The 230,686-nt window shown below is 38.6% G+C and carries 191 protein-coding genes and 11 pseudogenes (2 of these 202 cut by a window edge); 29 read left to right on the top strand and 173 right to left on the bottom strand.

Going from position 1 to position 230,686, the window contains the following annotated elements; genetic code table 11:
• Positions 1-430, bottom strand: the beginning of a protein-coding gene (locus CEF18_RS21215; protein ID WP_110938481.1) for a lamin tail domain-containing protein. 5,225 nt of this gene lie to the left of the window's left edge; the window shows 430 of its 5,655 coding nt (coding positions 1-430); it begins with the start codon at positions 428-430; its stop codon lies off the left edge, out of view.
• Between the two features lie 328 nt (positions 431-758).
• On the opposite strand from CEF18_RS21215, the gene CEF18_RS21210 reads away from it, so the two are divergent.
• A complete protein-coding gene (locus tag CEF18_RS21210; protein WP_183040978.1) occupies positions 759-1,850 on the top strand; it encodes a HupE/UreJ family protein in 1,092 nt (363 codons plus the stop codon).
• A 512-nt stretch (positions 1,851-2,362) separates the two neighbouring features.
• Here the strand turns inward: CEF18_RS21210 and CEF18_RS21205 are convergent.
• The 3 genes and pseudogenes from CEF18_RS21205 to CEF18_RS27055 form a co-directional block, all read right to left on the bottom strand.
• A complete protein-coding gene (locus CEF18_RS21205) occupies positions 2,363-3,409 on the bottom strand; it encodes a hypothetical protein (RefSeq protein WP_110938479.1) in 1,047 nt (348 codons plus the stop codon).
• Positions 3,410-3,427: 18 nt separating this feature from the next.
• Complete coding sequence (locus tag CEF18_RS21200; RefSeq protein ID WP_110938478.1) at positions 3,428-4,879, bottom strand: MBOAT family O-acyltransferase; 1,452 nt, start codon at positions 4,877-4,879, stop codon at positions 3,428-3,430.
• A gap of 406 nt (positions 4,880-5,285) precedes the next feature.
• Positions 5,286-5,540: pseudogene (locus CEF18_RS27055) on the bottom strand (PrsW family intramembrane metalloprotease); the annotation flags it as partial.
• A gap of 568 nt (positions 5,541-6,108) precedes the next feature.
• Here CEF18_RS27055 and CEF18_RS21190 point away from each other — a divergent pair.
• A complete protein-coding gene (locus CEF18_RS21190) occupies positions 6,109-6,507 on the top strand; it encodes a globin domain-containing protein (protein ID WP_110938843.1) in 399 nt (132 codons plus the stop codon).
• A 641-nt stretch (positions 6,508-7,148) separates the two neighbouring features.
• Here CEF18_RS21190 and CEF18_RS21185 read toward each other — a convergent pair.
• The 13 genes and pseudogenes from CEF18_RS21185 to CEF18_RS21125 all read right to left on the bottom strand — a co-directional run bounded on the left by CEF18_RS21185 (position 7,149) and on the right by CEF18_RS21125 (position 21,500).
• Positions 7,149-7,433: a hypothetical protein gene (locus tag CEF18_RS21185; protein WP_110938476.1), complete on the bottom strand. Its 285-nt coding sequence runs from the start codon at positions 7,431-7,433 to the stop codon at positions 7,149-7,151.
• Positions 7,434-7,620: 187 nt separating this feature from the next.
• Entirely contained in the window at positions 7,621-8,313 is a 693-nt protein-coding gene (locus tag CEF18_RS21180; RefSeq protein WP_110938475.1) for a response regulator transcription factor, read from the bottom strand.
• Positions 8,314-8,554: 241 nt separating this feature from the next.
• Positions 8,555-10,216, bottom strand: coding sequence for a hypothetical protein (locus CEF18_RS26155; RefSeq protein ID WP_190238712.1), 1,662 nt, complete (start codon positions 10,214-10,216; stop codon positions 8,555-8,557).
• Between the two features lie 519 nt (positions 10,217-10,735).
• The gene (locus CEF18_RS21170; protein ID WP_110938474.1) at positions 10,736-11,449 is read right to left on the bottom strand and encodes a MerR family transcriptional regulator; all 714 of its coding nucleotides are present in this window, start codon (positions 11,447-11,449) and stop codon (positions 10,736-10,738) included.
• Between the two features lie 1,623 nt (positions 11,450-13,072).
• Positions 13,073-13,921: an SDR family oxidoreductase gene (locus tag CEF18_RS21165; protein ID WP_110938473.1), complete on the bottom strand. Its 849-nt coding sequence runs from the start codon at positions 13,919-13,921 to the stop codon at positions 13,073-13,075.
• A 51-nt stretch (positions 13,922-13,972) separates the two neighbouring features.
• Positions 13,973-15,034 (bottom strand): mannonate dehydratase, encoded by a 1,062-nt coding sequence (gene uxuA, locus CEF18_RS21160; protein ID WP_110938472.1) that lies wholly within the window; start codon positions 15,032-15,034, stop codon positions 13,973-13,975.
• Positions 15,035-15,070: 36 nt separating this feature from the next.
• Positions 15,071-15,721, bottom strand: coding sequence for a bifunctional 2-keto-4-hydroxyglutarate aldolase/2-keto-3-deoxy-6-phosphogluconate aldolase (locus tag CEF18_RS21155; protein ID WP_110938471.1), 651 nt, complete (start codon positions 15,719-15,721; stop codon positions 15,071-15,073).
• Between the two features lie 34 nt (positions 15,722-15,755).
• Positions 15,756-16,772 (bottom strand): zinc-binding alcohol dehydrogenase family protein, encoded by a 1,017-nt coding sequence (locus tag CEF18_RS21150; protein ID WP_110938470.1) that lies wholly within the window; start codon positions 16,770-16,772, stop codon positions 15,756-15,758.
• Positions 16,773-16,794: 22 nt separating this feature from the next.
• Positions 16,795-18,069, bottom strand: a complete 1,275-nt coding sequence (locus tag CEF18_RS21145; protein WP_110938469.1) for a TRAP transporter large permease — start codon at positions 18,067-18,069, stop codon at positions 16,795-16,797.
• Positions 18,069-18,545, bottom strand: coding sequence for a TRAP transporter small permease (locus CEF18_RS21140; protein WP_110938468.1), 477 nt, complete (start codon positions 18,543-18,545; stop codon positions 18,069-18,071). Before CEF18_RS21140 ends, CEF18_RS21145 begins: the two co-directional genes overlap by 1 nt.
• Before the next feature lie 100 nt (positions 18,546-18,645).
• Positions 18,646-19,698 carry a TRAP transporter substrate-binding protein gene (locus tag CEF18_RS21135; RefSeq protein ID WP_110938467.1) on the bottom strand — a complete coding sequence of 351 codons (1,053 nt, stop codon included), beginning with the start codon at positions 19,696-19,698 and terminating at the stop codon, positions 18,646-18,648.
• Between the two features lie 111 nt (positions 19,699-19,809).
• Positions 19,810-20,741 (bottom strand): annotated as a pseudogene (locus tag CEF18_RS21130) (sugar kinase).
• A gap of 57 nt (positions 20,742-20,798) precedes the next feature.
• Positions 20,799-21,500 carry a GntR family transcriptional regulator gene (locus tag CEF18_RS21125; protein WP_110938466.1) on the bottom strand — a complete coding sequence of 234 codons (702 nt, stop codon included), beginning with the start codon at positions 21,498-21,500 and terminating at the stop codon, positions 20,799-20,801.
• Between the two features lie 254 nt (positions 21,501-21,754).
• On the opposite strand from CEF18_RS21125, the gene CEF18_RS21120 reads away from it, so the two are divergent.
• Together CEF18_RS21120 and CEF18_RS21115 are read left to right on the top strand one after the other, a co-directional pair.
• Positions 21,755-22,180 carry a DUF2935 domain-containing protein gene (locus tag CEF18_RS21120; RefSeq protein WP_110938842.1) on the top strand — a complete coding sequence of 142 codons (426 nt, stop codon included), beginning with the start codon at positions 21,755-21,757 and terminating at the stop codon, positions 22,178-22,180.
• A gap of 313 nt (positions 22,181-22,493) precedes the next feature.
• On the top strand, positions 22,494-22,955 hold the full coding sequence (locus CEF18_RS21115) for a Panacea domain-containing protein (RefSeq protein ID WP_110938465.1): 462 nt from the start codon (positions 22,494-22,496) through the stop codon (positions 22,953-22,955).
• Positions 22,956-23,533: 578 nt separating this feature from the next.
• Here the strand turns inward: CEF18_RS21115 and CEF18_RS26660 are convergent.
• The 11 genes and pseudogenes from CEF18_RS26660 to CEF18_RS21055 form a co-directional block, all read right to left on the bottom strand.
• A pseudogene (locus CEF18_RS26660) lies at positions 23,534-23,695 on the bottom strand (VCBS repeat-containing protein); the annotation flags it as partial.
• A 103-nt stretch (positions 23,696-23,798) separates the two neighbouring features.
• The gene (locus CEF18_RS26655) at positions 23,799-24,059 is read right to left on the bottom strand and encodes a hypothetical protein (RefSeq protein WP_223292421.1); all 261 of its coding nucleotides are present in this window, start codon (positions 24,057-24,059) and stop codon (positions 23,799-23,801) included.
• Between the two features lie 635 nt (positions 24,060-24,694).
• Positions 24,695-25,306: a YesL family protein gene (locus CEF18_RS21095; protein WP_110938463.1), complete on the bottom strand. Its 612-nt coding sequence runs from the start codon at positions 25,304-25,306 to the stop codon at positions 24,695-24,697.
• Positions 25,307-25,332: 26 nt separating this feature from the next.
• Complete coding sequence (locus tag CEF18_RS21090; protein ID WP_110938462.1) at positions 25,333-26,223, bottom strand: carbohydrate ABC transporter permease; 891 nt, start codon at positions 26,221-26,223, stop codon at positions 25,333-25,335.
• A 17-nt stretch (positions 26,224-26,240) separates the two neighbouring features.
• Complete coding sequence (locus tag CEF18_RS21085) at positions 26,241-27,131, bottom strand: ABC transporter permease (protein WP_110938461.1); 891 nt, start codon at positions 27,129-27,131, stop codon at positions 26,241-26,243.
• A 68-nt stretch (positions 27,132-27,199) separates the two neighbouring features.
• Positions 27,200-28,903, bottom strand: coding sequence for an extracellular solute-binding protein (locus CEF18_RS21080; protein WP_110938460.1), 1,704 nt, complete (start codon positions 28,901-28,903; stop codon positions 27,200-27,202).
• Positions 28,904-29,078: 175 nt separating this feature from the next.
• Entirely contained in the window at positions 29,079-30,461 is a 1,383-nt protein-coding gene (locus CEF18_RS21075; protein WP_110938459.1) for a response regulator transcription factor, read from the bottom strand.
• A 1-nt stretch (position 30,462) separates the two neighbouring features.
• Entirely contained in the window at positions 30,463-32,175 is a 1,713-nt protein-coding gene (locus tag CEF18_RS21070) for a sensor histidine kinase (protein WP_110938458.1), read from the bottom strand.
• A 185-nt stretch (positions 32,176-32,360) separates the two neighbouring features.
• Positions 32,361-33,968, bottom strand: coding sequence for a glycoside hydrolase family 43 protein (locus tag CEF18_RS21065; RefSeq protein ID WP_110938841.1), 1,608 nt, complete (start codon positions 33,966-33,968; stop codon positions 32,361-32,363).
• A gap of 626 nt (positions 33,969-34,594) precedes the next feature.
• Positions 34,595-36,907: an alpha-xylosidase gene (gene yicI, locus CEF18_RS21060; RefSeq protein ID WP_110938457.1), complete on the bottom strand. Its 2,313-nt coding sequence runs from the start codon at positions 36,905-36,907 to the stop codon at positions 34,595-34,597.
• A 337-nt stretch (positions 36,908-37,244) separates the two neighbouring features.
• The gene (locus CEF18_RS21055) at positions 37,245-38,264 is read right to left on the bottom strand and encodes a LacI family DNA-binding transcriptional regulator (protein WP_190238711.1); all 1,020 of its coding nucleotides are present in this window, start codon (positions 38,262-38,264) and stop codon (positions 37,245-37,247) included.
• Between the two features lie 1,056 nt (positions 38,265-39,320).
• Here CEF18_RS21055 and nhaC point away from each other — a divergent pair.
• The gene (gene nhaC, locus CEF18_RS21050; RefSeq protein WP_110938840.1) at positions 39,321-40,742 is read left to right on the top strand and encodes a Na+/H+ antiporter NhaC; all 1,422 of its coding nucleotides are present in this window, start codon (positions 39,321-39,323) and stop codon (positions 40,740-40,742) included.
• A gap of 159 nt (positions 40,743-40,901) precedes the next feature.
• Here nhaC and CEF18_RS21045 read toward each other — a convergent pair whose 3' ends face one another.
• Both CEF18_RS21045 and CEF18_RS21040 read right to left on the bottom strand, forming a co-directional pair.
• Positions 40,902-42,986, bottom strand: coding sequence for a HAMP domain-containing sensor histidine kinase (locus CEF18_RS21045; protein ID WP_110938455.1), 2,085 nt, complete (start codon positions 42,984-42,986; stop codon positions 40,902-40,904).
• Positions 42,961-43,647, bottom strand: a complete 687-nt coding sequence (locus CEF18_RS21040; RefSeq protein ID WP_110938454.1) for a response regulator transcription factor — start codon at positions 43,645-43,647, stop codon at positions 42,961-42,963. Before CEF18_RS21040 ends, CEF18_RS21045 begins: the two co-directional genes overlap by 26 nt.
• A gap of 210 nt (positions 43,648-43,857) precedes the next feature.
• Between CEF18_RS21040 and CEF18_RS21035 the strand changes: the two are divergent.
• Both CEF18_RS21035 and CEF18_RS21030 read left to right on the top strand, forming a co-directional pair.
• Positions 43,858-44,547, top strand: a pseudogene (locus CEF18_RS21035) (aldo/keto reductase); the annotation flags it as partial.
• 193 nt (positions 44,548-44,740) lie between these two features.
• Entirely contained in the window at positions 44,741-45,019 is a 279-nt protein-coding gene (locus CEF18_RS21030; RefSeq protein WP_110938453.1) for an HPr family phosphocarrier protein, read from the top strand.
• Between the two features lie 86 nt (positions 45,020-45,105).
• On the opposite strand, the gene CEF18_RS21025 is transcribed toward CEF18_RS21030, so the two are convergent.
• From CEF18_RS21025 to CEF18_RS20910, 25 genes and pseudogenes are all read right to left on the bottom strand, one after another.
• Positions 45,106-45,624 carry a GNAT family N-acetyltransferase gene (locus CEF18_RS21025; protein ID WP_110938452.1) on the bottom strand — a complete coding sequence of 173 codons (519 nt, stop codon included), beginning with the start codon at positions 45,622-45,624 and terminating at the stop codon, positions 45,106-45,108.
• 23 nt (positions 45,625-45,647) lie between these two features.
• Positions 45,648-45,881: pseudogene (locus tag CEF18_RS21020) on the bottom strand (MarR family transcriptional regulator); the annotation flags it as partial.
• Between the two features lie 195 nt (positions 45,882-46,076).
• Positions 46,077-46,448 carry a DUF4181 domain-containing protein gene (locus tag CEF18_RS21015; protein ID WP_110938451.1) on the bottom strand — a complete coding sequence of 124 codons (372 nt, stop codon included), beginning with the start codon at positions 46,446-46,448 and terminating at the stop codon, positions 46,077-46,079.
• A gap of 243 nt (positions 46,449-46,691) precedes the next feature.
• Positions 46,692-47,162: a GNAT family N-acetyltransferase gene (locus CEF18_RS21010; protein ID WP_407690439.1), complete on the bottom strand. Its 471-nt coding sequence runs from the start codon at positions 47,160-47,162 to the stop codon at positions 46,692-46,694.
• Between the two features lie 432 nt (positions 47,163-47,594).
• On the bottom strand, positions 47,595-47,750 hold the full coding sequence (locus CEF18_RS26150) for a hypothetical protein (RefSeq protein ID WP_183040974.1): 156 nt from the start codon (positions 47,748-47,750) through the stop codon (positions 47,595-47,597).
• Between the two features lie 49 nt (positions 47,751-47,799).
• Positions 47,800-48,585 (bottom strand): SDR family oxidoreductase, encoded by a 786-nt coding sequence (locus CEF18_RS21000; RefSeq protein ID WP_110938449.1) that lies wholly within the window; start codon positions 48,583-48,585, stop codon positions 47,800-47,802.
• Positions 48,586-48,605: 20 nt separating this feature from the next.
• Positions 48,606-49,532 carry a phosphoglycerate dehydrogenase gene (locus CEF18_RS20995; RefSeq protein ID WP_183040973.1) on the bottom strand — a complete coding sequence of 309 codons (927 nt, stop codon included), beginning with the start codon at positions 49,530-49,532 and terminating at the stop codon, positions 48,606-48,608.
• Positions 49,533-49,547: 15 nt separating this feature from the next.
• On the bottom strand, positions 49,548-50,711 hold the full coding sequence (locus CEF18_RS20990; RefSeq protein WP_110938447.1) for an iron-containing alcohol dehydrogenase: 1,164 nt from the start codon (positions 50,709-50,711) through the stop codon (positions 49,548-49,550).
• A gap of 72 nt (positions 50,712-50,783) precedes the next feature.
• On the bottom strand, positions 50,784-52,277 hold the full coding sequence (locus tag CEF18_RS20985) for a tripartite tricarboxylate transporter permease (RefSeq protein ID WP_223292420.1): 1,494 nt from the start codon (positions 52,275-52,277) through the stop codon (positions 50,784-50,786).
• A gap of 18 nt (positions 52,278-52,295) precedes the next feature.
• A complete protein-coding gene (locus CEF18_RS20980) occupies positions 52,296-52,826 on the bottom strand; it encodes a tripartite tricarboxylate transporter TctB family protein (RefSeq protein ID WP_183040972.1) in 531 nt (176 codons plus the stop codon).
• Positions 52,827-52,947: 121 nt separating this feature from the next.
• On the bottom strand, positions 52,948-54,018 hold the full coding sequence (locus CEF18_RS20975) for a tripartite tricarboxylate transporter substrate-binding protein (RefSeq protein ID WP_183040971.1): 1,071 nt from the start codon (positions 54,016-54,018) through the stop codon (positions 52,948-52,950).
• A 64-nt stretch (positions 54,019-54,082) separates the two neighbouring features.
• Complete coding sequence (gene dapA, locus CEF18_RS20970; protein WP_110938444.1) at positions 54,083-54,973, bottom strand: 4-hydroxy-tetrahydrodipicolinate synthase; 891 nt, start codon at positions 54,971-54,973, stop codon at positions 54,083-54,085.
• A 27-nt stretch (positions 54,974-55,000) separates the two neighbouring features.
• Positions 55,001-55,993: a 4-hydroxythreonine-4-phosphate dehydrogenase PdxA gene (gene pdxA, locus CEF18_RS20965; protein ID WP_110938443.1), complete on the bottom strand. Its 993-nt coding sequence runs from the start codon at positions 55,991-55,993 to the stop codon at positions 55,001-55,003.
• Positions 55,972-57,279, bottom strand: a complete 1,308-nt coding sequence (locus tag CEF18_RS20960) for a four-carbon acid sugar kinase family protein (RefSeq protein ID WP_110938442.1) — start codon at positions 57,277-57,279, stop codon at positions 55,972-55,974. Before CEF18_RS20960 ends, pdxA begins: the two co-directional genes overlap by 22 nt.
• A gap of 230 nt (positions 57,280-57,509) precedes the next feature.
• Complete coding sequence (locus tag CEF18_RS20955; protein ID WP_110938441.1) at positions 57,510-59,303, bottom strand: sigma-54-dependent Fis family transcriptional regulator; 1,794 nt, start codon at positions 59,301-59,303, stop codon at positions 57,510-57,512.
• 694 nt (positions 59,304-59,997) lie between these two features.
• Positions 59,998-64,353 (bottom strand): rhamnogalacturonan lyase family protein, encoded by a 4,356-nt coding sequence (locus CEF18_RS27050; protein WP_190238710.1) that lies wholly within the window; start codon positions 64,351-64,353, stop codon positions 59,998-60,000.
• A gap of 828 nt (positions 64,354-65,181) precedes the next feature.
• Positions 65,182-66,144 carry a carbohydrate kinase family protein gene (locus CEF18_RS20945; protein WP_110938439.1) on the bottom strand — a complete coding sequence of 321 codons (963 nt, stop codon included), beginning with the start codon at positions 66,142-66,144 and terminating at the stop codon, positions 65,182-65,184.
• A gap of 2 nt (positions 66,145-66,146) precedes the next feature.
• Positions 66,147-67,628 carry a glycoside hydrolase family 32 protein gene (locus CEF18_RS20940; RefSeq protein WP_110938438.1) on the bottom strand — a complete coding sequence of 494 codons (1,482 nt, stop codon included), beginning with the start codon at positions 67,626-67,628 and terminating at the stop codon, positions 66,147-66,149.
• 25 nt (positions 67,629-67,653) lie between these two features.
• Positions 67,654-68,496, bottom strand: coding sequence for a carbohydrate ABC transporter permease (locus CEF18_RS20935; protein WP_110938437.1), 843 nt, complete (start codon positions 68,494-68,496; stop codon positions 67,654-67,656).
• Positions 68,496-69,371 (bottom strand): carbohydrate ABC transporter permease, encoded by an 876-nt coding sequence (locus tag CEF18_RS20930; protein ID WP_110938436.1) that lies wholly within the window; start codon positions 69,369-69,371, stop codon positions 68,496-68,498. The genes CEF18_RS20935 and CEF18_RS20930 overlap by 1 nt, the downstream gene beginning before the upstream one ends.
• A 59-nt stretch (positions 69,372-69,430) precedes the next feature.
• Positions 69,431-70,714 (bottom strand): ABC transporter substrate-binding protein, encoded by a 1,284-nt coding sequence (locus CEF18_RS20925; RefSeq protein WP_110938435.1) that lies wholly within the window; start codon positions 70,712-70,714, stop codon positions 69,431-69,433.
• Between the two features lie 143 nt (positions 70,715-70,857).
• Complete coding sequence (locus tag CEF18_RS20920; protein ID WP_110938434.1) at positions 70,858-71,823, bottom strand: LacI family DNA-binding transcriptional regulator; 966 nt, start codon at positions 71,821-71,823, stop codon at positions 70,858-70,860.
• 664 nt (positions 71,824-72,487) lie between these two features.
• Positions 72,488-72,646, bottom strand: a complete 159-nt coding sequence (locus tag CEF18_RS27295) for a hypothetical protein (RefSeq protein ID WP_407690438.1) — start codon at positions 72,644-72,646, stop codon at positions 72,488-72,490.
• Positions 72,646-72,804 (bottom strand): recombinase family protein, encoded by a 159-nt coding sequence (locus CEF18_RS27290; protein WP_223292446.1) that lies wholly within the window; start codon positions 72,802-72,804, stop codon positions 72,646-72,648. Before CEF18_RS27290 ends, CEF18_RS27295 begins: the two co-directional genes overlap by 1 nt.
• Before the next feature lie 256 nt (positions 72,805-73,060).
• Complete coding sequence (locus tag CEF18_RS20910; RefSeq protein ID WP_110938432.1) at positions 73,061-73,525, bottom strand: hypothetical protein; 465 nt, start codon at positions 73,523-73,525, stop codon at positions 73,061-73,063.
• 632 nt (positions 73,526-74,157) lie between these two features.
• Between CEF18_RS20910 and CEF18_RS20905 the strand changes: the two genes are divergently transcribed.
• Complete coding sequence (locus tag CEF18_RS20905; RefSeq protein WP_110938431.1) at positions 74,158-74,535, top strand: hypothetical protein; 378 nt, start codon at positions 74,158-74,160, stop codon at positions 74,533-74,535.
• Here CEF18_RS20905 and CEF18_RS26145 read toward each other — a convergent pair.
• From CEF18_RS26145 to CEF18_RS20820, 19 genes are all read right to left on the bottom strand, one after another.
• Positions 74,512-74,679, bottom strand: a complete 168-nt coding sequence (locus CEF18_RS26145; protein ID WP_183040966.1) for a hypothetical protein — start codon at positions 74,677-74,679, stop codon at positions 74,512-74,514. The two genes, CEF18_RS20905 and CEF18_RS26145, sit on opposite strands and share 24 nt — an antisense overlap.
• Before the next feature lie 122 nt (positions 74,680-74,801).
• Positions 74,802-75,368: a DUF4256 domain-containing protein gene (locus tag CEF18_RS20900; RefSeq protein WP_110938430.1), complete on the bottom strand. Its 567-nt coding sequence runs from the start codon at positions 75,366-75,368 to the stop codon at positions 74,802-74,804.
• A gap of 36 nt (positions 75,369-75,404) precedes the next feature.
• Positions 75,405-75,842 (bottom strand): SRPBCC family protein, encoded by a 438-nt coding sequence (locus CEF18_RS20895; RefSeq protein ID WP_110938429.1) that lies wholly within the window; start codon positions 75,840-75,842, stop codon positions 75,405-75,407.
• Positions 75,843-75,979: 137 nt separating this feature from the next.
• Entirely contained in the window at positions 75,980-76,378 is a 399-nt protein-coding gene (locus CEF18_RS20890; RefSeq protein WP_110938428.1) for a VOC family protein, read from the bottom strand.
• Positions 76,379-76,512: 134 nt separating this feature from the next.
• Complete coding sequence (locus CEF18_RS20885) at positions 76,513-77,166, bottom strand: YdeI/OmpD-associated family protein (protein ID WP_110938427.1); 654 nt, start codon at positions 77,164-77,166, stop codon at positions 76,513-76,515.
• Positions 77,167-77,241: 75 nt separating this feature from the next.
• Entirely contained in the window at positions 77,242-77,694 is a 453-nt protein-coding gene (locus CEF18_RS20880; RefSeq protein ID WP_110938426.1) for an SRPBCC family protein, read from the bottom strand.
• 296 nt (positions 77,695-77,990) lie between these two features.
• Positions 77,991-79,718 carry a carboxylesterase/lipase family protein gene (locus CEF18_RS20875; RefSeq protein ID WP_110938425.1) on the bottom strand — a complete coding sequence of 576 codons (1,728 nt, stop codon included), beginning with the start codon at positions 79,716-79,718 and terminating at the stop codon, positions 77,991-77,993.
• Positions 79,719-79,742: 24 nt separating this feature from the next.
• Entirely contained in the window at positions 79,743-81,035 is a 1,293-nt protein-coding gene (locus CEF18_RS20870; RefSeq protein WP_110938837.1) for a prolyl oligopeptidase family serine peptidase, read from the bottom strand.
• Positions 81,036-81,554: 519 nt separating this feature from the next.
• Positions 81,555-83,450, bottom strand: coding sequence for a TRAP transporter permease (locus tag CEF18_RS20865; RefSeq protein ID WP_110938424.1), 1,896 nt, complete (start codon positions 83,448-83,450; stop codon positions 81,555-81,557).
• A gap of 21 nt (positions 83,451-83,471) precedes the next feature.
• Positions 83,472-84,350, bottom strand: coding sequence for an NAD(P)-dependent oxidoreductase (locus CEF18_RS20860; protein ID WP_110938423.1), 879 nt, complete (start codon positions 84,348-84,350; stop codon positions 83,472-83,474).
• 72 nt (positions 84,351-84,422) lie between these two features.
• Positions 84,423-85,400, bottom strand: a complete 978-nt coding sequence (locus tag CEF18_RS20855; protein WP_110938422.1) for a TAXI family TRAP transporter solute-binding subunit — start codon at positions 85,398-85,400, stop codon at positions 84,423-84,425.
• Positions 85,401-85,418: 18 nt separating this feature from the next.
• Complete coding sequence (locus CEF18_RS20850; protein WP_223292418.1) at positions 85,419-86,120, bottom strand: 4-carboxy-4-hydroxy-2-oxoadipate aldolase/oxaloacetate decarboxylase; 702 nt, start codon at positions 86,118-86,120, stop codon at positions 85,419-85,421.
• Positions 86,117-86,845: a PIG-L deacetylase family protein gene (locus tag CEF18_RS20845; RefSeq protein ID WP_183040965.1), complete on the bottom strand. Its 729-nt coding sequence runs from the start codon at positions 86,843-86,845 to the stop codon at positions 86,117-86,119. Before CEF18_RS20845 ends, CEF18_RS20850 begins: the two co-directional genes overlap by 4 nt.
• 32 nt (positions 86,846-86,877) lie before the next feature.
• Positions 86,878-87,771 (bottom strand): DUF6282 family protein, encoded by an 894-nt coding sequence (locus CEF18_RS20840; protein WP_110938421.1) that lies wholly within the window; start codon positions 87,769-87,771, stop codon positions 86,878-86,880.
• A gap of 268 nt (positions 87,772-88,039) precedes the next feature.
• Entirely contained in the window at positions 88,040-88,681 is a 642-nt protein-coding gene (locus CEF18_RS20835; RefSeq protein ID WP_110938420.1) for a GntR family transcriptional regulator, read from the bottom strand.
• 424 nt (positions 88,682-89,105) lie between these two features.
• The gene (locus tag CEF18_RS26900) at positions 89,106-89,234 is read right to left on the bottom strand and encodes a hypothetical protein (protein WP_263053816.1); all 129 of its coding nucleotides are present in this window, start codon (positions 89,232-89,234) and stop codon (positions 89,106-89,108) included.
• A gap of 21 nt (positions 89,235-89,255) precedes the next feature.
• Positions 89,256-89,828: a class I SAM-dependent methyltransferase gene (locus CEF18_RS20830; protein WP_110938419.1), complete on the bottom strand. Its 573-nt coding sequence runs from the start codon at positions 89,826-89,828 to the stop codon at positions 89,256-89,258.
• A gap of 27 nt (positions 89,829-89,855) precedes the next feature.
• The gene (locus CEF18_RS20825; protein ID WP_110938418.1) at positions 89,856-90,776 is read right to left on the bottom strand and encodes an NAD(P)/FAD-dependent oxidoreductase; all 921 of its coding nucleotides are present in this window, start codon (positions 90,774-90,776) and stop codon (positions 89,856-89,858) included.
• A gap of 24 nt (positions 90,777-90,800) precedes the next feature.
• Positions 90,801-91,214: an RrF2 family transcriptional regulator gene (locus tag CEF18_RS20820; protein ID WP_110938417.1), complete on the bottom strand. Its 414-nt coding sequence runs from the start codon at positions 91,212-91,214 to the stop codon at positions 90,801-90,803.
• Between the two features lie 445 nt (positions 91,215-91,659).
• Here CEF18_RS20820 and arr point away from each other — a divergent pair, with 445 nt between their 5' ends.
• From arr to purF, 3 genes are all read left to right on the top strand, one after another.
• Positions 91,660-92,076 (top strand): NAD(+)--rifampin ADP-ribosyltransferase, encoded by a 417-nt coding sequence (gene arr, locus CEF18_RS20815; protein ID WP_110938416.1) that lies wholly within the window; start codon positions 91,660-91,662, stop codon positions 92,074-92,076.
• Positions 92,077-92,409: 333 nt separating this feature from the next.
• Positions 92,410-93,030, top strand: coding sequence for a DUF3298 and DUF4163 domain-containing protein (locus tag CEF18_RS20810; RefSeq protein WP_110938415.1), 621 nt, complete (start codon positions 92,410-92,412; stop codon positions 93,028-93,030).
• A 672-nt stretch (positions 93,031-93,702) separates the two neighbouring features.
• A complete protein-coding gene (gene purF, locus CEF18_RS20805; RefSeq protein WP_110938414.1) occupies positions 93,703-95,157 on the top strand; it encodes an amidophosphoribosyltransferase in 1,455 nt (484 codons plus the stop codon).
• Positions 95,158-95,486: 329 nt separating this feature from the next.
• Here purF and pelA read toward each other — a convergent pair whose 3' ends face one another.
• A complete protein-coding gene (gene pelA / locus CEF18_RS20800) occupies positions 95,487-99,245 on the bottom strand; it encodes a pectate lyase (protein WP_110938413.1) in 3,759 nt (1,252 codons plus the stop codon).
• Between the two features lie 1,098 nt (positions 99,246-100,343).
• Between pelA and CEF18_RS20795 the strand changes: the two genes are divergently transcribed.
• Complete coding sequence (locus tag CEF18_RS20795) at positions 100,344-100,694, top strand: PAS domain S-box protein (protein ID WP_183040964.1); 351 nt, start codon at positions 100,344-100,346, stop codon at positions 100,692-100,694.
• A gap of 544 nt (positions 100,695-101,238) precedes the next feature.
• Here CEF18_RS20795 and CEF18_RS20785 read toward each other — a convergent pair.
• Both CEF18_RS20785 and CEF18_RS20780 read right to left on the bottom strand, forming a co-directional pair.
• Positions 101,239-101,775: a phospholipase D-like domain-containing protein gene (locus CEF18_RS20785; protein ID WP_110938410.1), complete on the bottom strand. Its 537-nt coding sequence runs from the start codon at positions 101,773-101,775 to the stop codon at positions 101,239-101,241.
• 231 nt (positions 101,776-102,006) lie between these two features.
• The gene (locus CEF18_RS20780; RefSeq protein WP_110938409.1) at positions 102,007-102,246 is read right to left on the bottom strand and encodes a hypothetical protein; all 240 of its coding nucleotides are present in this window, start codon (positions 102,244-102,246) and stop codon (positions 102,007-102,009) included.
• Between the two features lie 111 nt (positions 102,247-102,357).
• On the opposite strand from CEF18_RS20780, the pseudogene CEF18_RS27285 reads away from it, so the two are divergent.
• Positions 102,358-102,513: pseudogene (locus tag CEF18_RS27285) on the top strand (competence protein ComK); the annotation flags it as partial.
• 27 nt (positions 102,514-102,540) lie between these two features.
• Here CEF18_RS27285 and CEF18_RS20770 read toward each other — a convergent pair.
• The 3 genes from CEF18_RS20770 to CEF18_RS20760 form a co-directional block, all read right to left on the bottom strand.
• A complete protein-coding gene (locus CEF18_RS20770) occupies positions 102,541-102,840 on the bottom strand; it encodes a hypothetical protein (RefSeq protein ID WP_110938407.1) in 300 nt (99 codons plus the stop codon).
• Between the two features lie 53 nt (positions 102,841-102,893).
• Positions 102,894-103,628 carry a plasmid pRiA4b ORF-3 family protein gene (locus CEF18_RS20765; RefSeq protein ID WP_110938406.1) on the bottom strand — a complete coding sequence of 245 codons (735 nt, stop codon included), beginning with the start codon at positions 103,626-103,628 and terminating at the stop codon, positions 102,894-102,896.
• A 690-nt stretch (positions 103,629-104,318) separates the two neighbouring features.
• Positions 104,319-104,576 (bottom strand): hypothetical protein, encoded by a 258-nt coding sequence (locus tag CEF18_RS20760; protein WP_110938405.1) that lies wholly within the window; start codon positions 104,574-104,576, stop codon positions 104,319-104,321.
• A gap of 502 nt (positions 104,577-105,078) precedes the next feature.
• Here CEF18_RS20760 and CEF18_RS20755 point away from each other — a divergent pair.
• The 5 genes from CEF18_RS20755 to CEF18_RS20735 all read left to right on the top strand — a co-directional run bounded on the left by CEF18_RS20755 (position 105,079) and on the right by CEF18_RS20735 (position 110,632).
• On the top strand, positions 105,079-105,504 hold the full coding sequence (locus CEF18_RS20755) for a winged helix-turn-helix domain-containing protein (RefSeq protein WP_110938404.1): 426 nt from the start codon (positions 105,079-105,081) through the stop codon (positions 105,502-105,504).
• Between the two features lie 825 nt (positions 105,505-106,329).
• A complete protein-coding gene (locus tag CEF18_RS20750) occupies positions 106,330-107,712 on the top strand; it encodes an alkaline phosphatase (protein ID WP_110938403.1) in 1,383 nt (460 codons plus the stop codon).
• Positions 107,713-108,830: 1,118 nt separating this feature from the next.
• Positions 108,831-109,133: a helix-turn-helix domain-containing protein gene (locus tag CEF18_RS20745; protein ID WP_183040961.1), complete on the top strand. Its 303-nt coding sequence runs from the start codon at positions 108,831-108,833 to the stop codon at positions 109,131-109,133.
• A 259-nt stretch (positions 109,134-109,392) separates the two neighbouring features.
• Complete coding sequence (locus CEF18_RS20740; RefSeq protein ID WP_110938401.1) at positions 109,393-109,881, top strand: competence protein ComK; 489 nt, start codon at positions 109,393-109,395, stop codon at positions 109,879-109,881.
• A gap of 181 nt (positions 109,882-110,062) precedes the next feature.
• Positions 110,063-110,632: a competence protein ComK gene (locus tag CEF18_RS20735; protein ID WP_223292417.1), complete on the top strand. Its 570-nt coding sequence runs from the start codon at positions 110,063-110,065 to the stop codon at positions 110,630-110,632.
• A gap of 84 nt (positions 110,633-110,716) precedes the next feature.
• On the opposite strand, the gene galU is transcribed toward CEF18_RS20735, so the two are convergent.
• The 19 genes and pseudogenes from galU to CEF18_RS20645 all read right to left on the bottom strand — a co-directional run bounded on the left by galU (position 110,717) and on the right by CEF18_RS20645 (position 129,981).
• Entirely contained in the window at positions 110,717-111,613 is an 897-nt protein-coding gene (gene galU / locus CEF18_RS20730; protein ID WP_110938400.1) for a UTP--glucose-1-phosphate uridylyltransferase GalU, read from the bottom strand.
• A 402-nt stretch (positions 111,614-112,015) separates the two neighbouring features.
• Positions 112,016-112,459, bottom strand: a complete 444-nt coding sequence (locus tag CEF18_RS20725; RefSeq protein ID WP_223292445.1) for an ATP-binding protein — start codon at positions 112,457-112,459, stop codon at positions 112,016-112,018.
• 1 nt (position 112,460) lies between these two features.
• Positions 112,461-112,683 (bottom strand): annotated as a pseudogene (locus CEF18_RS26640) (UDP-glucose 6-dehydrogenase); the annotation flags it as partial.
• Between the two features lie 309 nt (positions 112,684-112,992).
• Positions 112,993-113,088, bottom strand: a pseudogene (locus tag CEF18_RS27280) (UDP-glucose 4-epimerase GalE); the annotation flags it as partial.
• A 67-nt stretch (positions 113,089-113,155) separates the two neighbouring features.
• Positions 113,156-113,278: pseudogene (locus tag CEF18_RS26635) on the bottom strand (NAD-dependent epimerase/dehydratase family protein); the annotation flags it as partial.
• 31 nt (positions 113,279-113,309) lie between these two features.
• Positions 113,310-114,830 carry a murein biosynthesis integral membrane protein MurJ gene (gene murJ / locus CEF18_RS20710; RefSeq protein WP_110938397.1) on the bottom strand — a complete coding sequence of 507 codons (1,521 nt, stop codon included), beginning with the start codon at positions 114,828-114,830 and terminating at the stop codon, positions 113,310-113,312.
• 92 nt (positions 114,831-114,922) lie between these two features.
• Positions 114,923-116,131, bottom strand: a complete 1,209-nt coding sequence (locus CEF18_RS20705; RefSeq protein WP_110938396.1) for a hypothetical protein — start codon at positions 116,129-116,131, stop codon at positions 114,923-114,925.
• A gap of 123 nt (positions 116,132-116,254) precedes the next feature.
• On the bottom strand, positions 116,255-117,568 hold the full coding sequence (locus tag CEF18_RS20700) for a surface carbohydrate biosynthesis protein (protein WP_110938395.1): 1,314 nt from the start codon (positions 117,566-117,568) through the stop codon (positions 116,255-116,257).
• The gene (locus CEF18_RS20695) at positions 117,558-118,736 is read right to left on the bottom strand and encodes a polysaccharide pyruvyl transferase family protein (RefSeq protein ID WP_110938394.1); all 1,179 of its coding nucleotides are present in this window, start codon (positions 118,734-118,736) and stop codon (positions 117,558-117,560) included. Before CEF18_RS20695 ends, CEF18_RS20700 begins: the two co-directional genes overlap by 11 nt.
• A gap of 18 nt (positions 118,737-118,754) precedes the next feature.
• Positions 118,755-119,453, bottom strand: a complete 699-nt coding sequence (locus CEF18_RS20690) for an acylneuraminate cytidylyltransferase family protein (RefSeq protein WP_110938393.1) — start codon at positions 119,451-119,453, stop codon at positions 118,755-118,757.
• A gap of 18 nt (positions 119,454-119,471) precedes the next feature.
• On the bottom strand, positions 119,472-120,635 hold the full coding sequence (gene neuC, locus CEF18_RS20685) for a UDP-N-acetylglucosamine 2-epimerase (RefSeq protein ID WP_110938392.1): 1,164 nt from the start codon (positions 120,633-120,635) through the stop codon (positions 119,472-119,474).
• A gap of 15 nt (positions 120,636-120,650) precedes the next feature.
• The gene (gene neuB / locus CEF18_RS20680; protein WP_110938391.1) at positions 120,651-121,691 is read right to left on the bottom strand and encodes an N-acetylneuraminate synthase; all 1,041 of its coding nucleotides are present in this window, start codon (positions 121,689-121,691) and stop codon (positions 120,651-120,653) included.
• A 194-nt stretch (positions 121,692-121,885) separates the two neighbouring features.
• On the bottom strand, positions 121,886-122,713 hold the full coding sequence (locus tag CEF18_RS20675; RefSeq protein ID WP_183040960.1) for a glycosyltransferase: 828 nt from the start codon (positions 122,711-122,713) through the stop codon (positions 121,886-121,888).
• On the bottom strand, positions 122,697-123,578 hold the full coding sequence (locus CEF18_RS20670; protein ID WP_110938389.1) for an NAD-dependent epimerase/dehydratase family protein: 882 nt from the start codon (positions 123,576-123,578) through the stop codon (positions 122,697-122,699). The genes CEF18_RS20675 and CEF18_RS20670 overlap by 17 nt, the downstream gene beginning before the upstream one ends.
• Positions 123,553-124,209 (bottom strand): sugar transferase, encoded by a 657-nt coding sequence (locus tag CEF18_RS20665; RefSeq protein WP_110938388.1) that lies wholly within the window; start codon positions 124,207-124,209, stop codon positions 123,553-123,555. The genes CEF18_RS20670 and CEF18_RS20665 overlap by 26 nt, the downstream gene beginning before the upstream one ends.
• Positions 124,210-124,672: 463 nt before the next feature.
• Complete coding sequence (locus CEF18_RS20660; RefSeq protein WP_110938387.1) at positions 124,673-126,490, bottom strand: nucleoside-diphosphate sugar epimerase/dehydratase; 1,818 nt, start codon at positions 126,488-126,490, stop codon at positions 124,673-124,675.
• 845 nt (positions 126,491-127,335) lie between these two features.
• Positions 127,336-128,100, bottom strand: a complete 765-nt coding sequence (locus CEF18_RS20655) for a tyrosine-protein phosphatase (RefSeq protein ID WP_110938386.1) — start codon at positions 128,098-128,100, stop codon at positions 127,336-127,338.
• Positions 128,101-128,537: 437 nt separating this feature from the next.
• Positions 128,538-129,242 (bottom strand): CpsD/CapB family tyrosine-protein kinase, encoded by a 705-nt coding sequence (locus tag CEF18_RS20650; RefSeq protein WP_110938385.1) that lies wholly within the window; start codon positions 129,240-129,242, stop codon positions 128,538-128,540.
• The gene (locus CEF18_RS20645; protein WP_110938384.1) at positions 129,232-129,981 is read right to left on the bottom strand and encodes a YveK family protein; all 750 of its coding nucleotides are present in this window, start codon (positions 129,979-129,981) and stop codon (positions 129,232-129,234) included. Before CEF18_RS20645 ends, CEF18_RS20650 begins: the two co-directional genes overlap by 11 nt.
• A 165-nt stretch (positions 129,982-130,146) precedes the next feature.
• Between CEF18_RS20645 and CEF18_RS20640 the strand changes: the two genes are divergently transcribed.
• Complete coding sequence (locus tag CEF18_RS20640; RefSeq protein WP_310793567.1) at positions 130,147-131,157, top strand: LCP family glycopolymer transferase; 1,011 nt, start codon at positions 130,147-130,149, stop codon at positions 131,155-131,157.
• Positions 131,158-131,462: 305 nt separating this feature from the next.
• On the opposite strand, the gene CEF18_RS20635 is transcribed toward CEF18_RS20640, so the two are convergent.
• The 10 genes from CEF18_RS20635 to CEF18_RS20595 all read right to left on the bottom strand — a co-directional run bounded on the left by CEF18_RS20635 (position 131,463) and on the right by CEF18_RS20595 (position 148,278).
• Positions 131,463-132,497, bottom strand: coding sequence for an LCP family glycopolymer transferase (locus CEF18_RS20635; protein ID WP_223292416.1), 1,035 nt, complete (start codon positions 132,495-132,497; stop codon positions 131,463-131,465).
• Between the two features lie 253 nt (positions 132,498-132,750).
• A complete protein-coding gene (locus tag CEF18_RS26130) occupies positions 132,751-132,897 on the bottom strand; it encodes a hypothetical protein (protein ID WP_183040958.1) in 147 nt (48 codons plus the stop codon).
• 35 nt (positions 132,898-132,932) lie between these two features.
• Entirely contained in the window at positions 132,933-135,053 is a 2,121-nt protein-coding gene (locus tag CEF18_RS20630) for a glycosyltransferase family 2 protein (RefSeq protein WP_110938381.1), read from the bottom strand.
• 45 nt (positions 135,054-135,098) lie between these two features.
• A complete protein-coding gene (locus CEF18_RS20625; RefSeq protein ID WP_110938380.1) occupies positions 135,099-136,097 on the bottom strand; it encodes a class I SAM-dependent methyltransferase in 999 nt (332 codons plus the stop codon).
• A gap of 222 nt (positions 136,098-136,319) precedes the next feature.
• Positions 136,320-137,600, bottom strand: coding sequence for a nucleotide sugar dehydrogenase (locus CEF18_RS20620; protein ID WP_110938379.1), 1,281 nt, complete (start codon positions 137,598-137,600; stop codon positions 136,320-136,322).
• Positions 137,601-137,762: 162 nt separating this feature from the next.
• Positions 137,763-138,704, bottom strand: coding sequence for an SGNH hydrolase domain-containing protein (locus CEF18_RS20615; RefSeq protein ID WP_110938378.1), 942 nt, complete (start codon positions 138,702-138,704; stop codon positions 137,763-137,765).
• A 192-nt stretch (positions 138,705-138,896) separates the two neighbouring features.
• Positions 138,897-143,126, bottom strand: a complete 4,230-nt coding sequence (locus CEF18_RS20610; RefSeq protein ID WP_110938377.1) for an N-acetylglucosaminidase — start codon at positions 143,124-143,126, stop codon at positions 138,897-138,899.
• 268 nt (positions 143,127-143,394) lie between these two features.
• Positions 143,395-145,929, bottom strand: a complete 2,535-nt coding sequence (locus tag CEF18_RS20605) for a glycosyltransferase (RefSeq protein WP_110938376.1) — start codon at positions 145,927-145,929, stop codon at positions 143,395-143,397.
• A gap of 18 nt (positions 145,930-145,947) precedes the next feature.
• A complete protein-coding gene (locus CEF18_RS20600; protein WP_223292415.1) occupies positions 145,948-147,486 on the bottom strand; it encodes an ABC transporter ATP-binding protein in 1,539 nt (512 codons plus the stop codon).
• A 15-nt stretch (positions 147,487-147,501) separates the two neighbouring features.
• A complete protein-coding gene (locus CEF18_RS20595; RefSeq protein WP_110938832.1) occupies positions 147,502-148,278 on the bottom strand; it encodes an ABC transporter permease in 777 nt (258 codons plus the stop codon).
• Between the two features lie 530 nt (positions 148,279-148,808).
• On the opposite strand from CEF18_RS20595, the gene CEF18_RS20590 reads away from it, so the two are divergent.
• The 3 genes from CEF18_RS20590 to CEF18_RS20580 all read left to right on the top strand — a co-directional run bounded on the left by CEF18_RS20590 (position 148,809) and on the right by CEF18_RS20580 (position 155,379).
• The gene (locus CEF18_RS20590; protein WP_110938375.1) at positions 148,809-152,504 is read left to right on the top strand and encodes an N-acetylmuramoyl-L-alanine amidase; all 3,696 of its coding nucleotides are present in this window, start codon (positions 148,809-148,811) and stop codon (positions 152,502-152,504) included.
• Between the two features lie 405 nt (positions 152,505-152,909).
• Positions 152,910-153,902 carry a C40 family peptidase gene (locus tag CEF18_RS20585; RefSeq protein ID WP_110938374.1) on the top strand — a complete coding sequence of 331 codons (993 nt, stop codon included), beginning with the start codon at positions 152,910-152,912 and terminating at the stop codon, positions 153,900-153,902.
• Positions 153,903-154,398: 496 nt separating this feature from the next.
• Positions 154,399-155,379, top strand: a complete 981-nt coding sequence (locus CEF18_RS20580) for a C40 family peptidase (RefSeq protein ID WP_110938831.1) — start codon at positions 154,399-154,401, stop codon at positions 155,377-155,379.
• Positions 155,380-155,727: 348 nt separating this feature from the next.
• On the opposite strand, the gene CEF18_RS20575 is transcribed toward CEF18_RS20580, so the two are convergent.
• Complete coding sequence (locus tag CEF18_RS20575; RefSeq protein WP_110938373.1) at positions 155,728-157,452, bottom strand: SulP family inorganic anion transporter; 1,725 nt, start codon at positions 157,450-157,452, stop codon at positions 155,728-155,730.
• A gap of 356 nt (positions 157,453-157,808) precedes the next feature.
• Positions 157,809-159,407, bottom strand: a complete 1,599-nt coding sequence (locus CEF18_RS20570) for a C40 family peptidase (protein ID WP_110938372.1) — start codon at positions 159,405-159,407, stop codon at positions 157,809-157,811.
• Between the two features lie 460 nt (positions 159,408-159,867).
• On the opposite strand from CEF18_RS20570, the gene CEF18_RS20565 reads away from it, so the two are divergent.
• Positions 159,868-160,104 carry a hypothetical protein gene (locus CEF18_RS20565; protein WP_223292414.1) on the top strand — a complete coding sequence of 79 codons (237 nt, stop codon included), beginning with the start codon at positions 159,868-159,870 and terminating at the stop codon, positions 160,102-160,104.
• Positions 160,105-160,380: 276 nt separating this feature from the next.
• Here the strand turns inward: CEF18_RS20565 and CEF18_RS20560 are convergent, their stop codons facing one another.
• From CEF18_RS20560 to CEF18_RS20550, 5 genes are all read right to left on the bottom strand, one after another.
• The gene (locus CEF18_RS20560) at positions 160,381-160,587 is read right to left on the bottom strand and encodes a DUF108 domain-containing protein (RefSeq protein WP_110938371.1); all 207 of its coding nucleotides are present in this window, start codon (positions 160,585-160,587) and stop codon (positions 160,381-160,383) included.
• Between the two features lie 304 nt (positions 160,588-160,891).
• Positions 160,892-161,035: a hypothetical protein gene (locus CEF18_RS26125; protein ID WP_183040957.1), complete on the bottom strand. Its 144-nt coding sequence runs from the start codon at positions 161,033-161,035 to the stop codon at positions 160,892-160,894.
• A gap of 65 nt (positions 161,036-161,100) precedes the next feature.
• Complete coding sequence (locus tag CEF18_RS26120; protein ID WP_183040956.1) at positions 161,101-161,268, bottom strand: hypothetical protein; 168 nt, start codon at positions 161,266-161,268, stop codon at positions 161,101-161,103.
• A 60-nt stretch (positions 161,269-161,328) separates the two neighbouring features.
• Positions 161,329-161,646 carry a hypothetical protein gene (locus tag CEF18_RS20555; protein ID WP_110938370.1) on the bottom strand — a complete coding sequence of 106 codons (318 nt, stop codon included), beginning with the start codon at positions 161,644-161,646 and terminating at the stop codon, positions 161,329-161,331.
• Positions 161,647-161,726: 80 nt separating this feature from the next.
• Complete coding sequence (locus CEF18_RS20550; RefSeq protein ID WP_110938369.1) at positions 161,727-162,080, bottom strand: hypothetical protein; 354 nt, start codon at positions 162,078-162,080, stop codon at positions 161,727-161,729.
• A gap of 430 nt (positions 162,081-162,510) precedes the next feature.
• On the opposite strand from CEF18_RS20550, the gene uvsE reads away from it, so the two are divergent.
• Both uvsE and CEF18_RS20540 read left to right on the top strand, forming a co-directional pair.
• Positions 162,511-163,476, top strand: coding sequence for a UV DNA damage repair endonuclease UvsE (gene uvsE / locus CEF18_RS20545; RefSeq protein ID WP_110938368.1), 966 nt, complete (start codon positions 162,511-162,513; stop codon positions 163,474-163,476).
• A 160-nt stretch (positions 163,477-163,636) separates the two neighbouring features.
• Positions 163,637-164,668, top strand: coding sequence for an STAS domain-containing protein (locus CEF18_RS20540; RefSeq protein ID WP_110938367.1), 1,032 nt, complete (start codon positions 163,637-163,639; stop codon positions 164,666-164,668).
• Positions 164,669-165,040: 372 nt separating this feature from the next.
• Here CEF18_RS20540 and fabZ read toward each other — a convergent pair whose 3' ends face one another.
• The 21 genes and pseudogenes from fabZ to CEF18_RS20430 form a co-directional block, all read right to left on the bottom strand.
• Entirely contained in the window at positions 165,041-165,472 is a 432-nt protein-coding gene (gene fabZ / locus CEF18_RS20535) for a 3-hydroxyacyl-ACP dehydratase FabZ (RefSeq protein ID WP_110938366.1), read from the bottom strand.
• Positions 165,473-165,727: 255 nt separating this feature from the next.
• Positions 165,728-166,606 carry a DNA-directed RNA polymerase subunit beta gene (locus CEF18_RS20530; protein ID WP_223292413.1) on the bottom strand — a complete coding sequence of 293 codons (879 nt, stop codon included), beginning with the start codon at positions 166,604-166,606 and terminating at the stop codon, positions 165,728-165,730.
• Positions 166,607-166,654: 48 nt separating this feature from the next.
• Positions 166,655-167,485 (bottom strand): flagellar hook-basal body protein, encoded by an 831-nt coding sequence (locus CEF18_RS20525; protein WP_110938365.1) that lies wholly within the window; start codon positions 167,483-167,485, stop codon positions 166,655-166,657.
• Positions 167,486-167,590: 105 nt separating this feature from the next.
• Positions 167,591-168,415, bottom strand: coding sequence for a flagellar hook-basal body protein (locus CEF18_RS20520; protein ID WP_110938364.1), 825 nt, complete (start codon positions 168,413-168,415; stop codon positions 167,591-167,593).
• A 24-nt stretch (positions 168,416-168,439) separates the two neighbouring features.
• Positions 168,440-169,444, bottom strand: a complete 1,005-nt coding sequence (mreB, locus tag CEF18_RS20515; protein ID WP_110938363.1) for a rod shape-determining protein — start codon at positions 169,442-169,444, stop codon at positions 168,440-168,442.
• Positions 169,445-170,120: 676 nt separating this feature from the next.
• Positions 170,121-170,408: a sporulation transcriptional regulator SpoIIID gene (gene spoIIID / locus CEF18_RS20510; RefSeq protein ID WP_110938828.1), complete on the bottom strand. Its 288-nt coding sequence runs from the start codon at positions 170,406-170,408 to the stop codon at positions 170,121-170,123.
• A 622-nt stretch (positions 170,409-171,030) separates the two neighbouring features.
• Complete coding sequence (locus CEF18_RS20505) at positions 171,031-171,960, bottom strand: M23 family metallopeptidase (protein WP_110938362.1); 930 nt, start codon at positions 171,958-171,960, stop codon at positions 171,031-171,033.
• Positions 171,961-172,088: 128 nt separating this feature from the next.
• Positions 172,089-173,165, bottom strand: coding sequence for a stage II sporulation protein D (gene spoIID / locus CEF18_RS20500; protein ID WP_223292412.1), 1,077 nt, complete (start codon positions 173,163-173,165; stop codon positions 172,089-172,091).
• Between the two features lie 533 nt (positions 173,166-173,698).
• Positions 173,699-175,039 carry a UDP-N-acetylglucosamine 1-carboxyvinyltransferase gene (gene murA / locus CEF18_RS20490; protein WP_110938360.1) on the bottom strand — a complete coding sequence of 447 codons (1,341 nt, stop codon included), beginning with the start codon at positions 175,037-175,039 and terminating at the stop codon, positions 173,699-173,701.
• A 498-nt stretch (positions 175,040-175,537) separates the two neighbouring features.
• Positions 175,538-175,771 carry a DUF1146 domain-containing protein gene (locus CEF18_RS20485; RefSeq protein ID WP_110938359.1) on the bottom strand — a complete coding sequence of 78 codons (234 nt, stop codon included), beginning with the start codon at positions 175,769-175,771 and terminating at the stop codon, positions 175,538-175,540.
• A 943-nt stretch (positions 175,772-176,714) separates the two neighbouring features.
• Positions 176,715-178,178, bottom strand: coding sequence for an NADH-quinone oxidoreductase subunit N (locus CEF18_RS20480; protein ID WP_110938358.1), 1,464 nt, complete (start codon positions 178,176-178,178; stop codon positions 176,715-176,717).
• A 4-nt stretch (positions 178,179-178,182) separates the two neighbouring features.
• Positions 178,183-179,715, bottom strand: coding sequence for a complex I subunit 4 family protein (locus CEF18_RS20475; RefSeq protein ID WP_183040954.1), 1,533 nt, complete (start codon positions 179,713-179,715; stop codon positions 178,183-178,185).
• A complete protein-coding gene (gene nuoL / locus CEF18_RS20470) occupies positions 179,712-181,706 on the bottom strand; it encodes an NADH-quinone oxidoreductase subunit L (protein WP_110938357.1) in 1,995 nt (664 codons plus the stop codon). Before nuoL ends, CEF18_RS20475 begins: the two co-directional genes overlap by 4 nt.
• 177 nt (positions 181,707-181,883) lie before the next feature.
• On the bottom strand, positions 181,884-182,192 hold the full coding sequence (gene nuoK / locus CEF18_RS20465) for an NADH-quinone oxidoreductase subunit NuoK (protein WP_110938356.1): 309 nt from the start codon (positions 182,190-182,192) through the stop codon (positions 181,884-181,886).
• Positions 182,193-182,690 carry an NADH-quinone oxidoreductase subunit J family protein gene (locus CEF18_RS20460; protein ID WP_110938355.1) on the bottom strand — a complete coding sequence of 166 codons (498 nt, stop codon included), beginning with the start codon at positions 182,688-182,690 and terminating at the stop codon, positions 182,193-182,195.
• A gap of 440 nt (positions 182,691-183,130) precedes the next feature.
• Positions 183,131-183,517: pseudogene (locus CEF18_RS26630) on the bottom strand (NuoI/complex I 23 kDa subunit family protein); the annotation flags it as partial.
• Position 183,518: 1 nt separating this feature from the next.
• Entirely contained in the window at positions 183,519-184,481 is a 963-nt protein-coding gene (nuoH, locus tag CEF18_RS20450) for an NADH-quinone oxidoreductase subunit NuoH (RefSeq protein WP_259457894.1), read from the bottom strand.
• Positions 184,481-185,593, bottom strand: coding sequence for an NADH-quinone oxidoreductase subunit D (locus CEF18_RS20445; protein ID WP_110938354.1), 1,113 nt, complete (start codon positions 185,591-185,593; stop codon positions 184,481-184,483). The genes nuoH and CEF18_RS20445 overlap by 1 nt, the downstream gene beginning before the upstream one ends.
• Positions 185,594-185,717: 124 nt before the next feature.
• Positions 185,718-186,197, bottom strand: coding sequence for an NADH-quinone oxidoreductase subunit C (locus CEF18_RS20440; protein ID WP_110938353.1), 480 nt, complete (start codon positions 186,195-186,197; stop codon positions 185,718-185,720).
• Positions 186,194-186,730 carry a NuoB/complex I 20 kDa subunit family protein gene (locus CEF18_RS20435; protein WP_110938352.1) on the bottom strand — a complete coding sequence of 179 codons (537 nt, stop codon included), beginning with the start codon at positions 186,728-186,730 and terminating at the stop codon, positions 186,194-186,196. The genes CEF18_RS20440 and CEF18_RS20435 overlap by 4 nt, the downstream gene beginning before the upstream one ends.
• Positions 186,721-187,092: an NADH-quinone oxidoreductase subunit A gene (locus CEF18_RS20430; RefSeq protein WP_110938351.1), complete on the bottom strand. Its 372-nt coding sequence runs from the start codon at positions 187,090-187,092 to the stop codon at positions 186,721-186,723. Before CEF18_RS20430 ends, CEF18_RS20435 begins: the two co-directional genes overlap by 10 nt.
• Before the next feature lie 1,128 nt (positions 187,093-188,220).
• Here CEF18_RS20430 and CEF18_RS20425 point away from each other — a divergent pair.
• Positions 188,221-188,775 carry a transposase gene (locus CEF18_RS20425; protein WP_110938350.1) on the top strand — a complete coding sequence of 185 codons (555 nt, stop codon included), beginning with the start codon at positions 188,221-188,223 and terminating at the stop codon, positions 188,773-188,775.
• 777 nt (positions 188,776-189,552) lie between these two features.
• On the opposite strand, the gene CEF18_RS20420 is transcribed toward CEF18_RS20425, so the two are convergent.
• From CEF18_RS20420 to CEF18_RS20370, 11 genes are all read right to left on the bottom strand, one after another.
• Positions 189,553-189,960: a F0F1 ATP synthase subunit epsilon gene (locus CEF18_RS20420; protein ID WP_110938349.1), complete on the bottom strand. Its 408-nt coding sequence runs from the start codon at positions 189,958-189,960 to the stop codon at positions 189,553-189,555.
• A 134-nt stretch (positions 189,961-190,094) separates the two neighbouring features.
• Positions 190,095-191,501 (bottom strand): F0F1 ATP synthase subunit beta, encoded by a 1,407-nt coding sequence (gene atpD, locus CEF18_RS20415; protein ID WP_110938348.1) that lies wholly within the window; start codon positions 191,499-191,501, stop codon positions 190,095-190,097.
• A gap of 36 nt (positions 191,502-191,537) precedes the next feature.
• Entirely contained in the window at positions 191,538-192,425 is an 888-nt protein-coding gene (gene atpG, locus CEF18_RS20410; protein ID WP_110938347.1) for an ATP synthase F1 subunit gamma, read from the bottom strand.
• 181 nt (positions 192,426-192,606) lie between these two features.
• Positions 192,607-194,112 carry a F0F1 ATP synthase subunit alpha gene (gene atpA / locus CEF18_RS20405; RefSeq protein WP_110938346.1) on the bottom strand — a complete coding sequence of 502 codons (1,506 nt, stop codon included), beginning with the start codon at positions 194,110-194,112 and terminating at the stop codon, positions 192,607-192,609.
• Between the two features lie 11 nt (positions 194,113-194,123).
• On the bottom strand, positions 194,124-194,678 hold the full coding sequence (locus tag CEF18_RS20400) for a F0F1 ATP synthase subunit delta (protein ID WP_110938345.1): 555 nt from the start codon (positions 194,676-194,678) through the stop codon (positions 194,124-194,126).
• Positions 194,675-195,166, bottom strand: a complete 492-nt coding sequence (atpF, locus tag CEF18_RS20395) for a F0F1 ATP synthase subunit B (protein WP_110938344.1) — start codon at positions 195,164-195,166, stop codon at positions 194,675-194,677. The genes CEF18_RS20400 and atpF overlap by 4 nt, the downstream gene beginning before the upstream one ends.
• Positions 195,167-195,344: 178 nt before the next feature.
• A complete protein-coding gene (gene atpE, locus CEF18_RS20390; protein WP_110938343.1) occupies positions 195,345-195,572 on the bottom strand; it encodes a F0F1 ATP synthase subunit C in 228 nt (75 codons plus the stop codon).
• Between the two features lie 114 nt (positions 195,573-195,686).
• The gene (atpB, locus tag CEF18_RS20385; RefSeq protein ID WP_110938342.1) at positions 195,687-196,412 is read right to left on the bottom strand and encodes a F0F1 ATP synthase subunit A; all 726 of its coding nucleotides are present in this window, start codon (positions 196,410-196,412) and stop codon (positions 195,687-195,689) included.
• 161 nt (positions 196,413-196,573) lie between these two features.
• Entirely contained in the window at positions 196,574-196,948 is a 375-nt protein-coding gene (locus CEF18_RS20380; protein WP_183040952.1) for an ATP synthase subunit I, read from the bottom strand.
• Positions 196,941-197,237, bottom strand: a complete 297-nt coding sequence (locus tag CEF18_RS20375; RefSeq protein WP_223292411.1) for an AtpZ/AtpI family protein — start codon at positions 197,235-197,237, stop codon at positions 196,941-196,943. The genes CEF18_RS20380 and CEF18_RS20375 overlap by 8 nt, the downstream gene beginning before the upstream one ends.
• Before the next feature lie 294 nt (positions 197,238-197,531).
• Positions 197,532-199,841, bottom strand: a complete 2,310-nt coding sequence (locus CEF18_RS20370) for a S8 family serine peptidase (protein ID WP_310793566.1) — start codon at positions 199,839-199,841, stop codon at positions 197,532-197,534.
• A gap of 290 nt (positions 199,842-200,131) precedes the next feature.
• Between CEF18_RS20370 and CEF18_RS20360 the strand changes: the two genes are divergently transcribed.
• Entirely contained in the window at positions 200,132-200,749 is a 618-nt protein-coding gene (locus CEF18_RS20360) for a BMQ_0737 family morphogenetic spore coat protein (protein ID WP_110938338.1), read from the top strand.
• Positions 200,750-200,831: 82 nt separating this feature from the next.
• Here CEF18_RS20360 and upp read toward each other — a convergent pair whose 3' ends face one another.
• From upp to CEF18_RS20290, 14 genes and pseudogenes are all read right to left on the bottom strand, one after another.
• Positions 200,832-201,461, bottom strand: a complete 630-nt coding sequence (gene upp, locus CEF18_RS20355) for a uracil phosphoribosyltransferase (RefSeq protein WP_110938337.1) — start codon at positions 201,459-201,461, stop codon at positions 200,832-200,834.
• 415 nt (positions 201,462-201,876) lie between these two features.
• Complete coding sequence (gene glyA / locus CEF18_RS20350) at positions 201,877-203,121, bottom strand: serine hydroxymethyltransferase (protein ID WP_110938823.1); 1,245 nt, start codon at positions 203,119-203,121, stop codon at positions 201,877-201,879.
• A 252-nt stretch (positions 203,122-203,373) separates the two neighbouring features.
• The gene (locus CEF18_RS20345; RefSeq protein ID WP_110938336.1) at positions 203,374-203,916 is read right to left on the bottom strand and encodes a TIGR01440 family protein; all 543 of its coding nucleotides are present in this window, start codon (positions 203,914-203,916) and stop codon (positions 203,374-203,376) included.
• A gap of 77 nt (positions 203,917-203,993) precedes the next feature.
• On the bottom strand, positions 203,994-204,440 hold the full coding sequence (rpiB, locus tag CEF18_RS20340) for a ribose 5-phosphate isomerase B (protein ID WP_110938335.1): 447 nt from the start codon (positions 204,438-204,440) through the stop codon (positions 203,994-203,996).
• Positions 204,441-204,463: 23 nt separating this feature from the next.
• Positions 204,464-205,783: pseudogene (locus CEF18_RS20335) on the bottom strand (methyl-accepting chemotaxis protein).
• Between the two features lie 26 nt (positions 205,784-205,809).
• Entirely contained in the window at positions 205,810-206,472 is a 663-nt protein-coding gene (locus CEF18_RS20330) for a low molecular weight protein arginine phosphatase (protein ID WP_110938334.1), read from the bottom strand.
• Positions 206,473-206,707: 235 nt separating this feature from the next.
• Positions 206,708-207,256, bottom strand: a complete 549-nt coding sequence (locus tag CEF18_RS20325) for a manganese efflux pump MntP (protein WP_110938333.1) — start codon at positions 207,254-207,256, stop codon at positions 206,708-206,710.
• 63 nt (positions 207,257-207,319) lie between these two features.
• Positions 207,320-208,372, bottom strand: coding sequence for an L-threonylcarbamoyladenylate synthase (locus CEF18_RS20320; RefSeq protein ID WP_110938332.1), 1,053 nt, complete (start codon positions 208,370-208,372; stop codon positions 207,320-207,322).
• A 327-nt stretch (positions 208,373-208,699) separates the two neighbouring features.
• The gene (locus CEF18_RS20315) at positions 208,700-209,152 is read right to left on the bottom strand and encodes a GNAT family N-acetyltransferase (RefSeq protein ID WP_110938331.1); all 453 of its coding nucleotides are present in this window, start codon (positions 209,150-209,152) and stop codon (positions 208,700-208,702) included.
• A gap of 192 nt (positions 209,153-209,344) precedes the next feature.
• On the bottom strand, positions 209,345-210,019 hold the full coding sequence (spoIIR, locus tag CEF18_RS20310) for a stage II sporulation protein R (protein WP_110938330.1): 675 nt from the start codon (positions 210,017-210,019) through the stop codon (positions 209,345-209,347).
• A gap of 336 nt (positions 210,020-210,355) precedes the next feature.
• Positions 210,356-211,615, bottom strand: a complete 1,260-nt coding sequence (locus tag CEF18_RS20305) for an FAD-binding protein (RefSeq protein ID WP_110938329.1) — start codon at positions 211,613-211,615, stop codon at positions 210,356-210,358.
• Positions 211,616-212,071: 456 nt separating this feature from the next.
• Positions 212,072-212,941 carry a peptide chain release factor N(5)-glutamine methyltransferase gene (prmC, locus tag CEF18_RS20300; RefSeq protein WP_110938328.1) on the bottom strand — a complete coding sequence of 290 codons (870 nt, stop codon included), beginning with the start codon at positions 212,939-212,941 and terminating at the stop codon, positions 212,072-212,074.
• Positions 212,941-214,014, bottom strand: coding sequence for a peptide chain release factor 1 (prfA, locus tag CEF18_RS20295; RefSeq protein ID WP_110938327.1), 1,074 nt, complete (start codon positions 214,012-214,014; stop codon positions 212,941-212,943). The genes prmC and prfA overlap by 1 nt, the downstream gene beginning before the upstream one ends.
• Positions 214,015-214,151: 137 nt before the next feature.
• Positions 214,152-215,261: a DUF418 domain-containing protein gene (locus tag CEF18_RS20290; RefSeq protein WP_110938326.1), complete on the bottom strand. Its 1,110-nt coding sequence runs from the start codon at positions 215,259-215,261 to the stop codon at positions 214,152-214,154.
• Between the two features lie 454 nt (positions 215,262-215,715).
• Here CEF18_RS20290 and CEF18_RS20285 point away from each other — a divergent pair, with 454 nt between their 5' ends.
• Positions 215,716-217,044, top strand: a complete 1,329-nt coding sequence (locus tag CEF18_RS20285; RefSeq protein WP_110938325.1) for an FAD-dependent oxidoreductase — start codon at positions 215,716-215,718, stop codon at positions 217,042-217,044.
• A 282-nt stretch (positions 217,045-217,326) separates the two neighbouring features.
• Here CEF18_RS20285 and CEF18_RS20280 read toward each other — a convergent pair whose 3' ends face one another.
• The 8 genes from CEF18_RS20280 to CEF18_RS20245 form a co-directional block, all read right to left on the bottom strand.
• Entirely contained in the window at positions 217,327-217,815 is a 489-nt protein-coding gene (locus CEF18_RS20280; protein WP_110938324.1) for a hypothetical protein, read from the bottom strand.
• A gap of 650 nt (positions 217,816-218,465) precedes the next feature.
• Positions 218,466-219,092 carry a thymidine kinase gene (locus tag CEF18_RS20275; RefSeq protein ID WP_110938323.1) on the bottom strand — a complete coding sequence of 209 codons (627 nt, stop codon included), beginning with the start codon at positions 219,090-219,092 and terminating at the stop codon, positions 218,466-218,468.
• Positions 219,093-219,501: 409 nt separating this feature from the next.
• A complete protein-coding gene (locus CEF18_RS20270; RefSeq protein WP_110938322.1) occupies positions 219,502-219,744 on the bottom strand; it encodes a type B 50S ribosomal protein L31 in 243 nt (80 codons plus the stop codon).
• Between the two features lie 264 nt (positions 219,745-220,008).
• Complete coding sequence (gene rho, locus CEF18_RS20265) at positions 220,009-221,286, bottom strand: transcription termination factor Rho (RefSeq protein ID WP_110938321.1); 1,278 nt, start codon at positions 221,284-221,286, stop codon at positions 220,009-220,011.
• Positions 221,287-221,878: 592 nt separating this feature from the next.
• On the bottom strand, positions 221,879-223,168 hold the full coding sequence (locus CEF18_RS20260; RefSeq protein ID WP_110938320.1) for a UDP-N-acetylglucosamine 1-carboxyvinyltransferase: 1,290 nt from the start codon (positions 223,166-223,168) through the stop codon (positions 221,879-221,881).
• A 232-nt stretch (positions 223,169-223,400) separates the two neighbouring features.
• Entirely contained in the window at positions 223,401-224,048 is a 648-nt protein-coding gene (gene fsa / locus CEF18_RS20255; RefSeq protein ID WP_110938319.1) for a fructose-6-phosphate aldolase, read from the bottom strand.
• A gap of 88 nt (positions 224,049-224,136) precedes the next feature.
• On the bottom strand, positions 224,137-225,000 hold the full coding sequence (gene fba / locus CEF18_RS20250) for a class II fructose-1,6-bisphosphate aldolase (protein WP_110938318.1): 864 nt from the start codon (positions 224,998-225,000) through the stop codon (positions 224,137-224,139).
• 258 nt (positions 225,001-225,258) lie between these two features.
• The gene (locus tag CEF18_RS20245) at positions 225,259-225,627 is read right to left on the bottom strand and encodes a response regulator (RefSeq protein WP_110938317.1); all 369 of its coding nucleotides are present in this window, start codon (positions 225,625-225,627) and stop codon (positions 225,259-225,261) included.
• A gap of 521 nt (positions 225,628-226,148) precedes the next feature.
• Here CEF18_RS20245 and CEF18_RS20240 point away from each other — a divergent pair.
• Entirely contained in the window at positions 226,149-226,679 is a 531-nt protein-coding gene (locus CEF18_RS20240; RefSeq protein ID WP_183040951.1) for a DUF2529 family protein, read from the top strand.
• Positions 226,680-227,061: 382 nt separating this feature from the next.
• Here CEF18_RS20240 and CEF18_RS20230 read toward each other — a convergent pair whose 3' ends face one another.
• The 3 genes from CEF18_RS20230 to icmF all read right to left on the bottom strand — a co-directional run.
• Positions 227,062-228,663, bottom strand: coding sequence for a CTP synthase (locus CEF18_RS20230; protein ID WP_110938314.1), 1,602 nt, complete (start codon positions 228,661-228,663; stop codon positions 227,062-227,064).
• An 807-nt stretch (positions 228,664-229,470) separates the two neighbouring features.
• On the bottom strand, positions 229,471-229,977 hold the full coding sequence (gene rpoE / locus CEF18_RS20225; protein ID WP_110938313.1) for a DNA-directed RNA polymerase subunit delta: 507 nt from the start codon (positions 229,975-229,977) through the stop codon (positions 229,471-229,473).
• A 360-nt stretch (positions 229,978-230,337) separates the two neighbouring features.
• On the bottom strand, positions 230,338-230,686 hold the 3' end of the coding sequence (gene icmF, locus CEF18_RS20220; RefSeq protein WP_110938312.1) for a fused isobutyryl-CoA mutase/GTPase IcmF. 2,906 nt of this gene lie beyond the right edge of the window; 349 of the gene's 3,255 nt are visible here — the last part of the coding sequence; its start codon lies off the right edge, out of view; its stop codon occupies positions 230,338-230,340.

Raw genomic sequence — 230,686 nt, 5'->3', positions numbered from 1 at the left:
TAAGCGGAACCATTTGATCCCTGGTCAATTCCGTGTCAAAATTCTGATTGAATTCTTCTAAACTACGATCGTCATGATTGAACCAAAAAACGAGCGTTTCCTTTGCATCAATCGAGGTGTCTGGAATTTGAAAGACTACTTCTTTTTCACTGTCGGTATAATCATAGAAAAGTGAATAGTTATTTAATGAGATAGTTTCTCCTGTTGTGTTGTACAACTCGAAAAATTCATAATTATCGGTTCCACCACCGGATCCGTTTGCTAATAGTTCTGTGATTAGTATTGGTAGTTCTTGATCCGTTGAAGCAGTATTGTTACCTTCTGCGAAAACAGGTTTTGTGTGAAAAGCAAGACTCATATTCGAAAACATTACCAAGAACACACAGAAAACCACAAGCATCTTGTTTATTCTTTTCTTCATCCTGTACATGCTTTTTCCCCTCCCAAATAACTTTTTCTTCTGCAATCTTCTACAATTCTATACAAAGGTTAATAAGAAAGTTTAAAGACAATGTAAATGAATATAAAGTTTATTTGTAATGAGTTGGGAGCGATATTCAAGTTTTTCCTTTAAATAGGTAGTCAGAATAAGGCTTTGAACTATTTTTCGTTTTATTAGCCATTCCGAAAGTTCACAATTCGCAGTATTTCTTAACAATCGACACACAATTCATTAACATTGAATCGTTACAATAGGGCATTAGATGATAAAGTTCCATTCAAATCGACTTTATCGCTATATAAGGAGGGGACAATTTATGCGTATACATACATTAATTATGAAAACTTGTGTCATTTTTTTTGTGATAGTTACATTGGTACAACCTCAAATGACATTGGCGCACACGGGATCAATGGGTTACTCGGATATTACTATTGAAGGAGATACGATTCACTATGAGCTATATTTGCTAGCAGATTTACTAGGCGGGGGTTTGCTGATTGATAGTAACGAAGATGGGCATATGACCCCTGATGAAATCAATGCTTCCAAACCAGAACTCGAAGACTTTATTTTTAGTCAACTGGCACTGGCTAATAACGGTACGATAGGAAATGGGAGTATGCAGGAGATTGAGCTAACCGAGCGTTTTAATACAGATATGTTCCACATCGAACTTAAGTTTCAGTTTGATAGACCTGTTGAAAGCTACGAAATCAATTACAATATTTTTTTGGATGGGCTCGATCCTGGCCATCAAAACTTTTTAACCGTTGAGCATGAGGATCAAGTAGTTGAGCAGGTCTTTACAGAGGATTCACGATATTTTGAGGGCAGTGTAAGTGAAGCAGGTACCAGTGCCCTTGGCTCAAGTCTCACATTTTGGGATTATACACTTTTAGGAATGAAACATATATGGGGTGGGATCGACCATCTACTTTTTATTCTTGCACTTATTCTGGTAAGAGGAAGTTTTAAGCATTACGCAACAATAATTACAGCCTTTACCGTCGGACATAGTATTACGTTAGCTCTCGCTGCCCTAGAAATCATTATGATTTCAAGTAGCATTATTGAACCGTTGATCGCCTTGAGTATCGTATATATCGCTGTCGAGAATACTCGCGCCAAGTCGGTTAAATGGCGTTGGGTTGTCGCGTTACTTTTCGGACTCGTACATGGGTTTGGATTTGCAGAAGTGTTAAGTGGTACATTAGGAGATAATTTTATCGTTCCACTTCTCTCGTTTAATCTTGGCGTTGAAATTGGACAAATTGCAGTATTACTAGTCTTGTTACCCGCCGTTACTTACTTGAAAAAAATCAAGTGGCAACCTCAAATTGTTAACGGCACCTCGATCATCATTTGTCTCTTCGGCATCTATTGGTTCATGGAAAGAATTTTTTAAACGGAAGCGTGGGGACGGTTCTCTGCTTCCTAAGAATAGATAAAAATGAGCCACTCTGAAGTGCTTTCCTTCATGGTGGCTCATTTTTATTTAATTAGGCTGTGGGGTTACTAATCGTTTGTTCTTCATATTTTTTCATGAACAACACGCCATTCCTGTTAAACCTATGCAATACCCTACTTGGCAAAAGGATGCAGAGAACCGTCCCTTTGCCTCTTCTCCACGTTTCGATAAATTAGATCATCACGTTGAAATTTTCCACACTTTATGATAATAATTAACTAAATAACCATATAAAGGATTTGATGTAATTGAATAACTTTATCCCGGATTCAACTTATTTTAACTTCCCTTATATGACATCATTTTTCATCATAGGTGTCATTTTTCTAGCATTTAGTGTTATTAATAGATTAGTTACTAATGAAAAGAGTTCCTAATTTCTTCAACTGCTTAAATTCCTCTATCGTCCTGAGGTCAAAAATGATCTCAATTCGAAAAAGTCCCTTGCATCAAGGCTCAGTCAAAGTGCGTTCCACAAAATTAAGATGTTCACTTAGATTATCATCAGTTACCAAAACCCCAAAGTCCTCAGGTATATCTTTGTTCTCATGATTGATTATCTTGTGTGCGATTAACGTCCCGACATCAGGATAAAAATGATGTCCATCATAATAATTTGAGGAATCCGAAGTGATGGAGTTAGTATACATAAAGTTATATACACTGCCAAAGACCTCTACTGTATCGCTTATCCACTGATTATAATCTTGTAATCTGTTCTCTTCGTACAACAAATTAAATAATTGGCTCGTTACTGGTGTCGTGTAAACGATAAAAGTTGTATTAGGATTGTTTTCTTTTAGCTCTGTGAAGATTTTTTTTATGTCGTCATTGTATTCATATCCAGGTCCGTACACACTTTCTCTATAACTTTCAACAGTTTTCTCAATTTCTTTTTTTACTTCTTCCCCTTCTGCAACTTTTGCAGTAGCGACATTTTCCCTATTGTAACTTCGAGTAAAATATTGGTCTTCAGCGGAGGAAGATTTAGCATTCTCTATTGACTGTTTAAGTAAATCTACTGATATTAAATTTTTGAACCTATACATAAATTCATTCGCTTTATTAATATATATTTGCGGATCTTCAATCATCTCTCTGTTCTTATTCGTCGCGTAGAAGTCCAATCCTATAAAAATATATTCGAATTCTTTTTTATTTTCCTTTTTTGCATATTCTATATAGTCGTTATATTCCTGTATCGACATACTACTAAGCGCATAATTGAAAGTATCTAAACCCATAAAATCATGTTGATTTATATAAGTAGTTCTACTACTTCCTAATAAAAGAGTGTCATAATCAAATTCTCTATAGGTGACTATATTCGTTTTTTGCTGCCGTTCATTAAAACTATCTTGTGAGGTATTTAATTTATTGACATGTGAAAAGGTCCACAGAGGATCAATATAATAATTAAATCCTCCGACACATGTAATGATGACTAAAGGAATCAGAAGTGTAACAATAACCCACCTTTTATAATTAGTTCTCATGATAAAACCACCTTGACATTAGAAGTTGAAATATAAAAATTCACTTAGTTTTGAAAGATTTAAAATGGCATACGTCAAGATAAGAGCTGTAAAGGATACATACTTCCAATTAAGTATGTTGGTATTGCTGAACTCCATTGAGTTTTTCACCAAAACACTTACTAATCCAAAAATGAAAATATACACTACGGCTATATTATTTGTAAAGAGTAAATCATATTGAAGGAGGTAATCAACGACAAAATTTAGGTTTCCATCAACCACACCAATAATAGGGAGGTTAAATCCATTTAGGCCAAACATACCACTCCAAACCTTGACAGCATCTCCCCACGTCTCGGCTCTAAAAGGCACCCATGCTAAATTCACAAAATTAAACGTAATAAACCAAGCAAGAACAACGTTCATTTTTATATTAAGGGTTTGCCAGTAACGGTTAACAACCATAGCTATTCCGTGTAAAGATCCCCAAAAAACAAATGTCCATCCTGCCCCATGCCAAAAACCGCTTATTAGAAATATCAAAAAAATATTTATATAAGTTCTACGTTTTCCTTTTCGACTTCCACCTAGGGGAATGTAAATATAATGTGTTAAAAATCTACTCAAAGTGATATGCCATCGTTTCCAGAAATCTTGAATACTTAATGCTTTATATGGAGAATTAAAGTTAATTGGTAGTAAAATATTAAACAACAATGCAATACCTATGGCCATATCTGTATATCCACTAAAATCAAAATAAATTTGAAAAGTATAAGACAGCGAAACGATCCATCCTTCAAAGAAAGTTAATACTTCCGTATTATCAAAGCCCTCTGTTGCCCAAAGTGCAAAAGTATCCGCGATTGCAACCTTTTTAAATAAACCTATCGAAAAGATTAGTATTCCTAGTGCAATATTTCTATAATTAATAAATTTATTTCGTTTACTTTCAAACTGGGGCATCATTTCTTTATGGTGAACAATAGGACCAGCGATCAATTGTGGGAAAAAACTCACAAATAACGCGTAATTTAGAAAATCGTATTCTTTTGTTTCGTTTCTATATGCATCTACTAAATAAGAGATTTGTTGAAAAGTAAAGAAACTAATCGCTAAAGGCAACACCAAATTCAGTAAAGGTATATTCGTTGAAAAGAAGTAATTTACATTTTCTATAAAAAAGTCTGAATACTTGTAGTATCCTAATAACCCAACATTTAACACAATACCGATAATTAATATTGGCTTACGACTTGAATTTAGACTGTCGGTCTTGCCCAGCTTCTTTCCTATTAAATAGTTTATTATCATGGACGATAGTATCAAAGGTAAATATAATACATTCCACCAGCTGTAAAAAAAGAGGGAACTTAACACCAGCCATACCTTAGCTAGAATCGTAAGTTTTCTTTTATTCAGGAACATGTAGACGAAGAAAACAAATGGTAAGAAGATAAATATGAATTCAAATGAGTTAAATAACACTTCCCGGGTCCTCCTCTCAAATCTACAATTTCCTTCAAAGACTTTATTATTCTAACAAATAGTTACTTCATATACTATCATTTTTGAATACTTCCAATATATACTCAGGAATATTACTTTAAAAGGATTATGTATTAATTAATTAGTCCCTTATGAAAATATAGCTAGATCAAAATAATATCATTAATTAGGTTTATTACCAGTGCCATTTGTATATAAATAATAATACTATTTATAGGAGGAGTTGTTACTCTATGCTAATTGGTAAGCCTTCGGTAATGACAAATTTTATTCCAGAAATGGCTCAGTTGAGTAATTATCACCTCCACACCTTTCTACCTCTATTTTTTGTTGGCACACTTTTTGTCGTAATTGGACTAATATACCGTAACACTCTGTTGAGTTGTCCAATCATCATTAAACCTGGAACGGCATTATCATTTTGGAAAGTAAACGTGCATATGTACAATAAAAGATATGTAGAAGCTAATATTAAAAATACTCTTGAGAACAACCACGGTTTCGGCCATGATGCAGATATTTCACTCTCATCCGGAGTGGTTAAAGAAGTTCCTGTTATGAAGAGCACCTCTCCTTCTTCCTTTGAATGCTTTTTTAACACAGCAGAAAAAACATCCCTGAGTTTTAAATCTATGTTTCCTTTTTCACCTACCATGCTGTTCACTTTCTCTGTTGCTTGTAAGAAGACCCCTTTTACTTGATCAGAAAAATGATTCACAGGTACTTCCTTGGTAGCAGAAGTTTCTCCACCTACCGTCGTCTCCTCCTCAAATCTATCACCACAGTACCAACAAAAAGTACCATCATCGACTCTTTCTTTTCCACATACAGAACAAAACCGAGCTTTCATAGCTATACCTCCGACTATTTTGGGTTATTTTTTATTCAAAGAAATCTATTGAATTTTATAAAAATTTGTTGGTGACATAGGCACTTTGCCCTTATTTGTTTGATAGTTCATCATTCACGACATACATAATGTGTCTATTATACTAATTTTTACTTTTTCTTCAAAATAAGAGCGGGACTAAAAATTTCTTGACGTTTTTTTAGAACGTAGAAGCAAGGGGACGGTTCCCTGCTTCTATACACACGCAGTAAAAATGAAGCAGAGAACCGTCCCTATGTTTCCAATGGGTGTGACATGTGTCACAGCATACCTTTTGTTTTGCTATTATAATGAAAGAAAAATGAAGGCGGGTGGGAAAATGAGGTCAAACTTAAATACTCTTTATGTTGAAATTGGTGGACAAGAAACGATCGATAAGCTTGTGGATGCTTTCTATCCTCGCGTATATGAAGATGAGGAGCTAAGACCCTTGTTTGAGGGAGACATCGAAGAGATTAAAAATAAGCAGCGCATGTTTTTGCCTCAATTTTTAGGTGGCCCAGCTCTATACAGTCAGGAGTTTGGCCCCCCTGCCATGAAAAGCCGACATCTTCCCTTTGAAATAACACCAAAAAGAGCGGAATGCTGGCTCAATTGTATGAAAGGTGCTTTTGTGGAAATAGGTCTCTATGATACGCCAGCAGGAATGGCTTTCTACAATCGGTTAATACAGGTAGCCAGTATCATGGTTAATAGTTCGGATACAACAGAAGAATAATTGGCAGGATCATTGGCACTCGTTGTATTTGTTCAATGGTAAAATCTATTTGTTTTAGTATCAGAAGAATGCGCGAGGCGTGAAGGATAATCCTCCACGCCTCGCCACTTGTTATTTTGTTGTTTTTTCAATAAACCAAGCGGAATGAATATTATTACTCAAGCAGTGAAACTGAAGCAGAGAACCGTCCCTGCGTCTCTCATAATGCCATATACTAAAACGACCAAATTAGTTTAGAAAAATGAGAAATTCTATTCCACAAACGTATATCCGTATGGTAAATCGCGTTGTATCGGGTGACGATACACGATACAGTCGCGTTTGATTGGAGCCTTCTTGCCTTCCTTATTTGCTCTATAAGACCTTCACTGTATCGCCTAATCAAATCTGTCCATATCGCTTAACGCTATAAGTATTTCAATGTCTGATTGAACAAAGATACACTGAGCTGTCTCTAATACGCTCGTTGCGTATCGCTCCTTCTATGTCGGTTTTGCCTTTCATATCGCCTGCCGATACGAAAGGCAAAACTTCAGGTATGAGAGTTCGCACTAAGTAAAACTAATTCAGCTATATAAGCCAACCTATTCCTTTAGAGTGTGAGTGCTTCATCTATGTGTATTGGTTTAGTTAATTCCGGATTAGCAAGGTGAAAAAGAGAACGTATTTTTACGGCATCGATTCACAGTAAATTTGTAGTTGTTTAATTTATTAAGATATATGGCTGAAGCCTCTTGAGGTTCCTCGCCTACAATGAATGAATCATCCACTCTAGTCATGTTTGAGAACGTTTCCAATAGTTCGAAGACATTTTCCCCTTTTTTAAGGGCTTGTGCAATTATCTTTGCGGAAATGACATCTATCCCTTTTCCTGCTTCGTTTCTGACGACCATGGCACTTTTTGGGGCAACATTTTTTTTACTCATGTTATATCCTCACCCTTTCTGCTTTGACCAGTAATCTGTACGATATAAGCGGAATAAAGATTTTTCACGTAGTATTTTCCTTTTCCCTAATTATAGAGAGGTAAAACGTTGTATATGACTTATTCTAAAAAAATATTTATTATACTTATTAGTAAGAAGAAGCAGGGGAACAGTGCCTCCTCTCGTCTTACAACTTAGGTTCAAATTTGTATCCCACTCCCCATACTGTTTGCAACACATCAGATTTCTTCTCTTTAAGTTTTTCACGAATTTTTTTTACATGCACATCGACCGTACGGATGTCCCCAATAAAGTCATACCCCCACACATGATGCAACAGGGCTTCTCTTGTGAAGACTTGTCCAGGTGATTTGGCTAGATAGGCCAGTAAATCAAATTCCCTTGGCTTAAAAATAATAACTTCTTTTTTTACAGTGACTTTACGGTGTTTAATGTGTATTTTTAAATCCCCATTAGTGTAAGCTTCTTGCTCATTTTCAACTTTGATAGGGTGTCCAGAATCTATTCTTCTGTAGATTGCTTTCATACGTGCAATTAATTCTCTCGGACTGAATGGTTTGATCATATAATCATCTGCACCTAATTCTAAACCGAGAACACGATCGTACTCTTCTCCTTTAGCCGTTACCATAAGGATTGGGACTTCGGACGTTTTTCTTAACTCTCTGCACACTTCATAGCCATCCATTTCAGGCATCATAATGTCAAGAATGATAAAATCAGCCGAAAAGGATCGAAGGCTTTCTAACACTTCTTTACCTGTACGCGCTTCACATACTTCCATACCATTCTTATTAAGAGAGTACTTTAAAATTTCACGAATTGAATCTTCATCATCTGCGACTAAAACTTTAAACATATTACGCACTCCTCTAGTAAATTAACAAAATTGTTTAAAAAGTTTTGGAACCAGTTTTTACTAAGTCCTCTATTCAAAGTAGCATTGTCCTGATTCACTTATCAAGAGACGATAGATTCATTAAGAAAACACGTAGCAATCAATTTTTTAGGTCTTTTATGCTCAAGTCAAAGTATAAAGTTTGTCTTATTACAGATAAGAACTCTGGTGAATGTTCACCAGAGTTCTTATACAATATCAGTTATTTCAATGAAGAGATGAAATTAGTATAAGAGTTCTTAACTTTCTCATAAGCATTAGTCAGCTGTAGAAAAGGTCCGAACGTAGAACCTTCCTGCTGAACCTGCTGATCATTTTCACCTTCCACTAGCTGGTCTGATTCAGCTTCTTCATCAGCTTGAATTTCTGTATTGGCTTCTGCGTCTGCGTTAGCGTCTGCGTCAATTACAGCAACAGTAGCATTCTCATCTGTTGTTTCGTCAGATTCTACTGCACCATTTTCATTTGTTACGACTTCAGCTTCTGCACCAGCCTGAACCTCTGCATTGCCTTCTGCTTGGATATCTTGACTATTTCCATCTGCACCTTCATCAAGATTCTCTTCTACATCTTCAGTGATTAGAGCAATTTCTTCTTCAAGAGCCTCTGCATCTTCCGTTTCATCTATCACACCGATCGATACCAATTGATCCTCTATATAGAGATCTTGATAATCTAATAGTGCTTCATTTCTATCAAAGATTGATTGATAACGGTCTGTTATTTCCTCAACAATTTCATCGTGTTGGGCATCTAATTGCTGCTCTGTTTCTGCTAGCGCTTCTTCTTCTGGTGCTTCTTCTTCTGCTACTTCATCCTCTGTTGCGTCTTCTTCTGCTGCCTCTTCTTCTGCTACTTCTTCTTCTGTCGCTTCTTCTTCTGCTGCTTCTTCTTCTACTGCTCCATCTTCTGTTGCTTCTTCTTCTGCTGCTTCATCTTCTGTTCCTTCTTCTTCTGGTGCTTCTTCTTCTACTGCTCCATCTTCTGTTGCTTCTTCTTCTGCTGCTTCATCTTCTGTTCCTTCTTCTTCTGCTGCTTCATCTTCTGTTGCTTCATCCTCTGTTGCTTCTTCTTCTGTTCCTTCATCCTCTGTTGCTTCTTCTTCTGTTCCTTCTTCTTCTACTGCTTCATCTTCTGTTCCTTCTTCTTCTACTGCTTCATCTTCTGTTCCTTCTTCTTCTACTGCTTCATCTTCTGTTCCTTCTTCTTCTACTGCTTCATCTTCTGTTCCTTCTTCTTCTTCTGCTTCATCTTCTGTTGCTTCTTCTTCTGCTGCTCCATCTTCTGTTCCGTCTTCTTCTGCTGCTCCATCTTCTGTTCCGTCTTCTTCTGCTGCTCCATCTTCTGTTCCGTCTTCTTCTGCTGCTTCATCTTCTGTTGCGTCTTCTTCTGCTGCTTCATCTTCTGTTGCGTCTTCTTCTGCTGCTTCATCTTCTGTTGCGTCTTCTTCTGCTGCTTCATCTTCTGTTGCGTCTTCTTCTGCTGCTTCATCTTCTGTTGCGTCTTGTTCTGCTGCTCCATCTTCTGTTCCGTCTTCTGGAATTAAGTCTTCAAAATCTTCTTCATCTAAATTTTCACTTTCATCAATTAAGTCACTTAAAATTTCATTCGCTAGCTCATAATCGCCTTGAGCAATTGAACTCATGATCTGCCCTTTTTCAGGTGAGCCTGGAAGAGCTTGGGCCACTTCAGATACAATTTCACCGTGTTTTACATCTTCTCCATTATGTTCATCTGCGGATACCGTTGTTCCCGCAACCAAAAATGTTGCAGCTAACATAGACGTTGATAACACAAACGGTACTTTTCGACTCTGTCGTTTTGATACTTTCTTTTCAGTATTAAGATTACGTTTTACTACCATTTTGTAGTCCTCCTTGAAAATAAGTAATTTTTTTTACACCCAAACCTTATAAGTAATGATTATTTAGTTCTTTGGGGGAACTTCAAAACGACCTCCTTTGAACATTTTGCATTGCCCTCTTTGTGAGGTACAAATTTAGTGTAAATGAAAAATATGATCAAACTATTATCAGAATAAGAAAAATTATGACTAAATTACGATAAACGTTGAAAAGGAAAGATATTACTCCCGTCCATTTACAGCAAAGTTATATTTTCTTGGATTCCACTCTATTCTTTTGGTTTAATAAGTATCATTCCTCACACTCTATCATTATCGATCTGTGTAACGATATTTTTTTACTAATGAGAGCGAGGAAGATTTCTATACTATACACAGCCATAAACAAACAGCCGCCATGCGCGAAGTGACCTTCTTCACGCATGGCGGCTTTCTATTAATTACTATGTTTATAACAAACGATTCTTCCACCCATTCAGGATGAGTTAATTTAAAACAGAAAACTTCCATGATTCCAGCCTATTTGCGCAGTTTGGAAAATAGCCCCTCCAAAACTCCTTTAGGTTTTTGTACCGCACCCTCTAAACGTTTATTAAACTCGTTTTGTGAACGCCATTCTCTTTGCTGTTCGTCCCGCATCATTTGTAATTCTTTTTGTAAGAATTCACTTTTTTGTTTTTCTTGTTCAAGCAATGTATCGAACTCGGTTCTTTGTTGTTCCGTTAACTTTTCTATTTTAGCATTCGTTTTTTGTGCAGAATTCCCTATAACAGAACTGATCACATGGTGGTCCTGTTGAAGCCGGGAAACCGTTGTTTTTAATTCAGACATACTGTTTGTCAGTTGGTTATTCATATCACGAGTCGCCGCCAGTTCATTTGCTAGATACTGTAAGAACTCTTTTAATTGGTTGGGATCATTCGGTAGATTAGCATATGTATCGGGTGCCGATACAGCTGGGGATGTTTGATTGGAGTCTTCTAATCTTTCTTTTTGTTGCTCCATAAGATCTTTTGCTGTATCGTCCAAAGGCCTGTCCGTATCGCGTAACGCTATAAGTGCTTCGATGTCTGATTGAACAAAGATACGCCGATCTGCATCTTTAAAAAATTCATAGCCGTTTCGCTCTAGGATTTGGCCATACTTTCGAACCGTGGGAGTTGCAATCCCCACTTTCTCTGCCACTTCCTTTGTAGAAAAAGACCGTTCATTTGGTTGTATATCATGTCGCATATCGTCTCTCCTTTACTAATCTAATAAATATCTAGGTTTTTTATGGTGAAAATTGCTAGTGTATCGCCCCGCGATATGATAAACATGACCATCCATTTCTAGAGTCGATCTATTGAAATGGCTTTGTTTTATTACACTTTCCCATGCTTTCTTCACCATGCATGCCGCCTGCTGCGACTTCAAATTGTAATCTCTTTTAGATGTATATCGCTTATGTATATCGCCCATTAATTTCTATGTGTGGGATTCTATGTATCGCAATTACTCTTTCAATAGATTCTTCCACTCCCTCTATTTACAGAAGGTCCTACGCTAAATTGTATCGTCCAAAAACTTGTACATATTGCGTAACGCTACGATCACGGTTAGAACGAAGGTATGCCAATTGCCACCCTCTCAGATAAACCTATGCCCATTCACATATCGCTCACTTTGCGCTAGTTTTCCTGTATTGTATCGCCTACCGATACAATACAGGAAAACCTCGAACAGCTGAGGCCATGATTTGTGGGATACACATAGAAGAAGACCCTATGGGTACGAGAGTTACTTCATAAAAAGAAAAGCGCACTACACCCAATTCCACCTAATTAGAGCCCTTCTAAAACGACATTTCCCGGGAAATCATGAGGTAATTCCTCACTAATTGTCTATTAAGTATACCATTATTGTCTAGGTATACGATAGCTATCTCGATAATTTTGTTGCACTTGATATATCGCATGGCGATTTCACATTCTTATGTGATATGAAGCCTTTCGGACCAATCTATAAAGCTATATCGCCTACCGATATGATGGAATCTCAAGTGAAGAGAATGATCCCTTTCCATAGTTATCAAGATTAGAAAAATAGTCATGCAGTTTTTAACAAGCTTTTCATCTGTTATCTCTAATTCAGTGTTTTTATTTGTTATCATCGAAGGTTGTTTGGGGAAAATACCGCTCTCTTTCCATGGACGATTCGCAAGACTCCTCTAGCGAACTAACGCTCTGTGGAGTCTGCATCTTCCAAACAATAGTTTTGTATAAAGGCATTTGGACGGTTTGTTCTTGCAACTGCAGCGATTTGATCGAATGTGGGTACAATTTTGGCGTGGATTAATGAAATAGTTAGAAATACGAATCCATTCAAGGAAAAAAGGTGAAACGGTTGAACAGCGTGAGAATACGGAGTTAGTCATCTAGGGAGTTATCTCAACCTTTTACAGTCAAAATGTATTTATAAATGGACAAGATTAATGAGGGATATACCCATAATGAGACAGACAAATGACTCAATAGAAGAATTGGATGAGGAAGCTTCGGGACGGTTCTCTGCTTCACTTTTAACGTCGACGACAAAATCTACTAAACTTCGGGAAAGAGACAGGGACTAGCAATCAATGTCTAGTCCCTTCCTTTCACCCCACACTTCATAAAAACCATACTGCGATAAATGCATATGCACGCTATCACAATCTTTTCTTTAACTAACCAAACCTCGCTATGTGTAAGGGCTATTCTTCACGCATGGCGAGGTTTACTATTTAAAATTTTCCGATAACCATCTGGTAACACCATTACTCAAACTTTTAAAATGAGGCACAGAACCGTCCCTATGCTTCTTCACACCTATGCTTCCTTATACACCTGAATATGCCATAAATCCGCCGTCAACAGGGATGGTTACGCCTGTTACAAAGCCAGACATGTTGTTGTCGACTAACCATAATAATGTTCCAAGTAAATCTTCGGGATCACCAAATCTTCTCATCGGTGTATGTGTAATAATCTTATTTGCTCTTTCGGTGTGTGAACCGTCTTCATTTGTTAATAGATTTCGGTTTTGATCTGTGAGGAAGAAGCCTGGAGCGATGGCATTTACGCGTACCCCGGTTTGAGCCATATGAACGGCTAACCACTTTGTAAAATTATCAATAGCAGCTTTTGCCGCACTGTAGGCAGGGACCTTTGTCATTGGGGACGGGGCACTCATTGATGACATATTGATGACAACCACATTTTCTTTTTGAATCATTTTCTTTAAAAAGATTTGTGTTGGGTTTACCGTTCCTAAAATGTTCAAGTTAAAAACATGCCCAAATCCTTCACTCTTTAAATCAAAGAAAGTAGAGACGTCCTCTTTTTCCACATCTTCTTGTTGGAAGATTTCATTTGTCGTAATTCCATCTGGGTGGTTTCCGCCGGCTCCATTGATTAAAATGTCACAAACACCAAATGTATCTGTGACGATTTGTTCGGCTTTTTTGATACTTGCAATATCCAGAACATCACAAGAAATCGCTAAAGCTTCTCCTCCAGCTTCTCTAATGCTTTGTTCCACTTCTTTCCCTTTTTCTTCCGTTCGATTAAGAATGGCAACCTTCACTCCCTGTCTGGCCAGTTCCTTTGCCATCGCACTGCAGAGGACACCACTTCCTCCAGTAATTACGGCTACTTTTCCTTTAAGATTTTCATTTAGTGTTAACATAACCCAACACTCCCTTCATAAATTCCCTATTTTTGAAATAAGTCTTCACACTCACTTCTGTCTTTCAAGAGAATCCCAAATTCCCCACATATACATGATTCCTAGCGCACGGTCATTTAACCCATATCCAGGTCGGCATTTTTCGTCCCAAATATGTCTTCCATGATCCGGTCTCACATATCCTTTAAAGTCATTCTCATGATACGCTTTGACGATGTCATAAATATCGACTGTGCCATCCTGAGTTCTGTGGGATGTCTCGATAAAGTCACCATTTTCATATACTCGAACATTGCGGATATGAGCAAAAGCAATGCGATCTGCAAATTCACGAACCATTGCTCCGATGTCATTATTCGGATTGGCTCCTAAAGAACCGCTGCATAGTGTTAAACCGTTGTATGGGTTATCAACAAGACTTAAAAATCGTTGAATGTTTTCTCGGTTAATAATGATACGTGGCAAACCGAAAACCGGATATGGCGGATCATCTGGGTGAATCCCCATTTTAATATCATGTTTTTCTGCAACTGGAATAATTTCATCTAAGAAGTATTTTAAGTTATCCCATAAATCTTCTGTTGTCACATCTTTGTAAGCGTCAAATAACTTAGCCAAATGGGAAAGTCTTTCAGGCTCCCAGCCAGGCATCGTTAATTCAGAGTCTTCACCTATTTTTTTGACTAACTCCATTGGATCAATATCTTTGATTTTCGATCCTTCATAAAAAAGTGCCGTAGAACCATCTTCAAGCTCTTTAAACAGATCCGTTCGCAACCAGTCAAAAACAGGCATAAAATTATAACAGATGACCTTAACGCCCACCTTCGCTAATTTCTCGATCGTTTTTTTATAGTTTTCAATGTATAAGTCCCTTGTAGGCAAACCAAGCTTAATATCTTCATGAACATTTACACTTTCCACAACATCAATATGAAGATCATGCTTATTAGCTTGCTTTTTCACTTCTGAAATTTTATCCATTGGCCATTCTTCTCCAACAGGGACATCATGAAGCGCCCATACTACACCTTCTACGCCCGGAATCTGCCCTATGTGTTTTAAAGAAACACTATCGTTCCCTTCCCCGAACCATCTAAAAACCATTTTCATAAACATCCACTCCATACCATTATTTATCTAGTAGTATTACATTTCTGCTCTTGCTTCTTTAACGAGATCACAATATTGTTTAGCTAAAGATGTGACTTCTTCATAGTTTCCTTTTTTAGCAGGTGCGGCTAAATCACTGCCAATTCCGACAGCAACTGCTCCACTTTTGATCCACTCTTTTGCATTTTCAAGATTAACCCCGCCTGTTGGCATAATCGACACTTGCGGAAGAGGTCCTTTAATGGACTTCACGATGGATGGTGAGAAATGATTTCCAGGGAACATTTTTACGATTTCTGCCCCGTACTCCATCGCCGTTTTCATTTCAGTTACCGTCATACAACCCGGCATGTAAGGAATTTGGTATCGATTACAAAGGATGGCTGTCCCTTGATCAAAACAAGGACTTACAATATATTTAGCACCGGCAAGTATCGCAATCCGTGCTGTCTCACTATCTAAAACGCTGCCGGCACCAACTAGTAAGTTTTTAAACTCAGGCTTTTTCGTCAACATCGAAATAACATCTGCGGCTCCCGGCACGGTTAATGTTACTTCAATCGATCTAATTCCACCTTTCATACTAGCACTAGAAATTTGGATCGCTTTCTCTTCACTTTCTGTGCGGATAACTGCCACGACGCCTGACTCTACTATTTCCATTATAATCTTTGATTTTTGAATCATAGTATTGATAACACCTCAATCTCAGTATTCATCTTTAAAATGTGATCACAACTTTGCGGATGTCATTAGGAGAATTTTCAATTAATGAGATCGCTTCTTTAATCTTTTCTACCGGGAATTGATGTGTCACCATATCTTCTATTCCAAACGTCTTTTCATTGAATAGTTGAATCACTTCCGGAAACTTGTTTGTTTGTAATCGCGAGCCAACGATCGTAATTTCCTTCTTTGTTATCGGCAATTGTGGAATGCTTGAAGGCTTTTCATCAAACCCAAGGACAACAACATATCCAGCAGGAGAAACAATTTCAATAGCATCTTCAAGAGTTTTCGGGATACAAACAGCGTCGATGACGATATTCGCCCCTTCACCGTTTGTGAGATCGAAAACTTGTTCTTTTACATCTTCCTTTATGGCATTTATCGTGACATCTCCCCCCCAAGATTTCGCAAACTCGAGACGATCGTCACTTAAATCTGTAATGATACAAGTGGCTCCTTTTGCCTTCGCCATTTTTAAACAACAAAGACCTATTGGACCAGCCCCCGTAATTAATACAGTGTCTCCCTTTTTCACATTTCCACGCCAAGTCGCCTGTGCCCCAATCGTAAATGGCTCAACTAATACAGACTCTTTCCAATCTAAATCCTGACTCACTTTATGAACTAAGTAATCTGGCATCGCTACGTATTCTTGCATTCCGCCTTCTAGATGAACGCCATATACTTCTAACTTGCTGCAGACATTGGTTCTTCCCGTACGACATGCATAGCATTTCCCGCATGATTCGATGGGTTCAATGACTACTTTATCTCCAACAGCAAGGCCCGTCACATCAGCGCCAATTTCTTCTACTTGACCAGTGACCTCATGCCCAATAATTCTTGGCAGCGTTGCTAATGGGTTAGTACCATGGTAAATATGCATATCCGAGCCGCAAATACCGACCATTTTTACTTTTACTAATACTTGGTTTGCTTCTGATATGACTGGTTTCTCTTTTTCAATAATGGCAAGCTCATGTGCTCCTGTAACTTGAACAGCTTTCATGAAACACTCAGTCCTTTCGTATTTAGTCTAATAAACTCGGTAAATAAAGCGTTAATTGTGGTATAAAAGCAACTAACAATAACACAATAATACTAACTGATAAGAATGGTATAAGAGCAATAGACGTCTTTCCTACCGATACCTTCCCGATACTGGATGCAACAAACAGGCAAACTCCGACTGGAGGCGTTGAAAGTCCAATAATGAGACCAAGAACCATCACTACCCCAAAATGGACAGGATCCATTCCTACTGTTTGTGCTACAGGTAAAAGTACTGGGAACAAGATGACAAGTGCTGCGATCGTTTCCATGAAGGTACCGACAAACAGCAACAGTAAAATAATAAGTAAGATGACAACGACCTTGTTATCCGAAATACTTAAGATCCCTTCTGCCACTAGTTGAGGAATTTTTTCACTCACTAAAATCCATCCGAATAAATTTGCCAAACCAACTAAAATCATAATCGAAGCTGTGCTCTTCATGGAACTCAATAAAATAGATGGAATTGCACTTACTTTAAGACCCCTATACACAAATAAACCGACTATTAACGCATAAACAACCGCAACAATAGAAGCTTCTGTTGGTGTAAAATAACCGCCCAAGATTCCGTACAAAATGACTACAGTCATCATTAACGCCCAAAAAGCATCAATAAATGATTTTCCAATGACGGATAACTTTTGTTTTTCTCCTTTTGGATAATTTCGCTTAACCGAAATAATGTAGACGGCGATCATCAAACCAATACCTAAAATCAATCCAGGAATGGCCCCGGCTAAAAAGAGATCTCCAATGGAGACACTTGCTAACGTACCAACAATAATTAATGGCAATGAAGGTGGAATAATGGGACCAATGGTTGATGATGATGATGTAACAGCTGCAGAGAAGTCAGCGTCATAGCCTTGTTTTTTCATGGCTGGAATTAAAACCGATCCAATACTCGCTGTATCCGCTAGAGCTGTACCGGATATACCCGCAAACCCCATGGAAGATCCCACATTTGCAAGTCCTAACCCGCCACGGATATGCCCTACAACATTATTGGTAAACTCAATAATCTTCTCCGTAATTCCCCCTGCATTCATTAAATTCCCTGCCAAAATAAAGCCCGGAATACACAGAAGAACAAAAGAGTTTAATCCACCAAACATTCTTTGTGGAATAATTGATAAAGAAATATCCGCCATGAACAAGTAGAAGAGCGAAGAGATGCCTAAACTAAAAGCAATTGGAATTCCTAAAAAGATTAATATGATAAACGAAACAAACAGTAAAAGTGCTAGCATTAGGATTCACTCCCTTTTTCGTGCCCCTTAAAATAGTTGATCGTATGGAGTAATGCATAAATTCCAATGAAGAACATCGTAATAAAAATACACGCATGAATGATGGACATGTCAAATGCCATTGTCGCTGATGATTGGCCACGCCCAATTCCGATAAACTTATATCCCCAAAACGCAACGACGGCACTAAATAAAACAATGGTCAAATAGATGAATCCCTCATAAATTTCTCTTGCTCTTTTAGGAAGATAATTAAGTAATAGATCTACATTAATAAATTCTTTGTCTTTTAATGCCAACGGAGCACCAAAGGAAACCGAATATAAAAATAGGAAACGCGATAACTCTTCCGTCCAAACAAAAGTCTGTGGTAAATAGCGGGAAGCAATTTGGATAATAACCACAATGATTAATCCTGTAAAACATAGTATTGTAGCTATTTCCAAGGTGCGGTCTAATAGTTTTGTACTCCTCACTTTACTTCAATCCTTTACCAGTAAATTAGGTACACCACTCACTTCATGATTGTTCGTTTTTTTGATAGTAAGCGGTGTACCTTCTAGATTTTAAGTATGACTATTCTACTTCCAAGATTTGTTCGTAAAGAGAATACTGTTCTTCAGATAAGTTCTCTTTAATAGCAGGTAGCATGGCTTCACGGAATGCATCTTGATCAACATCACTATTGAAGTTCATTCCTTGTTCCGTTAACTCTGCACGATAGTTCTCAAATTCTGCATCAAATAGTTCTTTACCGTAAACTTGAGCCTCTTCAGAAGCCTCTAAAACGCCTTCTTTTAACTCATCAGATAAACCATCGAACTGTTCATTTCCTACCAAAATATAAATCCAAGAGTAAACGTGTTCTGTTTCATTCACATAATCTTGTACTTCGGCAAAACCAGCACTATGAATTAAATCCAGCGGGTTTTCTTGACCATCGATAACACCTTGTTGTAATCCAGTAAACACCTCGGTAAAGTCCATAACTTGCGGTCTTGCACCCGCTGCTTCCCAAACACTTAAGAACAATGGAACGTTTGGTACACGCATACTAAAATCTTCTAAATCTTCAGGTGTCGAGATTGGTTCGTTTGACGTTAAGTTACGTGGTGCACGTGTATGGTAGTAAAGTGGTGTTAAACCAACTTCTTCAACGATCTCATCTTCAATTTGCTGACCGATGTCACCTTCAATCACTTCTACTAAGTGATCTTCCCCTCTAAAAGCGTAAGGTACTGCCATTAGTGCTGCTTTAGGAGACCAGTTTGCCATGGTTTCTCCGGAAATAACTAAGTCCGCCGAACCTGCTTTAATACTGTTGATTGTATCTGTTTCTCCACCTAATTGGTTGTTAGGATAGAGTTCAATTTCAATTTGACCATCTGTATTTTCACTTACCAACTCACTGAATTTCTCAGCTGTTTTATGCCATATGTGATCTTCAGCAGCCACATGTCCGAATTTCCAAGTAATCGTCTCACCTGCTGCTTCCTGACCTGAATCGTTAGTTTCATTAGCTGAATCGTTATTTCCATTTTCCGTATCTGATGAAGATTCATCAGATCCACACGCTGACATAACAAACATTGCTGAAAAAATGACTGGTAAAATTTTAAATTTTCTCATTCTAAATCCCCCTTATATAGTAGATCCTTAGTTGACTAGCTTTTTGGAAACCGACTAACTTTCAGTACGTTCAATCACCTCCCTTGAATAATTCTGCTTTGATAATCATGTTTATCTATCAATAAATTCTTTTTCGCCTAATTTGATAAGAACATCCTCCAAATACGGCAGCCCTTCATTATCACCCTTAATACTTACAACCATGGAGCCAATCGTATTAGCAAACTTTAATGTTCTCTCTAACGGCCAATTATTTAAGACACCGTAGATAAAACCTGCATCAAAGCCATCTCCCGCTCCGACAGTATCAACAACCTTTTTTGGCACAATTGGAGCAGCCTCTATGTACTCCCCGTCATGATAGCCAATGGCTCCTTTATCACCAAGTTTAATGGCGGTATAAGCAATTCCTAACTTCTTACATTCACTAATGATTTCTTTTGGTTCATTCGTTCCAAGTAAGAGCTCTGCTTCTTCTAACCCTGTTAACAAAATATCCACGTGAGGCAAAAACTGAAGTAATACTTAATACTTCTTTCGCTCTTTCTTTCGTCCACATTTTTAAACGAATGTTTGGATCAAACGAAATGAGCACCCCCTGTTTTTTAGCTTCTGAAATAGCCGCATGAATAATCTCAATGCTTTTTTCATCAATATCTGGAAAAACACCTGTAATATGAAGTAATTTAGCGCTTTCAAAATAGATACTTTTAATGCTATCGGGCGATAATGTTAACCGTTGGTGACTGAGAACGATAGTAAAATATGCTTCCTTCTCCACCGTCCATAATTTCTTTAAAATTTAAAGAGGTCGGAAAACCATCGACTAACTTCACTTCTGAAACATCAATTCCCTCTCCACGGACAAAGTTGAAAATATGTTTACCGAACTCATCATTTCCAAGCCTGCTAATCCAACCAGTCTGTAAACCGAGTATCGCGCAGCCAATCGCAAAATTTAACTCTGCTCCGCCAACAACTTTTCGTTCAAACGATTAAACAAACCTCATGGGTCCCGTTGAACCAGGATTAAACGTAATCATTGCATCGCCTATTGTAATGACATCTTTCACATTGCTTCACTCCTATCATAAAAACGATTAAATCGGATGAACCACTTTAAAAAAATCCGGGTACTTTTTATTTAACTCTTGTCTATCAATGACAACTAAATTTAAATGTTCACGGACAACTTTCTCGACACGCACCTTGTCTTCTGCACGAATAGCATTTGCAATCTCATGGTGTTGAGCGATAACTAAATCCGTATTTAATTCTTCCGATACACTTAAAAATCTTATTCGATTGAAATTAATACTCATCATATTTTGCAGCACATTCCAAATTCGTGTTTTGTTACACCCTGTAAAAATTATGGAATGAAAATCATCATCCAAATCAAAGAACTCTTTATACTTTTTTTCACTAATACACTTTTCTTGTTTTTCTAGGTTAGCTGTAATGCGCTGAAAACTTTCTTCATTAAATAGCTCACATGCTAGCAGTGACGTAGCTACTTCTAAATGCTCCCTCATAAATCTAGTTTCCTCTAAATGATCCAAATCAATTAATGAAACGATCGACCCTTTCTGAGGATACACCGTTATTAAATCTTCTTGAGAAAGTTTTAAGAAGGCTTCTCTCACAGGCGTTCGACTTACTTGTAAACTTTCAGCTATTTCATTTTCACTAATTGATTTACCTGGTAGCATATTTAAACTGACAATTTCTTTTTTCAGAAATTCATATACTTTTGTTCCCATCGAGGTGCTTTTTTTATTTGAAAAATCAATAACCGTCATTTTTTACCTCCAGATTATGAAACGAAGTAAAATTCGTTCGCTTCCATACTTGTATACTAGTATATATTGAAAGCGTTGTCAATTATTTTTTTAGACTTTTCTGGTAAGTTTATATAAAGGAACATTAATAGAATACAAGAGTCCAAGTGGAAACATAGGGACGGTTCTATGCTTCCAAAAAAAAGGTTCTAATGAATCTTCTTGGAAATATGTATGAATGGAGTGTGAGAGTTAAAGAGGATGGAGGATTGATTATGCAGTTTTATTATGGGAATCAGATGCCCCTGCGTGTTCTTGATGAGGCTGAGTTTTGGAAACATCAAGAAGAGGAACATACGGTAGTTATTAGAGAACTTGTCGTTAATCTGGAACAGGAATATGTAGAGGCATTAAAGGAATGGGAAAAAGAATTCGCAAAGGCTCACCACCAAGTAATAAGATATATTGAAACGCTCAACCGTTCGGGGGGACAAGTTTCTCAGCAACTCTATCAGGATATTTTACAGCTTACCTCCTTTTGCTTACAGCAGAGTGAACAATTTATTCAGTTTTGCCGGACTATTATGGAAGAAAGTGAACCTATCCGTACCAATCCAACAGCCAAAGTGGTTTTGAACCATATTATTGTGGAATCAGAATATTTTATTGGAGTTGGACAGACGATTTTGTATCAGCAGTGAAGGTTGTTTGGAAGAATTACCGATCGGTCTCTGTGGGAGGCTAACCTAAATCGTTTTCTACAGAAGACTATTATCGGTCTCAAGCAACAATAATAAAGTTCTACAACCTCGTTACAATTACCGAACATTTGTTCTTGTATTACTCTTTGAAATATTATAAGATTACATAAGAAGAGAGTCGATGTATCCATTATTAACTTACTAAAGACGTGATTGTATTAAACTATAGTCTGAATTTCTAGCCAGTGCTATACAATACCCAAAACAGGGTATAGTATTAGTATCAAATACTAAGAAGGAAGGTGAGCGAAGCATGACCAAAAATATAATTGATATTGCCGCTGCCATCCACCATCTTTATCAGAAAGTTTTCCAAGAAGATGATTTAACTGAAATGAAAATGCACAAATTACTTTATTTCGCCCAAAAAGAGCATTATAGAAATTTCGGTCAATGGTTATTCGATGATGACTTTGAGGGATGGATTCACGGTCCAGTTAATAAGAAAGTAAGAAATGCTTTTAAATCACTTCATGAGTTCGATATTGATTCTTTAGATCTTAACGAAGAATATACCATCAGGGAAGTAGTACACGAATATGGAAAACACTCTGCAGGTGTATTAAGAAATAAGAGCCATGATGATTTTGCTTATAAACGTTCAAGGACAAACTTGTCTGAAGATGACCCAGGTCAAAATATTATGAATAAGGAAGATATTCTATTTGATATTCAAGAAGAAGAAATTGAAAATGATTCAGAGTCTCTTTGTTGATTTGAGGTGTGTTAGGTTATGGACCCTAGGAAGAACGTAGGTAATATAGTTAAGGCTTTAGAAAAATTCTATAACACTAGGACAGGTTCAATGGACGTTAAGGCCAGACCTGTACTTATAATTGGTTGTGAGGATACATTTCATAATCCATTAAACATTGATTACGAGATTTTACCTTTTAGCGAGATTTGCAGTTTTAAACCTGACATAAACTACGATATACATATAGATTCTAATACTATTAAATTGTACAATTTAACTAAACAATGCTATCTTCGCAGTCACAAGACTAGCTGGATTCATTCTAAGAATATCAGACTAGAATCTCCTATATGTAATCTATATGAAATAGATTATGAATTGTTTCAAAAAATTCTCGAGTTAAATAATCAATGGAATTACACTAGAACTTGTACCTACATAGAAGGGTTTGGTAATTAATTTTTAAAGTGGAAGATAAGATTCCCTGCTTACCTCTAGATAGTGAATAACAAATGATCGCTGGTTTTTTTTACCTTCTCATTCAATCATCCTTCCTTATTCGACATTTATTATTTCACACACCAGGCACGAGTACATCAAATTTCCCCACCAAAGATAGCCATATTCTGCCGGTCAGGACCAAATACTTGCCCGTTCCATTTCAGTATGGTCTCTACAAATCCGAGAGGCAACGTGTATCTTCCAGCTATACTCTGATACGCTTCGAGCTCATATGTGCCGTCCCTGTTAAAATCAACTTTTGATCGTAATAAGTTCAGATTACTCTCATCTGTAATCCTAAACCAGTAATCACTTCTCTAAATAGCTTTTAACGCATCCAAATCTTTTGCACAAGCTTTTTTAAAAGTCCCTGCCACCAGTTTTCCTAAATAATTTCGATAAGCCAGTGAGTCCTCTGATCTCACCATCTAAAGTAACTTCCGACTGACCACCTGACGATGCGATTATGTATATTAACAAAAATTCACCTTTGCCTGTTGTTCCTTTTGTTCCATCGCAGCGAAATACAATTTTATCTGATTCATGTAGTTCCACAACTTCAAAATGTTCAGAAGCCTCTTTTCCAAACATCTTTTTAGTTTCCATCCACTGACTTTCCACCTGCAACGCCCCCTCATCCAATCGCTCGATTCTTACCAAGCCTTGCATCCAGTTCTTCGCGGAGTCAAGACCAAGCAAACCCGTGTAAGCCTTTTCTTTTGAAACCCCATAAACGAACCTTGCTAGTATGCTATACTCTTAGAAAAAAGGTTTATAAGGGGAAAGTTCGCTTGAGTATTCGTTTTGAAGTGTAAAGAACTACCCCCGCCATGCGTAAAGCGTTCTTCTTCACGCATGGCGAGGTTGCTACGTATTCCTTTACTGTTGTACCGATAACCTTATAAAAACCAGCGACTATCACCATTACTTAAGCCGTGAAAATGAAGCAGAGAACCGTCCCCTGCCTCGTTAAAAAGCTGTTTTTAGAGACGATAAGAAGCACCAATGAACACAATTCAATTGATAGATAGATGACTCACCTTAATTGCCAGCTGAGCACACAAAACGGGATATTGTGATTTTACATATAGGCTTACAAAATGGTTAATTTCATCTGAATTCGAGAATGCTACCTAAACACAGCTTTACAAACAAACAGCCATGCGTGAAAAGTTCTTCACGCATGGCTGTTTTCTAATTATTGCTATATCTATACCATAGTTTTATTCGACAAAATTCGGGTATTGACACACGCGTCAGGATACAACAACTCTATCAAATACAATTAATGATCCTTTCATCATCACCAATAAAAATAAACTAAATCCAAAAAACGGAATCAAGCCAGGTATTATAGTAAATAGTAAATAGATAAGGGTAACGAGTGCAAGTAAGATAATGGTGACAAATGGATTCACAAACAAACACAAAAATGCATTTTTAAAGAGCGAACCAATTTTCATTTTAAATTGTACATACATTGGTAATAAATAGATGAGCGTTGCCACAAATAAGATAGATATGAGTAAAAGCGGATAATAAGTGAGACGAATCCATTCGTTCTGAATTACCTCTGCAATAGATAGATTAATAAACAATATGCTCCCGATAAAAAGGATGATAAGTCCCAATAAATTGCTTTTAAAAAATTCTTGCTTGTATACTTTCCAAAAATTCTTCGTGATCGCTATATCACTATATCCGTTAAACCATTTTCTGAAGATCCAGAAACCAGCAATAATGGCGGGAAAAAAGCCAAACACAACGAACCCTATTAAGGTGAAAACAATCATTAATAGATTAATATATGCTATCCGGGTAATCATATCTGCAACTCGATAAATTCTTTCTATAGCAAATGATTCCATCCCTTATTACACCTCTCTTAGCTTTTCTATTCTTTAACTGAACCAAGCGTAATACCATGAATAAAGTAACGCTGTAAAAATGGATATACTACTAACACAGGAATCATCGCAATAAATATTTTGGCAGCATCCAGCGTTTTATTGGACATCTCACTCAACCTTTTATATTGATCCTCTGTCATCACAGATGGGTCTACAGAAACTACTAATTGTTGAATATACGTTTGAAGAGGATAAAACTCTTCTCTTGTCATAAAAATAAGCCCATATAAAAATTCATTCCAGTGATAAACGATACTGAATAATGAAACTGTTGCCAACACAGGAATAGATAGGGGTATATATAACTTAAATAAGATATACCATGGTCCTGCACCATCAACCAATGCCGCTTCCTCTAATGATTTAGGTAGATTACGGAAAAAGTTGATTGTTAAGATAATATTGAAAACAATTGTTTGCGCACCACCAACTAGAACAAGAGCCCAAACACTATTCATTAGATTAAGTTGTTGTACAGTGAGATAAAGAGGAATTAGACCACCATTAAATAACATTGTAAATATAACCGTCCACATTATTACATTACGTCCCCTGAAATCTTTTACAGATTTTGAAAGAGGATATGCCATTAAAGGTACCACAATAAAGTTCAATCCTGCGCCCAAAACTACCCGCTGAATAGAAATCCAGAATGATTTAAAAAATTGCGTATCTGAAAGTAATTGTTGATAGGACGTCAGGTTAAAATCAACTGGCCATAAAGAAATAATTCCCGCCGCCGCCGCTGATTTTGAGCTAAAAGATACAGCCAATGTATACCATAATGGTAAGATACATGTAAATGCAACGGCACATAGAACAACGATGATTATGATATCGAAAATTCTTGAAGATAAAGATTTACTTTTAATCATTGCAAAATCCCCCTTCCTTAAAAGATCCTATAGTCCGTTAACTTATATGCTAAATAATAAGACAAGCTAATTAACATAAAACCTGCTACTGATTTCAATAATCCAACTGCGGTTGCTAATTCATATTGAAGATTAAGGAGACCTGTACGATATACCCACGTATCAATAATATCTCCCGTTGAGTAAACGAGAGGGTTATATAGGTTAAAAATCTGGTCAAAGCCTGCATTAAGAACATTTCCCAAACCTAATACAGCTAATAAGACAGCTGTTGTTCGAATACCAGGAAGTGTCACGTGCCAAAGCATCCGCATTCTGGATGCACCATCTATTCCTGAAGCTTCATATAACGCTGGGTTAACCCCAGTTAAAGCAGCTAAATAAATGATCGTATTAAAACCAAACTCTTTCCAAATATCACTTCCCACTACTAAATAAGGAAATAATTCTGCTTTACCAAAAAATAGAATTGGTTCAATACCAAATATTCCTAATAATCCATTAATCGGACCTTGATAAGCAAAAATATCTAATAAAACACCACCAAGGATTACCCAAGATAAAAAGTGAGGCAAATAAACGATAGTTTGAATCGAACGTTTGAATCTCACATATCTTATTTCATTTAACATTAACGCAAATACTAACGGAACAATTAAATTACCTACTATTTTCATAACCGCAATGAAAATAGTATTAAAGAAGATGATCGGTGTATCATTTAATTGGAACATATACCTAAATGTATCTAATCCAATAAATTCAGATCCAAATACGCCTCTACCAGGATTAAAATCTTGAAAAGCTATAATGATCCCAAACATAGGGATAATGCTAAATATAAATAACCAAACAAGACCAGGAGCCATCATCAAATAGTAGTGTTTGGCAAAGCCTTTAAATTTCATAATAAACTCTCCCTTTTGCTCAGTCGTTTATTACTAGAAAGGCGCCGAAGAGCTTCGACGCCTTTTTATTAATTTACTGATTCTGCTACTTCTTCTGTAATTTGATCTCCTCCCTGTTGCTTCCAATCTTCTACGAATTGATCAAATGTATCTAATGGTGCAGCTCCTGTTATAATTTTAAGGAATGTTTCATCTTCTAATTTTTTCAAGTTGACCCAGCGACTTTCCATTGTATCTGTTTGATAATAGATTAGACTTTTTACTCCTTTGATTTCAGAGTCTACTAACGGCGCTGTACCAACTAGAGCTGAATACGCACGTGTGAAGTGATTAGAATCGATATTCCAATATTCGATATTCATGTTATCGTACGGTTCTAGCTTCGCATCAAAGATCGTGTCCACGTCTGTATGAATTAATTTATACGATGGCATATCATAAAAATCTTCAGGTTGTTTCGTACCATCTAATACTTCTCGTAAAGCGACTGTAGTTACTTCCATCTCATCAGCTGGTGCATACACAAGTCTTATTGGATAGTAACCAGGACCGCCTCCACCTTCCATAGCATCATGTTCAGATTCATGGGCAACTAAATTATTCAATATTTTCATAGCTGCTTCTGGGTGCTCATATCCTTTTCTTACTACTACATAAGAATTTGTTGGAGTCATTAAATGCGGTGTATAATCGCCATTTGCATCTAAAGGCGCGGCATAGGACTGCCAGTTCGCATCTGGATTTTGCCTAATAGCATCTGTTATTGGACCATAAGGCATCCAGAAAGGACCAGAAAAGATACCGGTCTTACCACTAATAACAGATTCTGCAGAATCCTCACGTACACCCATCTCTCTATCGATTAGTCCCTCCGCATACATATCTCTTAGTGTCCCTAACGCTTCTTTTGTTTCCGGCAAAATAGATCCATACACAGGTTCACCATCATCTTCTAACCAGTAACCTGGGTAAGAATGTAACGCAGAGAAAATTCCATCAAAACCATACAAATTATTGGAAGACTCTAAGAAGTTGGCATATAATTTATTGCTAGCATCTGGTCCTGCTATGCCAATCGTATCATCCTCACCATTTCCGTCAGGATCTTCTTCTACAAACGCTCTTGCTACCTCTTGTAATTCTTCCACCGTTTTAGGCGGTTCAAGACCTAGCTTATCTAACCAATCTTTTCTTATCCACAGATTATGGACACCGTCTGCACTAGCTTGTGCATTTGGAATCGCCATTATCTTTCCATCAAATGTGACACTATCAAGTGCTACGCCACCTGTGCTTTCTATTATTTCTTTTATTGCTGGAGATGCATAGTTTTCAAAGACTCCTGTTAAGTCTGCTAATTGATCGGCCTCAACCATTTGACGCAGTTCTATAGGTCCTACTACCATTGCATCTGGTATATCATTACTTGCAATTGCTAAACTTACCTTTTGATCGTAGTTTGAAGGTGAAGCTGTAAATGCATGTTCTACATCAATATTCAACATCTCTTTCACGTGACGCGTATACTTATTATCTAGCGGTGTATCTCCATCCGTTAACGATGTATCTGTTGGATCAACCTCTTGACCAATCGAGATAGTTATTGCTTCTTCATACGCACCAAACGGATCTGCATCTTTCCCATCATTGCTCGGTTCTTCTGTTCCGTTTTCCTCTGAATCATCATTACTAGCAGTCTCACTCGAGCAAGCTGCTAGTAGTAAGAGCAATAATAATACGACGAATGCAACAAATTTCCCTTTTAATTTCATGTTAAACCCTCTCTTCTTTTAGAAGTATTAGTACTATATCAATAATAGCACCAATGAAAGCGCATACAATGGGGTGGGTGTCCTCAATTTCACGGAGTTAAATGTTTCATTTTTCTGATAATTATTGTTAACGATTACACATAAAGAACATATATCTTACTTTCACAGAACATTTTCATACCCTTACTTTATTTCTCCTGAATTGGCTGGGTAGAGAACCTGTTGATTTCTTAAATACTTTACTAAAGTACTTAACATCTACATAGCCAACCTTTTCAGCAATGATAGACACCTTTTCATTTGTATATAATAAATAGTTTTTCGCCTTTCTAATGCGAGCAATTCTCACATATTCATTAAATGTATTTCCTATAACGTGCTTAAAACAAGTAGAAAAATAACTTCTACTCATATTCACATCCTTAGAAATTTCATTTGCAGTAATCGACGTATTTAGTTTTTTTTCAATAATTTGAATTGCCATTAACACACTAGCCGTGGTGTCATCTGATAATGATGTATGAAAAAGCTTCTTATTAATTTCTTCTTTCGTTTCTTTAAACCAATTTTCTAATACCACCCACGTATCAAGGTTTATAGGTGAAAAAATGTCAATTTCCAGAATGTCTGCATAAATACGTCTGCATTCATGCATGGTTAAAAGGATTAATTCATACAGTTTGTTTTTTGTTAGTTTTAATGCTTTCAGATCCTCTAAGGTTTGAGTTAATAGTTCATTACTATGGCACCATCTTAAAGAGATTAGCTCTTCCTTTTGTTTTTTTATTGCCTCTTCGGAAGATTTCTGTATAAGAAAGTCGTTATAATTTAAAACAAAGGTGTTCAACTCACCTCTTTTCTCTACTTCATAGAACAAAATAGAGTCTTTATATCTTCTGAAGAAATTATCCAGTTCTTCCCATTTAATTAGGTGATCACTTACAATTTCTACTAACAATACTTGTTCATTAGGACTGATTAATGCAGATAGCTGCTCTTCAATTGGCAAATTCCCCTCAAAATACATACTGTTTAATCCAAAAATATTCAAGTTTTCGATGCTTTCCAGCTGATACAACGCTCTTTGATATTTATCGATATCTTGATCCGTTATTAATATATTTCCTTTGCGAATACCAGTTTGATCATTTATACCAATTGATGATATAGTATTTGAATCATTCTTAATTCTGTCTTGAATTCTCTGTAAAGTTTTATCCATATTATCACTATCAAGTTCTACTTTTGCAATATAATCAATCGCCCCTAGGCGCATTGCTTCCTGGATATAGTCAAATTCACGATGTAACGATAGGACAACAATATACACCTTCGAATATAGTTCCTTAACCTTACGAATCAATTCAGTTCCTGACATTATCGGCATCGCTAAGTCCGTTATAATTAAATCTACTTCTTGCTTTTCTAAAAAATCTAAAGCCTGTTCCCCGTGTTTAGCATCGCCGATAACTTCCATATCAAAAGCTTCCCAATTAAAAGATGCAATCAAGTTCTTTCGTACCAATTTGTCATCTTCTACTAATAAAACTCGGATCATCTTATTCCCCCCAATATGGTATAAATATAAGCACACGAGTTCCTTTATTTGTTTCACTTTTTATTTTAATCCTATCAGCATTACCGTATGTCCGTTCCAAAATCCTTTTTACATAATTTAAACCTATACCCATCCCTTGCTTCTTTTCTTCGATTAAATCTGTATGCAATATCTGTTGAATTTTTTCTTCCGTCATACCTCGCCCATCATCTTTAACTTCTATTATAAAATCATTCTTCCCTAGACGGATACTTACTTCAATCTCTCCTTCATCCACTAATCCGTGATAAATAGAATTTTCTACTACTGGTTGAAGAATAAATCTAGGGACAGGTGTATGGATCTGTTGTTCACTTATAAAAGTCTCGATTTTATAAGTGAAATCGTATCTGATTTGTTGCATTCTCAAATACTGTTCTACACTTTCCAATTCTTCTTTCAACGTAGAAAGGTGCCCAAGTTTCCCCATATTATAGTACAAAATTTTATTTAGTGAAGACAGTAAGTGAATTACTTCCTCTTTCTCTCCAGAAACGGCTAGCCATCTGGCAGTATCTAACGTATTCATTAAAAAATGAGGATTAATTTGATGCATTAATTTTTCAATTTCTAAGTCAGCTCGTTTTATTTCTTTTTGTTCAATTTCTATGATCAACGTTGCAATTTGTGTTCGCATACTTCTAAATTGATTGGTTAACTGCACAAACTCCGGAATCGAAGTTTGAACAATTTCCGAGTGGAAGTTGTTATCTCCCATTAGTTTAATTTCACTTTTAAATTGATTTAACGGTTTATATAATGTTTTCCATAATAACAGACCAACTACTATACTTATAAAAATAAATAAGAACACAAAGTAAATCATCGTCATAATCCATTGATTCATTTCCAGATTGTACTGTGAAATGGATATTAGTGATACGATACTCCATCCACGTTCGGTAGATTCTTTAAACCAATAATACCCATCTTTCGTTCCATAATTATGCTCTGAATCGTCCGGAAATCTCTGATTAACGGAAAAAGTATCTTGTTTCTCTGAATAAATTATCCTATTATTTTGATCCAAAATAATATAGCTCGTATCATTGATAACATTATCTGATTCTAATATATTCTTTGTAAGGTCTAAGTTTGATTCTATATATAAATAGACATCTTTAGAGTAATTAATAGATAGCTCCCTAACTGTTGAAAGCACAAACTTACTATTAAATCTTTCCAAACTTAGATGTGGCCCAAAATTGTCAATTTTATATCCTTTTATTAAGAGCGGATCGTTTCTCAATTGAAACTCATCTTTTGTCCAGTGACTATTAAACAGATACTCTTCGTCATCTTCAATATAAATTAACGATAATCCAATATTTGGATTACTAAATGTAATCGTATTTAGTTCATTTTTAATCTCATCATACACACTTGCTTTTTCAAAAGAATCCTCTAATTCTAAATAGGTTAGAAGCGAGTAATTAATATTATCCGAAAAATCCACTTGTTGTGACACATAATTCATATCATCAATTGTATTTTCAAGGGTTAATCTTATTTGATTTAAATTGCTACTAAAACTAGAATGTAATTTATTAGTCAAAATAGAAGACATAGTAAAGTATGAGAAAATAACTGTAAATAAAAGAGGGATAATAGTACTTACTCCAAATACTATGGCTATCCTGCGTTTCAAGCTAATTTCATTAAATTTATATATCATTCTTTTTATTTTGATCACCTCAGACTATAAAAACGTTTTTATATAACAAAACAGGAATCAATTCCATATAGCGTCGAGACAATATGTTTTGCTTCTAGGTTAGGAAGAACTGTGCCATCTTTTGGAGATGGCATGACTTTATTGGGTGAAGTAAATCGAAGAATTGACTAGATCTTTAAAAATTTTTACTTGTGAAATGGTACCTGATATTTAAACCAGTCAAAGTCGGCTTCGATCGCACTCCCCGCCATATCCTGACAGCATATTCCTACCATTGCACCCTTAAACCAGCCCTGGTCACATGCCTCGTCCGATAAGATGCTAGCATCCATTTCTGGTCCTACCTTTTTATATCTTTGTCTATCAATGGAGTATAAGAATTGTAGTTTATGATGGTCAACGATTACTTTTAAATATATTTCATTTCCTCTGACCGGTATGAATTTTATTGGATATTCAATTTTTCGGTTCTCACTCTTAATTATACTTATACATCGACCAAGATCTTCATCAAATGTGACATGTAAGTAATAAAAATTTTCAACATCATAAAGGCAAACTAAACCTGCCATCTGTTTAAAATTCTTAGGTATAAACTCAATCTTCGTTTCTGCTTCAAATTCAAATTCTGTCCATCTTCTTGCAATTAAGCTTTGGTTAAATCTCGAGGATAAACCATCTCTTCCATATAGACGAAGGTATCCTGGTCTTTCAGTTAGCGAATAATTCTCTTCCGTTAATGGATTGCGTAAGCTCTGAAATTCTAAATCTAATTCCGTTTTGTCAAAATCATCAATTGTAGATTTTCTTTCGATTGGCTGTTCCTTATTGTCCAGCTCAACAACTACCTCAGGAAGACTTGTACCATTTGATAAACGAAGCCATCCATCTTCAGTCCAATATACTTTCTGTAAGGCTGTTTCTCTGCCAAGAGTATATCTTCTTTTTGCAGGAAGTTTCTTATGGTTATCTGGATTCTTTACGTTTAAAGGTCTTCCACATAAATGAACCATATACCAATCGCCATCAGCTGCTTGTACCAGATCAGCATGACCTGCTTTTTGTATGTTATGTTCAGGATTGTTCCTTGAAGTTAATATCGAATTATTATTCTCATAAGATTCATAAGGTCCCCAGATGCTTTGAGAACGCAATATTACTTGTCCATGCTCCTCGCCTGTTCCTCTTTCCGCAGCAAACAAATAATAAAATTCTCCACGCCTATAAATATGAGGTCCTTCCAAATAACCATGTTCACCTTGATAGATATCTTTTAGTTCACCAACCATTTTTTGTTGTTTAGGATCATATTCCTGTAACAACAGCCTCCCGCCGTATTTTTGCGGAACTCGATGATCTGTAACCATACTGATGATATATTTCCTTCCATCAGTATCATGAAACAAAGACGGATCAAATCCAAAGTTATTCAAAGCAATCGGCTCCGACCACGTTCCTTCAACACTTTCTGCCATAACAAGAAAATTCTTTGTATCTTGCATATTACAATAAAAAGACGTTACAACCGTGTACACTAAATAAAAAATTCCATTATCATATGTCAAACATGGAGCCCAAATTCCTTGAGAATCTCCTACCCCTGTCAAGTCCAATTGAGACTTTCTATTTAATGGATAAGGTAGAATCTCCCAATTTTTCAGATCTTTTGAACGATGTAACCTAACTCCAGGCCACCATTCGAAGGTAGAAGTTACTATAAAGTAATCTTCTCCCACCCTAACAATCGATGGGTCTGGGTGAAATCCTTTTAGTATCGGATTTTCTATTTTCATTTTTTTGCTCCCTTCCTTCATATGTTTTTTAATTTTTCAAATAATTTACCTCCTTCTATTACTTACATAGATTTACATTATAGTTGGAAACCCTTACTTTTAATAGTGTTTCTTCACTTTTGTTTCTACTGGGACAGAGGTGGTGGGACATAGGGACAGGTACACTGTCCCATTTTCATTTCCAAATGTGGCTAGGACGAGGTGCCTGTCCGGGGGGATTACTAAAAAAAGGAGGAGTATGGATGATCCGGGTTAAATGTCCCGTCCACATAACCATTAACATAAGATTCTTGTTACAAATCTGTTGCTAGATCTGAAATTTTGTAAAGTGATCTGTTTCCCTTGAGTTTACTAACTCACCACAACCTAAGCAAATCCAACAGACAGGGGTACGCAGAGGGTGACAAATGGCAATCTGTCCCACTCGCTTGATTTCAACCTGAAAATGGGACGCAGAAACCACTGACCCCTTGTCCCTTGTCCCTTGTCCCTCAAACAAACTATCATACGTGAAGAACTCTCACGTATGACAATATTCTAGTTATATCTATAAATATATAACCCCACTATCTTCTGTTTTTATCCATAAACACAACCTCACTTTCCAAACCTTTGTCTTTGTTCTTTTACAAGTAGACAATAAATGAAGACGACATCTGAGGGATTATTTTAACTCCATTCGGCTCAATATTCCACACCCCATCGGAAACGCTTTCAATTTTAGAGTGTCCTTTTAAAAATAAAGTGATTTTCCTCTGATGAAGACCATGATCAATATTCAGTTGCTCTCCTCGTCTTTTCACGGTAATACTGCCAAGTAATTCCCCGTTTTTATCAGAAATTGATTTAGATATTTCTGCCCCATCAGCTATCTCATATAAATGAAAGGTTACATTCTCGGCGTAATCATAATCTGCATAGTCTTCATTGGCACCAATAGGTAAAATACTATTTTCTCTGACAAAAAGCGGCATATGAAAGTAATTATTATACTCTTTGAACCACGCCCCTCCTTTCTTCACTTCTCCAGTTAAAAGATGGGTCCACTTTCCATTGGGTAAATAATAATGACTCATCCCTTTCTCATTAAATATAGGAGCAACCATGATAGTGTCACCAAGCATATATTGCCGATCAAGAGTTTCACAAGCTGCATCGTCTGGGAACTCTAATATCATTGCCCTCATTACAGGGACACCCGTATGGTGATTTTCTGTAGCCGCTTGATATAAATAAGGCATTAACTTATTTTTTAATCTCGCAAAATATTTTGTCACTTCTACTGCCTCTTCATCAAACATCCAAGGTACGCGATAAGAGGAACTACCATGTAACCTACTATGACTAGACATTAATCCGAATGCTGTCCATCTTTTAAAGACATCCGGACTCGCTTTATTTTCAAAACCTCCAATATCGTGACTCCAATAACCGAATCCAGACATCGTTAAGGACAATCCCCCTCTTAAACTTTCAGCCATCGATTCATATGTTGAGTCACAATCTCCCCCCCAATGAACTGGATATTTTTGTCCTCCCGTTGTAGCAGACCGTGCAAAAACGATCGCTTCTTTCTCTCCTAGTTTTTCCTTTAAGACGTTAAAAACCACTTCGTTATACAAATATGAATAATAATTGTGCATTCTTTCTGGATCAGATCCATCTGAATAAATAACATTAGTAGGGATTCTCTCTCCAAAATCCGTTTTAAAACTATCCACTCCCATATCAATTAATTCTCTTAATTTGTCTCCAAACCACTCGCAAGCTTGGGGATTCGTAAAATCGACAATTCCCATCCCTGGCTGCCACAAATCCCATTGCCACACTTCTCCGTTAATTTTTTTAAGTAGATACCCATTTTTTTTAGCTTCGTCAAATAACTTTGATTTTTGTGCAATGTATGGGTTTATCCAGACACAAATCTTTAATCCTTTTTCTTTTAACCTCTTTAACATTCCTACTGGATCCGGAAAATTTTCTGAATCCCATTCAAAATTGCACCATTCCATCTCTTTCATCCAAAAACAATCGAAATGAAATACACTAAGAGGAATCTCTCTCTCTAACATTCCATCTACAAAATGATTAACCGTTTGTTCATCGTATTTTGTCGTAAAAGATGTTGACAACCACAAACCGAATGACCACGCAGGAGGCAATGCAGGCTTACCGGTCAAAGCAGTATAGCGACCCAGAACATCTTTAGGTGTAGGTCCATTAATAAAGTAGTAGTCTAAATACTCACCCTCTACACTGAAATTCACTTTCGAAACCACTTCTGAACCAACTTCAAAACTAACGTTTTCCGGATGGTTAACAAAAACACCGTATCCTTTATTACTTAAGTAAAATGGCACATTCTTATAAGCCTGTTCAGAACTTGTTCCTCCATCTTTATTCCAAATATCAATACTTTGACCATTCTTCACAAAAGGAGTAAAACGCTCACCTAGACCATAGAACTGTTCTCCAACACCAATATTAAGTTGTCCTTGCATATACGATTTTTCGTCTTTATCTTGAATCCAAGCCAACCCTCTCGACCCTTCGAAAGTTAATTCTCTATCTTCATCCAAAAACATCATTCCAAAGTTATCGATATTTATTTTTAAATTTAAACTACCACTACTAAACTTCACGTTATTATCGCTTTTTTCTATAATACTATTTACATGATCGTCTGCAATCTTAAAGTTCGGTTGCTTCTCACCATCATTCGAGAAATGCCAAGCTTGAACTCGTATAACATTTTCTGCTGGTGAAGTAACATTTATACTTATCAAAGGACCTGATAAAGTATCTCCCCTTGTATTTTGATGATTGCAATGGGCGTATAATAATAGGGAATTTTCATTTATTTTGATATCTTGAACTGCTTTAGGATTATTTATTTTAACACCATTTTTTGTCATCCAGTTTCCGTCATTAAATTTCATACTTCCACTTCCTTTTTAAATTTGATAACTAAATTGTAAGGGTAAATTTTTTTCTAATAAATCCGCTTATACCAGTTATTTCGACACTCATAATATAATCATAGCTTCATTAACAAGACTCTCTCACAAAATGACTATCGTACATCATTTTTGTTAAAAAATAATAAGGATGATGAAATACTCCTCCCCTCTTGTTGGTAACGCTTATATTTTTCGACAAATACTTACGTCCATTTATTAAAAATCAATTCTTGGTTATCTTCACGTCTAATAAATAACCAAGAAATATCAACTTTTTTAATTTGCGTTTCACATTTGACTCAAATAAAATAATCCACTATACATAAAAATCAACATTTTCTTTCATCACAATCTCCAGCTTACTTTTTATATCACTCGGAAAAGGTCTTCCATCACTAAACGCAAGGTAATTAAACAATTGAATTAATGTGTAATAACCTTGACCGATAGGATCTTGATTAATAGTTGCACTAATAACCCCACTTTTCAAATGCTTAACCATCTGAAAGTTAAGGTCGTGACCAACAACGATCAAATGTTTAGTAGAGGAACTAGATAAATAGTCGGCGAATTCAAATATTTCAGCGGTGGAAACATAGACCGCATCCACTTCTTTGAGGATGTCATTCGGTAGTTTCAGAGAATTATTTGGGCCCAATATCGAATATGGACCAAACACTTCAATCTTAGAAAAGCCTGAAGCGACGTCAAGAAAACCTTCATTTTTTTCTCTTGTTTGAAAATCATTCGCCTTTCCTAAAATAGCAACTTTACCTTCTTTTTTTGTGAATTTACATATTAATTCACCGGCGAGTCTCCCTGCTTCACGATAGTTTGCACCAACATGGAATAGCCTGTGGCTTTCTTTTACATCCATATTAAACGTACAAATCTTAATTCCAAGGTCGATGCCATAGTTAATCATTTCTGTCACATCTTCTTCCCCTGCAGAAATAGCAATACCATGATAATTCCCTGAATCAATGATCTGTTTTAAAAATTCTTTAGCCGATACATTTGGAGGAGAAGACCGGTAAGTATCGACTCTTAACCCATAATCCTCGATTTCGTCAATCGCTTTATTAAAACCAGTCGTTACTTGTTCCCAAAAAAATTTAATATATCTCGGATAAATTAAAGCTACACGATAACTATTTTTTTTGGATAAAGAACTTGCAAATTTATTAGGTTTATAGTTCAGTTCTTCAGCTTTCTTCACGACCTTGTCATATGTTTCTTGTTTCACGTTACCTCGATTGTTTAATACTCGATCTACAGTAGAAATGGATAAACCTAACTCTTGCGCAATTGTTTTTCCTGTTACTATCAGACTCATTTTTAATGTTCTCTCTTTCATTTAACAATTTTTTAATTATTATGACCATCGTACATCATTTTATTTTTATAATCAATTCCTTATTTTTCAATTATTCAGAATTATTTATTCAGTTACTTACTTTCCGTGTATATATCCAATAACTCTCTTGAAAGTATTTAATCATTCATTCAAAAATAACCTTTACTAGAAATATCTCAAGTAATAGTTAACCATACAATTCTGTTATTGAATTGTATGGTTATTTAGATTAAGCTATCTAGTATTAATTAAATTATTGAAGCGCTCCCTTTTTATTTGCAGTTAATTATAAAAATATCCAGAATGTCTTCCCCCTCCCTTGAATAGTTCAACTGAAGTTACAACATTTTATGATTCAAAACGGAGGTATGATTTTATGTTTGAAAGCGGTTTAATTAGTTATATTATTATGTGGTGCGCCAATACAACATTCGAAAAAGTCCATTTTAAAATCTAAAGACTATATTTGGGGTGAATCCTCGTGCGTAAAGTTTCTAACTTACTTTGCTTATAGTTACTCAAAAAAAAGCCGCGATGGTTGGCTTTTTTTTCATTAGACTACGCCATATGAAAAATCACCTAAACCCTAAGCAATCTTCACGTTTAGGTCGCTTAGTTGCCTAAAATACTAATTTAAAATCAAGATAGAATCATATTCAAAATACTTCGATGAATCAAAAGAAATGGTGAAACTTTTTGTCTCTGTGGTTAATTATCTTCTTAATGAAAAAGAAGTAAATAATGAAGCTAATGAATACTGACTAATTTAGACTTTTTCACTGGTATCGAACCGTCCCTTTGCTTCCAAAAGATTAATAGACAAATGGATACCCTATAACGTATTCTAAGGGTAGAAGACATGCATATGCTTTGGTATATGATCTTTTTGTACTGATATTTTTTTTACCTCCCTATCTCTTCACTTAACACCCTTGATCACCCCATTACCCCATCACCCAAGCAGTTAAAATGATGCAGAGAACCGTCCCTTTGCTTCATAATCAAATAAGAGGAGGAAAAGATTTGGAACAAAACATGGAAAAGGATAAGAGAGAAATGCCTTTTTTACTCGCCATTCTTCCAGTGATCATTATGATTACGGCGATGCTTATTACGATTGTGGTTTTAGAGGGTGCCCCTCATATGCCATTAATTCTCGGTACGGTTGTTGCTGCTTTTATTGCATGGAGAACGGGCTATACCTGGGATGAAATCCAGTCCAGCCTTTACAAAGGAATTAATTTAGCTCTGCCGGCAGTAGTTATTATTTTGATGGTTGGGATCATTATTGGTGCTTGGATAGGTGGCGGGGTTGTCGCGACAATGGTTTACTATGGCTTGCAATTAATTACCCCATCTCTATTTTTAGTGACGATTACCCTTCTTTGTATCATTGTATCGCTTTCGATAGGAAGCTCTTGGTCAACGATGGGCACCATTGGGGTTGCTGGCATGGGGATTGCTTTAAGCATGGGGATACCCGCTCCAATGGCTGCCGGGGCAATCATCTCTGGCTCCTACTTTGGTGATAAAATGTCTCCACTGTCTGATACAACGAATCTCGCGTCAGGACTGACGGGAACAGATTTATTTGCACATATTCGAAATATGCTTTATACGACCATTCCAGGGATTGTGATTGCACTTCTTGTTTATTGGATGTTAGGAAGGAGATTCGGGGAAGGATCGATAGACTTACAGAGTATTGAGGAAACGATGAGCGCCATGCAAGCGAATTTCATTATTTCTCCTTGGCTGCTCTTAGTTCCCGCCATTGTTATCCTCCTTATCGCACTAAAGGTCCAGGCAATACCTGCACTCACTGTAGGAATTATCGCCGGATTTTTAAGTCATATTTTCATCCAGTCAGGTTCTGTCGCTGATGCGGTTAGCACATTGCAAGCAGGGTATGTACTTGAAAGTGGGAACGAAACCGTAGACTCGCTTTTTAATCGTGGTGGGCTTGAATCGATGATGTATACGGTCTCCCTTACAATTGTGGCGATGACTTTTGCGGGAGTAATGGAAAACACTGGTATGTTACGGGCTATTGTCAGTCGAATCTTAGCATTTGCCAGGACGAGTAGGAAGCTAGTCGCAGCCACGGTCCTATCTTCCTTTTTCACGAATGTTACAGCTTCAGAGCAATATATCTCTGTTATCGTCCCTGCAAGAATGTATGCCAAGGCATTTCAGGATATGAAACTTCACCCGAAAAATTTATCACGAGCCATTGAAGATGGAGGCACACTAACCTCTGTTTTTGTCCCATGGAATACATGTGGTGTATTTATCTTTGGAACGTTAGGTGTCCATGCGTTTGATTACGGTCCATATGCGATTTTAAACTTTGCCGTTCCTATTATTGCGATTATTTATGCCACGATCGGTTTTAATATTATCAAATTAACGGATACTCCCGCCAGTGAAAAAGGGGACGTGACAAGAACGATATAGATGGATGGATGCTAAAAATAAAGTCTAAATACTAATTATAAATGAACGTTAAATACCTGCGCCCTGTTTCTGGCGCAGGTGTTTTATTTATTTTGAGGAATGTTTTATCCATGTACGTTTAGAAATCCTCTTAATGCGTTTACCTACTCTAATTATCAATCAATCATTGGACATATGTTTAGGTAGATGGATGATTGCCTTAAATAAGTCTCCGTCAATTTGTATATTAAATTTCCCTTTCTGTATTTCAACCAGGTTTTTCGCAATCGATAATCCTAACCCACTGCCTTGGCTCGTTCTGGATTCATCGCCTCTTTTAAAACGCTCCATTAATTCATCTACAGAGATATTCAACTCGGTAGCCGACATATTTTTGAAGGTAAGAAGTATTTCATTGCCTAAATCCTCAATATCTATATATACTCTAGACCCTTCGAGGGCGTAATTAAATATATTAGATAATAAGTTTTCTATAGACCTCCACAATAATTTACCATCGGCTGTAACATAGATCTTACCCTTAGGATAATTCATTTTAAAATCCAAAGCCCTTGCTTCAATTTTGTCGTTGACTTCCCCTAGTCCCTGAGTAATTAAGGAAACAACATCAATTTTCTCTAAATCAACTGGCATATTTCCGCTAGAAGCTTTGGCCGCTTCAAACAAATCATCTGTTAATATTTTTAGCCTTTTGGATTTTTGATCTAATACCTCAACATAGCCTTCTGTCTTTGAAGGGTCCTTTTCACGTTTCAATAAATCCACATAGGTAATAATGGAAGTTAAAGGGGTTCTTATATCATGTGATACATTGGTGATGAGCTCCGTTTTTAACCTCTCAGTTTTAAGTTCATTATCAACTGCTTTTTTCAATCCATCAGTGATGCTGTTGATATTGGAAGCTAGTCTTCCAAACTCTCCTTTGCCACTCACTTCGATCCGATGATGAAGATTTCCATCCTTTATTGTCTCTACGCCTTCTTGTATCGCTTTAAAGGATTTGACCTTTTTATAGGCAAACCAGGCTGCTATACCAATAGTTACCGGGAACATGAAAAACGTTAAAGCAATCAATATTGGATAGCCGATTACAATTAGAACCGTCTTTACACCGGTACTTCCGCTTCTATATACATCCCCTACAAATGTAACTAACTTATAGATGATACTGAAGATTAGCGTATGCTTGATTAGCGTTTTATTTTTAAAATGCTTTACAAGTGACAGTACCAGTAGCAACCCTATGACGACAATAGGAATCGTAATTGGCAAGAATAAAGTAGTAATATCTTCAGACAGCTCATCGACCGGTATAATCCAAATTGGTATAAGGGAAATAATTATCACTATTTTTATATCATTATATAAGTTATCACCTGAGTGAAAGTGTAACTCGCGATCCTTAAATGACTTTCTTCCAGTCACGAGTACAAGATAGATAAATGAAAGAATAAAACCTATCAAAAATCCTATTATTTTATATAAGTTTTCTGTAGCTGTGGCTTTGCTTTCTTGCCATTCGATTGTTTGAGATTCGATGAATTCTTCTGTAAAAGCAACATAAATAACCGCATTTTCTGGATCCAGCACATCTAGGTGTTCTATTATCCGATGATATAAGTGTTCATTTTCTTTCGCTTCATTTGGAAAAACTTCGCGTTTGTAATCTTCAAATACCATATAAGCAGGATATCTTTCAAACTGATTTTTATCTGTCATCATTGTATTTGTAAACACATTTGTACCATCACTGGCATAAAACAACGGTTCTTCATACTCGTCAAGACTTTGCTTAAGTAAATGATATTCTTTTAAATCCTCCTTAATCATACTATCCTTTGCCTGAGAGATTTCATCCGCATATTCTTTTTTAAACACTTCATAATTTTCTTCATCACTTAACTTAAAGCTATAACTTGCAGATTGGAGTTGATAATTTGAAAATAAGTTTTCTTCTTCCATTCTCCATTCATCCACACCAATAGTTCCACCACTTAAAATATATTCCTCATTCTTATATTCCTTTATTAAGGTTGCGAGGTTACCAATGATATTTTCGCTTTCCTGTACAAATGACCTACTTTCAAAATAATTGTCTTCAGCTACGCTAGCAAATTCCCCATCATTTATAACCTCTACCTCTACAGCTGCTTGCATGACACCAGTAACACATAAAACTGCAATTATAAAAACAACTATTTTTGTTATGATTGAATGGCTATATTTTTTCAACTTTATATCCAACTCCCCACACCACCTTCAAATACTTTGGTTCTTTCGGATTTATTTCTATTTTTTCTCTAATTTTTCTTATATGAACGGATACAGTATTTTCCGGACTATGGGCCGTTTCATTCCATACCTTTTCATAAATCTCCTCGATGGAGAATACTTTTCCGACGTTTGCAATCAGAAACTTTAACATTTTATATTGTACAGGTGTAAGGTGGACCTCTTCCCCATCGACGGTGATCGTTTTACTTTCATCATCGATCGTGAGCCCCCCAGTTTGATAGACATTGCTCCTCGTTTCAAGACCTCCAAAGGTTGTATATCTTCTCAGTTGAGATTTAATCCTTGCAATGAGTTCCAAAGGATTAAAAGGCTTGGTAATATAGTCATCCGCCCCTAAATTTAATCCGATTATTTTATCCGAATCCTCAGATTTGGCAGAAAGCATAATCAATGGAATATTATTTTCTTCTCTAATCTTCATGGTAGCTCTAATCCCATCCATCTTAGGCATCATAATATCCATAATAATAAGATGGATCTCATGATCTCTGATTACTTCTATGGCTTCTATTCCATTAAAAGCTTTAAATATTAGATAACCTTCATTTTCTAAATAGATTTCTATCGCATCGACAATTGCTATATCATCATCACAAACTAATATGTTCATGGACGTTCACTCCTAAATGTGATTTTCAACATTTATCACCTCTCTATTATTCGTTCTAAGAGAATGATATCAATAAAATCTTAATAAACACTGTATACAATTCTTAAGACTTTCTTAGTGTTTCGAAACAATAGCCATCAGCTAGCTGAATATGACAAACGCCAAACTAAAATCTTAGTTTGGCGTTTCAATCAATTTATAATGTAAACAAATGGCTTAGGTCTTTCTCGAAAGGCAATTATGAGTGAAATTAATAATAGCCTTAAACGATTGGAAACTGATTATGTAGACCTTTATATCATCCATCGGTGGGATTACAATACCCCTATTGAAGAGACAATGGAAGCATTACATGACATAGTGAAGTCAGGAAAAGCAAGATACATTGGTGCTTCTGCGATGTTCGGATGGCAATTCCAAAAAGCTTTACACGTGGCTGAAAAAAATGGTTGGACGAAATTTGTTTCTATGCAGAATCATCTCAACATCATATACCGTGAGGAGGAAAGAGAAATGCTACCTCTTTGTAAGGAAGAGAAAATTGGTGTCACACCATATAGCCCTCTTGCATCAGGTAGATTAACACGTGATTGGTCCGTAACAACGCATCGATCAGAGACCGATCACATTCAAAAATCAAAATATGATGCAACTGCGGATGCCGACCGATTAGTGGTTGAACGAGTAGCATCTATTGCAGAAAAGCACGGTGTTCCTCTTACACACATTGCACTTGCATGGTTATTACAAAAAGAGACAGTATCAGCTCCAATTATCGGGGCAACGAAGATATCACAACTTAAGGATGCTGTAGGTGCTTTGCAAGTAAAGATTTCACCTGAAGAGATTGCATCCCTTGAAGAACCATATGTACCGCATCGTATAGTGGGTCATAATTAATTTTTGAAGACTTACAAAGAGAAACCCAATTTCATAGCAAGAAGAATGGGTTTCTATCTGTAAAAGTTAGTGAAATCAAGAAACAGGAAAAACAGCCCGACTACTTAAAAATGGTGATGTGGTGAATATTCCGCAGAATCTATACATTGGTATGGTTCGGCAAATGACAGCATTTTTAGAAATGAGGTGAAGAATGATTAAACAGCAGTTAACTATTAATAAGGAAGCTGGATTTGCAAGACCAGCAACCCTCTTAGTAAGTATAGCTCATAAATTTAAATCTGATATTTTTCTAACGTATCAAGGAGAAACTATTAACCTAAAATACTCAGCCAAGTCTATTATGGATATTTTGTCATTGGGGATTAAACCGGGAAGCAAAATATATATAAAGGCTATTGGAATTGACGAGGTACAGGCAATACAATCCATTAAAAATTATTTATTCGAAAAGGATATAATCAATAGTTAAAGGGGACTTTTCTACCGAAGATTGGTCCCCACACTGAAGTTATTTTCAGTTAAGAATGTCTGCTTTTTTAATGTCCTCTCAAAATATTATCTGAGTGTTTTAGTCATGATAGAGTCGGTTTGTTCTTCGTCCCCCATATAAAATGAGTGAGTTCCAGTTTGGACAAATCCCATTTTCTTATAAAATGCAATTGCATTTTCGTTTTTTTCCCATACACCTAGCCAGATTTTCTTTTTATGACGTTCCATTGCAATTTCCATTGCTTTATTTAGCAGATATTTACCAAGCCCGTGTTTTTGGAAGTTGTTCTTTATATAAATTCTCTCGATTTCAAGTGTCTCCTCCCCCATTTCTTCAGACTGAGCATCATTGGTATTGACCTTTAAATATCCAACGACTTCATTATTAACATAAACAAAAAAGAATTCCGATGAGACTTTAGATAATTCCTTTTCCAACTGTTTTAAGTTAAATGCTTTTTCTATATAGGCTTTCATGTTTTCAGGCGAATTCTGATCTTTAAATGTATCGTTGAATGTTTCGATACCTATTTCTTGGAGTACTTGTAAATATTCAATATTCCCCTTTTTTATTTCTACCGTCATGTTATCTCGCTCCTTTATTATCATCAATAATTTCTCTTCTTCCCTTTTTTTACAAACTCCCAGTCTTTTTCTATATTTTTTCTTACTCTTTGAAGATGGTTGAATAGGCTTTCTGTTTCTCTTTCGGAAAAACCTGCTAATGCGACACTATTCGAATGCTCATTTTCTCTTTTGATAAAAGGATAAACAGTTTTCCCTTTCTCGGTTGGAAAGAGTTTTTTAATTTTTTTGTTATGTTTATCTTCTTGTTTTTCAATCTACCTCTTCCTCGCCTTTACTTACCAGTACCCCTACAACCATCTTCCGTAGCGTAAAGATAGCTGTCAACTTATACATTCTTATCTATATAAAAAAGATCAACCAGTAATATCTGATTAACCCTACAATACATTTGCATTCGTTAACATAATAACTTGTCTAGAAAATTGGGCTGAGTAAATTAAATTGAATAACTATGACATAGCAGTTACTAATAAAAGCATTTCACTTATAGTTATAATAGATTGTTTTGGATGTTGTGTATATTTCCACTCAAAAAATGCTCTAACAACATATTCTAATACTGTAAAAGTGATTAACAGAACAATAAACAAGTAAATAGAAGATTCCTGATAAATCATCATATATAGGAGAAAACAGTACGTAATCATAGTGATAATTCTCAAAATCCAGTGTATTATTCGGTGCAGTTTGTTTATATGATTATATGAAAAGAATTCCCTTTTTACTTTTTCTATTTTTAGTACTTTCCTCAGTAAAACCTTAACAACTGAGATAAGAATGAACACAATTATTGAAATCAATCCAAATTTTATCCAAAACATATAATAGCTCCTTATTCTACTTCTCTGTCACTTTACTTTAAGTCTATTATATATAAGTTGTAAAATACCACTATTTATTTCATTACTATAATCTTTTTCAAGATAATTTATCACAACTTTTATTTGTTCAATTAACTGCTTGTTCTTATCCATTATATCTCCTATCTACTCGGATTCTGTATGTCTTCTTTAATTAAACATACGTTTGTTTAATAAGGGATTTATTTTTAATTATTGTTTAATTTAAACGGATTTATAATAAAAAACGGTAGAATGCAGTTCTCCATTTGCTGATTTAGCATAATATGGGATTTTACCACCCTGACTATAACCATTTGAAGAATAGAGAAGATTTGAAGGGTCTCCTTCTCTTGTATCGAGAACTATTAATGACTTCCCTTCCTGCTTGGCTCGTTCTTCAGCTTTATTCATCAGATAGCGACCAATACCGTTACGTCGATAGTTAGGGTGTGTCAATAGTTTTGCAATTTCTGCTCTATGACTGCCATTTTGCTTAGTACATAGATGTAATTGCACGCTACCAACTATCTGATTGTTTATTTTTGCGACGAATAGAAGAATCTCTGAACTTAATAAATTCCCCCAATAATTATTAGCATCCGTGAGTTGTAGTGGTGGTAAAAAACCAATTGATGCCCCCTCCTCTACTACTTGTATCAAAAGATCCGACAACTCATCCATGTAGTTTTCCATTGATTCTATTTTTTCAATTTTCACATGACTAATCAATAAAATCACCTCAAGAATATAATTAGCTTCCTCAATTAAAAGAGACGCTATGAAAGTAATTAATTCGACAATAATAACTAGAAATACCTTTATTATTTAAAAATCCGATCCGTTAGCACTAGAAAAGGAGCTGTCTCAAAGACAATAAGCACTTCTATTGTGTTGAAGATTTATTTCATTTTCTTGGTCATTGAAACTACAGCTACAATTCAAATTCTATCTTAACTATTTCTGGTTGTCTTCCCCTAGTATGGATCACATTAGCTTCATAATCATTTTTCCATTTTATAGATATATCATAAGGGTAATTTAGTTTTGTAATGTGCTTTAGTAATGTCTTTAATTTGGGATTATAATCAAAAATTTCAGGGCTTATATACACATTTGAAAAACGACCTAAACATGAGCCATCATCACGTTTAGGTCGCTTTTATTTGGCAGAACTTCCGAGTGTTCCCACGCTTCCAATGAAGCACAGAACCGTCCCCATGTTTCCACCATGATAACTGACCACACTGTCACAATCTCATCAGACCAATACAAAACTGCCATGCGTGAAGCGCTCTTCTTCACGCATGGCAGTTTTGCAATAGGCTTTGAACTATACTGATTTTAACTTACCTCCATCAACGAAATAAGCCCCACCAGTCATATAAGTATTTGCATCTGATGCTAAAAAAACTGCAAATTTTGCTAATTCATCTGGGGTTCCATAACGTCTTAAAGGTATTGATAATTTAGAGTCTTCCTTGATTCTTTCAATTGATACACCACTAACCGATGCTTTTTTTTGTTCCATTTCTTCAACTCTTTGAGTTAGTATTTTACCTGGTGCGACGGTATTAACTAGAATATTATATTGGGCAAGTTCATTTGCTAATGACTTTGTCAAACCCAATACTCCCATTCTAAATACATTTGAAAGTATTAATCCGTCAATGGGTTCTTTAATTGATAGTGAAGAAATATTCACAATATTTCCCCCACTCTTTTTTAAATAAGGAAGAGCCTCTCTCGTTAACCTTATGTAGCTTAATAAAGTTAACTCAAAGGCATGTTGCCAATCTTCATCAGAAAAATCCTGAAAACCTCCTGATAATGGACCTCCAGTATTATTAATCAGTATATTTATTTCACCAAATGTATTTATTGTATGTTGTACTATATTCTTTATTGCTTGTTTATCTGTAAGATCTCCTTCAAAATAAGAAACATTTTCATTTCCATAAATCAACAGTTCAGTTTGAGTAGTTTTTAACTTTTGAGAATCCCTGCCTACCAACATCACTTTTGAACCTTCTCTGACCAATTCTTTAGCAATAGCCTTACCAATTCCTTGACTTGATGCAGCAACAATAGATACCTTATCGGTTAAGTTTAGTTCCATAATTACCTCACATTTATTAGTTAGTTGACTTGGTTAAGAATTTTATCATGTAACAAGTAGCTAGATATGTTTTGAGCGGCTTTTTGACTCATTAATTCACCAGATTCAACTGTGTATGCACCCATATGCGGGGTAACAATAAGATTATCCAATGTCAATAGTTTATTATTTTCTGGTGGTTCAACCTCAAATACATCCAATGCACAAGCCAGAATTTTTTTGTTATATAAAGCTTCATAAAGCGCTTTTTCATTAATTAATCCTCCTCTAGCAGAATTAATTAATACTGCATTTTCCCTCATTAAATCGAACTCTCTTGTACTTATCATGTGTTCTGTATATTTATTTAAAGGAACATGTAATGATATATAATCGGAAGATGTAATAAGTTCTTCTAAACTAACTCTATCAATCCCAATATCTCGTTCTTCGCTTGTCTTTTCGGTAATGTCATAACCAAGAACGTTCATTGAAAATCCTTTTCCTCTTTTGGCCACTCCTTTACCTATCGAGCCTAATCCAATAACTCCTAAGGTTTTCTTCCAGACTGACCTACCATCGTATCTAGGCCATGTATTTCTTTTGATATCATTGTTTGCTTGCGGAATTGACCTAGCAGCACTAATCATAAGTCCAAAAGCAAGATCTGCAACTGCATCATTATTGGTCTCTGGAGTATTTGAAACAATAATCCCCTTACTTCTAGCATATTCAAGATCGATATTATCTACGCCTACACCGTGCTTGGAAATGATTTTCAGTTTTTTGGCTTCGTCAATAACGGTCGCATCAATTTTTTCCAATCCCACAATTAAACCCTCTGCATTAGTAATATCTTTAACATCAAAAGGGATTGAAAATTCAATTTTACAACCTTTCTTTTCTAATTCATCTATAATGTTCTTATTAAACTTAGCGAAACTTGCTGACGTAACTAAGATTTTCACTATGACATACCTCCCCTAAAGCATTTTTTTATAGATAGATTCGATTACATCAATGGATAGTACCTTTGGATTGTTATCCATTAACCTTTTAACTTTAGAAGCAGCAGTAGCCAAAGTGTGGACATCGTCATCAGTCACTCCAAATTTCCTTAGGTCTTGTGGGATGTTCAATTCTTTTGTCCAATTTACCATCTCATCAATTAAAAGTTGTGCGGCTTCTGCCTGCTCTATATTACGGTCATTAGTTAATCCAATTTCTCTTGCTATAACCGACATTCTTTCTTCAATAGTATCTAAGTTTTCTCGTGTAACGTGGGGAAGTAACATTGAATTTGCTTCACCATGAGAGATATTAAATTTCCCACCTAAAGGGTAAGCGAGTGCATGGACGGCAGCGGTACCAGCCGAAGTTAAAGCCATACCTCCATAAGTTGAGGCCAATAGCATATCTTTTCTCGCTTCAATATCCCCACCATTATGATAAGCTTTTAAGATAGACTTAGAGATTAAGCGCATCGATTCCATGGCAAACATATCACTTAATGGATTCGCTTTATTTGAAATATACGATTCAAAAGAATGAGTAAAAGCATCCATTCCTGTTGCAGCAGTAATATGGGGAGGTAATGATATCGTTAAGTTTGGATCCAATAGTACTAAGTCAGGCAGCAAGTAACTACTTACAACGCCTACTTTTAATTCTTCCTTCGGTAAAGTCACAATCGCGTTTGGGGTCACTTCTGAACCTGTACCAGCTGTAGTTGGAATTAACACCATTGGAATTCCTTTACTCTTTATTTTTTCTCCCTCAACAAGGTTTTTCAATTCGACATTACCTTTCATTAAAACGGATAGTAATTTTGTTACATCGAGGACACTTCCCCCTCCGATGCCAATAATTAAATCATAGTTAACATTATCCAATTCTTTTGTAACACTCGTAATATGATCAATCGTTGGTTCCGCTTCAACCTTGTCAAAAATGTTGTAAGTAATGTCTTTTTTAGTTAATTGATTTTCAAGAGATTTCATAAAATCTAAATCCTTCATGAAATCAGCTGTAACGATCAGGACTTGTTTTACATCATCAAACATATCTAAATGTTCACCTAAATCATTTAATATACCTTCTCTTAAAAGAATTCGATTTGCAGTTTGAAATGAAGCCGTTATATTCATTTTATTCCTCCTAATTTTTTCATAAACTTCTTAATATTCACGCTTTTTTTTATAGTTTTGTAGAATTTTTTATCATTTAGCTTTGCTCAATAAACCTTTTTTCTTCGAACGATTAACAAAGTAGATGGTCAACACTGATAACAAAAAGAATGATCCTGCAATTGGTCTAGTAAAGAAAGGAGTAATATCCCCACTACTTTGAATCAATCCCGTTCTGATGTACTGCTCAAAACCAAATCCTAATAATAACGTGATTACAAGTGGTAATGTTGAAAAGTTCCACTTGTTCATGAAGTATCCTATAACTCCGAATATAGCCATTATCCACACATCTGATATTCTATAACCAATGTTGTAACTACCTGCTATACTCATGACCATAACAATCGGTAACAGATATACTTTTTTAACGGATAATAAAACAGGAAATATTCGAGCACCAATCGTTACCATGAACACAAACATGACAATGACAGAGATAAAAAACGATACAAATAAACCTACAACAAAGTCCGGTTGGTTTACAAATAGTAAAGGTCCTGGTTGCAAACCGTGCATTTGTAACCCGCCTAATAGAAGCGCAGTAACTCCATCCCCAGGTATACCCAGAACTAGTAATGGAACAAGCGCTCCTCCTATAACAGCGTTATTAGCTGTTTCAGAACTTACTACCCCTTGCATATTACCCTTTCCAAATGTTTCAGGCTCCTTGCTTGCTTTTTTAGCTTGGTCATAAGCCACAAAGGTTGCTAAAGATGAACCAATACCTGGAAGTATTCCAATCAATGTGCCAATAACTCCCGAACGTAAAAAATTAGTAAATGAATCCTTTAACTCTTTCAGTTTAGGAAATACATTTGTCGATTTTGATTTTGGGATAATCGGCTTACTTTGATCTGATTCTAATTCTACAAACACCCGAGATACTACAAATAGTCCAATCATTGCTGGTATTGCTGGTATCCCGTTTCTTAAAAATTCAATTCCTGTTGGATTACGATCCATTGCATTTATCGGGTCAAAACCCCATGTTGCAATTAACAACCCGACAATTGTCATTAAAATACTTTTAAAAAAGTTTCCAGTTAAACTTGCAACAGTTACAAATGCAAAGATCATAACCATTGTATACTCGTATGCAGTAAATGATAGAGCAACTTTTGCAAGCTGTGGCGCAATTAATATTAAGAAAAAAAGTGAGATTAGAGAACCTATTAAATTTGCTGTAGCACCCATCCCTAATGCTTTCGAACCAAGTCCTTTTTTAGCCAGCGGGTACCCATCAAATACTGTTGTAACAGATGAAGGTGTCCCCGGCATCCCAATAAGTATAGCAGCAACTACACCCCCAGATATCCCTCCGATATATGCAGATAAAAGAGTTGAAAGTCCCGCCACCGGATCCATTCCATATGTTATTGGCAAGAGAATAACAACTGCTAGAGTAGCTGTCAAACCAGGAATCGCTCCAAAAACAACCCCCAAAACGGTACCAATAATAATATAAAAGACAGTGGGACTAGTGAGAATTTCTACAAATGCTTGAATGTAACTTTGTATATCCAATTTGTTATCCTCCCACGATCAAAATAACCAGGCATCTGGTAAATAAACACTTATTAAATCAAATAAGAAAAATAGAATGATATTTAGAGTAGCACTAAAAATTAGTGATACTAGCCATTTCTTTTTACTCAAATCGTAGATTAACCACGTAATTAAAAAGACATAAACAAATGATGTTACAAAAAAACCTATATATGCAAAACCGTATGCAAATAAAAATACAAGTACCATTGAAAAATAAATTTTATACTTTTTTATCTTACCAACTAGCCCAGTTTCTTCCGTATCTTCCGTATCTGTTTTATGAGTTTGTTGTACGTCTAAAGTATCCTCTTGTTGATCACTAGTTTTTATGGATTTTCTATTAAGATAAACCTTTATCATTGATCCTACTGATAGTAAAATTAATAAAAGTGATAGAATTATAACATAGTCTCTTTGATTAATAACGTCACCTTTAAAACCTCTAGTATCTATTTGAAAAGATGTTATTAAAAAATACAATCCCAATATAAACATTACTGCTTGTATGACCACTTTACCTCTCATAAACATCCATCCTATCAAAAAGTTAGAAGAAGCTCAGAATACTTTATAAGTTACATATTCTGAGCTCCCTTTTTTCTAGCCTAATATAGTAAGTTAAAGCGGTGATATAAAAATTTACTTACTATTCAATGTCTATATTTTCAGCCAAAGTATTAAATATATTCTGTACACTTTCATTTTCAGCAATAAATTCTTCACTATTTAAATACTCAGGTTCTGCACCGTTATCATCTGCAAATTGTTGAAATTCCTCATTTTCAACAACTTTCGCTAATACCTCATCAAGATAATTAATGACTTCTTCCGGTGTTCCAGGTGGAGCATAGAAACCAAATCTTACTGAGACCCCTGTATCAACACCTAACTCAGAGAAGGAAACTGCATCCTGAAGAGATGGATGGAAATGTTTTTCATAACTTGATGATACTAGAGCAACTGCATCTCCTGATTCAACATATTGAATAGAATCCGGTGTTGAAGCCATTCGCAAATCAACTTGACCACCCAAATGAGCGGTTACTAGATCCGCTCCACTTTGAAAAGGTACTACTTTAAATGCATCTGGATTCCCAGCAGCGTCCATCATTGCTTCATATGCTAAATGAGTTGTGGAACCAATATTTGTTATTCCCACTGATATTGAACCTGGATTACTTTCAGCTTCTTCCAAGTATTCATCAAACGTTTGGAATTCCGAATCAGCATTTCCAACTAATACAGATGGAGTATGTGATACTTGTGAAATTAATTCGTAATCTTCATATGAAATATCAATTTGTCCCACAGCATTCATTGCATTTAACGTAGAATGGTGTAAAAGCAAAGTATGTCCATCAGGATCAGCATTTAAAACTTCTTCTAAACCATTTCTAGTATTCGCTCCTGGTAAATTAACGACATTTACATTTTCAGGAAGCAATTCTTCTTTTCTAATAATATCGCTTACAACTCTTGCTGTAGAGTCACTAGTGCCGCCTGGGTCATAAGGTACAATAACACGAATCTCCTGAGTAGGAAATTCCAACTCTGCACCGGCGTTGCTATCACTGTTATTCGCCTCATTACTTTGTTCGTTATTAGTTTCCTGTCCCTCGTTATTTTGACTAGTTTCGGTGTCTCCATTTGAGTTACAGGCTGCGACGACTACCATCATTAGAATTGCCAACACCATAATCATTAATTTCTTTTTCATTATCATTCACTCCTTTAATTTTTTTATAAGGGTACTTCAGCATTCTTTTATATTCTTATCGGAATTAAATCAAGCCGGCTTTCCTATATTGGTCAATTACTTTATGCAATTCCTTTGAAGCTTCATTAGAGAGCGGTTGTACTGGTTTACGAGGTAGCCCTACCTCAATTCCTGATGCAGTTACTGCTTCCTTTAAAACAGATGGCATTGTCCCTAATTTGAACGCACCTCTAACCTTTTTTAACCAATTTTGATTTTTTTGTGCCGACTCATAGTCGCCTTTTTGCCAATCATTATAAATTGATGACACTGTTTTAGGAACAAAATTTGCCGTTGCTGCGATGGCTCCATCTGCTCCTGCCATTAAACTTGGTAGGATAAGAGAGTCTGTCCCAATTAAAACAGAATAATCCGAATCTTTCCCTTCGATCAGCTGTAATGTGTAGTCAAAATTTCCACTACTATCTTTTATTGCTACTACATTTTTATGTTGACTTATCTTTTTCACAGATGCCGGATCTAACGAATTTCCTGTGATTTTAGGAATATTATAAAGAATGATCGGCAATTCCGTTGCATTTGCGATCTCATCATAGTAACTGATTAATTCTTGTTGACTTAAACCAACATAATACGGTGTAATAACTGAAACCGCAGTTATACCAATTTCACTCATTCTCTTATTTAACTCAATTGTTCTTTTAGTTGAATTTGTACCTGTTCCTGCATAAACAGGGACTTCACCAGCTGATTCATCTATTGCTATTTGTGCTAGTTTCACCTTTTCATTATCATCTAGAGAGACGAATTCCCCGTTACTCCCTAAACAAAATACTCCATGACAACCTTGATCTATCGTCCGTCTTATCAGTTTTCTAAACGCATTTTCATTAATATCTCCGTATTCGTCAAATGGGGTCACTAATGCAGGAATAATCCCTTCAGGTTTAAACAATAGATATTCACCTTCTTTTCTTTAACATTATTTTGGTGCTAAATCGACTGCCATTTTAATCGCCTCTAATAGCGATCTTTCATCTGCAATATTTTTGCCTGCAATGTCAAATGCAGTACCATGGTCAACTGACGTTCTAATTATACCTTCTTTTAAACCTACTGTAATATTAACACCTGACTCTAAGCCTAGTACTTTCACTGGACCGTGCCCTTGATCATGATAACAAGCAACGACAACGTCAAAATCACCTCTCATAGCTCGATAGAATAACGTGTCTGCTGGAAAAGGACCACTAACATCTAATCCTTCTTCCTGTGCTTTTTTTATTCCAGGAATTAATTTTTCCTCTTCTTCTCCATAACCAAAAAGTCCATTCTCACCAGCATGTGGATTAATTCCGCAAACAGCAATTTTTATTCTTTCGTATCCGGCTTTCTTCAGTGTATCGTGTGATAGTTTTATAACTTTATATGTTCTCTCACTATCTATTTTTTTAATTGCGTCGATGATTCCAAGATGAGTAGTTAAATGTATAACCTTCATATCTGGAGTTGATAGCATCATTGAAAAATCTTTTGTTCCAGTTAGATCGGCTAAAATCTCTGTATGGCCTGGATATAAATGCCCGCCTTTCTGCATGGCTTCTTTATTTAAAGGTGCGGTGCATATCGCATCAATCTTTTTATCTAATGCCAATTCAACTGATTTTTTGACATAACAGAAAGCCGCATGACCTGCTTCAGCTGAAACAACTCCATAGGGTAGATCCACCGAAAGTAAATCTAAATCAATGCAATCAATCGTACCTAGTTCATATATACCTTCTTGCGGATCTTCAATAGAATGAATGGCTAAATTAATGTCAAACTTATCAATTTCTCTTTTTAAAATTTTAGCATCTCCAATTACTAATGGCCGAGACATTTGATAAACTGCCTGGGATTGCAATGCCTTTAATGTGATTTCCGGTCCTACTCCAGACGCATCACCAATTGTTATTCCAATAATTGGGCGCATTTTTTCCCACCTCCAAATAGTTTATATGAATTATGAAGCGCTTCCAGTGAACCGAATCCTCCAGCTTTTGTAATTGTAAGGATTGGACCTTCTCCCCGAAGAACCCCTATAGGAACTCCCGTCTCTACTTCATTTAATAAAATAAATTCTGTAATGTCTAGACACGTGCAAACTTTCTTTGCTGTATCCCCTCCAGTTAGAAATAATTTGTTAATTTCAGTTTCTTTGAACACTTTATTTGTTATTTCTCCTAAAACTTTTGAAATGCGATCACTAACTTGAACTGCATCCATTTTATATTTCTTCCCATTTGTAATAGATTGTTCAATTTCCGCTTTACTTCCTGAAGAAAAAAGAGCTACGTTTTTCTTATTTTCAAATGCTGTTGTAATCTCACTAATGACTCTTTGAGTTTCTGAGTTCAGTTCTTCTTCGCTTCCAACTACTAGATGGGAATTTAATTTAATTCCCGTTATTGTTGAATCATTCAATAAGTAGTTTAATTGTTCTCTCGTTATATCGTGCAAACTACCTATAACCATTAAGATAGGATCTAAATATTCATTAATAGATATTTCCTCGTTATTTAACGTTTCTTTATTCTCACTTAAATAATTTGCTAATCCGGCTGATCCGCACCAAACTACGTTATATTCCGTTTCCCCTATAAAATCAACCAATTTCTCTAAGTGATATTCCTCCATTGAATCACATACTAGATACGGTATATTTTTATCGTGATAGTTTGATAATTTACTAAATATATCGCTTTCATTATTTACTAAATCTGATTCTGAAATGATTCCTACATCTTTTACTGAACTTTTTTTTATAATATCTGGTATATAGGAAAGTCCAATTGGCGTCTTGAGATCATTAGAAAATTCTGATTCGTGCAAAGGAACATCGCCGATAATAAGCGTTCCTTCTTTAACAAACCTATTATTCTTGGGATATCCGGGTGCTATCAAAATAAAGTCAGCTGGATAATGGTCATAAATGGCATCTAATTCTACACCAATATTTCCTCTCATTGTTGAATCGATTTTTTTATAAAGAATATCTACTGAATTTTTCTCAACTACATTTATTGCATTCCTCACGTTTTTATAAGCTTCGTTTGGTGAAGATGCTCGACTATCTGTATCTATAACAAATACTTCTATATCTTCCTCAATTTTTTGATTTTCTTGCATAAGTACTGAGGTTTTCCAGCCTTTTTTAGCAAATTGAACTCCCGTATCATTTGCTCCAGTTAAATCGTCAGCTATAATTGCTATTTTCAATTCATCACCTCCTTCTGTTTAAAAGCGCTTTCAACGTTATATACAATATAAATAATTAAGAGTAAAAATACAACACTTTATCTTATTTTTTTAAATTTATTTAATATTTTAATATTATTGATTAAAAATGCAACAATTTCATTATTTTCACCATAAAATAGCCTGTTCTTAATAAAATCCATTTTTATTAAGAACAGGCTATTAAAGTGTACTTTGTTCAAAAGTGTTGATCAGGATCTTTTAATTTTCCGCCACAATGTTGATCTATTTATTTCTAATCTTTTTGCAGCTTTAGACTGATTCATCTTCTCTTCTTCTAAAACTTGTTGAATAACATCTTTTTCTATGTCCACTAATGATTGCCGAAGATTTAAGTATGATCCTAAAAAGACACCATTATAATCCTGCTTGTTTCTCTGAGTTAGAATTTCAGAAACATTATTAATATATTCACTCTCTGAATTTTCCACTAATTTTCTAACTACTGTCCTTAATTCAATCAAGTTGCCATACCATGGGTGGGAGAGCAAAATTTCCATAGAATCAGAACCAACTCCTACAACTTGTTTACCAAACTCTTCATTGAAGTGGAGAATAAATGTATTAATTAAATCTTCTAGAATACTCCCTCTGTCCCTAATTGCCTCTAAAAAAATTGGTTCATCTTTTATATATGATAAAAACTCTTGATCAATATTCCACTTATTTTCTTTTATGTCAACGATTTCGCCAATGAATGAAAAAATTAATGCAGATTTTATATTTGGTATACTAGAAAATACCTTTTTTTGTTGGGATTTAGTCGTGTTTTCCATTCCTCTGATATGAATAATTGAGTTTTCATTTTCTTTCTGTATGACATTTATTAACTTGTTAAATGAAACGGTACTTGGATTATTAATTTCAATTTCAATAATATGATTTTCATGTAATCGAATTTCTTGTCCTATCATATTGACAAACATTCGCTTTCCAGTGCCCTTTTCACCTAATAATAAAATTGGATGGTTATGGTCCATTTTTCTTTTTGCAATTGCTTTTGCCTTCTTATAAATCTCTCCAGACATTATGTATTCCGGTGTTCTTTCAATAAAAGGGTGAGAGTAAATAAACTTTAACTGGCTCTCCTCATTATCTATTTCTTTTTTTAGCTCAATATAATTTATCACTTTCGATTCAATATTATTTAAACGTCCTGTATAAATATCGAAAACTTCCCCAAATTGATTAGTTGCTAATTGAAATCTAATATAATTATTTTCCAATTGTTCAAGGATGATTGTCTTAAAGTAACTATGATAATTGTAAAGACTAGCACCTTTTCCATCTATGTTTAAATAATTATTAAAAGATGAATTAGAAAATAAAACATCCCCATTTTCCGACAACAATCCAATGTTTGTTTCAAGTCGGTTTAATAAATTTTCATAGACTGAAGACTTTGATCTTAAACGCTGAATTTCATCATTCATTCTTCTAACATTATTAAACGCTTCCATAATAGACTCTTTACCTGAAGTTATAAGCACTCCCTGCATTCCTTTTTCTGAAGCCAGTCTTACTGTTATGGCATCACCTACAATTATACTAATTCCTTCTTCTTTAAGTTTGTCTAATGTATTCTGTACTTCACTCTCGTGTTTAATTATTTTATAATCTATATCTATGTTAATGACATTAGATACAGCCTCGAAACTATGGATGACATTCTTAAAACCGACCATTCCAATTTTTGTTTTGTAATTTTTTAAAAATGTTAAAATACGAAGAATATCGTACCCTGAAACTCCTACGTCTATAACGGGTAACGAATTATTTTCTCTCAGCATTTTAGCGGTTCCGCCTCTACTTATAATAAAGTCAAAGTTTTTTTGCTCATCTTTATACATTTGTACTAACTCTAAACTCTGATTTAAATCAGCTTCATGTAGAGTAATTTCAAAATCGTGAAATTGACTATCCATGTTTTTAATTAATTCGACCATTCCTTTATATGGAGCAATTACCAATACTTTAATTTTCATAAGCCACCTCTTCTGTTGCAATTTTAATCATTATTAGTGAAATTTTAAAAACATAAAAATATATCACTATTTTATTTAAATTTACACAATTATTTTCCATCATTCAAGAATTATCATCTATTTTCATAAATTCAACACTAAATAGTATTTTTCCATACGGCTGTCATGTCTAGTGAACAGTTGTTAAGATAACTAAAAATAAGCCCTCAGAAGTTGCTCTCCAAGGACTTATGCATATTTTTACATCTCTTAATTTGAAATGAGTATAACTTAATATTAGAAAAAATCATACTATGTTTTTTATTGTACCTTCTACATATAATCTTTTTAATGAGGATGCCTATTGAATCAGCAAAGCAACATGCAAAGGATTAAGCTGCTTAGAGATAGATTCATCATATATTGGATGCATATTAGCGGGTATTTCATCTCCATTTACTTCAATACTAAAAAGAGGTGAGTATAAACTCTCATCAGATCGGAGAGTCATTCCACTTAAACTTCCATCCATGAACACACTGTCACAATTTCTTCAGACCAGCACAATCCTCGCCGCCATGTGTGAAGTAACCTTCTTCACGCATGGCGAGGTTGCTTTTTGCTCCTTTACTGTATCGAGATCCTCTTAAAAACCAGCAAGTACAAGTCATTAACCATGCCGTTTAAATGAAGCACAGAACCGTCCCCATGTTTCCTACTTGTCTTTTTTGTCTTTTTTTGATTTTTCTGTTGTGTCACCGATGACCGTGATGTTCGGTGTTGCTGGTGTTTCCATACCGTTGCCTAGGAAAAAGCTTGGGTGCGGCGGTTGATTGTAAGCTACATTTTGCCATGCTATAGCCACACGGTATTGAGCGTCATGCATGAGCGTGTGAATTTTATGCTCTGTCTTTTCTGGTGTTAAAAAGACACGTAATGCTTGATTATCGTCTGTTCTCCAAATGGCTTCCTCACGCCAATCACCAAGGAGGTCTGCCTGTAAATTTGGTGTTCCTTTTGTTGAATTATTTGAAAGTGTTCCTTCTGCTGTTAGAAGATTTACTAATTGCCCGTTTTCATAATCCCACTTATCGATGGTACCAACACCTTGATTTGTATCGGCATTCCAAGTGTGATCAAGAAGTTCACGGCTCAAATCTCCATCCCACCAGATCGCAAAGTTTGCGCTCGGGATCGAAGCAGAAATCCTTTCACCATTTGCAGCATGTAAATTGCCTGTTCGACTATTCCATGCACCTGAAATGGCCCAAGACTCTGAACCTTCATAACGAGGGTCAATATCTGCTGTTAGTCCGCGTCCGGTATCTTCACCAGTTTTTTCACCCCAAATAATTTCTCCGGTTTTTGCATCGCGCATATCATACCCATATTCGGCGCCCTTGTTCTCTTGAACAGCAAAGATCTCTAGACCATCACGGCTCGGAATCAAGTCACCTACATGTAAGGCATCACCATGCCCAAGTCCTGTACTGTACAAACCAGAACCATCATCATCCACGACCATTTGACCGTAAACGACTTCATCTTTTTGATCGCCATCCACGTCAGCGATGCTTAAGGAATGATAGCCTTGGCCAGCATATTCATTGTTTCCTTCATCATTTGTATCGAATCTCCATTGCTTATCAAGCTTCCCACCTGTAAAGTCATAGGCCGCTACGACAATACGCGTATACGCGCCACGGGCCATGATGATACTTGGTGTTTCACCATCCAAATAGGCTACTCCCGCCATAAAACGATCGACACGGTTACCGTAGTTGTCTCCCCAAGCAGATACATCACCTCTTGGTGGGTCATACTCTACTGTGTCCACAGCTGCACCTGTTTCACCGTTAAATACGGTTAGAAATTCATCACCCTGCAAAATGTAACCACTCGTATAACGGTGATCCGCTTCTGCACGGCCAATCACATTTCCTTGACCATCAATGGTACCGTCAGCTGTTTTAGTAACAAGCTCAGATTTACCATCACCATCAAAGTCATACACTAAAAACTGTGTATAGTGTGCACCAGCCCGGATGTTTTTACCTAGGTCAATTCTCCAAAGTTGCGTTCCATCTAATTTATACGCATCAAGATAGACATTTCCCGTATATCCTGATTGGGAGCTATCCTTAGAATTAGAAGGGTCCCATTTAACAATAACCTCGTACTCACCATCTCCATCCAAATCACCAACACTCATATCATTTGCATTGTATGAATAAGGGTCGCCAAGTGGTGTTTCACCGGGCTCCGGCTGATTTAATGGAATATCAAAGTGATTATTTTCCAAAACCTTTGTCTCAATTGCTTCTCCTTTTTTACCACCAACTACGCGAATCTCATACACAGAATCTTCCGTTCCTTCTGTATCCAGATAGTTCGTACTTTCTGTAATTGGTTTTTTTGAAAGACGTTTGCCATCACGGTACACAGCAAATTTGATATCAGCTGGATCTGTACCAAGCATTCTCCAACTAACAAGCACACCTTCATCCGTTTTAACCGCAACCGGTGCACGAGTTAATAATTCCATTTGTTTTTCCAAAATAGTATCTCCAGGAGTTTCGAGGATCTCTGATTTCTCAGATATTCCCCCAACGTTCACTGTCGCTACTTGATAGAAGTATGGAATCGTTGTTAGAACTGTTTCATCTGTAAACGTTGGCTCCTTTGCCTGTCCAACGAGTGTATATGTTCCATCTGCTTCTTCTGCACGATAGATATTATATAATCCCGCACCCTCTACAGCATCCCACTTAAAGGTAAGGTCGTTCTTATTTACCTCACCGATCTCAAGATTCACAGGGGCTTCAGGTTTAGGTTGTGAAGCATCGACCATTTCAACCGTTAGTGGTAACGACGGCACGGTTTCTACACCAAGTTTATCAACAGCTGTAATCGTATATTCATAGGATAAACCTACGTCAACACTTGAATCGGTATAGCCAGCTTCTACCGAACTATCAATCAGTTCCACTTCCGTAGACTCTGAGGTTTTACGATAGATATTATACGATGCAGCAGCATCCGTTCCTTTCCAAGCAAGAGTTACCGACGGATTATCAGTATCTAATGATTGGTTTGTGACTTCTACTTCTGATGGAGCCAATAGAATCGGCGTTAGCTCAAGACCATTGACAATCCCTGTTGAGCCAGTGAAATGAAAATTCATTTGTCCATCGGTAATCGCCACCTCTGGAATCACTCGCTCGACCGAACTTTTACTCGGAGCATTGACAGCACCATAGTTTTGTTCCTCAATAGCCAAGTCTGTACGGGCACTTCCAAGAAAATCACCCACATGCATTTTCACTGCATACAGACCGTTCGGAACATCCACGTTAAAGCGCCAGCCAACACTGAAATACCCAAGCCAGTCGCGGAGAAGATCGCCGCCTTCGCCTCGGTCACGACCAATCATACCAGCACTATCAACAATTCCGTACCCTGTTTCTTCCGTATAAATCGTTGATAAATTAACATCGGTATAACCTTCAGCGACAGGGGTTCCCGCTAAACCAAAATCATACTTAAGCGTGGCTTCCCGAGTTGTTATTTGTGCGATCTCGGATTGTTCGGATTCCCCTTTCACATTAACTGCTGTGACAACAACATCATACGCCATTCCTTCTTCCATCCCAGTTAAACTGAGACGTGGAATCGTTGAAGTCCCAACCATTTGAAATTCACTATCTGTCGAGAGCTTACGATAGATACGATAAATCGACGCACTTTCGACGTCATCCCATGTCAGCAAAGCGCCCGCATTACTAACGCTCGAAACAACGAGATTCACTGGTACGGATGGAACATTGTCAGGAATATCGATTTCCGCTACGTAATTGGCGAGCGGCGTATTCAGTTCTGAAATTCCTCCAGAGAGAAGTCTTGCAATTTGAATTGCACCATATTCTTGAAAATGGGTATCATCCGCTTTCCCTTGTGGATAGGCTGGATAAACACCGGCATCTACGTGTAAAAAGACAGAACGCGTGCCCTCAAGACCAATTTCATCGTAATATTCGCGGCTCAATGTGTTTAAGTCCACGAGTAATACGTCTAAATCTGCTGCTACTTCTTCCATTCCTTGTTTATATTCAGGAAAACTGACATTAAACTTTCCTGTTTCTGCATTAAAGCTTCGACGTCCAACCGGTGTCACTAAAATAGGAATACCACCACGTTGGCGAATGCCTGTGACGTAAGTTTCTAAATAAACTTTATAGTCCTCGACGCTTGTATAACGTTCCGGGACACTAGCTGTTGCATCATTATGACCGAATTGAATAAGTAAATAATCATTTGGTTTGATCTCACGTAATATCTCATCCAAACGCCCTTCCGTATAGAACGTTTTTGAACTACGACCACCAATCGCATGGTTATCAACGGTGACATCTGTAGTGAAATAACGTGATAACATCTGCCCCCAACCTGCTTGAGGCTTCCAATACGGGTCGAATGTTTGCGCCGTAGAATCACTCGCTACATACACCGTCGGATGCTCAGCTGATGTACGCGCCGGCAACGCTGTAATCTGTAATCCATTTATCTTTGGATTCGCTCCTGTTAACTCAATCGTCAATTGCCCGTCAATCACTGCAATTTCAAAATCCCTTTCGGCAAATTCCCCCGCGCTTACTGAGGTATTTTGTACTTTTTGAATCGATTCTGCCTTCAAGCCAAACTCAGTCGCCTCTTCATCCCCTGAAACAACGGAAACGGCATAATCACCATTTGGAAGGTCGACTTGAAAAGATGTCTCGGAAAAGGAAACAAAATCACTTTTCAAAGCGTCCGTCCCTTCACGGCTTGTTGCACTAACATTTGCTGTCTCACTAAATCCAAAACCCGCTTCCGCATTATACAAACTTGTTTCTGTAACTTGGATAGATCCATCCGCTACGGCACTGTCAGACGTTCCAAAATCAAAACTCTTTTGCAAAAGCGCATCTTCCGCTCCGACATCTACTGCAGTGAATGGAAAACTGGATATGGTTATTATCGTTGCTAAAAATAGTGCAATACTTTTCTTGACACGCTTCTTTTCCTTTGCCAATTTTTTCACCTTCACTTCTATTAGACTAGTTGTACACTCTGTCTACTCATGGTGAGGGCTTTCTTAAAACCTATTTCGCTAATGGCAAAACGTTTGAGATACCTCGTTATGATTCTCTATTAACCTCCTTTTTTGATAATTCTAATTAATGAAAGCCCTTACATAAAGACTAGCATACGGTTCTGGATGTTTTAATATAAAAAATGTTAAAAATGTATTAGAAAACAACGATTGGTAAATGTTGAATCTATTGTACTATTAATGGGATTAATGAATGATTGACTACATGACACTGGGTAATATACATGCATTTTTTAATGATAGCGGAAGTAGGGTTTTACTGCATTTTTAAGATGGAAGTGGTTTTAGAACGTGTACTTTTTCTTAAAGCCTTTTTTGGGAGGAGGCAGAGCTATTACAGGTTTGATAGGTTTAATAGTTATAAAGTCAGGTCTATTAACTGAGTCTATGGACCTTGTTTTATCTCAGAGGTGTTATGCCTCGTACTTGGTAAATCCGAAGCACAAGTTGCCTTATCGTTAGCATCCGATGAGTCAAGCTTTGTAAATGGTACAGTACTAAACAGCAGATGCCGATTGGACTGCAACCATTTTAATAATTATTACTAACTTTACGTCTCGAAAATAAACATAATAAATCAGCCCAGTATAAATCAACAAGGGCTAGGTACCACAATATCCAAATATGTTTACTCGTATAGATGTACCCTGTTTCCTAATAACTACAGTAGAGTGAATTAGGGCCAGGAACTACAATTAGTCAATGTAGTTCCTGGCCCTTTGATAACAAGATCCGAACCAATATCTCTCACTTTCCTGAAAAAAAGGTTACTACTTCCTCCGCCGTTGGTAAAGCACTAATCGCACCATTTTTCGTTGTGACCATTGCTGCTACGGAGTTTGCAAAGGTCCCCATAGTAACTAATTCTTCTGCTGTTAAGTCTGAAAGTTCTTTATCCATTAATGAAAATTGATATAAGAATGCGCCAATAAAAGAATCTCCTGCTCCCGTCGTATCAATCGACTGAACATCAAATCCTGGCACACTTATTTCCTTTTCATCTATAAAAAACGTCACACCTTCTTTACCTTTTGTTAGAATTAATAACTTGATAGGTTTAGACAGTAGACGGTTAATTCCTTCTTCTTCTGTATCTTTTCCTGTAATGAAGCTTAGTTCGTCATCGCTGACTTTCAAAACATCCGCATCAGGAATAAATTCTTGAATCGTTTGAGCATATAATGCTTGATCATCCCAAAGGTTTTTTCTTACATTGGGATCAAAAACTACTAATCCGCCTTTTTCCTTTACCTTTTTGATTGCTTCGATATGCGCATATTTTACTTCACTTTCAATCAAACTAACAGAGCAAAAGTGTAAGATATCATTGTCTGTAAAGGTAATCTTTTTTATATAGTCACTTTCTAAAAGCATATCAGCACTAGGTTTCCGGTAAAAAGCAAATTCCCGTTCGCCACCCTGTTTTAACGCAACAAAAGCTAATGCCGTGTTGGCTTTATTCGTGTGCAACATGTGGGTAACATCTACTTTATTTTCAGCTAACACTTTTTTTAAGTAGTAGCCAAACATATCTTCTCCAACTTGACCAATAAAAGCACTCTTTCCTCCCAGTTTTGCAATAGTAGCTGCAACATTAGCAGGTGCGCCTCCAGGTGCTTTTTTAAAACTGTCGACCTCACTCATAGAAACGCCTACTTCGTGAGGAATAAAATCGATTAGAGCCTCTCCAATTGTATATACTTTTTTCATCATTAAACCTCTATATCCCATTTATCTAGACGAACAATCTCTACTTCGCCTTCAGCGGTAATTTTTATATTATCCGCCTTTTTTGTTGGATATATCGTAGAAGTTAACGTGTATTTTCCATGATTTGCAAACACTTCTATCGATGCCCAATCTAGGAAAATTTCTAAATCGATTTTATTATTTTCTGGCTTACAATAAACGGAGCGTTTATACACATGTTCCTCTTCATTACCCACAAGGTCGATACCACTGTTTATCCGATTTAGTTCTAGAATACTTGTTTCACAATCGTAGCTTAACAGTGTTCTCTCATCCTGATTGGAACGAACTTCTAGCTCGAATCTTTTCCCAGCTTTTACATCTAATACTAATTCGATAGCACTAACTTCAGCTGATAACTCCTGAAACTCTTTTGTTTCATCTGATAGTTTAATAGTGTCGTAACTTTGTTTATTGGTATAGTGATTTTTGATTTCTGAAACTGGTCTTTGATAGACATGATTGTTTTTTATAAAAAGTTCCCTTGGTAACGTCATCGAACCAGCCCAGCCATGTTGCTTAGTCTCCGTTGGAATGTTTCTTCCCCACATTTGCATCCAGGAAATCATGATTCTTCTATTTTTGTCATCTTTAATCGTTTGTGGAGCATAGAAATCTAGACCATAATCCAATTCTTCAACTGTTTCTTTATAAAAAACACCTTTTCCCCAATCCATTTCTCCAATAATAGCGAGAACGGAGTGTGTATTTAGGAATTTGTTTTCTTTTTTCGGTAATCCGTCGACTGAGAACAGTAGAACATCCTTGCCATCTAATTCGAATATATCGGGGCACTCCCACATCGGACCTTCATCTATTTCTCCTTTAAACATGACAGAAACAAACTCCCAATCTAGTAAATCATTCGATTTATATAGAAGAATTTGTCCTCCACCATCTTCTTTTTTAGAAGCTATTAAAGAATAATAGAAATCACCCTTCTTAACTACTTTCGGGTCCCTGAAGTCCTGTGGTTTTGCATTTTCCGGCAAATCAGCTTCAGTTATAACCGGGTTTTGTTCCACTTTCTCAAAATTAATGCCATCTGAGGAAACAGCTATACATTGTACTTGTCTAATACCTTCTTCTGTCTCCCCCTCAATATGCCCAGTGTACATTAAATAGAGTTTTCCATCTTTTTCGATAGCGGTTCCAGAAAAACAACCATCTTTGTCATAAGATTGATCTGGAGCAAGTGCAACTGGGACATTTTCCCATTTAACTAAATCTTTACTTTTTGAATGCCCCCAATGCATGGGTCCCCATACCGCTTTATACGGATAGTATTGATAAAACAAATGATATTCACCTTTATAATAAATAAAACCATTTGGATCATTAATCCACCCAATCGGTGCCATGACATGATAATCATTTCTATAGTCAGCTATTATACGCTCTTTATTTTCTTCAATATAAGTATTCGCTTGTTTTAGTGTGAACATTGTTATCCCCCTGTAATAATTCTCTCTACTTAATACCCGTTCCAGATCCACCGAGTCCCTGGAGTATATACTTCTGAGCAAGTATATATACGATAATCAGTGGTATCGTTGAAATCGTAAGGATTGCCATTACCTGATTGGTATAAACAGGCTGGGTTGTATTTATATTTGTAATAGCCACTTGGAGTGGAAACTTGTCTGTATCTGTTAATACCATTAATGGCCATAAATAATCATTCCAACTTGCGATAAAGGATAGTATTCCAACAGTAGCAACTGCAGGTTTGGACATCGGTAATACAATTTTCCAAAAGACAATCCAATTATTTGCCCCATCTAATTTGACGGATTCTATAATTTCATCTGGCACCGCCTTAAAAAAGTTACTAAACAGGTAGATGAAAAACATGTTCCCAATCATCGGCAAAACAACCGCTAATCGTGTATTAAGAATTCCTAACGTGTGTGCCACAGTAAACTGAGTAATAATAATTGTTTCCACTGGTACAATTAACAACACTAGTAATACACCGAATAACAACTTCTTCCCTCTAAATTCAAATTTAGCAAAAGCAAACCCTGCCATCGCATTTACCACAATAGAACCGACAGTGATTGTTACCGCATAGATAATACTGTTGATTACATATTGGGGAATATCAAATCTCGAAAATAATTCTTTATATGTTAGAAACCATTGAGAAACATCAAGTGAAGGAAGCAAAGATTGCACGCTGCCCATATCAAGATAAATCTCAGCTTCCGGCTTCATGGAAGAAACGATCATCCATAACAAAGGAAAGATAAATATACATGCTAACAAAATCAGAAAAAAGTATTCGATTGATTTCTTAAGTTTCTTGTTCATTAGATGTCATCCTCCTTCGTTAACCTACTTTGTAGCAGTGTTACAATACCAATTATTATTCCAAAAATAACGGTCATCGCACTCGAGTATCCAATCATTCGATCCGAGAATCCCGATTGATAAATATAATAGACCGGTGTCATTGTAGAATTCATTGGTCCACCCTGTGTCATAACCATTGGTTGAATGATTAATTTAAATGCAGAGATCAATGTCGTAATCATAATTAGAACAGAAGTGGGCTTTAACAAAGGCAATGTAATATAAAAAAAGTTCTGCCATTTGTTAACACCATCAATTTTCCCTGCTTCATAAACTGTAGATGGAATATTTTGAAGACCCGCTAGAAAAATTAACATTTGATAGCCTGCACCCTGCCAAGCGGAAACAAACACAATTGTCAACATTGCTTGCTTTGGACTGCTTAAAAATGGCTGAGCTTCAATTCCGATATTTGCTAGTAAACTATTAATCAAACCTTCTGATGGGTTTAATAGATATAACCACAGTACGGATATAACAACTAATGACAAAACTACTGGAGAAAAATAGGCTACCTTGAAAAAAATATTTCCTTTTCTTGGTTTATTAATTAATAACGCTAGTCCTAAAGCTGCTCCTACTTGAATTGGTATGACGAAAGCAACAAATAGGACAATGTTTTTTAAACTTTGAATAAAAATTGGGTCTTTAAAGATTTCAATGAAATTTTGCAATCCAACAAATTGACGCTGATCTGGTGTTAATAAATAATAATCCGTAAAAGCATAATAAATGGCCATTAAAGCAGGTATAACTAGGAAGGTTCCTAATAATATTAGTGCAGGTGCTAAAAACGAATATGCTGCCAAAGTCTCCCTTTTATTAGTATTCATCAGTCAAAACTCCTTTTAAAGATTCCGACTTGGATACATCCAAGTCGGAATAACCTATCTTATTTCAACGCTTTTTCCATTTGACCGGTCTTATCATCTAACAATTCCTGTACATCACTATTTTCTTCATAGTAAGCGGCATCGCTAACTGCCTGTTGGAAAACTCTACTTACTTGCGGATAGTTAGGTAAAACTGGTCTAGCATGTGCCGATTTTTGGTTCTGTTGAATTAAGACATTCATTTGAGGCGAAACTTTATCTTGCACTTCTTCAACAACTGAATGAGCTGCCGGAAGAACACTATTCGCTAAAGTAACTTCCGTTAAAGACTCTGTAGAAGTCATGAAATCAATCAGTGCACCAGCAGCTTCTTGTTTTTCCGATGAAGAAGCCATCGCATATTGCCAGCTGCCTGATGGAGAAACTAATTCGTTTGTATCCGGAGATGTCGGGTATGGCATAACACCATATTCCACATCGGGATAGTCTTCCATTTCAGCAATTGTCCATGAACCACCGAACTTCATTGGGTACTCACCAGTATGGAACCCTTTTTCAACTGGAGTAATTGTCGTGTATCCCTCTTTAACCATCTCCTGTATAAAACTAAAAGCTTTTACTGAATTTTCATCATTAAAATGACCTTCCGCTGTCGATCCATCTTCAGACACTAAGTTTCCACCTTGTGACCATAAGAATGGTGAGAATGCATACATTAACCATTCACTTTTATCATCAAAAGCCATATCAATTGCAGCAGTATCGTAAGTATTAACTAACGTTTCACTTAGCTCCATAAATTGATTCCAATCCCATGGTTGATCCACTGTTGGTAACGTAGATAAATCAATACCTGCATCTTCTAGCATTTGTTTATTATAGAAAATTCCAACACCAGATTCTGAATACCCAACTGCATATAATTGATCATCATAGGTTCCTTGTTGAATAATACTTGGTAATAAGTCATCTTTATTTGTTATATAATCACCAATTGGTGCAATCATTCCGGCCTCTGCATATGCCGCAGTATTAGGTCCATCCAAAGTTATAACATCTGGTAATGTATCTGTTGTTAAAGCGGCATTAATTTTATCTTCGTATCCGCCTCCAGCTCCACTCCTCGGAATAAACTCAATCTTAGCGGAGTATGTTCCTTCATTCTCTTCATTAAATCGATCAATAGTACTTTGCATTGCTTCCCCTTCTGGCGTTTCATCTGAAGTGTGGACCCAAATTGATACTTCATTTTCACTAGCACTTGATGATTCATTTTCACCACCACAAGCTGTAAAGACAATTGCCATCATAATTAAAATGATTAATAACATAACTTTTTTCATTTCTAATTACCTCCCCTTATAATGAATGTAAACGCCTACAACGAAATTATATGTCATTCGGTTTCACATGTCAACCGGATGACATATAATTTCAAAAAAATTTAAATCTTTTTGAAATTATCAAATATTGGACCACCCTACTGTTAGGTTGTCTCGCCTTCTATCAATCTAACAGGTAGGATCGTTTCCATTTGACTGTCTCCTTCTTCATTTATTTCTTTAATTAAGATTTCAATAGTTTTTTCAGCAATCTCTCTTATTGGTTGTTGGATAGTACTTAATTCAGGTAGTAGTAATCTAGTTGTCTCTGTCCCGTCATATCCAATAACTTTAAAATCAGAAGGTATGTTTCTTTTCCTAATTTTTGCTTCTCTCATGACTGCTGAGGCAATCAGATCATCACTGGCAAAAATACTATCTACTTGTGGATTTTCATCGAATAATTGCTTAATAACTGCTTGATTATTTCCTTCTGTTTCATAGGTAATAGGAGTCAATTGATTGTCCCTCATAACATCCTCATATGCCTTTCTTCTTAAATTAGCAGGAGTCTCTAATAAAATCGGACCATTAATATGAATGATATTTTCACAACCCTTATTAATTAATAACTGTGTGGCTTGTCTTCCACCATCATAATTGTCACTTGAAACAACAGGAATATTCCCCGATAAATAACGATCAACCCCAACAACTGGGAGAGTAGGTATATCGTATTCCTTTACTCCTCGATTATGAGCACCAGCTATGATTCCGTCCACTTGATTTCTCTGAAGCATCCTCAAATAACTTCTCTCTTTATCTTCTTGCCCTTGACTATTACACAACAAAATCTTATATCCTAAAGATGCTGCGATATTCTCTATATGAAAAATAAGCTGTCCATAAAAAGGATTCGTTGTAGTAGGAAAAATAACACCAATTAAGAATGTTTTCTTTATAAACAACGACCTTGCAACATCATTAGGAAAATAATTAAGTTGTTTCATCGCTTCTTCAACTTTTTTTCGAGTCTTTTCTCCTATATAACCTCGATTATTCAAAACTCTAGAAACAGTTGTTGGTGAAACACCAGCAACTTTTGCAACATCTGAAATTTTCGGCTTCACATTAAACTTCTCCTATCTGCTGTTTTTCAAAATATGTAACGGTTACATTTTACTAAGTCGATGCTAATCTTACCATATTTTCAATTAAAAGTGGTAACCATAACAAAAGACACCTATAGTAAAGGTGCCTGAGTTCGTATTCTTAAAAAGGCCCGGTACCGCAAATGGACATTTTCCACGAACGAACGGTACCTCATCTGTTCTTGGACTTAAATTAGCCTGTTCAATGTTTAACGATTATCAGGTACAACGTGTGCTAAAGATTCCTAAACAATCGCACCTCGATTTTGTTTTTCTATTGCATAGTATTGTTGAACTGTGCAGTAAAAGATCTTGTTAAAAATGACAACTCTTATTTCACTAAAGAATGAGCAAGTTGAATAATCCTTCAAAAAGTCACTTAACCTTTTGCTTCAGTTCTTTCATTTGTTTTTGTTCCCTTCACTTAACCCTACCTATTGAAATGCCTGTTTGTTTTATAGATGAGCTGTGGATGCTCTCTCATTTCATGCAACATATTATAAACGTCATTTCGATCATTTCCTCGCGATACCCTGGAGCATCAAACTTCGTTATAAATTTATGACCTAAAGCGACTGTGCATCTCCAATAATGGCGGATTACCCTTGTCCCATCTACTTTATTTTTACTATAGCTACATGATTCATTGAGTTTCCACATTCCCCACAATAAAACAGTTTAAAAAAGCGGCTAGATGCAGGTATTTCTTTTTACTACTTCTCCCATTTTCTCGATGTTTCATCTCCTGTTGCACCTTCTCTAACACTTCCGGTTTAATAATAGGTGGATGATGATCCTCAATTATATATTGGGGTAGTTCCCCTTGTTTCTAACCTGCTTTTTAGAAAGATAATCTTTCGAATAAGTCTTTTGATACTTTATTCTTCCGCTTACAGTTTCACTACGTAAAAGGGAATCCACCGTATTCGCGCTCCACTCTTCAAGGCCTCGAGGACTTATCCGGAGTGACAGGCACCATAACCAACTCTATCCTTCACTAAAAACACAATACTTTTTATCGGTCTTTAACCTTGAAAAATCACCACACTGTCACAATCTCTTCAGACCAATAAAACTCCATGCGTGAAGCGCTCTTCTTCACGCATGGCAGTTTTGCACTTTTCATTTACCGCTCCGATAACCTCATAATAACCGGCGATTACAACCATCACCCTAGCCATATAAATGAAGCAGAGAACCGTCCCCATGCTTCCTCTCAGTAATGGTAATCCCACATTATATGCCATTCTCCTTCTTCTTTTACTGCATATACATTTTGTAGGATTGAAAATTTCCCAAATTGACTTTGATAGGTTTTAGTAACGGGAATCTGGTAAACATTTGATAAAGGTTGATGATCATCTGACATTTGCCACTCTTTGATCTTCTTTGAGCTTCCGATAGTAAGATCATACGTATCAACGTCAAAGTGGTCCACAAAGATGTGCGCACGTTGGTCGATGTATTTACTTCTAGAAAAACGTTTTTTCATGTGAGGATGAAATAATTCATAAGAGTTCCAAAATTCCTGTTTTTGTTCATATTCATAAAACTCTTTAACGACTTTTTCTTCTGGACTGGACGAAATAAACGTGATGAGCAAAAGGATAATTAGAAGAACTGCACTGCCTGCAATCAGTATTGGTGTCGTTTGCTGACGTTGTCGTCCACGGGATTTCAAAAAAGACCCTCCTCAAAACAAAAAAGTAAAATAAACATTTATTATTCTTCTCAAAGGCGTCACTCTCAGCTAGTCTGTTAGGCGAAAATTTTCCTAACAGGTTATTAAACTTCGGAGGCTTCTTTCAGCCACTCACTCATCCTCATTTGTGAGTGGTTGTGCTTTGTACTAATTTATGTGAAAGGTGGTTGTTCTACTACTCAGAAGTTATCTCGGAAATGAGCTAAGGGAAATTCACCTGGTACCTAATTCACTTGTTGGAATTAAACCAACCTTTGGCTTAGTTAACAGTCAATGGGAAGGAGGGAACCATTCTCACACTTCACTAGATGAGATTACAGCCACCCTGTATCAAAACTATTCGAAAGCTAATAACCCAAATAAGGTAACTACCTATTCCCCTTGAACATGACCCATGCGTGAAGTGCTCTTCTTCACGCATGGCGCGCTAATATTTGTTACTTTATCGGTAAAGTTTTCAAAACCTGCTGGTATCACACTAATACTAAAGCCCTGAAAATGAAGCAGAGAACCGTCCCCTATGTATCCCCCATGTATCCTCCCCCTTTTTTCTTATCCATCTGTACTTGTTATGTGAAAGAGAAAATAACAGAAATGGTGGGATGATCAGAATGAAAGAATTGAATCGTTTAGTATTAAGAGAAGATGGATTGACGGATGAAGAGCTTGATCTTGCAAGAAAGCACATTAGGGAATTGTATACGTTTATTGAGGAAGAAAATAAGCGGCGCGAGGAACCAAATTCTGATCCAGATGGATGGTTTACCGTAAGGGTAAATGATGAGACTCAAGAAGAGGAACTGAAAAATAGGCTACCTTCCATGTTTCGAAATGATATCACCTTGCTCTTGAAAGCTGGGTGGTTAGAAGAGAGTTACAATCCACTAGTGAATTGGGAGAGCCTGAAGCAATACAGAGTCGATCTCGCTAAAATCGATAAAGACGCGGAGGAGTTTTGTCGATACTTATTTATAGTGGCGATTATTTGAAGAAGCATTTATAAAATCAGCATCATTCACAATAAAATAATACTTTAATCTTGCCCTCCTGGACTGATTACCATCGAATGGACCATCATGTTCAAATTCCTTTTGAGCGGGGGTCAAGCACCATGTTTTATACAAAACTGCCATGCGTGAAGCGCTCCTCTTCATGCACGACAGTTTTGTTATTTTTTCTTCAACTGTAAAATCCAGCGATTACCACTACTATCCAAGCCGCGCAAATGAAGCAGAGAACCGTCCCCTGCTTCACTTTAGACCTTTAGCGAGCCACGGAAACCTCTTGCACCATAGTAGGATTCTGCTCCATTGTGGTACATAAAGACAGTGTCATAGCGACGATCACAAAAGATGGCCCCGCCAAGTTTTCTAATTTTAGCAGGTGTTAGCACCCAGCTCGAAGTTTTCATATCAAAATTTCCAAGTTTCTGCAGCTCCCGGTAGTCTTCTTCCGTTAATAGTTCAATGCCCATGGCAGTTGCCATATCCATAGCGTTATTTTCCGGTTTAAATTTTTTCCTAGACTCCAGCGCTTCACGGTCGTAACAAACACTTCTGCGACCTTTAGGACTTTCCGCGGAACAATCATAAAATATGTATTCACCCGTCTTTTGATCATGGCCAACAACATCTGGTTCCCCGTCAGTAGCTTCCATTTCATGAAGCGACCACAGTTTTTCCGTATTAGCTTCGAGCTTAGCTTGTACGTTAGCCCATTCAAGACCATTATGTCGGTTCATGTTTTTCGCAAAACGGGCTTCCAAAGTTCTAAGTAGTTCTTCACGTTGTTCCTGTGACAACTCCTTATTGCTCTTTGTCATAATATTTCCCCCTTGGTTTTATCACAATGTAACTAACTATTGATTTTCTGCTAGTTGCTTAATTACCTTTTTTGATTCAGATGCAAATTCTACCGAGGCATCATAATATTTTTGACCATCTTTTAGAAGTGAAAAATCACCAATTTCAATTTTTAATAATGTACTGCCATTTTGGTCTTCTAGCTGATATAAATATGCCACATCACCTTCATTCGGTTTTACTTCCCAATTCGACAAGTATAAGGCAATCTTTAATTCCTTCATTTCTTCTGCTTTTATGACTGTTGTAACAGTCTGTCCACCGTTAGGATTTTCCCAAACCACTTTACTTCCCTTAGTCATATTTTCACTAGGATAGTTTTCTGGAAGTTCGTCCCACTGTGCAACATACTTTGGATTAATAAGAACCTCCCATACTTTTGAAGCCGTTGCCTCTATGAGAACTTCTTCTTTTACAATCAATTTCTTGGTCATTATATCTACCTCCTAGTAAATATTCTTGTTTAGCTGAATGCCCCTAGGACACTATGTCAATGGAGCTACCGCTTCAGCAACTCTAGATCTTTTGTAAGCACCCGATAAGGAACAAGTAAAAAAGTTAGTTTTCCATGTTATTTTAGAAGATTTAGTTGCCAAGAAACTCCGAAACGATCATTTAGCCAACCGAACTTTTTGCTGAAACCATAGTCATCTAATGGCATAAGTGCCTGTCCACCTTCATTTAGCTTCTGATAAAGTTGTTCAATTTCCTCTTCCGTATCACAAGTAATATAAATGGAGAACGAAGGTGTAAAGGAGAACTCATGTGTCACATTACTGTCTATGCACATAAATTCTTGCCCTTTTATCGTAAAAGTAGCTTGCATTACAGTACCTTCGTCTCCTGATTCATTAGCTCCATATCTAACTATGTTTGTAATTTCTGAATCCTCCATTAGTGATGTATAAAACTCCATTGCTTCTTCTGCTTTACCTTCTTGAAACATTAAGAATGGCATTACCTTTCCCATTAAAAATCCACTCCTTTCTTTATCTATTCTCTTAAGTATATTTTCTTTAAACACTTGCATTAACTCAATAGTCCCGTTCAAAACAGCGGCTATCACCATTACTCAAGCTGTGTAAATGAAGCACAGAACCGTCCCTATGTTTCCTTTTTTTGACGATACAGATCTATTGATTTATATCCTTGTGATAGGATATCTACCATTTGTGCTTGGCGTTTATCTCGGGTTTTTTGTTGCTTAGCAGAAAATATATAACGAGCCCAATCCCTTTGGTAACCTGGTGTTAGTTCCTGATAAAACTTTTGTTCATTTGGATAATCGGTTAATAGTTTTTCTATATCTTTTACATGATCCTCATAATCGGCTACACACTGACTTGCAGCGGAAGTCTTTTTCACTTTCTTCTTTTCACGCTTCAATCCAACGACAGTAAAGACATCATCCATACTCACCATCCGCGAGAACTTCACATCGCTATTTTCCACATATCCGCCTTCGCCTACGTTCATTGCCCGAAAAATATCATCTCTGTGAATGAACGTATCATACCGTTTGTTTCCTTTTTTCGGATAGGCAAAAAATACGTATCCTTTTTCAAGTAATTGTTCCTCATCGATAACCTTATGAGTATAATTCACCATCTCATCCATCGTTTCGACAAAAATGAAAATAGCATCATGGTCTCCAGATAGTGTTGTCTTATATCCGTTAAACAAATCATAATCGCTTGGTTGATGAAGCACGGTCAGATCTTTATATTTACTCAGGTTTAATTTATCAATAATTGTCATTTGGTCAAATCTCCTTCAACCGCATTGTTTCTAATAGGTTCAGTTTAACCCTTATCTGTAATCCCAAACTAGTAATCACTTCTCTAAATAGCTTTTTAACGCATCCAAGTCTTTTGCACAAGCTTTTTTAAAAGTCCCCACCATCATTTTTCCAAATAATTTCTTTAAGCCCGTGAGTCCCCTAATCTCACCATCTAAAGTAACTTCCGAATGATCACCTGTCGATGCGATGATGTATGTAAACACAAATTCACCTTTGCCCGTTGTTCCTTTTGTTCCATCGCAGCGTAGGACAATTTTATCTGGTTCATGAAGTTCCACAACTTCAAAATGTTCAGAAGCCTCTTTTCCAAACATTTTTCTTGTTTCCATCCACTGACTTCCCACCTGCAACGACCCCTCACCCAACCGCTCGATTCTTACTAAGCCATGCATCCAGTACTTAGCGGAATCAAGATCAAGCAACCCTGTGTAAGCCTTTTCTTTTGATACCTTGAAGGTTCTCTTCACTTCAAAACGAATACTCAAGCGAACTCCCCCCTTATAAACCTTTTTCTAAAAGTATAGCATACTCAAGGTTCGTTATTTTTGGATTTACAATGGTTAAATATTCGAGATATCAAATTAAGGATGTGGTTACCTGGCTAAATGCTAACAAATACAAACCTGGCCATGCGTGAAGTGTTCTTCTTCACGCATGGCCAGGTTGCTACGTATTCCATTACTCCACCGATAACCGCTTAAAAAAACAGCGGCTATCGGCCATTACTTAAGCTGTGTAAATGATGCACAGAACCGTCCCTATGCTTCCATGCTTCTATCGTTTATTTTTGAAATCTAGCTGGTGAAAATGATCCGGAACTATTATTTTGATTGTTTTTTAAATCTGCTGGACTGATTCCTTCATCATCCAGGATCAGCTTTCGATTAAGATTATCTCTTAATGGATAAGGTGTCTCCGTAACAGATTCTGCTTTTCCATCAAAGAATCTAATAAATGAACCTTTTGGTGACGAATCTACTTCGTCCCACTTAGGAAGACTTTCTCCGTTTGGATTACCATTTTTCACAAAATTTGCATAGTAAGAAGACATAATGTCTCCCATAGTGTAATCGGCAGGTGTCCATTCTCTCTGCCCTTCTACATCTCTCATTGAATTAAAGAAATACCATAAATCAGAAGAATGGTAGGAACCATAGAATTCTGAATTTCTTCCTGGTGGTGCGTGGTTAAAGTAATAATTATATATGTTGGTGTCTTCATTATGAACTTTAGCATATAACGTCGAAACCATGTATCTTTGGAAGCGCATATCGCTTTGTGAGCGTAAAAATAAGTCATAAGCTTCTACAGGATCTGATGGTTTATATGACTTCACATAACTTTTCCCGTAGGTTTCCCCCATTGTTTGGTCAAAATCTTCCAGTGACATAGTAGATGGACCACTCACCAGTGATGTTCTCTCATCGGAAGTACCTCCGATCATGATATCCACGCCATCTAAAGCCCCATCTTTCATAAGGTCAATGGATTCTTCTGTAAATACATAACCATCCAGCACAGTTCCACGTGTATTTAATGCATTAAATAACGTTTCGCTGCCATCCGCGGTTTTAGTGTTCATAAAATATTCAGCTGGTAAAGCTCTTAATTCTTCCAATGTCATTTCTTTACCGAAAGCTTCTGTAATCATCTCTTTATCGGCAGCCTCTTTCTCTGCCAAAGATGGAAAACCAATAGGCATGAATCCTTGAGTACCGCTTTGTATAATCGCCTTATTGAACAATCCTTCAGCTAAAGGTGTTCTTAGAAGTTGAGTAACGTTTCTAGCGCCTGCAGATTGACCCGCAATAGTAACTTCTTCAGGATTTCCTCCAAAGCCATCGATATGTTGATTTACCCATTTCAAAGACTTTACTAAGTCTAGGATTGCATAGTTACCAGATACGCCATGTTCACTTTCCTCTGACAATTCTGATAGTGCCAAGAAGCCGAACATACTCAATCGATATTGTACCTCAACAACGATAACTTCTTTTTCAGCTAGTTTTGAGGCATAAAACTCCATTTCAGAAGCATGTCCATGATCATTTCCCCCACCGTGTATCCATACAAGTACTGGAAGGTTGTCGTTAACGGTGTTTGCAGGAGTGTACACGTTTAAATTCAACCCATTTTCACTCGCATCGGGTGAAAAGGAATCATCAAAATAAAACTCATCGCCCCAGAAGGTTCCGACAGGGTTGATAGTCACATCTTGCATAGATTGGTCACCCCAAGTATCAGCCAACTTTACACCCTCCCAAGGTTCAACTGGTTGGGGCTCTTTCCAACGATTCTCACCTGCTGTGGAACCAGCAAAAGGGATTCCCTTAAACAACTGCACACCATCCACATCAGTGCCTACCCCTTTTACCAATCCACCTTCCACAGAGACGATATCAACAGGTTCTCCACTTTCAGCTTTTACTGCTCCTTCAAAAGGTGACAGCATAACCGAAAAGGTTAGGATACAGGTTACGCATATGCCTACTACTCTATTAAGCCTCATTTTTTTCCTCCTTCATCTTAATAGTTATTTTGATTTTGAAGCCATCCATTCCATGATAGTTGCTTCAACACCGTCAACTGTTGCAGTAGCTTCATTATTATATAAATAGATCCAAGACCAGTGACCATTATACTGATATGGTGTTCCATCATCATTTGTATATAAACCTGATGTATCACGTACATCATCAAATAATGAGAAATGAACGTTGTCTGCACCAGCTTCAATCATACGATCATAGGTTAATAGAGAGTAATCTTGTGGTGGTAAAGTAGGATCATTTTTAGCGTGAACAAACCAAGTTGGAGTTTGAATCATATGTTGAATATCTTGGTCTGTAATAAGATAATCGAATAAACCTTCACAAACCGGGAATGCAGCAGCAAAGTATTCAGGATAATCACGGATCATCAACATAGTAAGATATCCACCGTTTGAAGCTCCACCAATATAGATCCTATTTGGATCAATATCCGGATTGTTCGCTACATGGTCTTGAATTAAAGAGAACACTGCTTCCTCATAGATAGAAGTTCCATCTTTATAGTAAGTTTCACCATCCATCCATCTAGTATTAGATTGAGGTGCTAATACATAAGCTCCTCCATAAATATCTTGAACGGAATCTGATGCAAAAGCGGCTGCTTTATTTGCGGAAAGTGGAATTGTTGGATCTGTACCACCTTCACCACCTCCATGCAACCAAATAATTAACGGATTTTTCTTCTTATCTTTTGCTGGAGTAAAGTCTGCATATGGTAACGTTATATCACCGTAAGTTGCCTCGCCCGTTGAGAAATCATCAACAAGCTCTCTTGTCTCTCCTGTGAACTTGTCAATAACTAGTTTTTGGAGAGTCCCCTTTTTTCCGGGATTTACAACGATGTCTTCCTTTTGTGTAATCGTATATTCATAATCCACCCAATCGTTGAATCGGTTATAATAATTCAGTGCTGATCCTAATGAATCGGTAGGGGCAATCTCTAATTCTAGTACCGCATATTTGTTCCTTCCTTTATCAATAGGGTTTCCATCTTTGTCAGCAACATATGCTTCTGTAACGTTACGATAACCTTCTTCTATCAAAGGATTATCCATTCGCTCATCACTTCTTGATACATGTACTTTAAAAGTATCTTCAGTCACAGAACCTGCAGGAATAGGTTTACCTAAATCTACGATTACTTTTGTAACCACTGCACCCCAGTCTTCAATTTCTATCACTGTACGATAAGTTGGAGTTTTTTCTGAGACTCCACTTGCAGTTACACTCAAACTAAAAGAAAACATGAAAGCAACAACTAAAAGAAATGGCATAAAAAATGTAACATTTTTTTGCACGATACATACCTCCTCAGTATTTTAATCAACTAAATACCTTTTCGAGTTCTGGAAACACAGCGGCATAAGTTTTTCTAATAGATCATCCCCTCTCACATTAAAAAGGAAACGCTTTCAAAGATTAGTGTAGCACGTTAGTTAGTAGAAAAAGAGTGGTATTAATAGCACTTTTTTAACTATTATCTGTATTTTTATAATATTCAGAATAATATAAAGTAACCTCTGAAACAAAGGGACTAGGAGCAAATTCTATCTCCTAGGACTTGGTGCCCTGTTTGCCTGAAATGATAGAATGACTACATTAAATATAGTAAGAGACTTTGGAAAACGAATCAAAAGTCTCTTTCATTGTTTATTATGTTGAGTGATTTGTTAACAAATCACTCAACATCCTATAGATCAAAGTATTGAGCAGCTATCACATCATTCCGCCAGGACGGCACTTTGATAAACCTTGTAAATGAAGCAGAGAACCGTCCCTATGCTTCCGATCGGTCAAACACTTTCAGCTTTAGAAAGTGGGTATGAATTACTTTTATTAGTACTTAAAATTATGGTTGCTATGATCATCGATACCATAACAAATCCAATTAAGCTCCAATAAAACGGTGAAGGAATAATTAGAAAGATTGCTCCAACTAGGAAAAGCACTCTTCTAACAAAACCAATTGTTTTAATGCACCAACCTGTGACAGCAACAGATAAACTTAAGCATCCTATTAATGCTGTAGCTACAGAGAAGCTTACTTCACTTAAAGATCCATTTAACAATAACACATCATTATAAGCAAAGATAAACGGAATAATAAACCCAGCAGAGGCAAGTTTCACGGATTCAATTCCCGTCTCCCAAACATTGGAGCCCGCTATTCCTGCTGCTCCAAATACCGACAAGGCAACTGGTGGCGTGATGGTCGAAAGAGCCCCAAAATATAGAATGAACAAGTGAGCCGCTATTAGTGGAATACCCATGTTCACAAGTGCCGGAGCAACCAATACAGCAAGAATTAAATACGCTGCTGAAGTAGGTAATCCCATACCTAATATGATACTTGTAAGCATCGTTAACACTAATGCATATAGTAAGTTTCCTCCAGCTACTGCTTCTAAAATTCCACTGATTTTAATACCTAATCCTGTTAATTGAATAACACCCATAATAACTCCAGCTAGTAAACACGCGGCAGCAATAGGCATAATACCAGTAGCCGCATCTCGCAATGCAGAGATGATATTCGGTAGCTTCATATTTTTACGGTCTTTAATGAAGCCAATGATGAAAGCCAAGATAATAGAGAAGAAAGCCGATCTTTGTGGACTAAATCCTTGTACTAATAAAATAACTAGGATAAATAAAGGTAGCAAATATAACCAGCCCGCAAATAATGTTTTTCTAAAACTAGGTAATTCACTTTTCTGTAATCCCTTGAAATTGTTCTTCTTTGCAATTAAGTAAACACAACTCGAAAGTGTAACAAAATACAGGATAGCAGGAATTAATGCAGCTTTTAGAATATCGGTATATGGCATTCCTGTAATTTCAGCCATTAAAAATGCAACAGCGCCCATAACAGGAGGCATAATTTGCCCCCCATTTGATGCAACTGCTTCAACTGCACCTGCAAATTTGGGTTTAAATCCTACTTTTTTCATTAGCGGAATCGTAAATGTTCCTGTGGTCACAACATTTGCGGCACCGCTTCCATTTACTGTTCCCATCAACATACTAGAAAGAATAGCTGCTTGAGCCGGTCCACCTGAAACTTTACCTGCAACTGAATAAGCCAAATCAACAAAGAAAGTCCCGGCACCTGTTAATTTCAAAACTGCACCAAACAGCAAGAATAAAAAGATAAACTGTGCTGACACTAGAATGATTTGGCCATATAATCCGTCACTTCCGGTATACAAGTATGGTGCGATTCTAGTCATAGAGAAATTTGCTGTTTGTAACATCCCAGGAAAGTAACTTCCAAACAAAGCATACAGAAGAAAAGCTAGACAGAATAAAGGGAGAATAAGTCCAACTGTTCTTCGCCCCGCTTCAAGTCCGATAAGAATTGCCAAAATTCCTAACAGTACCTCTAAATCAGTATAGGCCCCCGCTCTCATAACTAGTTCTTTTTGAACAGTAATTAAATAGTATGAAATATACCAACTAATCAAAATTAAAGAAACGTCAATATATTTTGAATACCTGAATTTTAATGGTTTAACTAAGAATATAACACTTGCAACTAACGCCCAGTGCACGGCTGATTGAAAGTACCCAGGTAAAATACCAAAGGATGCCGTATATAAATGAAATATAGCCAATGAAATTGCTAGAAATAAAATACACCTTTCTACTGTGAAAAATGTATTACCCTTTAAGTCTGTGCTTTTCTCCATATTCCTTCCCCCTTTCTGTTGTTACTTATCTAATTTAATGATCGCTTCTACTACGTCCCCGTAATCTTTAGGCTCTTCAAAATTAAAGTGTTCATTTAATTTCATTTCTGCAATGTAACTCAGTTTTGCTTTCGTAGCATGTGACATTAAAGCATTTACATCGGATTCTTCCAAAGTTTTGATGACATCATCCATTTCTGCCACTCTTCTTTCCGCATGTAAAGCAGTTCTAGTCAACAAATTTTTTGCAGTAATTGTCAAATGCTTTCCTGTTAGCGTGTTATTTAGAGATTCCATGATAAAATTGTCAACGTTATATTTTTTACTAATTACCAAACTTTCGATCAATAGGGTTGTAAGCCCTTTCATAAATGTGCTGCGAGCAACTTTAATTGCTGATGCACTGCCAGCTTCGTCACTTATTTTTAAAACATCCATCCCGTATTTCTTACTAATCTCGATAAATTCATCTGCTCCACTTCCACTTACTAAAATAGGAACCTTGTGCTGAAAGGTGGGGATAGATTCCACAACTGCAGCATCAACAAATTTACATCGATCCTGAGTAATTTCTTCAATTTCTTTTTGTACCATCGGTGACGTTGCATTCATGTCGACATAAATCATACTATTTGTTAAAAATTCAGCAGCCTCTTTTGCTATTTTTATTGCGTATTTAGCACTTGTTGCACAAATAACCACATCACTATTTTTAATAAGGTTCTCTAGTGATTTGTCTAAAGTGATGCCCAACTCTTCAACTCTATTTTTAATAACGAATCCCAAGGATGGATGGTCTACATTGATATCAAATGCACGAATATCTTTGATTCCTTCGGTCAGGAGACCCCTAGTTATATGATAGGCCGCTTCCCCGAAGCCAATAAACCCTATTTTCATGCTAATTCCTCCATTTACTGATTATAATCTATTCATTTATAATAAAGTGTTTGACGTCCATCCAAGGCATTATTATTCTAGTACACCTTTTTCTTTATAATACTTTTCAGCACCTGGATGAATTGATATAGGCGATTCAACTGCATTTTCCAAAGAGAAATCCTCACCTACATTATGGACTTCTTTAAATTTATCAAGATTTTCAAGTAACGTACTAACAATTTCATAAGCAACATCATCTGACATATCTTCACTAACCATTAATGATGTCCATAACTGCAATGTTTCAACATCATAGTCAATACCACTATAAGTTCCAGCCGGTATAGTTAACTTATTATAATAAGGGTATTGTTCAATAATATCATCACTTATTGAATCATCTAGAGAAATCATTCTTATTTCCGAACTTGATGATAAATCAATAACTCCGGCTGTTGGAATACCCGAAACATAGAATGTAGCATCAAGGTCACCATCTCCAAGCATTCTTCCACCTTCAGCAAAATCTAAATAGTAAGGGTTAATATCTTCTTCATGATCAATCCCATGTGCCTCCAACATTATTATGGACATATCTGTAATAGTGGAACCAGGTGGCCCTAAATTAATACTTTTACCTCTTAAATCGTCAAAGCTTTCAATATCAGATGATGCATCTACAACCATTTGTCCACCACTTAGATAAAGGTTCATCAAAGATAAAGTTCCTTGCTCCTCACCTTCAAATGGTCCGCCGCCATTGTTACCAAAATACAAAGCGTCCCAGTTCCCAAATCCTACTTGAATTTCACCCGATTTTAGTAGACGTACATTTTCAGTAGCCCCGTTCGTCCCTTGTGAAACCGTATTCAATTTTTCGGAATTATTATTTATAACCTGTGACATCCCAGCACCTACTGCGTAATACGTTCCAGAGGATCCTCCCGTTCCAATAACAAGAGGGGCATCACTGCTTGCGCTGCTTCCCTCTTCAGAACCACATGCAACAAATAAAGATAACATCGCAACTGACAGTACTATGGTATTAAAATGTTTTAGAATTTTCATGATAATCCTCCCATATTGTTACTTTACTAACTCATGAACCGAATTGTAATAAACGACATTTTCTTGATCTAATACTTCTCTTAAGCCGTGAAAATCCAGACTTAACTCACCTCTTCTAATCTTCTCTTTGGTTCTTTCTTCTTTTTGTAATCTATATTTGGAGAGTTCCAATGATGAATCTATATCTGACTTCTTCACATTAACAATCCCATCATCATCTGCAAGTATAAGATCTCCTGGCTGGATGAAGCATCCTCCTAAAACCGCATCAGAATTGACGGCTCCCCCTCTGTTTTTAGTTGTTCCTTCAGAAGAGATCGCTTTTGACCAAACTGGGAATCCTAACTCCTTTATTCTTGAAACATCCCTAACACCGGCATCCATAATTAAACCTTGAACTCCTCTTTTTTGAAGAGCCATAACAATTAATTCCCCAATCATTCCAGCACTACTATCACCAATCGTAGTTACCACAAGAATATCTCCTGGTTGACACACCTCAATCGCAGCATGAATCATTAAGTTATCCCCGGCATAACAAACTACTGTGACAGCAGGTCCACATATGAATGCCCCCTCTTGCAATGGTCGAATCTCCCGACTAATTAAGCCCACTTTTCCCTGCGCTTCATATACAGTAGATACATCTAATTCCTTATATTCATCTATCATATTTTGGTTTGCTCTCTCAATAGTTTTAACTACGAACTTATCCATCATATAAACTCCCCTCCGACATATGGAAAAAATCTAGTAAAAGCTTCTGCATATCGATACTCTTTCTCTCCAGAACACCTTCTTGCATGGTTTCCTCTAAGTTTAGCTCTTGATCCATAATAGTCGATTAGATGTGGTTGCGCGGCAAAACAATTCATAGCCGCCTCTTTTTGTTCATAGGTTTCCGTGATATCAAGAATGACTTCTGGCTTAAAGTCACTAATTTCTGATTGGTGGGGTTCAAATCCAAAGAGCCGAGCTTGTTTAGCAGTTGCATAACCATCTAATCTTACCCCATTAGACGTAGACAGAACACTCGCTTCAAACACGAATTTAGATACGGCTTCATGATCAGGGTTGAAGGCGTCTTTTGGACCATGAGTTAAGATATCCGTAGGTTTTACTTCTCGAATTTTTTTTACTAGTCTATCCATACGTTCAGAGTTCATTTCCATATGATAATCTTCATAATCCCAGATCTCATAATCCGTAACTCCTAATTGTTTCACAGCTTCTTCAATCTCTTCATGTCTGGCTTTTTTAACATTTTCTAACGTTTGACCTTCAATATTCCAAAGATCATTTGATTCTCCTCTAGCACCATAGCTTAGAATAACAAGCGAGACATTTGCATGTTTCGCGTATTTGGCGATAACACCGCCGCCTCTCCAAACAAAATCCGCCGCGTGAGCGCTTACAACTAACAAGTTACTATTTTTATCAATCATTTTATCCTTCTCCTATCTATTATTATATTAATTTATCCTTCTACTAAAAATGTAGTATTTTTAACGGTCATTTGTCTTATTTCATCTTCATTAAAACCATTTTCCAGTAAATTATCTACAAACATTTGCAATCCTTCATCCGGAAATACTCCTGCCGGTTGTCCTAGATCAGTAGATAGAATACAATTTTCCGCACCTGAGAACTTTATTTCTTCATATACTTCTCTCCAAGTTGTTTTTTCAGAGTGAGGAGTCGTAAAGCAAAACTCCAAGTATGCACCTAAATTTGTGAGCTCTTTTTGTTCTTCTTTTGTATACCTAGTTGATGGAAAATTAGGATGTGTAATCACAATTTTTCTTATCATCATCTCACTGGCTGCCTTTACTAAAGCAAATGTTTCATCCTTACCTAAATGACCCGTAGCAAGAATTAAATCATGGTTCTTAATAACATCTAATACATCTATTGCTTCTTTCTTTAACTGATTACCTTCTAAAATAGAGATACTTGATTGTGTTTTTCCCTGTTCCATTAACTCTTTTTGTAATTTAGCCCAAAATGGGAGTTTCTTATGATTTCCTTTTTTAAAATACTCTTGCTCGTTTGTGGCATCAACAGTTGGCATCCAAACGATTTTTGCACCATCTCTCGCAGCAAGTTCTACTGCTAGCGGATTAAGTCCGCCTACCGAGTTATTTAATGCAATTGCCCCAATCGGATTTACATTTGGATATACTTTATTAACTAACTTAGCTCTTTCCGCAGTACAAAAATAATGTGACTTAATTCCATAACCCTTCATTCCAACTTTTTCGAGTCGCTCTGCCATTTCAAGGTCATCAAGTTTTCTACCGACTACATCTGGTCCACTATGTACATGAAGATCATAGGCACCTTTCAGTAATTCAACACTTTTTGCAGTCATAACAATCCCTACTTTCTTGTTTTTAAGAAATGTATTTTTAATCAATATTGTTCAACAATCTTGATTAACAACATTGTATATTAATGTGTTTTCCTTGTCAATTGAACTTTTACTTTTTTCCGAATTGTCTATTAATTTTATCTATGTATTTAATGCGAGCCTAGTATTTCAACGGTAGGTTTCTCTTGATACGGTGCGGGTTCATCTTATCTGTTAAAACATAATTACAACTTAAAAAAAGGTGAGGATTCCCTCACCTTTCGCTTATTTATATTAAATAAGTGAAGTTATCCTTCACTGTTTTCCTTACATTAGCTATATGGATTCTTATATATTTTTCTGCGTTTTCCCTGTCTCGAGATTTAAATGCCATATATATATTTTGATGCTCCTCAAAAGAACTTAAATTTCTTCCCGGGACTAAAATTGTTCTAAAGTGGTGTCTAAGCAGTTGATTTTTAATTATACTGATCATCTCAACAGCTTGTGTATTCTTAGAAGCTTGATAAATGACATTATGAAACTCTTTATTTAAACTTGAGTACTCATCATATCGATTATTTTTTAAATGACCACTCATCATATCTAATATCTCTTTCATTCTTATTAAGTCAGTTTCACTTATACTTTCAGCAGCTGTCCTAGCGACTAACCCTTCGAGAACTTCTCTGATTTCCAGATAATGCATAACCTCTTCAAGTGTAAATGATTTAATAAACGCTCCTTTGTTACTCTCTATATTAACAAGATTCTCCTGTTCGAGCTTCAGAAGTGCTTTTTTCACTGTATTCCTACTTACTCCTACTACTTCCGATAATTCTGTTTCAGTTACTTTTTGAGATGGTTTATATGTACCATCTAGTATTCTCGTCTTAATAAACTGATAGGCAGTTTCCATTGGTTTACTCATCTCTACAACCCCATGACTTAAAATTTTTAGTTGTATCTAAGTATTATGATATTACAATATTGTTGAACAATCAAGCAACATAACTACCTTTTAAAAATGAATGTAATTACTATCGCCTAAAATTGGACGCAGGTATTCTATTTATTTTGCTAAATGTTTGGAAAAACAACAGTAGTCCTCAAAAATTCGACAAAAAACGTACGTGTATTGAACAATATATTTATTTATTTTTGGATTTTTTCATTGTATGTACATAATCAATAGCTTCCTTTAAATCATTTAACCTATATAACCAACCGCCTGAATTATTTCGTATTGGTTTAGGTTCATTTGGCAATTCATATCTTATTGTGAAGTGATACATTCTTATGTCCGTATTCATTATCCCTGAACCTTGATAATTGACCAAACTTTCACCATATCTTCAAACCATTATAAAACTGCCATGCGTGTATTCTTCACGCATGGCAGTTTTGCTGTTTTCTTTTACCGCTCCGATGACCTCATAAAAACCAGCTACTACCGCCGCCATCCAAGCGTGCAAATGAAGCACAGAACCGTCCCTATGCTTTACCTATGCTTTATTCTGCGCAACGAGCATGTATAGAGATTCTGCCGGGAAAAATTTCTCTGTGACCTGGAATCCTGCTTCTTTCATTTCCCGCTCCATTCCTTCCAAAGTAATTCTCGGTGCTTTCTCGGAACTTCCTTTTGGTTCAAGTTCCAGACAAATTAGATAACCTTCATTTTTCAGTACATTTTTCATTTGCTGTAACAACGGTGCCAGTGGCTGAATTTCATGCAGCACCAGAGAAGCAATGATCACGTCGATAGAGCCATCAGGTAAAGGAAGTGCTTCCATACTTCCCTGCACCGGGACAATATTCGTGAGCTGTTCCTCCAAGGCTTTCTCGTTTATTATTTCCAACATGCCGGCGTCGATATCCATTGCGTATACGTTGCCCTTGATCCTTTTCGCCGCAGGGATGGAAAAATAACCGGTTCCAGCGCCAAAGTCCAACATGCTGTCCGTTTCTTTTACGGGAATCATGTTTAGCAGCTGTTCCGGGGAGAATTCTTTTCTTCGTTCGGGACTTTCCAAGTACGATACTTTTCCTTTGCTGTGCTTACCATGTGGGTGATGCATATAAATCCTCCTTTATTAAACAGCTGTTTAAACGTGCTTTTTCTCCGGCTTAAATTTTTCTTCTATCAGTGCAGCGTTCACAGACATGGCAGCCATAGAGCCTTCCCCCGCCGCAATAATTAATTGGGAGGGACCGGCAATTCGCGTGTCTCCGCAAGCAAACACCCCTTCTGTATTCGTGCGTTGCCAGCTGTCAGTTGCAATCCCTCCCTGCTCGTTTAATGTATATTCGAGTGAGGATTGAAAGCAAGCTGCCTGTTTCCATTCCGCAGCTATAAACCCTCCTTCACGGAGCACTTCTGTTTCATCTTCAAACTGAATTTTCTCCAGCATCCCCTCTTCGCCAATAAAAGAGGCGATCTTTTTTTCGTTAATAGTGATGCCATTGCTTTTGAGCAATTCTTGTTCTTCCAGCGAAAGTACTTTACTTCCGTTGGTAAAAATAATTAAATCGTTCGTCCAGTTGGACACCATTTTTGCCATATGAAACGCCTTTTGATCATCTGCGATCACTGCCAGCGCCCGATCTCTTAATTCCCAGCCATCACAGAAAGGACAGCTGAACAGGCTCTTGCCATAGAATTCTTTCACCCGCGGAATATCCGGAAGGACTTCCTTAAAGCCGGTTGCAAGAATGATCTTTTTCGCGCTGTATACTTCCCCATTTTCTGTCTCCACCTGGAACAAGGGGCTTACTTTATTGATACGATGAACCCGTTGCTTTTCGATCCTCACGTCAGGATATCTGCTTAATTCTTCCTGTGCAATCCTTTTGAATTCCTGCGGATGTATACCGTCCCTTGTAATAAACCCGTGGGACTCGGAAGTCACCGAATTTCGGGGTTTGTTGTCATCGAACAGGATAGTTTTACGTCTTGATCTTCCAAGTACCAAAGCAGCATTTAGTCCAGCCGGTCCTCCGCCAATCACAGCGCAGTCTAATATCATCCTGCCCACTCCTTTAAAATAAATTTAGCTTTTTTCTTCATTCTGTTGGGATTCTGCCTCTTTAGCAATTTCAATCAAAAGCTTTGATTCCAGTTCACGTTTCATATTTTCCTCTGCCTGTCTCATGACGTTCTCAATCAAGCAACCTTCATGATGAATGGAGCAGTCGAATAAGCTAGTATCTCCTTCAATAGCATGAATAACATCCAAAAAGGATATTTCATGTTTTGTTCTGGAGACTTTATAGCCTCCCTTCGCGCCCGGCGTCGACTCGATCCAACCGGCTTTCGTCAATTTGGTTAAAATCTTAGAAAGGTACGTCGGGGAAAGCTGCTGCAATTCGGCTAATTCCTGTACTCCCACCGAGCTCCCCCCAGGCTGTAGCATTAAATGGACCATCGTATGCAGGGCGTAGTTTGTCGCGTTTGAATATCTCATACAAAACCTCCTTATATAAAAAAGATATTAGAGACTCTTAATGTCTATAATATAAGTAAATTTATCACTAGACGTGAAGAAAGTCAACTTGGGGTTTTTTAAACTTCGACTAAACTGCCCGTTACTAAGTGCATTTTTTACAAAGTCACCCAAAACTGAAGATCTTTGCTGCGCAGTAAAAGTCAAATAAGAAAAGACGATCACTTCAAGTGTAATCGTCTTTTAAAAGGTTATAGTATTGCCAGTATATTTGTAATGCACATTAAATAAAGTTGTCCAAACATGTGTCAGTCCATAATACGTAAATAACAGGTCATTGTCGTTCGATATCGTTCTCTCTACTTACATTATACTAATAATTGTAAATTTTTTCTAGACTATACTTTCTAAATCTTCTGTCATATACTGTTATATACAAATCTAAAAATATAAGAGGTGTACCAGTATGAATGATAAACAAGATATCTTAGATAATGGTCCTTTCTTTCATGGCACTAAAGCAGAACTGAAAATTGGAGATCTTTTAGAAGCGCAAAACTTATCAAATTACCAAGATAAAAAATCGAATTATATATATTTTACTGCAACATTAGAAGCAGCTAAATGGGGTGCTGAATTAGCAACATCTGAATCAAAAGAGAGAATTTACATTGTAGAACCATTAGGTGATATGGAAAATGATCCGAACTTAACTGACAAAAAATTTCCTGGAAACCCAACACGTTCTTACAGATCTAAATCGCCGTTGAAAATAGTAGCTGAATTAAGTTCATGGGAAAGACATTCCGATGAAGAAATAAATCATATGCTTACATCTTTAAAAAAGTTACGTGAACAAGGAAAAGCTGTAATATACGATTAATCTTCAACATCTATAAAGTCATGACTTAAAAGGGGTAGCGTCAGGAAAATGCGATTTACAACGTTACGCAAATTACAACATAGAAAAATCGGTTCCTTACTATGTTTAGGAACCGATTTTTTGATTGGGCTAATATAGCTAACGCACCTTTCGTTGAATAATCAATACACAAGATAATCACCTTTTTTATTCTCCGATAACCTCTTAAAACCAGCCCCTATCACCACTACCCAAGCCGTGAAGATGAAGCATGGAACCGTCCCCATGCTTCCATAGGAACACGTTTATGGTTCAAGAATACAATAGGTTATTAACCAAAAAGGGTGATTTACTATGTCGACGGAGTTACCTGTCTGTATTGAACCAGTTAAGATTAGCTACGGACCAAATAAAACAGTTCTATTTCCTAAGGTAATTGGAATGCATGACCACCAATTTGAAAGATATATTAATCAAACAGTTATTAATCAAACGCAGCAGCTGATAAATGAACAAATTGACAATATGCCAACTACAGTAGTAGAAATGATCGGGTCATATGAAATTAAAAATAACCAACGCCAGGTTCTGAGCTTATCACTCTCCAATTATACGTACCATCACCAGGCTGCTCATGGGATGACGTATATTAAATCTTTGACATTCGATCTACAAAACAGAACGAGGGTTGAACTTAAAGATTTATTCAGGCCCGACAGTGATTATATCAACCGAATTTCAACCTTAATACGTGCGCAAATCCAGCAACGAGATATTCAGCTTCTCGATGCCTTCACATCCATTGAACAAAATCAAGACTTTTACATCGCTGACAAAACTCTTGTTATCTATTTTCAGCTCTACGAAATAACTCCATATGTATTTGGATTCCCCATGTTTCCAATTTCCGTATATGAATTACAGGATATTATCGATGAAGATGGTCCGCTCGGTCGGATGGCTGTTAATAATTAATTAGCCCATTCATATAGAAGGTGTATGAAATAATCTAATTTCATGTCTCGCCGGCCTATTCTATTTATCTACCAAGCGGTTTTCCTTCCCTCAATTAAATTATCTTCTAAAATACAAAACAAATAAAAGTAACGCTTAGCCCATAGCTAAGCGTCACTTTATTTTCATTATCCAGTAGTTCCTTTAATTTTGGATAGCTGTGCCCTCCTCCTTTATGGAGATGAGCCTAGTTGGTTGTTTTTCTACTGTAAGTAATAGCATGATTAAAGTTAGTTTAATAACAATAACCGCATGTGTATCTATTTTATAGATTCTTTCATTGTATGTATATAATCAATAGCTTCCTTTAAATCCTTTAACCTATATAACCAACCGCCTGAATTTAGATAGATGGAATAAAAGAATGTTTTATTACGCACAATAATTATGTGAATTTGTGTGATGTTAAAAGAGATGGATAGACTAGATGGTAGGATTCAACAGTTGAAACAAGAATTAATTCTAATTGTTGAAGCAACTAGCTTAGATAGTCAGGATACCCCACGCTACAGCCAAAACCGCGACTTATCAAAAGTATATAAAACATTCCTATTAAAATAAGAGAATTAAATGTGGGGGAATAACGGTAAAAAGACAAATAGATGTTATTCAATTTGAAGGGGGAGCTATTCCTTGGTTACTGAAGTCAAAAGCTTAAACGAAGAATGTGGCGTATTCGGTGTCTGGGGTATTCCAGACGCTGCACGCTTGAGCTATTTCGGATTGCACAGCTTACAACATAGGGGTCAAGAAGGTGCCGGAATAGTTGCGAGTAATAAAGGGAAATTAAAAGGACATCGTGATCTAGGACTTCTAACAGATGCGTTTAAAGACGATCGTCAATTTGATCGTTTAAAAGGTGAAGCGGCAATTGGTCATGTTCGCTACAATACTGCAGGCAGCAATGGAATTCAAAATATCCAACCTTTCCTATTCCAATTTCATAATGAAGAATTAGCTTTAGCACATAATGGAAACCTTATTAATGCAACTACGTTACGAGAACAATTAGAAGATGAAGGGGCAATTTTTCATTCGAATTCGGATACTGAAATTTTGATGCATTTGATTCGTCGTAGTCAAAGAGAAACCTTAATAGAGCGCGTTAAAGAAAGTTTGAATAAGGTCAAAGGAGCTTTTGCCTATTTAATTCTAACGCCTAACGAAATGATTGGCGCTCTGGATCCAAATGGTTTTAGACCACTATCAATCGGACAAATATCAAACGGAGCGTATGTACTAGCAAGTGAAACTTGTGCATTGGACGTTGTCGGTGCCGAGTTTATTCGTTCCGTTGAGCCTGGAGAAATTGTTATTGTAAACGATGATGGTTACCAAATTGAAAAATATACCGAAGATACAATGATGTCTATTTGCTCAATGGAATACATCTACTTTGCGCGTCCTGACTCTGATATTGCTGGTGTCAACGTACATACGGCACGTAAAAATATGGGACGTACTTTAGCACAGGAAGCACCAACAGCAGCGGATATCGTTATCGGTGTACCAAACTCTTCCATATCAGCCGCAAGTGGTTATGCTGAAAAAAGTGGTCTTCCCTATGAAATGGGATTAGTGAAGAACCAATACATTGCTAGAACATTCATTCAGCCAACACAAGAATTACGTGAGCTAGGCGTACGTATGAAACTATCAGCTGTTAGAGGAGTTGTGAAAGGTAAAAAAGTCGTCATGGTCGATGATTCCATCGTTCGAGGCACAACCAGCAAACACATCGTTCAATTGCTACGTGACGCTGGAGCAACAGAGGTGCATGTAAGAATTTCTTCACCACCCCTGCGTTTCCCGTCTTTCTATGGAATTGACATTCAAAATCGTCACGAATTGATTGCGGCGGATCATTCCGTTGAAGAAGTCAGAGAAATCATTGGTGCCGATAGCCTGGTATTCCTAAGTGTTGCTGGAACTGTAGATTCAATCGGATTAAACTTTGACGCTCCTTATGGCGGCTTATGCATGGCGTACTTCACAGGAGATTACCCAACGCCATTATATGACTACGAAGCAGACTATCTAAAATCATTAGAAAAAGAAATAACCGTTCAAAGGCATGAAGAGTCCTAGTCAAGTTATGGAATAATATTAGTAGTATTTTGAATGCAACATCACTCCCAGTTAGTCGGACTATCGTACAGGTATTGAGCCTAAATAAATGAATCAAACTGTGGTCCGCTTTCGTAAGAGGCGTGGTGGGTTCTGTTAATTTAAATTTACATCACATAAATGGATATTGTCCTTACATCTTCCAGGTTATAAACCTATATGAAAAAACGACCTGAACATGAACAATCATCACGTTTAGGTCGTTTTTATTTGGCAGATCCAATTGATCCATTTAGGAACCGTCCCTCCGCTTCAAATGAAGCAGAGAACCGTCCCTAGTTAGTCCGTCACTACTCCACCCTATGCAAGTCTCCAACAACCAAGGTTTCTCCGGCAATGTTCGTTGAGTTATTACCAACAACCTTCACATATGCACGATTTTCATAGTATCCTGTTGTGCTTGCTACTTCTAATAGATTACTAGCAAAGTCGCCAGCCCACATGTACGTCCATTTGCTTTCTCCCTCAAGTTCAAAGAAGTCATGCAACATGATACCATCTCGGTTTGCATAAACAGGACGATTTGTACCAATTTCATAGTATCGATACCAAGTCTCTGCATCTGGGTCTTCGTAGAAGAAAATCATGTTTTCTTCATCAAAGCGGTCAAATCGAATCCCATCTAGTTTCACATCTTCAAACCAACGTAATGCAGCTTCAACTGCTGTCTTAATTTCTTCCGTTTGTGGTAAAGACATAAGGTATGCCACTACACTTACTGATTCAAACCCGGAAATTGACGGAAGCTCAAACGAACGACCTTTTGTTGCTTCGTACGTGTAAGGATCATGCTGTTGACCCCATGCAGTCAACTCTCCATCCACTTCAATTTGTGATTCTAAAATAAAGTCTAACGCTAAATCAAGCGCTACTTGTGCCTCAGCAGCTAACTCATCACTCACAACGTCATCGTTAAATGGATAACTTTTTTCCGCAACTATTGATAGTGCATTTAACACTCGATTCATAGCATTATCATTGAATGTTGCGTTATCTGCATACCCACCAACAAGGGGATACATTTGTGGGAATCCACCAGTATCATATTGTGATTCTAAAAGATAGTTAATCCCTTTAAGGAGAGACTCTTTGTATCGTTCATCTCCTGTTTCATTGTATACAAGTGTCATGAATAGAATTTCATCAATCGTTGCATTATTATCTGTTGTTCCTGCTTCTGTTTCAGCAGAATAAGAATAAGATTCTGATTTTCTTTCTGATCCATCCCACATACGCTTGTAGTTTGTATCAAACCAGTTTTTATACCAGCCGCCGTGTTCCATCTGCCATGATAGTAAATAGTCTGCTTGTTGTATATTTTCCTCCATGTCGCTAGAGAAATGATAATCTTTTAATAATGGAACATGTTGCGGATCTTCTGGAATTTGTCGATCTATTGTTCCATCTAGGTTGATTGTTTCCTCCGTTTTGAAAACAACAACGGATTGACCAGCTTCATTCACAAACGTGTCCGTATCTACAATCGTAAAGTTATCAGTCAGTTTTGGATTAAGGCCTTCCCAATCTCCCATTGCTGAGTTTAATTCTAAGTCACTTAGATCTAGGTTTTTGACTTTACCATTGAAGGTAACCTCTACTGTATTCTCATCCGTAACAACGGTACTTACGATTTGAATTGGACCAGGAGGAACAGTCTCCTTATTAGGCTTAGGCACAACGGTAAATGATTCTACTGCTGACTCATTTCCTGCATAGTCCACAGCCTTCACTTTAATATTTTTTCGACTTCCAATAAGGTCTATCTCTGCATAAAAAGTGAGGTCATCTGCTATTTCAAATTCTTCTCCATTAATAATGACAACTCCACCTTCATCCACCTTACCTGAAATTGGATATGGATTATACACTGTATGGCGCATCTTTCCTTTTTTATCCCCAGGTAGCTCATCAAGAGTAAGCGTTGGTGCATCTGTTTCATACACAACAGTTAACTCGATTGGTGCTGCTTCTTCGCCAGCTAGATCTACAGCTTCTACCAATACTGTATTTTGACCGAGTTCTAATTCTAATGTAGTGGTAAATGATAGATCTGAACCAACCTCGACTTCATCTCCATTCACTGTCACTGTACTTTCCCTATCCATGGAACCGGAAACCGTATACGTTTGCTCGTTTACAAACGCTCCGTTGTCATCTAACGAAATGACAGGACGTGTATCTACTGGTGTAGCAGATATTGGTGCAGATGCTACACTTGTTGTTACATCATTTTTCGCAACAACCACATAAAAATACTCTACATCATTTGATACATCTGTGTCTGTATATTCTGTATCCGTAACACTACTTGTAATCACTTCATACGATCCATCTTCAGCTGTACTACGCTTCACCTCATAGGAAGTTGCTTCAGGAACTTCATCCCAGCTTAACGCAACTTTCTCATGGCTTGTGTCTACGTCTAATCCAACTGGTGTTGGCAGAGGCTCCACAGGTGTAGCACCTACTACTTCCGATGGATCACTTTCCACCCCATCACGAGATACTAAAGTAATTTGGTAGGAGTAAGTTTCGCCATTCGTTAGCCCTGTATCTGTAAAGGAGTTTGTCTCTAAACCACTAGCTATTGTTTCGAATGGCCCTTCCGACTCCGTACTTCTTTTTACCGTAAATGTCTTTTCCGGTGCAATATCTTGTTCATCTAAATCAAGTGCCCAAATAACAGATTCATCATACAGCTTCCAGCCTGCTTCAGTTAGAACTTCCTCTTGGCCGTTAAAAACAAAGGTAGAAACCCGACGCTCAGGTACTTGCTCACCAGTTACGCGTTTTGCACCTTTTTCGTAGGCAAAAATCGCGGCTTTTTCCTCGTCACCTTCGACCGTCGCAATCACGTCCGCTTCTTCACCTGGAGTTCCAAAGTTCACCTTCCCTGCTTGTGTATATACTTCCACCGTGCCGCTTAGCCCAACTGCTAACGGATGGTCACTATCTTGAATAACAAGATTTGTTTGGCCATCGATATCACCAGATTGACCTCCATCACTGTAGCTTAGGTCCACGTCGTCCACGATCCAACCCTTGGAGTATACAACTGGAATAGGAACATCTCTAAATTTTTCGCCAATGTCTCCAGATCCTGCAGTCTCTCCAACAAAAACGATATCGTAGCCTTCTGCATCCTCCGTTTCCGTTTCCTTCATGATTCTAAAATCAACGGATAAGAAACCTAATGATTGAAAATGCTGAACACCCATGATGTCTGCTGGCAGGCCAGCGCCAACATATAGCATTTTTATCTTATCATCGGCATTTCCCAGTGCCCATTCAACCGACGCATCAAGGAGCTTCCAGCCATCCTCTGTCATGTAATCCTCTTGCCCATTAAATAGGAATGTAGAAACTCGACGAGCAGGAACGGTTTCTTCCCCATTCACTCTCTTTGCTCCTTTTTCATAAGCAAAAATAGGAACTTTCGCTTCGTCTCCTTCTACTGTGGCAATAACTTCTGCTTCTTCACCAGGAGTACCAAAATTCACTTTCCCAGCTTCCGAATATACTTTCACTGTTCCACTAAGTCCAGCGGCTAATGGATGGTAAGGATCCTCGATGACTAAGTTTGTTTGTCCATCAATATCACCTGACTGACCGCCATCACCATAACTTAATTCCACATCATCTACTACCCAGCCCTTTGAATAGACTACTGGAATAGGAACTTCTTTAAATTTCGTACCGATGTCACCAGACCCAGAGGTTTCCCCTACAAAGACAATATCGAAACCATCTGCGTCTTCTGTTACCGTATCTTTAATATTTTTAAATGTTATATTATTAAAACCAAGTGTTTCTAAATGTGCGATTGTTTTTTCGTCAGCCGGTAGACCTGAGCCTACATACAGCATGGACTTTCCTGATCCAATCGAGCGATTCCAGTTTAGAGCGACCTGCTCATCACCAGCAACCGCTTCTAAACCTGTGGGAGAAGCTGATATATTACTAGCTGCAGATGTTTCTAAAGAAAAAACATTTGGTAACGCTGTGAATACTATTAATAATGCTAGAAAAATATGTAGTAGTTTCTTCATAATGTTCCTCCTGTTTTATTGGATTTTAGATACTTAGTTTTGAGAGATTCTCTTAAGTGTTTGTAGTGGTGCACTACGAAACTCGTAGTACAGAAGATATAAACTTGTAGTTAAAACCACCGGTGATAACGCTTGCAAAATGCGATAAAAACGTTGATATAATCGTTCTCACCACAATTGCTGTAATGAGCACTATTTACTTACCTGTCACCTCCTCGAATAAATTGTATCAAAAAGAGTCTAGGCAATATTATCCATTTGTGAAGTATAATCATAGCGTTCACGGGCTATTTGCAACTAATCATACTGAAAAAAAGAAGCAAAAACCTAATGTAAAGATTATCCTACATTACCGAAATTCTTTAGAAATAAGCATATTCCTAATGTGAGGTAATGATCATGCTATAAGAAACAAATATACGAAAACATATGCAAAAAAATAAGGTAATGATTATTACACCAATTTTACCTGTCAATTTGACCAATTTTCATGAAAACGCTTACGAAATTATAGGATATCCTTACCAGGCACTTATCACTATGTATATACTGCATGGTATCCACCATAGGTATAATTTATGAGGTATGTTGTAAGTATTATCTTCAGCGGAGCAGGGTGACGGTGTGTGAAATATTTTTTATGTGCGGATTTTCATAATTTATGTGCGGTTCTCGTCGATTTATGTACGGTTTCATCAATTTTGTGTGCTGGATTTGCGGAATTTACGTGCCATATTAGTCCTTATATACTATAAACAAATAAAACAGATGGGTAATATTAATTATGTTTCTTGCATAAACACGAAAACTTTTACTAATAATAACACGATAGTGGGTTATGGTTAATGTATTGATATCTCCCCATATTTCTCCTGATGGCTTTGAAAAGAAGTTGTACCATGACCTAGAATAGATGGGATATGCGAATTAAAACATGCATTCATAAATGATAAGAGATTATCTAATCTTTCCCACCTTCCTAAAGTAGTTCGCTCATATTAATCTCAAAAATTCAATCGCCATCGTAACCTATACAAGTTTTAGCAAAATAAGCAAGTAACCCCAACCCTAATTCCAATGCATAAAGGAGTATGTAAAATGGATATTTTAAAAGCTTTAACAGAAAATGAATTCTACCTGCAAAAAGAGGACGCCATTCTTTTATTTGATTTGACAGGGATAATTATAAATGGGAATAGATCTGCAGAAGAATTAACTGGCTTTTCGGTAGGAGAGCTTTGCCAATCTAGATTAAATTCGCTCGTTATCGAAGAAAAAGATTCGAACATCCTACACTACCTTTTAATTAGAGCTGAAGACGGTTTTACCGAGAATACGGAGATGGCTATTCGTAATAAGTCGGGTGAGCGAATTGATTTAGCTATAGAAATAGCGCCTCTATTTGTAAATGATAATGTGATAGGAATGTATGGCACCCTAAAGAGGTAACGGAGGGACTCGGCGTAGAGTAATGGATGGAAGTTTAAATTTATAGAGATTGAAAATAACCGAGTTTCCACTATATTATATAGCGCCGTATTTAATTCCCTCTCCCACCCCAGTGCTCCTTTCACTTTGTCTTATATCTATTACAATTTCACTAAAACGCAAAAAATGGCCCAGGAGATGAGCCTCATTCATTGTCTTTCTTCTATAAGTAATAGCATGATTAAAGTTCCCCTTCATTTTCCAACTGCTCGCTTTGTATACTTTGCGTAATCAGATAAGCCCATCAACAATTGAGGTGATAAGCTAGGATTCAACCTTATTAAAATAGTTCAATAACAATAACCGCATGTGTACTGAACAATATATTTCTCTACTTTAAGGATTTTTCATTGTATGCACATAATCAATAGCTTCCTTTAAATCATTTAACCTATATAACCAACCGCCTGAATTACTTCGCATTGGTTTAGGTTTATTTAGCAATTCATATTTTACTGTGAGTATGTAAAATTTATAACGCGCAGCATCATCGAATCCAAATTCCTTATAATCGCTTTTTAACAGATAATAATAATTTGTCAAGATACTCACGCCAGTTTACCATTTCAATTGGAAATTTTTGCTCAATATTAAAAACACAATCCATCACTCCTCCACCAGGTTTTCTGAAGGTTATGAACGGAGTGTCTCTATAGTTATACCCCCTCTTTTTTATTGGGTGAGCGTGTACATGATACTCTTCGACCAAATGAATGGTATTTCCAACAGGTACAGACAGAACAATTTCTTCATCCGTCTCATCTAAGATAGGATCAATTACAGCACCCCAAGAACCTTTTTCATTATCATTAGAGTGTTTCTTTTTGTAACTGTTTATTAACGTTATCTCAGCAGCAATTTTTTCTACAGTCAATCTCCAGTCACCTGATTTTTCAATTTGATCAATTAGTTCATTTACATACGTTATAAATCTTTGTATCTCTGAATCATCATTAAATAACATTAGTAGCTCATGGTTATGTACTAGCCCCTTTTTAGTGAAATTCGCTGAACCTACTAGACAGGTTTTATCGTCATACAAATAAACTTTGTTCTACTTCAATCATTATATAAAACCCTCCCCATTTTCTGCTTTCATCTAGTAAGTACGGCTGAAGTAGAAAAAGGGAGGAGATATTTAAACATTCATTAACTGTTCCTAAAATAAGGTTCGAGTAAAACCATTATCCAAGCCGTGCAAATGAAGCAGAGAACCGTCCCCTGCTTCACTAATAAAAGAAAAAGATTGAACAACATTCTGTTCAATCTTTTGTTAGTTTGTTATAAGTTTCTTTAATAACTTTATGTCAGTATCATGCTCGGCAACTTTTACAGCTATCCCTTCAACACTAGTGTGCTTTTCACTGTTATCTGCTACTTGTTTTGATACGTTATCTAATTTTTTTATCATTACTTGTTGTCCACCGTCAAGCTTCTCTAGTCGTTCACTTAAAGGCTCTAACTTTTCATCTAATAAAGAAGAAAACATTTGCATTAACATTTTTTCATCCATATCATAATCACCACCTACATTTATTATATCAATGATTTAATAATAATTGTGGTATTGAAATTAAAAGATTTCTATATCTATAACAGACTTAACCTGTGATCCACTTATGAAGGACGGCGAGAAGAAGCCATCTTTCAAACCGGTGTCAAACGCAAAGTGCCAATCACAATTTACCCAACTCAAGACATATACGCATTCCCTACCCATTCACCGACACACTTTGATTACCACTGGCTTTTCTACACCCACATCCAAAGCATGACCTAACTTCGGGGTGACAGGCACCTGGGTTATTTATTCTCCAGCTAGTCCCAATAAATCCTCTAAAGGCTCATATCCTTGGTCGTTAAATACATACTTTCGAACTTCACCATCAATAGTAGCTGTGATCAGTCCCATAACTTGGCCTTCATTTTTCTGAAAAGTCATGGGCAGTTCTCCGAAGAACTCTGATCCGAAGTGTGATTCTATGAATTCCTGATTGTTAAGATGGATCGTTCTTATGAAATTCAAGATGTTAAACTTAATCTGATCTTCAAGACTTAAGTCTCCAACTTTAAGCATCTTCTTTACTGCTGCTTCCGAATACTTCATAGGCCATCCCCTTTCAAGTACTTGCTTGGTATATTTTTACAGCTAATATTATATCATTTTTTCCTATACTTATCCTCAATCACTCTGTAATTTTCATGCTTAATTTTATCCCACTCGGTCTTCTTATAGTCAATCGCCTTTAGTCTATCATTGATCCAATCAGGATCGTACTCCCTGAAATTCCATTCCTCGACCCAGTCTTTCATCGCTTTATGTTCAGGGTGCTTTGGATCCAGGTAAGCTTCCAAAAAAGCATAAAATCCATGTATCCCTCCGACATCTTCCGGCGGTGCTGTTTCAGCTCCATCAAGGAGAGTTGGAAATCCGAAGTAATAATCATCAACGATTTCTTCAAGTTTTATAGTGAACCACCAATCATCTCCAAAGTCATAGTTGTATCTGAATTCTTTGTACTTTTCCAGATAATCATCTATCTTAAGACCGGTAGGCTTACGAACCTCAATCTTTAATCGTTCCTGGTGATTCTGTTCAAACTGGAGCATGTCGGCTGGCATTGATTTCAATCGTTTTTCATAATACTTCTTATTCTTCATATAGTGCTGATGCTCAAGATAAGCCTCTTCATTATCAGTGACGATCCTTCTCTCTTCAAGGAAGTCAAACTCGTACAGGTGATAGCCACCACCCGGATACCCGCTCTGGAAATTGGTGGCATTCTGAATGACATCATGCAGCCTCTTGAAAGTTGCACCTCCAGGCATGATAACTCTTCTCCAAATAAGTGGATTTGATTCTTCAAGTTCAATTCTTATAATATATGATTTCAATTTGATAGTACCTCCCTTTCAACTCCCTACATTACTCTTTGGAATAGGTGGTATTTCGCCCATTCGGTCCCTTATAGTAGCACGTATGATATTCCCCCACTGATAACGAAGGGTCTGACTTCATATTCATAAAACTTATAAATTTGCTTTCGGCTTCTAAAATTAAAGGCATGTTATACTTTTTGCTCTGATATTTACTACATAAATAATATGTTTCTAGTATTGGTATTTGAAATTCATTAGCTGCATGAATAATATTTCAAGCTCACTAAAGGTCTCAGCATTACTTTCAATATCATCAGAAATTCTATTTTCCAAACTTCTGTCATCATTTTTATTAGTAGAATTCATCTTTGTTAATGAATTTTTCTTAGTTTTATTCTTGTAACTTTTAATTAGCCTGTTTACATCTCTAAAATTGAAAATGATGCAGAGAACCGTCCGGGACCGATGCTTCCTTTTTCAATACATTAGTTGCAATGGTTCAACATTGCCAGTTATTGTTGTAGTATAACTATTAATTAGCTTACCCACAACAGAAATATTAACTTTTAATTGTGGTTTAGCGTGAAGATTAACTTGATCAATTTTAGCCTCATACACTTTGTTGTTACTAAGAATATCAGACATAAACCCACTATAAGAAAGCTGGAATATAACCTAATTTCCGCCCTTGATGGTCAGAGAGTACTATGACTGCTTTATTATCCTTTTTATTAGTAGCTCTAATTCGAATTTTACATCTTCCCCTACATTTAGCCGATGAGGACAACTACCGGGATTCGCCATGACAACGACTGCATCTGGTTGTTCCTGATTCGCATGTCCCTTTCGCCTAATAACTGCATGATTTCTACACGAATACATGTTGTTACCTATTTCAGTTTGGTAAAAGCTAACTACAATTTCAAAATCTTCTTTTAACTGTTCTGCTGACCAAAACTCCATGTTCCCACTCTCCATTAATCGAGTAATAGTTGATACTTTTATTGTATTCTAGTAATATTCTACTCCCTTATTAATTTTGTTTTGAGACAAGAAAAAACTTCGTGTCTTTATATATATGAAGATGGCTTGTTATAAATCAAAGTTTGTTTGGAAGAAATCAATAGTTTTATATGGTACCAGTAGCAACCCTCAATCATTACTTTTCGGAAGCCTAATAAGGTAACTACTTCATCCCCTTGAACATTGCCAAGCTGTCTCAATCTCTTCAGACCACAACAAATCTAGCCATGCGTGAAGCGCTCTTCTTCACGCATGGCAGTTTTGCTATTTTTTCTTTTGCTTCTCTGATAACCTCTTAAAACCAGCCACTATCACCATTACCCAACCCGTGCAAATGATGCACGGAACCGTCCCCATGTTTCTTTTGAAATCTCTCCTCCTTTTTTCCTTTTGGTTTGTACCTATTCATTGAGGAACGATTATAAAAATGGAGGGTGATTGAATGAGAGGATTTAAGCGTTCGGTGATTAAGGAAGAGCTGGTGAGGCTAACAGGAGATTATAAATCGGCGATTGTTCTGAACCAGATAATCTATTGGTCTGAGTACAACAGGGATTTTGACAAGTTTATTACGGCGGAGAAAAAGTGGAATGAGGATTCAGACATGGAGCTGACGCAAGGATGGTTCTTTAAAACAGCGAAAGAGCTCGCTGAAGATACGTTGATCAATACGGACCCATCGTCGATCCGTCGCTACGTCAAAAAGTTGGTCGATGCCGGTTGGGTAGAGGAACGGAACAATCCGAAAATGAAGTGGGATCATACGAAGCAATACCGGGTGAACCTCGTGAAGATTCAGAAAGACTTAACACAGATGGGACTTTATCTCGAAGGCTATAACAATAAAACTGACATCCCTATCCAATAGATTCTGTGTGGTGGTGATAGGTACGAGTAAAACCATTACTCAAGCAGTTAAAATGAAGCAGAGTAAATGGTGTGAAAAACATGGACATAATCCAGAATCATTAACAAACGAGGAATTAGAACAATTTATAGTACGCTCCGTCCAATTGAGAGAGATGAAATGAAGTATAAGCCCTTGGAGGTACATTCCGTGGGCTTATTAATTCGTTTTTCTATTCACAAAACATGACAATCACAGAGAGAACCAGAATTTTAAAGGTATGCGGTACATTACTGCATTAACCGCTTTATCCGAGTGGGGATCAGGCCCCGTATTCTTTACAATCCTGCCAAGCGTGAAGCGCTCTTCTTCACGCATGGCAGGATTGCTATTTTTTCTTTTAAATGCTCTGATAACCTCTTAAAAACCAGCCACTATCACCATTAGTCAAGCAGTGAAAATGAAGCACAAACCGTCCGGAAAGCACACCTTGAACAGTTCCTTTACAATGTTCATATTACCTTTACAAAGGAGTGGGTGTCGAAATAGGGATTTTCTCTATTTTTACATCCTATTTTTTTATTGGAGTGTAGATATCAATAAAAGGGCTAGTAAACTGCCCCACTATCACCGAAAAGATATGAATTTTAATGACTAAAGCACTAAGGTGAACGAACCAAGTTTTGCTTTACAACGTCTTAATGGCAGCTACACACTGCTTCAATAATAGATTGATAGAGTTTAGTTAGAGAGAACAAACAAGAAACGTAATCATTATTTAGGTAAGGGGGAAAGAGACTCTATTTTCACATGTTAGTTAAAATTAAATTCATGGAGGCTGGATAGATGTTAAAAAAAGCGATGGTTGCAAAGTTAAGTGTGGCATTACTGATTGTTGGCTTAGGGGTTAACGAGGGATGGGCACAGGCAAGTCCACCAGGGCATGCTGGAAAACCCGCTCAACCGGGGCCACCTGATCATGCAGGTCCAAAGGAAAAGAAGGAAAAGGTTGAAAATGTGATTTACTTCATTCCTGATGGCTACTCTGCTGGTTATAATGTGAACTATCGTCACTATAAAGAGGATGGAGCCCCTGTTTGGGATGATTTTTTCACTGGGATGATGTCCACTCATTCTAAAAATAATCGAATAACAGATTCCGCAGCAGCCGGAACCGCAATGGCTACTGGTGTGAAGACCAACAATGGTGTTGTCAGTCAAACTTCTGAGGAAGATGACTTAGAGACGATTCTTGAAGCCGCCGATCAAGCCGGGAAATCTACAGGCTTAGTCTCTACTTCTGCGATTTCCCATGCTACTCCAGCGGTATTTGCATCGCATGTGAATTCCCGTAACAATCAAGAGGAAATTGTCCGGCAGTACATTGATCAAGGCGTGGTAGATGTGTTCTTAGGCGGTGGTTTGCAGTACTTCCTCCCAGAGAGTGAAGGCGGAAGACAAGAAGATCGCCACCTCGTTAATGAAGCGATAGATCAAGGATATCAATTCGTAGAAAATCGAGAGGAGCTACTAGATATTGAAGAAGGGACTATCCTTGGTTTATTTGCAGATGATGCCATGGAACCTGAATTGCACCGAGAAGAAACAGATCAACCGAGCATGGCTGAAATGACTAGCAGTGCAATCGACGTGTTAAGTCAAAATGATGAGGGATTTTTCCTTATGGTGGAAGGTAGTCAAATTGACTGGGCAGGTCATGCCAATGACGCGGCATGGGCCATGAGCGATACGGCTGCGTTTGAAGAAGCTGTAATTAGCGCCTTGGAATTTGCCGGTCAAGATGAGGAAACGCTCGTTGTGATTGCAGGTGATCATGATACAGGTGGTATGACACTAGGAGGATATAATAGTAAAGGTTCAGATGTCGAAATCCTTCATGATGTGACTGCCACAGGAGATTATATGGCAGGACAACTAAACAGTGACCGTAGTGATGTAATAGACGTGGTGGAAGAATATGCAGCAATCACCCTTACAGACGAAGAAGCTCAAACTATTCAGCAATCGGATAACCCCAGCCTTGCTATCAATCAAATCATCAGTGATTATGCGGGAGTGGGATGGTCTACAACGAGTCACACAGGAATTGAAGTTCCTATTTATGCATACGGCCCCGGTTCTGATCATTTTAGAGGGTTAATCGATAATACGGACGTGCCAAAGGGGATGGCAGACCTTCTTAAACTACCAGCATTAAATGAAGAATAAGCGCTAATAAATACCAGTACTTAAAATCAATATAAGCACTTTTTTCAGTGCTATTCCTTTTATAAAATAACCCAAGAGGCTGATGAGGATATGACTCGGAAGAATATAAGACACGGCTTCCGATGAGATTGCGCATGAGAAGGTTGCCCATTAAATGATGCTCTTTCTCATCTCAGTGATAGGTATCAATATACAAATTATGCTAAATTTTATATGACGACGACAGCCGCTCTTATTCCAAGTGGCTGTCATTGCTATAAAAAGATAAAAGTTAGTTACACTTGTTTGGAAAGTGCTCCTATTAGTATAGTTTCTGTTAATTACTATTTATAGTATTGGTAACTATATTCTTAGGTGTTATATAGAAATCATTTTCCATGTCTATATCTCCCCATAAATAAAAAAGACCCACCGTGGTCCGCTTTTGTAATAGGCATGGTAGGTTCTGTTAATTTAAGTTTACATAATATAAATGGAAATTGTCAATATCTTTAGAGTCTAACCTCTTTTCATCTTCCCGGTTATAAACCTATTAAAACTTCCTTCTTTTCCATCAGGAATCACCCTCATTAATTGCGGTCTATCAATTATCTTACTTGATTTGAACACTCTACTTTCTACGATCCTCTGTCATTTGATCAATTCGCCGGGAACCCCACCTTATTTCTTAAAGCTATTTATTCACCGTCTCATACAACCCTTGCTACCGCTTCTACAATGTACCATCGCTACTGATCATGCATACGATAATTCGCTTTCCTTTGTCTGATCACTTTGCCATATTTGGAGTGACAGGCATTAAAACCAACCCTATACTTTATGAAAAACACCATACTTTATTATCCTTTCTTGTCTTGAAACTTGATAAATGACCACACTGTCACAAATTCTACACCAATACAAACCTTGCCATGTGTTCCTTTACTTCACCAATAACCTCTTAAAAAACCAGCGAGTACCGCCATTACTCAAGCCGTGCAAATGAAGCAGAGAACCGTCCCCATGCTTCACTGAAAAATAAATTTGCGTGATATACCATTTTATTCCTTTACCAGGGGTTTAGCCTGTGTGCAGTTCTTTTTAACAGATTGATAATTGTTAAAAAAGGAGCTTCTACTTTGGAAGAAAAGGAAATATTAAACACTTTTAACAGTGAAATTGGAAAGAAGATTCATAACAAAAGGAGATTGTTGGATCTGACACTTGAGGAATTAGCTGAATTTGCAGATCTGAATAGTGATCACATTCGTGACATTGAAAAAGGTCGTGTGAATTTTACCATACACACATTTATGAAAATCTGTGCTGGTCTTCAACTTAACAGTCCCGCTGAACTTCTAAAAGATGCAGAAGAAGAGTTATATCCCCTCTTAAAAGAAATAGCCAAAGAGAGAAAAGATGTAAAAAGAAGAACGAAATAAAAGAAGCCAGTTACCCGTCAATGGCTTCACTCATTGTTTCAACAGGGTACTGGAAAAGTAAAAATCGTATTTTTCAGTGCCCTCAAGTAAAGACGTCCTGTTCCTACTCCAGTAATCCTTTTTAATCCCTCACAATTTATGAAAACCCTTTCTTTTTACATGTAAAAAATAATACTACGCTTTGAAATGATTCTTTCCCTAACCCTTTTAATCAGGTTGAATTAGCTATGCACAAATACATGATAACGGAGGCCCTGCCATGACTGAGAATGTACATAGCTCTTATAAAATTACTAATAATACCGTAGCACTCGTCCCATCTTATCGTTTCGATTCTTCTACGCGCGTTTATGAAACGAAGAAAGATTTATATGTAAAACAACCGTCACTGGAGATGATTAAAACAGCGTGTTTAGATGGTTTTGCAAATTACGATGGACGAAGAGAAGCAGCTATTCAAACAGGCGCTAAACGTAAAGTCCCTATTGCCATTTACCCTAATCAAGACATTTACGCATTCCCAACCCATTCACCAACACACTTTGATTGTCACTGGCTTTTCTTCGCTCACATCCAAGGCTTCACCTCACCTAAGAATCAACCCCGCCAAAGCATCGTCACCTTCTCCAACGGCAGTAAACTTCTTTTACCGGTATCCACTTCCGTACTAGAAAAACAAATGTACCGCACCTCCCTCTGCATTTTAAGACGCAACCAATATTGGGAGCAGTCCAGAAGAATACAATAAATGAACAAAGGATTCGGACTTTTGTTGTCGAAAGAATACTCTTTTGTCACAATCTAGTAAGTTGCATGAGATGACAATCACGAGAAATGAATGGTTCAATATAGTGAATTTTATTCTTTTAATCCAATCCCTTATCGATAGCTTGCTATCCCCCACTACATCATAACGGAGGTCGTTGAACATGATTGATAACGTTTACAAGGACTACAAGATTACAAAAAATACACAAGCCTTGCTTCCATCCTATCGCTCGGACTCCTCTACATTGGTTTTTGAAACCGGGCTAAAAATCTATGTTAAACAAAATCCACTGGAAATTATCAAAGCTGCGTGTTTAGATGGATTCTCCACCTATGAAGGTCGAAGAGAAGCTGCCATCTACCGAATGGGTGCCAAACGAAAAGTTCCAATTGCCATTTGTCCAATGCGGGATATTTACGCATTTCCGAGTCTTTCCCCAACGAACTTTCATTGCCACTGGCTTTTTTTCGATCATATCCAAGATTTTACATCACCTAAGAACGACTCTCGCCAAACCATCGTCACCTTCAAGAACAACCGTAAACTTCTTTTATCCGTGTCACCTTCCGTCTTAGAAAAACAAATGTACCGCACTTCTCTATGCATCTTGCGTTGCAATCAGCATGGGGAGCAGTCAAGGGGAGTTCAGTACAATCCTTTAACAGAGTATTCTGGTAATGCTGACTACACGCCCACCATTGCATTCAATAGTTTATCTAACCTTGAATAATATACGCGGGGTTAGATACTATGCAAATTAAATAAGGACAATCATTAAAAGTTCCTAGCTATTCTTTCTCTTATTAGTTGCAAATTATGAGTGAACTTCCTTCACAAAATCCTTTCTCACAATCTTATCTAAATAATCCTTTACATCGTCCTTCAAATCATCTCTTTGCAAAGCAAAGTCGATGGTTGCTTTGATAAATCCAAGTTTATCTCCAACGTCATAGCGGTCCCCAACAAATTCGTAAGCAAGCACGATTTGATCCTCATTCAGCTTTTTAATCGCATCAGTTAACTGAATCTCATTACCAGCTCCAAGAGCTAACTCATCTAAAATCTGAAAAATCTCTGACCGCAATACATAACGCCCCTTGATCGCGTAGTTCGATGGAGCCTCTTCTTGTTTAGGCTTTTCAATTAAATCTTTTATATGGATAATGCCATTTTCTACTTCTGTAGATTTTGGTGCAACGATGCCATACTTTGATACATCTTCATACGGAACTGGTTGAACCCCAACGACTGACGAATTATACCTTTCAAAGACATTAATTAGTTGCTTTAAGCAAGGCGTTTCAGATTGCACAATATCATCACCTAGTAACACTGCAAAGGGTTCATTACCAATAAAATGCTTGGCGCATCCAATAGCATGTCCAAGTCCACGAGGCTCCTTCTGACGGATATAATGTATATTGGCCATATTAGAAATATCATGTATCTCCGCAAGTAACTCCAGCTTCTCTTTTTTCAACAATGTTTCTTCTAGTTCATACGATTTATCAAAGTGATCTTCTATTGCCCTTTTCCCACGTCCACTAATGATAATAATATCTTCTATTCCAGAGGCCACCGCTTCTTCAACTATGTACTGAATTGTTGGTTTATCTACTATTGGAAGCATTTCTTTTGGCTGTGCTTTTGTTGCTGGCAAAAACCTAGTTCCAAGTCCTGCAGCAGGAATAATTGCTTTTCTTACTTTCATACCTTTGTCACTCCTTCAATAAAACACCTTTTTAATAATTAGAAGGTGTTTTCGTTTTTTCATATATTCTTAATTTAAAAAGAAACAGGGAACAATTCTCCTCTAAAATAAGTTTCTATAGTTTTCCATTCGATCGACAAAATCTAACAAACTTCTGGTAGTAACACTGTCACGAGAGATTAAACAACTACCTAATTCAACCTACACGTACTATGCTTTGTCAAAAAGAACTGTCAATCGAGATAGCATTATTAGCTTTCAATATTCCAAGTACTCCCTGCCAGAAGGATATATACGATTTAACAATAAGTTCCTTTATGTTCTAACCGATACTGGTGACATTTGTAAATGTCAACCCAAAAGTTGACCACGTCGCTCATTTAAAAGTTGATCACCCTCTTGTTAGTACGAATAGGTTTCTTTGAGACGATAACTATCACCGTTCATTGAAAACAGGTGTGCCTTGTGAGTGGTTCGATCTAACAAGGCGGCGGTCATTTGATCATCGTGAAAGACTTCATTCCATCGACTGAATCCTCGATTGCTTGTGATAATCATGCTCCCTCGTTCGTAACGTGCCGCAAAGAACTGGAACATTAATTCAGCTGCACGAGGATGATGGGGAATGTACCCGACTTCATCGATCAGCACGAGATCAGCGCCCATCCACTGTTTTTCGATTTGTAGAAGCCGTTTTTCATCTTGCGCTTCCATCAGTTCATTGGAGAGATGAGCAGCCGTATAATACCGAACTGTATGTCCTTGATCGACAGCGATATTCCCAAGTGCGATCATCAAATGGCTCTTTCCAGTTCCTGAGTTTCCGACAAAAACTGAATATAAGATCCATGCCCACGATCTCAGGCTTCCGTTTAATGATCATATTTGCAATATGGTCTTTTCTTGTTCGATTGGAATCAACGATCGCTCCTATAATATTGTTCGGCATAGTTGGCCAGTAGCTGTTTTGTATCTTTAGGTAGGCAGTAGCCACCATATCCAAACGAAGGATTATTGTAGTGCTGGTCTATTCGCGGGTCCAGTCCTACACCGTCGATGTGATATTTCGTAATGAACATAAATTAGTAAAGCTAGTCCAATATTCCAAGATCTCCATGCTTCTAAGCCTAAAAACATTCAAGTACAAGCAAACCAAGAACTAGATAGATAAAGAAATGAGCATTCTTTTCTGACGAAATTATTTAAGTGGATTATATTAAATTGACATTCGGAGTCACTTTCTCTACTTTTTTAATGATAGATTCTGTTATACACGTACTCAGTTGGCTAGTGGTTGATTTCTAGGAATAATTAGAAGAGAATGCCAAAGAATAACAGCCTTCAAATAAAGGAAGCTATTTTTTATAATTTTTCTCAAATCACCAAGCATCCCGACACATGGCTATAATATCGCGTTTTGCTGTCCAGCCTAGTTCCCGCTTTGCTTTTAAAGCATTGGCATAGCATGAAACAATTTTTTTGTATAACCATCTGGATTATTTCTATGCCAATTCCAAGCATCAGCAATAAATGGTCTATATCAACCGATTTTCTATGACCACTCTGTAAATTATCAACAACAAAAACCTCTTCATTTTGATCTAATAAAAATCTAACAGTATGAGAACCAATATAACCAGCCCCACCCGTTACTAATATACTCACAAACTTACCTGCAATGATTTACGTAAATGATTTATATCTTTTTTCCTATTTTTCTCTTGACAGCATTAATTATCTCATTTACTTCCTCTATCTTCATAAAGTAGATAACAACAATATATATAAATACACCTATTGCTATAGATATTAGAAGAGCTATATTTTGACTTAATATAGTTATTAGATAATTAAAACTAAGACTAACTAGTATCCCCATAACTAAAGAAGAAAATATAATTTTTATGAACGAAAAGGATATTTGTTTTATTCCTAGTGATCCAATTTTTTTTCTTAAACTAATTGTAATTAGTCCTGCCGTAAAGATAGCTGATATACTTGTAGCTAGTGCAAGTCCACCAATTCCTAAGTATTTAGATAAAATAATATTGAGTACTATATTTAAAACCATTCCTACAGCTGCATTAATCATAGGTGTTTTTGTGTCTTGTAGTGAGTAGAATACCCTAGATAATACTTCTCTTAATCCAAAACCTATCATTCCAATAGAATAAAAAAACAAGGCATTAGAAGTCATTTGGATTGCTTGTAAATCAAAAGCTCCTCTCCCAAATAGTAACTCCACTACTTCCTCTGCAAATACCATTATTGCTACAATAGTTGGGAGCAATAATATATTAATTGAAACAATAGATTCTGATAAAGTTTTCTTAAGACCCGAAATATTCATATCAACAGCCATTTTTGAAATTAATGGATACATAACAGTAGCAATAGATGTTACAAATATACCTTGTACAAACAAATTTAAGCGATTTGCATACGTTAGGGCAGAGATACCTCCTATAGCTATTTGTGAAGCTAATGTTCTATCAATTAATACATTAATTTGATTAACTGAAACACCAATAATTACAGGCAGAGCTAAGTAAATCATTTTCTTTAAATATATATCATTTCTATCTAAAATAATTTGGTGTCTGTAACCTTTCTTATATACAAATGGTAAAAGAAATAAAAGTTGACAGGCAGAGCCAATCACTGTTCCATACGGCAAAATACTTATACTATAATGTGCACTTAGCGTAATTGAAATAATTATTATGAAATTTAATGGCAACCCCATAAGAGCAGGGGCAATAAAATTATTTTTCAATTGTAAATAACTACTAAAAATAGCTATCATACTTGCAAAGTAAATTTCAAACACGCTAATTCGAGTAAAGTATACTGCCAAATCAAACGTACTACCTTCAAATCCTGAAGCAAATAGCTTAACAATTTCTGAAGGAAACATAATTGCTAAAACAACTATCAATGTACTCAATATTAGTAAAAAGTTAATTAAATTACCTGTGAACCTGTCTGCTCTTGGGATATCATTATTTTTAATTATGTTTGTGTACATAGGAATATAGCTTGTAGCTATTCCTGTTGCAATAAATGCAAATATAACCTTTGGTATAGTGGTCGCTATTAAATATGCATCACTGATGTTTGATGCCCCATAAAAATAAGATAGGATTATTTCTCTAGCAAAGCCAAATATTTTAGAGAAAATGGTTACAACAATAAGAATTAAGGCAGTTTTTTTCACTGATTAAACCTCTTTTAATTATATGCTAAACTATATAAATTTGATTTTTTCTTCACAACGTACCTATATTCATTTTAACCTTCCAAAGTCAACTATTCTAAAGTCTTAGGATCATCCTTGTAATCTCGATTTATGCTTAATGCGTATATAATAATTCCCCATCCTAGAAAACCGAAAGTCAATCCACTAAAAGCAGGAACAAATAATTGATTAACGAGAAATGCAATTAACAAGTATAAAACAAATCTATTTTTAAGAATAGAATTATAAAAAGCCCTAGTATAAATATTTATAAATAATACTAGACCTACTATTCCCTGTTGTAAAAGTAATAACAAAATATAGCTTTCTACGCTTTGATATTCATATCCAAAAAAGTTATATACTATCCTATCTTTATACCCCAAGCCATGTCCAAAGATTACATTATAGAAGGAATCAAATTTAAAGTTTTCGAAGAAAATCATTAGGGCAGGCCAATTTCCTATAAAGTCAAGTAGCCTTATTACAGTATTATTGTTTTCAAGCTCTAAAAATGGAAGAGTGATTATTCCCCCGAATAAAATAAAGTAGGTTGGCTTCAGGAACTTAACTAACCTATTTCTATTCTCAAACAAATAACCTAAAAATAGTATTACTATGAATACTGTAAACATTCTCGACCCTGAAAGGATTCCTCCTATAAATAGAACAGCTAATAAAATAAGTTTAATACTCTTCCGGGGAAATTTAGTAAATAATACAATACCAAATACCATTCCCATATAAAGCGAGAAACTTTGAGGACTTCCAATTAAGGCAGTAGTTCTCCTCAATACATTTCCTTGCAATAGAATTTCCTCATTACCATAAACATTATGAACCACTAAATTGAAGATGGAAGGATCAAAATAATATTGATAAATTGCTAATATACTTGAGACAATACCTAACACTATATTAAGCTTGAAGTAACCTTTCATTAAGCTATAATTCAAACTTGAACTTTGGTTATTGATAATAAGAACCCAAAATAAAATGTATAAGAATACTGCCATATAACTAAATAAAGAGTACATAACATTGTTATAAATACTAGTTAATGCAAGCTGAAAAATGCTATATATTAATAATATAAATACACTACTAATACTAGACTTAATTTTACCCTTGAAAATGAATTCAAATAAGTTAGCTACGATAATTAAAAAAGTAAAAAAGTATATAAACATGTCAATATTAAATTCCATTAATGCGGTTTTAAAAACCATCAATATTGTTATTATATATACTGAATATCTGTTGATTTTGTATAAATTCACATTACTATCCCCTTGCGTTTTAACCGATTATTGGACAATAATTTATATTATTTAATTAAAGAGGAAGTACAAGAGGACATACTCTATTTGTCTTTATAATATAATTTAAATAAATAGACTTTGTTACTTGAATTTGTTTTCGATATCACTTATGCGTCCCTTTGTTACTTTATCATCACCATTTTCAAGTATGTTAAAATATCTTCTATACCTTGAATTTGGATTAAATAACTTACTGAGCTTTATAACACTTTGACCAGATACCAACTTTATTATTCTTTCTACAAAAAAGCGTATTAATAACCTAAATCTATCTACAAAAGATGCATAAAATTGGTTAATCTTATAATCATATTTAATGTTATTTTTTAATCCCTCAATTACTAAATCTGATATAGCTTCAAATGAAAAATTAGTTACTTTGCTATAATGATCGTTGATTTTTTCTACTAGTCCTAGATCATTTGATAAGCTACCCTGAATATTGTGTTTTTCAAATTCTTTGTAAGTATTGATATAGTTAACACCCCTAAACAATTCCATTTCAAAATCTGAAGGTATTTCTATAGGCCTTACAACATTTACTTTTTTATTAGCAAAATAACCTTCAACTACAGAAGTGCTTGTCCAAACATTAATTACATCACAATTGATAACCCAATCCCTCAATACATATTTCTTGATTACGTGAAAGTTCCGGTAGTACTTAGTTATTTTTAGCAACTCTTCAGTAAGATTTTCAGAAGGGTGTGGCCTATATATAAATTCAATATCAGGGTTATTTTCAACTAACTTTTCAAACCAAGAGATAAGGATCCCTCGAGTCTCTAGGGCATTTTCTATTCTTTTTCGTATACCTTTATTTCCTTTTTTCTCAAGTGTAGTAATAACATCTTCAGTAAAATTTTCATGTGGGAAGTTGCCTGCAAACAAAATCCACTTTTTTTCACTGTTTAGTTTGAATTCACTAGATAACTTCTCCTTATTAATAGAAAAGTGGGTCATCCCTTCCCTATAAAAGTCTATTCTAGGTGAGCCAGTTTGATAAATGAGATTATTATCAACACTATTTTCTATTAAATGTTGGGTAAATGTATCCCCCCAAGATATATGAAGGACATTTTTAGCCAATCCTTTTGGCAAAACAAATTCAACATTTGACTTAGTAACCATTTGTTCTTGATGCATATTAATTATTATTAATTCTTCTGTGTTGCTTTTCTTTACCATAGAAAACTTTTTTAGGTTATTATCATCATATAAATACGGCACGATTAATATTTTTGGCGAATAAAAAAGCATAGCTTTTGAATAATCGTAGAGCGTTGATATTATTTTAACCTTTATACCTTTGGTTTTTAAAGAGTGTTTAATAGCAACTGCTACTTCTAATTCTCTATTTACAAACTCTATTAGTATCAGTACATCAACTTTCATTTGAAGTCACACCATGAAACCATTTCTTTATTTTGTTATAGAACTGATTACCCTCTGTTTCTATAACTTCATTAACCTTTTTGTACCTATCTTTTACTAATTCTAGGTTATTTATCAGATATTCAATTTCAGTATAGAGTTTATTCTCAAACCCCTTTTTATTTACATAAACCAATCTATCTAAAATATCTAGTTCAGAATACAAGTCATGTATTTTCTTATAACTACTAAGGCCAATTGTCGGTATACCTTGTGCAATTGAACAAACATTACTATGGAATCTCATCCCTAAGATAAATTCACATTCTTTATATAAACCAAAAATATACTCCTCAGAGCCTTTTCCCGTTAAACAAGGTGCTGTTACAATTCTGGTCCTACGGAATTTATCATTTATTCTTTCCATCAATTTATAAATTGCATTAAGATCACTAAAAATATGTGGGAATAAGATAATTTGATAATGCGAATGATTTTCTAAGAAATCGTTAACTACATTAGCGAAGCCATCTAAGAACTCCTCGTAATTAATGTCTTCCGTTGTTTGAGTATTAAATCTGATATCTGTCATATCTGATACAATGTTAATACCAACAGACTTTAAATTACTATTTAACTCAGGGAAATTAAACTTTTTTGATTCAAGAAAAAATGCACCATCAGGAGCTCTGTAAACTTTTTCATTATATTTATCCCCATATAGCTTAGTAACAGTATTATAAGAACCATCATTTCTTAAACTAACAAAGTATTTTTCAGAATTAGTTACCTTTTCAAGAAATTTGTCAAACTTACTAATTGTGCTTTGACTAGCACCTTTAGCAATATCACACCCAAGGGCGTGAAATAGAATTGGGGTATTTATTTTATCCAAAGATTCATTACTTATATTTATTGTAGTTCCTGTATAGGAGTAATCCCATTTTAATTCGAAAAAATTACCCCCACCGATAATTACTAAATCGAAGCTATTGCACAGATTTATAAATTCATCACTATTAAAATCTCTAATATTCCAAGACTGATAAAATTCTCTCATTTCTACTTCTTCAAATTCTATATCACATTCTAAGGAATTCATTAATTTCCTTCTAAATCCGTTATGATTAGCATTATCCCCTATATTCCCATTAAAACTTGCTACATGCAGAGCTCTTAAACTTGTCATACCCTCACCCTTTTAAAATTATTTCTTATCTTTAAATAATCTAAGCTTTAACTTAAAAACTTCTAAGTCAAATATTTCATCAATATCTAAATCATATTTTTTATCCATATTATAAGCCAATACATTATCATTAAAACTTGTATTTAAATTTAATTTTTCATCTATCCTATTAATATAAATAGAGCCATTCACCTTATAATATTGAGGGAAGTCTTGTCTTCTAACAGTACTATTAATATTTATTATACTTTTTAATTGATTATCTTCATTTAATGTTCGCATAAGAATAGGGTTATCTTTAACTTCATTAACACTTACTAATGATTGTACTTCCTTATCAGTAATTAGCTCTATTGCTTCATCAATGTGAACAGACCTTCTAAGAGGTTGTGTGGGCTGTAATAGAACTAAGTAATCATATTGTTCCTTTATTCTATTTAAGAGATCAATTATACCATCAATTGTCCGACTCTTATCTTGAGCTAATTCTTTAGGTCTCAAAAAAGGAACTTCCGCCCCATATTCTCGAGAGATATTTGCAATTTTTTCACAATCTGTACTTACAATTACTTTATCTAAATACTTAGATCCTAGAGCTTCTTTAATTGTATAATCAATTAAGGGTCTACCATTAACTTCATAAATATTTTTCCCTGGAATCCCCTTACTTCCACCCCGAGCAGGTATAACAGCCAAGAAAGTTTTATCCTCATACATTATAAAATCATCCTTTTACTATATCACTGTGTTAGAAACTGTCGAAACTAAATTTATATCTATAAATCTTTTTTGATAATTTTTTTCCCAAATCTTTTTATTTTCTAATACCTTAATGAACTTTTCATCGCTGCTACCATCCCCAAATACTGATTTAGGTAATACTTGTAAAGTACAAGCATGATGAATTGCGTTCTCAATCTCTTGCATATCTTCATCTACATGAATGATATTACTTTCCTCAATAATATTATATCTACCTTGCTGTCTGTTTCCGATATCTATAGTAGGGACTCCATACACTCCTGCTTCCCTTATACCTACGCTTGAATTACCAATAATAAATTTGCTATTTCTTAACAAGGTTAAAAAATATTCAAATCTAATAGAAGGATAAATCTTAAAGTTCGGATTGTCGTGAAGTTTTTTATATTCGTCTAATATAACATCTGTACCTTCATCATTATTTGGATAAATTACAATATATTTTTTATTCGATTTTATTAGTGCACTTACTAAATTTTTTATATTTCTATTTAAGTTATCTACTTCAGTTGTAACAGGATGGTACATTACTATAGAATAATCATCATATACTATATCGTATCTTTGTTTAGCTTCATAAATATTTGGTAACCGATTTGAATACATTATATCGATATCAGGTGACCCAATTTCATATATAGATTCTTGTTTTTCTCCTAATTGTAGCACTCTTTTCTTTGCATCCATATTAGCAACAAAATGAATATGAGCAAACTTAGTAACTGCGTGTCTAATAGATTCGTCAATTGTACCTGAAATCTCTCCACCTTCTATATGTGCAACCTTGATATTGTTAAAAGCTCCAACTATAGCACCAGCCAAAGCTTCTAATCTATCACCATGTATGACAATTAGATCTGGCTTTAATTCAGCGACGAAATTACTTAGTCCTAAAATAGTATTACTAAATGCTATATCCATACTGGAATTACTAGATTGATTTATATATTTATGAACATTAATAAATCCGTCTTTTTCAATCTCGCTATATGTGGACCCATACTTAGATAACATATGCATTCCGGTGACAAAAACATGTAGGTCAAACATTGGGTGGTTATCTACTTTTTTCATTAATGATTTTATTTTTCCATAATCAGCTCTAGTTCCAGTTAAAAATAAAATTTTTCTCTTCATAATAATTACCCACCTTTAATTTACATCATCCCATTTTACATGTTCATCTATAGGTATATCTCTTGTTGATTTTCTACCTATCAAATCATTATAATCCTCCGCTTTAATTTCGCCAGTTCCTGGCCGTTTAACCCATATATTGTCTTTTGAAAAAACTTCTCCCCTTTTTATCGGATTAATAGTAACAACAGTAGCAAATGCAAAATCTATTGTTACCTGTTCTTCTTTTGCCGCTTCTTTTTTCCCTCCGCGCATTTTAGCAACTTCTTTTGCTCCTTCAACAAGATCAGACAACTCAGATGGAGTCATAGAATTAATAATATCTGGTCCCTGTCGATCCTTTCTATCAGTAAAGTGTCTTTCTAAAATTGACGCACCTAAAGCAACTGCAGCTAAACACGCGTTATTATTAATTGTATGATCAGATAATCCAATAATGGCATTTGGAAACTCTCTCTGTAGCTCTTGCATTGCCCCTAACCTAACGAGTTCTGGCGGAGTTGGATAAAGGTTAGTAGTATGAAGTAATCCATACTGAACACCTCTATTTTCTAATATTTCCACTGCTTTTCTTACACTATCTATACTGTTCATACCTGTAGAAACAATCATAGGTTTTCCAAAAGAAGCTATATGATCAAGAAGCGGGTAATTATTCATCTCTCCTGATCCAATCTTATATGCTTTTACCCCCATTCTTTCAAGTCTATCAGCCGCAGCTCTTGAAAAAGGAGTACTTAAAAATATCATTCCCTTTGATTCAACGTAATCTTTAAGCTTAATTTCATCCTCTTCAGACAAAGCACACCGAGCCATTACATCATAAATAGAAACATCTGTATTTCCCGGTATTACTTTCATCGCTTCCTTACTCATCTCATCTTCCACAACATGTGTCTGGTGTTTAATAACTTCTGCCCCAGCTTCAAAGGCTGCAACTACCATTTCAAAAGCAGTTGTTAGACTTCCCTCATGATTAATACCCATCTCTGCAATAACTAAAGGTGGAAAACCCTCACCGATTTTTCTCTCACTAATCTGAATAAAATGTTTCATTTTTTAGCACCGTCCTATATAAAGTTTAAAGTTTCATTTTAATATTTTTATTAGAAGCCAATTTATTAACTAATTCAAATAATTAATTCTAGTAACTTAGAATATTTAAAATACAAGGTGATACCAATTTTTATTCACTATATTAAATTTTAAACATAGGTTCTATGGATGACCTATTATAGGAATAGTTCACCTCAGATACTTTGCTTTCTAAGTACCCTTCTGTATATATAGGCTCTTAAGTTATTTGGTACCAACAATCTAGCTATAAATCTCACTATGTTGTTATATAAATACTCACCTATATTAATAACCTTTCTTTCAAACATATAATCAAATAACTTTTTTTGGGTCATAAAGTAAGCCCAACCACCACGTCTAAAAAAAGTATCCTCATTAATCCGCATTTTTAATAAAGGTTCATTAATATTTGCAAACTTACATTTACTTAGTAGCATTCTAACCCATAAATAATAATCTTCATTCAAGTACCAGTGTTTATAACTACCAGCATTAATTACATCACTTTTTTTAAACATTACACTTGGATGGTTAAACGGACTTCTTGTTCGCATATATTTTTTTATATCTTGGTCTTCTGTAGGTACTCTACGATAACTCACAATATTATTGGAGTCCCCAATAAATTCAGAAATAGATGTTCCAACTAAACTCAAGTCAGGAAAACGTTGAAAGTAATCAAGCTGTTTTTCACATCTATTTTTTATTGAAATATCGTCAGTATCCATTCGAGCAATGTATTCATTCTTACAATTTTCAATTCCTATTTCTAATGCCTTTCCAAGCCCTAGATTTTTTTCTAATGATATAAATTTTACATTTTCAAAGGAATCAAGATACTCAACAACCTTTTCAAGAGTATCATTTAATGGTCCATCCTTTACAATTACTATTTCATCTGGAGTTACTGACTGATTCAACATACTTTCTACACTTTCCCTGAAATATTCAGGATTTTCTTTATGGTAAACCGACATTAGAACACTATATTTCATTTCCATCGTACTCATCACCCTCAGATACTATAATCGAGTCTCTCAAACTTTTAACTTGGTAATTACTTTTATAATTACTCATGCTTTTTTCATAAACTAAATTACCAAACACCTTATTTATCAATCCCATTTTCATCCCCAGAACCTTTAAAATTGGATTGAAAACCTTCGTAAGTTTAATCTTCTTCCCATAAAGTTCAGCTATCAATTTTACCATTTCACTTGTCTTGACATACTCTCCGTTTTGTGGAAAGAACAATCCACTTTCTTCATTATCAATCATAATTTTAATAAACTCACAAAGGTTATCTACATGAAGCATACTTCTCTGATTATCTATATCTGGAAAGAAAGGAAGTTTTCGGGCAGCTTTTGCAAGCTTAGGATAATTTCCTTTAGAACCTTTCCCATAAATCATCGGCGGCCTAATAATAACAATTTTGAAATTATCACTTTCCAAAGGTTTGATACTTTCTTCGGCCTGTAGCTTACTATTTCCATAAAAGTTACTCGGTGTAGGCACTGTATTTTCATCAATAACTCTTTTATCTCTACTACTATCACCATAAACAATAATGCTGCTCATAAAAATAAACTGCTTAACACCTTCAGCTTCAGCTTTTTTAGCAGTTTCTATTGTAAGATCACGATTCACTTTATAATACATATCTTCCATTTTAGGGTCCGTTGAGACATGCGCTATGCCGGCTACATGAAGTACAACATCATAATCTGAGAAGTCTTTTTCCTTCCACGAATCGTTTCTTAAACTAATAGAATCTATTGAATATCTATCAGGATAGTTTCCAAGCCATTTCTTCAAGCTCGTACCCACATAGCTACTTTTACCTGTTATCAGTATTTTTTTCATTTGGAATACTCTCCTTACTACTCGCTATCTCTTTCTTTGCTGTAGTTCTAGTCCCACCTTCAATAACACCGTCACTTTTGACAACACTAACGATGGTCCCAAAGAAGCACTTTACATCCATCCAGAAACTAATCCTTTCAACATACTCCCCATCCAACTTGGACTTAAGCTCAATAGGAAGCTCATCTCTACCATTAATTTGTGCCCAGCCAGTTAGTCCAGTCGGTACATCATTAGCACCATACTTATCACGCTCAGCAACAAGATCATACTGATTCCATAAAGCTGGTCTAGGACCGATAATGCTCATTTGGCCAACAAAGATATTCCAAATCTGTGGAAGCTCATCAAAAGACGTTTTTCTAAGTAACTTACCTATTTTGGTAATGTATTGCTCCGGGTTTTCTAATAGATGAGTTGGAGTATCCTTCGGCGTATCAATTCTCATTGTGCGAAACTTTAAAATATTAAAATGAGTCTTATTAAGTCCAATACGTTTTTGTTTGAACAACACCGGTCCTTTTGATTCCAATTTGATAGCGATGATAATAGTCAAAAATATCGGGGATAAAACAATAAGTCCAATTAAAGAAAGAATGATATCTATCAATCTTTTAATCTTCATATACATTACAGTTACACTCCTTCAGTTCTATAGTTGATTAGGACTTAATTGGAATTATAATTTTTCTTCCAACCAACTACTAACTCACTAAATTACATCTACCTAACATACCCACCTCATAATATCTATTCAATCGAACAAGCAAATACGAAATTCAAATCACCTTTAACCGAGTTTCTTCCTATTATATATACCATTCAATCAATCTTAATTCTCACTAAAAACGAAATAAACCCTTATCCCTCAAGGCTTCCAGCACTCTTTAGTTGATAGTCAGTTCCCACCCCATATTCAATAATAAGGGGTCTTTAACTACAATAATAATATAAGTGCAAATGTTCCCTTCCATACTTCTTTCTAATCCATAAACGGAACATTTACCTCTCTGTACAAAGCACTGATCTTATAATCAGTCTCAACTCATTACTTAAGTACTTTTCACATTTTCCGCTTTAATGGTGTGTTTTTGTTATTTCACCACACTCAAATGTCTCAATCGATCCACCCTAAAATGCGCAATATCCAATACCCTCTCTCTCAGTTTTTCCGCTGTCATAGAATCAAACTCTCCTACCAATTCAAACACAACCTGTATATTAACTGGCGGTGTCTTCCCTCTATAAATCTGCGGATAAATCTGCTCCTCATGAACTTCATTTTTCCCCAGCAACTCTTCAAACAACTTTTCCCCCGGTCTCATCCCAGAATACTCAATAGTTATCTCATCTTCCGAAAAACCAGAAAGACGAATCAGATTTTTCGCTAGGTCAACAATCTTAACTGATTGTCCCATATCAAGCACAAACGTTTCTCCACCTTCAGCAATCGCACCCGCTTGGAGCACAAGCCTCGATGCTTCCGGTATGGTCATAAAATAACGCTCCATCTCTGGATGTGTCACTGTAACTGGTCCGCCATATTCAATCTGTTTCTTAAACAGTGGGATAACGCTTCCCCGACTACCAAGTACATTCCCAAACCGAACGGCTACAAATTTTGTTTCACTTATTGTATCCATATATTGCACGATCATTTCCGTAATTCGTTTCGACGCACCCATCACACTAGTAGGATTAACCGCTTTGTCTGTCGATACCATCACGAACGAACCAACACCTGATAAATCTGCAGCTTCAGCAACATTTTTCGTGCCAACCACATTGTTTTTGATTGCTTCGTGCGGATTCCGTTCCATCAAAGGTACATGTTTATGCGCTGCTGCATGATATATAACATGTGGCTCATGTTTCTTCATCACATCAATCATGCGTTCTTTATCCTGTACATCGGCAATTTCCGTAATTACTTCTATTTCAGGAAATGACTTTCTCAGTTCCAATTCAATACTGTAAATACTATTTTCTCCATGTCCTAATAAGATCATTTTTCCAGGTTGGAACGCACAGACTTGTCGACAAACTTCAGATCCGATCGAGCCGCCTGCCCCTGTAACAAGAATTGTCTTACCCGTTAATTTTCCGGCAATTTTAACTGTATCTAGCTCTACCGGCTCACGACCAAGTAAATCTTCTACTTGTACATCTCGAATCTGACTAACTTCTACTCTGCCTGACATGATATCTTCTACCGATGGCATAATTTGTGTTCGAGCCTCTGTTTTAGAACATTCTTTAAAAATTCTGTTCATCGCATCTTTTGAAAGCGAAGGAATCGCTATGACAATATGTTCCACGCCTGCTTCCTCGACGATTCGATGAATATCTTTCGTAGTACCTTGTACTGGTATCCCCATAATCTCCAGGTGCTGCTTTGTCGGCGAATCATCCACAAATGCAATTGGATTCAACTCTGACGTTTCACTATTGACTAATTGGCGAACCACTAGCATCCCGCCATTGCCTGCACCAATAATAAGTGTACGTTTCTGTTTGTCTCTATTAATAAGCTTTTTATCACGATAAATCCGCCATGAAAACCGTGATGCACCTATGAGCAAAATATGAAGCATCCAAGTAATGGCTAATGTTCTTACGAAAAACCCTTGAAAAGAGACCATTAATATTAACCCAACTACTATGATCGTTAATGTTACTGCTTTAAAAATTGCTGATAGTTCCTGAATACTCGCATAAGACCAAACGCGTTGATAAAGCCTGAAATAATAAGCAAAAAGATGATGAAACACAAACAATGCAACAGAACTTACAATGATCGCCATCGGGATCATTGGCGAAGCACTTAATAAAAAGTAACTCATATAAATCGAGAAAAACACAATTAACGAATCAATAGACATCAAAGTCATTAATCTCGTTCGAAACTCCATTCCAGTTCCTCCTAAATAAAGACCACCTAGTGGTCTTTTTAAAATTCAGCGTAAGCTTTCGCCGCCATCTTTTAAGTATCAAGGCGATTTATCCTATACTTGCGGCGCAAAGCTAGCTGTCCATCTCTATAAACTTCAGAAATACTAAGAAATCCTCCGGTTGCTACCGATCGATTTCTTAGTATTTCTCTTGAAACTTTCACTACCATATAAGTAAATGTCATATGTAAAAAAGCATCTAACCTAAACCTCACTCTTCACCAGTGGCAACAAAATTGCGCCTAAGGTGATCTCAATAGAGAATGCACACCCACAGCAAAGCCGAGTTCCTCCGTTTGATAAGGGTATTGAAGAAATGACCCATAAGAAAAACGCGTGGCGAAAGATAGCTGTCAACTTATACATTCTTATCTTTTTAAAAATACTAATTATAAAACATTTTATACAATATTCGACATACTTCGACTAATTCCGATCTGAATACTCGGAATATTTATCCAAACAAAAAATACTTTTCTCTAGAAACAGAGTATAAGTATTTCATCTCTTCCTTGCTATGGTTCCTCGTATTAAAGTAGTCACGCAAGAGGTATGTATATTGTCGCAGTGTCTGCTAGGTCTATTACTTCGTTTGATTTTTTTCATAACTCTGTGAAAATATTAAATTATTTCAACTCTCATACTTCCATTATCATATCAACTTGGAAGAACATATCTAATAATACCATAATTTCAATTCGATATGTGGGTACATACTACATTGTTCATGATATTTTTACACTTTATTTACATTAAAAAAGGAACGTCTTAAGCAATAGTCACAATAAAATGTTAAAAGGCAATATTTAAAACAAACCTAATACCTTTTTCTTTTTCATATGCTTTGGCTGCTCCACCATCACATGGTCACCGTCTATTAAATAAGCCGCGTTTTCTTGGAAGAAGTAGACCCTATCTTCTCCAATTTCCTCTCTCACCCTGTTATAAGCATCTGTCAGATGGAAGGCACGACTTTTTACATTATGAGCGTCGGAGGCAATGAAGTGCGTCAGATTTGCTTCAATAAGTTCTAACGAGAAACTAGCAATCTTCTTCCCAAATTTCCCAGCAACACTAGCAGCGGTTACTTGCGTCAAAGCACCGTTTTTCACGAACTCATAGAGCATCTCTGGTTTCTTCATAAATACTTGGTTTCTTTCAGGATGGACAATTACCGGAATCTTCCCCGCCATTTGTATATCGTAAAAAAGCTTTTTACTAAATCTAGGAACTTCTGATGAGGGAAATTCAACAAAAAGGTACTTTGAATCATTCATACTCAGTACCTTGCCATTCTCAAGATCTTCAATCAGTTCCCCATACACTCGACATTCCTGACCAGGAAGAATCTTAAGATCAAGAGCATTAGTCTGAAGGACTTGATTCGCGCTTTCTACAGCTGCTAAGATTGTATGTTTCGTATTTTCATAGCTCCCATTTTTATGGTGTGGTGTAGCAACAATCGTCGTGATTCCATCACTCATAGCAGCCTTCGCCATGTCAAGAAGATCACTCTCCGCTTGTGCCCCATCATCCAAACCAGGTAAGATATGGCAATGTAAATCAATCATCTAATAAAACCTCCTTAAGAAAAGCGCAAAGCGCCTTTTGTTACATGCAGCGTTATCTTTCGCCACCATCATTTAAGTGTCAAGGGCGGGTTTCCCTTGACACGCGTGGCGTAAAGATAGCTGTCAACTTATAAATTCTGGTGTATCTTGTAAGAAAAAAACAGAGCGATTTTTATTAACTACAGCGTCAGCTTCTGCCGCCATCCTTTAAGTATCAAGGTGCACTTCCTTGATACGCGCGGCCGAAGGTAGCTGTCTTCTTCATTCAGTAAGTAATCGCACTTCACCAGGAGCAATTTTTTCCACGGCGAGTAATCGCAGAACCAATGTTTTTCTGCGAAGAATAATCACATAGCACCAACTAAGTGCGCGTTTATGCGACTAGTAAAGAGATAGAAAAGGATTAACTTTCTAACGGAAGTCAGATAAGTCCCTACCTACCCTTTCTCTCCATAATAATAATAATACTGCGAGTTTTCCATTTCTCTGTCGTTCAACACCACACCAAGTAAATTGGCATCTACTTTTTTAAGTGATTCTACTGCTTTTTTCGCAAGTTCTTCTTCCGTTTGTCCACTGCGAATGACAAGAATTGTCCCATCTACTAAACGAGAAAGCACCTGTGGATCTGTCACAGCATTAACCGGCGGTGCATCAAACAAAATATAGTCATAGTTTTTAGCTACTTGAGTGACAAATTCCTTCATCGCCCGCGAACCTAATAACTCACTCGGATTCGGAGGAACCGGTCCAGATGGTAACACATCCAATCTTGGAATTGACGTAGCCACAACAACATCCTCGAAGGTTGCTTGCTGAGTAACGACATTCGTTAAACCTACTTGGTTAGGTAAGGCAAACGTAAAGTGCACGGTTGGCTTTCGCAGGTCACTATCAACAAGCAACACTTTATTATGCTGTTGAGCCAAGACAACCCCTAAATTAGCAATCGTTGTGGACTTCCCTTCTCCTGGTGAAGAAGACGTAATCATCATCGTTTTCAGCTGACGGTCAACGGATGCAAACTGAATGTTCGTTCTTAATGTCCGAAATTGCTCGGATATCGGTGACTTTTTATCATATTCTGTGACGAGACTACGTTGCTTATCTGATAACTCTTTGTTTTGTTTTTTACGCGCCATAATGTTCACTTCCTGTTCTCGCTCGTCGTGAGTGCGTCATTTCCTTCATTTCTACTTTGGAAGCATCAATCGTTGAAATAGAAGCTAACACGGGCACACCTAAAACTTGAGCTACATCATCTTCTGTTCGGATCGTGTTATCCAAAAATTCAAGTAAGAAAGCTAATCCAACAGCTGCCATTAAACCAACAACAAAAGCAATCGCGATATTTAATGTAGGATTTGGATTCACAGGTGACGGATTCTCCCCTAATTCAGCTGGTGATAAAATCGACACATTATCTACCGCCATAATCTCCACAATATCACGTTGGAACACAAGCGCAATCGTATTGGCAATATCTACTGCCAGTGCCGGACTTTCATCGGTGACGGTAATATTAACGACCTGTGATTCTCCTTCACTGCCCACCGTGATTTGGTTATTAAGTTCTTCAACCGATTTATCTATTCCTAGTTCTTCTAATGTAGGTTCTAGTATTCTAGGAGATTTAATGATTACATTATATGTATTTATTAAATCTAAGTTTGTTCTCAGTTCTCCCGAAGAATAATAGCTTTGTCCTTCTTCTTGAGACTGGTTTACAAGTATTTGGGTTGACGATTGAAACGTTGGCGTTAAGAGAAAATAGGAAACAATAGCGCTCAAAGCAACTGCACTAACTGTGATAATTGCAATAAGTTTCAAATACTTCTTTAACGTACCCATAATCTCTTTCAAACTAATTGTTTCTTCCATGGTGTCCTCCTGAAAAGTATGATAATGAATAATAGGTTACAACGATCCATTCTTAGTTTTGTTTATTCTTGCTAATTGTCTCATATTCCGACCATTTTTTTATTCTCTATCATGCTATCTGAAAATAGGTTTAAAGTAAATAGATTTCGGGAATTATATCAAAATTTGGCAAGTTTGTATTGCAGAGTATTCACTTTAAAACTATACTATGTTTTAGAAGAATATAGTAGAGGGGACAAACATATGAAAAAAGCACTTATTATTATTGGATCAGTGATGCTCGTTTTTGTTTTGGCAGTCGGTGGTTATGGCTTTTATTTATATAAATCGGTACAAAGTACCATAGATTCGGATATGCATTCTCCAATTGAACGAGACAAATCTGATAAACGTGAGGTAGAAGTGGATGTTGACGAGGGACAAGAGCCATTATCGTTTTTATTAATGGGGGTTGACGCGGAGGAATCTTCGAAAGGCCGAACGGATACAATGATCGTCCTTACCGTGAATCCGAATGAAGATTCGATGCGTATGGTAAGCATTCCTCGTGACACACGGACGGAGATTATCGGACGCGGTGTACAGGATAAGATCAATCACGCCTTTGCATTCGGCGGCGAAGAAATGGCGATTAATACCGTAGAGAACTATCTTGATATTCCGATCGATTATTTCTTAACCGTCAACATGACCGGCTTTAAAGATATTGTCGATTCACTAGGGAATGTCACGGTGTATAACGACTCTGCCTTCGATCAAAGCGGATATACATTTGAGGAAGGCGAGTTATATTTAAATGGTGACGAAGCTCTGGCTTTCTCACGAATGCGTAAACAAGATACGCGAGGTGACTTAGGCAGAAATGACAGACAGCGCCAAGTCATTGAGGGAATCATCAAAGAAGGGGCTTCTTTCAGCTCCGTAACAAAAGCCGAATCGATTTTAAATGCGATTGGAACAAACATGAAAACAAACCTGACCTTCGATGAAATGGTCGATATTCAAAGCAACTACAAGGATGCCCGTCACCAGTCAGAAACACTGGAAATCTCCGGAACAGGGGAAACAATTGATAGCATTTGGTATTTGATGGTCCCTGAAGAAGAACGACAACGCATCTCCAGCGAGCTCCGAGCTCATTTGCAGCTGGATGAATCGGAAGTGGCTTCTAACTAACTAAGAAAAACGCGTAGCGTCTTTTCTTAAATACAGCGTGATCTTTATAGCCACCATCACTTAAGTATCAAGGGTGGGTTTCCCTTGATACTTGTGGCGTAAAGATAGCTGTCATTTTATTTGTTAAGAAAAACGGCATAGCCGTCTTTTATTAAATGCAGCGTCAGCTTCCACCGCCCCGAGTAGCACCTACGTAGTGCGTGTAGGCGCTACTCGAAAGGAGGGTGGGTTTCCCTTGATACGTGCGGTGTGAAGGTAGCTGCAAAAGGAGTCCCACCACATTGGTGAGACTCCTTTTTCTCTATTTAAGGATGAATCGAAGTCTCTTCCGTTTCATCATCTGCATCGCTGTCTTCACTTACATACGTTTTATCTTCCATTCCTAGGTGTTCCTGCAGTTCCTCCGATATTTCTAATAACGAGGCATCATTGATTTGATAATACCAAATACCGTTTTCCGTAAGGTCTGTTCCTTCAAAGTGTAATGATTCAATGTTGTCTAATTCATTCGCATACGAATGCATCGACACAATATTACTGAAATTTACGTTTGTAGAAAGGTTTCTCTCCACGGTACCCATCAACGAGTTAAAATTCGTCAGTGAACTTAACGTTGCCATTTCTCGAATCACGGACTCAATAATTTCTTTTTGACGTTCGCCCCGTCCTAAATCCCCTGCTGGATCTTGTTTGCGCATCCTGGCATAGGCAAGTGCTTCTTCGCCGTTTAATACCTGTTCGCCTTCTTCAATCATTAACGTTCCATAGGTAGCGTTGTCTGTTTCCGTAAATGCCATCGGGGAATCCACTTGAATTCCACCCAACTCATCAATAATCTCCATAAATGCATCAAAGTTTAACGACACGTGGTAATCAACCGGGATATTAAGAAGGTTCTCGACCGTATCAATCGTCATATCCACACCGCCAAAGGCATGCGCGTGATTGATCTTATCTTCTTCATTCCTGCCGATAATCGGCACTTTAGAATCTCTTGGAATATTCACCATCTTGATCGTTCCTAGATCAGGATTAAAGGTTACTAGAATCATAGCATCCGTTCGTCCGCTTAAGTCTCCATCGCGGGTATCCAAACCGAGAAACAAGACAGACACCGGGTCATCACTTGGATCTGCTACGACCTCTCGAAAAGCGGAATGATCCCCTCGTTCTAACTCCTGCTGAGAGTTGTTCGTAACGTTTGCGATTTGATGGGTAAAATAAGCGACGACACTTCCTCCCGCTAAAAACATAGCTAACACTGTAAAGATTAATACCTTTGCGAAAGGACGTAATTTTCTTCGTTTTTTATTTTGTTTATGCTCTATTCGTGATTGCACGATACAAGACTCCTTTTTGGGAAATGTGCACGAAAAATATGTTTACTTTTTCGACACTCTTTTCGTAAAAAACTATACTAACCTCATAACCTATTTACAACATTTTAACCTTACTTATAAATAGTACTGCAAGTTGCAAACATTTGAAAGATAAAATACTAAAATTCGCGAAAAAAATAAATGGTAACGTTTTTATAGAAACAACTTGAGAAGCAAATGGCGTGACTCCTACAGGATTAGCAAAAAACGGTCTTTATTCGACGAGTAACAGAGTGACCGCACTTCCCCAGGAAACTGAAGTATTTCCTGCGGAAAGCGTCCGCCTTAGAGCGGATACGATCATCCCTTTGTCATCGTCTTTATTTTTCTCACTAAAAAACCATCCAAAGAAGTTATCCATAAGAAAGCTCCTTCAGACGGCTTATTCTCTTACCACTATTTATTGAACTTCGCTTCCGCTTCTCCAACGCTAAGTTGTTCCGCTTGAAGCCCCATCGTTTTATCCAAGTTTTCTTCTTTTAATTTCTTACTCTGCTCATTTCCCTCGACTTCCCGGTTAACAATATACGTCGTCGAAGACGTAATTACCGGTGCACTGTCTAACGCATAATCTAAAACTTCAGGAGAGATCACAAACACTTCCGCCGCTTCCACTTCTTCGTTTGTCACGAGTAAGTCAATCTGATACTTCCTCACTGTTTCATATACGTTGTCAGAAATCGCTGCAGCCGGGTCACTTGTATAATTTGGCCAATGAAAGATCGCTACTTTTTCATACTTGGATGCTGCCCGTTCCATCATGTTTTCCGCTAATTGCTGTCCTTGTTCCGAAGCGAAATCACCGATAATGATCGCATCATAGAACCGTGACGCTGGTTTATTAATCACATTAGGAATTGGACAAGGGAAAAATCTGTTGGTTTTACTAGGATCCATATACAGGTCATCATGTGATTCAGCATTCGTAGCGTGCCACCACTTAAACGACTCTCTGTAGGTTCTTCTTAAGCCGTACATAATCGTTCGTACATGAGTCGTAGTCATTCCAGTTAACGATGTTTCATTCGATAGTGCTAATGAAAACGGAACTTTCGGTTCGACTCTGACAATGCTGTCTGCACCAAAGACTTGTTCAATCCTCCAAAGAAACTCTGTATCCCCTGCTACCCGAACACTGTCCCAGGCACCGAGTTTTTCAAAGACACTTTTATGAAGTAATAAAGAAGATGAGTTCAACATGATATATTTTTCACTTAAAAGGGATCCTGCATTGACGGGCGATGTATCTTCCAGTGCTCTGATTAAATAAGATAAAGACCCTTTACAATTAGGTGTATGCACGATTTCTTTTAACTGTACTTCGATCTTTTGCGGGTGAGACCAGTCATCACTGTCATGGATCGTAATATAGTCTCCGGTGACATGCTGGAGTGCCGTATTTCTAGCCATGTAAGCACCCTGGTTGACCTCTTTTTTAATTAATTTAATCCGACTGTCCTGTTCGGCATACTTTGCAACCACTTCCGCAGTATTATCCGGACTGAAATCATCAACCACAATAATTTCCAGATTTTTAATCGTTTGTTTAAGCAGACTGTCTAACGCAATATGAATCATATCGGCTGCTTTAAAAGCCGGAATGATGACCGATACTTTATAATCCTCCAGTCCTTCTTTCACACTTGGAGAAGGCGCGTCAATATTCTCAATCGATAAAGGTTTAGAAGGATCGACAAGTTCAATTGGAGAGTAGCCGGATTTATTATAAAGTAAATTATACCAAGTTAACCGCTCCGCTGGATCGTCAGTAATGTGAGCCATGGCTAGGCATAACTCCGCATCAAGTCCGACAATATCGATCGTTTCCCATAGAAGTTTTCTTGCTTCCTTTGTCGCACCTAATTTTTTCAATACTTTTAATTCCGGGATAATCCGGTTAATATTCGGCCTTTTCATCGGTTTTAATTCATTCATGAATTCCAGCTCTTTTAATGCTTTTTCGTTTTCATTTTTATCGTTATACCACTTCGCAAGAATACTTGCCGCTTTTGTGCGTTGAAACAACGACGCACGTGGGGATTCTTTTAATTCCACCAGTTCAGGCAAAGCGTATTGAGAAAAACCGCCAAATAATTTCTTTTCTAAGTCCTTTGCCGTAACTGCATTCCCGGCAGGCATTTCAGAAACAGTGGAATCACTTGCGTTGTCTTGTTGCTTATTTTGGTTTCCTTCATTTTTGCCTGTTTCTTTCTCTTTGTTTTTAAGGATGTCCAGTAGTTTTCTTACCGGGGAACTTATTTTCCATGAGCGACTCGTTCTGATTTGATCGTAATTATGCTTGTATTTTTTGCGTAACCGGTGCTCGGTCTTGTATTGTTCTTTCACCTTGATTAACTCAAGCTCTAAATGATTGATTTCTTTTGTATAATTGACTTCTTTTTCTTCCGCCATTTTAATTTGTTCTTCGATCTCTTCATAGTTTCTCAATAAAACATCTGATGTTTGGTTTTCAGCTGTGTCTTGCTCTTGAAGCGGATTTGATGAATTACCATTCACACGTTTTTCCTCCCTTAAGTACCAATAATTATCTCTCTAGTCCATTCACGTATGTTTCTTCTTTTTAAATAAGTCTCCCAGCTTTCTGATCGGGTAAGTCACTCGCCATGCTCGGCTGTTTCTTATTCCTTCCGCTCTTTTCAAGAAATAGCGCTGATCCACTCTTGCTTTGCGGATCTTTTCATCATATTGTTTGATTTCGTGTTCGAGTTTCATCGATCGATTACTATAGTGAATATTATTCTGTACTTTATTGTCCAGACGTTCTTGCGCAAACGAGGCGCTTAGTTCCATTTTTAATTTGCGGTTATCTTCCTTTTGTTCTTCTACTAAGCTTTTGATGGATTGTTCCAAGTCTAAATTTTGTTGATGACTTTTTTCGATTTGCTGGCTACTTTTTTCGATTTTATGATGAAGATTTTCTAAATCATCTTTTATCAAATTCTCCAATTTACTTTCAGTCAAACGATTGGCGTTTTTCAAGGCCACTTTGTAGTCCAGATTGTCCTCGGCCTGATAATAACAGATGAGTCTTTTACTGATACCTTTACTTGGGATTCTTAAAGGCTCCGAGACAATAATAGAATATGTCGGTTCTTTTCCGATCCAGCCTGTTAGTTTTTCAAGATCGATCGGGTCATGAACATGCTCGTCTGTCGCATCCTCCGGCCACATATATGGAACGGAAATTAACACATGATCGGAAAGGGTCAAAAGTTTTTTTGCAAAGGCCTCTACATTAGGTATATGCTCTAATACTTGTAAGCACGTCACAAAATCAAATTTTTCTTCTGGAAGGTATTCTAAAAAATCGGTTTCGATTGCTTTGACCCGAGGGGAATGATAGGGATTTTTAATATCTAAGGCAAACTTATTCGGAATCCAGTCAAACTCCTCTATGTATTGCGTATTTGCAGATCCCACATCGATAAGACTATTGGCGTCAAATGCTAATGCACGTACAAGAAAATTGATATATTTGTAATACATCATATCTGATCTTCTATTCCAGTATTTACTATCTATTTCAAGATTCAAAGTCATTCCTGTTCCTCTCCTTTCAAGTCATTGATCGGTTTTATAGTGTCCTTGACGCATATGTATGGCAATTTTAAATATGAATTTCTGCGATTATCATATCATAAGCCCTTCCAAAAAAAAAGTCGAATCACGGGTTGGCTAGAAAGACGCATGAAGTTCGTTAAGGGAACAAAGATAGCCGTCTCCAAAAATTTGGTGACGGCATCCTCCGTTAACAGCTTTAGTTTATAATCTCCATAAATCGATGTTTTCTGGACATGTGTCCTTATCGAGTTTCCCTTTTACATCAATGGCGATCCCTTTTTGATCCTTTAAGAGGTGGGAGATCATTCCCCATCCATCGCTAATATACTCTCTGTGCGGTACGGCTAATACAACCGCATCAGCAGGCTTTAGTTCTGCTATTTCTTGTAAATCAACCCCATATTCGGCTTTTGCTTCTTTCTTCTCCGCATGGACGTCACTTACCTGAACTTCAATCCCGTATTCCTTTAGTTCCTTGATAATATCAATTACCCTGGAATTACGTAAATCCGGTACATTTTCTTTGAATGTTAGGCCAAGTACCGTGACAACAGATCCCATGACGGGAGAGTTTTTGCGAATTATTTTTTTGATTAACGATGTCGCGATATGTTTTCCCATGCCATCGTTAATACGTCGGCCAGCCAGAATCATTTCCGGATGATAGCCGATGCTTTCGGCTTTATACGTTAAGTAATAAGGATCAACTCCGATACAATGTCCTCCGACTAACCCAGGTGCAAACGGAAGAAAGTTCCACTTTGTACCCGCGGCCTTCAGTACTTCATTTGTATCTATACCCAATTTATCAAAGATTAACGACAATTCGTTCATTAACGCAATGTTTAGATCGCGCTGGGTGTTCTCGATGACCTTCGCCGCTTCCGCAACCTTTAGCGAGCTCGCTTTGTAAACTCCGGCTTCTACGACACTCTCATAGACACTTGCAACAATATCCAACACTTCCGGAGTTTGGCCGGATACTACTTTTGTAATCGTCTTGAATGTGTTTTCTTTATCACCTGGATTAATCCGTTCTGGTGAATATCCGAGGAAAAAGTCTTTCCCCGCTGTTAATCCTGATTCTTTTTCAAGAATCGGTAAACAAACTTCTTCTGTTGCGCCGGGGTACACGGTTGATTCATAGACAACGATCGTACCTTTCTTCAACTGTTTTCCGACTGTTTCTGATGATTTAATCAATGGCGTTAAATCAGGTTGTTTATTTTCGTTAATTGGTGTCGGTACCGCTACAATAATAAAGTCGCAATCAGAAAGTGCCTCAGGGCTTGCCGTAAAATGGATATCGGCTGCTTCCAGCTCTGCCAGTTCTACTTCATTTGTATAGTCGATTCCATCTTTTAATGTCTGAATGCGGTGTTCATTAATATCAAAACCTACAATATGATGATTTTGACCAAAAGCTACTGCTACAGGCAGTCCTACATATCCTAGTCCAACTAATCCTATTTTTCTATTCATAACCTTCACCTCTAAGTTTCAAGTATTTTCACTATTTTACATTATACTTTAATTTTCGCAATCAATATATAAAACTTTACATTATTTTCAGTTAGTGAAGCATAGGGACGGTTCTGTGCTTCATTCTCACCATGCCACGAAAGGAAGCAGAGAACCGTCCCCCTATTCTACTTTAGCCAGAGCTTTCATTAACTCCTCCCGAACATATGGTGCTAATGTTCGAGAATAAGTCGCCGTAAGATGGTGAGCATCTCTATAGACGAGGACATTGCCTATCACTGGTTCACATAACTCATCCCCACAAATATAATTGCTGAAATCCGCATAATAAACATTTTCAGGCGGATTCTCTAATCTGCTCCACGCACTTTCTTTTAGAAGTACCTCGTCACGTTCGACGGCACACTTACTTAGATCGTCCTTGTTTTCCGCGACACATTCTGCAACGTCCATGCCCATCCAAGGATTGTCTCTTATTGCAAAAACCGGGATACCTTCTTCGTTTAACTTATCCCATCTTTCAAGAAATCCTTCTGGAACATTTTCTTCTTTTTTAACATCAGCAGTTGTAATCACGATGTCTGGTTTATTCGTGGATAAATGCTCTACCATATTATCGCTCCAGGCTAAACAAGATTCCGTGAGCTCATCGTCTAAAGATGTGAACAGACAGGCGCTTTTTGTATAGCTTATAATTTTGATACTTTCATGTTCGGCAACTCTTTCCAAGGCATCCAACCAATGTGCAGCATGGGAGCTACCTACCAGCGCAACGGTGTAGTCTGGATCATCTGTCACCCCATATTCACAGGCGATCACATCTGAATCTGTTTGGTTTTGGTGACAACCGTTCCCATATACGATCGGTAAATCTTCTTTTGCCTCCAATGGTTCAGGCAAAACAGGGACATCATCAGGAAACTCGATGTCTTCATGAAGAGCTGCCGCACCAGGATAATCCTTGTTTTCAATAGAAACTTCGGTTTGCTGCTCTTGCTCGTTTTGACTATTAACATAGAACCAACCGCCGGCAACTACCAATGCAAGAACCAGCAAACTTACAAAAATTGTAGATTTATTTAATTTCTTTATCGGTTTTACCACGAATAGGACTCCTTTTATTATCGCAGGGACGGTTCTGCTTCTATTAAAATGACAATATTATGTAATATATAGACAAAATACAAATGTTATCATAACTTACAATGAGCGTTGTGTAAAGAAGCAGAGAACCGTCCCTTTGTTTGCCTAAAAAAAAGCAAGAGCTGCGTTTCGGCAGCTCTTGCTTTTTTAGTCTTATTTATACTTAGGAATGTCAAAATGTAATACTGGATCGTCTAGTTGATCATAGATGCTTTTGATTCTAACTACTTGCTTTACGGCCCATCCCATGTCCGTCGCATACTGCTTCGTACCTGGTTTGATAGGGTTCCATCTCATTTTGTAAAGGGTGTTTTGGTTGTTCGCATTGTGAATGTAATCTTCCCCAATGAACTTTGCGCCTCCAACGATGCTTGCTTCTGGTGTAAACCATTCTTGACGATAGGCACGATATGCCCCTAATCTGTCAGGATCCGAGTCTACTGCCCCAATACCAAACATGTTATACGTTGTTTTAATGTTTGTTAAGCTGCTTCGATTTGAAGAAGTCACAAGTTGCGGGTTACCCGAGCTATTTGTCCCGACTTCAATCCCAGTTGCTAAAGCTGACGTACCATGACCCGTTTCTAAAAGGGCGTGAGAAATCAAGTAAACTTCATTGACGGAATGTGTCAAACCACCATTAATAAATGCCTGACCTTTCCCACTAAGGATTCCTTTGCCTTCTAAAATTGTGTTTAACTGGCTGGCTGTTACTCCTGGACTTGAAGATAATACTAAGTGCTGATACATATCATTCTTCATAGGATCAAGATAGCTAATAAACTCACTTTCCTTGGCGTTATTCCACTGACTTAATTTAACTTCATACCAATTATTACTATTGTTCCATGTATTGCCGGTTACGTTTCTATTAATAGCTACTTCGACACCTTTAGATCTGGTCGAAAACACATGACTGGAAGGATTCGTAGTTTCATAGACATTTGCCTTGTCGGAAAGAACCCCTATCCTGGCAGAACTAGCCAGAGATGAATGGATATAAACTGTTTGTCCTTCAAACAAAATCTTATACCATCTATTACTGCCATTTGTCGTATCTCCGTTTACAGTTCCAAGTATTTCAAAAGTAGTACCAAATTTGACCGCTTTATAGATCGTACCTGTTAAGGTAGCAGATCTGCGAAGATTTGTCGTACTTCCTATCGACATTCCACGATCATATATTTTAGAAATGAATGAGCTGTGAATATATGCCGCATTGCCTGAATATTTATCTGTTTGCGGCGGCGGATTTAAACTTTTTTGAATCGTAATCGCTTGTGAAAGGCTTGAACTAACATCGGTATACGAGATAATTTCTTTTTCAGGTACTACTCCATCTTTTGCAAACGCTAGATTTCTTTGCGCGCTTTTCAAGAGATGATCCGGCACACCTGGTGAGGAAATAATCAACTCGTAACGTTGAATAGCTCCAGCAAAGTTCTTATTGTTATGTTGGTTATTCGCGTATCTAAACAGATCTAAACCACTGATGTTTATTCCTTCTTTAAACCGCGGATCTTCAGGATAAAAGGAATAAGCTTTCACAAATAACGTGAATTTGCCTGTCACCGTGTTATTTGCTTGTGCTTCTTGATATAAAAAGTTTGCGGTTGGAATTGTTTGTCCTTTTTCCGCGTACTTCAATTTCTCTTCTGCTTCCTTCACGATATCACCACTCACAGCCGGTGCGGCAATAATTGTTTTATACCGATCAACCGCAGTGTCAAAATCTCCTGCTTCCTGCTTCCTGCTAGCATAGTCCAGAAGTGATTGCGCACTTATATTGATGCCTTCAGTAAAGCGTAGATCTCCAGGATAGAGCAGATATCCTTCAATATACGTACTCAATTGATGAGAAGCACTGTAATGATCCTTTGCTTCATTATACAACTGGTCAGCTGTAATAAACGATTGATTTGCCTCAGCATAGGATTTCTTCAGCTTCGTTTCTAGTTCCAGTTCTGTGTTAAGGAATGGCAGACTCAAAATCGTATTATAACGATCTAATGCTGTATCATATCGTCCATTTTGGTGTTGAGCTGTGGCCCATCTCAAAAGGTTTCGAGCGGCTTCGATCATGCCCTCTTCCAAACGAGGATCGCCATTATAGAGTGTGTAACCATCTGTATAAGCCGTTAAGAGGCCGGAAGCCGTTGTTTGTTCCTGAGCATACTTTAAATATCCTTCCAGCGTAGGAATTTTTACATTCCTGTCTGCAAAGCCTTGCTGAATTCTCGCTAGTTCCTTAATCGATGCAGGAACTCCGTTCGTGTCCTGCAACACTTGATAACGGCTTTTTGCATCACTGTGTCTCCCTTGCTGATGATACCTTACAGCTAAGTCGAGAAGCGTTTGCGAGCTAGAAGCAAGCCCTGTTTTAAAACGGGAATCATTCGGATAAAATGCATATCCCTCTTGGTATGCCTCAAACAATCCAGTTGCCGTTCTAATATTTTGTGCTGCCTTGTATATCACATCAGCGGGACGTTTTCCTTGTTTCGCATCCGCTAACTTTGTTTTCGTCTCACTTTCCACTGCAGATGAAAGTGTTGGAGCAGCTAGAATCGCTTCATAACGATCAATCGCTGTCTCGTAATCTGCTAGGTTATGTTTCCCTATCGCCCATGTTAATAGCGAAGCTGCACTTTGATGTACACCATCACGGAAACGAGTGTCATTCGGATAAAAACGATAGCCATCGCTGAATAACGCTAGCTTATGAGAAGCGCGATATTCCTCTTTCGCTGATTTGTAAATCGCATCCGCCGATCTTTTCCCAGCTTCTGCATCAGCCATCAAGCTCTTCGCGTTCTCTCTTATTTCCGCAGCTACCGATGGCGTATCGATGATCATTTGATACCGGATCTTTGCTGTATCAAACCTGCCATCTTCATGTTGGCTTTTCGCCCAAGATAACAAGTTTCTCGCAGAAGTGTTTAAGCCATCTTGGAAACGGGATTGTTCCGGATACCATGTTAACGCAGAATGAAAATGGGTAAATAACGCGGATGCTTGAGTTTGTTTGTTCGCTCCATTCCACAATTCATTGGCAATTGGAACCGCCTTTTTTTCTTTCGCCCTAGCCAAGTGTTTCGTAGTTGCTTCTTTAGTCAAAGAAGAAATACCAGGTGACGCTAGAATCGTCTCATAACGATCGATTGCTGTGGCATAATCACCAGCTTGATGCTTTCCTCGTGCCCAGCTTAACAGGGTTTGGGCACTCGATTCTACTCCAGTAATAAACCGGCTATCATTCGGATAAGCATTTAACCCCTCTGTATACAATTGCAGCTTTCCAGATGCCGTACGTTCATTTGTTGCTTCCTTATAAATCACATCAGCCGAACGTTGCTGGATGGTAACAGAATTAGCCGTTACATTTGTCTCTTCTTCTGTTTCATTTTCGGTGTTTGCATCGGTGACTGAGTCTTCTTCCACCTCGGCTTCTGGCTCAGTATCTGCCTCTGGGCTTGACTCGGTCTTTGACTCTTCACTTGCTTCGTTTTCCAATGCCTCTAGACGCTCTTGGATTTTTTGCTCTAATCCTTCTGGTAACGTCGGAGCACCTAAAATTGTTTCATACCTGTCTATAGCTGTTTCCACATTGCCTTTTTCTTCTTGGGAGACTGCCCAATTGAACAAGTTCTCCGCACTATCGTGAACACCTTCCGTGAAACGTTCGTCTTCAGGAAAGACGTCATACCCTTCGATAAAGGCAGCTAATATTGCGGAAGCTGTTGTCGCCGCATTAGCCGCCTCATACATCTCATCGGCAATCGGATAAGCTTGCTCTTCCTCTGCGAAGCCTTTTTTCCAAGTCGCTTCCTCTGTAAGATCTTCCGGTACATCCTTTGAAGCTAATATCGCCTCATAGTACGTCAATGCTTCGGAAAAATCAGACTCTAGATGCTTCTCAGAAGCTAGTTCCAAAGAAGCTGCTAGCGTATTGTGATAGTCTGTGAGAAAAGTCTCTTCCTCATCCCATTCGTCATAACTTTCATTAAATAAAGTTAAACGATCCAGATAGGATTCTTCGTTTTCTACCACAGCCAACCACTCTTCATAGGTCGGTTCCATAGTTTCTTCTACCACTTCAGACTCAGGAATCTCGCTTTCGGACTCCTCTTCTTCTTGTGTATCTGTATCATCAGCTTCATTCGTTGAAGCCTCCTCATTACTATTAGAAGATTCCTCTGTAGTCTCTTGATTCGTCTCTTGTCCAACTTCTTCTGTTTCTTCTATTTCAGTTTCTTCTACGGGTTGTTCCCTAGTATCCTCATCTGCATTATTTAGCGTATTTGCATTTGCATAAGAAGGATGGACGAGTAAACTCACCACCAAAACAACACTTAAAAATGACCCTATTTTTTTTCTTACCATTCAACACCAACTCTCCCCGGAAATTATTAACAATTGTCACCATTTTATAGTAATAGTTTTATAGACTTATTGCTATAGTTATATTTCATGAATTTACATCAATTGATAAAAAATGCTTGTTTTTTTATCAAATAAAACGTTGAATTCCACTTACATCTCTGGAGGATTTAGTGCATCATGCACCTCGTTTGGATCACGTTTATCGAACACAAAAAGGCCATGAAAAAGTCATTTCGACTTTTTCATGGCCTTTTTCAAAAACAATTTACTATTTCACTTCTGTTACCTTTTTCATTCTTCTTATATGCATGTCGTAGCTGAATTGATCCTGAATGAATGCAATTGCTCTCGCTACTTGCCGTTCGTAATTATCGTTTTCTAATAGGTAGTTAATCTGAGTCTGTACCTCTTCCGGTTCTGCATATAAAGCAGCTTCTTTAAATAGCGCTTTATATTCTGGAGAGATGATAACAGGAACTCCCGCTGCAAGCGCCTCTATGATCACTCTTCCGAAAGATTCGATCCAGTCAGAATGCGTATAGTAAACAAAGAAATCAACATCCTTCAAAAAATCTTTCGGAGAGATCTCGTCGAATTTCGATACTTCCCAATTACTCGGCAGTTTCCCTAAAACTCTTTTCGGTGTCTTTGCACCGCCAAGGATTTTAATCTTGAATCGATCATCAGAGGGATACGCTGCTAGCAATACCTCTTTTGATTCCGGCCATTTCACATAATTATCTCTGGCATGTCTTCCGATTGTATACGGTTCAGAGGGTGTCGGTTTTTTTGAGCGTCCGGTATCCCAATCATCTAAATCAATGATGTTCCCCCAATCCATATCGGAGAGCGATATGCTCTGGATATGCTCAGCGTGATGGCCAAGCAAAGCTTTCCTGACCAAAGGCCCAATTGGGTGCCATATCGCTTTTTGCCCGAAATACTCTTGGATTCTTTGATCGACGACATTAAGATCAAATCGTTTTACGCCATGAGCACTATACTCGTTAAATGGTGTTTGGTTGACGATTAACCGCACTTCTTCGGCATGTATGGTTGGAAAATACAATTGTCTTTCTTGAAAAATTGGAGGGTACCTGAGGATCAAAAGATCGCAGGATGCTTCTTCTCCATAGACAATCAGTTCTATTTTTTCTTCATTGATTAGCTCGCGTACTTTAGGATTGATTTTCTTTTTCGGTGGATAATCGTACGTATTTAACTGTACGATCCCTGTCTTCCATCCGTTTTTATGATGCGCCTTTATTTCTTCGATACTGGATAACGTGGAGCCTCCATCCAGCCGGAAATCAGACATGATAATGACGTCAAACTGTCGAACAACACCTTTTTCCCGGTTTGGCAGCATCGGTAATGGTGCCACAAATGGACGCTCTACTTGTGGAAACGGGTAATACAGTGTGTTTGCCAAGGCATGATGATATTTTTGTGCTTCTAAATATTCTTTTCGCGCCCCCATAAAATAACCTGGAAAGCCAAAGGATGAACTACCGGTAAGGGATGTCTCCGTTTGGCGTTGGAAGCATAATGGACCTGTGGCTAGTTCGACCACTTTCTTTTCGCCGAATTCAAGTTTAATACGCTTAATAAACTCGGAATCTCCTCCAAACCTTACACAATCCCAATAGCCAATCTTTTCGATAACCGGCTCTCTTCGGAACATAAAGGAAGACATATTACTGAATATATAAAGTCCTGGTTTGCCTCTTCTGAAAAAGTCCAATTCTTCCGTCGCTCTTGCTTGCTGAGACGTGTTCCCGATTTTAGCCGGATGAGCAATCAAATGTTTCACTTGCTTTTCAATCTTCTCGGCATGGGACCAATCGTCCGCATCATTAATTGTCACAAATTCTCCAGTGGCAAGCTTTAATGCATGATTGCGTGCAATGTATGCTCCGCCATTAACGTCTGTTTTGATTACTTTCACTCGACTATCTTTTTGTTCGTAGGACTGTGCGACTGAAAAAGTATTGTCACTGCTACAATCATCGACGACAATCACTTCTAGGTTTTTCCAAGTTTGAGAGAGTATCGATTGGATCGCCGTATGGATCAATTCTTCAGCATGATAAACCGGCATAATGACCGTGACTTTCGGATTCTCTTTCTCTTCTTTAAAAGCAACTGTGTCGGGTACTGTAATCAACCGGTCATAGGCAGTTTTCGTCTCGGATTTTTCCAGGGCTACATTCCTTAATCCAAACGAAGTGAACATCTTGTTTATTTTTTCCAGCTTATTTTCTTCCTTGCTCTCTATATTCGATAAGGCAAGATAAAGATCCGGGTGCTGTTCTTTATATAAGACACGGTTCAGTGCATCTAGTGCTTTTCCTTTATGATTCATTCGATCCAAGCATTCCGCTGTAACAATGGAAATTTGTCTTAGGTGTTCTTTATCTTTCTCTCCATCTAATGCCAGGGGAATATAGGTTAAACTCTTTTCTGCGCCTTCGACGGTTTGCTTGTTCGCATACCATAAAGCAAGCTCCCAAGCGGCCAATCTTTTAAAATAGGGAGAGTCTACTTCTTCCAGGACACTCTCTAAATCTTCGACTGCTTTTGCTTCAAATCCGAGGTTTCTCAGCTTGTATTTCGCCCGGTCGATCCGCCCCATATACATCCCGTCTTTATTAGGGATAGCTGCTTTTCTGAAAAGTCGCTTTATCCCTTCTTTTTGCTGTTCAGTAAGCATGTTAGCCACGTACTTTTTTTGTTTTGTATTTAATCGTTTGTACAAGATCCAATGAATCATTTTAGAAAGTAGAGCCAGTATCTTTTTCATTCATACACACCTTCGATCCTATTTTTTACTGTTTGACTTTTTATTGACTCGTTCCTCATATCTTTTAACCGCTTCTTGAGGATCCCCGTCAAAAACAACCTCACCCTTTTCAAACCATATCGCTCTGGAACAGACTGTTTCCACGAATTTCATACTGTGTGTGACGACGATGACTGCTTTTGCGCTTTCAATCATCTCTTGAATCTTCTCCGTCGCCTTTTGCCTAAATGCCATATCTCCTGTCGATAGTGCTTCGTCGATAATAAAGATATCCGGTTGTAACGTAGCTGCGATGCTGAAACCTAATCTTGCTTGCATGCCACTGGAGTATTCTTTCACAGGTTGATGAATTTTCTTCCCTAATTCGGAGAAACTTTTAATTTCTTCTACGTTTGCTTTCACTTTTTGTAAAGGCATTCCGAGTAACATTCCGTTTAAATAGATGTTATCCATTCCACTTAACTGGGCATTAAATCCTGTTCCATATCCTAACAAGGCGGAGGTTTCCCCTTGAAGGTGAACCTTTCCTTCTTCAGGATCCAATATTTTCGTCAGAACCCTGCATAACGTGCTTTTCCCAGCGCCATTGTGGCCGATAATCCCGACAATTTCGCCTTCTTTTATATCAAAGCTAACGTTTTTCAAGGCCCAGAACTTCTCTTTATTCAACCGGTACGAGACACTGACATTCTCGGCCTTTACGACAGAATTGTCTTTGATGGTCGTTTCCGTCTTTTTCAAGTCTAAGCTTTTCTTTGGTTTTTTCGGTCGGACCGGCTGTGAATCTTTGTAATGCTGAATCACTTCTTTAGGGACACCGGTTTCTCTTACAGCACCCTTTTCCAACCAGATTAAGCGATCACAGTTTTTCTCCGCAAATCCTAAGCTGTGCGTCACAATAATGACCATCTTCGCTTTTTTTACGAGTTCTTGTATCTTAACCGCTGCTTTATCACTAAATTCTTTATCACCCGTGTTTAAGGCTTCATCAAGAATGAGGATTTCCGGCTCTAAATAAGAAGCGACACTAAATCCTAGTCTCGCTTTCATCCCGCTTGAATAATATTTCATCGGCTGGTCCATAAATAACCCAAGTCCTGAAAACTCATGGATCTCCTCGATAAATTGATTAATTTTTTCTTTTTCCAGTCCGAGCATCATTCCATTTAAATAAACGTTTTCCCGGCCAGTCAGTTCTTTACTGAACCCCATCCCATAGGAAAAAAGTGCAGATACTTTCCCATCTACAAACATTTCCCCTTTATCCGGTTGCAGAATTCCTGAGATTACTTTACAAAGTGTTGTTTTTCCGGAACCATTTGACCCGATGATCCCGAGAACTTCCCCTTTATAGCCTTGGAAACTGATATCCTTCAATGGCCATATTGTTTTGCTCTTCTTTTTCTTTTCCTTTTTTGTCAGAAGATTGATCACTTTTGATTTGTAATCATCTTTTTTTAGTCCAGTCTTGAAGGAGACGCCCATGTTACCGGACTCAACAATTACTTCTCTTGCTTCATTTGATGCTACTGTCATTTCTTCTCTCACATTTTTCATCACGTTACCCTCATTTTATAAAGCCTTTATAATTTTGTACTCATTTTTACTGTAATAAAAAATCATTCCAACAATCGCTACAATGGATGATACACCGATAACAAGTAAGCTGGTGAAATCCGGAAGTGACTGATACATCAAGACATCACGGTAGGAGTTTATGATAATTGCGACTGGATTAATGGCAACTACCCAGTCATACCGTTCCGGAAGTCGGCTTCCTTCCCATATAATAGGGGAAGCATAGAAAAATAAACGCATGATATGCGGTAGAATATTATCAATGTCTCTAATAAACACCGTTACATATGAAATAAATAGTCCAATCGCTAACAATAAAAGCAACTGGATAAGGATAATGATTGGCAAGAACACAATTTGCCACCCCGGTATTACTCCAAAGACAGCTAGGAATCCTCCAATGACAACTAAACCGAAAGAGAAATTAAATAATTGCGTGGATGACACTGCCAGCGGGAATATTGATTTTGGCAAATACACTTGGTTTATAATCGATGAATATTTAAGTATCGATTTGGAAGACGTGTTGATCGTTGCCGTCATCCATCTCCATGAAACTAACCCGATGACTAAATAAACGGCATAATTTTCTCCGCCACGCTCTAAAATGACAACGACTAGAAAATAATAAACAAGAACATTCAATAAAGGGTCTAACAACCACCAGAAATAGCCAAGGTAACTATTTCGGTTTTCTGCTTTCAATCCGGATTTCACTAAATAAATTAACAAATCTTTTCTTTTCATCATCTCTTGCAAATAATTTTTCATCACGAAAACTGACACCGCCTGTTTCATATAAATTCTATTATTGCGCTTATTCCTAGGTTTTATTACCGATATTAATATACGTCAATATTATTATGAAGGATAGGGTCTTTTGAATGATTCCTTCACGATTATCCATTGGATTCTTTGAGTTATCTCTCTTTTAAAAACATCGATTTATGTATGTAATAAGCGTAATATCCTACTATAAAACGACAAATTTAAACAATTAAAATATAAAGTACCCATTTTTTTTTATAGTTTTACATATTATAATGGTCGCAATAAGGTGAATATTTCCTGTTAAACAACGAAATAGACATTTTATTAAGAATACACTCTATACCCACTAGCATTTGATGTTTATTATCCTGAACTCTCACTAACTTTAACTAGGTTAGGTAATGAGAAACTCTTTTTTTAGCGTCCCATAACTACTTTAATGATTATATCATTAATCATTAAGAAAATCGAAAGGAGGCCTTTTCAGCTTTTACATGAATACTTTCAATTAAATAGATAGGGGATATTAAATGAAACAACTATTAACACTGGTCTTTCTTTCTTTCCTTATCACTTTAACTCCCTCATTTGTTTTTGCAAATGACTCTAATGATGAGATTAAGGAGATTGAAGTTGAAAGTAATGAATCTTCTGATGATATCTCCGAGGAAAATCAAGAAGAAACCACAGTCGAGTCTTCAACTAATTTGGAGGAGGCTTCAGACAATGAAGCTGATGAAACTATCGTAGTCGAAGAAGAAAATGCGGAATCAAATAGTGAGATTCCAGTGGTGGAAGAGGAAACGACCGAACCAACTTATGAAGAATGGCTATCCGTGGTGGAGAGCGAAGAATCCTATGTGGATCGTTTAACCTTGTTTAACGAGAGTTATGACGAATGGCAAGAGGAAGAAACCTTTCTCACAGACTTCTATAATACGCTAGTAGCTTCTATGGAACTAGCTTCCGAGAAGCACCTGGAGTCCGATTTTCCCGAAGCAATAACTTACTATGAGGCAATCTTGGCTTCTAAGGAAGTACCGGAAGACCTGATAGAAGAAGCTTCCTGGAAAAAAGAGTTCGCAGAGGAAGAACAAGCTTATCCAATCGCGGATGAGATGTATGAGACGGCTAATGCAGCAAGAACAGCTTCCGCAAAATTAGCTGCTTTTACGGAAGGCTATAACGTCTTTTCTGAAGACGAACGTTTCACGGAAGGTGTTCACTATAGTGCACAGAACTTGTTCAATTGGGCAGTTACCCAAGAAGAAAAAGGCAATGTGGAAACAGCTATGGACAGGTATGAAACGATTTTAAACACTCCAACTTTACCTGAAGGTTTAGAGCAAAGCATCCAGGAACGTTTAGAGGCACTTGAAAAAGAACCAAGTTCTCCTGAAGTGACGAACAATTCTGTCACAATCCAGCAACGTTCGGCAGATGTGATTTATACGGAAGCAACCAATGAACGCACGGCATCCGGAAAGCTGCAATTGTATACAGAAGGTCTGAATGCTTATCCGAAAGACAGTCGGTTCATTACTGGCGTTGAATCCAGTGCTCAATCTCTTTTAAGCTGGGCACGAGGAAAACACCAAGCTGGAGACTTTGCAACAGCGAAAGACCGTTATGAAACAATTCTAGCAACGTCCGGCATTTCGCCATTACTAAATGAAACAACGAAGAAACACTTGGCGTATGCCAACGACAAAAAATCCATTCCAAGTGCAAACACATTATTGGATGAAGCTAACAAACAAACAAAAGCTTCTGCGTTGTTTACCCATTTTCATTCCGCGCTAACTTGGTACCCAACAGATTCCCGTTTTCAGAAGGGATTAAATACTGCTGCAAAAAACTTATTGTCGTGGGCGGAAAGCCAACACGACCAAGGAAAGTTTGATACGGCCAAGAGCCGATATCAAATGATTATCGACACGCCATCTGTTTCTTCCGATATTACGGAAAATGCAACGTCACTAATGGCTGCTGCTGAAGCTGGGAAAAGATCCGCCGATGCCATCTACCAGTCTGCGGTGAAAGAATATCGCGCTTCTCATAAGCTAGCGTTATTCAGCGATGGATACACTTTTTATCCGAATGACACTCGCTTCCGTGATGGTGTTCATCAAAGTGCAGCTTCGTTATTAACATGGGCCATAGGGAAACATAACCTAGCAGATTACGAGACAGCGATCGATCGTTATGAAGCGATTTTAGCTGCACCAACACTTTCATCTGCAGTGGAAAGTGAGACGAAAACAAAACTAGCAAATGCGGAACAAGGAAAACGTCCCGCCGATGTGATTTACGAGGCAGCACAAAATATTAGAACGGCAACGGGATTGTTTGAGGCGTACCAAGAGGGATATGCATTTTATCCAAATGACTCTCGCTTTAAAACAGGACTTGCTTCTAGCTCACAAACTCTTCTCGACTTAGCGAAGAGGTATCATCAACAAGGCGATTACAACGCAGCAAAAAGTCGTTACAAAGTATTACTGGAAACTAACGGAGTTCCTAAGTCAATTCAAGATCTAACAAAGATTCAGCAAAATTTTGCCGATAGTAATCAACGAATCCCAACTCTAGCAAGTTATACAAAGTATGCGCAAGAGCAAACAACTGCTTCCGGCATCCTAACTGCTTACCTAGAAGGCTATCTGCTCTATGATGGGGATTCAGAGATGGCAAAGGGACTGAAAAATGCTACGAGAAATCTCTTAAACTGGGCTAGCTCTCAGCACCAAAATGGACGGTATGATACGGCGCTAGATCGTTATGAAACGATTTTAGGTCTCCCCGTTCTTGATAGTGATCTCGTAACAGAAACTGAAATCAAGAAATCGTATGCTGACAAAGGACTTACGTTGCCGTCAGCCAATAAAATATACACAGATGCATCATCTCAATCCAGTGCATCCCACCAATTAAGTGGCTTTATCGAGGGTTATACACTTTATCCGACTGATAAACGTTTCCACGAAGGGATCAACTCAGGCGCACAATCGCTTTTGAACTGGGCTTCAAGACAGCAAGCAGACGGTAACTTTGAGACTGCGATTGACCGCTATAAAACAATTTTAGCAGCTCCACTCGTTAATTACGCGATAATTAATGAGACAGAGTTTCGATTAGCATCCGCCGAAAATGGCGAAAAAGTTCCTTCTGCAGACAGCTTATACAATCAAGCTAAAAAAGAAACAACTCTTTCTGGAATACTTGAAAAGTTTACGAATGGATATTTGCTTTATCCGAATGATCAACGGTTTATAGGTGGTGTCAATGCCGCTGCGCAAAACTTGTTAACATGGGCGACAACCCAGCATAATGAGGGCAGATTCTCTGTCGCTCAAGCTCGTTATGAAACGATTATGAGCACACCTGGTATCGATGCCTTTATTGAAAAGCAAGCTAGCATTCAATTAGACTATGCATCTAAAAAACAAGCTCTTCCTGATCGGATTCAAATAGGTACAATCAATGTTAACTCTACATTGAACGTTAGAACCGGACCATCAGGAAGCTATAGCATACTAGGAACTTTACCAGATGGCGCACTAGTAAATGTTGTATCACAACATTCCAGCGGCTGGTTCCAAATCAATTTTAATGGTAAAACAGCTTATGTATCCGGGAATTATGTAGATCTCGTTTCTATTGCCACTGTTCCAAACAGCGGTCCTCTAAGTGGACGTACGATTGTTCTTGATGCAGGCCATGGCGGACCTGATCCTGGTGCACAAGCTGGAGGAATGGAAGAAAAAGAACTCATTCTTGATATTACGCTTCGAGCGCAGAAACTACTCGAAGAAGCCGGTGCCACGGTTATTATGGTAAGGTCAACAGACGTATTTTATGAGCTACGAGAACGATCAGCTATTGCTAATGCTTCTGGTGCCGATGTATTTGTTAGTATCCATGCGAATGCCTATAACGGCACAGCAAATGGAACGGAAACATTTTATCACACTAGATTTGAAGCAGCTCTGAGTAAAAAACTGGCTCATGCTTTACAAGATGCAACCATTGCAAAACTGGGGACTAACTATCGAAGGGTCGCAGAAGGAAACTTCCACGTCATTCGTGAAACAAAAATCCCAAGTGCTTTACTAGAGGTTGGTTTCATGGATCATACAGGTGATGCCGCTAAATTACGGCAAAGTTCTTATCGACAGCGTTCTGCCGAAGGAATTCTTAATGGTCTTGTGAACTACTTTAACTAACATCTCTTATCCGACTCCATGCGATAACCATTGCATGGAGTTTTTTGTTATCTCTTACACACAAGTTTTATGACTGGTATCATGACTAGGTCATAAGTCCAGTTAAATGAATATCTATTAAATTGTTTATAGAAGATAAATAACCCCGTAAAACCTCTAGATACAGCATCTAAATCTGCAATTTATAACAAGTAACAAAGACTCTTATTTCATATAAATTAGCGCTTGAACATAGGTCATTGGATTTGTTTTATATTACTTTTTCATTACAACTATTACAAATTGATTATGGCTTGTTACAATGTGTGAAAATCTATTGTTTCACTTGAAAATCTATTATATTCTGAGTCTTGTAAACAACAAACGACAATTAATTAATTAATACATAAGGGGAGAGTATTTAAAATGAAAAAAGTAGTAATGAGTGTTATATTGGCAGGTTCATTGTTGGTTTTACCAACAGTTTCAGGTGCAGCATTAGGAGATCAAACATTACGTGAGGGAATTCGTCACGGAGACGTAGAAGAGTTACAAGATGCACTGCGGGACACAGGGCATTTTAACTCTAGTAATTCCACAGGTTATTTCGGTCCTGTAACAAACAAATCTGTACGTGCTTTTCAAAAGAGTAAAGGACTTAGCGTTGATGGAATTGCCGGACCCAATACATTTAGTGCGTTAGGTGTTTCTGGCGGAAGCAGTTCTTCTTCTAGTAAAGTTTCAGCAAGTTCATCTTCAATTAACTTTTCACAAACGCTTCGTCAAGGAAGCCGTGGATCTGCTGTTCGTACGTTACAAAATGCTTTAAACAACAATGGTGCTAATGCAGGAACGGCAGATGGCGTATTTGGACCTAACACAGCAAGTGCTGTTCGCAGCTTCCAACGTAGTGCAGGAATTGGCGTAGATGGTATTGCCGGACCACAAACATACAAAGCTTTAAATGGCGGATCTGGAAGTTCAGCTTCTAGCTCATCAGGCGGATCAACTGCTAGTTCAGGATCTACTGGATCAGTTAGTAACAGCGCATCTTCTGCAAGTTCTTCTACTGTAGAATCTATCATCTCAACAGCTCGCGGACAAATTGGCGCTTCCTATGTATGGGGCGGAACAACTCCATCCGGATTTGATTGCAGTGGCTTCTTGAATTATGCTTTCCATCAAAATGGTCAAAGTATGCCTAGAACAGTAGCTTCTATTTACAGTGCAGCTACAAAAGTTTCTAGCCCACAACGTGGAGATATCGTATTCTTTGAAACAAGAACTGGCCCATCTCACGCTGGTATCTACTTAGGTAATAATCAGTTCATTCATTCAGGTTCTTCTACTGGAGTAACTATTTCTAACATGAGCAACCCTTACTGGAGCAAGGCTTACATGGGTGCAGGTCGTCTATAATTTCTAATTTATCTATCAATTAACTTTAATCATTACACTACTATCCCCCCTAATATATGAAGTTAAACATCTATTTAAAAAGAACCTGCCATCGTCCAAATGGCAGGTTCTTTTTTATGTTTTGAGAGAAGGTGCTCTATCTTGAATTCGCTTCAAGGAGGTCGCTTTCCAAACAACTGCCTCGGCCTCATCGGGATAAAACCCTGTTGGGGCCTTCAGCTATCGCTTTACTGGCTACCGACTCCGTATTTCGCATCTTTAAAGAAACTTCTAAAAACAACATACTAGGTCTATTAGATTTTTGCTGTATAGGACTTTGAGCTTGGATTAAATTACTTTTATGTTACAAGTTTTACAGGGAGGTTAGATATCATTACAGTTTGGAAAAATCTATTGTCCCTTCCATATTTTCCATATAAACTAAGCCTTGTATTGAAAAGAACTATTTTTCTAGGAGGTTTTTTACAAATTGGTAATAAGGGGAGAGTTTAATTTTATGAAAAAAGGGCTTATGAGTGTTGTTTTGGCTAGTTCGGTATTAATTTTTCCAGCGGTGTCAGGTGCGGCTCTTGGCGATCAGACGTTGCGTACAGGTTCGAATCATGCTGATGTGGAGGAGTTACAGGATGTGCTGCGGGACACAGGGCATTACGCTTCTTCTTCCACTGGTAACTTTGATTCAGCTACAAAGCAGGCTGTTAGAAGTTTTCAGAGCAGTAAGGGAATTTTAGTAGATGGTATTGTTGGTCCGCAAACGTTTCGTTCTTTAGGTGTTTCTGATAGTGGCGGTTCTTCAGTTAGTGCGAGTTCTTCTACGGTAAATTTTTCGGGAACTCTTCGTTATGGCAGTCGAGGTTCTGGTGTTCGATCTTTGCAGTCAGCATTGAATAGCAGTGGTGCAAATGCTGGTTCGGTTGATGGTGTTTTCGGAAGTCAAACACGCAGTGCTGTTCAGTCTTTTCAACGTAGTGCCGGGATTTCAGTGGATGGCGTTGCTGGTCCTCAAACGTTTGATGCATTAGGCGGTTCTGTCAGTTCTTCTGGATCTAGTAGCGCTAGTAAGAGTAATTCTAAATCCGGTTCTACTGGATCTGTTAGCAGCAATTCTTCTGGCAGTTCTTCTAGTGCGAGTGGAGTTATTTCAACTGCTAAAGGGCAAATTGGTTCTCCATACAGCTGGGGCGGAACTTCCCCCTCCGGATTTGATTGCAGCGGATTTTTAAATTATGCATTCAGTAAAAATGGGCAGAGCATTCCTCGAACGGTATCAGCGATTCATGGTGCGGCGACGAGTGTTTCTAATCCGCAAGTTGGCGATATCGTTTTCTTTGCCACCACTCATTCCGGACCATCTCACGCTGGTATTTACTTAGGTAATAATGAGTTCATCCATGCCGGTTCTTCTACTGGCGTTACGGTGTCTAATTTGAACACTTCTTATTGGAGCAATTCTTACCTTGGCGCAGGTCGTTTATAATCTTTTTTCAATATACTACTATCCCCTCTCCTATATATCGTTAATCGTCTTACATACAAAAGCTCCGCCAATGATGGCGGAGCTTTTGTATGTGATAAATGATGACGTGATTGGTTGGTTGATGACATTCATGCTGATTTCTGGCGGTGAGTGTCACTATCTAGCTTGAATAGATACAATCGTGACTGAGCTTTTTCGTGAGTGTCACTGTAAGACCAGGATAGTGACACTCGGCACTCTTAAGCAGTTTAACCGTCGCTAAATGCTCTTTTCACCGACAGTCGAGCGACTCCGGGTTGGCTGAATGTTCTTAAAACTTATTTCATTACGTTTTCCCAGAAGCAACCCTTAAATCATGTAATCATCGTTGTCTTGGGTAATGTCTGTTTGGGCCGTGTTGCGTTTGCCGCCTATGTCGTTGTCCTCCAGTAAATGGTCCATGGTGATGTAGGAGGTTTTTTCTTTGTATTTCCGGTCCCAGTCCGCGTTGGTTAAAGAGTCTCTCACTTGGCCTTTTAAGTTTGCATAGAGAAACGAGACACCTTTTTCCTGGTATTCTTCCATGATTTCCTCCAGAACTTTGATGGAAATGGTATCAATGTCGTTAACCCCCGACATGTCGATGACCATCCATTTCGTATCCGACGTATTCTGAAGTAGATCTCTGATTATTTTTTCGCAATGGGCGATGTTTGCAAAGTAAAGGCTTGAATCGATTCGCACCATTAACGTGTCTTTGAGTCGTTTTGCTTCCGTGATTCTGTTAAGATTGCGGAATTCGTGGTCTTCTTCAACGTAGCCTAATTCCACTACTTTTGGTGCGGAGCTTCGTTTTAACAAGAGAAATAATGAGAAAGCCACTCCAACAAGAATCCCCCATTTTATCCCGATCAGTAAGGTAATTGAAAATGTGACGACCCACACCCAACCGTCGAGAGGTTTCACTTTAAATAGGTATTTTGCTGTCTTTATGTCAACTAGTCCTACAATTGCGACAAAAATAATTGCTGCTAAAGCCGCGGTCGGTAAATAGTAAAAATAAGAGGTGAATAATAGCAACGTCAGTAACACCGATACCGCGGTAATAATTGATGATAGTTGTGATACCGCACCAGATTGATGATTAACGGCGCTTCTAGAGAAGCTTCCTGTCACAGGATAGGCCGAGAAAAAAGAACCTGCTATGTTTGACAATCCTAATGCTCTTAATTCTTTATTCGGATCGACTTTATATTTTTCCTTGTCCGCAATCGCCTGTGAGATGGCGAGTGATTCCATGAATCCGATGAGCGCAATCGTTATGACCATCAAAAATAACGTAAACATGTTTTCTGGCGTCAAGTTCGGAATCGTCAAAGCTGGAAATCCGCTTGGTACGTCACCTACAATAGTTACGCCACGTTGATCTAATTGAAAGGTGTTCACCGTGATGATCGATAAGACGAGAACGATAAGTGCCGCCGGAATTTTCGGATTGATTTTTTTCAAAACAACGAGAGTGATGACACTGCCAAGTCCAATCGCTACGGTGATTAAATGTGTGCGGCTGATGTTCTCGATCAGTTCGATAATGAGAAATTGAATTTGCATAAAATTTTTCGTTTCAACACCGAGTAAATGGTTCAGCTGACTCACACCGATGACAATCGCAGCTGCGGATGTGTACCCGTTCATGACGGGATGCGAGATAAATTTAACGAGGAAACCTGCTTTTATAAGTCCTAGCAAGAGTTCCACTGCACCGACCATAAATGTCAGGATTAATACGAGTGAAATGTATTCAGATGAACCAGGCTCGGCATATGCGGATACACTGGATAGCACTAATAATGATGCAATCGCGGCTGGTCCGACTGCTAAATGCCTCGACGAAGCAAAGAGGGCATAGATGAATAAAGGGATAGTTGATGCATACAGGCCCATTACTGGAGGTAAGCCTGCTAACATCGCATACGCCATTCCTTGAGGGACTAGCATGACAAATATGGTTAGACCGGCAACGAGGTCTCTCATAAAAGCTTGTCGGTCATAATTTTCTTGGAGATTAAGTGGTCTTCGCTTTTTGAAACTCATAGAGGCACTCCTTTCGCTCTGGCATCTGGTTGATTATGTATGTGGTCATTTTGTTTTTCTATGGAAAGTTTACTATGTGTCTTATACTAAACAAATGTTGTGGAAATGTATAGCGGGTTGTTGGTTGTTTTTGTATTATGCAGATGCGCATTCTTTGCTCGGTGCTCATTTTTAGGGCTCTTTCGCGCATTCCTCCGTCCAGGCGCCGCTATACTTTTCATAAAAAAAGGCATGGTGATATCTAGAGGCTCGGAAGCCTTTAGTTATCACCATGCCTGTTCGAATCAGTAACATGTGATCGATTTAAACTTGATAGATCTACTGAAGCACGATACTTTTTGCGTTTCATCTGCTATTTAGGATGCGCGCCGGGCTCCTAAGTAACGTGGTTTCCAGTAGCTGTTATCCATACTCGTGATGGTAACGCCTGTTGAAGAGCCACTGTGGATGAATTGGTTATTTCCTATATATATCCCATTATGTGATGGTCCTTTTGTGTAAGTTTCGAAATAAACGATGTCGCCTACCTTTGGTGTGGATACAGATTTCGTCGCGTTCCATTGCAATGCGACGGTTCTTGGTAAGGTAACTCCATTTTTTTTGAATACGTTTTGGATGAATCCACTACAGTCAAATCCGTTGGCAGTTGTTCCGCCCCATACATACGGTACGCCGATGTAGCTTCCTGCGTCTGCAACTAGATTGATTGTGTTGAAGGATGTGTTCGATGAGCCTGATCCACCACTAGAGCCGGATTCTTCTTTATGTATCGATGACACTTCCTGAAGCTTGTCCCAGGTAGATTTTGTTGCAATCCCGTCTGATACGAGTTTCCAATCTTTTTGGAATTTTACGAGAGCTGATTTTGTTTGCGGTCCGAATTGGCCGTCTGCTCTGCCAGTTAAATGTCCAATAGCACGCAGCATGTTTTGCAATTCGACAACATTGGATCCTGTGCTTCCCTCTTTAAGTGTATGAGAGGCATTTGATCCATTTGATTTACTGTTTTCAATTGAGCCGCTTGATCCGCCTGTTGGTTTGGATTCGGTTGATGTATTACTGTCTTTTTTCACGATTGTCTCCAATTGTTTAAATGTGTTTGGTCCAAAAATGCCGTCTACGCCAATTTTCGCCTGACGTTGAAGGGATTTTACAGCATTGGAAGTTTGTGGTCCGTATACACCATCAGCACTGCCAGATAAAAAACCTAAGTCTTTGAGACGCGTTTGCAGGCTTCGTACCTTATCTCCTCTGGATCCTTGTCTTAAGACAACGTTCGATAAGCTGGAGGATACATTAGAGTCTTTTGATGCTTCTTTATTGTCAGTGTTGTCACTCTTTTTAGTAGTGGATGTATTGTTTATTTCCGCGTTGATGCGGGCTAATGTATTAGGGCCTGCTAATCCGTCTACGGTTAAACTGCGTGCTTGTTGAAATTTCCGAACAGCTTGTACCGTTGGAGCACCGTATTTTCCTGATGTTGAACCCTCGTAAAAACCCGCTTTTTTCAAGTAAGCTTGTAAACTAGTAACATCACTATTCGACGTTCCTTGTCGCATTACTTGTTTAGTGTTGCTGATCGCTTTAACAGTTGCTTTGTTTGAGGAACTGTTACTGGTAGAGCTACTAGAATTGGATGTGGAAGTACTGCCACTTAATGCTCCGAATGTTTGTCGTCCGACAATTCCGTCCTGTGTTAGTTTATTCGCCTTTTGGAATGTAACAACAGCTTCGCGAGTCAGGTCACCGAAATAGCCTGTAGCGGTATGGTGTTTGAAATGCCCTTTTTCTATTAAGCGTTCTTGCAGTTGTTTAACTTCGCTGTTTTCCATCCCTTGTCGGAGGGTGTTATCTCCAAAGGAAGCTTCTGCCATGCTAGGTGCGATCAATGCTACCCCTGTTGCTGCAACGGAAACAAAAAGTGTTGAACGGATTTTCGACTCTAAAAAAGACATGCATTCACCTCTCTCGTGTTTTTTCGCGAAAATAGAGTCTATTCTCCTAATTTCCGCTATGGTGAATTAATTTTATCAAAGATATCGATAGGTTAGTAGGTTCTATTGTCCTATTTAGTGAATATAAATGTCAGAATTTTCATGGGCAATTATTTATGATTCCAGTTTTCAGAAAGTTTTTTAAAAGTTTTTTAAATTAAAATGTTTTAAAGGCGGTAGGGCTGGGTACACTTATACTAAGAGTTGAAATCCACCACTTTCATCTCTCCCCCCTATCATTTTGATAGATAAATGCTTGTTGAAGGGGTTTCTCTTTAACAGCGAAAAAGATACTCCTCGTCCCAAGGAGTATCTTTTTTTTGTGTACTTTTGTGATACTCTTTGTTTTACCTTTGATAGACTTTTCATCTATCATGGGAAGGGTATACATTTAAATTATAATTGTAATGGAGGGTTGAATATGAGTGTAGATATTGACAAAGGATTGAAACGATATTTATTCGCCTATGAGGTGATCTCTACGGGTGTGAAAAGTGAATTCAGTATCGCTGAAATGAATGAAGACAAAGCGCGGGCTAAAATTACCGAGCGTGTGGCTGATATGGAGTTTACAGAGGAAGATGATATTAAAATTGTTGAATTGCTGAAGGTGTTAGAGTTGAAAGATTCTTATTATGAGTGTGAAGGTTGCTCGTAACCATTGCTCGTAGCGCGCAATGAACGATGTTGCAGAAGGCGCAGAAAAAAGTGAAGGATACTTTTTCTGTGCTTTTTTTGATGCAGGAGGTAGCTTTTTTAGGCTTTTGGCGAGGGATAGGGGGATCCTTCTTTATTGGTAGCGCATTTTCCTTAAGGACTGATGCATTTCCTTTCTAACTCACGATATCGCTTGGCCAGCTCATTCTTCTTTAAAAACTATTTATCATAAAAAAACCCTACCTTATAAAGGCAGGGAGTAGATTTCATTTAATTATTATTCTGCAGCGTTATCTTCAGCAGGCACTTCTTCTAGTTCCGCATTTTCAGCAGCTGGTTCTTCTTCTACTTCAACCTCAGTAGTATTGTTTTCTACTGCTGGATCAGTTTCGAGTTCAGTTTCGTTTTCAGTGCCACCACATGCAGCCAAGACACCTAGAGTTAACACGCTTGATAGTACAGTAAGCATTAATTTCTTTTTCATAATAAAATTCCTCCTCATTATACATATCTATGTGCTGACCATTGTTCTCTGTTGATTCATAGGTACTGATCAACTAAGATTATCTTAACTCTTAAAAATCCAACTAGCAATATCTTCCACAGCTTTTAGGAAGTCTTCCATACTTTCTCACAGTATTATGATAAATCATGTAAATAAAGTATTTTATGGAATGTAGTTATTTGGAAACATAAAGGCACCGAATTCAAAAACTAAGCGAAAAAGGATACGCTCAAAGCGTATCCTTTAATATATATATATCAAATAAGGGGGGTTTGATAGTTATTTACATATTGCCTTCATCGTTTATTACAGCATTGTTCTCTATAGCTGGATCTTCGTTGACTGGCTCTTCTACATCACCACATGCTCCAAGTACACCGAGTGCAAATACACTTGATAAAACTGTCAGCATTAATTTCTTTTTCATGATTTCCTCATCCTCCTATTTTATTGATAAGAATCAAAGTATTCACGATTATCAAAACTTAGTGATTACTCATTTACTTCTACTTCCATGTTGTTATTGCCCATATCATTGTCCACGTTGTTCTCCAACACTGGATCATCATTGATTGGCTCTTCGTCTACATCTCCGCATGCTCCAAGAACACCGAGTGCCAGTACGCTTGACATTGCCACTAACATTAGTTTCTTTTTCAAAATAGAAATCCTCCTTTTCTCATTAAATTATATTTAGTATTTCAATGTTTCCCTGTCATATTAAGAATTATTCTTTTCATCGGGCATTTCGCCCATATCGTCGTTCGTGTCGTCACCTAGTTCTTCATCCTTCGCGCCTTCTTCTTCACCCATACCATTCTCTTCAGGCATATTCTCTCCTTCATTCTTGCCGTTTTCTTCAGGCATACCTTCTTCTTCGTTCATAGTACCGTTTTCCTCTAAATTAGTTTCTGTACCAGTATCGTTTGCTGGTGCATCATTTACTGGTGTTTCTTCATTATTCCCTCCACAAGCTGCAAGCACACCTAAAGTCAATACACTCGACATTGCGGTTAACATTAATTTTTTCTTCATCATTCATTTCCTCCTTATATGTGTTTTACCTAGTTTTCGTCTAACTGTTTATTTCATACCTTCTATTTTTAACCACTTATTGCTTATGAGTTGTTTGTTTCATCCATTTCATCATTCATGCTGTTGTTCTCTTCCACGCTTTCCTCTTCGTTCATACTTTTTTCCTCATTCATTCCTTCATCCATACTGTTTTCTTCTTTCATTCCTTCGTTCATACTGTTTTCTTCTTTCATTCCTTCATTCATGCTGTTTTCTTCATTCATTCCTTCGTCCATGCTGTTTTCTTCGTTCATACTGTTGTCAGTGGTTTCAACTTCATTTGTAGTGCCACCTTCATTGACATCTACGTTTACGTCTTCTTCGTTGTTGCCTCCACAGGCTGCTAAAATTCCTAGTGATAATACTCCTGATGCGAGTGTTAAAATTGCTTTTTTCATGATGTATTCCTCCTAATTTTTTTTGAGATTGTTTTACGGATGTATGAGCCTTGACCGTAAATTCAATGGATGATTGCTATTAAGACTGGCTCTACTACAGGGTATTACACCGCAGCCATCAGTTAAAACATGAATTAGCCCTTTTTGATAATCTCCCATATTCTTCCCCTACTTCCGTAAATACGAATTCCCACGAAAAATACTTTCATGAGTACACTTCATGGCTCCCTATTTTTAATCTAGTCATCAAAAATTATTTCAAATACATATTCAAATTACACACTTTTTCATAATAATATTGTCTTTTTTGCGGATTTTGGGGTCCATTTTTGGGGGTCAGACCCCCCATTTATTGGAAATGGTGTTTTGGCTAATTAAGTGGATGACGGAATGGAGAGGATAAGAGAAAAAGTAAAAAGGATGACTTTCTATGACAATCATTCGTCTAGGTTATGTAGCAATGAGTTCTGTCGTTAAAAATGCATCTCCTTCGAAAACAATGACTTTTGCGCAGTTCGAAAAGATTGCTAATACAGACGCCGCTATTAGAAAACTTTCCCGGCTCGCACAGACTAATTTACAAAACTGCATACGACTTCTTAAACACAATGTGGCAAATGATATTACTTTTTTTCGCCTTAGCTCCAAGCTTGTGCCTTTGGTCAATCATCCTGAGATCGGTAATTGGAATTATATTTCTCCGTTAAAGGCTGAATTTGAAGAGATAAAAGAAATCATCAACCGCCATCACATCCGAGTTGATTTTCACCCGGATCACTTCGTTGTTCTGAATAATGCCGACAAAGATATTCTGCAAACTTCGATCAGGACACTCCGCTACCACTATAAGCTTCTCATGGGTATGGGAGTCGATCCTAAGCACCGGTGTGTGCTTCATGTTGGCGGACACTATAATGACAAAACAAAGGCATTAGAAAACTTTATTGAAAACTGGGGGCTCGTCCCTCAACAATTACAAGCAATGGTCATGTTGGAGAACGATGATACCAAATTCACGTTATCGGATACGTTGTATTTGTGCGAAAAGCTAGAGGTACCGATGGTTTTCGATTACCATCATCACCTGGCTAATCCAGGGACAGTTAATTGGCGGGAGGATTGGGATAGAGTGCTCCAAACGTGGACCCAATCAAATTTACCTGTGAAAATGCACATTTCCAGTCCTAAAAGCGAAACCCAATACCGGGCTCACCACGAATATATCGACACGGAGCTGTTTTTTGACTTTTTAAAGGAAGTGAAAGGCTCCGTTGATCAGATTGATTGTATGATCGAAGCAAAAAAGAAAGACAGTGCCTTGTTTCAGTTAATGAAAGATATGAAAAGCCGAAGCGATGTATCCATCATCAACCAAAGCACCGTAAAGCTTCTATAACACCACCCATTACTGAGAAAGCAAATTAAAGCCTCATCAAAATTCCAAATAATGGCGGGTCTGACCCCCTTTTTCTCTTTCTTTTATTTTTTGCGGGAGTTATGTAATAATTGAATTTATATGCTTATTGAGCGATTAATAACAGAAGGAGCGATTTTCTATGTCAGATTACGAAGAGACTGACCTACCTAAAATAGAAGTTAATGATATGCCTTTCGAGTGGGTAACGGAAAAGGGTACGTTTAGGTATCTTGGGGAGGATGTTGTTCTTTTTTGGATAGATACTGCCATGAAAAGCTTTTTAGAAACGATTCAAGAGGTTTCCGGGGAGGAAGCAGCTGATGTCGTTTTAGAGACAACTGGATTTAGAATGGGTACCGATGTCAGTAATTTTTATAAACAAACGGATATCAATGAGATATTTGATATCCTTCCTAAGATTTATGGTTCTGCCGGTTGGGGGAAGGTGACAATTAAAGAGGTATCGTTGGAAAATAAAACTGCTGTTATACAAGTAGAAGACAGCTGGGAAAATAAAATTATTAAAAAGCAAGGTAAGAAGAAACCCAACTTATTTTTGCCGGGTCACTGGGCTGGCGTCTTGTCTGGTCTGTTTCATGAAAACATTTGGTATAACATCTCGAAGTCTCAGGCAATGGGGGATGACTATGATGAGTACACACTTGGGCCATCTTCCGTGACACCGGCAGTTAATATGCATGATTTGGCTCGCAATGAAGAGCAGGCTCATATTTTGAAGCTTGAGGAAATGGTTGATGAACGAACGAAAGAATTAACCGATTTAATCCAGGAAATTTCCTCTCCGATCATACCGGTGTTAGATGACATTGTTGTGATCCCGTTATTAGGAAGGTATGATGAAAATCGAGCCAATGAACTGCTTGATAAAACCTTGGAAAGACTCCCTAAGTTCCAAGCCAAGTATTTAATTTTAGATCTGACTGGTCTAGATGGCGATGCGAATGAACATAGCTTGTCGCTGATTCAAGGGTTAACATCGACTACTTCGCTGCTGGGTACGGATACAATTCTTGTCGGTATCTCACCCGATCTAAGTATGAAAATGACACAGGGTGGCTTTACACTCAGAGATAATAACTTTCATTGCTTTTCTACATTGAAGCATGCTATTTTATTTGCTTTGTCTCAAGAAGGCCGTCAGATTCCATAAGAAAAACGGCATAGCCGTCTTTTATTAAATGCAGCGTCAGCTTCCACCGCCCCGAGTAGCACCTACGAAGTGTGTGTAGGTGCTACTCGAAAGAAGGATGGGTTTCCCTTGATACGCGCGGTGTGAAGGTAGCTGCCAATTATATAAATTATCTTTTAAGAAAAACGCGTTGCGGCTTTTGTTAAATTTTTATCTTCTAATATGAAACGTTGCAACTGTTCACGGCAACTCCAGTGATGATCACTGGAGTTGTTTTTTTGTTTTAGGCGGCTGCTTAGAGTTTCCATATTTATGGGGGGTCTGACCCCCCATAAATTTCCTTATACGAAAAAGTGTAGCTCGGATGGATTCCGGCTACACGTCTGTTATTTATTATTCTTTATCAGCTAGGGCAAACATTAGCTCAGCTTCAGCTACAGTTACTCCGTCAACAGATGCTACTGCTTTTCCTTTGCCAATCTTGCCTCTCACCCGGGTCATTTCGACTTCTAGTTTTAATTGGTCGCCAGGTTTGACTTGTCCCTTAAAGCGACATCCATCGATTCCTGCGAAGAAAGCCAATTTGCCTCGGTTTTCTTCTTTTTTGAGCATCGCTACTGCTCCAACTTGAGCGAGAGCCTCGATGATTAACACGCCAGGCATCACCGGGAAATCAGGGAAATGACCATTAAAGTATTCTTCATTCGCGGAAACATTTTTAATACCCACCGCACGTTTTCCTTCTTCGACTTCCAAAATACGATCAACAAGTAAAAACGGATATCGATGAGGAATGATTTCTTTTATTTCTTCAATGTTTAGCATTTTTGTATGCCTCCTACTATTATCAGGTTATCATTTCTAACTTCCTTCTAGTTTACGTCTTTTTGAGAAGGGAGACAAGATATAGCATGATAATTGAGGAACTTAGGCAGAAAGAGTTTTATGGTTCCGCTTCCGTCCGCTATTCTGGTTGAAAAGAAGTATTCACAAGGATTGGCGGATTCGATTGTCAAATCTATGTCCGCAGATTCAAAAAAATCCCACGATGAGTAAGAACTCAGCATGGGATGGTTGGGATTATCTTTGTCGTTCTGCTTCGGTGCCGTCAAAAACTATATCGTATATATGATACCAGGTATCTGGTTCAAAAACATCCATTGGGTTGCCACCTGGTCCAATGATACCGTAGCCGACCATTGCTCCTAATATAACGCTAGCAATTACTAAAAATAAGACCAGGATCACTCGAAACCAAATAGGAATGAGCCGAATGCGGCCACTTGGTTTGTTTTTTTTGTTTTTACGCTTTTTACCATCGTTGGCTGCCGAACTGTCTTCCTCTTCTTGCGTTTTTTCTTCTTGCTTCAACGTTTCTTCATCCTTCTCATTATCTGAAGGAGATTCCGATTGCGTTTCCTCTACTGCACCTAGGCCGAGCCCTCCACTAGCGATGATTGTATCAGCATCATCGTCATCTTCAGTAGGTTCTGGTTTACCGCCATCAACATCAGAATCAGAATCTTCGGTTGGACCTTCCCTTTTAACTTCCGATTGATCATCAGCTTTCGGAATTTCCTGATCTTTTTCAGCAGTCAGTGGCACACCTGCTTCTCGACTGAACTCAACGTCTGCTGTTTGATCCGATTCAGAAATTGAAGGGTCAACAAGGGAGTCATCCGCATGATCCTCCGCGGGCACCTTAGGACTTTTCTCAGTGTCACTATTAGGCATCGAATGGAAGGAAGTCTCCGCATTAGATGCATCAATGATCGAATCTTGCTCGTCGGTAACCTGGTCGTCTTCCTGATGGTTGCCTGAAGACGATTGTTCTTGATCTTGAGAAGATGATTTTTCGCTGTCTTTTTCCTCTGGCTGATTTGGTTCGGAGGAATAAGATGTAAATGGCTTCATCATATCTTCATTGTATTTCGGATGGTTTTCTTCACGTTTGCTCATGACCACTTACTCCTCGTCATATCCGGCTTGGCTCCATCTATTGTAGCTTTATCGTAGATTTGTGACAAGCCCCATCATTTGATCCGTAATGCTTATAGCCTTTGAATTAAACTGATAAGATCGTTGTGCTTCCATCATATCTGTCATTTCTTTGGCTGAATCCACGTTTGATGTTTCCAAGGCAGATTGCATGAATACTTGCGCACCCGCCGCTTCCTCCAGAACATCTGCAAGATCCGTGTCCAGTGCATCTAAGTCAGGTAAAACATAGTTGTTTTCGCCGATACTTGCTAATAGCTGAGGTTTTGTAATGTTGACAAGCTGAAGTTGGCCGGCATCGACTAACGTCCCATCATTCAGCGTTACCGTAATGGCTCCTTCTTCATTAATTTGGAAGTCATCGTAACTGGAAGGTAGCTCAATTGGTTCACCAGCTGCTGAAAGCACGTAATCACCTTGTGAATTCACAAGAAAGTTTTGCGTATTATTATTTGGATTCGGACTTAGATAAAATGCGCCGTCACGCGTGAACTGGCGGTCGCCTCCTGGTGTTTCAGCCAATTCAAAGAAATAGCCCGGCTCTGTTAATGCCACATCGAATTCACGACCTGACTGACTAATCGATCCTTGTTCAAAACGAACGGCCGTTTGTGCCACCGCAGCCCCAGAACCAACACGAATTCCGTTAGGTGTTAATCTACCAACTTCTTGATTTGCCGCCGATTGATTGTTCACTTGTTGAAAAAGTAAGTCTGCAAAACTTGTATCACTTCTTTTAAAACCGGTAGTATTCACATTTGCCAGGTTATTCCCTGTTGTATCTAATTTGAGCTGTAATTGACCCATGGTTACAGCTGAATTTATCATGGATTGGTTCACGTGCGTTCACCTGCCCTTTCATAAGAAAAACGCAAAGCGTCTTTTATTAAATGCAACGTCAGCTTCCGAGTAGCTGCCAATTTTACTAGAAAAACTAGATTTTTCTTAGCCAATCTTTCCAACATCATTCACCGTTCGCTGCATTGTTTGATCATATGCTTGTAAAACTTTTTGATTCGCCTCGAATGTTCGAAGGGCAGTCATCATTTCTGTCATTGTCCGGGTGGCATCTACGTTTGACCGTTCAACGAAACCTTGTTGCAGTTGAAAAGTCACCTCGTCGTTATCGACGGCAGTGACGACATCGTTGTCTCCATCATATCGAAAGAGTCCTTCCCCTTCCTTGACTAGTTGTCCAGGATCGGTAACGACAGCGACATTAATTTGGCCCAATAGATCTTGCTCCGCGGAGAAGATTTGGCCTTCACTGTTGATGGTAATGTTCTCGTTATTAACAGTTATCGGGTTTCCGTCTACACCTAGTATGTAATGGCCACTGGAATTAGTTAGCGTCCCTTGACTGTCAATGGCAAAGTTACCGTTTCGTGTATAACGGATATCGCCGTTGTCATTCTGTGTTTCAAAGACGAGCATGGCTTCTTCGTCGGTCTCTTCGTTAATTGGGACGAGGGCCTGTAGAAGCGCCACGTCCGTGTTGTTGCCGGTTTCTTGTATATCACCCTGGGTGAAGTTCGGTGTTTGTTCCTGCATGTAGACGCCAGTTGCAAGTGTACCCACATGGTTGGATCCGGTCGTTTGAATGTGATCGGTCCCCAGAGCTTTGATCATCATGTCTGGAAATGTACGCAAGGAACCCTGATCTTCCTTGTATCCCGGTGTATTAATGTTCGCTATATTGTTCGAAAGCATTTCTTGTTTGCGTTGCTGGGAGATCATGCCCGCTCCAGCCGCGTATAATCCTCTTAACATCTGGGTCACCTCTTTATAATGTGGTTACGCTCTGATTTTGTTTTTATTAATTCGATCCAGGTTTTCCAGCAATATGCCCGTTCCGTTTGCGACGCAGTGCATTGGATCTTCTGCTATGAAAACAGGGACTTTTAATTCTTCTGCAAGTAGTTGATCAATACCGTGCAAGAAAGCTCCGCCCCCGGTGATGATAATCCCGCGGTCAATAATATCGGCAGAAAGTTCCGGTGGTGTTTTCTCTAAAACATTTTTGGCTGATGTGACGATGTGAGAAACGGATTCTTCCATGGCTAGGCGAATTTCTTCGGATTTAATATTGATGGTTCTCGGTAGTCCGCTCACCATATCCCGTCCGCGAATATCGATTTCTTCTGAACGCGCCCCTGGAAATACCGTTCCAACTTCGAACTTAATTGTTTCCGATGTCCGTTCTCCGATAAGAAGTTTGTATTTCTTTTTGATGTAGTGGAGGATGTCTGCGTCAAACCGGTCCCCGGCAACTTTGATCGAGGAGGCTGTCACAATGTCTCCCATCGATAAAACTGCGACGTCGGTCGTCCCTCCACCTATATCAACAACCATGTTTCCGCTTGGCTGGTAAATATCCATTCCGGCTCCAACTGCTGCTACTTTAGGTTCTTCTTCCAGGTAAACGTTTTTTCCTCCGCTTTTTTCGGCAGCTTCCCGTATCGCTTTTTGCTCGACGGAAGTAATGTTCGTTGGGCAGCATATAAGAATGCGCGGCTTGGAAAACCAGCCTTTTACTTTGATTTTGGACAAGAAGTGATTGAGCATGGCTTCTGTCGTATCAAAGTCTGCAATAACGCCGTCTCTTAAAGGACGAATAGCGACGATGTTTCCTGGCGTACGTCCGACCATTTTAAAGGCTTCATCGCCCACCGCAAGAACTTTTCTGGATTGTGTGTCAATTGCAACCACTGAAGGTTCATCGAGTACGATTCCTCTTCCTTTCACGTGAATCAAAACGTTGGCTGTTCCTAAATCAATTCCGATATCCCTTCCAAACATTGCTGATTTCCTCCCTGATTCGTACTGGTTCTTCACTTGTATGATTAATTACCGCTGCTTTTTATTGTTAATAAGTGTATTAATTTTAAGCTGTTTTATAAGAAAAACGGCACAGCCGTCTTTTATTAATTCTTAACTTCTAAAGAAAGAATATGATGGCCTTTGAATTCGCCAGCCAATGAGTAACTTGCATGAATGAATGGTGGATCCAACTATTTTGTTCAAACGAACGCGTTTCGCATATGTACTCGGATTTCGCGTTGTTAAATCCTTTTTAAGAAGCTTTTTACATTTGTCAATGATTATTTTTTCCAGTCTCTTCACTCATTATAATATTTTATCACAAATTGTCACCTGAAAGTGATAGGTCTTTTGATTTTTTTGTGTTTTTTTGTAAAAAGATAGGAAATTAGTTCGGATTTTGAGAGATATGAGGCGGAAAATTGTTTTGTCTTGGGATTCCCTTTCTTTTAGGCACAAAAAAGCGTTTCACTCTAGTGAACTCGCCTTTAACATTAGTCGGTTTTATGGAAATGAATTTCACTCGAAGCGATGTCCAAGCGAAAACGGAGACCTGTTTTTTTCTGTTCATCTAACTAGTCGCAAATAAGAGAGTGCTCCTGTGAATAGGTACTGGAGCACTCAAAAGATATAACGGAATCGTTTTAACCTTTTTCTATCTTGTTTCCATGATGGTCCCTTTTCGGTCCTTCAGGGCAGGCTGCTTATACTTTACTTTTGTAGCTTCCCCTCCCCGCAAGTGCCGAATCGACTTATGGTATTCAAGAACCCCTTTCACTTCATTGGCCAGTTCCGGGTTAATTGCAGGCAAGCGTTCCGTTAAATCTTTATGAACGGTGCTTTTTGACACGCCGAACTCTTTTGCAATCGTTCGAACAGTTTTCTTTGTCTCAACGATGTACCTTCCTATCTTGATGGTCCTCTCTTTGATGTAATCGTGCACATCTCTCGCCTCCCTTATTCTCATCGAACGACCTTCTCTTGTTGCTATAAGGTTTGTTAAATTTTATTAAACAAGGAGGGAATATATGCCTAAATCACACAAATGGAAAAACAAAGGAAGTCTAAGCACACCAAGGACAACCTATCATTTTCAAAATTCGAAAGGTCTCTGAGGGTTCTCTAAGGGGTCTCTCTAAGGGGTCAGCCCCCCCATAAATTGGAAATGCGGTTCCTTGAATTCAATGAACTAGAGAAGGTATTGGTGACACTGGGCATAGTAGAGCGACCTTTGAGTGTCACTAAACACCTGAAAAAGCTCCACTCGTCGGGTCTGTGTGAATTTGAGTGTAACTAAAGACATCACATAGTTACACTCATAGGAGAAATGAGCTCCTAGTGTCATTAAACACGGGAGATAGCTCTATTCAATCTGACATTAAGCACCTGAGTGTCGTCATAACTTTCCCGCTCAACATTTTCATAAAAATTATTAGTCATCAGGAACGAACTAAGGCTGAGTTCGTTGCCCACGGAAAGCATCCACCTTGAGCGAATTCGAGTACCTCTGATCAAAAAAACACTGAAAAGTCCAAATTGACTTTTCAGTGTTTCTCTTTTTCCTCTTATGAATCTAGCTCTGGATCTTTTTCTGGATCTTTCTTTGGATCTTCTTTATCTGCTGGCTCTTCATCATTCTCTGAATCTTTTTCATTCCCTGAGTCTTCCGTATCTTCTTCTGGATCCGGTAAAGATTCTGGTTCGATTTGTTCATCTGCTTCTTCAGCTGATACGTTTGGTAGAGCCGAGATTCCTTGGTCGACAAAGTCGATTGGATTCACCGGTACACCATCTTTCCGAATTTCAAAGTGTGTGTGAATACCTGCATCTTGATTGTACAAGCTTCTTCCAGCTTCACCGAGAACGTCACCTTGCTTGACGGTTTGCCCGACTTCTACTTTCAATTCATCTAAACTTTGGTAGATCGAAAGAATATCTTCGTCGTGTTCCACGTGAACCACTTGACCAAACAATGCGTCTTCTTCCGCTTTCACAATAGTACCACTCATGGAAGCTGTTACATCAAAGGCCTCGCCGTCTTCTTTAGCAAGATCAATACCTTTGTTTTGATAGAAATAGTTGTTATATCGGACTAGCGCTGTCTCTTGTTCCTCGACGGATGCTTCATAGTCATGAAAAGTACCTACAACTGCAACTTCGTTTTCATCCATTACTGGTAATTCAAAAACTTCATCTTGAGCGACAACAGGAACTGCTTCTTCCTCTTCCGCTTGTGGATCTCCTGTGTTTTCATCTGCCAATTCTTCTGGACTGCCTTCTTCTTGATGCCCACCGATGTTCTCTATATCAAACTCAGAGTCTCGTTGTTCATCTGTCAGATCAGTTGTTGATGTCATCCACAAGAAAGTTGTTAACACTACTGCTGATAAACCTAAATACAATGCCGGCAACATCCAACGTTTTTTCGCTAGACGTTTCATTTTCGCCTGCATCCGCCCCCACTTGGAAGCTTGCTTTTCATCATGATTGTTCATGTAATCATCACCTCAGCAACATTCTGATCAGATTGCCGAGAATATATACATTATTTAGAAAATTATTTTTTCACCACTTAGAAACTCAGTGTTTACAAGGTTTTTGACTCCATCTCGCTTCTAAAGTCTTAACTATTTTTTCCGAAATCAGTCTGTGCAAGTACGGTTGCTGCCTCTACAATAGATACCCCCTGATAATAATAATGGATGATATCACGATAATCATTTCCGGCTTTCGCCATACCATCTGCGCCAAATTGACTCATTCCAACACCGTGTCCCCAACCACGTGTCTCAATCACAACCGTGTCCCCGTTTCGACTCCAATCAAAGTCACTGGAATCAAGCTCCAACTTATCGCGAATATCTCTGCCTGTAAATGTTTTATCGCCAATTTTCACTTCTGCAACTCTACCACCCGTTGTACGAGAGACTATCTCTCCCACTTCTCCATCAGGTAGATTCACCTGTAACAGCTCTTGAAATTCCCCCGCAGATATCTCGCGCACATCCTTATAACGTGGTGATTCTAAATCCCAGGGACTTTCAACACTTCTTAAGTATGGTATTTCATTCGGCCAGTATTCTTCGGAGTTCTCTGTGTATCCGTTGCTTGTTGAAAAGAAAGTTGCCGTAATAGGTTCTTCCTCATAGGTAATGATCTGGCCTTCCGTATCATAAACGGCTTTTTGAATGCGGGACATCATCCAATCATAGTCACTTCCCCAATTCTCCTTTAGTTCTGCTTCGTTTTTGAAAACTTGATGCATAACTGTATCCGTCACATCAGCCCCTTCAGGTAACTCAAGGTCAGCACCATCAAGGATTTGACGAATATAATACGTTCTTGCCGTTAGCGCTTGCGCTTTCAACGCTTCCATCTCATAGGATGCCGGCATTTCTGAAGCGACAACTCCAATGATGTATTCTTCCAATGGGACTTCCTCTATCATTTCTGTTGTTGAACGGAAAACCGAAACGGTCTGTGCTTCAGTTGGCAGTTCATAAGTTGTTGCAGGTTTTGTTTCCTTTTTATCATTTGTACCCGTTTGCTCTTTCGTCGTTTCTACAGTTGCCTGACTCCCCCTCACACTGACTGGCGCTGAATCTAGCGCGTTTCCACCCGAAAACCCCGTTACCAAAAGTGCTGGGACAATTAGTATTGCAAATGCAAATATGACTCCTACCATAAGAAACCCTTTCACGAGATAACCTCCTTCATCACTCTACTATTCCTTCTATTACATCTTTTCTCTCATCTCATATCTATGAACTCTAGTGAATCATTAGAACTGTTAAGAAAAATTAGTAGTTTTCAATTTTCCGGAGGTTCCAGCGCAATGGATGCTCTTGCGATTGCTATGTTTATAGGTGGTAGGTGCTACCTGCGTAGCACCTACAAACGTAGCACCTTGATTTCCGGCGCATCAGCGCGTATATGCGAGCTTTTCTCTCGTTTTTTTCGGTAGGTGCTACCGCCGTAGCACCTACAAACGTAGCACCTTGATTTCCGGCGCATCAGCGCGTATACGCGAGCTTTTCTCTCGTTTTTTTCGGTAGGTGCTACCGCCGTAGCACCTACAAACGTAGCACCTACCACGCGAGACTTTCTCTCGATCGCCGTCAAGTGATTTTCACCTACCTTAAAAATCACATGAAAAATCCCCTTGCGAGTCATTCGCAAGGGGAACACTATTTAATCACTTAAATAATATAAAAGATAGCGTTTTGAGAATAATTAGGAAGCGAAATTTGGATCTAGCTTCTTAAGAGGAGCTGGTGCCTCGAGATTCTCCATCTCAGCAAGCTCTTCTTCTTCCTCATTCACACGCTCAATGTGTGCACCTAAGGAGAGTAACTTATCAGAGAAGTCTACGTAGCCTCTATCGATGTGTTTAAGCTCTGTAACACGTGTAATACCTTCAGCTACAAGGCCAGCGAGAACGAGTGCTGCTCCAGCACGAAGATCTGTAGAAGATACTTCGGCACCTTGTAAGTTTAGTGGGCCTTCAATAATAGCTGCCCGACCTTCTATTTTTACATTCCCGTTCATGCGGCGGAACTCTTCCACATGCATAAAACGATTTTCGAATACAGTTTCTGTAATCACGCTTGTGCCTTCTGCATGGAGCATAAGTGCCATCATTTGTGCTTGCATATCTGTTGGAAAACCAGGATGTGGCATTGTTTTAATATCTACCGCTTTTAATTTGTCCGGTCCAATCACGCGCACACCATTATCTTCTTCAATAATAATGACGCCCATCTCAGTCATTTTGGAAATAAGTGGTCGCATGTGTTCTGTTAACACATTTTCTACAAGAACATCTCCACCTGTAATCGCAGCTGCTACCATAAACGTGCCAGCTTCAATTCGATCCGGGATAATTGTATGCTCTGCACCAACTAATTCTTCGACACCGTCAATTTTAATTGTGCCAGTTCCTGCTCCACGAACTTTTGCGCCCATGGCATTTAAATAATTTGCAAGACAAACTATTTCAGGTTCCTCTGCCGCATTTTCAATAATGGTTGTACCGATTGCTGTAGTAGCCGCCATCATGATATTTTCCGTTGCCCCAACACTTGGGAAATCAAGATAAACTTTGTTTCCGTAAAGACGATCGTCAACTCTAGCTTCGATATAGCCGTTACCGATTTCTACTTTTGCGCCCATTGCTTCAAAACCTTTAAGGTGTTGATCAATAGGACGTGAGCCAATTGCACATCCGCCTGGTAAAGCGATTCGTGCATGGCCGAACCTTGCCAGCAAAGGTCCCATTACTAAGAAGGATGCTCGCATTTTTCGGACATATTCGAACGGTGCTTCTGTTTTTAATTGACCCTGTGCGTCAACTTCAATGTGTCCATTTCCATCATAGGAAACTTTTGTATTTAAATTGCGTAAAACTTCGTTTATCGTGTATACGTCAGCTAAGGCTGGTACATCATATATGTGACTCTTACCCTTACTTGCTAAAATGGATGCAGCAATAACAGGTAAAACAGCGTTCTTTGCCCCTTCAACTCGGACAGTACCGCTTAACCGGTTACCACCGCGGACTATAATTTTTTCCAATTGTATTCCCCTCCGCGTCCAGATTGTATATTCATTATTATTCAATCGCAATCTTTGACGTGCCAAAAGTAGCTGTTCTTTTACAGCCTAACCTTTAAGCAAGTCATAATATTTCTGTGTAGTTCAAGCACTGATAGTTATATAAGTGCGATAACCAGTGTTGTGCCTTCTTTGCCAAGTGTATTAACTGGTTTGATAATTGATGTGTAAAAACTGTGTTAATTAACGTAAGTTATATTCTGGCGATGCAAAGAATTCCTTTGCTAATTTTTAAACAATCGGTTCATTAAAATCACTAATCACGAATCCAATATTTGGCTATATAAATATGTTACGTGGTTCTCCGTCCATACCGATTTAGGTCTCTTAATGACATTGTAACCTCGTATGTTGCAGCCATACATGGAATAATCCGCTAATCGCAGACTCATGATTATTCCTACGTTTCTTTTCGTCTAACCTTCGCGTTTCTCGCCAGCATCTAACAAGTTTTGACGATTAGAAAAGGTGTCTTAGCATCGTAGACCAGTTCAAATAACTGAGTAAAAAACTGGTGACTAAATGAGTTAAGGCAATGGTGATAATTACCATTAATGCTTTTGCTTTAGCTCCATTTGGATTTGTTAGAAACAATTCAAATTTAAATGACTGGACCGACCACCAAACTACAGTCAGAACCATTAAACTAATTAAAATATTAAATAATGATTGCTGTCCCAGAGAATCGATCATCTTAAAACCTCCATATATCCATGAAAAAAAGAATGTTCACGTTTCTACCTTCTTGGAAAAAAGAGGCTCGTTTAAAACTGCAAAACACATAATTATAATCATAACTGATAACTGATTGCAAGGCTACTGTTTTTTTCATAATTAAAAACTAGTCACAGATAAATGTATTGAATTGTCAAAGTCCAAACTCGATCCATTGACCTAGATCTATCAAAAAATAATAACTGAATCGGTCTTAAGAGTACTGTTCACATTTTCGAGTTTTGTCAAACCTGTTTTCATTTTCACAATGCATTTTTTCACATTAAAAATGAATATCGTTGTATAAAATTCAATACCGACTGTTTTAGAGCCTAAACCTATGTATAATCAGGCATGAAACTTTAACTTTATACGTGATAAACACTGTTCTAATGGTAGGCACAGCTTTTTCAGTATCTACGCTGTCTCCGGTTATCATCATATGATTGCTTCTGAAAAATAGTATTACTAGTTAAAATGTTAGTCGTCAAGACAATAATTTGGTTACACAATTTTTATAAAAAATTTTGTAAAAAGTCTATTTTTCGACTTTTTTTTCATATACCTTGTTACTTTTCGTCGAAGATAAGTATTTTTTGTCCGTTTATGCTCATTATTACTCCTTAAGAAAAACTGCACTGCAGTCTTAAAAAGTTTTGTATTTTTTTCTAATTTGTTATCAAGGAAGGTTGTTTGTAAGAATTACCGCTCGCTTTCCGTGGATGATCCGCGAGCCTCCTCGAGCAAATGAACGCTCTGCGGGGTCTCCCCACAGGAGGCTGAAGCATTGCCCGCGGAAAGCGTCCGCCTAGAGCGGATTCGAGTACCTCTGTTCGAAAGCATAAAACAATCTCCAAAAAAAACACTGAAAAAGTCCACATCGACTTTTTCAGTATCCTCGCCATTTACCCACCCACACTATTTAGTTAAAAGATGGCATCCAATTGTATTGATTGAAGATGTCCAATAAAAGATTAGGTGCAATGCCAAGGAGAAGGACGACGGCGAGTGAGACAGTGACTACGGTTAATAGTCCTCCTGGTACGAATAACTCTTTGTCATTTGGTCGTGGCTCGGTCATAAACATTTGTTTAATAAATCCAAAATAGTAATAGAACGAAACGACGCTTGTGAGAATCATTATGATTGCGAGCCAGAGCATGTCTCCGGCCGCAGCAAGGATAAAGATGTTTACTTTCCCTATAAATCCTGCCGTTAAGGGTAATCCGCCGAGCGAAACGAGAAACACTGTCATCGCGATGGCCATGTACGGCGATCGGTAATAAAGTCCGGCAAAACTGGAGATGTCGGTCATTCCCGAATCTTCCGTAACGAGTGTGATTACCGCAAATGCACCGAGCGTCATCATTAGATAAGCTACACTATAGAATACAATTACCGTGGATGAAAAGTCGCCGAGTACCACCGCGAATGGGACGAGTAAGTACCCTGCTTGAGCGATGCCTGAATATGCCATGAGCCGCTTCACATTGTTTTGCGTAAGGGCGATGAAGTTTCCGGTAATCATCGTGATCGCAGCCATGACTGCAAGGATAAAACTCCATTCGCCATGAATTCCTTCGAAGCCAAATGCTAATGTGAAGATTCGAATGACAATTGCAAAACCCGCGAGCTTGGAAACAACCGTTAAAAAAGCAGTGACTGGCGTTGGCGAGCCTTGATAAACGTCTGGTGCCCACATGTGAAAAGGGACGATCGATATTTTAAAACCAAAGCCCACCAGCATAAATAAAAAACTCATCCCAACGAGGGCGGGATATTGCTGAAATAAAACTGGCATCGCCTGGCCAATCTCCACTAAACTCGTGGATCCAGTGAGACCATATAAAAAAGACATTCCGTATAAAATAAACGCCGAGGCTGTTCCTCCGAGGATCACATATTTAAGCGCCGCTTCCGTTGAATGGCGATGATGCTTTTTGAAGCCAGCCAACACGTAGGAGGAGATGCTTAAAATTTCAAGTCCGATAAATAGGGTGATCAAGTCTGCCGATGAGACCATGAGCATCGCTCCCAAAGCCGCAAACATCATGATCGAATAATACTCTCCTTGATACACTTCCGGATTGCGGTCGAGGTAGTACATGCTGATCATGATGACCATCGCTACCCCAATTAAAATAATGAGCTTGAACAACCTCGCGAATGGATCAACAAGAAACAAGTCACCAATCGAACCTCCACCTGGATTTAAAAGGATGACAAGCACCGCCGTCACGAGCAAGGACAGGACGGCGAGACGACCAATAAACGGTTTTTTTCCGTGAATGCCTGTCATGAAATCAATCGTGAAAACGAGCAATGCCAATGCGGCTAAGCTAATTTCCGGCGTCATTAAAGACCAGTCCGTTTCCAATACGATCATGGCTTTAACCTCCTATCCTCGACACGATGTCGATTACTGTGGTGTTGATGACGTCACTGAGAATATGAGGGTACACGCCTAGAATCAAACTCAAAGCCAGGAGTCCTACCATTGGAACATATTCCATCGGACGAGCATCCGGAAGGTTCATAAATTTTTCCTTGATTGGTCCAAAGGTCGTTCGTTGCATCGCCCAAAGAAGATAGGCTGCTGTAAGAATGATTCCAATTCCAGCGATAATTCCAATTGTCATTGCCGCTGGAATCAAGTCTGCCGAGGCACCGAAAATTCCGATAAACGCCAGTAATTCACTGACAAAACCAGATAATCCCGGAAGCCCAATTGAAGCCATAGCTGCTGCTAGCATGAACCCGGCTAAAATAGGCACTGATTTCGAGAGACCTCCCATTTCGGAAATTGTCCGTGTTTTCGTCCGTTCATACATCGCTCCGACCATAAAGAACAGCAAGGCGGAAATGAATCCGTGCGAGACCAATTGGAAGACCGCCCCTTGCATGCCGGAGTGCGTAAACGAAGCAATCCCCAACAGTACAATGCCCATGTGGCTAATGCTGGAGTAAGCTACCAGGGCTTTTAAATCGGTTTGAACGAGGGCCAGTAATGCCCCGTAAATAATGTTGATCAGCCCAAGGATCGCGATCAGCGTTGCGAATTTCGCTGCTTGATCAGGCAGAATTCCAAAGCCTGCGCGAATCAAGCCGTAACCCCCCATTTTCAGCAAGATACCTGCTAAGATCATACTGACCGCGGTTGGCGCCTCTACGTGCGCGTTCGGAAGCCATGTATGGAAAGGAAAAACCGGCAGCTTGATTGCAAACGCAACGAGCAATCCTAGAAAAAGTGCGGCTTTCACTCCTTCTGACAGTACCTCAGGATTTGCGGGATTAGCGAAAATTTCGGCGAGCCGGATCATACTGAACGAGGTTCCTTGAAAGTTCATAGCCTCTGCACCCTTTGTAAAAATAGCAAGGAACGTCATGAACATGATGCCACTGCCAATTCCTGTATAAAGTAAAAACTTGAAAGATGCGTACGACCTCATTTTTCCGCCCCAAATACCGATGAGGAAAAACATCGGGACAAGTGTGAGCTCGAAAAACAGGAAGAATAAAAACATATCCAGTGCAACGAAAACACCGAGCATGCCTGAGAGTAAAATTAACGTCCAAATATAAAACTCTTTGACTCTTTTTTCAATCGAAAACGAAGCAAAGATTGATAGCGTAGTCACGAGGGTTGTCAGCAGCAGCAACGGCATCGACAATCCATCGATGCCAATTTCAAAATTAATTTGTAAAAAACCTAGGTCAAACCACGGCAGTGTCGTTCCGTTTTGAATACCAGAAACTCCGCGATCAAAACCTCCCCAAATGATCACGGTTAAAATAAGTGCCATTCCTGAGACAATTGTCGCGAGCGAGCGAATGACATTGACGTTTTCTTTCGGAATTGTAAAAAGCAAGATCGCTCCGATTAACGGAAGAAAGACGAGCCAAATCAGCATGTTTGCCATCATCCAAAATACCCCCTTACTGCGAAGGCGAGTCCTATAACTACCATTCCACCAAAAACGGTCACGAGCCCGTACGTTTGTAATTGCCCGTCTTGATGTTTGCCCATCGCTTTTCCTGAGCGACTTGTTAAAGATCCGATCAGAGTAATGACCCCGTCAACAATCGTTTTATCCATCTCCCATAATAAGAGACTGATTTCTTTCGTTGGACGGACGAATACAGCCAAGTAAATGTCGTCAAGATAATAGTTGTTCTGAAATAGCTTGTGTATCGATGGTGCTTTGCTGGAAAAGAAATCTTCTCTAATAAATCCCTTCACGTACATCGCCCAGGCTAACGAAATTCCCGCAACCGCCACAGCTACGGATAAAAATGCTAACCAAAGTGCCCCGTGAGGCTGTGTGCCGACATTCAAGCCTGCGGTTAGAAATGCTTCCAGCTGATGGCCGAGAAACGGCGCATTGATAAACCCGGCAATTACTGCTAAAACAGCCAGCACCATTAACGGAAATGTCATCAAACCTGCGTTTTCTCTAGGTTCGTTCTCAGGTACTTCCTGATGGTTCGGATACACTTTTCTCTCTTCATAACCTGCATCTAATCCTACTTCAGCCGATTGTGTTGCCTCCCATGCGGCTTGTTCATTAAACGTTTCTTCGGTCGGATCATTTAAATCTCCGCCCTTAAACTCCCCCGTGAAAGTTTTAAAGAATAAACGAAACATATAAAATGCGGTCAAAAATGCGGTAACAAGTGCAATCAGAAACAAGAATCCATCTCCATTTATCAAGGTTGAGGCAAGGATTTCTTCTTTGCTCCAGAAACCAGCTAACGGGAATATCCCTGCGATTGCAAGTGATCCAATCAAAAATGTAACGGACGTAACCTTCATTTTCCCCCATAAGCCGCCCATATCACGGATATCCTGCCGATGGTGCACGGCAAATATGACACTACCTGCTCCAAGGAACAGCAACGCTTTGAAAAAGGCATGTGTCATGAGATGAAACAACCCCGCTACATAGCCAGCCGTCCCTAATGCAAGAATCATAAATCCCAACTGACTGATTGTCGAGTATGCGAGAATTCGTTTTATATCGTTATTGACCAACGCCATCGTTGCGGCAAATAGTGCAGTGAGCGCACCTGTGTAGGCCACGACGGTCATCGCTGTCGAGGACGCTAAAAATAATGGATACATGACACCTATCAAGTACACACCCGCGGCAACCATGGTCGCGGCATGAATCAAAGCACTAACCGGTGTTGGCCCCTCCATGGCGTCCGGCAGCCAGACGTGAAGTGGGAATTGCGCCGATTTTCCGACTGCTCCTAAGAAAATGAGCAGAGCAATCGTTGTTATCATGGGTGCGCTTAGTTGATCCATCTCAACCGCTGTGTAAATTTCTGCATAGTTGAAGCTTCCTACTCGGTTAAATAGAAGAACTAGCCCGATTAATAGCCCAACATCCCCAATTCTGGTGATGAGAAAAGCTTTTTTAGCCGCAGCTGCTGCCTCTGGCTTGAAATACCAGAAACCTACGAGTAAGAAGGAACATAAGCCGACGAGCTCCCAGAAAATAAATAATTGCAAGATATTTGGTGCTAAAACAAGCCCTAGCATCGAAAAGGAAAATAACCCTAAATAAGCGAAAAATACATGAATTCGGTCGTCTTCCTTCATATACTCTTTAGAGAAAATATGGACAACCAAACTGACGAGAGTGACGACGATGAGCATCATCGCATTTAATGCTGTGACTTCATACCCCATCGTGACCACATTTTCTCCGACCGTCATCCAGTTTAAAACATAGGTGTATGTTTCTCCTCCAATTCGTTCAAGCAAGACGAGTACTGATAGAAGAAACGAAAGAGCCAATCCGGCTATGCCAATATAGGCTACTTTCTCTTTCAAAACTCGTCCAGCGACTAATAGAATCAAGAAGGTGATAAGAGGAAAAACCGGGATTAACCAGGCATAGTGCATCATACCAACCCCTTTCTCTTTTAAAATACCGTGACACATTGCGGTGTTTTAGTGCTCACAGATTAGTGCCAGATGCTCATTTTCCGCTCTTCTCGCGCATAAGCAGAGGGCGCAGCGCATTTCGACCGGCCACTTTGCGCATTCATCTCTTCCACTCGCTCATTACTCCACCTGGTAAATCTACCACCTCAATAAATCATGCTTCAAAACGTCGATCGAGTTTCGATTTCGGTAAAGGGCGATGAGAATCGCCAGGGCGACTGCTGCTTCGGCGGCGGCTACGGTAATGACGAACAAGGTGAATACTTGCCCGGTAATGTTTGCGAATGGCCCGATAGCCGAGAAAGCGACGAGATTTATATTGACGGCATTTAGCATTAATTCAATGCTGGCGAGAACGATGACCAGATGTCTTCTCGTCAGGACGCCATAAAGTCCGATGCAAAACAGGATTGCTGCGAGAGCAAGAAAAAGTGTAATCGAGACCATTTAGTCGGCCTCCTTTCTGGCAATAACCACCGCTCCGATAAGAGCAGAAGTTAGTAAAAATGCCGAACCGATAAAGGCGATGAAATAATGACCGTATAACTCGAGTCCAATTATTTCCGCACTGCCGACATACGGTTCGCCGCTATTTGGCAAGTCTGCAGTAACAATCGCATAGAGCATAAAAGCGAGTAAGAATCCTACTCCGACAAAACCAAGGATTTGTTGTGTTTTTCTTGGGTCAGGTCCAAAGCCAACATTCCGGTGTTCGGTCATCATCATACCGAAGACAAACAGGATTGTAATCGCGCCTACGTAAACCATGATTTGAACGATGCCGATAAACTCAGCTCCGAGTAAAAAGTAAATGGCTGCTACGGCGAAAAAACTGAAGGCCATGGCGACAACCCGATGCGCGATCCGCTCTAAGGCCATAATCAGTACGGCACTAATAATGGCGATGAGAGCAAAAACAATAAAGAAGAACATTTGCGCGTTCACAGCTTGTCACCTCTTTCCGCCTGCCCCTCGTCAGACTTTCGAGGTGATTCATCTGGTTTGGAAGATGCTTCATTTGTTTCATGTTTTGTCTCTTTCGTTGTTTCCGCTGGTATCTCTGGTTCTTTTTTTCCTTCAACGGCCTCCTTTTCCGTGGTAGAAGGGATCATTTTTGTTTTTGCTTCGTTAGCATCCTCCTTTGTTTGGGAAGATGTTTTGGCATCCGCCTGAGGAGCGGGTTTGGTTGAAGCTGCTTCGTCTTGCTTCGGAGTTGCTTTTACTTGGGCTCGTGACTGCGTTGCAGGATCGGTTGCTTCTGTTTTCTCCGTCGTCTTGGTTTGGTTCGCTCTGGCTTCTGCTTTGGCTTTGGCCTTGGCTTCTTTGGCGGCTTTTTCTTGGGCTTCGGCTTCTGGGTCGGGTTCGGTGTAGTTGCCGGGTTCGTGATTGTCGGTGAGCCATGTGATGTCTTTGAAGTGTGCGGCTCGGTTAAATTCGCTTAAGTTGTCGTATCGGGCGGTCATGACGATGGCGTCGGTTGGGCATACTTCGGTGCAGAAGTCGCAGAGTATGCAGCCTTGGAAGTCGATGTTGTAGGTGTCGATGATTTTCTTTTTTGGGTTGTCTTTGTCTTTTTTACCGGTTAGTGTGATGACGTCGGTTGGGCAAATTTTGACACACAGGTCACAGACGATGCATTTGTCTGGGAAAAACCGTTGGATGCCGCGAAATCGTTCTGGCATGTTTACTTTTTCTTCCGGGTATTGGATGGTAATGTTTTTTTTGGTGAAGTAGTTTAGGGTTACGCCAAATCCTTTTAAGAGTCGAAACATGTTATCCCCCCATCCACACTTTGATGATTGATGTTATGACGATGTTCAACAGGGCTAGCGGGATGAGTACTTTCCAGCCAAAGTTCATGAGGTGGTCGACGCGGGCCCGTGGGAGGGTGGCGCGTAACCAGTACCATCCGAACATGAAGGCGGCCATCTTCAGGAGGAACCAGATGATTCCTGGCAAAAAGGCTGGCCCTAGCCATCCGCCGAAGAAGAGGATGGTCGCGAGTGCTGAGATGGCGATGGCGTATGTGTACTCTGCTAGCATGAAGAAGGCGAATCTGAATCCTGAGTATTCGGTGTGATAGCCTGAGACGAGTTCGGATTCTGCTTCTGGCAGGTCAAATGGTGAGCGGTTCAATTCTGCGATGGATGAGATGAAGTAGACGATGAATGCGAGAAATTGTGGAATGATGAACCAGATTCCGATGCTTTCCTGGTAGCCGACGATGTCTCGTAGGTTGAGTGAGCCGACAAGGACGATGATCCCAAGGACGGATAAGACGAGCGGTATTTCATAGCTGACCATTTGGGCGATTCCGCGTATCGATCCGAGCAAGGAGTATTTGTTGTTTGAACTCCATCCTCCCATGAGTACGCCGAGCATGGTGATAGACGATACTCCGAGGATGTACAGGATACCGATGTTCAGGTCTGCGCCGCTGAGGTTTTCGGTAAATGGCAGGACGGCAAAGACGGCGAATGCTGGTGCGAATGCCAGGACTGGTGCTAAAACGAAGATTTTTTTATCGGCTTCGTTTGGGATAATGTCTTCTTTCATGAGTAGTTTGGTGACGTCTGCGATGGTTTGCAGTAATCCCCATGGTCCGTGTCTGTTTGGCCCCGGGCGAAGTTGCATATAGCCGATGACTTTCCGTTCGAAAAGAATAGCAAAGGTGACGCCACCAAGAAGGAGGTTCATGACGATTCCGGCGTACACCACCATCAGGATTACGTCCACTACGCATCTACCTCCCCTAGTACGACATCGAGACTTCCGAAGATCGCGACGAGGTTTTGGATGGATTCTCCTTTGAGCAAATCTTGCAGGATGGATACGTTGACGAATGACGGCCGTCTGAGTTTGATTCGATACGGTTTATTTGTTCCGTTGCTCACGGCATACACGCCGATTTCGCCTTTGGACGCTTCCACTCGTCGGTATACTTCGCCGGCGGGCGGTTTGATCATCATGATTCGTTTGCCTTTTTTCGTGATGATTTCTCCTTCTGGAATTTGTTCACAGGCCTGCTCAATAATCCGCAAGGACTGAAACATTTCAGCGACGCGTACTTTATACCTGGCGTAAACGTCCCCTTCTTTTTCGGTAGGGATATCGAAATCGAATCGGTCATAAATACAATATGGCGCTGTTTTACGAAGATCGATGTTGACGCCACTGCCTCGCGCAATGGGGCCGGATAATCCCCAATTGATCACTTTTTCTTTGGAAAGGATCCCGACTCCAATTGTTCGTGCTTGAAAAATTTCGTTTCCGGTGACGAGTGTGTGAAATTCCTGGATATTCTCATGAAGTTCTTTTACAGTTTCTTGGACCTTGGCGAGCCATCCATCCGGGGCGTCCCATTTTACGCCGCCGATTCGGTGATAGGTAAAAGTCATTCTTGCCCCGCTTATTTCGTTCAATCGGTCAAGAATCGTTTCCCGATCGCGGAATGCATAGAGAAACGGGCTCATTGCGCCGATATCGAGTAGGTACGTTCCCCACCAGACGAGGTGACTGGCGATTCGATTCAGCTCCATTGTAATCACTCGTAAATACTCCGCCCGTTCGGGAATTTCCCATTCTAATAATTCTTCTATGGCGGAACAATAAATGTAATTGTTCGTCATTGCGTTCATGTAGTCGAGTCTGTCAGTGTAAGGGATAAACTGTGTATACAGGAAATTCTCTGCTAGTTTTTCGGTTCCGCGGTGAAGGTAGCCCATTACTGGTTCCGCGTTCACGATATGTTCTCCGTCGACTTCGAGTTTGAGGCGGAAAACTCCGTGGGTACTTGGGTGTTGCGGTCCCATATTGAGCGTCATTGTTTCTGTTTTCAACTCTGACATTTATTACGCACCCCCTTTTGAAAAAGCTGTTGAAGTTGAATAATAGGTGAATTTAAGTTGAGTAGGTTTTTTCATGCGTTCGATTCGTGACGAGCAAGATTTTTGATTTTTTGCCAATTACGCTTTAATCCAAGCCTAGTGCTTTTTTATCGGTGACATAATCTTTGCGCAGCGGGTGTCCTTCCCACTCATCCGGGAGCAAAATTCGTTTTAAATTCCAGTGACCTGTAAAGTCGATTCCCATCAAATCATAGATTTCGCGTTCCATGTAATCGGCTGCTTTATAGACTGGCTCGAGTGAGATGATGACCGGATTTCCCCTGGGCGTTTTCACTTTTACATAAAGGTAGTGGTCTAACGTCGTTGAGTAGAAATTGTAGATTACTTCCATATGCTCCTCGTAATCGATCGCGGAGACACAGGACAGGAAGTCGAATTGAAGGAATTCATCCGTACGAAGGACGTTTACAGTGTTGAGATCCCAGTTTTGGGAAGCAAGGATAATCATTGGTTTGTGAAAATTTAGTTTTGCTTCTTCGATCGTATCTGCTCCCTGAAGGGTGTTGATTTTTTCGGCAATGAGATCAAGCAGTTCCTGACTCATCCTTTCAACACCCGCTCTCCTTTTGCTTCGAGACGAATTTTCTGCCGCAGTTTTTCAACACCGTCTAACAGGGCTGGCGGTGTTGGTGGACACCCAGACACATAAACATCGACTGGCACAATTTTATCGACACCGTTCAAGACACTGTAGGCTTCTTTGTACGGCCCGCCACAGGTTGCACAGGACCCCATCGCAATTACCCATTTTGGCTCGGGCATTTGGTCATACAGTGTTCGGAGTACGGGAGACATCTTTGCGGTGACGGTTCCGGCTACGATCATCACATCGGCATGTCGCGGAGATGCCCGGAAAATAACGCCGAAGCGGTCAAAATCGTATCTGCTCCCTCCTGTTCCCATCATTTCAATCGCACAGCAAGCAAGTCCAAATGATAATGGCCAAAACGACCTTGTTCTCGACCAGGCTTTTAACTGATCGACTTTTGTGAAAAACACGCTCTTTTTTACGTCTTCAAGAAGTCTTCGATCATACTCTTCCGACTGGTCAAAGCCTTTTATCCCTTTTAGTTCCATTCTAGCACCTTCTTTTTCCAAGAATAGGCGAGCCCGAGCGCTAATATTGCGATGAAGATGAGCATCATATTGAGTCCCACCCATCCTAGCTGATAAAGTACAACTGCCCACGGATACATGAAAACGGTTTCAACATCGAAAATGATAAATTCAAGCGCGATAATGTAGTAGGCTACATGGTATCGAACTTGAGCATCTCCTTCCGGTTTGATCCCACTCTCATAAGGTGAGGTCTTAGCCGGATACGGATTGTGAGGCCTGACGAATCTTCCAAACGTTAAAGCAACCACTGGAAGTGCAATTCCGAGCAAAATAAATATCAAAACAAGCAGATAGTTATCATAGTAAACTCCCAGCTGCATACCTTCACTCCCTCCCGTTTAACAATATGAAATTAACGAACTTTTCCAACTCTCACCCAAAGTATACCAAAGCAAAGAAAATTTTGTCTATATTATTCTCAATTATCAGATATTTATTTCGTCAATGTTATTCCCAGTGTCTTAATCCTTGCTGTCGATACCTTTCGGGTGTCTTCCCATTTGCTTTTATATCTAAGTTCTATTGTTCTTTTAATGCTTATGGATAAATCCTAATTAAATGAATGATTTTATTTTCTAAGTAGGTTTCTGGAGAAGGCTAATTTAGGTAGGGGGTCTTAATTGGAGAATAGTTATGGTTCCGGGTATTTTGCAGCGCTATGAAGTTAATAGTAATTGATAGAACTTCCAACATTATGAGAGATATTAATTATGTGGTTATTTTCGCTCTATTTCCAGGGTTTTCGGTTGATTTGCAAGTCGTATCGCCTAGCGATATGGCTTGCATATAGAGAATTTCCCCCAGGTAGGCAGAAGCTTCAAGTGGGCTAACTTTTCAGATAATGATCGTGTGCGGAGGCTTTCATTTATCTGCTTCTTCCGGTTATTCGCCGCATGAGATTGTTTGTTGCTTCCTCAACTAGCTTAGCGTCTTCTCACTTTTTCGAACATTTTCTATGTAACCAATAACGTTTACGATAATAGCTTGATTTGAAAGGAATTAAATAGATTCCTTTTATCTCGACAACTAGTAACAACATATTTCCCGGAAAATAATGTTCGATGTTTTTCTTGCCAATGTCTGTCGGTTATAGTAATATTTTGGTAAGCGAATTGACACTTTTGCTTCGTTTTTTCTCACCTTCTCTTTTACATTCTATCTTTATTCATCTAGTAATTACCTCTTACTTTCTATCTTTTCTACATATTTGAATCGCTCTTCTATCCTTCCTTTTAATTCTTCAATTCAATCGATCGTTTAATGTGTGTGTACCACTATTACAGCAGTCTGTAGAAAACTTGGATTCCTAATTAAGTAGTCCTAATTTCTTTATTTGCCGTTTGCTGCAATTGAATAACTATACTTTGTGTTGGTCTATCGTCACATAACTCTATTTGTGTTGGTTTTTCTATGCAAAACAATTATATTATGAATTAGGAGATGGTATAATGCCTCACGTAAATCGCCGATGGCAAAAAAGTTATTATTATCATATTACTAGTCGTTCTAACTGGAAGGAGCCTTTATTCAGATCAGACGATGATTTTGTTTATTTCCTTCAACTGCTAGATGAAGCAAACAAAAAGTATCCTTTTCAATTAGTATCTTATGTATTAATGAAAACTCACTTTCATTTGTTGCTGTTCTCAAATACTCAAAGCTATTCTAATATTATGTTTTTGGAAAAAAAGAAGTATGCCACCTTTTTCAATAAAAAATATAATACCCGCGGTCATTTGTTTGAGAAACGCTTTTTTGCTAAACCGGCTTCGACTCCTCGCACACTACTCCACATGAGTCGCTACATTCACTTTAATCCTGTTGAAATCCACTCCGTTGAATCTCCGAAAGATTATCAATGGAGTAGTTATCCTCTATTCATTCAATCCAGTGAAAATTCACTAACACCCCCCTACATCAACTTTACCCCATTATTACGCTCTTTTACTGGTACCTATCATCAACGAAAAATGCAGTATATTCAATGGTGCAACACAAATTAATACGTATTTTTAGTTATTAATGAAAAATGGTTTTGGGTAATTATCATTTGGTTTGATGTTTCAGTAGCTGTATATTCCGCAAAGAGCTAATTAGATTGATTAATAGTTATTGACTGATTAGTTTTTTAGAGCGATTTTAAACTTTCTGTTTACTCGCTTATGCTCTTGTTTTCGACGCGCTACTTTTGTAGGTGCTACCGGGGTAGCAATGTTTTCTCCGACGAGTAACCGCAGGAGCGCATACCTCTTTTTTCGACTTCCAAACTCTCTTATCCTCGCTTATGCTCTTGTTTTTAACGTGCTACTTTTGTAGGTGCTACGCCAGTAGCACCTACCTCTTTTTTCAGCTTTCAACCTCTCTTATACTCGCTTATGCTCTCATTTTCAACGTGCTACTTTTGTAGGTGCTACCTCGGTAGCACCTACCTCTTTTTCCAACACTCAACCTCCTTTATCCTCGCTTATGCTCTCGTTTTTAACGTGCTACTTTTGTAGGTGCTACCCCGGTAGCACCTACCTCTTTTTCCAACACTCAACCTCCTTTATCCTCGCTTATACTCTGGTTTTCTACGTGCTACTTTTGTAGGTGCTACAACGGTAGCACCTACCTCTTTTTCCAACACTCAACCTCCTTTATCCTCGCTTATGCTCTGGTTTTCTACATGCTACGTTTGTAGGTGCTACGCCAGTAGCACCTACCGCACCCACCCCCACTTCAAAAAAAACACCAAAAAAACCCCGAATGCGCTCTAAGGCGCCGGGGGTCAAACAACAACACTAAATTTTATTCTGAGAAACTTCTAAACGGTTGATGGCTCGCTTGAGGGCGAGTTCAGCACGATTGAAGTCGAGGTTGTCTTTTTTGGCTTGCTCGAGTCGGCGTTCGGCGCGTTCTTTTGCTGCGCGTGCTCGTGCGACATCGATACTAGTTGGTACTTCTGCGGATTCTGCAAGGATGTTTACTTCGTCACCGCGGACTTCCATGATGCCACCGCTGACTGCGATAAGTTCTACTTTATTGTTTAATTTAATACGGATTGCACCGATGGCAAGTGGTGTTACCAAGGGGATGTGATCCGGTAAAATACCAAGATCGCCCGCTTGTGTTTTCGCGCTTACCATTTCTACTTGTCCGCTAAATACACTGCCATCAGGAGTAACGACATTGGTTTGCATCGTTTTCATGATTCACCCTCCTTAGGAAAGAGAATATTCACCCGCAGGATAAGCCAGGATTCGAGAGGGATCCCCTTTTATTTTTCAATAAGGGGGATGCTCTTGCCAAGGTTATCTTGAAGCGATTTCGCTTCCTATTGCATTTACTTTGCTGCTTTCTCTAAAACTTCTTCGATACGGCCGACTAATCGGAAAGCATCTTCTGGTACGTCGTCGTGTTTTCCATCGAGAATTTCACGGAAGCCTTTGATCGTTTCTTGTACAGGTACATACGATCCAGTTTGACCAGTGAATTGTTCTGCCACGTGGAAGTTTTGAGATAAGAAGAATTGAATACGACGCGCACGGCTAACCGTTTGCTTGTCTTCTTCGGAGAGCTCATCCATACCGAGAATGGCAATGATATCTTGTAGCTCTTTGTATTTTTGTAGTGTAACCTGAACTTCACGGGCTACTGCATAGTGCTCTTCGCCAACAATTTCTGGTGAGAGGGCACGTGATGTAGAAGCAAGTGGATCCACGGCTGGGTAGATACCCATTTCCGAAAGTTTACGCTCAAGGTTTGTTGTTGCGTCTAAGTGAGCGAAAGTTGTTGCTGGTGCAGGGTCTGTATAGTCATCCGCAGGAACGTAAATCGCCTGGATGGATGTAACAGAACCTTTCTTTGTAGATGTTATTCGCTCTTGAAGCTGACCCATTTCCGTGGACAGGGTTGGTTGGTAACCAACGGCTGAAGGCATACGTCCGAGTAGCGCGGATACTTCCATACCTGCTTGTGTGAAACGGAAAATGTTGTCGATGAAAAGAAGTACGTCTGCGCCTTTTACATCACGGAAATGTTCCGCCATTGTAAGGCCTGTTAGGGCAACACGCATACGCGCTCCAGGTGGCTCGTTCATTTGACCGAAAACCATCGCTGTTTTAGCGATAACACCAGAGTCCTTCATTTCATAGTAAAGGTCATTACCTTCACGAGTACGCTCTCCAACACCGGCGAATACGGAAATACCACCGTGTTCTTGTGCGATGTTGTTGATTAATTCTTGAATTAAAACAGTTTTACCTACACCGGCTCCACCGAAAAGGCCGATTTTTCCACCTTTTACGTATGGTGCAAGAAGATCTACTACTTTAATTCCTGTTTCCAGGATTTCTGTTTGTGTAGAAAGTTCCTCATAAACAGGTGCTTCACGGTGAATTGGATCACGTTGTACATCTGTTGCGATTGCTTCATCTAAGTCAATGTTTTCCCCTAATACGTTGAAGACACGACCAAGTGTTGCATCACCTACTGGGACAGTAATTGGCTCTCCCTTGTCGAAGACTTCCATTCCACGAACGAGTCCGTCAGTAGAAGCCATAGCGATTGTACGAACTGTATCGTCCCCTAGATGAAGAGCAACCTCTAATGTCAGGTCGATATCTACTTCACCTGAAGACTGTGCTTTGCGTTCAATATTAATAGCATTATATATCTTAGGAAGCTGGCCTCGTTCGAATTGAACGTCGACAACTGGACCAGTTACTTGAGTGACGCGTCCTTTATTCATCTTCTTTCCTCCTTACTTCATAACTGCTAGAGTGCTTTAGTTTTGTGCAGAAGCTCCACTAACAATTTCATTGATTTCTTGCGTGATTGCAGCTTGTCTAGCACGGTTGTATTTCAATGTAAGTTCACCAATCATGTTGTCTGCATTGTCTGTAGCAGAACGCATGGCTGACATTCTTGCACCGAATTCACTCGCTTTTCCGTCTAATAATGCGCCGAAAATAAGTGTTTCTGCGTAATGCGGAAGGAGTTGGTTAAGAATCGTTTCTGCATCGGGTTCGTAAATGTAATCACTTTTCGGTGCAGCTTCTTTCGCTTCTCCTGATTCTACTACTTCATCAAAATCTGTAAGTGGCAAAAGTTTGGTTTCGGTAACTTGGAAACTCATCGCACTAATAAAGTGGTTAAAGTGGACATAGACTTCGTCAAAGAGACCATCTTCAAACATTTGAACCGTTGTTGATGCTATATTTTTAATATCACTGTATTCAGGCTGATCAGCAACACCGATAATTTCCTGAAAAATCGGCATGTTGCGCTTTTTGAAAAAATCTCGTCCGACTTTTCCCATCACGATAATACCGTACTCATCTGGTGAGGAATGTCGTTTATTGATTAATTTCAATGTTTCTCGAAGAAGTCCACTATTATATGCACCACATAGACCTTTGTCTGCTGTGATAACAATATAAGCTGTCTTCTTTATCTCATCCCTTGCTTCAAGCATTGGATGGGATACGCCGTCGGATCCAGATGCGATACTTACTACAACTTCACGAATTTTTTCTATATAAGGCTGGAATGCTTCGGCTTTCCCTTGAGCTTTATTAAGCTTTGCGGCTGAAACCATTTCCATCGCCTTCGTGATTTGTTTCGTTTTCTTTGTGGACCCAATTCTTGTCTTTATATCTTTTAAAGAGGCCATCGTTCTTCACCACCTTCTATTGAAAAGCACAGCGCCAGAACAAGCGGCAAGACTTTGCGTTTTGCTAAGAGTGAGAAAGAAAGATAACTCAAAGCTTTCTTCTCACACTTGTGACATATCGTCTTTCGCTGGCAGGCGCTAAATGGTCTGCTTTTCGTTTTAATACTCTATTTTAAATGACTTATTTAGACTGGAAAGTTTTCTTAAAGCTTTCGACTGCTCCACTCATTTCATCAGCGTCAGCAAGTGCACCCGACTTTTTGATTTGAGCTAAAAGCTCCTTGTTGTTATGCTCTAAGTACGTATGCAATTCGGATTCAAATCGGCTGATATCTTCCACTGGTACATCGTCTAAGAAGCCTTTTGTCAATGCGTAAAGAATGAACACTTGTTTTTCAACAGCAAGTGGTTGGTGAAGTCCTTGTTTTAACACTTCAACCGTTCGTGCACCACGGTTCAGCTTCGCTTGTGTAGAGGCATCTAAGTCGGAACCGAATTGTGTAAATGCTTCCAGTTCACGGAAAGATGCTAAATCTAAACGAAGTGTACCGGCAACTTTTTTCATTGCTTTAATTTGTGCAGAACCACCTACTCGGGATACGGAAAGACCTGCGTCGATCGCTGGTCGAACACCCGCGAAGAAAAGGTTTGATTGAAGGAAAATCTGTCCGTCCGTAATCGAAATTACGTTCGTAGGAATATAAGCTCCAATGTCCCCTGCCTGTGTTTCAATGAATGGGAGGGCTGTTAACGAGCCTGCTCCTTTGTCATCACTTAGCTTCGCTGCGCGCTCAAGTAAACGGGAGTGAAGATAGAAGACATCCCCTGGGAATGCTTCCCGGCCTGGTGGACGACGAAGTAATAATGATAGTTCACGATAAGCAGATGCTTGTTTCGTTAAATCATCATAGATAACTAGGACGTGTTTACCATTGTACATAAATTCTTCACCCATTGTTACACCTGCATACGGTGCTAGGAAAAGAAGTGGTGCTGGCTGAGATGCACTAGCTGTTACAACAATTGTATAGTCTAAAGCACCGTGCTGACGGAGAGTATCTACCACTCCAGCAACCGTTGATTCTTTTTGACCAATCGCAACATAAATACAAATCATGTCTTCTTCTTTTTGATTGATGATTGTATCAATCGCAATAGCTGTTTTACCTGTTTGGCGGTCTCCGATAATTAACTCACGTTGACCACGACCGATTGGAATAAGCGCATCGATCGCTTTAATACCTGTTTGAAGTGGCTCGTGAACCGACTTACGGTCCATAACACCTGGTGCTTGTCCTTCAATTGGACGAGTTTTAGATGTACCAGTTGGTCCCAAGCCGTCTAACGGCTGTCCAAGTGGATTTACCACGCGGCCAAGTAGTTCTTCACCGACAGGAACTTCCATAATACGTCCAGTTCGACGCACTTCGTCCCCTTCTCGGATATCTCTAAATGGACCAAGAATGATAATACCTACAGTGTTTTCTTCTAAGTTCTGTGCCATTCCCATGACACCATTTGAAAATTCAAGTAACTCACCGGCCATCGCGTTCTCAAGTCCGTGAGCCACTGCGATTCCGTCCCCGACACGGATGACGGTACCTACATCGTTAACTTCAATCTCGGATTGATAGCCTTCGATCTGCTTTTTTAACAGAGAGCTAATTTCATCGGCTCTGATGCTCATTTCGTTCACCCCTATCTACTAACGTTCCCGTGAATCATGCGCGTTTGAATACGTGCAAGTTGGTTCGCAACGCTTCCATCATATACGGTATCTCCAATATGAACCTTGAGACCACCAATGATTTCTTCGTCTACGACATTGTCAATGAGAAGCTTTGCTTTGCCTGCGCGTTTTGCAAAAACACTTATGACAGCAGCACGCTCTTGCTCACTTAACGGTTTCGCTGAATACACGGTTGCTTCAGCAATTCCTTTTTCTTCATATACTAACTCTTTAAAATTATCTGCCACTGCTTGAAAGACACTTTCTCTTTTCTTATCAATTATTAGGAGAAGTAAATGTAAAACGGAAGTTCCAACATGTTTAGAGAAAGTATCCGTTAGAATTTTCTTCTTCTCGTCATCCGTCATTTTTGGATTGCTAAACACTTTGTCAAAAAGCTTCGTATCCTTTAAGACTTGTGATACAGTCTCAAGCTCCTCCAACGTTTCCGTAAGAGTCTCTTGATCTCTAGCTATCTCAAACAATGCATAGGCATAACGATAACCTATTGGATGTCTTCTCATAGGTTTCCGCCAACTTCTCTGAGTGTTTCCTGAATAAGCCTTTCTTGCTCTTGATCGTCCAGTTCTTTCTCAATTACCTTAGATGCGACAAGTACAGACAATGTAGCCACTTGCTCACGAAGTGCGGCAACTGCTCGTTCTTTTTCAGTGTTGATTTCAACAAGTGCTGTTTCTTTCAGTCTTTCTGATTCTTTTCTTGCTTTATCTAAAATCTCGCTAGCTTGTTGATTACTCATTTTTTTAGCATTATCGACGATTACATTCGCTTCGTTACGAGCTTCCTGAATAGCTTCTCGTTGTTCCGTTAAATACTTTTCAGCTTCTTCACGATTTTTCTCAGCAGAAGAAATTTGGTCGGCGACATGCTTTTCACGCTTAGCCATCATATCCATTATCGGGCCAAAAGCATATTTTTTCAGTACTAGTAAAAGGACCGAAAATGCAGCTAGCTGATAAATCGCGTCGAGCCATGTAAATTCTTGAATCAAAAGATCCGCCTCCTTATCTTTTGGTTAATTGGCTTGTTCAAAAAGGAGGATACTTAAGTCGATGAAACTTGACTTGAGTCATAACCGGTCTTTCTGAACTACCTTCAATACAAAAGGAATGGCGAAGATTTAATACTGTCCTTCGCCATTGCAATTCAATAAAAAGCTCTCAAATACACTACATTTGTAGGTATAATAATATAGAAACTACAATTGCAAGAATCGGCAATGCCTCTACAAGTGGAACACCGATGAACATAACTGTTTGAAGTGGTCCACGCATTTCTGGCTGACGTGACATTCCTTGAATTGCGTTACCTACTACCATTGCTACACCGATAGCTCCACCAATTCCTGCTAAACCTGCCGCTAAACCTGCTCCTATGGCAATAATACCAAGATCCATAATAAAATCCTCCTTAGATATTGTAAAAATAGTTTTTTTATGAAATAAATTCACTCTTCCAAATTTTTTAAAAGAGATCTTATTCACTGAGATGAACAGTTAGCGGATCATTGTTTAATGATCTTCACTAACTTTGTGTGACATGTAAACCATCGTTAGCATTGCAAATATGAATGCTTGTAACGACCCTATAAAAATACCAAATCCTTGCCAAACAATTAATGGAAGGAAGGAAACTGCACCCCACAATAGTGAAGATGTTCCTAACGATACGAGAAGCACCATGAGTACTTCCTTTGCAAAGATGTTCCCGAAAAGACGCATTCCCAATGTAAGTGTGTTTGAAAATTCTTCGATCAATTTAAAAGGAAACAAGAATGGAACCGGTTTGAAATAATCTCTTCCGTATTCCTTAGCACCTTTCATTTTCACTCCGTAGATGTGCGTTAGAGCGATAGCCATAATAGCTAATGATAATGCTAAAATCGGATCTGCTGTCGGCGATCTCCACCAAACAGTGTGATCAGCTTTTGTTGCTAATTCAAACGGAATACCTGCCATATTTGCAACAAACACATAAAGTATCAATGTGAGTGCCAGCATGACAAAGTTTTTTCCTTTTTCCCAATCCATTGTACTGCTAATGATGTTTTTAATGAATTGGACTAAGAATTCAAGCGCGTTTTGAGCCCCTGTCGGATACATTTTAATTGTTCTGGACATGAAGAATGTCACAAGGAACACAATCAGCATAGACACAGTTATCATTAATATGTTAGATAAGTTAACTGCTAGGTTTGGGTTATCAAACAAATGGATAATAGGATAATGTTGATCCATAAACCTTCACCCCCTTTCACTAATTTGAAGCTATATTGGATTTACTTTGTCTTGCCCGTTCATTCTGATCCCCTGTTAGAAGTGGTTATGGCTTGTCCTACCCGATCCCACTAAGGAAATGCGGCGCACTTCTCTCTAGCATAGGTCTGCACAATCGTTCCTTAATTACTGAATGATTTCCGAAAGATAGCCGGACCAATCAATAACAGAAGATACGTGAACATCAACCCGATTACCACGCCAATTAAATGGAAATAAGCAGGAAATTCCACAGCGATACTAATTGCTACAACAAACAACAGTATTCTTGAAGTTGTTCCAAAGAACCATTTGACTCTACCTGATTGAACACTGTTTCCAACACGTTTCACTTGAAAATATGTACTTAATAAACTAAAAAGACTGAATAATGCACCTAAAGAAAGTCCTTGGAAAAAAAGTGGATAAAACCCTAAAACCGCTACGATAAGTGAGACACTTACAACTACTAGTGTGATTATACTGAACCGTTTTGCGATAGATGTATAATCATTCATATTGATTTCCTCCCAGAAATTTGCGAACCGCATAATATATCCCCATAACAGCTGTGCCCAGCCCAAGGAAAAAACCAATGATAAGAAAAACTCCACTAGTGTTAAAATAATTGTCTAACCAAATTCCAGCAAAAACTCCAATCACAATGGACCCGATAAAATACGAACTAATGGTGGTCATTAATGCTAAAGCTTTTACTACTGAACGTACCCGTGAAGGTTGTGACATTATTTCACCATATTCCATCGTAAGACTTTCGTATTTCCGTTTATTGATAACACTGGACATACTTTGTAATCGTACAATACGAATGGCTTCATGTCAATCAATTATCGGAATTGCAAACGTTTTACAATTTTTGTCGAAAAACAATATTGGAACGCTTTCAAACTTAATCATAATAATGTGTATTTCCACTATGCCAATGTTTATTATACCTAAACTTTCTATCTATTTGTGACTGAAATGTGACAATTTATTGACTTGATTGTCACATTTCCTTCTGCCCTCACATTAAATTCCAATTACATGTACAAAAAAAACTAAGAAGGGATAGTTCTCCCTCTTAGTTTTCTGACTTAGCTACTCTCCGATATAAAGTGTTTGTTCTATTGTGTCCTCTTGATCCTCCTTTTTGGCAAAAATTAATGCTTTATAAAGTCCTTCAGGGAGATCTTCAATGAGGAGATCCTCTTCAAACATGCCTCGGTGAATGTCTTTCTCGACATCTATATACGTAATGAATTGAAACGTATCCGGATCGTACAACGCGATTCCCAATTCTTCGGCACCGCCGGGCAGGTAAACTTCATAGTGATATATATTTGGTTCGGCTGCATGCTCAAACATGAAAGACATCAGACGAGGATAGTCTGGTTCTTCGACAAAAAATAGATAGGGAATTTCCGTCACATCACTCCCACTTTCTACACGGATCCGGTCGTGGTACATCCCTTCATCAAATACAGATGGAAAAACATCTATCTCCACATCTACTGTCTCTTTCTCTCCAGGGTCCAAATATACCGAAAACGGTACTTTCCACTGAATACCGTCAGGCACTTCGAAAGGAGGTTTTATACTGTATTTTTTCCGTTCATCGGAGACATTCTCTATCGTCAGTGGCACCGTTTTTTCCAAGCGTCTATCGGTACGCAGCCATTTACCAAAGCTTATTTGTCCCGGATAAACGAGTGTTTCGACTGCTAACGCTTTGTCGAGTTGGATTCTCCCCGTTCCTTGAATGTGAGGAGCAATAGGTTCCCCATCTTCTTCTTTCAATACTTTTGCCGTATTCATCAAGGCTGCCTTCACTTGTTCCGGTGACCAGTCCGGATACTTTTGCAGCAATAATGCTACTGCTCCTGCAACATGAGGAGAGGACATGCTTGTCCCGTTCAAATCCATGTAACCATTTGGAACCGTGCTCCCAATTGCAACACCAGGTGCTACTAAATCCGGCTTCACGTCCCACGTGTACGTAACGGGTCCTCTTGAACTGAATGGAGCGATTTGATCCTCTTCTTTTCGGTATATGGTCCGGATATGTTCATTTGGCGAGGATTCTATCTCTTTTGTCAAGCTTTCCCCATCTTCTTTTGATACACTCACTACAGGCAAATCCACTTCTTCTTCGAGCATACCGGCAAATTCTCCCGGTTGATGGTTATAAACAATTAACCCTCTCGCCCCTTTTTCCTTTGCTAATTTCGCCTTCAATGTAAAACTGGTGACACCTCGTTTTGCCAAAATAAATTTATCGTCTGCATCCACGTTCTCATAATCTTCTTCACGGCCAAGACCTACATCTATAAATGGATATCCTCGTTTCAGCTTCCACGGCTCCGCTTTTTGCATCGGCTGTACCTGTATTTCTTTGTCACGATCTCCGTCTCTGATCAAGTAAGGAATAAGCATCGGCGGCGTGGATGCGCCGACAGAAATCGCTTTGGATGACGTTCCCGGTGATCCTACTGTCCAAAGATTAGGTCCACTGTTGCCATTAGAAGTAACGGCAACAACGCCTGCTTCAACCGCCTTATCTAACGCCATGCTCGTTGGCCAATCCGGTCCGTTCACCGTGTTTCCAAGCGATAGGTTTATGACATCCGCCCCATCCTCCACTGCTTTTTCAATCGATTCAATGACTTGTTCCGTTGTTCCCATTCCTGTTGGCCCCAACGCTCGGTAGGCGTAAATTTCCGCTCCGGGTGCCACCCCCTTGAACTTGCCGTTCGCCGAAATGATTCCCGCTACATGCGTCCCATGCAAGGTTGGCATCCCTTGTTCCTTCTTTGTTTCCATCGGATCATCATCCTGATCGACAACATCGAATCCCCCATGATAACTTTTCTTCAAGTCAGGATGCTCATAGTCAATCCCCGTATCGATGATCGCTACTTTGACACCTTCCCCGGTCAGTTCGTCATTGCCACGGGTTAAAATGTTATTTACTTCGCCGGAGGTCCCCCCGATAAAAGGAACACTTTCATCCACATAAGGTTCGTATAAAGCAACTTCATCCATACGGGCAACTCCGTCTAATTGCTCTAACTCCTGCACGTATTGCTCAGGAACCTCCATCGAAAAACCGTTATAAATCGTTGAAAACATTTTCCGTATTTTTACTTCTTCAAAATTCTCCTCCAGTACTTCTGCAAGGGTCGCTGCGTCATCTCGTGCCTCAATAATAAATACCTTTGAGCCGGAAGATCTCCCTCCAGTTTCTTCCGAAATATCGGGCCGTTGCGGAAAAAAGGTGTTTTCTTCTGTTTGGATTTGGTTATCGTCTGATCGTGTATTTATTGCACCGCTTTCTGGTGTATGAAACGTAAAAGCAGCCAAACTTATAAAAAATACTGCCAGATAAGATAGAAGTTTTTTCATGTTCATTTTTAATACCCCTTTTATGCAGTCAGATAAAGAGTAGGTTATGTCATTCCCTTCTTTTTTATCCCATTTTCAAGTTTTGTTTCGATGCGTTGGTTTTGAAAAACCATGCGGTAGCTTTGCGAATTATTTTTCAAATCAACAATCTGCTTCTGTGATGTTAGATGAACATTTAGAGGCGCAAATGAATACATGTATAAAAGAGAGAGATACCCAATATTTCAAATTTTTTATTACGTTTACCGGCTGAATAGAATGTTAATGTCTTCGGTTTCACAGAAAGGATGATGATGATGCCAAAACGGGAACAGGTATGTCTATCTGTCAGCAAAATATATGATTGGACAAAACATAATGTGACAAAAGATTTTCATTTTAACAGTAATAGTCTGAAATTCTATTTAGAAGATAACACTTCCTCTCATGACAAGCCCATTAATCCATGTACGTTTTTTGATCCAGGTGAGCCCGTTGAAGTAAATTGTATGTTTTTAGATTTAGCTTGCAGCGAAACCGGTTCAAGAACAGACCGTTGTGGGATTCAATCTGTAAAAATCAAAAAAACTGGTTCTTTTCAAGTTGTTCTTACGGGGGAAAAGGGGCAATTGTTTTCAAGGGAAGTTAAATTCGCTGTCGCTGAAAATGTACAGGTTTGTGTCCCTGAAGAAACAAAGGTTGTATGTGAAGTAGATAACCAATCCTGCAGCGGTTGTTTCTTCTCTGCCGGAGGAGATTGGAGTATTGACCTAACGTTGTTTTTTTGTCAATCGATCTATGTTCAGTTAGATACGGCCTTGGCAATCTGCGCTAGCCTTGCCAACCCTCGCAAAAACTTTATCGCTCAAGAATTAAGGTGCAACCCGATAGGCCCTCCACCCCAAAATCCAAGCATCTTTCCATCTTCCAAATAATGGCGGGTCTGTCCCCCCATTATTTGGAAGCATACAGAAACAAAAAAACACTCGCATCTGCGAGTGTTTTTTTGCGTATGATTTACTTTGTACCGAAAAGGCGGTCACCAGCGTCGCCAAGACCTGGTACGATATAGCCTTTATCATTCAACTTTTCATCTAATGCTGCTAAGTAAATATCCACATCAGGATGAGCTTCTTTGACTGCTTCCACACCTTCAGGAGCCGCTACTAAACACATTAATTTAATGTTTTTTGCCCCGCGTTTTTTCACAACGCGGATTGCTTCATTCGCGGATCCTCCTGTTGCAAGCATTGGGTCAACAACGATTAGCTCGCGTTCCTCAATGTCTTTCGGAAGTTTCACATAGTATTCAACCGGCATAAGCGTTTCCGGATCACGGTACAAGCCGACATGTCCTACTTTTGCTGCTGGAATAAGGCCCATAATCCCATCAACCATGCCTAGACCAGCACGTAAAATAGGAATAATTCCTAGTTTTTTACCGGAAATCGTTTGACACTTGGCAGTAGCTACTGGCGTTTCTACCTCAACTTCCCGCAACGGAAGATGGCGAGTAATTTCAAAAGCCATAAGTCCGGCAATTTCATTCGTCAGCTCACGAAACTCCTTCGTCCCAGTGTTTTTGTTGCGAATATACGTTAATTTATGCTGAATGAGAGGGTGATCAAACACATATACTTTCCCCATAAAAATCGCTCCTTTATCAAATTTCATTTATGTAATATAACTGTTTACTCTTAAGGAATTTTACACAAACCACAGCCTCTAAGCAAGTAGAAAAGGTAATGAATAATTCTAACTATTCAAATGTTTGTGAAGGACTTTCATGACAGTAGCATAAAGTGACCTAGTGACCTCCATAACAGTAGCACCTACTGTGGGGATGTAGGTGCTACTGGTTAGAGTGCTTTTATAATATTGTAACTCGTTGATACCGCTCAAATTGATTCGGACATTTGAGTGGCGCTATCGAAGACGATTAGTGCCATTCAAATCCAAATCGGACACTTGAGTGGCGCTATCGGAAATGGTTGGTGCCATTCACTTGCCTCGCTCCGGCCCGAGTGGCACTAAACGACATCCTATGTGACATTTTAAAAATCTATTCTTCGTCTTCGTACATCGGGAAGCGAGATGTTAGGCTAAGAACAGCTTCATGACCTTTTTTAAGTACTTCCTCATCATCAGTGGCCTTTAAAACAGTCGCCATAATTTTTCCGATTTCCTTAAGCTCTGCCTCTTTGAAACCACGAGAAGTTACTGCAGCCGTTCCAGTGCGAAGACCACTTGTTACAAACGGGCTCTCCGGGTCAAATGGAATTGTATTTTTGTTCGTAGTAATCCCGACTTTGTCCATCGTTTCTTCTGCGACCTTTCCGGTAAGAGATAGTCCTCTCAAATCAAGTAAAACGATGTGGTTATCCGTTCCACCAGAAACGATATCGATGCCGTTCTCTTGAAGAGAGGCAGCTAGTGCTTTGGCGTTTAATTTAACTTGTTTTGAGTACGCAGAAAATTCTTCTGTTAACACTTCTCCAAATGATACTGCTTTTGCGGCGATCACGTGCATGAGTGGTCCGCCTTGAAGACCTGGGAAAATTGCTTTATCGATCTTTTTGCCATACTCCTCTTTACATAAAATCATTCCTCCACGAGGTCCGCGAAGTGTTTTATGCGTTGTTGTTGTTACGAAATCAGAGAAAGGAACGGGGCTTGGATGATCACCCGTTGCAACGAGTCCTGCGATATGTGCCATGTCTACCATGAGATAAGCGCCGACTTCATCTGCAATTTCACGGAATTTAGCAAAGTCAATTTCTCTTGGGTAAGCACTTGCTCCAGCAACGATCATTTTCGGTTTATGCTTTAACGCTTTTGCACGAACATCGTCATAATCAAGAATACTTGTGTCTTTATCAACACCGTATTCGACGAAGTTGTATTGTTTTCCACTGAAGTTTACGGGACTTCCGTGGGTTAAATGTCCACCATGAGATAAGTTCATTCCAAGAACAGTGTCGCCTTGCTCGAGGAAAGCAAAATAAACGGCCATATTCGCTTGCGCACCAGAGTGAGGTTGTACGTTTACATGCTCTGCGCCAAAGATTTCTTTTGCACGATTGCGCGCGATATCTTCTACAACATCCACATGTTCACAGCCACCGTAGTATCTTTTGTTCGGGTAACCTTCTGCATATTTATTCGTTAATACTGAGCCTTGCGCTTCCATTACAGCTTTTGAAACAAAATTTTCAGATGCGATCAATTCAATATTGTCACGCTGTCGATGAAGCTCGTCATTCATTGCTGTAAAAACCTCTGCATCCTGTTTCCGTACATGTGCCAAATCACGCTTGTCTACCGTTGTCATTTATTACATCCTCCTTGAACTTTCTTCACGCAGATCTTTTCAAATCTATCTATACACGTGGTTATTTGTTTTCTCCGCTCTATTTTATACTGTTATTTGAAGCTTGTAAAAGGTATTTCGACTTGTCAGACGAATGAAAACGCTTTTAAGCAAGTTATTTTTTCAGAATTATCATTTTTATGCGTGATCTACCTTGCATCTCAGCTTTACCCTTATGCACTTTTCCTTCTATACCGTATAAACGGTGCGTTCCCCACCGATGAGTTTTGGTCTCGTACGCGCTAACGTAACATGCGCTTCTCCAATTTCAGAGACGGTTGAACGGACCGGAACGGCTACTTTCTTTAAGTGCATGCCTATAAAGGTATCTCCAATATCGATACCCGCGTCCGCTTGAATCTCTTCTACCATGACAGGATTCTTTAGTTTTCCATATACGTACGCTGCCATTGATCCGCCGGCTGTTGCGACAGGAATAGCGGCTACCGGGTCTAATCTAAGCTCTTTGGCGGTTGTTTTTTCGATTAAAATGGCACGATTTAAATGCTCACAGCATTGAAAAGCGAGCTGGACTCCAGTTTTACCCTGAAAGGCTTGTAATCCCTGCCATAATTCATGAGCAACATCGGTTGTACCTGAACTCCCTATATGTTTCCCAACCACTTCACTTGTACTCGTGCCAACGATTAACACATCTTCTTCTGTCAAGTGGGCAACATCTTGCAGGTCTGATAGTGCTTTTGTTAAAGCAGGTGCTATGCTATCTTTCATCTCGGTTTCTCCTTTCTAAAACGAATGATTATAGGAGTAGCACCTCTTGTGGGGGAAAGAGGTGCTACTCAGAAGTATTAATCGTTTGTTGTTTCGTAGTCTGAGATTTTCCCGATTCTGCGCGCGTGACGGCCGCCTTCAAAATCTGTTGAGAGCCAAACTTTTGCGATTTCCTGTGCAAGTCCAGGTCCAATCACTCGTTCCCCCATTGCTAAAACATTTGTATCATTGTGCTCTCTCGTTGCTTTTGCCGAGAATAGATCATGGACGAGTGCACAACGAATGCCTTTGACTTTATTCGCAGATATGGACATGCCAATTCCTGTTCCGCAGATGACAATTCCTCTGTCTGCTTCGCCATTTGCGACCATCTCCGCAACGGGAATGCCGTAATCCGCGTAGTCCACAGAATCTGCACAATTGCAGCCGACGTCTTTCACTTCATGTCCTAATTCCTTTACCACATTAACGATATCTTCTTTTAGTGCAAAACCTGCGTGATCTGCTCCTATTGATATGATCATACTGCCTTACCTCCTATTTTTTCTTATACAGTAAAACGACTAATTGTTTTTTTCAAATGATTCGCTTGCTCTAATAATACCTCTGCCGATGCGGCAATTTCTTCGATGACTACCGTTTGTTCCTGGGCAGATGAGGTAACTTCCGCGGCTCCTGCAGATGTTTCTTCCGCAATAGCGGCTACATCCTGGGACTCTCAGGAAGTCGATTCAACATTGGCAACTTGCAGGTCTACTAACTGAAGGATTTCTTGAATCGCTTCGGCAACTTCCGTCACAGAGTCAGACATGCTGTCAATTGCTTCACTCGTTTGCGTTCCTTTATCCGCCTCTTTATTAGCAGCACTCACTTGATCCGTGATTTGTGTCACTACATTGCGAACTTCCATTTGAATATTACGAATCAATTCGGAAATACCTTGAACAGCAGTGGCACTCTCATCGGCCAGCTTACGAACTTCATCAGCCACCACAGCAAAACCTTTTCCTTGCCCACCAGCTCGTGCCGCCTCAATTGAAGCGTTGAGCGCCAATAAGTTTGTTTGCTCGGCAATATCTCCGACAAGTGAAATAATTTCTCCAACTTCTTTGGCGTTTGTTTCCAAACGTTGGACAGTCGCTAAAGAAGATTGGTTTTCCGTTGACACCTGTTGAATCCCGTCTATTAATGACTGAATAACCTCGTTACTCTCTTTCAGCTGAGCCACCATCTCCTTGGAAAGCTTGTCCGAACTAGTCGCATGTGATTGCACTTGAGTAGCAATCATCCTCACATCTTCCACACTCTCCGCTGTTTTTTGAATGGCTGTCGCTGAGCCTTCTGCGCCGGCTGAAATTTCCTCCACGGTTCTACTGATACTTCTTGCCTGTGTTGCGGCTGCGTCGGAAGCATCTTTGATATGAACAACTTTTTCATTTGTTTGTTGAAAATTAGTGTCTACATCGGTAACCATGCTTCTCAAGTTCTCCACCATATTATTAAAGGCGCTTGCCAATGCACGCAATTCATCATCTGCTTTTGGCAGCTCGACATTTTCACGGATATCTCCATCTGCAACTTTTCTAGCAGCCAATTCTAAATTTCTCAGTGGTTTTGTAATCATTCCTGCTCCGAAAAAACCTAGAATGCCACACCAAATGATCCCCATTACAAACGTTGCAATTAAGAATGCATCGGCATTTAAGCCTAAGGTCCCCCCTATGTATTCACTTAAGAAAAAAACAAAAAATGCGCTCGTTATATAAGTTATCGCCGCCACTGAACAGATGCCAATCACCATTTTTTTACGTAACCCAAACCGGTAAGACTGTTTTCCCCCCTGATCATTCCCCACTACTGTCCCCATTTTACAGTCCCCTCACTCGTGTTGTTTTAAAGGTTGTGGCCGCTTTTCATTTTTTCAAGTAATTTTTCAATTGCCTCTTCTAATTCTTTGTAGGTGTCTTCATAGACTTCATGATCCGCTCCAAATGGATCACTAATATCAAACGATGGTAAGTCCCATTCAAGACGATCAATCGCTGCTTGGTGAGGTAAAAGAAGTTCCAACAATTCTTCTTCAAGTTGTTTTTGATTAGAGATTTCTTTTTTCTCATTATATTTATCGACTTTATCCTGATTTTCCTGAAGGAATTCAGATCTTTTTCTATCAATTTCAGAAACATGCTGTCTGTGATCTTCCAGTTTCTTCTCTAATTCCGGATCTGCCAGCACATATTCCTTTAAAGAAAAAATTTGAGAAGCCTTACCTGGATACTGCTGAATGATGGCCCTCTTTTGGTTTCCTGTCATCGTTAAAACGATCTCAGCCCAATTAAATAATTCCGGGGAAAGTGACTTTGATTGATGACTTTCAAGAATCCCTCTTTTTGCAATAGCTGCTTTCGATCCTTCTGAAATCGGTAAACCTTCCGCAGCATGAATACCTGCTGATTTAGCCTGCAGCCCTTCTGATGTTTTTTTATGCTCAAATATCGCCTCAGCCATTGGACTGCGGCACGTATTTCCTGTGCATACAAATAATACTCTTTCCATGAATATTCACTTCTTTCTTTATGGTTTGGTTGTTCCGTTCGAAATAGTCTCCTATATTTTCACTCATAAAATCCTTGATAGGATGCTTTCATTATCCGAATACCTTCTTAAAGAACAGGACCAACATCCTACTATATTTTAACATATTTTTTAATGTGGCATACTTTAATTACTACGAAAATTCAGTCCAGTATGAAACACGTCAGGTTTTCCATATCAGGGACCATTCCTTTTCTTATACTGCACCCATAATCATTTTCACTCCAAAAAGGATGAGTATAATTCCCCCGACTCCTTCACTGTTCTTCCCAACCCAGCCGCCAGCTTTTTTACCTACGAGTAAACCAATCCAGGTTAGAATCGCACTAATAACGCCAAAGCTTATAACAGTGAGCCATGTTTTTGCGCCTACCATTCCTAAGCTTAACCCAGCCGAAAAACTATCCACACTTACACTTATCGCAAAAATAAAGAGGCCTATTCCTTTAGGGGCAAGTAAGGAATCTGCTCCGTACTTAAATGAAGATGCCAACATTTGAATCCCTAAAAAGATGAGGCCACTCCCGCCAATGAAGTAGGTTAGCGGACCTAAATAGTGAGAAAGTGCCTGCCCTATAATAATGCCTCCAAGTGGCATCAACATATGAAAAAGGCCAATCAAAGAACCTATGATGAATATCCGCCGGTACCTCAATCCCGCCATTCCTAATCCAAGCGATAAGGAAAATGCATCCAGACTTAGTGCCAGCGCCATGATTCCAATTGTGATAAATTCCGCGACCATTATATCCCCCCTCGGACTAGCTATATCAATTTATGCGTGTCCGAGGGAGATTAGTATGAAAACTTATTTTTGCTGAAGAATCTTTCCTCCTGCAGCTTTTCTTAGGCGGTTCATAATGGCACTTCCAAGGTCTGTTTCAGGAAAGACCTCTGAATAAATAATATCTACTTCGTTTGCCTCAAAGCCTCGCAGCGCTTCATACAATGCTCGCGCCACCTCTGGCAAATATTCTTTTGAACCGATGATCACCTCTTTGTCGGCTTCACTCAAACCTTGATGTTCCTGTGTTAGGAGTGTACCTACCCTCTTCCCTTCTTGCTTGGATGCTAACACATTTTTTCGTAAAAAATTGATATCTCCATCCACCAAAATTAAAGGTGCACTCGGTGCGTAATGGGTATATTTCATCCCCGGCGACTTCGGGGCTTCTTCTTCCTCTGTGAGCGCAGGATCCTGGAGGACTTCACCGACAACTTGTTCTAATGCTTCTTTCGTTATTCCACCCGGGCGAAGGATCATCACCTTTTCTGTTGTACAATCTACCACCGTGGATTCCACCCCTACTCCCGTAGCTCCGCCATCGACAACTCCGGCTATTTTACCGTCCAAATCTTGTGTGACGTGCGCTGCCGTAGTCGGACTTGGTCGTCCAGATCGATTTGCACTAGGTGCCGCAATTGGTAATCCCGCAGCTTCAATTATTGCTAAAGCCACTGGGTGATCCGGCATCCTCACCGCCACTGTGGATAAACCTGCCGTGACTTTCGGTGATAGTTTCCCGTTGTGTGGAAGAACGATTGTTAGAGGCCCTGGCCAAAAAGCTTCAATTAGTTGTTTAGCATTATCCGTAATGTTTTCCACATATTCCGCGAGTTGACTCTTTGATGATATGTGCACAATCAAAGGATTATCTGAAGGTCTTCCCTTCGCTTGAAAAATCTTGTCAATTGCCTGATCTGACCGGGCATTACCACCTAGTCCGTAGACCGTTTCTGTCGGAAAAGCAACAACCTGATTGTTTTTTATGTATTCAGCTACTTCTTGTATTTGCGTATCATTCGGATAGTTATCCACATTACCATCCACAATCCACTGTTTTGTCTGTTGATAAGTCATTTCTTGTCCTCCTTGCTGATATTTATTGTGATCTGCATTTCCTCCAATGTCAATAAGTAGAGAGGGTATATTCACTGCTGAGTTTTTTTGGTTTATAAAATAGTATGGGGGTTAAATGTTGGGATTGTGGAGGTTGGGTGCAATAATGTGCCACTTTCACCTGAAAACGAGCGACTCGATCTAAGTTTTGCACCACTCTCAGCCGTAAATGCGTAACTCGACCAATTTTAGGAGCAATCCACCAAATAAAACAAAGGTTATCCACAAATTATGTGGACAACCTTTGTTTTTCTGTGTATAAGCCTGTGGAGAGGTGTGTAAAACTCATTAGTTATCCACAATTACAGACTTTTTAAAGATTGTTAATGGTGATAATGTGTGATCTGGTACGTTAGGTAGATCTTGAATTTCCTTTGGTATTTCAGAAGGATCTACTTTTTGGAAGCCTAATGAGAGTAATACTTCGTCTGCATGTGCTGCCACTAGATAAACCGTGTCTGCTCCTTGTTTCGTCGCTAATTGGAAAGCTGTTTCCAGCATTCGTAATAGAAAGCTTCCGTTCACTTCATTTGAATCGAGTATCAACGTTCGAATCATCGTATCTTTTTCTGTAATTGGCTCCAATGCCACACATGCTACAATATTTTCATTATCGTTTATCGCCAAGTGGAATAATTCCCAATTGGTATTTGTCTCATTTGTTTGAAAACCGGCCTTAGCGATAAAGTGCTGAATGGGTAACACATCGACTTCCTTTGCTTCCCGAATAATTACAGCCATACGTTAATCCCCTTTCTGCTCAAGTCTAAAGAGAGCTTGTATTAATAAATATTCAGCAGAATGAGAATTATGACAATAAAAATTGGTATTTTACTAATATCTTAGATTACATTTCATTTTTGGTGTAAAAATTTATTCTCTGTCCACAAGTTATTCTAGTTTTCACACAATTGTGAATAAGTTGTGGATAAGTTAACTGATTTTTGACCATAAGCTTTGAACTACATCTACAATAAAGAAAGATACTTCAACTTCTTCCTCTTCGTCGACATCACTGTCAGAAGCATCGGTTTCTGCAGGTTCGTCTGTGGATGCATCTACAAAACATAGCGGTGGAAAAAGAACGCACCACCAGTTATCCCCAGATCCTTTCCCGATTTCAATAAACACCGCTTCGTACTCGCCTTCAGGATAAAGTCTATTGCCATATTGTTTTGTTGGAAACTCTACATTTTTTAGTGATACCCGAAAGGAACTAGTGCTACCAATTGCTTGGATTTCTTCAGCGATGACTGCTTCTATTTCCGGTATTTTGGATTCAATAACAGTACGAGCCTGGCTTAGATCATCTAGTGACGCAGTCCATTTGGATATTTCTACACTTACTTTATCTCTGACATTGAGTTTTAATTCTTGATCGACTGGTGAATTACTATTTGCTTTGATGCGCAGTCGAATGGATTCTTGTGGGATAAAATCTTCGCTAGCCTGATTTCCGTAAAGCATATCCGCATTTGCGTATGGAGAAGCGCCGGCATACTGTGGATAAAAGAAGTGCCCTTCCCAGGATAAGATAAGGATCGTTATAATAAAAAAGATATATAATGGCAATCTCGTCATTTGCTTGTTAGTAAGAAACTTGTTCATTTTCAATTCCCCCTTCTGTCCCTCAGTCTTGTCGGGAGAAGGAAGAGCTAAACATAGATTCGTATGACAAAGTTAGACATTAAGAAAAGACGCGTAGCGCCTTTTCTTAATTGCAACGTTAGCTTCTGCCGCCCCGAGTAGCACCTACGAAGTGTGTGTAGGTGCTACTCGAAAGGAGGTGATCTTCCTTGCTACGTGCGGCTGAAGGTAGTTGCCTTTTCTAAACAAAACGCGTAGCGTCTTTTCTTTAAATTAGTTTCTAACCTGAAACGTTCTTAAGGACATTGATAAAGTGTTTTTCACTTTTTCAATGCCCTTATATTACATTTCTGATCACTAGAAGATATATGTGTTCAAGTATTTGTTTCGGAATTTCCCTTTAGGATCATAGTGTTGAAGCAACTGTTGAAAATCTGGCAGCTTCTCATAGAGAGATTGCACTCGAGTGGAAGGCATCGTAAACAGTTTCCCCCAATGAGGGCGCGCAAGGAATGGTGCAAGTTGCTCTTCCATTTTCGGCAACACTTTCTGAACCGATTCCCAATCATCTTTCCAAGTAAAGTGGAATGCCACTGATTCTTGTTTGTAACATGGGCTCATCCACAGATCATCCTGAGCAATGGTGCGAGTCTCAGATATGAAAAGAAGTGGAGCAATTTGCTCACGAATTTGACTGATTGCACATAATGCATCATATGCGTGCTCACGGGGCACGATGTATTCACTTTGCAGCTCTTTTCCGTGACTTGGTGTGAAGTCCATGCGGAAGTGCGATAATCGTTCAAGCCATGGTCCTGGAATACCCATCTGTTCTGTGCAATTCTCCGTACCGGAACCTGGCACAGGGTGCAAATTCTTTGATGCTGCCTTCGCACCAAAAAACTCAGGTCCTAATTCAAATGTACTTTGCTCTGTTGAGAGACTTTTAAGCCAAACTTGGTTAAATGTCTCGTCTTTCCAGTCAGTGAATAGACTAACACTATAGGCGCTTGAGAAAATATCATCAAAATGATTTTTAAGATGAGACAGAGCTAAATTTTCATAAACGTCCTGTCTAATATTATAGGACGGAACCACATCAAGTGTCAGGGTAGTTACCACCCCTGCTCCGCCGAGTCCAACAACCGCGCCATTCATTTGTTCTTCAGATCGTTCCCTCGAGAATTCTATAACATCTCCATCGGAACTAACGATTTCCATGGCACTTACGGATGTGGCCAGTCCTCTATTCTGATCACCCGAACCATGTGTTGCTGTTGCACAAGCACCAGCAACTGAAATGTGCGGCAGTGAAGCCATATTTTCAAGTGCGTATCCTTTTCGGTGAAGATACCTGCAAAGATCACTGTATTTAATTCCCGCTTCGACGGTAACCGTTCGACGCTCAGAGTCTAATCCCAGCACCTGGTTGAAATTTTCAAGTGAGATTAGGTTCTCCGTGTGATCAGCAATTCCATTAAACGAGTGTCGTGTACCAAGTACCCTCATACTATTGCAGCGAGTCACCAATTGTTGTATTTGTTCTATGTTTTCCGGGATATGTAGCTCGTCTGCACTGTATTTATAATTACCTGCCCAATTTCGTTGCTCTTTCATTCATAGGTCTCCTTCATAACACAAGATATCCTTCTATGTCATAACAATCCTAGCGAAAGTTCATGCATTTATTGAAGGATTTGAATTTAAATACAAAATTAATTGTTACATCTCTCTAATAAATGTACTATATCAAGCTATCTGATGCTATCCATTTTTAATAATGCGGGGGTTTCTTTTTTCTATTTCTATATGAAGGATTAGGTTAAATTGCGATAATGCACCACTGCAACCTGTTTCTTTTATTTTATCAAAAAAGAATGTCTATTAAAATATCACCTCTATTTGTAAAATCATATGACTAAAAAGCACCTGATCGGAATCAGATGCTTTTTCATGTGTTCATTATATGTGGATTAATTAGTAATTTAACGTCTTTATTCAAACTACGGCTTAGCTTTTAGAATCCCAAAACAGACCCCTCTAGAAAAAAAGGTCTCCATTACGTTTTCGTTACTAGGTTCGTATTGCGGCCAAGACAATGCGCTGTTTGTTGTTGATATCGTTGATGACTTCGATTTGTGCTTGTGGATATTCTGTGGATAATAATTTCTTGACGTCTTCTCCTTGGCCGTGGCCAATTTCAAAAGCAATCATACCGGGTGTTTTCAGTACGGCTGGCAACTGTTTTATGAGACGACGATAAATTGTTAGTCCATCTTTTCCGGCGAAAAGGGCTCCTTCTGGTTCGTGATCTTTGACGTTCTCTTTCATAGAGTCTCGGTCCCCCTCTGGTATATAGGGGGGATTGGACACGATAATCGAAGCCTGTTCTCCAGCTTCAATAAGAGGCTGTAAAAGGTCTCCCTCGAAGAAGTCCAAATTTGCCCCTAGTTCGGACGCATTCTTTTTCGCGACAGCGAGGGCTTCGAAGGATATATCCGATGCAAGAACGCGCGATTGAGGGTGTTCCAGCTTCAAGGAGGTGGCGATGATGCCACTTCCGGTTCCGACGTCCACGATTGTCAGGTTTGCGGCTTCTGTTTCCCCGAAGAATGTTGGGATCGTTTCGAGTATTTTCTCGACGAGTTCTTCGGTTTCTGGCCGGGGTATTAGAACGTGTTGATTGACGATGTAGCTTCGGCCATAGAAGGTTTCGTTACCTGTGATATGTTGGACGGGTTTGCCTGCTGCTGCCTGGTGAACATCTGCTGTGAATTTCTCGATTGTTTGTGTGTCGAGTTGGGCTTGGAGCTCGGTAAGCAGCTTGGTTCGATTCCAGCCTGTGTGGTGTTGCAAGAGTATGTGTGCGATTTGTGCTTCGTAATGATGTTCTTCTAAAAAAGAAGAAGCCCAGTTGAGGGCTTCGTATACTTTGGTTGTCATTATCGTTTCTCCGAGTTTTCCATGAGGCTTGATTGTTCTTCTACGATGAGAGCGTCGATAATTTCGTCGATTTTTCCTTCGAGAATTTGGTCGAGCTTCTGGAGCGTGAGGCCGATACGGTGGTCGGTTACTCGGCTTTGTGGAAAGTTGTAGGTACGGATTCGCTCGGAGCGATCTCCGGTTCCAACTGCTGATTTTCGGTGCTCGTCGTATTCTGCTTGTGCTTCTTTTTGAAACTTGTCATAAATTCGGGCACGCAGAACTTTCATAGCTTTTTCTTTATTTTTAATTTGTGATTTTTCATCCTGACAGGAAACTACTGTGTTTGTTGGGACGTGCGTCAATCGAACGGCTGACATGGTGGTGTTTACACTTTGTCCACCTGGTCCACTGGATGTGAATGTGTCTACACGAATGTCTTTGTCATGTATATTCACTTCTAGTTCTTCTGCTTCTGCAAGTACAGCCACGGTTGCTGTGGATGTATGAATACGTCCGCCGGATTCTGTGGATGGTATCCGCTGCACTCGGTGGGCGCCGTTCTCATATTTCATGCGGGAGTAAGCACCTTTTCCGTTGATCATAAAGATCACTTCTTTATAACCTCCGAGACCGGTCGGGTTGGATTCGATAACTTCCGCTTTCCAGCCTTGCATTTCAGCATAACGGGAATACATGCGGAAGAGATCTCCTGCAAAAAGAGCTGCTTCGTCTCCGCCTGCTGCTCCGCGGACTTCGACGATAACGTTTTTGTCGTCGTTCGGGTCTTTTGGAATAAGCAGGACGCGTAGTTTTTCTTCAATTGCAGGCAATTGATCTTCCAATTCTTCTAGCTCCATTTTGACCATTTCACGCATTTCCTCGTCCATGGTTTCTTGAAGCATACCTTTAGTCTCGTCGCGTTGTGCTTTGAGTGCTTCGTACTCGCGATAAGTTTCTACGGTTTCCTGTATGTCAGATTGCTCTTTGGAATACTCGCGTAATTTGTTGTTGTCACTAATGACATCCGGGTCCATTAGTAATTCATTTAATCGATCATATCGGTCTTCTACGGATTGTAGGCGGTCAAACACATTCTTCACCTCATTTTAATAACTCATTATAGTCTTTCTATATTATAGGGTCTCTTCTCGTTAAAAGCAATCGGTTAATCTTTTTGGTGGATGGCTGTGTTCGAGGCGAGTTATAACTGTTTGCTCGTTTTTCCTACTCACTTCCTCATCGCTACCATTTTTCCATAGGTCCCTATCCTCCACAACCATTCGAACGGACCGTAATAGAATTTCCGCAGCCAAAAGTGACTGAATATCATTTGAATTATAAATAATACGAGACCCGCTCCAAGCGCAAAATGATAGTCTGGCTCAGACCATATGCCGATCCCTTGAACAAAGGTACTGCCGCTCCCTGTAAAGATGGTAACAAATACCAGAGATTGCATAAGGTAATTCGTAAAGGTCATTTTGCCGATTGGCGTAAAAGGGCAGAGCAGCTTGGAGATGGGATTCGTACTCGTTCCACAAAGTATCACGCCAAGCATTACCCCGATCGACAACACAAAAGGAAAGAAATCGTCCAGGCTATTAAGGAAGAGCTGATCTGAGGCAAAAAATACCGTTGTTTTTCCTGCAAAACCGATCGTGAAAAAACCGATTGCCGCCCACCACATATTTTTTCGATTTTCAGAGATAAAAGATAGCGCTCCTTTTCGATAAAAAAACATGCCGAGAAACAAAAAACCTAAATGATTTACCATCGAAATAAACTCACTCAAGAAAAAGTCGTATCCGGCTAAGATCTCTCCTGCTCCGAGCACTGCATTTAACGATGTCTCCAAGTTGAAAAAATAAGAGGTATAGTTATTGAAAAAGTCAATTCCTACGGTGTAAACGAGCCAGAAAAAAATCCCAAAGAAGAGCAGCCAGGTGTCTTTCATTTTCAAAAATAGCAGCAGTGCGACTCCTCCCATAGCAAACATCAGCAGGATATCTCCTGCCCAAATGGCGTATCCGTGCAAAGTGCCGAAAATTCCTAAAAACAGGAATCGCCGCAACAGCACCACGTAAGGATCTCTCTGCTTCTCCCGCGTTCTATCATAAATCAAACACACACTAATGCCGAACATCACTGCGAATAAGGGTCTCGAACTATCCCGCATCAAAATATACAGAAAGCTTCTCAACGCAGGCTGCATCTCGGAGGAAACCCCGGCGAGGCTCGGAATATTCATTAGAAATATTCCGAGTAACGCAAATCCGCGCAGCCGGTCTAAAATTTCTATTCTCTCACCTTGGTCCGAAATATATTTCGTTAATGCCATGGCAGTCTACCTTTCCCGGTGATATGCATTGAATTACCGTTAAGGCTAGTGATAGCACCCTCCCTTAAACAATGTATAGAGCTTCCTATTGCATACATTCCTATTTAGTGTATCCCATCGCCTGATACTTGCTATTTCTTTCTCCATAAATGGACTGCACTGCTGTCAAAAGACTTTCTCATCTGGTCATGTTAGCGAACCCACCAAATTTTATTGGTTATTCACCATATATCTTAACAAACAATTCCCTTCTCTGTTGTTTTAATTTCTGGGCATTATAAATACTGGGAACCGAACTATTTGCTCAGTCAGTTTTAGGAAAAAGAGATCTTTCCTTTACTGAATGCATTCATTTAAGGAGAATTTTTTCCTAACAATTTGGTATGTTTCTCGAGGCGGTTTTTGTGGAATAGTAAATAGATAAATACATGTACGTTTACTAGGAGGTCAATCGATGAATATTGTAATAATTGGTGGTGATGCTGCTGGAATGAGTGCTGCAATGCAAATTGTGCGTACTCAACCGGATTGGAATATTACTGTGTTGGAAAGAGGCGCCTATTACTCCTATGCGCAATGTGGTCTCCCTTATTTTATCGGAGGGGTTATTCCAGACAGTGATCAATTAATCGCACGAGAACGTGAGGTTTTCGCTGAAAAGTATGGAATTGATGCACGCATTTATCACGATGTGGAAGCAATTGACTCAAAAAAACAAATAGTCACGGGGAAAGATACAAAGTCCGGTAAAAAATTCGAAGTGAGTTATGACAAACTTTTGATTGCGACCGGAGCTTCGCCGATTCAGCTGCCTGTTGAAGGGAATGATCTCGAAGGCACTCATGTACTGAAGACTATTCCTGATGCGGAAAGTATTGTGAAAGACATGGGTGAAGATGTTTTAACGGTAACCGTTGTCGGTGGTGGCTATATCGGTCTTGAGGTTGCCGAAAATTTGGTGACTAAAGGTAAAAAAGTGCGTCTCATTGATGTCGCTGATCGACTAGGTCAGAGATTTGACCTCGAGATTAGCGAAAAAATTAAGCAGCAGGCTCAGGAAAAAGGGATTCAAGTTGTTTTAGGTGAATCTGTCGAAGCATTTCTAGGCCAAGATCGTGTGGAATCTCTTCGTACGGATAAAGGCGAATATCGTTCTGACATGATCATTGTCGCAATAGGAATTAAACCCAATACATCTATTGTTTCGAATACACAGCTCAAGCTTCATGATTTAGGGGCAATATTTGTTAATGATCATATGGAAACAAATGTCGAAAACATCTATGCTGCCGGGGATTGTGCTACGCAATACAATAGGTTAAAAAAGAAGGATGATTATGCACCTCTAGGAACACATGCAAATAAGCAAGGGCGAACTGCTGGATTAAATATAGCCGGGCAGTCGAAATCGTTCCAAGGTATTGTCGGTACTTCGATTATGAAGTTCTTTGATTACGCTGTAGCAAAAACGGGATTAAACGAGGAAGAAGCGAAGGAGCTCGGTATTGATTACGGAGTCATTGGTTTTGAAAGTCATCCGATCGCTGGTTACTACCCAGGTGGAGACTCGTTATATATTCGGATGCTTAAAGATAATGAGACGGATAAGCTAATAGGCGTTCAGGCGATGGGAAAGCATGGTGTCGCTAAACGAATTGATGTAGCTGCAACAGCTTTATTCAGTGGGCTGACGATGGAGGAACTCGAGAACCTTGATCTTAGCTACGCTCCCCCTTACAACTCTGTGTGGGATCCTTTACAACAGGCTGCTCGGAGAATGTAGGAAAAAAACTCTCAGCTTTCAACTTATCTCTTTAAAAAGACCAATTCCAAGGACGAAGAATCATGAATCGTCGACTTGAAATTGGTCTTTTTTCTTTTTGACTTTATTTATATTTTACTTCGAACAGAGGTCCCTGAATCCGAAGAGTATCCCTGTGGAGGAATGGTGTGGGCACTGATAAAGTTTATAATTACCCGATCCATGTAAGACAGCACAGAGCTAGAGAACGCTTGTGATCATTTTTATAAATAAAACAAAAGTTTTCTGCATAAGTTTTCTTTTTTACTCCATGAAATGATTGACGACAATGTCATAGCGGTATCTTGGATTAGCTTGTTTTAGCTGTTTTTCCACGTCTTCAATCACTTTGTCTTCTTCTTCCTGGCTGGGTTCTCCCTCGATTTGTATATTCACCCAAGCATTTGCCCCCATTAGAATAACCATCCCGGGTGTGACCTTTGGAATTGCATATACTACGTTTTCAATCATCTCTTGATCGTCGCCTTCTGTCTGACGAGGAGCATCCAGTGAACGATAGCTTGTTCCTGTAACATTGGATTCCGTTCTGGGATTATAGCTATGGCTTTGAGCATGAATTTCTCCATAATTGACTGGTCCAGGCCCCAAAAGGCTTTCTGACCAATCTTTTTTTGCAGTTTGTTGAGCTTGGGTAGTTCCCTCTTCGTTTACTTGTGGTTCGTTTGTGTTACATCCAGTAATAACCACTAAAGAAGTAAGCAAAAGAAGAATTATTTGTCTGATAGCTTTCATAGGATCACCTCTTGTAGCTAGGTTTTCCGCAGCAGATGGTTTCTATACTTTTTCTCGAAGAGGTTTAAACAATTACCTATGGTCTATGAATTTTTGTTGTTTTGCTTCTCACAAAGGTGCTTTGAGGGAAAACAACAAGCTCTAATTTAAAGAGATCACATCAATTCGGTTTTTAGAAAACATTGTCCGGCTCTATCCTTTCTTACCTAATAAGAAAAAGTTTTTTCCGCTTTTTCTTTCGTTTTCAACGTGCTACTAAGGTAGCACCTACCTCTTTTTTCGACTTTTAAACTCCCTTATACTCGCCTATGCTCTCGTTTTCAACGTGCTACTTTTGTAGGTGCTACGCCGGTAGCACCTACCTCTTTTTTTAACCTCTAAACTCTTTTATCCTCGCCTATTCTCTCGTTTTCGACCTGCTACTTTTGTAGGTGCTACTGCGGTAGCACCTACACCTTTTTCAACCTCTAAACTCTTTTACCCCAAACAACAATTTTCATAAAAGGGAGTTTCCATAAGCAAATAACCAATAACCTTTTAGAAAGTCTGTCTACGATGACTTTCTTTTATTATATACAGTGTGAGCTTTCGCCACTTCAAGTTTTTCTATCTAAACAAAAAAGTCCACCATTTCAGGTGGACTTTCAATGTTATGATTTCGATGCAGCTGTTGTTTTTTGTTTGATGCTTTCGAGTGCCGGGTGTCCCGGGACTTCGTGGCAGTGGCGGCAGCGTGGTTCATACGCCTCTGATGCACCTACTAAGATGATTGGATCGTCATAAGAGGCTGGTCTGCCATCAATTAGTCGCTGCGTGCGACTTGCTGGCGATCCGCATGAGAGGCAAATAGCCTGAAGTTTTGTTACTGTCTCAGCTAGAGACATCAGGATTGGTACTGGAGCAAATGGTTCGCCCCTGAAATCCTGGTCTAGTCCTGCTACGATAACTCTTATCCCTTCGTCGGCAAGATGCTGGACCACGTTAACTACTTCTTCGTCCATGAATTGCACTTCATCTATGGCAACAACCTGTGTGCCTTTTTCAAGTAAATCTAAAATCTCAGCGGATTGTTGGATCGGTACTGCATAAACTGTTGTCCCGTTATGAGATACGACCTCTTTTTCAGCATACCGATTGTCCATTTTAGGCTTGAACACTTGGATTTTTTGGCGGCCGTAGCTAGCACGGCGAACGCGGCGAATCAGTTCTTCCGATTTTCCGGAAAACATGCTCCCGCAAACTACTTCAAGCCATCCTTCTCTCCTCGTTAAATTCATATACGACTCTCCCGTTCTTTTCGATCTCAATCATCTCATTTAAAAACTTAAACAAATTATATCATTCAAAAATTAAATTCTATATTAAAAGTGCTTTTATAAATAGATGACTTCTCTATTATAGTGCTTCTATGATTTCGAATACAATGGCTTTTTGAGAAATAAGTCGATCTGTTTGTTTTTTTGTTTCCCTATCAAGGCAAGCCTCATCAAGCTAAGCTTTGCGGGGTCTAGCCTGGCTCCATGTTTCGTAAGAGTTCGCCATTGCAAATACATCCCTAGTATTTACATCAGGGAGTGTTTTATTTAGTCTGAAAAAAGCTTCCGATCCGGGCTAGTATTTCAATTTATACATAAGAAAACAGGCAAGAGAATTCTTGCCTGTTTTGATAATCCTATTTGGATACTATTACATGCCGTATTTTTTCTTGAATTTATCGACACGTCCACCTGCATCAGCAAACTTCTGTTTACCAGTGTAGAATGGGTGAGAATCCGAACTAACTTCGACTGTTAGAAGTGGGTACGTGTTGCCGTCTTCCCACTCAATTGTCTCTTTGGAACCTCTAGTTGAACCAGTTAAGAACATGAAGCCTGAGCTTGTGTCCTTGAATACAACTTTTTGGTAATTTGGGTGAATATCTTGTTTCATGCTTTTCATCTCCTTCCGCCCTGAATCTTTCGAAACAGAGTTACAGTATCACACATTACGAAATTATATCAACAGATTGACTATAATGCAACTGTTGTTTTTAGGAAAAAGTGTTTTGAAGTTTTTTCCTGCACTTTCGTGGTCAAATGAATGGTTAACATGATCATTTACCACTCTAACACGTTCCATTTATTCTCTAACGTTTTCACTATCTTAAACGCGTTTACTACTTACTTCTCTGCACTTTCACCTAGGTGGCTAAATTCAGGTCTGGCGTGCTCGTGGTTTCGATGCCTTTTCTTTCTCAAATGTGTCGAAGAATTCATCGTTTGTTTTCGTATCTTTCACTTTTTTCAAGAATCGCTCAAGGAATTCAGACGAATCATTCATCGTTTTCCTAATTGCCCAAAGATTTTCAACCTGCGCCTTCGGTAAAAGTAAATCTTCACGACGTGTACTTGATCTGCGGATATCGATGGCTGGATAGATACGACGCTCTGCTAGCTTACGGTCTAGATGAAGCTCCATATTACCTGTTCCTTTGAATTCCTCATAGATAACGTCATCCATGCGAGAACCCGTTTCGACAAGTGCTGTAGCCAGGATCGTTAAGCTTCCACCCTCTTCAATATTACGTGCGGCACCAAAGAAACGTTTTGGACGGTGGAAAGCAGCTGGATCAATACCACCGGATAACGTACGGCCACTTGGCGGTACTGTGAGGTTGTATGCTCTTGCCAGACGCGTAATACTATCCATGAGGATAACGACATCTTTTTTAGCTTCAACAAGTCTCATCGCTCGATCGAGTACTAATTCCGCCACTTTGATGTGGTTTTCCGGCAATTCATCAAATGTTGAACTGACAACTTCTCCTTTTACAGAGCGCTCCATGTCCGTTACTTCCTCTGGACGTTCATCAATGAGCAGAACGATCAGTTCCATATCGGGATGATTTTCCGCGATACTGCTCGCTATTTCTTTAAGCAACAAGGTTTTACCGGCTTTTGGGGGAGCAACAATAAGTCCGCGTTGACCGAAACCAACTGGTGAAATCATATCAACAACTCGGGATGCGATCATCGATGGTTGATTTTCCAGTGTCAGTTTTCTATCTGGATAAAGTGGTGTCAATTGAGGGAAATGAGGTCTTTCACTTGCCTTTTCCGGGTCTTCCCCGTTAACTGCCGCTACTTGCAAAAGTCCGTAATAACGTTCATTTTCTTTAGGCTTACGTACTTTTCCTGATACGCGGTCCCCATTCCGTAATTGAAAACGCCTAATTTGTGATGCTGAAATATAAATGTCCTGAGAGCTGGGTTTATAAGTATTTGATCTTAAAAAACCAAACCCTTCCTGACTAACAATGTCTAATACACCCTCCATAAACATGAGGTCTTCATTTTCGGCTTGCTTTTTAAAGATAGCAAACATAAGCTCTTTTTTGGATAATGTACTATAGTAAGAAACTTTGTGTTCCTTCGCCAATACATATAATTCTTTGAGCTTCATATGCTCCATTTCAGTTAACGTAACGCCCATGCGATCACACCTTTTCTTTATTCGTTTTGCACAATTTAATAAGGATTCGAAATACCGTCTTCATCTGATTATATTGAAAAATAGCATATTGTAATATTGATTTTATGAGGGTGTTAAATCAGAAGTTAGAATTGAAGCAACCTGAGGTAAAATTTGATTCGTTCCTATTGGGATAATAACGGTGTCGTTCATTATTTCTTGCATACCCCTTATCTAAGCACAGATTCCCTTAGAAGACAAGGGCCTAATTTCTAATTTCGCTGAAAGTAACCTTTGTTCAAGAAGAATCAAATTCCCTTTACCGATTAGGAAATCAGGTTTTTCCGTTAACATATGCTTGCCTAATCCCCGTGAAGTACAAAAGGAACAAGATTTACGAAAGCAGCTATTTTAAGTAAGAGAGGCTATGCGTTTTTCCCACAAGATAAGAATTTATAAAATAATCGGTCTTTTAGAGATTGTTGTTTTCATTGAATAGAGAAGCTCGAATCCGCTCCAGGCGGCCGCCTTCCGTGGGCAGCGTTTTTGCAACTTCGAGCTTTCAACTATCCAGGGTTAGGAACTAATTTAAACAAAAGCCGCTTGGTTTTTGTTAAGAGCTTCTAATTTCTTCCTCTACTTCTTCTTCTGTTAAGGTTTCGCGCCAGATTTTTGCGCCCAGTCCCTTCAATTTTTCCTCTAAAGATGCATAACCACGATCGATATGGTCCACACCAGTAATTTCTGTTATGCCGTCGGCCATGAGACCCGCTACAACAAGGGAAGCTCCGGCACGCAAATCACTCGCTCTCACTTTTGCTCCTTGTAGCGCAGAGCCACCATTGACCAGTGCCGTACGCCCTTCAACTTTTATCGAGGCTCCCATTCTGCGAAGCTCATCAATATGCTTGAATCTGGCATTGTAAATGGTATCTGTGACCATGCTTGCTCCTACTGATTTCGTCAACAAACTTGTAAATGGTTGCTGTAAATCTGTAGCGAAGCCCGGATAAACAAGTGTCTTAATATCAACAGGATCCAGTGTAGGTTTACTTTCGATATAGATCGAGTCATCCCCTGCTTCTACAACGACATCCATTTCTCTAAGTTTTGAACTTAAAGACTCAAGGTGCATTGGAATTACATTATCAACTGTCACGCCTTTGCCTACAGCTGCCGCCATAATCATGTATGTACCCGCTTCAATTCTATCTGGAATAATCGAATGTCTGCATCCGAAAAGTTCATCAACACCGTCAATTCTTATGACGTTTGTTCCCGCACCTTTTATATTAGCTCCCATGCTTGTAAGCAGTGTTGCTACATCGATAATCTCCGGCTCTTTTGCAGCATTTTCTATGATCGTTTGACCTTTTGCTTTTACTGCGGCTAACATAATATTGATTGTCGCACCTACACTAATCACATCCAGATAAATTCTGGCTCCAATAAGCTCGTCAGCCTGCAAATAAATTGCACCATGCTCATTAGAAATTTTGGCGCCTAAAGCTTCAAAACCTTTAATGTGCTGGTCAATTGGACGCGGGCCTAAGTTACAGCCACCTGGCAGACCAATGACAGCTTTCTTGAATTTGCCTAACATGGCTCCCATCATATAGTAGGAAGCACGTAACTTCTTCACTTTTCCATTAGGAATGGGCATTGCAAACATATTCTCCGGGTGAATCACCAGGGTGTCATCCTCTAATTCTGTTTTCCCCCCGATTTCCTCCAGTAAATCCGCCAACGTTCCGACGTCGGAAATATCAGGTAAATTATCTATTGTCACAGTTGAATCGGCTAAGATCGCCGCAGGTATAAGTGCAACTGCACTATTTTTCGCTCCACTGATTTGAACGGTTCCTTCAAGTGGATGCCCGCCTTCTATCAATAGTTTATCCATAAAACAGCTTCCCTTCTGCGATACACTGAGTTCGGTTAAAAATCAACTCTAGTTAGTCTTTCTTTCCATTCTACACGATGTACTATACTATTAGACAAGGTTTTTTCGAATAATTAATAATTTTCTTTTTGACACGGTTTCATTTTACCCTAAACTTGAAGATAGGGAAAGGCACCTTTCTCAAGGTGCCCCTCTATTTCCTATTCACGTTTTTAAATGAAGGTAAACCTATCTATTTATTCGTTGCGTTATTCCAATCTGCAAGAAACTTTTCAATTCCACTATCCGTAAGTGGGTGTTTCACCATTTGCTCAATGACTTTTAGTGGGACAGTTGCTATATGAGCACCGTTCATCGCAGATTCTGTGACATGTTGAGGATGGCGAATGGAAGCTGCGATGATTTCCGTAGCAATTCCATGGATATCAAACATCTCAGAAATTGTGCTAATAAGTTCGATACCGTTATGCCCGATGTCATCAAGTCTTCCAAGGAATGGCGATACATAGGAGGCCCCTGCACGTGCAGCTAATAATGCCTGATTAGCTGAAAATACAAGCGTCACATTCGTTTTGATATTAAGTTCGCTGAACGTCCGAACAGCTTTTAATCCTTCCAAAGTCATTGGAACTTTCACTGTTATATTCGGGGCAATAGCTGCCAATTCTTTCCCTTCACTAATCATTCCCTCAGCATCCAAGGCAATTACCTCCGCACTGACAGAACCTGATACAAGACTCGTAATCTCTCGTAATCGATCATGAAAATTAATGCCCTCTTTTGCTACAAGTGATGGGTTCGTAGTAACTCCAGCAAGAACTCCTAGCTCGTGCGCTTGTTTTATCTCATCAAGGTTCGCCGTATCCAGAAAAAATTTCATTCTCTTCCCCTCCCTAGTGATAACGCTTTCTTTTTTCATGTAAAGGAAGTCGCTCTCTTTCAAGAGCGACAACCCTTTTATAAACTAATTAAGCCTTGTTAGAAGAACCAAACTCGCGCATTTTACCAATAACAGTTGCTTTGATAGCATCTCTTGCTGGTCCCATGTATTTACGTGGGTCAAAAAGTTCCGGCTTTTCAGCTAAAACTTCCCGAACAGCTTTCGCAGAAGTGATTTGGCTTTCTGTGTTTACATTAATCTTAGCAGTACCTAAGGAAATCGCACGCTTAATATCCTTCGTTGGAATTCCAGTTCCACCGTGAAGTACGAGTGGTACAGCAGTTAATTTAGAAACCTCTTCCATGCGGTCGAAACCGAGGTTAGGTTCTCCTTTGTATGGTCCGTGTACAGAACCCAATGCAGGTGCAAAACAGTCAACGTTTGTTGCACGGATTAATTCGTCACACTCAGCAGGAATTGCATATGCTGCTTCAGCGTCATCAACAATAAGATCATCTTCTTGTCCACCAATGCGGCCAAGTTCAGCTTCTACAGAAATTCCTAGAGTATGTGCAACCTCTACAACTTTCTTTGTAACAGCAATGTTTTCAGCTAATGGGAAATGAGAGCCATCGATCATAACAGAAGTGAAACCTGCATACATCGCTTCTACACACTTCTCAAAGCTTGAACCGTGGTCTAAATGAATAGCAACAGGAACTGTTGTATCGTATTCAGCCATTAATGATTCTACAATTGTTACAACTGTGTGGAATCCACCCATATAACGAGCAGCACCTTCGGAAACTCCCAAAATAACTGGAGACTGTTCCTCTTCTGCAGCTTGTAAAATTGCTTGTGTGAATTCAAGGTTATTCAGGTTGAATTGACCAACACCATAACCTTCCGCTTTTGCTGTTTCTAACATTTCTTTCATGGATACTAAAGGCATTCTTGTATTCCTCCTTCGAATTTTCACGTGCATGATTGTCTACCCTTGCACGGACGGTTCACTAAACAAGCATACAAATAATAAGATACGCATGCAATCTGGAATATCTTGTCATTTGTTCACTTCGGACGTTTGTGTAAATAAAGCTATGTATATCATCATAGCAAAAATCTGTGTCAGGTAGACTCACAAACCTATTATAGCATACAGCATGTTTTTCGCGCGAATATTATCATAAATATGAAAAAACGCTTTCACCTACAATTCGGATTGAAAGAAATTCTGCACCCGAGTACGTACTTCATCAATGTCAAAAGGCTTGGAGAAGTGTTCTAAAGCGCCAAGTCTTTTGGCTTCGTTGATCATTTCTAACTCTCCATATGCAGTCATCATAATAACATTTGCTTTAAGCTCCTGTTTAGTTATTTCCCTTAAAATCTCAATTCCATCCATCCCCGGAATTTTCATATCCAGTAAAACTAAATCCGGTTGTTCCTTCTTGATAATAGATAGTGCCAGTTTTCCATTAGAGGCATCGAAGGTTTCATAACCATCCTTCTCAAATACTTCTTTTAAAAGCACACGTATTCCAAATTGATCATCGACTATCAGTAGTTTTTTATTCATACTGAATCCCCCTTATTTAAATCCATTATTAAGATTGGTTCTAAGAAAAATGATATAATTATTCGATAACGCATCTATAACCACTTCATTTATATCAGAACATGATGTTGCACACTTATAAAAAATATGTGATAAATTCTCTATTTATAGTAATTCTATTCAATCTTTGACAATTCCTCTTTCAGTTTTTGATAATCATCACTTTATCTAGTACTATTATGCATCAACATTAGGTATATAGTAACGATTTTATCACAATAAAGTTTATAAACATAGAAAAACACTGCAATTTTTTGTGCTTTTTAACAATTACCGGTAAAAAAGAACTAACCTTTCGTAAAATATATTAGTCTTTTAAACTTAATATAAGTTATATGGATTTTGTTTTTAATTTGCACAGAGACTCGAATCCCCTTGAGTCGACAGCTTTCGCTTCTCCGAGTTTTTATATTATGTACAACTTAAGATTGACCGCTAAAATATCAAATTGAAATGTTCCAATTCCAAAGGAGGATGTTCCCTTGAAAATATTTGATACACAAGTAAAAGGGTTAGTTAATAAATTAATTGATTATGAAGAAGAACTAGAAGATGCTGCAAGAGTGATGGCGCAAAGTATCGTAAGTGACGGTCACCTCTACTGGACCGGAGAAAAAGAAATGGATGGAATTACTCTTCAGGCATGCTTTGGTACAGATGGTATTTCCGGAAGTAAGAGGTGGTCTAAAGAAATTACGCTTTCAGAAATGGATACACTCGTGATTGTATCTCCGTCCAAACATAGCAGTTGGGCTAATGACGTCGTTGACATTGTGAAAGATTCGGGCGTCTCCATTATCGCCGTTTATTCTCATGAGATCATTGAGGAAAATAGTGATCAGTCACAGACATGGGTAGACACATGTGATTTTGCCTTTTTTACTGGTGTCGACAAAGGACTCGTCCCTATGGAGTCTGGCGCACGAATTGGTAACCCTCATTTACTGATTGCCCTTCAAATTTATTATCAGCTTTATTTTGCCGTGGCAGAAATGCTTGAGGAGCATGACTAAAAAACTGTTACTTTGTTATCATCGATGGTTGTTTGGAAGAATTACCGCTCGCTTTCCGTGGATGATCAAGCGAGCCTCCTTGAGCAAACGAACGCTCTGCGGGGTCTCGCTTGGATCATTCTTCCACAGGAGTCTCGCGGATTCTTCCAAACAACAGTTTTTTATAAAGTATTTTACGTAATTGTTATTGTTTCTGAAAAAGATCGAAGTATCGAAGGCGGCGACTCCAGCTGGAATAGCAATAGCTGAAGACCCCACAGGGACGAACTTTCCCGAGGAGACTGAAGCATTGCCCGCGGAAAGCGTCCGCCTAGAGCGGATTCGAATCCTCTGTTCGAAACAAAAACTGGCCGGAAGAGATTTTCTCTTCTGACCAGTTTTTTTATTTCTCACCTAATGTTGTTTTAATAAATTCTCTGAATAGAGGCTGTGGCCGTGTTGGACGAGAGACGAATTCCGGGTGAAATTGAGAAGCAACATAATAAGGATGATCCTTTAGCTCAACAATCTCAACGAGTCGTCCATCCGGACTAACACCAGAGAAAACAAAGCCTTTCTTCTCCATTTTTTCGCGGTATTCATTATTAAACTCATAGCGGTGACGGTGACGTTCATAAACGACTTCTTCCCCATACGCTTCAAAAGCTTTCGTACCTTTTTGCAATTTACACGGATAAAGTCCTAAACGTAATGTTCCGCCGTAATCTTCTATGTCTTTTTGTTCTGGTAGAAGATCAATGACTGGATACTTTGTATCTGGATTCAGTTCCGCAGAATTAGCCCCTTTTAAGCCTAATACATTACGAGCAAATTCCACTGATGCCAGCTGCATACCAAGACAAATACCGAGCATAGGGACTTTGTTTACTCGTGCATATTCGAGAGCAACAATTTTACCTTCGATTCCACGATCACCAAAACCACCTGGAATAAGAATACCATTTACGCCATCTAGCTTTTCAGCCACATTTTCTTTCGTGACCTCCTCGGAATTGATCCATTCAATTTCCACATCAGCATCGTATTTGTAACCTGCGTGCTTTAATGCTTCAGCAACCGATAAGTATGCATCCTGAAGCGCGACGTATTTCCCTACGAGCGCGATGCGTGTTTTTTTCGTTAAGTTTTGAACCTGTTCTACAAGTGCTTTCCATTCGGTCATATCTGCTTCTTTACATTTTAAATTAAGATAATTACAAACGAATGTATCGAATTTCTGTGCCTGAAGGTCTAAAGGTACTTGATACAGGGTATCTGCATCGCCCGCTTCAATCACCGCATGTCTATCAATATCACAGAAAAGGGCGATCTTATCTTTCATTTCCTCCGGTACAGGTCGCTCTGTTCGCAAAACGATCACGGTTGGCTGAATGCCTAAACTGCGCAACTCTTTCACACTGTGCTGCGTTGGTTTCGATTTCATCTCACCAGCTGCTTTTAAATAAGGGATAAGGGTACAGTGAATATACATCACATTTTCTGCGCCCACATCACTCTTTATTTGGCGAATTGCTTCAAGGAAAGGTAAGCTCTCTATATCTCCAACAGTCCCACCAATTTCAGTGATGACAACGTCTGGGCTGCCTTCTTTCGCTGCTTGAAAAACGCGATCTTTAATTTCATTCGTAATATGAGGGATAACTTGGACCGTTCCACCAAGATAGTCCCCGCGACGTTCTTTCTTCAGAACAGAAGAGTATATCTTGCCTGTTGTTACGTTACTGAATTTACCTAAATTAATGTCGATAAAACGCTCATAGTGTCCTAAATCCAAGTCAGTCTCTGCCCCATCATTTGTAACAAACACTTCACCATGTTGATACGGACTCATTGTTCCAGGGTCGACGTTGATATATGGATCAAATTTCTGGATAGTAACTTTCAAGCCTCGGTTTTTGAGGAGTCGGCCTAGAGAGGCAGCTGTAATACCTTTCCCTAATGACGACACCACTCCACCTGTGACAAAAATATATTTCGTTGACATGGTCTATTCCTCACTTTGTGTTTTATTGGGGTAACTTGATGTTAAATCCGTTTGAATTTCGGTCTGTTAACTCTTCTCTTCGACTCATTATTTTCTTCGTGCCCCAACACTATTCGTTTAGGCGGAAGGAATGTTTCTCGAAAGAAGAATCACAGGAGCATATCGCAATGGAGAGTGGTTCTAAAGCGGCTAAAGTAGCTTAGCCAACCTTGATAGCTATCTTTTATTCAAACAAAAACAAAAGGCCCCTTGTCCACATGTAAACAGACAGGGGGCGCTTTCGATTTGGTTATATATTAAGTAGTATTTTATAAAACGATTTTGTGAAGCCCAAAAATGATTCTAGCCGGATTTCAGGTAAAAGTCAAGTTTGTTTCTGCCTCATTCTACTCGTTTATGACTGCAAACAGTAATTTTTTTACGAAATTATCGTTTTCTTTCCGATTTCGGTTGTTTTTCTCGTTAGTCATTAATAAACCAATCCCTTTCCAGCCTTATTCGACTTCACTACTAAACCTATGTGTTGTAGGAAGTATAAAAATAACTAAATGGATTGAATTATGTTCGTCCTTATTTCTATCGAGATACTGGGACTGACTTTTACATAAGAAAAACGGCACAGCCGTCTTTTATTAAATACAGCATTATCTTTCGCCACCCCGAGTAGCACCTACGTAATGCGTGTAGGTGCTACTCGAAAGGAGGTAATTTTCCCTTGATACGCGAGGTGTAAAGGTAGCTGCCAATTTTATTAATTCTTATCACAAAAAAAGCGCACTCTCTATCAAATAGAAAGTGCCTCATTTCTTAATACTCTTCGGAATCGTCTTCTAAATCTTTATCGTCCCCGGCTGCAGGGAATTCTTCCTCATCGTCATCATCTAACTCATCAAAGTCTGTATCATCTTCATTTGCAAGATCATCAAGCTCATCTTCCAGGTCTTCGAATTCATCTACTTCAATAGCATCTTCATCAAAGTGGTCATCTTCTTCTTCTTTATCCTTCGCTCTTTTCTTACGAGCTTTTGTTGCCGCTTGAGAAAGTTCTTCTTCCGTTTGATCAAACGGATACCAAGAACGAAGTCCCCAACGGTTGTCACCGATATTTACGAATCGACCATCTACCGACATTTCCGTATACAAATGGGAAATTCGGTTTGTCAGTAACTCGTCATTTAGGTTCTTTATGTCTCCTACTCGCTTCAATAACCCGTGATACTCTTCAGGTGACTTCTGTTCAGCAAGAAGTTCATAACCCACTTCAAGCATGGACATTTCACTAATTTGTTCTTCTGTATAATCCTTAATACTCATAAAAACAGGCACTTCCTTTCAGTTTCAAAAATTAAAGGTTCATCAAGTCATATATCTAATTGGTTCATTAATAATAATAAAGTTGTTCAAAATGATTTCTTTGAACTTGGATTAATAGCACTAAATCCATACCTTCCATTATAAACACATTATAGTTATTTATGCTAGAGCAAGAGAGACTTTCCGGATGATTTTTTTAATTGTTGAATTAATGGCTTATACAGAAGTGGTTAAAAAGCTTGTAAGTAAGATAGAATGAAGTAACTTTTTTAGATTTTATTAATGGCTTTGGTCGCTGTTTCTTTAAAAGATGCAGCAGTTACGCTCATTGCATAAAATATTTTGCGACAACAAAATATTCTACAGGTTTCTTCGGTATTGCCCGCCTACTTCGTAGAGGGCTTCGGTTATTTGGCCGAGACTTGCTACTCGGACGGTTTTCATTAGTTCTTCAAACAAGTTCCCTCCGGAGAGTGCCACTTCTTTTAATTTTTTAAGTGCTTTATCGGATGATGACTTGTGTTTCTCCTGGAATGTCCTTAACTGATTAATTTGCGCTTCTTTTTCTTCCACAGAGGCTCTGGCTAATTCCATGTTGAAGTCTGCTTCGGAAGGAGGATTTGGATGGAGATACGTATTCACTCCAATTATCGGCAGCTCTCCATTGTGTTTTTTTGTTTCGTACAGCAGTGATTCTTCTTGAATTTTA

The organism is Salipaludibacillus neizhouensis (assembly GCF_002886185.1).
GTDB classification, from domain to species: Bacteria; Bacillota; Bacilli; order Bacillales; family Salisediminibacteriaceae; genus Salipaludibacillus; species Salipaludibacillus neizhouensis.
This window is presented reverse-complemented; position numbering and strand designations above follow the sequence as displayed.

What these genes read in the sequence shown, in the direction of transcription:
- CEF18_RS21210 (WP_183040978.1), top strand. Translation starts at nt 759, where the DNA reads ATGCGTATACATACATTAATTATGAAAACTTGTGTCATTTTTTTTGTG.
- CEF18_RS21205 (WP_110938479.1), bottom strand. Translation starts at nt 3,409, where the DNA reads ATGAGAACTAATTATAAAAGGTGGGTTATTGTTACACTTCTGATTCCT.
- CEF18_RS21190 (WP_110938843.1), top strand. Translation starts at nt 6,109, where the DNA reads ATGAGGTCAAACTTAAATACTCTTTATGTTGAAATTGGTGGACAAGAA.
- CEF18_RS21185 (WP_110938476.1), bottom strand. Translation starts at nt 7,433, where the DNA reads ATGAGTAAAAAAAATGTTGCCCCAAAAAGTGCCATGGTCGTCAGAAAC.
- CEF18_RS21180 (WP_110938475.1), bottom strand. Translation starts at nt 8,313, where the DNA reads ATGTTTAAAGTTTTAGTCGCAGATGATGAAGATTCAATTCGTGAAATT.
- CEF18_RS26155 (WP_190238712.1), bottom strand. Translation starts at nt 10,216, where the DNA reads ATGGTAGTAAAACGTAATCTTAATACTGAAAAGAAAGTATCAAAACGA.
- CEF18_RS21170 (WP_110938474.1), bottom strand. Translation starts at nt 11,449, where the DNA reads ATGCGACATGATATACAACCAAATGAACGGTCTTTTTCTACAAAGGAA.
- CEF18_RS21165 (WP_110938473.1), bottom strand. Translation starts at nt 13,921, where the DNA reads ATGTTAACACTAAATGAAAATCTTAAAGGAAAAGTAGCCGTAATTACT.
- uxuA (WP_110938472.1), bottom strand. Translation starts at nt 15,034, where the DNA reads ATGAAAATGGTTTTTAGATGGTTCGGGGAAGGGAACGATAGTGTTTCT.
- CEF18_RS21155 (WP_110938471.1), bottom strand. Translation starts at nt 15,721, where the DNA reads ATGATTCAAAAATCAAAGATTATAATGGAAATAGTAGAGTCAGGCGTC.
- CEF18_RS21150 (WP_110938470.1), bottom strand. Translation starts at nt 16,772, where the DNA reads ATGAAAGCTGTTCAAGTTACAGGAGCACATGAGCTTGCCATTATTGAA.
- CEF18_RS21145 (WP_110938469.1), bottom strand. Translation starts at nt 18,069, where the DNA reads ATGCTAGCACTTTTACTGTTTGTTTCGTTTATCATATTAATCTTTTTA.
- CEF18_RS21135 (WP_110938467.1), bottom strand. Translation starts at nt 19,698, where the DNA reads ATGAGAAAATTTAAAATTTTACCAGTCATTTTTTCAGCAATGTTTGTT.
- CEF18_RS21125 (WP_110938466.1), bottom strand. Translation starts at nt 21,500, where the DNA reads ATGACGGTTATTGATTTTTCAAATAAAAAAAGCACCTCGATGGGAACA.
- CEF18_RS21120 (WP_110938842.1), top strand. Translation starts at nt 21,755, where the DNA reads ATGCAGTTTTATTATGGGAATCAGATGCCCCTGCGTGTTCTTGATGAG.
- CEF18_RS21115 (WP_110938465.1), top strand. Translation starts at nt 22,494, where the DNA reads ATGACCAAAAATATAATTGATATTGCCGCTGCCATCCACCATCTTTAT.
- CEF18_RS21095 (WP_110938463.1), bottom strand. Translation starts at nt 25,306, where the DNA reads ATGGAATCATTTGCTATAGAAAGAATTTATCGAGTTGCAGATATGATT.
- CEF18_RS21090 (WP_110938462.1), bottom strand. Translation starts at nt 26,223, where the DNA reads ATGATTAAAAGTAAATCTTTATCTTCAAGAATTTTCGATATCATAATC.
- CEF18_RS21085 (WP_110938461.1), bottom strand. Translation starts at nt 27,131, where the DNA reads ATGAAATTTAAAGGCTTTGCCAAACACTACTATTTGATGATGGCTCCT.
- CEF18_RS21080 (WP_110938460.1), bottom strand. Translation starts at nt 28,903, where the DNA reads ATGAAATTAAAAGGGAAATTTGTTGCATTCGTCGTATTATTATTGCTC.
- CEF18_RS21075 (WP_110938459.1), bottom strand. Translation starts at nt 30,461, where the DNA reads ATGATCCGAGTTTTATTAGTAGAAGATGACAAATTGGTACGAAAGAAC.
- CEF18_RS21070 (WP_110938458.1), bottom strand. Translation starts at nt 32,175, where the DNA reads ATGATATATAAATTTAATGAAATTAGCTTGAAACGCAGGATAGCCATA.
- CEF18_RS21065 (WP_110938841.1), bottom strand. Translation starts at nt 33,968, where the DNA reads ATGAAAATAGAAAATCCGATACTAAAAGGATTTCACCCAGACCCATCG.
- yicI (WP_110938457.1), bottom strand. Translation starts at nt 36,907, where the DNA reads ATGAAATTTAATGACGGAAACTGGATGACAAAAAATGGTGTTAAAATA.
- CEF18_RS21055 (WP_190238711.1), bottom strand. Translation starts at nt 38,264, where the DNA reads ATGAGTCTGATAGTAACAGGAAAAACAATTGCGCAAGAGTTAGGTTTA.
- nhaC (WP_110938840.1), top strand. Translation starts at nt 39,321, where the DNA reads ATGGAAAAGGATAAGAGAGAAATGCCTTTTTTACTCGCCATTCTTCCA.
- CEF18_RS21040 (WP_110938454.1), bottom strand. Translation starts at nt 43,647, where the DNA reads ATGAACATATTAGTTTGTGATGATGATATAGCAATTGTCGATGCGATA.
- CEF18_RS21030 (WP_110938453.1), top strand. Translation starts at nt 44,741, where the DNA reads ATGATTAAACAGCAGTTAACTATTAATAAGGAAGCTGGATTTGCAAGA.
- CEF18_RS21025 (WP_110938452.1), bottom strand. Translation starts at nt 45,624, where the DNA reads ATGACGGTAGAAATAAAAAAGGGGAATATTGAATATTTACAAGTACTC.
- CEF18_RS21015 (WP_110938451.1), bottom strand. Translation starts at nt 46,448, where the DNA reads ATGTTTTGGATAAAATTTGGATTGATTTCAATAATTGTGTTCATTCTT.
- CEF18_RS21010 (WP_407690439.1), bottom strand. Translation starts at nt 47,162, where the DNA reads ATGGAAAACTACATGGATGAGTTGTCGGATCTTTTGATACAAGTAGTA.
- CEF18_RS26150 (WP_183040974.1), bottom strand. Translation starts at nt 47,750, where the DNA reads ATGGCAGTTTTGTATTGGTCTGATGAGATTGTGACAGTGTGGTCAGTT.
- CEF18_RS21000 (WP_110938449.1), bottom strand. Translation starts at nt 48,585, where the DNA reads ATGGAACTAAACTTAACCGATAAGGTATCTATTGTTGCTGCATCAAGT.
- CEF18_RS20990 (WP_110938447.1), bottom strand. Translation starts at nt 50,711, where the DNA reads ATGAATATAACGGCTTCATTTCAAACTGCAAATCGAATTCTTTTAAGA.
- CEF18_RS20980 (WP_183040972.1), bottom strand. Translation starts at nt 52,826, where the DNA reads ATGAGAGGTAAAGTGGTCATACAAGCAGTAATGTTTATATTGGGATTG.
- CEF18_RS20975 (WP_183040971.1), bottom strand. Translation starts at nt 54,018, where the DNA reads ATGAAAAAGAAATTAATGATTATGGTGTTGGCAATTCTAATGATGGTA.
- pdxA (WP_110938443.1), bottom strand. Translation starts at nt 55,993, where the DNA reads ATGCGCCCAATTATTGGAATAACAATTGGTGATGCGTCTGGAGTAGGA.
- CEF18_RS20955 (WP_110938441.1), bottom strand. Translation starts at nt 59,303, where the DNA reads ATGAAAATTAAAGTATTGGTAATTGCTCCATATAAAGGAATGGTCGAA.
- CEF18_RS20945 (WP_110938439.1), bottom strand. Translation starts at nt 66,144, where the DNA reads ATGAAAAAAGTATATACAATTGGAGAGGCTCTAATCGATTTTATTCCT.
- CEF18_RS20940 (WP_110938438.1), bottom strand. Translation starts at nt 67,628, where the DNA reads ATGTTCACACTAAAACAAGCGAATACTTATATTGAAGAAAATAAAGAG.
- CEF18_RS20935 (WP_110938437.1), bottom strand. Translation starts at nt 68,496, where the DNA reads ATGAACAAGAAACTTAAGAAATCAATCGAATACTTTTTTCTGATTTTG.
- CEF18_RS20930 (WP_110938436.1), bottom strand. Translation starts at nt 69,371, where the DNA reads ATGAATACTAATAAAAGGGAGACTTTGGCAGCATATTCGTTTTTAGCA.
- CEF18_RS20925 (WP_110938435.1), bottom strand. Translation starts at nt 70,714, where the DNA reads ATGAAAAAAGTTATGTTATTAATCATTTTAATTATGATGGCAATTGTC.
- CEF18_RS20905 (WP_110938431.1), top strand. Translation starts at nt 74,158, where the DNA reads ATGAAAGAATTGAATCGTTTAGTATTAAGAGAAGATGGATTGACGGAT.
- CEF18_RS26145 (WP_183040966.1), bottom strand. Translation starts at nt 74,679, where the DNA reads ATGGCAGTTTTGTATAAAACATGGTGCTTGACCCCCGCTCAAAAGGAA.
- CEF18_RS20900 (WP_110938430.1), bottom strand. Translation starts at nt 75,368, where the DNA reads ATGACAAAGAGCAATAAGGAGTTGTCACAGGAACAACGTGAAGAACTA.
- CEF18_RS20895 (WP_110938429.1), bottom strand. Translation starts at nt 75,842, where the DNA reads ATGACCAAGAAATTGATTGTAAAAGAAGAAGTTCTCATAGAGGCAACG.
- CEF18_RS20890 (WP_110938428.1), bottom strand. Translation starts at nt 76,378, where the DNA reads ATGGGAAAGGTAATGCCATTCTTAATGTTTCAAGAAGGTAAAGCAGAA.
- CEF18_RS20885 (WP_110938427.1), bottom strand. Translation starts at nt 77,166, where the DNA reads ATGACAATTATTGATAAATTAAACCTGAGTAAATATAAAGATCTGACC.
- CEF18_RS20875 (WP_110938425.1), bottom strand. Translation starts at nt 79,718, where the DNA reads ATGAGGCTTAATAGAGTAGTAGGCATATGCGTAACCTGTATCCTAACC.
- CEF18_RS20870 (WP_110938837.1), bottom strand. Translation starts at nt 81,035, where the DNA reads ATGCCATTTCTTTTAGTTGTTGCTTTCATGTTTTCTTTTAGTTTGAGT.
- CEF18_RS20865 (WP_110938424.1), bottom strand. Translation starts at nt 83,450, where the DNA reads ATGGAGAAAAGCACAGACTTAAAGGGTAATACATTTTTCACAGTAGAA.
- CEF18_RS20860 (WP_110938423.1), bottom strand. Translation starts at nt 84,350, where the DNA reads ATGAAAATAGGGTTTATTGGCTTCGGGGAAGCGGCCTATCATATAACT.
- CEF18_RS20855 (WP_110938422.1), bottom strand. Translation starts at nt 85,400, where the DNA reads ATGAAAATTCTAAAACATTTTAATACCATAGTACTGTCAGTTGCGATG.
- CEF18_RS20850 (WP_223292418.1), bottom strand. Translation starts at nt 86,120, where the DNA reads ATGATGGATAAGTTCGTAGTTAAAACTATTGAGAGAGCAAACCAAAAT.
- CEF18_RS20845 (WP_183040965.1), bottom strand. Translation starts at nt 86,845, where the DNA reads ATGATTGATAAAAATAGTAACTTGTTAGTTGTAAGCGCTCACGCGGCG.
- CEF18_RS20840 (WP_110938421.1), bottom strand. Translation starts at nt 87,771, where the DNA reads ATGACTGCAAAAAGTGTTGAATTACTGAAAGGTGCCTATGATCTTCAT.
- CEF18_RS20835 (WP_110938420.1), bottom strand. Translation starts at nt 88,681, where the DNA reads ATGAGTAAACCAATGGAAACTGCCTATCAGTTTATTAAGACGAGAATA.
- CEF18_RS20830 (WP_110938419.1), bottom strand. Translation starts at nt 89,828, where the DNA reads ATGCATCACCCACATGGTAAGCACAGCAAAGGAAAAGTATCGTACTTG.
- CEF18_RS20825 (WP_110938418.1), bottom strand. Translation starts at nt 90,776, where the DNA reads ATGATATTAGACTGCGCTGTGATTGGCGGAGGACCGGCTGGACTAAAT.
- CEF18_RS20820 (WP_110938417.1), bottom strand. Translation starts at nt 91,214, where the DNA reads ATGAGATATTCAAACGCGACAAACTACGCCCTGCATACGATGGTCCAT.
- arr (WP_110938416.1), top strand. Translation starts at nt 91,660, where the DNA reads ATGAATGATAAACAAGATATCTTAGATAATGGTCCTTTCTTTCATGGC.
- CEF18_RS20810 (WP_110938415.1), top strand. Translation starts at nt 92,410, where the DNA reads ATGTCGACGGAGTTACCTGTCTGTATTGAACCAGTTAAGATTAGCTAC.
- pelA (WP_110938413.1), bottom strand. Translation starts at nt 99,245, where the DNA reads ATGAAGAAACTACTACATATTTTTCTAGCATTATTAATAGTATTCACA.
- CEF18_RS20795 (WP_183040964.1), top strand. Translation starts at nt 100,344, where the DNA reads ATGGATATTTTAAAAGCTTTAACAGAAAATGAATTCTACCTGCAAAAA.
- CEF18_RS20780 (WP_110938409.1), bottom strand. Translation starts at nt 102,246, where the DNA reads ATGGATGAAAAAATGTTAATGCAAATGTTTTCTTCTTTATTAGATGAA.
- CEF18_RS20770 (WP_110938407.1), bottom strand. Translation starts at nt 102,840, where the DNA reads ATGAAGTATTCGGAAGCAGCAGTAAAGAAGATGCTTAAAGTTGGAGAC.
- CEF18_RS20760 (WP_110938405.1), bottom strand. Translation starts at nt 104,576, where the DNA reads ATGGAGTTTTGGTCAGCAGAACAGTTAAAAGAAGATTTTGAAATTGTA.
- CEF18_RS20755 (WP_110938404.1), top strand. Translation starts at nt 105,079, where the DNA reads ATGAGAGGATTTAAGCGTTCGGTGATTAAGGAAGAGCTGGTGAGGCTA.
- CEF18_RS20750 (WP_110938403.1), top strand. Translation starts at nt 106,330, where the DNA reads ATGTTAAAAAAAGCGATGGTTGCAAAGTTAAGTGTGGCATTACTGATT.
- CEF18_RS20740 (WP_110938401.1), top strand. Translation starts at nt 109,393, where the DNA reads ATGACTGAGAATGTACATAGCTCTTATAAAATTACTAATAATACCGTA.
- CEF18_RS20735 (WP_223292417.1), top strand. Translation starts at nt 110,063, where the DNA reads ATGATTGATAACGTTTACAAGGACTACAAGATTACAAAAAATACACAA.
- galU (WP_110938400.1), bottom strand. Translation starts at nt 111,613, where the DNA reads ATGAAAGTAAGAAAAGCAATTATTCCTGCTGCAGGACTTGGAACTAGG.
- CEF18_RS20700 (WP_110938395.1), bottom strand. Translation starts at nt 117,568, where the DNA reads ATGAAAGTTGATGTACTGATACTAATAGAGTTTGTAAATAGAGAATTA.
- CEF18_RS20695 (WP_110938394.1), bottom strand. Translation starts at nt 118,736, where the DNA reads ATGACAAGTTTAAGAGCTCTGCATGTAGCAAGTTTTAATGGGAATATA.
- CEF18_RS20690 (WP_110938393.1), bottom strand. Translation starts at nt 119,453, where the DNA reads ATGTATGAGGATAAAACTTTCTTGGCTGTTATACCTGCTCGGGGTGGA.
- neuC (WP_110938392.1), bottom strand. Translation starts at nt 120,635, where the DNA reads ATGAAGAGAAAAATTTTATTTTTAACTGGAACTAGAGCTGATTATGGA.
- neuB (WP_110938391.1), bottom strand. Translation starts at nt 121,691, where the DNA reads ATGAAACATTTTATTCAGATTAGTGAGAGAAAAATCGGTGAGGGTTTT.
- CEF18_RS20675 (WP_183040960.1), bottom strand. Translation starts at nt 122,713, where the DNA reads ATGGAAATGAAATATAGTGTTCTAATGTCGGTTTACCATAAAGAAAAT.
- CEF18_RS20670 (WP_110938389.1), bottom strand. Translation starts at nt 123,578, where the DNA reads ATGAAAAAAATACTGATAACAGGTAAAAGTAGCTATGTGGGTACGAGC.
- CEF18_RS20665 (WP_110938388.1), bottom strand. Translation starts at nt 124,209, where the DNA reads ATGTATATGAAGATTAAAAGATTGATAGATATCATTCTTTCTTTAATT.
- CEF18_RS20660 (WP_110938387.1), bottom strand. Translation starts at nt 126,490, where the DNA reads ATGGAGTTTCGAACGAGATTAATGACTTTGATGTCTATTGATTCGTTA.
- CEF18_RS20655 (WP_110938386.1), bottom strand. Translation starts at nt 128,100, where the DNA reads ATGATTGATTTACATTGCCATATCTTACCTGGTTTGGATGATGGGGCA.
- CEF18_RS20650 (WP_110938385.1), bottom strand. Translation starts at nt 129,242, where the DNA reads ATGGCGCGTAAAAAACAAAACAAAGAGTTATCAGATAAGCAACGTAGT.
- CEF18_RS20645 (WP_110938384.1), bottom strand. Translation starts at nt 129,981, where the DNA reads ATGGAAGAAACAATTAGTTTGAAAGAGATTATGGGTACGTTAAAGAAG.
- CEF18_RS26130 (WP_183040958.1), bottom strand. Translation starts at nt 132,897, where the DNA reads ATGGATAACTTCTTTGGATGGTTTTTTAGTGAGAAAAATAAAGACGAT.
- CEF18_RS20625 (WP_110938380.1), bottom strand. Translation starts at nt 136,097, where the DNA reads ATGACTTTGAATCTTGAAATAGATAGTAAATACTGGAATAGAAGATCA.
- CEF18_RS20620 (WP_110938379.1), bottom strand. Translation starts at nt 137,600, where the DNA reads ATGAATAGAAAAATAGGATTAGTTGGACTAGGATATGTAGGACTGCCT.
- CEF18_RS20610 (WP_110938377.1), bottom strand. Translation starts at nt 143,126, where the DNA reads ATGGTAAGAAAAAAAATAGGGTCATTTTTAAGTGTTGTTTTGGTGGTG.
- CEF18_RS20605 (WP_110938376.1), bottom strand. Translation starts at nt 145,929, where the DNA reads ATGAAAAAGATACTGGCTCTACTTTCTAAAATGATTCATTGGATCTTG.
- CEF18_RS20600 (WP_223292415.1), bottom strand. Translation starts at nt 147,486, where the DNA reads ATGAAAAATGTGAGAGAAGAAATGACAGTAGCATCAAATGAAGCAAGA.
- CEF18_RS20595 (WP_110938832.1), bottom strand. Translation starts at nt 148,278, where the DNA reads ATGAAAAATTATTTGCAAGAGATGATGAAAAGAAAAGATTTGTTAATT.
- CEF18_RS20590 (WP_110938375.1), top strand. Translation starts at nt 148,809, where the DNA reads ATGAAACAACTATTAACACTGGTCTTTCTTTCTTTCCTTATCACTTTA.
- CEF18_RS20585 (WP_110938374.1), top strand. Translation starts at nt 152,910, where the DNA reads ATGAAAAAAGTAGTAATGAGTGTTATATTGGCAGGTTCATTGTTGGTT.
- CEF18_RS20580 (WP_110938831.1), top strand. Translation starts at nt 154,399, where the DNA reads ATGAAAAAAGGGCTTATGAGTGTTGTTTTGGCTAGTTCGGTATTAATT.
- CEF18_RS20575 (WP_110938373.1), bottom strand. Translation starts at nt 157,452, where the DNA reads ATGAGTTTCAAAAAGCGAAGACCACTTAATCTCCAAGAAAATTATGAC.
- CEF18_RS20570 (WP_110938372.1), bottom strand. Translation starts at nt 159,407, where the DNA reads ATGTCTTTTTTAGAGTCGAAAATCCGTTCAACACTTTTTGTTTCCGTT.
- CEF18_RS20565 (WP_223292414.1), top strand. Translation starts at nt 159,868, where the DNA reads ATGAGTGTAGATATTGACAAAGGATTGAAACGATATTTATTCGCCTAT.
- CEF18_RS20560 (WP_110938371.1), bottom strand. Translation starts at nt 160,587, where the DNA reads ATGAAAAAGAAATTAATGCTTACTGTACTATCAAGCGTGTTAACTCTA.
- CEF18_RS26125 (WP_183040957.1), bottom strand. Translation starts at nt 161,035, where the DNA reads ATGAAAAAGAAATTAATGCTGACAGTTTTATCAAGTGTATTTGCACTC.
- CEF18_RS20555 (WP_110938370.1), bottom strand. Translation starts at nt 161,646, where the DNA reads ATGATGAAGAAAAAATTAATGTTAACCGCAATGTCGAGTGTATTGACT.
- CEF18_RS20550 (WP_110938369.1), bottom strand. Translation starts at nt 162,080, where the DNA reads ATGAAAAAAGCAATTTTAACACTCGCATCAGGAGTATTATCACTAGGA.
- uvsE (WP_110938368.1), top strand. Translation starts at nt 162,511, where the DNA reads ATGACAATCATTCGTCTAGGTTATGTAGCAATGAGTTCTGTCGTTAAA.
- CEF18_RS20540 (WP_110938367.1), top strand. Translation starts at nt 163,637, where the DNA reads ATGTCAGATTACGAAGAGACTGACCTACCTAAAATAGAAGTTAATGAT.
- fabZ (WP_110938366.1), bottom strand. Translation starts at nt 165,472, where the DNA reads ATGCTAAACATTGAAGAAATAAAAGAAATCATTCCTCATCGATATCCG.
- CEF18_RS20530 (WP_223292413.1), bottom strand. Translation starts at nt 166,606, where the DNA reads ATGAGCAAACGTGAAGAAAACCATCCGAAATACAATGAAGATATGATG.
- CEF18_RS20520 (WP_110938364.1), bottom strand. Translation starts at nt 168,415, where the DNA reads ATGTTAAGAGGATTATACGCGGCTGGAGCGGGCATGATCTCCCAGCAA.
- mreB (WP_110938363.1), bottom strand. Translation starts at nt 169,444, where the DNA reads ATGTTTGGAAGGGATATCGGAATTGATTTAGGAACAGCCAACGTTTTG.
- CEF18_RS20505 (WP_110938362.1), bottom strand. Translation starts at nt 171,960, where the DNA reads ATGAACAATCATGATGAAAAGCAAGCTTCCAAGTGGGGGCGGATGCAG.
- CEF18_RS20485 (WP_110938359.1), bottom strand. Translation starts at nt 175,771, where the DNA reads ATGATCGATTCTCTGGGACAGCAATCATTATTTAATATTTTAATTAGT.
- CEF18_RS20480 (WP_110938358.1), bottom strand. Translation starts at nt 178,178, where the DNA reads ATGATCGTATTGGAAACGGACTGGTCTTTAATGACGCCGGAAATTAGC.
- CEF18_RS20475 (WP_183040954.1), bottom strand. Translation starts at nt 179,715, where the DNA reads ATGATGGCAAACATGCTGATTTGGCTCGTCTTTCTTCCGTTAATCGGA.
- nuoL (WP_110938357.1), bottom strand. Translation starts at nt 181,706, where the DNA reads ATGATGCACTATGCCTGGTTAATCCCGGTTTTTCCTCTTATCACCTTC.
- nuoK (WP_110938356.1), bottom strand. Translation starts at nt 182,192, where the DNA reads ATGGTCTCGATTACACTTTTTCTTGCTCTCGCAGCAATCCTGTTTTGC.
- CEF18_RS20445 (WP_110938354.1), bottom strand. Translation starts at nt 185,593, where the DNA reads ATGTCAGAGTTGAAAACAGAAACAATGACGCTCAATATGGGACCGCAA.
- CEF18_RS20440 (WP_110938353.1), bottom strand. Translation starts at nt 186,197, where the DNA reads ATGAGTCAGGAACTGCTTGATCTCATTGCCGAAAAAATCAACACCCTT.
- CEF18_RS20435 (WP_110938352.1), bottom strand. Translation starts at nt 186,730, where the DNA reads ATGGAACTAAAAGGGATAAAAGGCTTTGACCAGTCGGAAGAGTATGAT.
- CEF18_RS20430 (WP_110938351.1), bottom strand. Translation starts at nt 187,092, where the DNA reads ATGCAGCTGGGAGTTTACTATGATAACTATCTGCTTGTTTTGATATTT.
- CEF18_RS20425 (WP_110938350.1), top strand. Translation starts at nt 188,221, where the DNA reads ATGCCTCACGTAAATCGCCGATGGCAAAAAAGTTATTATTATCATATT.
- CEF18_RS20420 (WP_110938349.1), bottom strand. Translation starts at nt 189,960, where the DNA reads ATGAAAACGATGCAAACCAATGTCGTTACTCCTGATGGCAGTGTATTT.
- atpD (WP_110938348.1), bottom strand. Translation starts at nt 191,501, where the DNA reads ATGAATAAAGGACGCGTCACTCAAGTAACTGGTCCAGTTGTCGACGTT.
- atpG (WP_110938347.1), bottom strand. Translation starts at nt 192,425, where the DNA reads ATGGCCTCTTTAAAAGATATAAAGACAAGAATTGGGTCCACAAAGAAA.
- atpA (WP_110938346.1), bottom strand. Translation starts at nt 194,112, where the DNA reads ATGAGCATCAGAGCCGATGAAATTAGCTCTCTGTTAAAAAAGCAGATC.
- CEF18_RS20400 (WP_110938345.1), bottom strand. Translation starts at nt 194,678, where the DNA reads ATGAGAAGACATCCAATAGGTTATCGTTATGCCTATGCATTGTTTGAG.
- atpE (WP_110938343.1), bottom strand. Translation starts at nt 195,572, where the DNA reads ATGGATCTTGGTATTATTGCCATAGGAGCAGGTTTAGCGGCAGGTTTA.
- atpB (WP_110938342.1), bottom strand. Translation starts at nt 196,412, where the DNA reads ATGGATCAACATTATCCTATTATCCATTTGTTTGATAACCCAAACCTA.
- CEF18_RS20380 (WP_183040952.1), bottom strand. Translation starts at nt 196,948, where the DNA reads ATGAATGATTATACATCTATCGCAAAACGGTTCAGTATAATCACACTA.
- CEF18_RS20375 (WP_223292411.1), bottom strand. Translation starts at nt 197,237, where the DNA reads ATGTCCAGTGTTATCAATAAACGGAAATACGAAAGTCTTACGATGGAA.
- CEF18_RS20370 (WP_310793566.1), bottom strand. Translation starts at nt 199,841, where the DNA reads ATGAACATGAAAAAACTTCTATCTTATCTGGCAGTATTTTTTATAAGT.
- CEF18_RS20360 (WP_110938338.1), top strand. Translation starts at nt 200,132, where the DNA reads ATGCCAAAACGGGAACAGGTATGTCTATCTGTCAGCAAAATATATGAT.
- upp (WP_110938337.1), bottom strand. Translation starts at nt 201,461, where the DNA reads ATGGGGAAAGTATATGTGTTTGATCACCCTCTCATTCAGCATAAATTA.
- CEF18_RS20345 (WP_110938336.1), bottom strand. Translation starts at nt 203,916, where the DNA reads ATGAAAGATAGCATAGCACCTGCTTTAACAAAAGCACTATCAGACCTG.
- rpiB (WP_110938335.1), bottom strand. Translation starts at nt 204,440, where the DNA reads ATGATCATATCAATAGGAGCAGATCACGCAGGTTTTGCACTAAAAGAA.
- CEF18_RS20330 (WP_110938334.1), bottom strand. Translation starts at nt 206,472, where the DNA reads ATGGAAAGAGTATTATTTGTATGCACAGGAAATACGTGCCGCAGTCCA.
- CEF18_RS20325 (WP_110938333.1), bottom strand. Translation starts at nt 207,256, where the DNA reads ATGGTCGCGGAATTTATCACAATTGGAATCATGGCGCTGGCACTAAGT.
- CEF18_RS20320 (WP_110938332.1), bottom strand. Translation starts at nt 208,372, where the DNA reads ATGACTTATCAACAGACAAAACAGTGGATTGTGGATGGTAATGTGGAT.
- CEF18_RS20315 (WP_110938331.1), bottom strand. Translation starts at nt 209,152, where the DNA reads ATGGCTGTAATTATTCGGGAAGCAAAGGAAGTCGATGTGTTACCCATT.
- spoIIR (WP_110938330.1), bottom strand. Translation starts at nt 210,019, where the DNA reads ATGAACAAGTTTCTTACTAACAAGCAAATGACGAGATTGCCATTATAT.
- CEF18_RS20305 (WP_110938329.1), bottom strand. Translation starts at nt 211,615, where the DNA reads ATGAAAGAGCAACGAAATTGGGCAGGTAATTATAAATACAGTGCAGAC.
- prmC (WP_110938328.1), bottom strand. Translation starts at nt 212,941, where the DNA reads ATGACAACCAAAGTATACGAAGCCCTCAACTGGGCTTCTTCTTTTTTA.
- CEF18_RS20290 (WP_110938326.1), bottom strand. Translation starts at nt 215,261, where the DNA reads ATGGCATTAACGAAATATATTTCGGACCAAGGTGAGAGAATAGAAATT.
- CEF18_RS20285 (WP_110938325.1), top strand. Translation starts at nt 215,716, where the DNA reads ATGAATATTGTAATAATTGGTGGTGATGCTGCTGGAATGAGTGCTGCA.
- CEF18_RS20280 (WP_110938324.1), bottom strand. Translation starts at nt 217,815, where the DNA reads ATGAAAGCTATCAGACAAATAATTCTTCTTTTGCTTACTTCTTTAGTG.
- CEF18_RS20275 (WP_110938323.1), bottom strand. Translation starts at nt 219,092, where the DNA reads ATGAATTTAACGAGGAGAGAAGGATGGCTTGAAGTAGTTTGCGGGAGC.
- CEF18_RS20270 (WP_110938322.1), bottom strand. Translation starts at nt 219,744, where the DNA reads ATGAAACAAGATATTCACCCAAATTACCAAAAAGTTGTATTCAAGGAC.
- rho (WP_110938321.1), bottom strand. Translation starts at nt 221,286, where the DNA reads ATGGGCGTTACGTTAACTGAAATGGAGCATATGAAGCTCAAAGAATTA.
- CEF18_RS20260 (WP_110938320.1), bottom strand. Translation starts at nt 223,168, where the DNA reads ATGGATAAACTATTGATAGAAGGCGGGCATCCACTTGAAGGAACCGTT.
- fsa (WP_110938319.1), bottom strand. Translation starts at nt 224,048, where the DNA reads ATGAAATTTTTTCTGGATACGGCGAACCTTGATGAGATAAAACAAGCG.
- fba (WP_110938318.1), bottom strand. Translation starts at nt 225,000, where the DNA reads ATGCCTTTAGTATCCATGAAAGAAATGTTAGAAACAGCAAAAGCGGAA.
- CEF18_RS20245 (WP_110938317.1), bottom strand. Translation starts at nt 225,627, where the DNA reads ATGAATAAAAAACTACTGATAGTCGATGATCAATTTGGAATACGTGTG.
- CEF18_RS20230 (WP_110938314.1), bottom strand. Translation starts at nt 228,663, where the DNA reads ATGTCAACGAAATATATTTTTGTCACAGGTGGAGTGGTGTCGTCATTA.
- rpoE (WP_110938313.1), bottom strand. Translation starts at nt 229,977, where the DNA reads ATGAGTATTAAGGATTATACAGAAGAACAAATTAGTGAAATGTCCATG.